Annotated in this window: 143 protein-coding genes, 8 tRNA genes and 1 riboswitch; of the genes, 114 read left to right on the top strand and 37 right to left on the bottom strand. The window is 43.1% G+C overall.

The window, feature by feature from the left end; genetic code table 11:
* Positions 1-65 precede the first annotated feature (65 nt).
* The 5 genes from DWW86_RS10875 to DWW86_RS10895 form a co-directional block, all read right to left on the bottom strand.
* Positions 66-137: transfer RNA gene (locus tag DWW86_RS10875), tRNA-Gln, on the bottom strand.
* An 8-nt stretch (positions 138-145) separates the two neighbouring features.
* A tRNA-His gene (locus DWW86_RS10880) sits at positions 146-219 on the bottom strand.
* A 5-nt stretch (positions 220-224) separates the two neighbouring features.
* Positions 225-298, bottom strand: a tRNA-Arg gene (locus tag DWW86_RS10885).
* 23 nt (positions 299-321) lie between these two features.
* Positions 322-392: transfer RNA gene (locus tag DWW86_RS10890), tRNA-Gly, on the bottom strand.
* A gap of 30 nt (positions 393-422) precedes the next feature.
* Positions 423-497 (bottom strand) — tRNA-Pro (locus tag DWW86_RS10895).
* 277 nt (positions 498-774) lie between these two features.
* On the opposite strand from DWW86_RS10895, the gene DWW86_RS10900 reads away from it, so the two are divergent.
* Both DWW86_RS10900 and DWW86_RS10905 read left to right on the top strand, forming a co-directional pair.
* Positions 775-1,509, top strand: a complete 735-nt coding sequence (locus DWW86_RS10900; protein WP_286187702.1) for a sigma-70 family RNA polymerase sigma factor — start codon at positions 775-777, stop codon at positions 1,507-1,509.
* A 105-nt stretch (positions 1,510-1,614) separates the two neighbouring features.
* Positions 1,615-1,989: a metal-dependent transcriptional regulator gene (locus DWW86_RS10905; protein WP_072522945.1), complete on the top strand. Its 375-nt coding sequence runs from the start codon at positions 1,615-1,617 to the stop codon at positions 1,987-1,989.
* Positions 1,990-2,255: 266 nt separating this feature from the next.
* Here the strand turns inward: DWW86_RS10905 and DWW86_RS10910 are convergent, their stop codons facing one another.
* The 4 genes from DWW86_RS10910 to DWW86_RS10925 all read right to left on the bottom strand — a co-directional run bounded on the left by DWW86_RS10910 (position 2,256) and on the right by DWW86_RS10925 (position 7,593).
* A complete protein-coding gene (locus DWW86_RS10910) occupies positions 2,256-3,176 on the bottom strand; it encodes a DMT family transporter (protein WP_353652696.1) in 921 nt (306 codons plus the stop codon).
* 148 nt (positions 3,177-3,324) lie between these two features.
* On the bottom strand, positions 3,325-4,701 hold the full coding sequence (locus tag DWW86_RS10915; protein ID WP_015543271.1) for an NCS2 family permease: 1,377 nt from the start codon (positions 4,699-4,701) through the stop codon (positions 3,325-3,327).
* A 34-nt stretch (positions 4,702-4,735) separates the two neighbouring features.
* Complete coding sequence (locus DWW86_RS10920; protein WP_117943104.1) at positions 4,736-6,022, bottom strand: amidohydrolase family protein; 1,287 nt, start codon at positions 6,020-6,022, stop codon at positions 4,736-4,738.
* 67 nt (positions 6,023-6,089) lie between these two features.
* A riboswitch (purine riboswitch) is annotated at positions 6,090-6,185 on the bottom strand.
* Between the two features lie 175 nt (positions 6,186-6,360).
* Positions 6,361-7,593, bottom strand: a complete 1,233-nt coding sequence (locus DWW86_RS10925) for an argininosuccinate synthase (protein WP_072522947.1) — start codon at positions 7,591-7,593, stop codon at positions 6,361-6,363.
* Between the two features lie 344 nt (positions 7,594-7,937).
* Here DWW86_RS10925 and argC point away from each other — a divergent pair, with 344 nt between their 5' ends.
* Genes argC through DWW86_RS10945 form a run of 4 tightly spaced genes read left to right on the top strand, consistent with a single transcriptional unit; the run spans position 7,938 to position 12,361 of the window.
* The gene (gene argC, locus DWW86_RS10930; RefSeq protein WP_072522948.1) at positions 7,938-8,978 is read left to right on the top strand and encodes an N-acetyl-gamma-glutamyl-phosphate reductase; all 1,041 of its coding nucleotides are present in this window, start codon (positions 7,938-7,940) and stop codon (positions 8,976-8,978) included.
* A 54-nt stretch (positions 8,979-9,032) separates the two neighbouring features.
* Positions 9,033-10,256 (top strand): bifunctional glutamate N-acetyltransferase/amino-acid acetyltransferase ArgJ, encoded by a 1,224-nt coding sequence (argJ, locus tag DWW86_RS10935; protein WP_117943106.1) that lies wholly within the window; start codon positions 9,033-9,035, stop codon positions 10,254-10,256.
* A gap of 25 nt (positions 10,257-10,281) precedes the next feature.
* Positions 10,282-11,178, top strand: a complete 897-nt coding sequence (gene argB, locus DWW86_RS10940) for an acetylglutamate kinase (RefSeq protein WP_072522950.1) — start codon at positions 10,282-10,284, stop codon at positions 11,176-11,178.
* A complete protein-coding gene (locus DWW86_RS10945) occupies positions 11,165-12,361 on the top strand; it encodes an aspartate aminotransferase family protein (RefSeq protein WP_117943108.1) in 1,197 nt (398 codons plus the stop codon). Before argB ends, DWW86_RS10945 begins: the two co-directional genes overlap by 14 nt.
* A 14-nt stretch (positions 12,362-12,375) precedes the next feature.
* Here DWW86_RS10945 and DWW86_RS10950 read toward each other — a convergent pair whose 3' ends face one another.
* The gene (locus tag DWW86_RS10950) at positions 12,376-12,750 is read right to left on the bottom strand and encodes a metal-dependent transcriptional regulator (RefSeq protein WP_117943110.1); all 375 of its coding nucleotides are present in this window, start codon (positions 12,748-12,750) and stop codon (positions 12,376-12,378) included.
* A gap of 484 nt (positions 12,751-13,234) precedes the next feature.
* Between DWW86_RS10950 and DWW86_RS10955 the strand changes: the two genes are divergently transcribed.
* The 17 genes from DWW86_RS10955 (at position 13,235) to nadA (ending at position 29,211) form a co-directional block, all read left to right on the top strand.
* Positions 13,235-13,447, top strand: coding sequence for a FeoA family protein (locus DWW86_RS10955; protein ID WP_330360656.1), 213 nt, complete (start codon positions 13,235-13,237; stop codon positions 13,445-13,447).
* A gap of 137 nt (positions 13,448-13,584) precedes the next feature.
* A complete protein-coding gene (locus DWW86_RS10960) occupies positions 13,585-13,803 on the top strand; it encodes a FeoA family protein (protein WP_015543280.1) in 219 nt (72 codons plus the stop codon).
* A gap of 95 nt (positions 13,804-13,898) precedes the next feature.
* The gene (gene feoB / locus DWW86_RS10965) at positions 13,899-16,079 is read left to right on the top strand and encodes a ferrous iron transport protein B (protein WP_117943112.1); all 2,181 of its coding nucleotides are present in this window, start codon (positions 13,899-13,901) and stop codon (positions 16,077-16,079) included.
* Between the two features lie 148 nt (positions 16,080-16,227).
* Positions 16,228-16,428: a FeoB-associated Cys-rich membrane protein gene (locus DWW86_RS10970; RefSeq protein WP_117943114.1), complete on the top strand. Its 201-nt coding sequence runs from the start codon at positions 16,228-16,230 to the stop codon at positions 16,426-16,428.
* An 11-nt stretch (positions 16,429-16,439) separates the two neighbouring features.
* Positions 16,440-16,589, top strand: a complete 150-nt coding sequence (locus tag DWW86_RS17145) for a hypothetical protein (RefSeq protein WP_181985344.1) — start codon at positions 16,440-16,442, stop codon at positions 16,587-16,589.
* Positions 16,589-16,954: a heavy-metal-associated domain-containing protein gene (locus DWW86_RS10975; protein WP_072522955.1), complete on the top strand. Its 366-nt coding sequence runs from the start codon at positions 16,589-16,591 to the stop codon at positions 16,952-16,954. The genes DWW86_RS17145 and DWW86_RS10975 overlap by 1 nt, the downstream gene beginning before the upstream one ends.
* Positions 16,955-17,152: 198 nt before the next feature.
* Positions 17,153-17,584, top strand: coding sequence for a DMT family transporter (locus tag DWW86_RS10980; protein ID WP_117943117.1), 432 nt, complete (start codon positions 17,153-17,155; stop codon positions 17,582-17,584).
* 96 nt (positions 17,585-17,680) lie between these two features.
* Positions 17,681-18,385, top strand: a complete 705-nt coding sequence (locus DWW86_RS10985) for a helix-hairpin-helix domain-containing protein (protein ID WP_072522957.1) — start codon at positions 17,681-17,683, stop codon at positions 18,383-18,385.
* A gap of 10 nt (positions 18,386-18,395) precedes the next feature.
* Positions 18,396-19,085: a response regulator transcription factor gene (locus DWW86_RS10990; RefSeq protein WP_072522958.1), complete on the top strand. Its 690-nt coding sequence runs from the start codon at positions 18,396-18,398 to the stop codon at positions 19,083-19,085.
* 3 nt (positions 19,086-19,088) lie between these two features.
* Complete coding sequence (locus DWW86_RS10995) at positions 19,089-20,516, top strand: sensor histidine kinase (protein ID WP_072522959.1); 1,428 nt, start codon at positions 19,089-19,091, stop codon at positions 20,514-20,516.
* A 10-nt stretch (positions 20,517-20,526) separates the two neighbouring features.
* Positions 20,527-21,474 (top strand): GerMN domain-containing protein, encoded by a 948-nt coding sequence (locus DWW86_RS11000; RefSeq protein ID WP_072522960.1) that lies wholly within the window; start codon positions 20,527-20,529, stop codon positions 21,472-21,474.
* 43 nt (positions 21,475-21,517) lie between these two features.
* A complete protein-coding gene (locus tag DWW86_RS11005) occupies positions 21,518-23,722 on the top strand; it encodes a DNA internalization-related competence protein ComEC/Rec2 (RefSeq protein ID WP_117943119.1) in 2,205 nt (734 codons plus the stop codon).
* A gap of 66 nt (positions 23,723-23,788) precedes the next feature.
* The gene (gene holA / locus DWW86_RS11010; protein WP_117943121.1) at positions 23,789-24,769 is read left to right on the top strand and encodes a DNA polymerase III subunit delta; all 981 of its coding nucleotides are present in this window, start codon (positions 23,789-23,791) and stop codon (positions 24,767-24,769) included.
* Positions 24,770-25,599: 830 nt separating this feature from the next.
* Complete coding sequence (locus tag DWW86_RS11015) at positions 25,600-26,889, top strand: L-aspartate oxidase (RefSeq protein ID WP_117943123.1); 1,290 nt, start codon at positions 25,600-25,602, stop codon at positions 26,887-26,889.
* Entirely contained in the window at positions 26,882-27,733 is an 852-nt protein-coding gene (gene nadC, locus DWW86_RS11020) for a carboxylating nicotinate-nucleotide diphosphorylase (protein WP_072522964.1), read from the top strand. The genes DWW86_RS11015 and nadC overlap by 8 nt, the downstream gene beginning before the upstream one ends.
* Positions 27,734-27,745: 12 nt before the next feature.
* Positions 27,746-28,297, top strand: a complete 552-nt coding sequence (locus DWW86_RS11025; RefSeq protein ID WP_117943125.1) for a transcription repressor NadR — start codon at positions 27,746-27,748, stop codon at positions 28,295-28,297.
* Entirely contained in the window at positions 28,294-29,211 is a 918-nt protein-coding gene (gene nadA, locus DWW86_RS11030; RefSeq protein ID WP_072522966.1) for a quinolinate synthase NadA, read from the top strand. The genes DWW86_RS11025 and nadA overlap by 4 nt, the downstream gene beginning before the upstream one ends.
* 143 nt (positions 29,212-29,354) lie before the next feature.
* Here nadA and rpsT read toward each other — a convergent pair whose 3' ends face one another.
* Positions 29,355-29,618 carry a 30S ribosomal protein S20 gene (gene rpsT, locus DWW86_RS17360; RefSeq protein WP_118039094.1) on the bottom strand — a complete coding sequence of 88 codons (264 nt, stop codon included), beginning with the start codon at positions 29,616-29,618 and terminating at the stop codon, positions 29,355-29,357.
* Positions 29,619-29,787: 169 nt separating this feature from the next.
* On the opposite strand from rpsT, the gene gpr reads away from it, so the two are divergent.
* From gpr to rfbD, 25 genes are all read left to right on the top strand, one after another.
* Positions 29,788-30,720, top strand: coding sequence for a GPR endopeptidase (gene gpr, locus DWW86_RS11040; protein WP_353652697.1), 933 nt, complete (start codon positions 29,788-29,790; stop codon positions 30,718-30,720).
* Between the two features lie 127 nt (positions 30,721-30,847).
* On the top strand, positions 30,848-31,960 hold the full coding sequence (locus DWW86_RS11045) for a stage II sporulation protein P (protein WP_286187703.1): 1,113 nt from the start codon (positions 30,848-30,850) through the stop codon (positions 31,958-31,960).
* A gap of 208 nt (positions 31,961-32,168) precedes the next feature.
* On the top strand, positions 32,169-33,977 hold the full coding sequence (gene lepA, locus DWW86_RS11050) for a translation elongation factor 4 (RefSeq protein WP_072522967.1): 1,809 nt from the start codon (positions 32,169-32,171) through the stop codon (positions 33,975-33,977).
* 65 nt (positions 33,978-34,042) lie between these two features.
* Positions 34,043-34,447 (top strand): hypothetical protein, encoded by a 405-nt coding sequence (locus tag DWW86_RS11055; protein WP_117943127.1) that lies wholly within the window; start codon positions 34,043-34,045, stop codon positions 34,445-34,447.
* Complete coding sequence (gene hemW, locus DWW86_RS11060; protein ID WP_353652698.1) at positions 34,434-35,576, top strand: radical SAM family heme chaperone HemW; 1,143 nt, start codon at positions 34,434-34,436, stop codon at positions 35,574-35,576. Before DWW86_RS11055 ends, hemW begins: the two co-directional genes overlap by 14 nt.
* Positions 35,577-35,590: 14 nt before the next feature.
* Positions 35,591-38,431: an excinuclease ABC subunit UvrA gene (gene uvrA, locus DWW86_RS11065; RefSeq protein WP_117943129.1), complete on the top strand. Its 2,841-nt coding sequence runs from the start codon at positions 35,591-35,593 to the stop codon at positions 38,429-38,431.
* Positions 38,432-38,537: 106 nt separating this feature from the next.
* A complete protein-coding gene (locus DWW86_RS11070) occupies positions 38,538-39,527 on the top strand; it encodes a rod shape-determining protein (protein ID WP_117943131.1) in 990 nt (329 codons plus the stop codon).
* Between the two features lie 116 nt (positions 39,528-39,643).
* Positions 39,644-41,872, top strand: coding sequence for an SF1B family DNA helicase RecD2 (gene recD2 / locus DWW86_RS11075; protein WP_117943133.1), 2,229 nt, complete (start codon positions 39,644-39,646; stop codon positions 41,870-41,872).
* 53 nt (positions 41,873-41,925) lie between these two features.
* On the top strand, positions 41,926-42,651 hold the full coding sequence (locus DWW86_RS11080) for a ComF family protein (RefSeq protein WP_286187704.1): 726 nt from the start codon (positions 41,926-41,928) through the stop codon (positions 42,649-42,651).
* A gap of 140 nt (positions 42,652-42,791) precedes the next feature.
* Positions 42,792-43,226 carry a hypothetical protein gene (locus DWW86_RS11085; RefSeq protein WP_117943135.1) on the top strand — a complete coding sequence of 145 codons (435 nt, stop codon included), beginning with the start codon at positions 42,792-42,794 and terminating at the stop codon, positions 43,224-43,226.
* Positions 43,223-44,338: a hypothetical protein gene (locus DWW86_RS11090; protein WP_117943137.1), complete on the top strand. Its 1,116-nt coding sequence runs from the start codon at positions 43,223-43,225 to the stop codon at positions 44,336-44,338. The genes DWW86_RS11085 and DWW86_RS11090 overlap by 4 nt, the downstream gene beginning before the upstream one ends.
* Positions 44,339-44,394: 56 nt before the next feature.
* Positions 44,395-45,282 carry a diadenylate cyclase CdaA gene (gene cdaA / locus DWW86_RS11095; protein ID WP_117943139.1) on the top strand — a complete coding sequence of 296 codons (888 nt, stop codon included), beginning with the start codon at positions 44,395-44,397 and terminating at the stop codon, positions 45,280-45,282.
* Positions 45,260-46,540, top strand: a complete 1,281-nt coding sequence (locus DWW86_RS11100; protein ID WP_117943142.1) for a CdaR family protein — start codon at positions 45,260-45,262, stop codon at positions 46,538-46,540. The genes cdaA and DWW86_RS11100 overlap by 23 nt, the downstream gene beginning before the upstream one ends.
* Positions 46,541-46,553: 13 nt before the next feature.
* Positions 46,554-46,817 (top strand): HPr family phosphocarrier protein, encoded by a 264-nt coding sequence (locus DWW86_RS11105; RefSeq protein WP_072522977.1) that lies wholly within the window; start codon positions 46,554-46,556, stop codon positions 46,815-46,817.
* Between the two features lie 33 nt (positions 46,818-46,850).
* Positions 46,851-49,436, top strand: coding sequence for a L,D-transpeptidase family protein (locus DWW86_RS11110; RefSeq protein WP_117943144.1), 2,586 nt, complete (start codon positions 46,851-46,853; stop codon positions 49,434-49,436).
* A 55-nt stretch (positions 49,437-49,491) separates the two neighbouring features.
* On the top strand, positions 49,492-50,574 hold the full coding sequence (rfbB, locus tag DWW86_RS11115; RefSeq protein ID WP_072522979.1) for a dTDP-glucose 4,6-dehydratase: 1,083 nt from the start codon (positions 49,492-49,494) through the stop codon (positions 50,572-50,574).
* A 199-nt stretch (positions 50,575-50,773) separates the two neighbouring features.
* Positions 50,774-52,093, top strand: coding sequence for a D-alanyl-D-alanine carboxypeptidase family protein (locus DWW86_RS11120; RefSeq protein ID WP_117943147.1), 1,320 nt, complete (start codon positions 50,774-50,776; stop codon positions 52,091-52,093).
* Between the two features lie 36 nt (positions 52,094-52,129).
* On the top strand, positions 52,130-53,008 hold the full coding sequence (rfbA, locus tag DWW86_RS11125) for a glucose-1-phosphate thymidylyltransferase RfbA (RefSeq protein WP_072522981.1): 879 nt from the start codon (positions 52,130-52,132) through the stop codon (positions 53,006-53,008).
* 1 nt (position 53,009) lies between these two features.
* On the top strand, positions 53,010-53,579 hold the full coding sequence (gene rfbC / locus DWW86_RS11130) for a dTDP-4-dehydrorhamnose 3,5-epimerase (RefSeq protein ID WP_015543311.1): 570 nt from the start codon (positions 53,010-53,012) through the stop codon (positions 53,577-53,579).
* Entirely contained in the window at positions 53,576-54,382 is an 807-nt protein-coding gene (locus tag DWW86_RS11135) for an ABC transporter permease (RefSeq protein ID WP_072522982.1), read from the top strand. The genes rfbC and DWW86_RS11135 overlap by 4 nt, the downstream gene beginning before the upstream one ends.
* Before the next feature lie 12 nt (positions 54,383-54,394).
* Positions 54,395-55,654 (top strand): ABC transporter ATP-binding protein, encoded by a 1,260-nt coding sequence (locus tag DWW86_RS11140; RefSeq protein WP_072522983.1) that lies wholly within the window; start codon positions 54,395-54,397, stop codon positions 55,652-55,654.
* Positions 55,654-57,837, top strand: coding sequence for a methyltransferase (locus tag DWW86_RS11145; protein ID WP_117943149.1), 2,184 nt, complete (start codon positions 55,654-55,656; stop codon positions 57,835-57,837). Before DWW86_RS11140 ends, DWW86_RS11145 begins: the two co-directional genes overlap by 1 nt.
* Positions 57,838-57,847: 10 nt before the next feature.
* Complete coding sequence (locus tag DWW86_RS11150; protein WP_072522985.1) at positions 57,848-60,286, top strand: glycosyltransferase family 2 protein; 2,439 nt, start codon at positions 57,848-57,850, stop codon at positions 60,284-60,286.
* A 22-nt stretch (positions 60,287-60,308) separates the two neighbouring features.
* Positions 60,309-62,753, top strand: a complete 2,445-nt coding sequence (locus DWW86_RS11155; RefSeq protein WP_072522986.1) for a glycosyltransferase family 2 protein — start codon at positions 60,309-60,311, stop codon at positions 62,751-62,753.
* Positions 62,754-62,764: 11 nt separating this feature from the next.
* The gene (rfbD, locus tag DWW86_RS11160) at positions 62,765-63,613 is read left to right on the top strand and encodes a dTDP-4-dehydrorhamnose reductase (RefSeq protein WP_072522987.1); all 849 of its coding nucleotides are present in this window, start codon (positions 62,765-62,767) and stop codon (positions 63,611-63,613) included.
* Positions 63,614-63,696: 83 nt separating this feature from the next.
* On the opposite strand, the gene DWW86_RS11165 is transcribed toward rfbD, so the two are convergent.
* Entirely contained in the window at positions 63,697-64,950 is a 1,254-nt protein-coding gene (locus DWW86_RS11165; RefSeq protein ID WP_072522988.1) for a D-alanyl-D-alanine carboxypeptidase family protein, read from the bottom strand.
* 130 nt (positions 64,951-65,080) lie between these two features.
* Entirely contained in the window at positions 65,081-66,127 is a 1,047-nt protein-coding gene (locus DWW86_RS11170) for an acyltransferase family protein (protein ID WP_072522989.1), read from the bottom strand.
* Between the two features lie 177 nt (positions 66,128-66,304).
* On the opposite strand from DWW86_RS11170, the gene DWW86_RS11175 reads away from it, so the two are divergent.
* The 8 genes from DWW86_RS11175 (at position 66,305) to DWW86_RS11210 (ending at position 77,167) form a co-directional block, all read left to right on the top strand.
* Positions 66,305-68,176, top strand: coding sequence for a glycosyltransferase family 2 protein (locus DWW86_RS11175; protein ID WP_072522990.1), 1,872 nt, complete (start codon positions 66,305-66,307; stop codon positions 68,174-68,176).
* A gap of 1 nt (position 68,177) precedes the next feature.
* Positions 68,178-69,131 carry a glycosyltransferase family 2 protein gene (locus DWW86_RS11180; RefSeq protein ID WP_072522991.1) on the top strand — a complete coding sequence of 318 codons (954 nt, stop codon included), beginning with the start codon at positions 68,178-68,180 and terminating at the stop codon, positions 69,129-69,131.
* Between the two features lie 154 nt (positions 69,132-69,285).
* Positions 69,286-70,689 (top strand): undecaprenyl-phosphate glucose phosphotransferase, encoded by a 1,404-nt coding sequence (locus tag DWW86_RS11185; RefSeq protein ID WP_072522992.1) that lies wholly within the window; start codon positions 69,286-69,288, stop codon positions 70,687-70,689.
* An 18-nt stretch (positions 70,690-70,707) separates the two neighbouring features.
* A complete protein-coding gene (locus DWW86_RS11190) occupies positions 70,708-72,273 on the top strand; it encodes an LCP family glycopolymer transferase (RefSeq protein ID WP_072522993.1) in 1,566 nt (521 codons plus the stop codon).
* 135 nt (positions 72,274-72,408) lie between these two features.
* Positions 72,409-73,329, top strand: coding sequence for a glycosyltransferase family 2 protein (locus DWW86_RS11195; protein WP_117943151.1), 921 nt, complete (start codon positions 72,409-72,411; stop codon positions 73,327-73,329).
* Positions 73,330-73,432: 103 nt separating this feature from the next.
* On the top strand, positions 73,433-74,935 hold the full coding sequence (locus DWW86_RS11200) for a S1C family serine protease (protein WP_117943153.1): 1,503 nt from the start codon (positions 73,433-73,435) through the stop codon (positions 74,933-74,935).
* Positions 74,936-75,079: 144 nt separating this feature from the next.
* Positions 75,080-76,507, top strand: a complete 1,428-nt coding sequence (clpX, locus tag DWW86_RS11205; protein WP_072522996.1) for an ATP-dependent Clp protease ATP-binding subunit ClpX — start codon at positions 75,080-75,082, stop codon at positions 76,505-76,507.
* Between the two features lie 48 nt (positions 76,508-76,555).
* On the top strand, positions 76,556-77,167 hold the full coding sequence (locus DWW86_RS11210; RefSeq protein ID WP_117943155.1) for a zinc ribbon domain-containing protein: 612 nt from the start codon (positions 76,556-76,558) through the stop codon (positions 77,165-77,167).
* A gap of 119 nt (positions 77,168-77,286) precedes the next feature.
* Here the strand turns inward: DWW86_RS11210 and DWW86_RS11215 are convergent, their stop codons facing one another.
* Together DWW86_RS11215 and DWW86_RS11220 are read right to left on the bottom strand one after the other, a co-directional pair.
* A complete protein-coding gene (locus DWW86_RS11215; protein ID WP_072522998.1) occupies positions 77,287-77,625 on the bottom strand; it encodes an EamA family transporter in 339 nt (112 codons plus the stop codon).
* Positions 77,618-77,968: a DMT family transporter gene (locus DWW86_RS11220; protein ID WP_072522999.1), complete on the bottom strand. Its 351-nt coding sequence runs from the start codon at positions 77,966-77,968 to the stop codon at positions 77,618-77,620. The genes DWW86_RS11215 and DWW86_RS11220 overlap by 8 nt, the downstream gene beginning before the upstream one ends.
* A gap of 157 nt (positions 77,969-78,125) precedes the next feature.
* On the opposite strand from DWW86_RS11220, the gene DWW86_RS11225 reads away from it, so the two are divergent.
* The 5 genes from DWW86_RS11225 to DWW86_RS11245 are packed head-to-tail and all read left to right on the top strand — an operon-like array spanning position 78,126 to position 83,867.
* On the top strand, positions 78,126-79,058 hold the full coding sequence (locus tag DWW86_RS11225) for a glycosyltransferase family 2 protein (protein ID WP_072523000.1): 933 nt from the start codon (positions 78,126-78,128) through the stop codon (positions 79,056-79,058).
* Entirely contained in the window at positions 79,058-80,026 is a 969-nt protein-coding gene (locus DWW86_RS11230; RefSeq protein ID WP_117943157.1) for a hypothetical protein, read from the top strand. Before DWW86_RS11225 ends, DWW86_RS11230 begins: the two co-directional genes overlap by 1 nt.
* Entirely contained in the window at positions 80,023-81,306 is a 1,284-nt protein-coding gene (locus DWW86_RS11235) for an ATP-grasp domain-containing protein (protein ID WP_117943159.1), read from the top strand. The genes DWW86_RS11230 and DWW86_RS11235 overlap by 4 nt, the downstream gene beginning before the upstream one ends.
* Before the next feature lie 9 nt (positions 81,307-81,315).
* A complete protein-coding gene (gene rffA, locus DWW86_RS11240) occupies positions 81,316-82,443 on the top strand; it encodes a dTDP-4-amino-4,6-dideoxygalactose transaminase (protein ID WP_117943161.1) in 1,128 nt (375 codons plus the stop codon).
* Positions 82,444-82,463: 20 nt separating this feature from the next.
* The gene (locus DWW86_RS11245; RefSeq protein WP_117943163.1) at positions 82,464-83,867 is read left to right on the top strand and encodes an ArnT family glycosyltransferase; all 1,404 of its coding nucleotides are present in this window, start codon (positions 82,464-82,466) and stop codon (positions 83,865-83,867) included.
* Between the two features lie 612 nt (positions 83,868-84,479).
* Here DWW86_RS11245 and DWW86_RS11250 read toward each other — a convergent pair.
* Positions 84,480-84,563: transfer RNA gene (locus tag DWW86_RS11250), tRNA-Leu, on the bottom strand.
* A gap of 257 nt (positions 84,564-84,820) precedes the next feature.
* On the opposite strand from DWW86_RS11250, the gene DWW86_RS11255 reads away from it, so the two are divergent.
* The 7 genes from DWW86_RS11255 to DWW86_RS11285 all read left to right on the top strand — a co-directional run bounded on the left by DWW86_RS11255 (position 84,821) and on the right by DWW86_RS11285 (position 94,076).
* Positions 84,821-85,909, top strand: coding sequence for a carbamoyl phosphate synthase small subunit (locus DWW86_RS11255; protein WP_015543347.1), 1,089 nt, complete (start codon positions 84,821-84,823; stop codon positions 85,907-85,909).
* Positions 85,896-89,111 carry a carbamoyl-phosphate synthase large subunit gene (gene carB / locus DWW86_RS11260; protein WP_072523005.1) on the top strand — a complete coding sequence of 1,072 codons (3,216 nt, stop codon included), beginning with the start codon at positions 85,896-85,898 and terminating at the stop codon, positions 89,109-89,111. The genes DWW86_RS11255 and carB overlap by 14 nt, the downstream gene beginning before the upstream one ends.
* 240 nt (positions 89,112-89,351) lie before the next feature.
* Positions 89,352-90,251, top strand: a complete 900-nt coding sequence (locus tag DWW86_RS11265) for an undecaprenyl-diphosphate phosphatase (RefSeq protein WP_072523006.1) — start codon at positions 89,352-89,354, stop codon at positions 90,249-90,251.
* A 165-nt stretch (positions 90,252-90,416) separates the two neighbouring features.
* Complete coding sequence (locus DWW86_RS11270) at positions 90,417-91,280, top strand: hypothetical protein (protein ID WP_117943165.1); 864 nt, start codon at positions 90,417-90,419, stop codon at positions 91,278-91,280.
* 146 nt (positions 91,281-91,426) lie between these two features.
* On the top strand, positions 91,427-92,260 hold the full coding sequence (gene modA, locus DWW86_RS11275) for a molybdate ABC transporter substrate-binding protein (protein WP_117943168.1): 834 nt from the start codon (positions 91,427-91,429) through the stop codon (positions 92,258-92,260).
* Between the two features lie 71 nt (positions 92,261-92,331).
* Positions 92,332-93,027 carry a molybdate ABC transporter permease subunit gene (gene modB, locus DWW86_RS11280; RefSeq protein WP_117943170.1) on the top strand — a complete coding sequence of 232 codons (696 nt, stop codon included), beginning with the start codon at positions 92,332-92,334 and terminating at the stop codon, positions 93,025-93,027.
* Positions 93,027-94,076 carry a sulfate/molybdate ABC transporter ATP-binding protein gene (locus DWW86_RS11285; protein WP_117943172.1) on the top strand — a complete coding sequence of 350 codons (1,050 nt, stop codon included), beginning with the start codon at positions 93,027-93,029 and terminating at the stop codon, positions 94,074-94,076. Before modB ends, DWW86_RS11285 begins: the two co-directional genes overlap by 1 nt.
* Here DWW86_RS11285 and DWW86_RS11290 read toward each other — a convergent pair.
* From DWW86_RS11290 to DWW86_RS11300, 3 genes are all read right to left on the bottom strand, one after another.
* Positions 94,065-95,147, bottom strand: a complete 1,083-nt coding sequence (locus tag DWW86_RS11290) for a PucR family transcriptional regulator (RefSeq protein WP_117943174.1) — start codon at positions 95,145-95,147, stop codon at positions 94,065-94,067. The genes DWW86_RS11285 and DWW86_RS11290 overlap by 12 nt on opposite strands.
* Positions 95,148-95,218: 71 nt before the next feature.
* Entirely contained in the window at positions 95,219-96,310 is a 1,092-nt protein-coding gene (locus DWW86_RS11295) for an ABC transporter ATP-binding protein (protein WP_072523012.1), read from the bottom strand.
* Between the two features lie 297 nt (positions 96,311-96,607).
* On the bottom strand, positions 96,608-97,963 hold the full coding sequence (locus DWW86_RS11300) for an MATE family efflux transporter (RefSeq protein ID WP_117943176.1): 1,356 nt from the start codon (positions 97,961-97,963) through the stop codon (positions 96,608-96,610).
* A gap of 251 nt (positions 97,964-98,214) precedes the next feature.
* On the opposite strand from DWW86_RS11300, the gene DWW86_RS11305 reads away from it, so the two are divergent.
* Both DWW86_RS11305 and DWW86_RS11310 read left to right on the top strand, forming a co-directional pair.
* Entirely contained in the window at positions 98,215-99,105 is an 891-nt protein-coding gene (locus tag DWW86_RS11305) for an AraC family transcriptional regulator (protein WP_117943178.1), read from the top strand.
* Positions 99,106-99,227: 122 nt separating this feature from the next.
* Positions 99,228-99,698, top strand: coding sequence for an ABC transporter substrate-binding protein (locus DWW86_RS11310; RefSeq protein ID WP_117943181.1), 471 nt, complete (start codon positions 99,228-99,230; stop codon positions 99,696-99,698).
* A 160-nt stretch (positions 99,699-99,858) separates the two neighbouring features.
* Here DWW86_RS11310 and DWW86_RS11315 read toward each other — a convergent pair whose 3' ends face one another.
* The 4 genes from DWW86_RS11315 to DWW86_RS11340 all read right to left on the bottom strand — a co-directional run bounded on the left by DWW86_RS11315 (position 99,859) and on the right by DWW86_RS11340 (position 106,425).
* Positions 99,859-100,719: a hypothetical protein gene (locus DWW86_RS11315; RefSeq protein WP_117943183.1), complete on the bottom strand. Its 861-nt coding sequence runs from the start codon at positions 100,717-100,719 to the stop codon at positions 99,859-99,861.
* Positions 100,720-101,235: 516 nt separating this feature from the next.
* Positions 101,236-102,174: an Abi family protein gene (locus DWW86_RS11330; protein ID WP_117943185.1), complete on the bottom strand. Its 939-nt coding sequence runs from the start codon at positions 102,172-102,174 to the stop codon at positions 101,236-101,238.
* Positions 102,175-102,389: 215 nt separating this feature from the next.
* Positions 102,390-105,260 (bottom strand): TrlF family AAA-like ATPase, encoded by a 2,871-nt coding sequence (locus DWW86_RS11335; protein WP_117943187.1) that lies wholly within the window; start codon positions 105,258-105,260, stop codon positions 102,390-102,392.
* A 325-nt stretch (positions 105,261-105,585) separates the two neighbouring features.
* Positions 105,586-106,425: a helix-turn-helix domain-containing protein gene (locus tag DWW86_RS11340; protein WP_117943189.1), complete on the bottom strand. Its 840-nt coding sequence runs from the start codon at positions 106,423-106,425 to the stop codon at positions 105,586-105,588.
* A gap of 325 nt (positions 106,426-106,750) precedes the next feature.
* Here DWW86_RS11340 and DWW86_RS11345 point away from each other — a divergent pair, with 325 nt between their 5' ends.
* The 4 genes from DWW86_RS11345 (at position 106,751) to DWW86_RS11360 (ending at position 110,069) form a co-directional block, all read left to right on the top strand.
* Positions 106,751-107,365, top strand: coding sequence for a CHC2 zinc finger domain-containing protein (locus DWW86_RS11345; RefSeq protein ID WP_117943191.1), 615 nt, complete (start codon positions 106,751-106,753; stop codon positions 107,363-107,365).
* Positions 107,346-108,713, top strand: a complete 1,368-nt coding sequence (locus tag DWW86_RS11350; RefSeq protein ID WP_117943193.1) for a DNA primase family protein — start codon at positions 107,346-107,348, stop codon at positions 108,711-108,713. Before DWW86_RS11345 ends, DWW86_RS11350 begins: the two co-directional genes overlap by 20 nt.
* Positions 108,714-108,826: 113 nt before the next feature.
* Complete coding sequence (gene mobV, locus DWW86_RS11355) at positions 108,827-109,801, top strand: MobV family relaxase (RefSeq protein WP_117943195.1); 975 nt, start codon at positions 108,827-108,829, stop codon at positions 109,799-109,801.
* 85 nt (positions 109,802-109,886) lie between these two features.
* On the top strand, positions 109,887-110,069 hold the full coding sequence (locus tag DWW86_RS11360) for a hypothetical protein (RefSeq protein ID WP_353652699.1): 183 nt from the start codon (positions 109,887-109,889) through the stop codon (positions 110,067-110,069).
* Between the two features lie 37 nt (positions 110,070-110,106).
* Here the strand turns inward: DWW86_RS11360 and DWW86_RS11365 are convergent, their stop codons facing one another.
* On the bottom strand, positions 110,107-110,739 hold the full coding sequence (locus DWW86_RS11365; protein WP_117943197.1) for a GyrI-like domain-containing protein: 633 nt from the start codon (positions 110,737-110,739) through the stop codon (positions 110,107-110,109).
* Positions 110,740-110,931: 192 nt separating this feature from the next.
* On the opposite strand from DWW86_RS11365, the gene DWW86_RS11370 reads away from it, so the two are divergent.
* Both DWW86_RS11370 and DWW86_RS17370 read left to right on the top strand, forming a co-directional pair.
* Positions 110,932-112,881 carry a recombinase family protein gene (locus DWW86_RS11370; RefSeq protein WP_286187705.1) on the top strand — a complete coding sequence of 650 codons (1,950 nt, stop codon included), beginning with the start codon at positions 110,932-110,934 and terminating at the stop codon, positions 112,879-112,881.
* Positions 112,838-113,431 carry an ABC transporter substrate-binding protein gene (locus tag DWW86_RS17370; protein ID WP_502696640.1) on the top strand — a complete coding sequence of 198 codons (594 nt, stop codon included), beginning with the start codon at positions 112,838-112,840 and terminating at the stop codon, positions 113,429-113,431. The genes DWW86_RS11370 and DWW86_RS17370 overlap by 44 nt, the downstream gene beginning before the upstream one ends.
* Positions 113,432-113,526: 95 nt before the next feature.
* On the opposite strand, the gene DWW86_RS11375 is transcribed toward DWW86_RS17370, so the two are convergent.
* Positions 113,527-113,730: a hypothetical protein gene (locus tag DWW86_RS11375; RefSeq protein ID WP_015543371.1), complete on the bottom strand. Its 204-nt coding sequence runs from the start codon at positions 113,728-113,730 to the stop codon at positions 113,527-113,529.
* 130 nt (positions 113,731-113,860) lie between these two features.
* Complete coding sequence (locus DWW86_RS11380) at positions 113,861-114,775, bottom strand: helix-turn-helix domain-containing protein (protein WP_181985345.1); 915 nt, start codon at positions 114,773-114,775, stop codon at positions 113,861-113,863.
* Between the two features lie 149 nt (positions 114,776-114,924).
* Between DWW86_RS11380 and DWW86_RS11385 the strand changes: the two genes are divergently transcribed.
* The 4 genes from DWW86_RS11385 to malQ all read left to right on the top strand — a co-directional run bounded on the left by DWW86_RS11385 (position 114,925) and on the right by malQ (position 119,622).
* Complete coding sequence (locus tag DWW86_RS11385; protein WP_117943202.1) at positions 114,925-116,424, top strand: L-fucose/L-arabinose isomerase family protein; 1,500 nt, start codon at positions 114,925-114,927, stop codon at positions 116,422-116,424.
* A gap of 59 nt (positions 116,425-116,483) precedes the next feature.
* The gene (locus tag DWW86_RS11390; RefSeq protein ID WP_117943204.1) at positions 116,484-117,506 is read left to right on the top strand and encodes a rhamnose ABC transporter substrate-binding protein; all 1,023 of its coding nucleotides are present in this window, start codon (positions 116,484-116,486) and stop codon (positions 117,504-117,506) included.
* A gap of 146 nt (positions 117,507-117,652) precedes the next feature.
* The gene (gene rhaM, locus DWW86_RS11395; protein WP_117943266.1) at positions 117,653-117,964 is read left to right on the top strand and encodes an L-rhamnose mutarotase; all 312 of its coding nucleotides are present in this window, start codon (positions 117,653-117,655) and stop codon (positions 117,962-117,964) included.
* A gap of 77 nt (positions 117,965-118,041) precedes the next feature.
* Entirely contained in the window at positions 118,042-119,622 is a 1,581-nt protein-coding gene (malQ, locus tag DWW86_RS11400; protein WP_286187710.1) for a 4-alpha-glucanotransferase, read from the top strand.
* 56 nt (positions 119,623-119,678) lie between these two features.
* On the opposite strand, the gene glgB is transcribed toward malQ, so the two are convergent.
* A complete protein-coding gene (gene glgB / locus DWW86_RS11405) occupies positions 119,679-121,463 on the bottom strand; it encodes a 1,4-alpha-glucan branching protein GlgB (protein ID WP_117943206.1) in 1,785 nt (594 codons plus the stop codon).
* A 144-nt stretch (positions 121,464-121,607) separates the two neighbouring features.
* On the opposite strand from glgB, the gene DWW86_RS11410 reads away from it, so the two are divergent.
* On the top strand, positions 121,608-122,150 hold the full coding sequence (locus tag DWW86_RS11410) for a TetR/AcrR family transcriptional regulator (RefSeq protein WP_072523024.1): 543 nt from the start codon (positions 121,608-121,610) through the stop codon (positions 122,148-122,150).
* A 509-nt stretch (positions 122,151-122,659) separates the two neighbouring features.
* Here the strand turns inward: DWW86_RS11410 and DWW86_RS11425 are convergent.
* The gene (locus tag DWW86_RS11425; RefSeq protein ID WP_286187706.1) at positions 122,660-123,574 is read right to left on the bottom strand and encodes a LysR family transcriptional regulator; all 915 of its coding nucleotides are present in this window, start codon (positions 123,572-123,574) and stop codon (positions 122,660-122,662) included.
* A 77-nt stretch (positions 123,575-123,651) separates the two neighbouring features.
* On the opposite strand from DWW86_RS11425, the gene DWW86_RS11430 reads away from it, so the two are divergent.
* The 8 genes from DWW86_RS11430 (at position 123,652) to DWW86_RS11470 (ending at position 133,383) form a co-directional block, all read left to right on the top strand.
* The gene (locus tag DWW86_RS11430) at positions 123,652-124,263 is read left to right on the top strand and encodes a chromate transporter (RefSeq protein WP_117943208.1); all 612 of its coding nucleotides are present in this window, start codon (positions 123,652-123,654) and stop codon (positions 124,261-124,263) included.
* On the top strand, positions 124,260-124,823 hold the full coding sequence (locus tag DWW86_RS11435) for a chromate transporter (protein WP_117943210.1): 564 nt from the start codon (positions 124,260-124,262) through the stop codon (positions 124,821-124,823). Before DWW86_RS11430 ends, DWW86_RS11435 begins: the two co-directional genes overlap by 4 nt.
* A 16-nt stretch (positions 124,824-124,839) precedes the next feature.
* Complete coding sequence (locus DWW86_RS17380) at positions 124,840-125,370, top strand: hypothetical protein (protein ID WP_286187707.1); 531 nt, start codon at positions 124,840-124,842, stop codon at positions 125,368-125,370.
* Between the two features lie 202 nt (positions 125,371-125,572).
* The gene (locus tag DWW86_RS11450) at positions 125,573-128,383 is read left to right on the top strand and encodes a translation factor GTPase family protein (protein WP_117943212.1); all 2,811 of its coding nucleotides are present in this window, start codon (positions 125,573-125,575) and stop codon (positions 128,381-128,383) included.
* The gene (locus DWW86_RS11455; RefSeq protein WP_117943214.1) at positions 128,380-129,351 is read left to right on the top strand and encodes a leucine-rich repeat protein; all 972 of its coding nucleotides are present in this window, start codon (positions 128,380-128,382) and stop codon (positions 129,349-129,351) included. Before DWW86_RS11450 ends, DWW86_RS11455 begins: the two co-directional genes overlap by 4 nt.
* The gene (locus DWW86_RS11460) at positions 129,348-130,709 is read left to right on the top strand and encodes a vWA domain-containing protein (RefSeq protein WP_117943216.1); all 1,362 of its coding nucleotides are present in this window, start codon (positions 129,348-129,350) and stop codon (positions 130,707-130,709) included. Before DWW86_RS11455 ends, DWW86_RS11460 begins: the two co-directional genes overlap by 4 nt.
* The gene (locus tag DWW86_RS11465; RefSeq protein ID WP_117943274.1) at positions 130,699-132,198 is read left to right on the top strand and encodes an ATP-binding protein; all 1,500 of its coding nucleotides are present in this window, start codon (positions 130,699-130,701) and stop codon (positions 132,196-132,198) included. The genes DWW86_RS11460 and DWW86_RS11465 overlap by 11 nt, the downstream gene beginning before the upstream one ends.
* A gap of 60 nt (positions 132,199-132,258) precedes the next feature.
* On the top strand, positions 132,259-133,383 hold the full coding sequence (locus DWW86_RS11470) for a ComEC/Rec2 family competence protein (protein ID WP_072523028.1): 1,125 nt from the start codon (positions 132,259-132,261) through the stop codon (positions 133,381-133,383).
* 1 nt (position 133,384) lies between these two features.
* On the opposite strand, the gene DWW86_RS11475 is transcribed toward DWW86_RS11470, so the two are convergent.
* Together DWW86_RS11475 and DWW86_RS11480 are read right to left on the bottom strand one after the other, a co-directional pair.
* On the bottom strand, positions 133,385-134,281 hold the full coding sequence (locus DWW86_RS11475; RefSeq protein ID WP_117943218.1) for a selenium metabolism-associated LysR family transcriptional regulator: 897 nt from the start codon (positions 134,279-134,281) through the stop codon (positions 133,385-133,387).
* 34 nt (positions 134,282-134,315) lie between these two features.
* A complete protein-coding gene (locus DWW86_RS11480) occupies positions 134,316-135,497 on the bottom strand; it encodes an aminotransferase class V-fold PLP-dependent enzyme (RefSeq protein WP_117943220.1) in 1,182 nt (393 codons plus the stop codon).
* A 106-nt stretch (positions 135,498-135,603) separates the two neighbouring features.
* On the opposite strand from DWW86_RS11480, the gene yedE reads away from it, so the two are divergent.
* The 7 genes from yedE to DWW86_RS11515 all read left to right on the top strand — a co-directional run bounded on the left by yedE (position 135,604) and on the right by DWW86_RS11515 (position 141,947).
* Entirely contained in the window at positions 135,604-136,758 is a 1,155-nt protein-coding gene (gene yedE / locus DWW86_RS11485) for a YedE family putative selenium transporter (RefSeq protein WP_117943222.1), read from the top strand.
* A 13-nt stretch (positions 136,759-136,771) separates the two neighbouring features.
* On the top strand, positions 136,772-136,978 hold the full coding sequence (locus DWW86_RS11490) for a sulfurtransferase TusA family protein (protein WP_072523031.1): 207 nt from the start codon (positions 136,772-136,774) through the stop codon (positions 136,976-136,978).
* Complete coding sequence (locus DWW86_RS11495; RefSeq protein ID WP_200793051.1) at positions 136,975-137,217, top strand: putative Se/S carrier protein; 243 nt, start codon at positions 136,975-136,977, stop codon at positions 137,215-137,217. The genes DWW86_RS11490 and DWW86_RS11495 overlap by 4 nt, the downstream gene beginning before the upstream one ends.
* A 290-nt stretch (positions 137,218-137,507) precedes the next feature.
* Positions 137,508-138,008 carry a GreA/GreB family elongation factor gene (locus DWW86_RS11500; protein WP_117943224.1) on the top strand — a complete coding sequence of 167 codons (501 nt, stop codon included), beginning with the start codon at positions 137,508-137,510 and terminating at the stop codon, positions 138,006-138,008.
* Between the two features lie 123 nt (positions 138,009-138,131).
* Complete coding sequence (locus DWW86_RS11505) at positions 138,132-139,898, top strand: Na/Pi cotransporter family protein (RefSeq protein ID WP_117943226.1); 1,767 nt, start codon at positions 138,132-138,134, stop codon at positions 139,896-139,898.
* 47 nt (positions 139,899-139,945) lie between these two features.
* Positions 139,946-140,614: a winged helix-turn-helix domain-containing protein gene (locus DWW86_RS11510; RefSeq protein WP_117943229.1), complete on the top strand. Its 669-nt coding sequence runs from the start codon at positions 139,946-139,948 to the stop codon at positions 140,612-140,614.
* A 1-nt stretch (position 140,615) separates the two neighbouring features.
* The gene (locus tag DWW86_RS11515) at positions 140,616-141,947 is read left to right on the top strand and encodes a sensor histidine kinase (RefSeq protein WP_072523035.1); all 1,332 of its coding nucleotides are present in this window, start codon (positions 140,616-140,618) and stop codon (positions 141,945-141,947) included.
* A gap of 32 nt (positions 141,948-141,979) precedes the next feature.
* Here the strand turns inward: DWW86_RS11515 and nagB are convergent, their stop codons facing one another.
* A complete protein-coding gene (nagB, locus tag DWW86_RS11520) occupies positions 141,980-142,711 on the bottom strand; it encodes a glucosamine-6-phosphate deaminase (RefSeq protein ID WP_072523036.1) in 732 nt (243 codons plus the stop codon).
* A gap of 58 nt (positions 142,712-142,769) precedes the next feature.
* Positions 142,770-143,675, bottom strand: coding sequence for a helix-turn-helix domain-containing protein (locus DWW86_RS11525; RefSeq protein ID WP_117943231.1), 906 nt, complete (start codon positions 143,673-143,675; stop codon positions 142,770-142,772).
* A 262-nt stretch (positions 143,676-143,937) separates the two neighbouring features.
* On the opposite strand from DWW86_RS11525, the gene DWW86_RS11530 reads away from it, so the two are divergent.
* Together DWW86_RS11530 and DWW86_RS11535 are read left to right on the top strand one after the other, a co-directional pair.
* Complete coding sequence (locus DWW86_RS11530) at positions 143,938-144,867, top strand: sugar phosphate nucleotidyltransferase (RefSeq protein ID WP_117943233.1); 930 nt, start codon at positions 143,938-143,940, stop codon at positions 144,865-144,867.
* Positions 144,868-145,971, top strand: a complete 1,104-nt coding sequence (locus DWW86_RS11535; protein ID WP_181985346.1) for a phosphotransferase enzyme family protein — start codon at positions 144,868-144,870, stop codon at positions 145,969-145,971.
* Between the two features lie 68 nt (positions 145,972-146,039).
* Here DWW86_RS11535 and DWW86_RS11540 read toward each other — a convergent pair whose 3' ends face one another.
* The 3 genes from DWW86_RS11540 to DWW86_RS11550 all read right to left on the bottom strand — a co-directional run bounded on the left by DWW86_RS11540 (position 146,040) and on the right by DWW86_RS11550 (position 149,109).
* Positions 146,040-146,888 (bottom strand): carbohydrate ABC transporter permease, encoded by an 849-nt coding sequence (locus tag DWW86_RS11540; protein WP_117943235.1) that lies wholly within the window; start codon positions 146,886-146,888, stop codon positions 146,040-146,042.
* Positions 146,888-147,772: a carbohydrate ABC transporter permease gene (locus DWW86_RS11545; RefSeq protein ID WP_117943237.1), complete on the bottom strand. Its 885-nt coding sequence runs from the start codon at positions 147,770-147,772 to the stop codon at positions 146,888-146,890. The genes DWW86_RS11540 and DWW86_RS11545 overlap by 1 nt, the downstream gene beginning before the upstream one ends.
* A 98-nt stretch (positions 147,773-147,870) precedes the next feature.
* The gene (locus DWW86_RS11550; protein WP_117943239.1) at positions 147,871-149,109 is read right to left on the bottom strand and encodes an ABC transporter substrate-binding protein; all 1,239 of its coding nucleotides are present in this window, start codon (positions 149,107-149,109) and stop codon (positions 147,871-147,873) included.
* A gap of 197 nt (positions 149,110-149,306) precedes the next feature.
* On the opposite strand from DWW86_RS11550, the gene DWW86_RS17150 reads away from it, so the two are divergent.
* Positions 149,307-149,468: a hypothetical protein gene (locus tag DWW86_RS17150; protein WP_181985347.1), complete on the top strand. Its 162-nt coding sequence runs from the start codon at positions 149,307-149,309 to the stop codon at positions 149,466-149,468.
* A 19-nt stretch (positions 149,469-149,487) separates the two neighbouring features.
* Positions 149,488-150,504, top strand: a complete 1,017-nt coding sequence (gene galE / locus DWW86_RS11555) for a UDP-glucose 4-epimerase GalE (RefSeq protein ID WP_072523042.1) — start codon at positions 149,488-149,490, stop codon at positions 150,502-150,504.
* Positions 150,505-150,637: 133 nt separating this feature from the next.
* On the opposite strand, the gene DWW86_RS11560 is transcribed toward galE, so the two are convergent.
* On the bottom strand, positions 150,638-152,116 hold the full coding sequence (locus tag DWW86_RS11560) for a DUF1846 domain-containing protein (protein WP_117943241.1): 1,479 nt from the start codon (positions 152,114-152,116) through the stop codon (positions 150,638-150,640).
* 178 nt (positions 152,117-152,294) lie between these two features.
* Here DWW86_RS11560 and ftsH point away from each other — a divergent pair, with 178 nt between their 5' ends.
* From ftsH to DWW86_RS11590, 6 genes are all read left to right on the top strand, one after another.
* Entirely contained in the window at positions 152,295-154,400 is a 2,106-nt protein-coding gene (gene ftsH, locus DWW86_RS11565) for an ATP-dependent zinc metalloprotease FtsH (RefSeq protein WP_117943243.1), read from the top strand.
* Position 154,401: 1 nt separating this feature from the next.
* Complete coding sequence (gene uvrC / locus DWW86_RS11570; RefSeq protein WP_117943245.1) at positions 154,402-156,252, top strand: excinuclease ABC subunit UvrC; 1,851 nt, start codon at positions 154,402-154,404, stop codon at positions 156,250-156,252.
* Between the two features lie 20 nt (positions 156,253-156,272).
* Positions 156,273-157,205, top strand: a complete 933-nt coding sequence (gene hprK / locus DWW86_RS11575) for an HPr(Ser) kinase/phosphatase (RefSeq protein ID WP_015543404.1) — start codon at positions 156,273-156,275, stop codon at positions 157,203-157,205.
* Positions 157,206-157,258: 53 nt separating this feature from the next.
* Entirely contained in the window at positions 157,259-158,194 is a 936-nt protein-coding gene (locus tag DWW86_RS11580) for an ROK family glucokinase (RefSeq protein WP_117943247.1), read from the top strand.
* Positions 158,195-158,403: 209 nt separating this feature from the next.
* Complete coding sequence (locus DWW86_RS11585; RefSeq protein ID WP_117943249.1) at positions 158,404-161,076, top strand: transglycosylase domain-containing protein; 2,673 nt, start codon at positions 158,404-158,406, stop codon at positions 161,074-161,076.
* Complete coding sequence (locus DWW86_RS11590) at positions 161,057-161,731, top strand: YigZ family protein (RefSeq protein ID WP_286187708.1); 675 nt, start codon at positions 161,057-161,059, stop codon at positions 161,729-161,731. Before DWW86_RS11585 ends, DWW86_RS11590 begins: the two co-directional genes overlap by 20 nt.
* 114 nt (positions 161,732-161,845) lie before the next feature.
* On the opposite strand, the gene DWW86_RS11595 is transcribed toward DWW86_RS11590, so the two are convergent.
* Positions 161,846-162,370, bottom strand: a complete 525-nt coding sequence (locus tag DWW86_RS11595) for a peptidylprolyl isomerase (protein ID WP_117943253.1) — start codon at positions 162,368-162,370, stop codon at positions 161,846-161,848.
* Positions 162,371-162,467: 97 nt separating this feature from the next.
* Between DWW86_RS11595 and tsaE the strand changes: the two genes are divergently transcribed.
* From tsaE to DWW86_RS11635, 8 genes are all read left to right on the top strand, one after another.
* Positions 162,468-162,893, top strand: a complete 426-nt coding sequence (gene tsaE / locus DWW86_RS11600) for a tRNA (adenosine(37)-N6)-threonylcarbamoyltransferase complex ATPase subunit type 1 TsaE (RefSeq protein WP_072523049.1) — start codon at positions 162,468-162,470, stop codon at positions 162,891-162,893.
* Positions 162,894-162,940: 47 nt separating this feature from the next.
* Positions 162,941-163,663: a tRNA (adenosine(37)-N6)-threonylcarbamoyltransferase complex dimerization subunit type 1 TsaB gene (tsaB, locus tag DWW86_RS11605; RefSeq protein WP_072523050.1), complete on the top strand. Its 723-nt coding sequence runs from the start codon at positions 162,941-162,943 to the stop codon at positions 163,661-163,663.
* 11 nt (positions 163,664-163,674) lie between these two features.
* Positions 163,675-164,094, top strand: a complete 420-nt coding sequence (gene rimI / locus DWW86_RS11610) for a ribosomal protein S18-alanine N-acetyltransferase (RefSeq protein ID WP_286187709.1) — start codon at positions 163,675-163,677, stop codon at positions 164,092-164,094.
* A gap of 17 nt (positions 164,095-164,111) precedes the next feature.
* Positions 164,112-165,023 carry a ribonuclease Z gene (locus tag DWW86_RS11615; protein ID WP_072523052.1) on the top strand — a complete coding sequence of 304 codons (912 nt, stop codon included), beginning with the start codon at positions 164,112-164,114 and terminating at the stop codon, positions 165,021-165,023.
* A gap of 12 nt (positions 165,024-165,035) precedes the next feature.
* On the top strand, positions 165,036-166,055 hold the full coding sequence (gene tsaD, locus DWW86_RS11620) for a tRNA (adenosine(37)-N6)-threonylcarbamoyltransferase complex transferase subunit TsaD (protein ID WP_117943255.1): 1,020 nt from the start codon (positions 165,036-165,038) through the stop codon (positions 166,053-166,055).
* Between the two features lie 24 nt (positions 166,056-166,079).
* Entirely contained in the window at positions 166,080-166,775 is a 696-nt protein-coding gene (gene ispD, locus DWW86_RS11625; protein ID WP_072523054.1) for a 2-C-methyl-D-erythritol 4-phosphate cytidylyltransferase, read from the top strand.
* Between the two features lie 95 nt (positions 166,776-166,870).
* Positions 166,871-166,956 (top strand) — tRNA-Ser (locus DWW86_RS11630).
* A 108-nt stretch (positions 166,957-167,064) separates the two neighbouring features.
* A tRNA-Ser gene (locus DWW86_RS11635) sits at positions 167,065-167,154 on the top strand.
* Positions 167,155-167,426: the final 272 nt, after the last annotated feature.

Genomic DNA, 167,426 nt, shown 5'->3' on the forward strand with positions numbered 1-167,426 from the left:
ACCCCGGACAACTTGATTAAAAGTCAAGTGCTCTACCAACTGAGCTAATATCCCATATTAGAAGACTGGGCTAGCTGGATTCGAACCAGCGAATGCAGCAGTCAAAGTGCTGTGCCTTACCGCTTGGCGATAGCCCAAAAGGCAGGGTGGATACAGGGATTCGAACCCTGGGCCTCCAGAGCCACAATCTGGCGCGCTAACCAACTGCGCTATACCCACCACAGCGTGCCTGAAGGGATTCGAACCCCCGACCCACGGCTTAGAAGGCCGTTGCTCTATCCAGCTGAGCTACAGACACATTTCTCTGCTATCTTACAGAGAAGCGGGTGATGGGAATCGAACCCACGTATCCAGCTTGGAAGGCTGGTGTTCTACCATTGAACTACACCCGCATGGTCGCTGAAACGGTATTGTTTACAGCATCGGGGTGACAGGATTCGAACCTGCGGCCTCCTGGTCCCAAACCAGGCGCTCTAGCCAAGCTGAGCCACACCCCGTTAACGGTATTTAGTTGTTTGCGTTTTTGCTTTGTCGCTTGACGCAAGACATATTATATTATAGCAATATTCAAATGTCAACAACTTTTTTTATATTTTTTTCGAAAAAATTTTAAATATCTCAAAAACCCTTATTTTTCAAGGCTTTCCGGATAAAAAAAGTTTTTAATTTTAATGAAACCGGGATAAAAAACATCGAAATGAGATACATTTAGTTGGAAAAAATACAGAAGAATGTTACAATAAAAACCAGCCAATAGAAATAAGGAGAATCAAAATGAACGTACAGGAGTTTCAGAATAAATTAAAAGAAATTCAGGAAATTGCGAAACAGAATAAAAATACATTAACAGCAACAGACATCCGAGAAGTTTTTGAAGGCTGTGATCTTGATAAGAGTCAGCTTACCGGAGTTTTGAAGTATCTGACTTCTCAGGGAATTGTGATCGAAGGTATGAAAAAGGCTGAGGAAACAGCGAAAGCGCCGGAATACAAAAAAGTTCCGCTGACACCGGAAGAGGAGGCATATCTCAATGAATATCTGGAAAACCTGCCGGTTATTGCAGATATTGACCTCGACGTGCTGTTTGAGCAGCTTTCGAAGGGAGAAAAGTCAGCAGTACAGACCCTTGCTTCTTATTACATGAAAGCAACGGCAGAGCTTGCAGCAGATATGAATGCAAAAGAGATTCTTCTTGCAGATTTGATCCAGGAGGCAAATCTGAGCCTGATCCAGGCGCTGGACAATGCCGGTGAAGAACTTCGTGATGAAGAATGGCTTCTTGCAGAGGTGAGAAAAGGCATTCTTCAGGTGATTGAAGAGCAGACACAGGTGAAGTTTGCTGATGACAGTCTGGTTGCCAGAGTAGAAAAGCTTGAAAGTGCAGTCCGTGAGTTGAATGATGATGAAGATGACAAGAATGCATTCAGTATTGATGAGCTTGCAATCATTCTGGATATGAAAGTTGATGAAATTAGAGATATTCTTCGCCTGACCGGAGATGACAAGTAAAAAATACAAAGTTAGCTAAGAAAAACAATTTGTTCGGATTTCGGGTATTTTGTTGAATCCTGAGTAAATGCGTGGTATTATAAAGGCATATGGGAGGTATTTTTTATGCAAATCAGAGAATCGGCAGAGGATTACCTTGAGGCGATCCTTGTATTGTCAAGAAAAGGCGGCGGGGTTCGTTCCGTTGATATAGCCACAATGCTCGGGGTATCCAAGCCAAGTGTTAGCCATGCGATGAAACTTCTCAGGGAAGATGGATATATTGCAATGGACCGTTATGGTACAGTGACACTGATGGAGAAAGGTGCAGAGATTGCCAACAGGATTTATGAGAGACATACCGTTCTGACAAAGATGCTGGAAGGACTGGGGGTATCAGCAGATACGGCAAGATGTGATGCGTGCAAGATGGAGCATGATGTCAGTGATGAAAGTTTTGAGAAGATCAAAGAGCATTTGAGAGCAAAAGGTGAAATTTAAGCAGAATAAAAAAGGTCATCATGATCAGGATTGAAAATGTAACAATTCTGAAAGTGATGACCTTTTTTGTGTAATAGGAAATTACTCCGTAATATTCCTATTACACAAAAACGCTCCGCGAGGATGCGACCAGATGCATGAGGAATATGTCTGCTTAAGCAGACTGCATCTGGCGCGCAAAGCGTAGCAAGTCCATCGAAGATTGAAGGATTCAGGGAGTTTGAAGCGGACTTGTCCGCTTTGTTTATTGGAAAAATGTCTGGTATTTATGAAACTGCAGATTCTTTCTGCGGCAGCTGTGCAAGAATGATTGCACCAAACATCAGAACACAGCCAAAGATTTCACGGCTGCTTAAGTGCTGTCCGAGGATTATCCATCCGGCAAGCACGGAAATACAGGATTCCAGGCTGAGAATCAGGGAAGCAACTGTCGGATTCATGTTTTTCTGGCCGACGATCTGCAGGGTATAAGCCACACCGCTTGACATAACACCGGCATAAAGAATCGGGATCCATGCAGCGAGGATTCCGGACAGATTCGGATGCTCAAAAAGCAATGCCGGGACACCGGACAGGATGCCGCAGATCAGAAACTGAATGCAGGACATTTTTACTCCATCAACGAGCGGAGAAAAATGATCAATAACCAAAATATGACCGGAAAAAAGAACTGCACCGATGATTAGAAGAAGTTCACCTTTGCCGACTGCAAGCCCCTCTCCGGGAGTCAGACACAGGAGATAAAGTCCGCACAGAGAAAGCAGGACTGCAATCCAGATAAAGGGGCTGCATTTCTTTTTAAGGAAAATACCGATGATCGGAACAATGATGATGTAACATGCAGTAATAAAACCGGCTTTTCCAACGGTTGTGTATTTAATACCAAACTGCTGAAAATTACTTGCAAGACAGAGCATGATACCACAGCAGATGCCTCCGATAAGCAGTGTTTTGCGTCCGGATGCGGAAGATTCCCTCTTTTTTTCTGCTTCGGAACGTGTTTTGTCAAGTACTTTAATGACCGGGAGCAGGGCAAGTGCACCGATAAGATTTCGAACGGCATTAAATGTAAATCCGCCGATGTAGTCCATGCTGACACTCTGGGCGACAAAGGCGACACCCCATATGGTAGCGGTCAAAAGAAGCAGAAGCGAATTTCTGACCGGGATTGAATTCTCTTTTTTCATAATAGTAGTTCTCCTCATAGTTTCTCTCAAGTCTGTATCCATGTATTATATAGCATAACTATACAATGTTAAAGAATGAAAATAAAAAATGCAGGCCCTGTATGAGCAGGACCCGCATGAATTATTATAAAATCATAAATAATAAAAATCAGATGAAGATGTATTTCAGTATAAATAATACGGCAAGAATGTACATCAGAAGACTGATCTTCTTTTCTTTTGCCTTTCCTGTGATCACGTTAATGACAACGTAGGAGATAACTCCCATGGAGATACCTTCGGAAATACTGTACATAAACGGCATGGCGATGATTGCGATGAAACATGGGATTGCTTCGGTCATGTCGTTGAAATCGATCTTTGTAACAGATGTCAGCATCAGATAACCAACTACGATCAGAGCCGGTGCAGTGGCGAAGGAAGGAATTGCCAGGAAAATCGGGGAAAGCAAAAGAGAAAGCGCAAACAGTACGCCGGCTACCAGAGAAGTAAGACCGGTACGTCCGCCTTCTGCAACCCCGGAAGCACTTTCTACAAAGGTGGTAACGGTAGAAGTACCGCATACAGCACCTACACTTGTTCCGACAGCGTCAGAAAGGAGCGCGCCTTTGATCTTCGGAAGCTTACCGTCTTTATCGAGCATGTCGGCTTTGGATGCAACACCGATCAGGGTTCCGAGTGTATCGAACATGTCAACAAACAGGAATGCAAACATGATGACAACGAAATCCAGAGAAAATACGATCGAGAAATCCATCTTCATAAAGGTTGGCATCATGCTCGGCACAGAGATTCCGTTTGAAAAATCCGGAAGCAGGCTGTAATAACCAAGATCTGCATTTGGCACATAAAGGTGTGTCAGCTGACAGATGATACCAAGGATCCATGTGATCAGGATTCCCCAGAGGATACCGCCTTTGACATTTTTGGCAAGGAGGATCGCAGTAACAAGGACACCGATCAGTGCAAGCAGTACTGTGATTCCCTGAGAAGAAAATGTTCCTTCTGCAACGGAAGATTTGAAGGAAAAGATGCTGACAAGTGTAGAATCATTTCCGACAACGATCTTTGCATTCTGCAGTCCGATAAATGCGATAAAGAGACCAATACCTACGGATACTGCATGTTTCAGGTTCATCGGGATGGAGTTGAAGATTGCTTCACGCACATTTGTAAGAGAAAGTAAAATAAAAATGATACCTTCTGCAAATACTGCAGCAAGCGCCTGCTGCCATGTATATCCCATACCGAGGACTACTGTGTAGGTGAAGTATGCGTTCAGGCCCATGCCGGGAGCAAGAACGAACGGATAGTTGGATAAAAGAGCCATCAGGCAGGTTGCGATAAATGCGGACAGTGCGGTTGCAGTAAAGACGGCACCGCGGTCCATGCCGGAAGCGGACAGGATGTTCGGATTGACAGCCAGAATGTAGGCCATTGTCATAAAGGTTGTGATTCCTGCCATCACTTCTGTTTTGACGTCGGTGTGGTTTTCCTTCAGGTGAAAGATTTTGTCAAGATTCATAAAAGTACCCCCTTCGTATTGTGCAGATCGTGCACTAAAAGATTTTGTTTCCGGAAACATACTTTCCGGTGATGCAGTGATCGTCTGAAAGATAGATCAGTCGCTCCAGCCGTTCTCGTGCAGAGAGCTGCTGAGGATGGCGGAGACTGCTGTCATCCAGAATCAGTGCATCAAACTCGTAGCCTTCCAGGAATGAGCCGACTTTTCCGAAAAATGCACCGCCGCCCATCGTGGCCATATAAAAGGCTTCTTCGAGAGAAAGCGGTTTGAGAGTGTCATCCACAAGTCTCCAGCGAAGTTTTGATACCTGAATGGCATCTGCGACTGCGCGGAGCATGGAGAGTGAATGACCGCCTGCGATATCAGTGCCGAGTCCGATGTGAAGTCCTTCATCGAGATAACGCCGTGCCGGTGCGATCCCGGAGGAAAGATTGGTGTTGGACTGTGGACAGTGGGCAATAAATATGCCGCGCTTTTTCATAAGGGAGATTTCTGCGTCAGAGCTGTAGACACAGTGTGCCATGATGGTTGGACAGTTTTCACCGCCAAAAAGACCAAATTGGTCGTAAGCTTCCCCGTAAAATGAAGTACCCGGACATAATTCTTTTACCCATGCGATCTCGCTTTGGTTTTCGGAAAGATGAGACTGTACCGGAAGACAGTAAGTTCTCTGGATCTCTGCCAGACCGGTCATGAGTTCATCTGTGCAGGAAGGAGTAAAACGTGGGGTGAGAATCGGTTTGACATTCTCGTATTTTCCTGCAGTATCAGTTAACCAGCGGACAGTATCCCGAACAGAAACAACAGCACTTTTTTCCTGAAGAGTGGCAGAACCGTTTCGATCCATATTTACTTTGCCGATGAAAGTCCTGAGACCGGTTTTCTCCATAAGGTCCATCAGAAGCTCAGATGCCTCTACATGTAAAGTGCCAAAGACAGAAGCGCGGGTAGTGGCACTTTTTTTTATGTCATCGGCAAAAATAGTATAGGCTTTTGCAGCGTAGTCCGGATCCGAATATCTGGATTCTTCCGGGAATGTGACGGTGTTCAGCCAGTCAAGCAGCTCCAGATCCATATACATGCCGTGGAATGCATACTGCGGGGCATGCAGATGAAGATCAGTCATTCCGGGGATGATCAGACATGGACTGACATTGCGTACCGGAATTCTGGAAAAATGCTCCGGAAGCTTCGGGAAAACACCGACGCTCCGGCCATCCTGACAGACCAGATAAGCGTCTTCAAGACAGGTCAGATGCCGGGAATCTGTGCTGAAACAGACGGCGCCTTTCAGTGCAAAAGTGGTTGGATTCTGTGTCATATAATCTACCTCCTTTTTGATAAACGGAGCTTTCCGGACAAAAAAAATACCGAATATTTATGCCCGACAAGTTCCGTAAAGAACTTATAGACAACTATTACGGTAGTTGGTAGAAACGTCCAACCAATTATGGACCTATATAAGTTTCGTGATGTTGTTTATAAAATTATTATAAAATAGAGGATGTTTTCTGTCAAATACAAATTCAAGAATATATAGGATAATATTGCACAAAAATTTTACACAAAATTTTATACAAAAATTTAAAAGCAGAATTTCGGAGCGGATATAAAAAACCGACAGACGATAGACCGCCTGCCGGTTTGTAAGATCAATGATTATTTGTTGTTTTTATTTTTCTCTACTTCGAGTAATTTCATGGCACGAACTTTCAGCGGAAGACCAAACAGTGTGATAAATCCGTCTGCATCGTGGTGGTCATACATATCACCTGTAGTGAAGGATGCAAGAGATTCATTGTACAGGCTGTATGGAGAAGTGGTTCCTGCCTTAATGATGTTTCCTTTGTAAAGTTTGAGCTTTACTTCACCGGTAACATATTCCTGAGTGGATTTTACGAATGCTTTGATTGCATCGCAAAGTGGTGTGAACCATTTTCCTTCGTATACGACCTGAGCAAACTGGCTGCCGAGTTTCTTCTTGGCTTCCATGGTATCACGGTCAAGGCACAGTTCTTCGAGCTGTTCGTGAGCAGCCATTAGGATCGTTCCGCCAGGAGTTTCGTATACACCACGGGATTTCATACCAACAACACGGTTTTCTACGATGTCGATGATACCGATACCGTTTTCACCGCCGAGACGGTTCAGCTCTGTGATGATCTCAGAAACTTTCATTGCCTTGCCATTCAGTGTTTTTGGCACACCTGCTTCGAAAGTCATTGTGATCTCAGTTTCTTTATCTGGTGCTTTTTCAGGAGTAACACTTAATACAAGCATGTCATCATAGTTTGGAGCCTGAGAAGGATCTTCGAGTTCCAGACCCTCATGGCTGATATGCCATAAGTTACGGTCACGGCTGTAGCTGTGGCTTGCGTCAAACGGAAGGTTGATTCCGTGAGCCTGGCAGAAGGCAATCTCATCTTCACGGGACTGCATGGTCCATACATCTGTCATTCTCCATGGAGCAATGATCTTGATGTCCGGAGCAAGTGCTTTGATTCCGAGTTCGAAACGGATCTGGTCATTACCTTTACCGGTAGCACCGTGGCAGATTGCAACGGCATTTTCTTTACGTGCGATCTCAACAAGTTTTTTTGCGATTGCAGGACGTGCCATAGAAGTTCCGAGAAGATATTTGTGCTCGTATACAGCGCCTGCCTGTACGCAAGGCATTACGTAGTTGTCGCAGAAATCATCAACAATGTCTTCGATATATAATTTGGAAGCTCCGGAAAGTTTTGCTCTTTCATCCAGACCATCCAGTTCGTTACCCTGTCCGCAGTTTACACAGCAGCAGATAACTTCATAATCAAAAGTTTCTTTCAGCCACGGGATCAGTGCTGTGGTATCAAGACCACCTGAATATGCAAGTACAACTTTTTCTTTCATAATATATTCCTCCTGAAAATAATTCTCTGCCTATTGGCAGATGCGCGAATGTTTGTTATTATAAAAGGTAAAGATTCATACGCTGATTTGATAAAGTGTTGAATCTTCATGTCCTGTCGTGTTTCGACAAGAGATAATATACAACAATTTTTATAAATATGCAATACCAATATGCAAAAAAATAAAAGGAATTTTTGCATAAAAATGCAGCATTAAATAGGAAACAACTTATAAAAACACACAAAATTAAGAAAAAAGAATGCAAAATCCATGAAAATTACGTATTGCATATTATGCATTTAGGATGTATAATTGGTACATCTTTATTCTAGGAGGAATGAGAAATGATCAAAGCAGGAATTATCGGAGCAACAGGATACGCCGGAAATGAGCTGGCAAGACTGCTCCTTGGACATAAAGAAGTAGAAGTGGCATGGTATGGATCAAGAAGTTACATTGATCAGAAATATGCAGATGTTTATCAGAACTTTTTTAAACTGATCGATGCAAAATGTATGGATGACAATATGGCAGCACTTGCTGATGAAGTAGATGTGATTTTTACCGCAACACCGCAGGGACTTTGTGCATCACTTGTTAATGAAGAGATCCTTTCCAAAGCAAAGGTCGTCGATCTGAGTGCAGATTTCCGTATTAAAGATGTAAAGAAATATGAAAAATGGTATGGCATCGAGCACAAAGCACCTCAGTTTATTGATGAGGCAGTTTATGGCCTGTGCGAGATCAACCGTGAGGACATCAAAAAAGCAAGACTTATTGCGAACCCGGGATGTTATCCGACATGTTCGACTTTATCAATTTATCCGCTCCTGAAGGAAGGACTGATCGATCCGAATACGATCATCATTGATGCAAAATCAGGAACTTCCGGAGCAGGCAGGGGCGCAAAAGTAGCAAACCTCTACTGTGAAGTAAACGAAAACATCAAAGCATACGGCGTAGCAACACATCGTCATACACCGGAAATCGAAGACCAGCTCGGTTATGCATGCGGACAGGAAGTGCTGATCAATTTTACACCACATCTGATCCCGATGAACAGAGGTATTCTGATTACAGCATATGCTTCTCTCAAAAAAGAAGTTTCCTATGAAGAAGTAAAGGCTGTTTATGACAAATATTATGAAAACGAGACATTCGTGCGTGTCCTGGACAAAGATGTATGCCCACAGACAAAATGTGTAGAGGGCAGCAACTATGTTGATGTAAACTTCAAGATCGACCCGAGAACAAAACGTGTCATCATGATGGGTGCAATGGATAACCTTGTCAAAGGTGCGGCAGGACAGGCTGTACAGAATATGAACCTGATGTTCGGGTTTGACGAGGCAGAAGGACTTCATCAGATTCCGATGCTGCCGTAAAGGAACAGCATTATATATGAAAATGTTTTATAACGCAGAGAGGAGCGTATTATTATGAAGATTATCACCGGCGGAGTTACCGCAGCGAAAGGCTTCCAGGCAGCATCTATAGCTGCCGGAATCAAATATCAGGGAAGAACAGACATGGCAATGGTTTACAGCGAGAAACCATGTGTGGCAGCAGGAACTTTTACTACTAATATCGTAAAAGCAGCACCGGTCAAATGGGATCAGGATATCGTGTATAATCATCCGAGCGCACAGGTGATCATCTGCAACAGCGGTATTGCCAATGCATGCACCGGTGAAGAAGGTTTTGGTTACTGCCGTGCGACTGCGAAAGCGGCAGCAGAAACTTTAAATGTAGATGAAAACAGCGTTCTGGTTGCATCTACCGGTGTCATCGGTATGCAGCTTCCAATCGAAAAGCTTTCTGCCGGTGTCAAAGCAATGACCCCGAAGCTTCAGGGAACACTGGAAGCAGGAAATGATGCGGCGAAGGCAATCATGACAACTGATACAAAAGAAAAAGAAGTGGCTGTAGAGATTGAGGTTGGTGGTAAGACCGTTACGATCGGTGGTATGTGTAAAGGTTCCGGAATGATTCATCCGAATATGTGCACCATGCTTGGCTTTGTCACCACAGATGCATGCATTTCCAAAAAACTTCTGCAGGAAGCACTGAGCGAAGATGTAAAAGATACCTATAATATGGTATCTGTTGACGGTGATACTTCCACAAATGATACCGTACTTCTGCTTGCAAACGGTATGGCAGAAAACCCGGAGATTAATGAGAAAAACGAAGATTATCAGAAGTTCTGTGAGGCATTGAATTATATCAATACTACACTTGCAAAGAAAATTGCCGGTGACGGTGAGGGTGCAACGGCGCTGTTTGAGGTCAAGATCATTGGTGCCGAGAGTAAAGAACAGGCAGTAACTTTAAGTAAATCCATTGTTACGTCTTCGCTGACTAAAGCAGCAATTTACGGACACGATGCAAACTGGGGAAGAATCCTTTGTGCAATGGGATATTCCGGTGCACAGTTTGATCCGGAAAAAGTAGATCTTTATTTTGAAAGCAAAGCAGGAAAGATTCAGATCATCGAAAATGGTGTGGCAGTTAACTACAGCGAAGAAGAGGCAACAAAGATCCTTTCTGAAGATGCAGTGACAGCAATCGCCGATGTAAAGATGGGTGACTGCACAGCAACTGCATGGGGCTGTGACCTGACCTATGATTATATAAAAATTAACGCAGACTACCGGTCTTAAGTAAAAAACGAGGAGATATGAAAAAATGGTAAAGCAGAAATATCTGGATAAAGCAGAAACTTTGATTGAAGCGCTTCCTTATATACAGCGTTTCAATCGTAAGATTGTAGTAGTAAAATACGGCGGAAGCGCAATGCTTGATGAAGAACTGAAAGCAAATGTTATCAAAGATGTAGTTCTTCTGAAACTTATCGGATTCAAACCGATCATCGTGCATGGCGGCGGTAAGGAAATCAGCCGCTGGGTCAATAAAGTCGGCATGGAACCACGTTTTGTCAATGGGCTGCGTGTGACAGATAAGGACACAATGGAGATTGCCGAGATGGTTCTTGCAAAAGTAAACAAAGAACTTGTCACACTGGTAGAATCGCTCGGCGTACAGGCAGTCGGCATCAGCGGAAAAGACGGCGGCCTTCTCAAGTGCCATAAGAAACTTTCCAAAGGCGAAGATATCGGCTACGTAGGCGATATCGAAAAAGTAAATCCGAAGGTACTTCAGGATCTTCTTGAGAGAGATTTCCTTCCGATTGTTTTTCCGGTTGGATTTGATACAAACTTTGATTCTTACAATATTAATGCGGACGATGCGGCATGCGCGATCGCAGAAGCTGTCCATGCAGAAAAGCTGGTTTTCCTTTCTGATATTGAAGGTGTATACAAGGACAAAGATAATCCGGATACACTGATCTCCGAGCTGCATGTACATGAAGCGGAAAAACTGATCAGTGAAGGCTACGTAGGCGGTGGCATGATTCCGAAACTGCAGAACTGTATAGATGCCATCGAAGAAGGTGTAAACAGAGTACATATCCTTGACGGACGTATCCCGCACAGCCTCCTTCTGGAGATATTCACAAACAAAGGTATCGGAACAGCTATTTTGAGAGAAGACGGGGAGAAATATTACAATGAGTATGAATGAACAGATGAATCATGCAGAAGAAAACATTCTGCATACATATAATCGTTTCCCGGTCATGTTTGACCATGGCGAGGGATGTTATCTTTATGATACAGAGGGCAAAAAATATCTCGACTTTGCTGCAGGAATTGCCGTAAACTCACTGGGATATCATTATCCTGGCTATGATGAGGCTCTGAAATCCCAGATCGACAAACTGACACATATTTCCAATCTTTATTATAATGAGCCGATGAGTGAAGCCGGAGAAAAACTGGTCAAAGCAAGCGGACTTTCCAAAGCTTTTTTTACAAACAGTGGTACCGAAGCAATTGAAGGTGCGCTGAAAGCGGCACGTAAATATGCTTATACAAAATACGGCAAAGAAGCAGGAAAATACGAGATCATCGCGATGAACCATTCTTTCCACGGAAGAAGCATGGGCGCACTTTCTGTTACAGGAACCGAACACTACAGAGAACCGTTTGAACCACTTGTCGGTGGTGTGAAATTCGCAGATTTTAATGATCTGGACAGCGTCAAAGCGCAGATTACAGACAAAACATGTGCGATCATTACAGAAGTTGTACAGGGCGAAGGTGGAATTTATCCGGCGAAGAAAGAATTTCTTGAAGGGCTCCGCGCACTGTGTGATGAAAAAGACATCATCCTGATTTTTGATGAAATTCAGTGTGGGATGGGACGTACCGGATGTTATTTTGCATGGCAGTCATACGGTGTGAAACCGGATGTGATGACCTGTGCAAAAGCTCTGGGCTGCGGTGTACCGGTCGGTGCATTTGTTCTCGGAGAAAAAGCGGCAGCAGCATCTCTTGTACCGGGAGATCACGGCACAACTTATGGTGGAAACCCGTTTGTATGCGCAGCTGTCAGCAAGGTGTTTGATATTTATGAAAAAGACGATATCCTTGCACATGTGCAGGAACTGACCCCGTATCTGGAAGAACAACTGGATAAACTTGTGGATAAGTATCCGGTTGTAGCAGCCCGTCGTGGAAAAGGTTTCATGCAGGGATTGGTCATCACCGGAACAACAGTCGGAAGTATTGTGACAAAAGCACTTGAGAACGGACTTCTGGTAATTTCCGCAGGAAGCGATGTACTACGTCTTGTACCACCGCTTGTGATCACAAAAGAAAATATCGACGAAATGGTCGAAAAATTAGAAAAGAGCCTGGCGTAATCGCCGGGCTCAAATTATTTTATACTGTTCAGATTAATATGTTTTTTAATCGCTGCGAAGCTCTCAGAACTGATTACATGCTCGATCTTGCAGGCATCGTTTGCTGCAACGACCGGATTGACACCAAGCTTTTCCAGCCATTCAGAAAGGAAAAGATGACGTTCGTAGATTTTTTCGGCAGTTGCGCGCCCTGTCTCTGTAAGATAAAGATATCCTTCAGGAGACACGGTGATCTGATCTGTTTCGCGAAGCTTTTTCATTGCAACACTGACACTGGATTTCTTGAAGCCAAGTTCAGAGGCAACATCTACGGAACGTACAACCGGATGTGATTTGCTTAAGATTAAAATAGTTTCAAGATAGTTTTCAGCAGATTCGTTTGTATGCATTCCTTACACCTCAATTTCTTTTGATCTAATTGAAAATGATTCCTCATTTAGTTGCATAAAAATTCAAGATTATTCCTCAAATTTGTATTACTTCTATGATAACATATTTTGGCTGTTGAGACAACCAAAATGTCACTGTTTACTACGGATACTACCTGTGAACGGTAACATAAAATTTCCTGTAATGTACAAAGACATCACACAAAATTTACTGTAACATCCGGGGATTTTTAGAAAAAAATATTGGTTATATGATACGAATAAAAGTTAAGCAGAACGAATAGAAGTTATGTATAGCAAATAATAGTTTCATACAACGAAAAAAAGTACTTGACAGCTCACAAACGTTAGCATATACTAACCAATGTAAGAAAAGTAAACAGAGATTAACTGTGAACTTTTTTAATAAAGAAAAAAATTCTCAACAAGATCCTGACAGCAGAATCTGAGAATCTGAATTCAAACAGAAAGTGAGCTGATACATATGATGCCTTTAACTATGGCAGGAATCGGTGAGAAATGTAAGATACAGAAAGTTGGCGGAAATGACGAGACAAGACGTTTTCTTGCAAACCTCGGGTTTGTAAATGATGCAGAAGTGAGTATAGTGTCTGCAATCGGCGGAAACGTGATTGTTAACATCAAAGATGCCCGTGTAGCAGTCAACTCCGATATGGCAAGACATATTATGATCTGAATTAATACCAGGGTTCAAAAGCTCATGCATTGAGCGTGCTTGCACGCAGAAATGCATCAGGTATTAATTATTATAGAAAGTTATAAAAGCTTTAAGCATTTAGGCAATATAACAAAGAGGAGAAAGGAGACAGAACAATGACTTTAGGTGATGCAAAAGTCGGAACTACCGTTGTTGTAACGAAAATTGAAGGAGACGGCGCGTACAAACGTCGTATCATGGACATGGGAATTACAAAAGGAAGTGAGCTGTACATCAGAAAAGTTGCTCCGCTTGGAGATCCTGTAGAGATCACTGTAAGAGGTTATGAGTTATCCGTAAGAAAGAACGATGCTCAGTGCGTACAGGTAAAATAAGTGCGCAGTAGTGTTCGGTAGGAACTATTATGAAAAAATGCAACTGTGTAAGAAGCATGCAGTTACAATAAGAGGGATTAAGGAGGTAAGAAAAAATGGCAATTAAGATTGCACTTGCCGGCAACCCGAACTGTGGTAAAACAACAATGTTCAACGCATTAACGGGCGCTAACCAGTACGTAGGAAACTGGCCGGGAGTTACTGTAGAGAAAAAAGAAGGTAAATTAAAGGGAAAGAAAGGTAAAGGCGAAGACATCATCGTAACTGACCTTCCTGGTATTTATTCCCTTTCACCATACACACTGGAAGAAGTAGTCAGCCGTGACTACGTTCTCAAAGAAAATCCAGACGTAATCATTGACCTTGTCGATGCAACAAACATCGAGCGTAACCTGTATCTGACCACACAGCTGATCGAGACAGGTGTTCCGGTTGTTATTGCACTGAACATGGCAGATCTCCTTGAAAAAAGAGGAATCAAGATCGACACAAAGCGTCTTTCCATGCTGCTTGACTGCCCGATCATCGAGACATCTGCACTGAAAGGTGAAGGTCTTGACAAGCTGATCGACGAGGCAGTAAAAACTGCAAAGAAGAGCAGCGTAGATCTTCCTAAAGAAATCTTTACAAAAGAGATGGAAGAAGCAATCAGTGAAGTAAAGAAAGTTCTTCCGTCCTCCATCACAGAAGATAAGAAGAGATGGTATGCAGTAAAATTCCTCGAGAACGACGAAAAAGTAAAAGAGGCTATGAAGCTTTCTGCTTCCGGACAGTCTCTGGTAGACAGCAAACGTCAGGATCTTGAGAAAAAACATGACGATGACATGGAGAGTATCGTAACAGACGAGAGATACAAATTCATCCAGAAGATCGTTAACACAACCGTTAAAAAAGCAAAAGACAAACTGACTGTATCTGATAAAATTGACCGTATCGTTACCAACCGTATCCTTGGTATCCCGATCTTCGTTGCAGTTATGTGGCTTGTATATTATGTATCTGTAACAACTGTTGGTACATTCGTAACAGACTGGACAAACGATGTATTTGTAGTGGCTATTCAGGACTTCTTTACAAATATCCTTACCAGCCTCGGTGCCGGTGATATGGTAATGGGACTTGTAGTTGATGGTATCATCGGTGGCCTCGGTGCAGTACTTGGATTCGTTCCTCAGATGGCAATCCTGTTCCTGTTTCTGTCCATCCTTGAAGATTGTGGTTACATGGTACGTATCGCATTTGTTATGGACCGTGTATTCCGTCACTTCGGACTTTCCGGTAAGAGTTTCATTCCGCTTCTGATTTCGTCAGGATGCGGTATCCCTGGTATCATGGCTTCCAAGACTATCGAGCAGGACAATGACAGACGTCTTACTATTATGACAGCAACCTTTATTCCTTGTGGTGCAAAACTTCCGGTTATCGCTCTTATGGGTGGTGTAATCGCTGGTGAGACTGCAGGGTATGCAGAGAGCTCATTCATCGCTCCGCTGATGTACTTTATCGGTATTGTAGCTGTACTTGTAGCTGCAATCATCCTTAAGAAAACAAAACCGTTCTCCGGTAAACCGGCTCCGTTCGTAATGGAGCTTCCACAGTATCATATTCCGCAGGTTAAGACAGTTCTTCTTCATGTATGGGAAAGACTGAAAGGCTTCATTATCAAAGCTGGTACAATCCTGTTCCTTGCCTGCGTAGTAATGTGGTTCCTTGGTGGATTCGGATTCACAGATGGTGGATTTGGTATGGTAGAAGACAGCGCAGACAGCCTTATGGCAGCAATCGGTGGTGTGATCGCTCCAATCTTTGCTCCACTTGGATTCGGTGAGTGGCAGCCGGTAGCAGCTTCTATCTCTGGATTCACAGCAAAAGAAGCTATCGTATCTACAATGGGTGTCCTGGCTAACGTAGCCGGTGATACAGAAGATGCAGTAAACGTTGCAGCAGGTGTTGCAAGCTGGTTCCCGACAGGTATCGCAGCTTTCTCTTTCCTGATGTTCAACCTTCTTGATTCTCCTTGCCTTGCAGCTATCGCAACAATGGCAAAAGAAATGAATGACAGAAAATGGTTCTGGTTCGCAATTCTCTTCCAGAATATATTCGCTTATATCGTATGCCTCTGCTTCTATCAGATCGGTTCCTTCGTAACCGGTGGAGCATTTGGTATCGGTACTGTAGTAGGATTTGCAGTACTTATCGTAATGCTGTTCCTGCTGTTCAGACCAGATCCGTACAAAGATCAGAAAGTTTACTCCAAACGTTCTGTACAGGCATAAGAAATTATGAAATAATAAAGGGGCTGGATACAAAGATGTGTCCGGCCTCTGCTTTCAGCTTAAAGAAAGTTATTCCGGATGAAACGGAGAAGCAAATTGTGTGGTTGGCAGTAGTAATTAAGCCTGCAAATAAGAGAGGATGAGTAAAATGCTTGCAAATATAATTATAATGGTTCTGATTCTCGGATATTGTGCATTCGTGATCTATAAGAGTGTAAAGAATTCCAAAGAAGGCAAACATATGGGATGCGCCGGATGCAGCGGAAATTGTGGCAGCTGTGGCGGATGCAGCGGGGCTGCTTTTAAGGGAACTGCACAGTCTTCTTACAAAGAGAATCATCTGAAATAGGAGAAAATAATATGGGAAATTCAACAGGATCCACGATGTACATGTTTGGTGCGGTAATCATCATTTACATTGTCGGAATGCTGATCTATCAGGGATTCCAGTGGCTCAGGAAAAAAAGAGAACAAAAAAGAGATGAAGAGTTCAGAAGAGGTGACGAATAATGGTTGACATAATAGTTGTACTGATCGTGGTTGTTTTACTTGGATTTGCTCTGAAAGGCTCCATCAAACACTTTAAAGGTGACAGTCCGTGCTGTGGCGGTGGCGGCGGAACAGTTGTCCTGGATATTCCGGATAAAAAACTGGATAAGCCGGTTCTTGGAAAGAAAGTTCTCAAGATTTCCGGTATGCACTGCGAACATTGTGTAAAAGCAGTCACCGAAGCAATCAACAAAATTGACGGTGCTTCTGCAAAAGTAAATCTTTCTGAAAACGAAGCAGTCGTTTCTTATGACCGCGAACTTGACGAGGAACAGATTAGAAGAATCGTCAAAGATGCCGGATACAGAGTTGTAAGCATCAAATAATATATGGTAAATGAAATATCATTTTTTCGGATCCCACGGCGTAAAGCTGCGGGATCCTTTTCGGTTTCGAAGGGTTGATATGATATTTTGTTAAAAGGGCTGTCTGTATAAAATACATATTTTGTGCATATGCTGATAGTAAAAGCTTCAGGTGGATACAGGAAAAAAGAGACCACCTGATCTGTATGGAGGTATTTTATGTGGGGATTTCTGGCGGCGCTGATATCCGGTGCATTGATGAGTATTCAGGGTGTTTTTAATACGGAAGTGACGAAACAGACAAGTCTCTGGGTATCGACCGGGTGGGTACAGCTTTCTGCGTTTGTGGTATGCGTGGCAGCGTGGCTTTTTACCGGACGGCAGAGTATAGGAGCACTCTGTCAGATTGAAAATAAATATACACTACTGGGTGGTGTGATCGGAGCCTTTATTACGATTACGGTGATTCAGAGCATGGGTGTACTGGGTCCGGCAAAAGCGGCAATGCTGATCGTAATCTCGCAGCTTATCGTAGCATACGTGATTGAACTTTTCGGAATGTTTGGTGTTGAGCAAGAACCTTTTGTATGGAGAAAAGTCCTTGGAATGCTGATTGCGATTGCCGGGATCGTAATTTTTAAATGGGAATAGGGGTTGTAAAACCCTGTAAAATTCGTTAAAATGAAATATGGTTAAGTATGAAAATCGGGGAAGTCTGCCGTAATGCTACGGAGGGAAGTGAACCGAATGATCATAAGAAAAAAATATAAACTGATCATCTGTATTTTGTGGTTGTTTTGCAGTGTTGCTTTGAATGGTTGCAGAGACCGTCAGAGTGAAATGCTGCTGGCAGGTCAGACTGAGACAGAAAATACAAGGACACCGGAAGTGACAGAGGCTGTAGATGTAGAAATAACAAAGACAGCCGAAGTGGAAAAACAGACAGAGCCGGTTGAATCTCAGCCAGAGACTGTTGAGACGCCGGCGAAGATATTTGTGGATGTCTGTGGAGCGGTCGCAAATCCCGGCGTATATGAGATGGAAGACGACAGCCGGATCTTTCAGGTAATCGAGGCGGCGGGAGGTTTTTTGCCGGAAGCAGCAACGAGACTTGTCAATCAGGCGCAGCCGGTCAGTGATGGTCAGCAGATTTATGTACCTACACAGGAAGAAGCGGAAGCGGGAAATTATCCGATGCCGGAGGAAAGTACATCTACTCTCGGAAGCCCTGGAGACGATACAGATGAGAATGCTTCCGATACGGTCAATATTAATACCGCGGATGCGGCCGCTCTGAAAACACTGACAGGAATCGGAGAGGCCAAGGCACGGGCAATCCTTTCCTATCGAGAGGAACACGGAGCTTTTTCTACAGTGGAGGAAATCATGCAGGTACCCGGGATCAAAGAAAGTACATTTTTAGCGATCAAGGATAAAATAGCAGTAAAATAAGGAGAAAAGAATGAGCAGGAAAGTTTTAGTGGTAGATGACGAGAAACTGATCGTAAAGGGAATCCGCTTCAATCTGGAGCAGGATGGCATGGAGGTTGACTGTGCTTACGACGGCGAAGAAGCAGTTGAAAAAGCAAAGGCCAATAAATATGACATTATCCTTCTGGATCTGATGCTTCCGAAGATGGACGGACTGGAGGTATGCCAGCAGATCAGGGAATTTTCCAATGTTCCGATCGTTATGCTGACTGCCAAAGGTGAAGATATGGACAAGATTCTGGGACTGGATTACGGTGCAGATGACTATATCACAAAGCCATTCAATATTCTGGAAGTCAAGGCGCGTATTAAGGCAATCATGCGTCGTGCACGTTCCGAACATGAAGAAAAAGAGAAGGCAAAGACGATTGAGTCCGGAGATCTGAAAATGGACTGCGAGAGTCGGCGTGTATTTATTGCAGGCAAGGAGATCAACCTCACGGCAAAAGAGTTTGATGTGCTGGAACTTCTGGTATTTAACCCGAATAAGGTTTATAGTCGTGAGAACCTTCTGAATATTGTCTGGGGATATGAATATCCGGGAGATGTCAGAACTGTGGATGTACATATCCGTCGTCTTCGTGAAAAAATCGAGACGAACCCGAGCGAGCCAAAATATGTACACACCAAATGGGGTGTAGGATATTATTTCCAGGCGTAAGATATGGTAACAAAAAAGAAAAACAGATTTTTTAAGAGCCTGCGTTTTCGCATCATGGTTATTCTGGTCATTCTCGGAATCGTGCCGGGAATCATTGTGACACAGCTTATGGTCGGCAATTACAAACAGCAGGCGTTGGAAGTGCGTACAGGTGAGATTCGGACGCAGTGTGCAATTCTCTGTAACCAGATTATCAGGGAAAACTATCTCAATGATCCGAGTTCAGAATCGATCAACAGCAAACTCGAGGTTCTGTCCAACACTTATGGTGGCAGGATCATGTTGGTGGACCGTGACTTCAAAGTGGTTAAAGATACCTATAATGTAGATGAAGGCAAGATACTGATTTCACCAAAAGTGGTCAAATGCTTTAAAAGCGGAGAGGCTACTGACTATAGTCAATATGGACAGACGCTGGAACTTGCTGTTCCGGTCAGAAGTGCAGATGTGCCGCAGATGCAGGGGGCAATGCTGATAAATATTTCTACAAGTGCGGTGATCGCAACAGTAAGTGAGCTGGAGCAGAGAGGTATGCTGATCGTTGGAATCATTATTGTACTGTCTGTATTTCTGGCGTATATTCTGGCGGCTGTACTTGTCAAACCGCTGGCGAGGGTTACAAAGTCCATCGAAGACCTTACGGATGGTTATCAGAAGGATGAAATTTCCGTACCGGATTATACGGAGACAGAACTGATCACAGATGCATTTAATAAGATGCTGACGAGAATGAAAGTACTGGACGAATCACGTTCGGAATTTGTATCTAATGTGTCGCATGAATTAAAGACACCGATGACTTCGATGAAGGTGCTGGCCGATTCACTGGTCGGTCAGGAAGGGGTACCGGAAGAACTTTATCAGGAATTTATGCGTGATATTACTGCTGAGATCGACAGAGAAAACCGCATTATCACGGATCTTCTGACATTGGTGAAGATGGATAAGAAATCTGCTGATCTTCAGATCAGTCATATGAACATCAATCAGCTCCTTGAGGACATTCTCAAGCGTCTTCGTCCAATCGCAGATAAGCGTAATATAGACCTGATCCTTGACAGTTTCCGGCCTGTGGAAGCGGACGTAGATGAGCTGAAATTTACTTCTGCGATAAGCAATCTGGTTGAAAATGCAATCAAATATAATGTGGATGATGGATGGGTACGTGTCTCAATTGATGCGGATCATAAAGATTTCTACGTTACAGTAGCGGATTCGGGAATGGGGATTCCGGAGGATTCTCTGGATCGTATTTTTGAGCGTTTTTACCGTGTAGATAAATCGCACTCAAGGGAGATCGGTGGAACAGGTTTAGGACTTGCAATCACCAGAAGCACGATCACAATGCATCATGGTGTGGTCAAAGTATTCAGCAAAGAAGGGGAAGGAACGACATTTTCCGTTCGTGTGCCCCTGTCATATATTCCGTAGGAGGTGCCGGATGAAGAAATCAGTTAGCATACTTCTTCTGGCAGTCCTGATATGCAGCCTTTTTGCAGGCTGCAGCATTGAGACGAAAACTCAGTCAGGCACGGAAGAAAGCAAATACAATTTTTATTATCTGAATGCGGCGGAGACGGTACTGAAAGAAGAACCGTATGAGCCAAAAGAAGAAACAACCGAATTTATGGTTAAGGATCTGCTGCAGAAACTTGGCAAGAAAGAAGTTCCGGATGGTGGAGTCAGTCTGCTTCCGGAAGATGTGTCTATCAACTCTTATGATGTACAGGATGATCTTCTGGTCATTGATTTCAGCAAAGAATACAACAATATGAGTAAAGTGCGTGAGATCATGACACGTGCGGGAATCGTGCAGACGCTCTTGCAGGCGCCAGACATCGCAAAGATTCGATTTACCGTAGCCGGACAGGCGCTCAAAGACTCGCGAAACGAAGACATAGGTGAAATGACCAGCAAAACATTTGCTGAGTATTCAGGAAAAGACACCGAAAGCTATCGGTATGATACTTTTACACTGTATTTTGTGGATAAAAGCGGCAAAAAGCTTGTGAAGGAAGTACGAAATGTCTATTACAGACGTTCTCTTCCGAAAGAGCGCATTGTACTTGAACAGCTTGCGAAAGGACCTATGGAAGAAGGCCACTATCCGACGATATCAGAACATTCTTCTGTATTGAGTGTGATTACGGCGGACAAGATCTGTTATATAAACATGAATAATGCGTTCCGCGAAGGAACAGAGGATGTGTCTGAGGATATTTCAGTTTATTCGGTTGTAAATTCTATTCTGGATTCCTGCGATGCAGAGAAAGTCCAGATTTCCGTTGACGGCAGTATGGACGGTAATTTCCAGGAAAGTCTGCCGTTATACAAATTTTATGAAAAAAATGAAGATCTGATTGCCCAGGATGACAAAAAGGAGTCCTGAGAAAAATCTATAAACAAGCAGAGTCATACAGAAAGGAAAGACAATGAAAAGACGCCCGGTGTGTCTGGTGTGTCTGCTTCTGATGCTTTGTCTCTATGTGACGGATCTGGCGGGGATTTCCATGATAAGTGGGAATCCGCTGCCGGCGTCTGTACAGAAGTATATTTCGGAACACTTGAAACTTACTGTAAACGGCGAGGTACAGAGCTGTCAGGCAACAGAGAATTCTCTTTCTGTCTATCTGAAACAAGTCTTTCTGACTGTCGGGTCAGAACAAATTCCCATTGAAAATATAAAAGTTTATTTAAATAAAGAAGAACAGCTCCGAATAGGGATGGTTTTGCGGGTCTGCGGAAAATTAGAAGAAATTCCGGGCCCTGGAAATCCAGGAGAGTTTGATTCAAAACAGTATTACGCCTGTCAGAAAATTTATTACCAGATGAAAAACGGGGAAATCTGTGGAAAAAGTGCTGCATATTCATACTTTGGACAGCTTTTGCAGGAAATTCGCCAGAAAGCGGAAAGCATACTGGACGAAGCTGGCGGGGCATATGCGGGAATCTTTCAGGCAATGATACTCGGCGAGAGAGGAAATCTCGATGCAGAAACAAAAATGCAGTACCAGATGGCAGGAATCATGCATATACTTGCGATTTCAGGACTGCATATCAGTTTTGTCGGAATGGGATTTTTTCGATTACTGAAAAAGGCAGGAGCCGGAAACGGTGTGGCAGGTGCAGCCTCAGCATTTCTGATCTATGCTTACGGGATGATGACCGGAGGAAGCGTGTCTGCGATGCGTGCAGTCGGAATGTTTCTGGTACTGGTGGGCGCCGGAATTGCCGGGAGAAGCTATGATCTTCTAAGCGCAATGGCGCTTTCGGCAATTGTACTTTTACTGGATGCTCCGGCATATCTGTACAGTGTGAGCTTTTTGATGTCGTTTGGAGCAGTGATCGGAATAGGAGCTGTGACACCGGAAATCTGTTCCATGCTTAATCTGGAAAAAAGAACAGAAAAAAGTCTTGCTGGTTCGGTAATCGTGTGGTTGATAACACTTCCGATTGTATTGCGCGCGTACGGAGAAGTGTCGCTTGCTGGTGTGGTTCTGAATCTGCTTGTTCTGCCGACATCGGGACTCGTGCTGGCAAGTGGTATTTTTGCATTGCCGGTGGGGATATTTGTTATTGAAATTGCGAAAAAGGTAGTATTTCCGGGAAAATGTGTGCTGTTTTTTTACGAAAAATTATGTGAAGTGGTGGGATGGATTCCGCACAGCACCTGGATTGCAGGAAGCCCGAAGTTGTGGCAGTGTGTGGCGTATTATGTGATGTTGGCTGTGATTTTTGCAGGACTAAAGTGGAGGAAGAAGACAGCAAGGGAAAAGGCTATGCGGAGCGCGGCGTCCGTTATTTTAGTGATACTTGCGGTCGTTTTTCTTGGATATCATCCCCGTGAGGGACTTATGATTGCCTGCCTGGACATTGGGCAGGGGGACTGTTGTGTCCTTAAAATGCCCGGAGGGGAGAACTTTCTGATTGATGGCGGCAGCAGCAATAAGAAAAATACAGCGGTCTATCAGATACTTCCGTATCTGAAAAATCAGGGGATTGCCACTCTGGACGGGATTTTTGTTTCGCATACAGATAAAGACCATATCAGTGGAATCGAGGAAATTCTGGAACTATGCGCACAGAATCTTACGACAGTACATGTGAAAAATCTGATCCTGCCGGACTGGAATACGACGGGAGAAAAATATGAGAGGCTGAAAATGCTGGCCAGGCAGAGCGGAATTCAGATACAAACCGGACGGGAGGGAAAACTGCTTAAAACAAAGGAGGTTCAAATAGAAATTCTGGCACCAGAGAACGGGGCGGATGGCAGTGATACCAACGAGGACGGCATGGTCATGGAAGTACATTTTGGAAAATTTCGAGGGCTTTTTACCGGAGATATCGGGGCAGAGACTGAGGAAAAACTGCTGAATTCGATGGAAGATGTGGATTTTCTGAAGGTGGCACACCATGGATCAAAATATTCGACCTGTCAGAAATTCCTGGATGTTGTAAGACCTGAAATCGCGGTGATTTCCTGTTCGGCAAAGAATACATATGGTCATCCGTCGGCAGACACAATAAAAAGGCTGGAAGATCGCGGTGCACAGGTGGAATATACGATGAAGAGCGGAGCGATTACTGTACGCACAGACGGGGAAAGAATCTGGCTGGAGAGATTTACAGATTGAGAAAAAAGAAAAAATCGTCTATACTAAAGAGACAGATAGGGTGATTTTCAGGAGGACTTGTCAGCATTGAAGAATTTACAGGAAGATATCAAGACAGGCAATTTTAAAAATGTATACCTTTTGTTTGGTGAAGAAGCGTATCTCAAGATACAATATAAAGAAAAACTGATACATGCGTTAAATCCTGACGATGATACCATGAATTTCAGTAAATATGAAGGAAAAGGAATCGAGGTAAGAGAGATGATCGACCTCTGTGAGACGATGCCTTTTTTTGCGGAACACCGAATAGTTCTGGTAGAAAACTCAGGATTTTTTAAAAATAAATGTGATGAGCTGGCGGATTATATGAAGGAACTTCCTGATTATCTGCGTATCATTTTTGTAGAGGAAGAAGTCGACAGGCGAAACCGGATGTACAAAGCAGTCAAAAGCTGTGGCAGGATCGTGGAGTTTGCGAAGCAGGATGAGAAAACGCTGATGCGCTGGGCAGCGGGGATTCTTGCGAAGGAAGGCAGGAAAATCCGTCCGGGGGATATGGAACTGTTCCTGACAAAGACAGGTACGGATATGGGGAATATCCGGATGGAACTGGAAAAGCTGATCACATACACGATGGGAAAAGATGTTGTCACGGCGGAAGACGTTGAAGAAATCTGTACGACACGGACAGAAAACAAAATTTTTGATATGGTACGTGCTGTTACGGAGAAAAATCAGCGTAAAGCGCTGGATCTGTACAATGATCTTCTGACACTCCGTGAACCGCCGATGAGGATTCTGTTTCTGCTTTCGAAGCAGTTCAGGCAGATGTGCCTTGCGAAGAAAATGTCTGTGGAGGGAGCTTCTCAGAACGAGATCGCCACAAGGCTGGGTGTGCCGTCGTTCGCGGTAAGGAATCTGCTGACGTGCGCGAGGGCATATAAGATTGAGGAGCTTGAAAAAGCGGAGGAGGATTTTATAGATGCAGAGGAGGCCGTGAAGACAGGAAGACTGCAGGATGTATTGAGTGTGGAATTGTTGATAGTAAAATATAGTATGAAATAAATAAACAGGTGAGAAAAGTCTGGTGGAAGGAACAAAACCTCTGACAGCTATCCCATCTGCGAGCAGTTTCGATATCTGGTTGTACTAGGTCATGATCTGTCTGCTAAACCCATTCAGGAATGCCAGCAAACTCGCTGACGCTCAGACAGAGCTGGCATTTCTGAATAACGCAGACATTTCAGAACTAAGTACAACTACAGATATCTGCAAAGGCTCGCGGAATGGGATAGCTGTCGAGGTTTTTGTGCTTTCAGGACAGAAATAGTCTCACCTGTTTCACTTTATTTATCTCGCGGGGCGGTGGTCGGAGCTTGCCAGGAACCGGACCGGGCGGCGGGAAAGCCGCGAACAGCAGGAAGAACGTTGGGCGCCGCCCTACGAGGGAAGGATTGTGTCATATATTGGAAAGGTGTAGCGAAAGTTCAAAAGAATAGGATGTGCAGAATTGGAAAAGTGTGGAACAGGGTTAATGGATCCGAATGGGCAACCTCTGCAGAGACTGTATAAACCCTTAGAAGTTCTGAGACTGCATTATGAGAAAAAATCACACTGTTTGAGCCGAAGGCGAGTTTGTGATTTTTTCGAATGAATTTAGCAGTCGAAGAAGTTCTTAGTGTTTCTCAGTCTCGAAGCCGTTTTCCATTCGGATCCATTTAGCCCTATCACAAATTTTCCTGTTTGCAGTCGTTTTATATAAATTTCTTTACACCTTTACAATAATATACACAGGTGTCTTGACACCTAACATGTCGGGGAGTATAATCACAAAACAGAAAACACAATCCAAACCTAAAAGAAAATCCGGCATCACCGGTACGAGGACACAAAAAATGAAAGAAAATTACGACGTCGTTATCGTAGGAACGGGAGCAGCAGGCCTTTACTGTGCCCTGAACCTCCCGGAGCGCACAAACATCCTGATGATCACCAAACAGGAGGCAGATCAGTCTGATTCCTTCCTTGCACAGGGCGGTATCTGCATGCTGCGCGGAGAAGACGACTATGATGATTACTTTGAAGATACCATGCGTGCAGGACATTACGAAAATGACAAAAAAGCAGTTGATCTTATGATCCGCAGCTCCAACAGCATCATCCGTGATCTCCTTCAGCGCAATGTTACATTTGCGAGAACTCCGGATGGAGAACTTGATTTTACAAGAGAAGGTGCACATTCCCAGCCGAGAATCCTTTTTTATGAAGATATTACAGGCAAACAGATCACACAGACACTGCTTGAACAGGCGCGCACCCGAGATAATATCGAAATCTGCGAATACATGACGATGGTTGATCTGATCGCTGACGACAACATCTGCGGCGGTGTGGTCATCATGGATGAGCAGAATGAGGTTTACCTGGTACATGCGTCCAACGTTGTGCTGGCATGCGGTGGACTTGGCGGTCTTTACAAGAATTCTACGAACTTCCCGCATATTGCCGGAGACGGTCTCGGAATTGCGATGAAACATCAGATTGTTCTCGAACATCTTGATTACGTACAGATTCATCCAACAACACTTTATTCTCACAAACCGGGCAGAAGATTTCTGATTTCTGAATCTGTCCGTGGAGAAGGAGCTCTTCTTTATGACAGGAACGGACAGCGTTTTACCAACGAACTGCAGCCGCGAGATCTTCTGAGTGAAAAGATCTTCAGTCAGATGGAAAAAGATGACACAGAATTTGTCTGGGAAGATATGCGTCCGATGGGCGAAGAAACGATTATGAAACATTTTCCGAATATTCTCCACAGATGCCTTGAAGAAGGATTTGACCCGCGCAAAGAGCCGATTCCGGTCGTTCCGGCACAGCACTATTTTATGGGCGGAATCAAAGTAGATCTGGGAAGCCGCACTTCCATGAAAGGCCTGTATGCCTGTGGCGAGACGAGCTGCAATGGCGTTCATGGCAAAAACAGACTGGCAAGTAATTCTCTGCTGGAATCTCTTGTCTTTGCAAGAAGAGCGGCAGATGATATAATTTTTGGAAAGAAGCATGAGCCGTGCAGAACTGTTTCTGTAGATGTGAAACCATATGAAGACAAAGAAGTGGTACTGGATGGTTATCACAAAATGGTATTAAAGGAAATCGAAAGGATGAAAATGAGTCATGAATGAAATTACAATGAAAATGCAGGCGGACCAGTTGATCCGTATGGCATTACAGGAAGATATCACAAGCGAGGATGTTTCTACAAATGCAGTAATGCCGACTGCCACACGGGGAACCGTTGACCTGATTGCAAAAGAAGACGGTGTGGTTGCCGGACTGGAAATCTACGCGAGAGTATTTAAGATCCTTGATGAAAAGACAGAAATTGAGCTTCATTGCAAGGATGGAGATGAAGTAAAAAAAGGTGAGCTGATGGCGACTGTAACAGGAGATATCCGTGTGCTTCTTTCAGGAGAGCGTGTTGCCCTGAACTATCTGCAGAGAATGAGCGGAATTGCAACCTACACCAGACAGGTGGCAAAGCTTCTTGAAGGAAGTAATGTGACACTTCTTGATACAAGAAAAACAACACCAAACTGCCGTGTATTTGAAAAATATGCAGTAAGAGTCGGGGGCGGACATAACCACAGATACAACCTATCTGATGGTGTCCTGCTGAAAGACAACCATATCGGAGCTGCGGGCAGTGTTGCAAAAGCAGTCAGGATGGCAAAAGCATATGCCCCATTTGTACGTAAGATTGAGATAGAAGTAGAGACGCTTGATCAGGTAAAAGAAGCAGTTGAAGCAGGTGCAGATATTATCATGCTGGATAATATGACACCGGAGGTTATGAAACAGGCAGTCGAACTGATTGACGGAAGAGCACAGACAGAATGCTCTGGTAACATCACAAAAGAAAATATCCAGAAGATCCGTGAGATCGGCGTTGATTTTGTTTCCAGCGGCGCACTGACGCATTCTGCCCCGATTCTTGACATTTCCATGAAAAACCTTCATGCGGTATAAGGAGAAAATTCTATGAATGCAGGAGAACGACGCGGAGAAATATTAAAGATCCTGAAACAGACGGAAGTTCCGATTGCGGCAAGAGAACTGGCAGGACGTTTTGGGGTCAGCCGCCAGGTGATCGTACAGGATCTGGCGGTGATCCGTGCATCCACACCGGGAATCCTTTCCACAACAAAAGGCTATGTCATGCAGCAGGACAGCAGCTGTACCCGTGAATTCAAAGTACGTCACAGTCAGGACAAAGCAGCACAGGAGCTAAATCTGATAGTGGATTGCGGTGGACATGTAAAAAATATCAGCATCAGTCACAGGGTTTACGGGCGTGTCAGTGCGGAGATGGATATCCGGTCAAGACAGGATGTCAGTGAATTTATTCAGGCACTGCAAAACAGCCGTTCTACGGTGCTTAGCAGTGCAACATCAGGATATCATTATCATCTGATTGAAGCATCAAGTGAGGAAAGGCTGGATCTGATCCGGGATCAGTTGGAGAAAGCAGGATTTCTTGCACCACTTCAGCCGTGGGAGCAGCATACAGAGAAAGGAAATATAAAATTATGACAATACAGGAAATTCAGCAGGAGATTCTGCGAATGAAAAAAGAGCAGGATGTCTGTATCCTGGCACATGCGTATCAGGGACAGGAAATTCTGGAAGTTGCAGATTATATGGGGGATTCTTACGGCCTGAGCGTACAGGGAGCAAAAAGTAAATGCAAGGGCATAATTATGTGCGGGGTGCGCTTCATGGCAGAGACATGTAAAGTATTGAGCCCGGAGAAAAAAGTATGGCTTGCAAATCCTTCAGCGGGATGCCCGATGGCAGAGCAGCTTGATCTTGAGGGACTCCGCAAACTGAAGGCAGAGCATCCGGATCATACGGTTGTGGCGTATATCAATACGACTTCCGAGCTGAAAACAGAATGTGATGTTTGTGTGACATCTTCTTCTGCAGTTCAAATATGCAGTAAGATTGAAAATGATAAGATTCTGTTTATTCCGGATCCGAATCTTGGAAGATTTGTAGCAGAAAAACTTCCGGAGAAAACCTTTGTCTTCTATAAAGGTGGATGTCCGAGACATATTGTTGTCAGCGCAAAAGATGTCGAAAAAGCTCGAAAAACACATCCGAAGGCACTCCTTCTTGTTCATCCGGAATGCCGTCAGGAAGTAGTTGAGCAGGCTGATTATATAGGTTCTACAACAGGCATTATAGATTATGCAAAAAAATCCGATGCAAAAGAATTTATCATCGGTACAGAAAACAGTATTGTTGAACATCTGCAGTTTGCATGTCCGGATAAGCAGTTTTATCCGCTTTCCGTTATGCTTACCTGTATGAATATGAAAATTACGACACTGATGGATATTTATAATTGTCTGAAGGGAACGGGCGGAGAAGTGATTGAACTTCCGCAGAATGTTGTTGATGGGGCAGGACGCTGCATTCATCGTATGGTGGAACTTGGCGGCTGATTTTACGAATACAAAAGAAAAAGGCGGGCAGATTCGTAAAGAGATCTGCCCGCCTGATTTATAGAAATAAAAAAGACAGTCACTGACGGTTGTGACTGTCCTTTTAATTATAAGCTTATAATTAAAAATAAGTGTTTCCTGAATTAGCCAATGCTGTTGACAGCTTTAGTAAGACGGGAAATTTTTCTTGCACAGTTGTTTTTGTGATAAACACCTTTGGAAGTTGCTTTGCTGATTGTAGAGATAGCCTCTGTAAGAGCAGCCTGTGCAGCAGCTTTATTGTTTTCCTGAACTGCAGCTTCTACTTTTTTGATAGAAGTTTTAACAGCAGAACGGATAGATTTGTTTCTAGCAGCTTTAGTTCTGTTTACTAAAATTCTCTTCTTAGCAGATTTGATGTTAGCCAATTGGTACACCTCCGTTTCAAATTCTGATATTGTGTCGTTGTTACAGAAACAGACACGGGCGCTTCTGTAAACATGCTTATATATATTAGTATATTTGGCAGGGATTGTCAATACATAATTCACGTAAAAATTACAAATAATTCTCATAAACGTTACAGAAAGCAAAAATATGAAAAAACAGGAGGATGCAGATATGCCGGGGAGCAGAAGAATCAGAACAGACCTTGCACTTGAGACAACAGAGCGATTTGCGGAGGAAAATGCGGAAATACGGGGTGTGGAAGTGCATGAAGAATACGATGAGGAAAAAGATGTGCGAACGACGGTCGTAAAAATTGTGACGGAAAATGGAGCAAAATCCATGGGACGGCCGCAGGGAACGTATATTACGATTGAGGCGCCAGAGCTTTCAACACCGGATGAGGATTATCACAGAGAAATATCCGAAGAGATATCGACTCACCTGCGAAAACTGATCGATCTGAAAAAAGAAAAGTCAGTACTTGTCGTTGGGCTGGGCAATGCGGCGATCACTGCTGATGCACTGGGACCTCAGGTAGTGGATAATCTTCTGATGACACGACATATTATAAAAGAATATGGGCTTCGCGGGATCAAACATGAGAAGATGCACCGGATCAGTGGAATTGCACCCGGAGTGATGGCTCAGACCGGAATGGAGACTGCGGAGATCGTGCAGGGAATTGTTTCTGAGACAAAACCAGATGTTGTGGTTGCAATCGATGCGCTTGCGGCACGAAGTGTGCGCAGGCTAAGCCGTACGATTCAGATTACGGACACGGGAATCCATCCGGGCTCGGGCGTTGGAAACCATCGAAATGGTCTGACTGAGGAAAATCTGCAGGTGAAAGTAATCGGTATTGGCGTGCCGACAGTGGTAGATGCAGCAACGATCGTTCATGACTCGATGGCACATCTTCTGGATGCACTGGAGGAAACAGAACAGAAAGAGTTTTTAGACGAAATGATTGCGCCTAATCTGTACAGCATGTTTGTTACACCGAAAGATGTGGATGAAACTATAAAATATCTGAGTTTTATGATATCTGAAGGTCTGAACATTGCGTTCAGTCAAGTATAATCCGTAAAAAAATATCATAGGATTATCTGAAAGGGGTGATCCTGTGTCAAAGGTCCGGCAGGTACTTTATCTTGTTTTGGAATGTTGTATATTTGCGATTCTGGCGCTTGTGCCAGGAGTCTTTGTATTGCAGAAAAATGTGTTCCGGCAGTTACCTCTGTACTGTTTTCTGGAAGGACAGGCAGTGGAAGATCAGCAGAGACGGGATCAGGAGACGTATGAAAAGCTGGTGGAGAGCAACACACGGTATCTTGGAAAAATGGTGCGTGAAGAAAATAAAGATGCGAGAGTGACACCGGAAATTACGGAGAAGCCTCAAATTACGGATTTTGCTAAACATGAAGAAAAATCGGAGGTGACAGAAACTCCGAAATCAGAGAAGGATAATGTTCAGACGGTCAGGACAGAAGCTCCTGCGGAAGAGGAGACTGCTACAGCAGCAGCGCAGGTCGTCCCGGTGCCGGAAATCGATCTGGCACCGGAAACGCTGGCGGATTACGATTATCTGATGAATCATTTTTTTATTGTGGATTCCGCTACAGAAACAACGGCAGAACAGATCAATGCAGCACAATTTCTGGCAGAAGATCTTACTTTGCCAAAAGAGGCGGGGCTACCACAGATACTTATTTATCACAGCCATTCGCAGGAGACTTTCTGCGATTCAAGGGAAGGGAAAGAGGAAGACACGATCGTCGGAGTGGGAGATTATCTTACAGAACTTCTTTCAGAAACATATGGCTATCAGGTGATGCATGTGACGGAGAAGTTTGATCTTGCAGGAGGGGAGCTGGATCGAAGCAAAGCATATGATTATGCAAGGGCATGGCTGGAGCCTGTCCTGAAAGAAAATCCATCCATACAGGTAGTTATTGATCTGCATCGGGACGGTGTACCGGATGATCGTCGTCTGGTGACGGAAATCAACGGAAAAGAGACGGCACAGTTGCTTTTTTATAATGGACTCAGCCATACGATAAACAGCGGAGATCTTTCATATCTTCCAAATCCTTATATTCAGGACAATCTGGCGTTTTCATTTCAGCTGGAATATCAGGCGGCGCTTTATTATCCGGAACTTTACAGGGGGATTTATCTTGCGGGACTTCGGTATAATCTGCATCTGCGTCCGAGGGCACTGCTTCTGGAAGCGGGGGCGCAGACAAATACTGTACAGGAGGTAAAAAATGCAATGGAACCGTTTGCGGATATTCTGGATCGGGTGCTGCAGGGAAAATAAAAATGAAATTTAAAAAAGAAAGGCTTGCAAACAAGAACGTATGTTTGTATAATGAAAGCATATAGAGACAGAAGTGGCGGAAGAACTGGACTAAAGGTAAAATTTTATGCTATAATGCCCCATGATACAAATCTTTATTATAGAAAGATTATATAAGAAAGAACTTATTTGAAATGACAGTCAGATACATAAGGAGGAACACCGCAGAATGATAGATCAGAGTAAAATCCGCAATTTCTGCATTATTGCACATATAGACCACGGCAAATCCACACTGGCAGACCGTATTATCGAGCAGACGGGTACATTGACCGAGCGTGAGATGCAGTCTCAGGTTCTTGATAATATGGAACTTGAGAGAGAACGTGGAATCACGATCAAGTCACAGGCCGTACGAATCGTATATAAGGCCAGTGACGGAGAAGAATACATTTTCAATCTGATAGATACTCCCGGACATGTCGATTTTAATTACGAGGTGTCGAGAAGTCTTGCTGCCTGCGACGGCGCAGTACTGGTTGTAGATGCGGCACAGGGTATCGAGGCGCAGACACTTGCGAATGTATATCTTGCGCTGGATCATGATCTGGATGTCCTTCCGGTCATCAATAAGATTGACCTGCCAAGCGCGGATCCTGATCGTGTTGTCAGTGAGATCGAAGATGTGATCGGACTTGAGGCAGAGGATGCTCCACGTATTTCTGCGAAGACCGGACTGAATATCGGTGAAGTGCTTGAGCAGATTGTGACGAAGATCCCGGCACCTCACGGGGATGTAGATGCACCGCTGAAGGCGCTGATCTTTGACTCAATTTATGATGCTTATAAGGGCGTTATTGTATTCTGCCGTATTATGGACGGACGCGTGAAGAAAGGCACACAGATCCGTATGATGGCAACCGGATTTACGACAGAGGTTGTTGAAGTAGGATATTTTGGCGCAGGACAGTTTATTCCGTGTGATGAGCTGACTGCCGGTATGGTTGGATATATTACAGCAAGCATTAAAAATCTTGGTGATACCCGTGTGGGTGATACCGTTACTGATAATGAGAGACCATGTGCTGAGGCACTTCCGGGCTATAAGAAAGTACAGCCGATGGTATACTGTGGTCTGTATCCGGCAGATGGTGCGAAGTATGGCGATCTCCGTGATGCGCTGGAGAAGCTTCAGCTCAATGATGCATCACTGTTTTTTGAGCCTGAGACATCTATTGCTCTTGGATTTGGTTTCCGCTGTGGTTTCCTTGGGCTGCTTCATCTTGAAATCATTCAGGAACGTCTTGAGAGAGAATACAATCTTGACCTTGTGACGACTGCGCCGGGCGTTGTTTATAAAGTCTACAAGACAAATGGTGAAGTGATCGAGCTGACGAACCCGTCGAATCTTCCGGATCCGTCTGAAATTGAATATATGGAAGAGCCGATGGTAAATGCCGAGATCATGGTGACGACAGAATTTATCGGTGCGATCATGGATCTCTGTCAGGAACGCCGTGGACAGTATGAAGGTATGGAATATATGGAAGAAACACGTGCGCTTCTGAAATATAAACTTCCGCTGAATGAGATTATTTACGACTTCTTTGATGCGCTGAAATCCAGATCCAGAGGATATGCTTCTCTTGATTATGAGCTGTGTGGCTATGAGCGCAGTGAGCTTGTGAAGCTAGACATCCTTGTCAATAAAGAAGAAGTCGATGCGCTTTCTTTCATCGTGCATGCAGATACTGCTTATGAGCGTGGACGCAAGATGTGTGAGAAGCTTAAGGAAGAGATTCCGAGACAGCTTTTTGAGATCCCAATCCAGGCTGCCATTGGAAGCAAGATCATTGCCAGAGAGACAGTACGTGCCATGCGTAAGGATGTACTTGCGAAGTGCTATGGTGGTGATATTTCCCGTAAAAAGAAACTTCTGGAGAAACAGAAGGAAGGTAAGAAACGAATGCGGCAGGTAGGTAATGTGGAGATTCCGCAGAAAGCCTTTATGAGCGTATTAAAACTGGATGATAAATAATCGTAACTGTGAGGACACTGAACAGTTACAAATAATCTTTGTTCCCGAAGAAAGGGGAGAGGACTATGAAAAGCAGATTCTTTAAATCGATTATGATGGTATGCATACTGGCTTGCTGTCTGGCTCTTGTCGGATGTGGCTGTGGAAAGAAGAAAAAGACAGATCCGGCATCGGAGCAGGTCCTTAAGATCAGCATTACACCGACACCGTCCCCGACACCTGAACCGGAGACAGTCGATTCCGCAGCAGTAACAACGAATGGTGATGTTACGATGGTGAATATCTATGCGGCAGAAAATCCGGGTGCGGTGACAGTAACGGACAGTACTGCAGGTTCCGGTAATGCAGATAATTCAAACAGTACGGATGATTCTGAGGATATGAGTGAATCTGACAGTTCAGATGAGTATGATAATTCCGAAGATTCATATGACTCCGAAAATCAGGAGGATGATGGTGAAGAATATTAGGCGCAGACCATTAGAGCTGTACGTTCATATTCCGTTCTGTGTCCGTAAATGTCAGTACTGTGATTTCCTTTCCGGACCATCGGATGAGGAGACGAAGGAGAGATATATAGAAGCTTTATTGCAGGAAATCCATGCAGTGGAGCATACAGAAGACTATGAGATCGTTTCTGTTTTTATCGGAGGAGGAACTCCTTCTGCACTGAAAGCAGAGGCGATTGCTTCTGTTATGAGGACTTTACAGGAGAAATTTTTCTTCTGTGAGGATGCGGAAGTAACGATTGAAGCCAATCCGGGGACAGTGGATTCAGAGAAACTGATGACTTACCGTAATGCCGGAATTAACCGTCTGAGTCTTGGGCTGCAGTCGACAGATGCAGAGGAATTAAAGATGCTGGGCAGGATTCACAGCTATGAGGAGTTTTTGCAGAGTTATCAGTGGGCGAGAGAAGCCGGATTTTCCAATATTAATATAGATCTGATGTTTGCCATTCCGGGACAGACCGGGGAGGCGTGGCGGCAGCATCTGCGCCAGGTGGCAGAGTTAAATCCCGAACACATTTCGGCATACAGTCTCATTATTGAAGAGGGAACTCCGTTTGCGCAGAGAGAGCTTGATCTTCCGGATGAAGACACAGAGTACCAGATGTATGAGGATACGGCAGAGATTCTTGGAACATACGGATATCAGCAATATGAGATTTCCAATTATGCGAAGCCGGGATATATGTGCCGGCATAATGCAGGATACTGGCAGCGCCGGGAATATCTGGGATTCGGTCTGGGTGCTTCATCTCTGTACAGGGAATTGCGATTTTCTAATACAGGGCGGATGCAGGAATACCTGACAGATAGTGGAAAACTGGAGCAGATCCGTAAAGAAGTGACGGTTTTGTCCCGCAACGAACAGATTGAGGAATTTATGTTTCTCGGACTGCGAATGACAGAAGGTATTTCTGAAAAACTGTTTAAAGAGACATTTGGCATCCGTATTATGGATATTTATGGAGATATCCTGCAAAAATATGAAGCAATAGGATTTATGGAGCATATAGAGACAAAATGGTGTCTCACACGTAAGGGAATACATGTGAGTAACCATATTCTGGCAGATTTTCTGCTGGATGAGTGACAGAGGAGAGAAAGATGGCAGAACGAACACCGGGGAAAAAATTTATTAAGATCAGAGGGGCAAATGTCAACAATCTTAAGAACTTAAGTGTAGATATTCCGAGAGATGAATTTGTGGTACTGACAGGTGTCAGTGGTTCTGGTAAGTCTTCGTTGGCTTTTGATACAATTTATGCGGAAGGCCAGAGACGTTACATGGAATCTCTGTCTTCATATGCGAGACAGTTCCTGGGACAGATGGAAAAACCGGATGTGGAATCAATTGAGGGACTTCCTCCGGCAATTTCTATTGACCAGAAATCGACCAACAGAAACCCACGTTCCACCGTGGGAACTGTTACAGAAATCTATGATTATTTCCGACTGCTGTATGCACGTATCGGTATTCCGCACTGCCCGAAATGCGGCAAAGAGATCAAGAAGCAGACTGTCGATCAGATGGTAGACCATATTATGGCACTGCCGGAGCGGACGAAATTGCAGCTTCTGGCCCCGGTTGTCCGCGGACGTAAAGGTACGCATGCAAAACTTCTGGAGCAGGCGAAGAGAAGTGGCTATGTAAGGGTGCAGATTGACGGAAATCTCTATGAACTTTCCGAGGAAATCAAGCTGGACAAAAATATCAAGCATAATATCGAGATTATTGTAGACCGTCTTGTAGTCAAACCGGGAATTGAGAAACGTCTGTCTGATTCTATTGAGACAGTCCTGGATCTGTCAGATGGGCTTCTGATGATCGATACGATGGATGGCAATATCCGTACATTCAGTCAGAGCTTTGCATGTCCGGACTGCCAGATCAGTATTGATGAGATCGAACCGAGAAGTTTTTCCTTCAATAATCCGTTCGGTGCGTGTCCGGACTGCTTCGGTCTCGGATACAAAATGGAATTTGACATTGATCTGATGATACCGGATAAATCCTTAAGCATCTCGCAGGGCGCAATCGCTGTAATGGGCTGGCAGTCCTGTACGGATAAGGGAAGCTTTACGAGAGCAATTCTGGATGCGCTGGCAAAAGAGTACAGATTCAGTCTGGATACGCCGTTTGAAGATTATCCGGACAAGATAAAAGATATCCTGATCCATGGCACAAACGGTCATGCAGTCAAGGTTTATTATAAAGGTCAGAGAGGAGAGGGAATCTATGATGTTGCTTTCCCGGGCCTGATTAAAAATGTTGAGCAGAGATACCGCGAGACAGGATCAGATGCGATGAAACAGGAATACGAAACCTTTATGCGCATTACGCCATGTAAGACCTGTAAAGGTCAGCGTCTGAAAAAGGAATCTCTGGCAGTAACTGTGGGTGACTGCAATATCTATGAGCTGACTGCACTTTCTATAGAGAAACTTAAAGCTTTTATGGAAGAACTGAAACTGACGGAGCAGCAGGAGTTGATCGGAAAACAGATTCTGAAAGAAATCCGTGCAAGAGTAGGTTTCCTTGCAGAAGTCGGACTGGATTACCTGTCTCTGAGTCGTGCGACAGCGACGCTTTCCGGTGGCGAGGCGCAACGTATCCGTCTTGCGACACAGATTGGTTCCGGACTGGTCGGAGTTGCATATATTCTGGATGAGCCGAGTATCGGTCTTCACCAGAGAGATAATGATAAACTCCTTCGCGCGCTAATGCGCCTTCGTGATCTTGGAAACAGCCTGATCGTAGTTGAGCATGATGAAGATACGATGCGTGCGGCAGACTGCGTGGTGGATATCGGACCGGGAGCCGGCGAACATGGTGGAGAACTTGTAGAAATCGGCACAGCTGAGGCACTTATGAAGAATCCGCGTTCTGTGACAGGGGCATACTTAAGTGGCAGGTGCAAGATTCCGGTACCTTCTGAACGTAAAGCGCCGACCGGATGGCTGAAGATCCGGGGAGCAGCAGAAAACAATCTGAAACAGGTAAATGTTGATATTCCGCTTGGCATTATGACGTGTGTGACAGGTGTGAGCGGCTCCGGCAAGAGTTCTCTGATCAATGAGGTTCTGTACAAGACACTGGCACGCGATCTGAACCGTGCAAGAGTGATTCCGGGTAAACACAAAGTGATTCAGGGGCTGGATCAGCTTGATAAGGTGATCAGCATCGATCAGTCACCGATCGGAAGGACACCGAGATCTAATCCGGCTACTTATACAGGTGTGTTTGATCAGATCCGTGATTTGTTTGCATCGACAGCAGATGCAAAGGCAAGAGGTTACAAGAAAGGCCGTTTCAGCTTTAATGTCAAGGGTGGACGATGCGAAGCCTGCAGTGGAGACGGCATCATCAAAATCGAGATGCATTTCCTTGCCGATGTCTATGTACCGTGCGAGGTCTGCAAGGGCAGACGCTACAACAGAGAGACACTGGAAGTCAAATATAAAGACAAGAGCATTTACGATGTGCTGAATATGACGGTAGAAGAAGCGCTGACTTTCTTTGAGAATATTCCGTCTATCCGCAGAAAGATCCAGACACTCTATGATGTGGGGCTTTCCTATATTCGTCTGGGACAGCCGTCCACGGAGCTTTCCGGCGGTGAGGCACAGCGAATCAAGCTTGCGACAGAACTGAGTAAGAGAAGCACCGGACGTACAATCTATATTCTGGATGAGCCGACGACCGGACTCCATTTTGCAGATGTACACAAATTGGTAGAAATCCTGCAGCGACTGACCGAAAATGGAAATACGGTCGTTGTCATTGAACATAATCTGGATGTTATCAAGACCGCAGATTACATTGTTGACATGGGACCGGAAGGTGGTGACCGGGGCGGCACTGTTATCGCAACCGGTACACCGGAAGAGATTGCCGTATGCCCGGATTCTTATACCGGACAGTATGTGGCTAAATATCTTAAGTAAATACAGGTTACTGTTCACAGGTAGAACAAGGGCTTTTCATTTTGATGAAAGTTGTTTATAATAATTTCTGATATAAGAATTGGAATTGTTACGGAAGGGGATTTTTATGCCTGCAAACGATATAGGAATAGATCTTGGAACGACGAACTGTCTTGTATATTCTACAGGCAAAGGTCTTGTACTGCAGGAACCGTCTGTCGTTGTATATGATAAAGATACTGAGAAGATCCGTGCGATCGGAGAAGAAGCAAAGCAGATAAGCAATCATGTGAACTCCAACATGGAAGTGATCCGACCAATCCGCCAGGGAGTGATCGTGGACTTTGTGGTGCTGGAAAAAATGCTGAAATATTTTATCACAAAGGCAATGGGACGCCGGGCGTTTCGTAAGCCGCGAATCAGTGTCTGCGTACCGAGTGGAATCACGGAGATCGAGCGCAAAGCCGTAGAAGAAGCAACATATCAGGCGGGAGCGCGTGAAGTTTATCTCGTAGAAGAACCGATCGCGGCAGCAATCGGAGCCGGAGTGGATATTACAAAACCGTTTGGAAATCTGATCGTAGACATTGGCGGAGGCACGACAGATATTGCCGTGATCTCAGTCGGTGGAGTTGTAGTTTCTTCGACAATCAAGGTGGCAGGGGATTCTTTTGATCAGGCAATCATCAGCTATATCCGTAAGACGCATGGGCTGTTTATCAGTGAAGATGCCGCGGAGACGATCAAAGTCAGAATCGGAACTGCAATCGAGGAAGTAAACCCTCAGGTCATGGAAGTAAAAGGAAGAAACGTACTTACTGGTCTTCCGAAAAAAATAAAACTTACATCAGAAGAAATCCGTGAGGCTCTTAAGGATGCTACAGGACAGATCGTAGAAGCTGTCCATGGCATTCTTGAAAAAACACCGCCGGAACTGGTCGCAGATATTGTCGATCGGGGAATCGTTCTGGCAGGTGGTGGCGCACTTCTTAAAGGCATGGACACACTGATCGAACAGAGGACAGGAGTCAATACACTGACTGTTCAGGATTCGATGCATGTTGTGGCTGTGGGTACAGGGATGTATGCGGAAATAATGAACAGAATGGATGCCTGACCGGCATTAGATAAAAGCCATGAGTATTTGTGAAGTGTATCATAAATATTCTGGCTTTTTGCTGTATTATGGTTTGAAGAGAAATTCCGAAAGAAAACAGGAAGAAAGAGGCAGGTATGAGTGAATGTGTGACCGGATATATTGATCATATCATTTTCCGGAACGAAGACAATGGATATACAGTGATGGTACTGAAAGGCGTAAAAGATGAGGATGAACTGACCTGTGTCGGTACATTTCCCGTCATTACGCAGGGAGCATCGATCGAGGCAGAGGGAAGCTTTATACAGCATCCCGTATACGGCAAACAGTTTCAGGCAGTGCGGCTGACAGAGAAGATGCCGGAAGATGCCATGGCTATGGAACGCTATCTGGGTTCCGGCGCTATTAAGGGTATAGGTGCAGCACTGGCAGGCAGGATCGTGCGGCATTTTGGATCAGATACACTTCGGATTGTTGAAGAAGAGCCGGAGCGTCTTGCAGAAATCAAGGGAATCAGTGAGAAAAAAGCACACGAGATTGCAATACAGATTGCAGAGAAATCCGAAATGCGAAAGGTCATGATGTTTTTACAGAAATATGGAATCTCTCTGAATCTCGGGGCCAGGATCTATCAGAAATACGGGGATTCCGTGTATAGTGTTTTGCAGGAAAATCCATATCGCCTGGCAGATGATATCAGTGGTGTCGGATTTAAGATCGCTGATGAGATCGCATATCGGATCGGAATTCATACAGATTCAGATTACAGGATAAAGAGTGGGTTGTCGTATACTCTTTTGCAGGCAGGTGGGGAAGGACATGTATATCTGCCCAAGGAAGAACTTTTTAAGAGAGCGGAGCAGCTTCTCGGAGTAGATGCTTCTTACATGGAGAAACATCTGGTAGACCTTTCGATGGAACGAAAGATCATTCAGAAAGAAGAAAAAGGACAGGTACTTGTTTATCCGGCACAGTATTATTATCTGGAATTAAATACAGCCAGGATGCTACGGGAACTGGATATTGACTGTCCGGAGGATGAAGAGCGTGTTGAGCGCAGGATCAGCCAGATCCAGAAAGAGACAGGTACGGTGCTGGATGAGATGCAGGAAAAAGCAGTCAAAGAAGCTGCCGGACATGGACTTCTGGTACTGACAGGAGGTCCCGGTACAGGTAAGACGACAACGATCAATGCAATCATACGCTTCTTTGAAAGTGAAGGTGCGGAGCTTCGGCTGGCAGCACCGACCGGCAGAGCTGCGAAGCGTATGACGGAGGCAACAGGATATGAGGCACAGACTATTCACCGTATGCTGGAGTTGACCGGAATGCCGGAAGATGACCGGGAAGGACAGCCGGTTCATTTTGAACGAAATGCGGAGAATCCGCTGGAAGCAGATGTGATCATCATAGATGAGATGTCTATGGTGGATATTCATCTGATGCATTCTCTTCTGATGGCAGTGACTGCAGGAACGAGACTGATTCTGGTCGGTGACGAGAACCAGCTTCCGAGTGTCGGTCCGGGAAATGTTCTGCGAGATATTATCCGAAGCGGACAGTTTCCGGTTGTAGAACTGAAGAAAATCTTCCGTCAGGCATCTGAGAGTGATATTGTCGTGAATGCACATAAGATCAATCGTGGAGAACAGGTTGAGATCAACAATAAAAGTCGGGACTTTTTCTTTTTGAAAAGATATGATGCAGATATTATCATCAGAGTAGTAATCGCACTTATCCAGGAAAAACTTCCGAAATATGTCGAAGCAAAGCCGTTTGAGATACAGGTACTCACACCGATGCGTAAAGGCCTTCTGGGTGTGGAACGGTTGAATCAGATATTACAGAGATATCTGAATCCACCGGATCCGTCTAAAAAAGAAAAAGAAATCGGACAGGGACTTTTTCGTGAAGGTGACAAAGTCATGCAGATTCGTAATAACTATCAGCTTGAGTGGGAAGTGCGTGGCAGATATGGGATTCCGGTAGACAAGGGAGTCGGTGTTTTTAACGGTGATACAGGAATTATCCGTATGATCAATGAATTTGCCGAGCTTGCAGAGGTGGAATTTGAAGATGGACGTTATGCGCAGTATACGTTTAAACAGCTTGACGAACTGGAACTTGCCTATGCGGTTACGATACATAAGTCACAGGGTTCAGAATATCCGGCTGTGATCATTCCGATTTTGTCAGGTCCGCGGATGCTGATGAACCGAAATCTTCTTTATACTGCAGTAACGAGAGCAAGAAAATGTGTTACAGTGGTCGGAAGTGAAGAGACTTTCCGCGAAATGATCAATAACGAAAAACAGCAGAGAAGATACAGTTCCCTTGACAGGAGAATTCAGGAAGCTGAATAAAGAGAGCGTGCCATCGGGGAGAAAGGCATATTCTGAATAAAAAAATAATAATTATGGGGATTTCAGAATGCCTCCAGAAAGGTAAAGAATTATTTCTGGAAGCACTGTATCCGTCGCGGTGTCCGGCATGTAACAAAATACTGCCGGGAAAAAAGGTTCATATCTGTCCGGAATGCAGAGGAAGCTTTCATCTGATAGAGGAACATTACTGTCTGAAATGCGGCAAACCTGTATCAGAGACAGAAGAATACTGCGCGGACTGTAAAAGCAGGAAGCGGGGATTTTGTCAGGGACGGGGCGTTTTTCTATACAATATGCAGATGAAACAGTCGCTTTTGCGATATAAATATTACGGCAGCCGGGAATATGGACAGTATTATGCAGAAGAAATCAGCAGATATGTCGGAACTCAGATAAAGCGCTGGAATCCGGACATTCTGGTACCTGTACCGATGACGTGTCGCAAGAAACGTATCAGAGGATTTAATCAGGCAGAAGATCTTGCGGAAAAAATCGGAGAACTTTTACAGATTCCGGTAGCTGCAGGGCTTGCTGTAAAGAAAAGAGAGACAAAATCTCAGAAAAAACTGAATGCGGCCGAGCGCATGGGAAATCTGAAGGATGCTTTTCGGATTACGGAATCAGTGAGGGGTCTTAGGATTCTGATAGTCGACGATGTCTATACGACCGGGAGCACGATTGAAACACTTGCAGAATGTCTGAAAGAAAGTGGCGCCGGGGAAATTTATTTCGTTACTTTATGCATCGGACAGCTGTAGACCGGAGAAAAAACACTTTTCATGGTTGTGGATATATGTTACAATTAATCCAAATATGATTATTTCGTAACTGTTCAGTACTTTTTTTACTGAATAGTTATATTATTTAATTCAGAAATAGAGTTTATGAGGAGCAGAATATGATCAATGAAGAAAAGGTCAAGATAATGACAAAGCTTGCCATGTATGAGCAGGGCAAGGGCAGAAAATATCTTCCTGTCAGTCGATATTACAGAAGCGATTATATTGGTCTGGCACTGATTAAGAACTTTTTCCTTGTGACGATTGGATATGTGCTGATCGTGGCAGCTGTAGCTGTTTATTTTGGGGAATATCTTCTTGAAAACATTCATAAGATGAATCTGGTGGCACTTGGTGCTTATATTATTATCGGCTATCTGGTCGTTCTGATAGTTTATTCTGTTTTGACCTATATACAATATTCGGTCAAATATCACCGCGCAAAGAAGAGTGTCCGGGAGTACTATGGTCAGTTAACTTCACTGAGTAAAATTTACGTCAGGGAAGAAAGAAAAGCATCCGGCAAAGGAGCCGCAGGAGGGTATCGCAAATGACAGCATTACTGGAATTTAAACAAAAATTAAAAGGATTATATGCACAGTATGAAATATATCTGCTGCCTCTGCTGAAATTTATTCTTGCAGCGGTTTATTTTACATGGATCAATACCAATATGGGATATATGAAAGCACTGGACAGTATGTTTGTAGTTCTGATCCTCGCACTGATTTGTTGTATCCTTCCATCCGGTATGATGATCTTTACAGGTTTTGCACTGATGGTCGGACACAGTTATGCTCTTGGAATCGAAGTTGCAGCCTTTATGCTTGTGCTGATTCTGTTTATGCTGATTCTGTTTCTCCGTTTTAGCAGCGGCAGGAACCTGGTCCTTATTTTTGCACCGCTTGCTTTTGGATTTGATCTTCCGGCACTTCTTCCGGTTGGATGCGGCCTTTTGAGCAGTGCGGTTTCTGCGCTTCCGGCAGCTGGCGGCGTAATTATTTATTATTTCGTACGTTTTATCAGAGTACAGTCTCAGGTTCTGATGGGATCTGATCTTGATATGATGGGCAAGATTACACTTCTGGCTGATGGACTTATGAAAAACGGTGAGATGTGGCTGAATGTAATTGCATTTGTTGTAGTCGTTCTTGTAGTTAATCTGATCCGTACCCGCATGATGGATTATGCATGGCGGATCGCCATAGTAGCAGGTGGTGTGCTTTATATCGTGATCATGCTTGCAGGAAGTATGAGTTTTGGTGTCGAAGTTTCCATGGTATCTCTGATCATTTATACAGTAGTTGCAGTTTTGATCGGAATCATACTGGAATTCTTTGTTTTCGGTGGAGATTATACCAGAACAGAGCGGCTCGAATACGAAGACGATGAGTATTATTACTATGTAAAAGCTGTTCCGAAAGCACTGGTTGCTACTTCTGAGAGAAGCATCAAGAAGATTAACGGTGAGACAGACAGAGAAGAACGAAGAGTATCAGAGAAAACAGCGGACTATACAGCACCGCTTTTCCAGAAGGAAACAAAATCCGAGAATCGTTCTGCAAAGAGAAAACCTGTTCAGGAAGAAGCTTCCGTTGTCGAAAAAGCTGACATTGATGATATTGATTTTGAGAAGAAGCTTGAGGAATCACTGAAGGATCTTTAAGCTCAGCCTGATTACGGCATTACATAAAAATCTGCAGCAAAAGGAGAAGAGAGTTTATGCGAAATATTACAGATATATTGGCAAGGTACTTATCAGATATCAATCTGCCGTCTGTCAGTATTATCGATGTAATTGAAATTATTCTGATCTCATTTTTTGTGTATCAGTTTATGGTATGGATCAAATTTACCCGTGCATATACTCTGCTTAAAGGTCTCCTTGTAATCGGTGCATTTCTGATCATAGCATATATTTTTAAGATGAATACGATCCTTTGGATCGTATCCCGTCTTGCCGGTGCATTGATTACGGCAATTGTTGTTATTTTTCAGCCAGAACTACGTAAGGTGGTTGAACAGCTTGGTCAGAAAAAAATCATGGCATCGATCCTTCCGTTTGATGCAGGAAAGGAAGTAAAGGAACGTTTTACAGACAAGACAGTCAATGAGCTGATCAAGGCATGTTATGATATGGCAGAGGTCAAGACCGGTGCACTGATCGTCATTGAGCAGGAGATCCGCCTGGACGAGTATATCAGAACCGGTATTAATGTCGATGCGATTCTGACAAGCCAGCTTCTGATCAACATTTTTGAGCACAACACGCCGCTTCATGATGGAGCGGTCATTGTAAGAGAAAACCGCATTGTGGCAGCTACCTGCTATCTGCCGCTTTCTGATAATATGGAACTCAGCAAACAGCTTGGAACAAGACACCGTGCCGGTGTGGGTATCAGTGAGGTAACAGATTCCGTTACGATCATTGTGTCAGAAGAAACCGGACAGGTATCTGTGGCGCAGGGAGGCAGACTGATCCGAAATATCAGCAGTACACAATTGCGGGAAGTTCTGGAAAAAGCGCAGAACAAAAAAGTTGTAGATAATAACCGATTCAGACAGTTATTGAAGGGCAGAGTGAAGCATGAAGAAAAAACTGGGAAATAATTTGGGTCTGAAAATTCTTTCTTTTGTGATTGCAATCCTGGTGTGGCTGCTTGTAGTAAACATAAACAATCCGATCGGAACGAAATCTTTTGTTATATCGGACGTGCAGCTTTTGAATGAAGCGTATATAGATGCCGATGGTAAGATGTGTATGCAGGATGAAGAGCAGGTTCCGATTCGTGTAACGATCAAGGCACAGAGGAAAATTCTTGACAAAATATCGGTGAATAACATTCGGGCAGTGGCAGATCTTCAGCAGGCGGTCAGTCTGAACACAGATCCGGTAATGGTTCCGATCACAGTATTATGTGACCATATTATGCAGGATAATATAGAAGTCAGTCCTCAGAATCTGAGCCTTCATCTGGAGGATAAGGATACACAGGAATTTGTAGTTAATGTTACAACAGATAATACAAAGCCTGACAGAGGGTATGAGATAGGAACGCTAACTTCCAATCCGGAGAAAATCAAGATTACAGGTCCGACGTCTTTGATTAATAAAATAGATAAAGTAAATGCGTCTATTGATGTAGATGGAGCAACAGAAGATATCACTACAGAAAAAGATGTCAAGATTATAGATAAAAATGGTGAAGAATTTACGGATTCAGATATGGGCTACCTGAATGTTTCAAGGGTATATGTAACTGCAAAACTCTGGAAAGTACAGGCAAACGTCAAAATCAAAGCAGGTTACAGCGGTTCTCCGAAATCCGGTTATCAGGTGGAAAGTGTAAGTACCACACCGAATGTGATAAGTGTTGCCGGAAGCGAAGAGGCACTTGCTACTTTGAAAGATCAGAATAATACGATCACAATTCCTGACTATGTAGCGGACATTTCTGACAGGGACAGTGATCTCGAAGAGAAGATCAATATTTCAGATTATCTTCCGGATGGTCTGAAACTGACCAGTGATTCCAGCGAAGATGTATTTGTAAGAGTAAATGTACTGCCGATGGGAAGCAGTGTATGCGAAGTACCTACGAAAAATATCGTGGTGAATCATGCACCGGATGGTATGCAGGTATCTTTTGATACAGCTAATATAGAAGTTCGTGTCCAGAAGACGGACAGTTCACTTGATGATCTTACAGAAGATCAGATAAAAGCATCCATAGATTTGAGTGATGTAGGAGAAGGCAGTCATGAGGTGCCGGTAAGCATTGAAATCCCGGATGGATATGAACTTGTAGATGATGTGACAACGGGCGTGGAGGTCTCTGTGATTTCCACAGCCGAAGAAAACAACTGACAGGAGACAACAGATGGTCAATCAGAAAATTATGATCAATAATCCGTCGGGTTTGCATTTACGACCAGCCGGAAATTTGTGTAATGAAGCAATGAAATATCAATCTGCAATCACATTTGAATATGATGGTGGAACTGCCAATGCAAAAAGCGTTCTGAGTGTTCTGGGTGCCTGTATAAAATGTGGTGATGAGATTGAACTGATCTGCGATGGAGCAGATGAGCAGGAAGCAATGAAAGCTTTGACTGATGCAATCAGCGGAGGTCTTGGTGAATAGATTTTTAACAAAAGGGAAATAGGAGGAGTAGTTGTGAAGAAACGAATTGTGGCAATAATGTTGAGCTTGACAATGTGTTTGTCTATGGCAGCGGAGGCGAGTGCGGCCAGCGAGGCTGAGTTTGCTGCTGAGGCAGATGCTTCCGACGTGGCAGTGATTGATGACGCAGAAGCTGAAAGTCCCTCGGACAATACAGCTGATGTTGATTCTGAAGAAGCTGCGTCCGATGATGTGCAGATCGACATGGGGGCAGATGAGGATGCGAATGCGGATGCCGTTGATATAACAGATGAGACGGAGCCGGATTTTGATGCATTCAGTGCAGAAGGTGAAGAAACTGAAATTTCGTTTGAAGAGCAGGATGTGACTGCTTGCACAGAAGATACTGCAGTTCAGACGTTAAATGAAGTGGTAAAAGGTAATGAAGCTTCCCTTTTATATACTCGGTGGAAATCTGAAAACGGTAAATGGAAACTGGAAAAACCTGTTTCTGTAAATCCTGCCGTACAGACAGCAGAGACTTCCGAAGCAGATGCGGTAACAGATGAAAATGCAGTAGAAGATGAGGCTTTTTTAGTTGATGAAGATACGCAGGACATTCAGAACGAAGAGACAGCAGATGCTTCAGAAGAAGATATAACAGAAGATACTATTGATGTACAGGATATGCCGGAAACAGCAGAACAGAAAGAAACTGCCGAAGATGTGCAGGATGGAGAGACAGCAGAACAGACAGCTTCCGACTATTTTACCGATAAAGATGGCATCGTTAAAGTTACTGCACTGAAAGACAATGGTGATGAGATTTGTACAGGGTATTATGCATTTGATGAAAATGGTTATATGCTCACCGGAAGAAGTAAAGTGTCAAATGATTACTACTACTTCAAAACGGTTAATGAGGTAAAAGTTACCGGTGATCTTGATACAGATCAGAAAACACCTTACAACTCTAAACTGGGTCAGAGAATTATCAAGACATGGACATGGAATACCGCAGATAAGGCATTTAATTATTATGGAGATGCCGGTAAACAGACAGAAATCGCCGCAAATAAAATCTATACAATTAATAAACAATCCTATTTTCTGCTTGACGGTGGTAAACCTTATGTAGGTATGCGCACAGTCAATAAAGCGGTCTATTACTTCCGCAAAGCATCTAATGCAGAGGTTGTTCCTGGCAAAATGGTGCGTAATGCGTGGGCAAGTGCAACTGATAAAAAGGGCACGATGTGGCGTTATTTCGGTTCTGACGGACGTTATCAGAAAAAGGGAACCGGAGCATACAAAGTTTTGTCAAACAGCAGTAATTCATACCTTCTTGACGCGAATGGATATCTTATTAAGGGTAAGATGGTAAAGGCTGCTAATAATTACTATTACTTATCAAATAAATATGGTGTCGTATACAAAAATAGACTTGTTAAATACGGAAACCGCAGATATTACTTTGTAAGTGACGGAAGACGTGGAACATGGAGAAACCGTTGGATAAAATGTCCAGGTGCCGGAAACAGATACTATTATTTCGGAAGAACAGCCGGCTGTGTTGATGAGAAACATGGTATTCAGAAGGTTACAGTAAATGGTAAATTTATGGGCTGGTACTATTTCTCAAGCAACGGTAACATACTTTTTGACAGATGGGTCAGTGACAGATACTACAAAGCAGATGGTTCCATGGCAAGTGGTGTCACAAAGATTGGAAACAAATATTACTTCTTCCAGAGATCCAGCGAAACGGCATACAGAGGTAAGGTTTATAAGAGTCAGTGGATTAAATTTAATAACAAGTATTACTGCGCATCCAGCAGCGGTGCACTTTATGTGAATGGCTGGAGAAGAATCAGCTGTGGTGGACAGAAATATTATTTCTATTTCAAAAATTGTGTAGCACTGACCAACCGGAGAATCAAACGTGGTGATACGTATGGTACACTGGATGAAAGAGGACGTTTCATCGAAGCAGGATGGGTTGTGGTAAACAGCTCCAGAAATCTTGTTCGTTATATGGATCCAAAGACAGGAAAATATGTATTTAATACTGTAAAAGTAATCAATGGTATCCAGTATCGTTTTGATAAAAGAGGCTACAGAGTTAACGACAGAACAGGCGAGATCAGACGCAGCAAATATTATCTGAGCTGTGATCGTGTCAATGGTGTTATGACTGTATATGCAAACAGGGATCGCACGATTCCGATCAAGACTATCCGTGTTTCTGTAGGTAACCCGGGCACCCCGACACCAAAAGGAACCTATTCGATTAAGAGAGCAGGCAGATGGCAGCCGCTGATGGGACCGTCATGGGGACAGTACGGATCATGGGTTGTCGGTGGCATTTACGTTCACTCTGTTGCATGCAGTGAGATGAATGACCATAATCTTCCGGTTGGAGAATATCTGAAACTTGGAAATCCGGCATCTCATGGATGTATCCGCTGCTGCGTAGCAGATGCAAAATGGGTATATGATAACTGCAATGGTTCTGAAATCACAATTTTTGATGGTGTATATCAGTCCAATGAAGCAAGAAAGGGACCTCTCGGAAGAAAAGCACTTACCCCACTTCGTGGTTCTAAGAACTTCGATCCGACTGATCCGGCATATAATTAATAAAATAAAATGCGCTCTCCCCGAAGGAGAGCGCTTTTCAGGAGGAAAAGAAAATATGAGAACATACCTTGTAACCGGTGGAGCAGGATTTATCGGATCCAACTATATTCATTACATGTTCCAGAAATATGACAACGAGATCCGCATCATTAATGTAGATAAGCTGACATACGCAGGAAATCTTGAGAATCTCAAGGATATCGAAAATCGCGACAACTACACTTTCGTAAAAGCAGATATCTGTGACAGTGAAGCAATCATGAAGATTTTTGATGAAAATGATATCGACCGTGTTGTTCACTTTGCGGCAGAGAGTCATGTAGACAGAAGTATTCGCAATCCTGAGGTATTTGTAAAGACAAATGTACTTGGTACACTGGTTATGCTGAATGCTGCAAAATCTGCATGGGAACTTCCTGACGGAACTTTCAAGCCGGACAAAAAATTCCTGCATGTTTCTACAGATGAAGTATATGGTTCCCTTGAGGAAGACGGTGGCTTCTTCTATGAGACTACTCCATATGATCCACACAGCCCGTACTCTGCAAGCAAGGCATCTTCCGATATGCTGGTAAAATCCTATATGGATACTTACAAATTCCCGGCAAACATTACAAACTGCAGCAATAACTATGGACCGTACCAGTTTCCGGAAAAACTGATTCCGCTGATCATCAACAATGCACTTCAGGGAAAGAAACTTCCGGTATATGGTGATGGTAAGAATGTACGTGACTGGTTGTATGTAATGGATCATGCAAAAGGAATCGACATGGTGCAGGAAAAAGGCCGTCTGTTTGAGACCTACAACATTGGCGGACACAATGAAAAGCAGAACATTCAGATCATCCATATTATTCTGGATACATTACAGGAAATGCTTCCGGATGATGATCCGCGTAAAGCTCTTGTAAGTGAGAAGCTGATCACATATGTAGAGGATCGTAAAGGGCATGACCGTCGTTATGCAATTGCGCCGGATAAGATTAAAGAAGAAGTTGGCTGGTATCCGGAGACATGTTTTGAAGATGGTATTCGCCTGACAATTCAGTGGTTCTTCGAGCATGAAGACTGGATGAAGAATGTCACCAGCGGCGACTATCAGAAATATTATGAGGAAATGTACAAAACCAAATAGTCATCTTTTATAGAGATTAAGATGCTGTAATTCCCGGGTTTAACAGGGAATTACAGCATTTTTTCTTTCAGAAGATAAGGAGGAAGACTATTTTGGCGAAAATAGGCATTGAATTTACTCTATGATTGTGCGAAAATAATATGAGATATGTCTTGCGTTAGAAGAGACTTGAATTTAGTTTAATAGTGGAGGTACACAGATGAATAAAGGAATATACCGGATTGCGGCAGGAGTAGGTGCTGTGGTGATTCTGGTGTCTTCTTGTACGGTACAGGCTTCTATGGTAACGACCAATGGCACACCGGCAGCGGTTGCTACAGATAGTATAGTGAACTGGCCGGCAGCTCCGGCTGTAACTTCCGAGACAGCTGTTCTGATGGATGCAGATACAGGAGCAATTTTGTATGATAAAGGAATGGATGAATATCGTTATCCTGCAAGTACAACAAAACTCATGACGCTTCTTGTTGCAATCGAAAACAGCTCACCGAAGGATATTGTGACGTTTACGGAAACAGGAGTTCGCGATGTGACCTGGGACAGCAGCAACATCAATGCACAGCTTGGTGAGTCCATGACTATGAAGGACTGCTGGTTCGCCGCATATATTAAGTCTGCAAATGAGGTTTGTGCGCAGATTGCAGAATACGTCGGTGGTACAGAAGCAAACTTTGTGGATATGATGAACCAGAAAGCCAGGCAGCTTGGATGTACGCATACTCATTTTGTCAATGCCAGTGGTCTTCCAGACGAAAATCATTATTCCTGTGCCGAGGATCTTGCGAAGATCATGCGAGCCGGTCTTAAGAATGCCAGATTCCGCAAAGTTCTGGAAACAGTGAACTATACAATTCCGGCAACAAACTTAAGTGCTGCGAGACCAATGCATACTCACGTACCACTTCTGGCAAAAGAGTCCAGCCTGTATTATGAAGGCTGTATTGGTGGAAAGACAGGATTTTCCACAGAAGCACAGAACTGTCTTGCTACGGTTGCAGAGCGAAATGGAAGAACTTATATCGTAGTAACTATGCGTGATGCAGATCTTGGTATCAACTGTGCGGACAGTACAGTATTGTTTGATTATGCATTTAACAGTTTTGACAGCATTGAAGTTGATGGAAAGGCAATGACAGTACCGAAAGGTGTGACGGTCGCTGATCTTACGATGAAAAGCAAAGAAAAGGGAACGAGAACACTAAATCAGTACTATTATCAGGGGCAGTTTGTAGGTTATGTGACTGTAGAAGATACACCGACTCCGGAACCGGTGCAGGAAGCGAAGGAGACGACGGTGCCGGAAAGTTCAGAAACAGAAAGCACATCAACAACAGTACAGACAGACGAAACCGATACAAATGACACTGCAGTATCTGAGCAAAAATCTGTTCAGGATCAGATCAGTGAAATGCACACAGAAGGACTTTCTTCAACTGTAAAGATGCTTCTGATCATTGGTGGTGCAATGATCGTTGTCCTGATCGGACTTCTGATCGCACTCCATTTTAAAAACAGTTAACAGACAAAAATAAATAAAGAAAAAAGGAGAAACCTTATGAAGGGAATTATCTTAGCAGGTGGTTCAGGAACCAGATTATATCCGTTAACAAAAGCTATTTCAAAACAGATCATGCCGGTCTATGACAAGCCGATGATCTATTATCCGTTATCAACTCTGATGCTTTCAGGAATCCGCGAGATCCTGATTATTTCCACACCAAGAGATCTTCCGGTCTTCCGTGACCTTCTCGGAGACGGAAGTCAGCTTGGCATGCGCTTTGAATATGCAGTTCAGGAGCAGCCGAGAGGACTTGCAGATGCATTTATCATTGGTGAAGAATTTATCGGAAACGATGCTGTTGCACTTGTACTTGGCGACAATATCTTCTATGGTCAGAGCTTTTCAAGAGTATTGCAGAATGCTTACAAACGTACCGAAGAAGAAAAAGGTGCAACTATTTTTGGCTATTATGTAAGAGATCCTCGTGAATATGGTGTAGTAGAATTCGACGAAAATGGCAGGGCTCTTTCTATCGAAGAAAAACCGGAGCATCCGAAGTCAAACTATGCAGTTCCGGGTCTGTATTTCTATGACAATGATGTTGTTGAAATTGCTAAAAATGTTAAACCATCTGCACGTGGCGAGATTGAGATTACAAGCATTAACAACGAATACCTCAACAGAGGTACACTGAAGGTTGAGACACTTGGCCGTGGATTTGCATGGCTGGATACCGGAAACCATGATTCTCTTCTTGATGCGGCAGATTTTGTAGCCGCATTCCAGAAACGTCAGGGACTCTATATTTCCTGTATTGAAGAGATTGCATACAAACGTGGATTTATTACAAAAGAACAGCTTGTAGAACTGGCACAGCCACTTCTCAAGACAGCTTACGGTAAATATCTGATAGAAGTAGCGGAGGGATTATAAAATGGGTAAGATCACAGTAGAAACCTGTCATATCGAAGGACTGAAAGTAATTACACCAACTGTATTCGGGGATGAGCGTGGTTACTTTATGGAAACATATAACTATAACGATTACAAAGCAGCAGGAATCGACATGGAGTTTGTACAGGATAATCAGTCAAGCTCCCGCAAGGGTGTACTGCGTGGACTTCATTTCCAGATCAACTATCCGCAGGATAAACTGGTGCGTGTAGTGAGCGGCGAAGTTTTTGATGTTGCCGTTGACCTGCGCGAAGGTTCTGCAACTTATGGACAGTGGTATGGTGTGCTTCTGTCAGCAGAAAACAAAAAGCAGTTTTTTATTCCGAAAAACTTTGCACATGGATTCGTAGTGCTTTCTGATACAGCGGAATTTGCATACAAGTGTACAGATTTCTATCATCCGAACGATGAAGGCGGTCTGGCATACAATGACCCGGATATTGGTGTAGAATGGCCGATCCCGGAAGGTATGGAACTGATTCTTTCTGACAAAGACCAGAAATGGGGAAGCTTCAAAGAGTACACTGCCAACAGGAGTAAAAAAGATTGAAAAACGAGACATGGCTGCCGGGAGAGATCTACAAAAACAGAAAGTTAGTCTTTTCTCTGGCAAAAAATGACTTTAAAACAAAATATGCCGGTTCTTATTTCGGAACAATCTGGGCGTTTATCCAGCCAATCGTAACGATCTGCGTATACTGGTTTGTATTCGGACTTGCACTTCGCAATGGCTCAGACAAGGGAGTCCCTTTTGTTTTGTGGCTGATCGCGGGACTGATTCCATGGTTTTTCTTTCAGGAAGGACTGATTGGAGGAACGAATGCACTTCTCGAATACAATTATCTGGTCAAAAAAGTTGTATTCAACATCCGGATCCTTCCGGTTGTGAAAGTATTTTCAGCGGTTTTTGTACATGCATTTTTTATCATTATCGTACTGCTGATCTATACTTTTATGGGATATCCACCGAGTCTGTATGCGATACAGCTTCTGTATTATAGCTTTTGCATTTTTATGCTGATCCTTGCAGTGACTTATCTGACGAGTGCAGCGGTTGTATTTTTCCGTGATCTGAGTCAGATTATCAACATCGGACTTCAGGTAGGGGTGTGGGTGACACCGATCATGTGGGATTTCAATGACCTAGGACTGGGCGGCATCCTTGCAAAAATACTGAAACTGAATCCGGTCTTTTATATTGTACAGGGATATCGTGATTCTCTGATTAACAAGGTGGCAATCTGGCAGCATCCGGTACTTACCCTTTATTTCTGGGTATTTACGATTGCCGTATTTTTCCTTGGAACCAGATTGTTTAAAAAACTTCAGGTACATTTTGCAGATGTACTGTAAACGGAGAGTAGAATGAGTGAATTTGCAATTGAAGTAAAGCATCTGGACAAGATGTATAAACTATACAACAAGCCTTCAGACCGACTGCGTGAAGCGCTTGGATTTAAAGTTCCCGTGAGAGAGCATTATGCTCTCCGGGATGTAAATTTCGAAGTAAAAAGAGGAGAGACGGTGGGAATTATCGGAACGAACGGTTCCGGTAAATCCACGATCCTCAAGATCATCACAGGTGTGTTGAATCCCACCGCAGGTGAAGTGAAAGTTGATGGAAGAATTTCCGCACTGCTTGAACTTGGCGCCGGATTTAATATGGAATATACGGGAATTGAGAACGTATATCTCAACGGTACGATGATGGGATTTTCAAAAGAAGAAATTGATGCCAGACTACAGGATATTCTGGATTTTGCAGACATCGGCGATTTTGTACATCAGCCGGTCAAGGCATATTCCAGTGGTATGTTCGTTCGTCTGGCTTTTGCTGTTGCAATCAACATTGACCCGGAGATACTGATAGTCGATGAAGCGCTTTCTGTCGGTGACGTGTTCTTCCAGGCAAAATGTTATCGTAAATTCGAAGAATTTAAAGATATGGGAAGAACCATTCTCTTTGTAAGCCACGATCTCAGCAGTATTTCCAGATACTGTGACCGTGTAGTCCTTCTCAATAAAGGTGTAAAGCTGGCGGAAGGTTCTCCGAAGAAGATGGTTGATATGTACAAACAGCTTCTGGTTGGACAGGATCCGGCGAAAGAAGCAGCCGAAAACGAAAAGAAAAAGCGTGAAAGCTGGAATGAGAAATTCCAGGTCAATCCGAATATGCTTGAATATGGCAGCAAGCTGGCAGAGATCACGGATTTTGTCGTGATGGATGAAAAGGGCAACTATACCAACACTATCGACAAAGGATCTACTTTTACGATCAAGATGCGTGTGAAATTCCATGAGAACATTCAGGAGCCGATCATGGCATATACTTTCAAGGATATCCGTGGAACAGAGATTACCGGAACGAATACCATGTTTGAGAAAATGCACGTAGAGCATTCTGACGCCGGGGATGTGTGTACTGTAACCTTCACACAGGACATGTTTCTGCAGGGTGGAGAATATCTGCTTTCTTTCGGATGTACCGGCTACAAAGACGGTGATTTTACGGTATTTCACAGACTGTATGATGCATGTAATATCACGGTTATCTCAACGCAGAATACCGTTGGTTTTTATGATATGAATTCAAAAGTAGAAATCTACTGTGGAGATGAGGATTAATGGAAAAAATCGGACAGGTTCTTCTGGATGACACACTTTATCCGGGCAAAGATTTATATACAGATGGTGCAATTGAAGACGAGATGCTGGAGATCGCGCGAAATTACCGTGAAGAAGAATGGAATCAGGTGATCGCGGAGCGTGCAAGCTGGCCGATTCTCTATCATTTTTCTCATATCAGAGAAAACATTCTGGGTTGGCTTCCGTTTACCGGGGAGGAAAATGTTCTCGAGATTGGTTCCGGATGCGGTGCGGTTACCGGTGCCCTCTGTAAGAAGGCAAAGCAGGTGACATGTATCGAGCTTTCGAGGAAACGCAGTCAGATCAACGCGTGGAGACACCGTGACTGTGACAATTTGAAAATTCTGATGGGAAATTTTCAGGATGTTGAAAAAACACTTACAGAAAAATATGATTACATTACCCTGATCGGGGTTTTTGAATATGGAGAAGCTTATATCCAGAGCGATACACCGTATGTGGATTTCTTAAAAATTATTTCAAAGCATCTGAAACCGGACGGAAAGATCGTCCTTGCAATCGAAAACCGTCTTGGGCTTAAATACTGGGCAGGATGCACGGAAGACCATTTTGGTACACTTTTTGAAGGGCTGGAAGGTTATCCGACGACCAAAGGTGTTAAAACTTTTTCCAGAAAAGAGTTTATGCAGATCCTTTCCGATGCCGGTGATCTGCAGGCAGAATGGTATTATCCATTCCCGGATTACAAGCTTCCGATGACGGTTTATTCTGACCGCCGTCTTCCGCTGAAGGGTGAGCTGAACCGTCTGGAGACGAACTACGACAGACTTCGTCTGCAGCTCTTTCAGGAGTCTTCGGTATATGATACATTGCTTGCAAATGAGATGTATCCGGATTTTGCCAATTCTTTTCTGCTTCTGATCAGTAAGGAAAAAATAGAGACCAGTACGGTCTATGCGAAGTTTTCCAATGAGCGGGCGCCTGAATTTTCAATCATCACAGAAATCTGCGAAAATAATAAGAAAGAAAGAATTGTGCGCAAGGTTCCGACAGATACCAGAGCCAAAGCGCATATAAAAACCCTTCCGAAGATTGAGGAAGAACTTTCCGGTTTCTATCGCAGGGAAGGGTTGAAACTGAATTCCTGCAGGACAGAAGCTGATGGAGTTGTACTGGAATACTTAAGTGGTGAGACGTTGGAAGCACGTCTGGACAGCCTGCTTGAGCGGGGCAAGAATGAAGAACTGGAAAAACTTCTTTTTACTTATATTGATAAAGTACGCCGTATCCATTCAGGTGAGATATTCTTTAAGACACCGGAATTTATCGAGGTATTTGGAGATGCTCCACTGGAGGAAAATTATCATTGCAGTGGTATATCCAATATCGATCTGGTTCCGGCAAATATTCTGCTTCAGGATTCTGAAGTATCGGTGATCGATTATGAATGGACATTCCGTTTCCCGGTTCCGTGCAACTTCATTCTCTATCGAATGATTCATTATTATCTGGAAAGCGATGGCAAGCGTGCAGTATTGCGCGAGTTTGATTTTTATAAAAAAGCCGGAATTTCAGAGGAAGAACTGGAAATTTATGCGGAGATGGAGCGTAATTTCCAGAAGTATATGGAAGGAAAACATGTACCGCTTCGTTCCATGTACGATGAGGTTTCACCGGGCAAGGTGGATGTGCCGGCATATTATGAGAGAATCCGTGCAGCGTTTGCACTGAGAAGGCTGCAGGTATTTTATGACAGAGGCAGTGATTTTTCGGAAGCGGATTCTGATGTTTATCCGATGGCAGGATCCGGGCTGGATCTTTGTATTGCTGTTCCGGGCGATGTACGCAGACTGCGTCTTGATCCGGGTGAGGCAGCCGGCGGACTGATTCTTAAGAAACTGACATTTGAAAACGGAAAAGAAGCTGTTTTTACTTCGAATGGGTTCCCGATGGGAGCGGACAGATATTATTTTGGAGGTGGAGATCCGCAGTTTGTTCTTGAAAATCTGCCGGAAAATGCAGGAAAACTTCACATAGAGATTGAAGTGATGAAAGAAACAGAAGCACAGGATGCATTCTGGAAGAGCTTTTCGAGGATTGCTTCTGAAAAAGATCAGGAGATACAGAGACTGCACCGCCAGATTCATGAAATGGAAAATACAAAGGCATGGAAACTGTACCGGAGTATTAAAAAGAAATAGGGGATTATTTATGGACAAACTTTGTTTCAGCATTGATGAAGAACGATATGATGACAGACATGGACATGTGCTGAGCCTTGTAGGCTGGTATATGCATACTGATAAAAAGAAATGCAGTTTTCAGCTGATTGGTGACGGGTATGAAGTGCTCGATATACCGGAAGTGGAGCGGTATGACCGACCGGATGTGGCGCAGGCTCTGGAAGTGGAGACAGAAGGCTTTCTTCCGGGATTTACAGTTACGATTCCGGAGGTCCTGAAACTTCGCCAGAAGTATGACATACTGGAACTTCTTTTGCTGGACGGAGAAGAAAAAACTGTGATCTGGGAGCATACAGGTGATGAACTGGATGAACTGGTCAAAGACAAACTGGTCGAGTTCCATATTGACCGTGTCGAAGTCCTCTATGGGCTGATGCTTGAGATTCAGGGATGGACAACAGACCAGAGAGGTGAAGTTGAAGTAACTGTTCATAAAGAAAATGCAGAACTTCTCGACTGTAAGATCACGAGAGGCCGCAGGCCGGACGTTGTAGAGCGACGCCATCTGGACGACGATTACAAGAATCAGGAGATCGGTTTCAGCATTTCCGCAGCGTTTCTTGAAATCCCGGGAAACAGGATAGTGCTTCATTTCTGCGGTGATTCTACAACCAAAACATATGAGATTGATATAAAAGCTCTTCGCAGGGAACAGAAGGAAAAAGAGAAAGCAAAAGGCTTCTGGGGACGTCTTTTCCACAAAGACAAAAACGGGGAGCACAAAGAAGATTATGAAGAATGGTTTGAGCGTCATAAAGCGGACAGAAAGACTCTTCGCAGACAGCGTCATGAACATTTTGAGCAGAATCCTCTGATCAGCATTGTGATTCCTCTGTACTGTACACCGACTCCGTATCTGAAGGAACTGATCGATTCTGTGCGTTCGCAGACTTACACAAACTGGCAGCTCTGCCTGGCGGATGGAAGCCCTGATCAGAAAGTCGAAGAATACGTTCAGAAGCGTTATGGTAAAGATAAGAGAATCCTTTATAAGCATCTAGAGGGTAATGGTGGGATTTCCGTCAATACAAACAAAGCAATCGAGATGGCGACCGGTGAATATCTGATGCTGAGTGATCATGATGATACACTGGAACCGGATGCTCTGTATGAAATTGTCAGGGCAATAAATGATCATCAGGGACCGGAGATCATTTATACAGATGAAGATAAACTGAGTATGGATGGGGAATTCTATTTTGAACCTCATTTCAAATCAGACTATAATCTGTTCCGTTTAAGGGACAATAATTATATCTGTCATATTTTTGTTGTAAAAAAAGCACTGGTCAACCAGGTGGGAGGCCTCAGACCGGAGTTTGACGGTTCGCAGGATTACGATTTTATACTGCGCTGCTGTGAGCAGGCAAAACAGGTGATTCATATTCCGAAGGTGCTGTATCACTGGAGGTGTCATATGAATTCTGTTGCGGCAAATCCGGAGAGCAAGACGTACGCATATGAAGCAGGATGCCGTGCGATTCAGGAACATTACCGCAGAGTTGGTATCGAGGCAGAGGTAGAAATGACGAAACATCCGGGCTGGTATCGAAGTCATGTAAAGATTCAGGGCGAGCCGCTTGTGTCGATCATTATTCCGAATAAAGACCATATTGATGATCTTGAGAAATGTCTTTCTTCCATTTATGAGAAATCTACATGGAAGAATTATGAAATTCTGGTAGTCGAAAACAACAGCGAAGAGCAGGAGACTTTTGATTACTACAAAAACCTTTCCTGGCGCTACCCGAAAGCACGGGTACTTACGTGGGAAGATGGATTTAATTATTCTGCAATCAACAATTTCGCTGTAAAAGAAGCAAAAGGAAGCTACCTGCTGTTTCTGAATAATGATGTGGAAGTGATCAGTCCGGGCTGGATCGAGGAGATGCTGATGATCTGTCAGCAGCCGGATGTTTCAATCGTCGGAGCGAAACTTTACTATCCGGATAACCTGATCCAGCATGCAGGAGTTGTACTTGGCATGGGCGGAATTGCAGGCCATATTATGTGCATGGCATCCTGCGAAGATAAAGGATATTTCGGAAGGGCAGTAAATGTACAGGAAATCAGCGCCGTAACTGCGGCCTGCATGCTTATGAAAGCAGAAGATTTCCAGGCAGTAGGTGGATTTGATGAAGAGTTTGTTGTTGCCTTTAATGACATTGATCTTTGCATGAAGGCGCGTGCAGCAGGCAAAAAAGTCGTATTTACACCATATGCGGAGCTTTATCACTACGAATCCAAGTCAAGGGGAATGGAAGATACTCCGGAGAAGCAGTTCCGTTTCGAAAAAGAAACGAAGCGCTTCGAGGAAAAATGGGGTGATGAGATGGCGAAGGGAGACCCTTATTACAATCCGAATCTGTCACTGAAAGAAGCAGACTGTTCCCTGAGAGAAGACTGAGAAACGAGGTTGGATATAGATTATGTCGAGAGAGATATTTGAGGTAACAAAGGATCGGTTCCATTTACAGGATCCATGCTGTTATATCCTGCAGGGAACATGGCCGAAAGAAGCAAAGATGCGTGCCATGCTGGATGGTTCCGAAATAAAATCCGAGATTCAGCGTCTGGAAGTAGTCAGTGCACTGGAACGTTTTAAAGATCCGGATTTGATGAGGGGCGAGCGTATTACGGCAGCGGTGCAGCTTCCGGAGTCACTGGAAGGATATCAGAAGCTGAGCGTTTATGCAGATATGCCGGACAAAACATTCTGCTGGTTTTCCATTACAGTAAAAAATCTGGAAAAACGCAGAGGCAAACCGCAGTTTTATATCGAAGAAGAAAAAATTCAGCAGGGATTTTTGCGTATCCGTGGGTGGGCCGTGGCAGATCAGCCGGTGCGAATTCAGATTTTCGACGAAAACAAAGAAAAGATTCAGGCAGAGATTCTTCGTACAGAACGTGTTGATGTGGAACAGATGTATGAAGAAATGAAGCACGAGGACAAGACCGGATTTTTTGCAGAGATCACCAATCTTACCGGAAAGGTTGTCTACGTAGTATTTTATGCAGGGGAGACGAAGTCTGTACATGTGGTACATTTACAGCCGGCAGTCATCCTTCGCAAAAAAATAGAAAAATATGCGCAGAAGGGTATGCGTTACTGGAAATCCCAGGGAAGTGCAGCACTGGCAGGCAAAGTTGTATCCAAAATCAGGACGGCTTCAACAAGAGAGATACCATATCAGAAATGGATTGTACGCCACCTTCCGAGTGCAAAAGAACTGGAACACCAGAGAAGAGAAAAATTCGAATACCAGCCAAAGATCAGCATTGTGATTCCGCTGTACAAAACACCGGAGAAATATCTTCGTCAGCTGGTAGAGACCGTGAAGGCACAGACTTATCCGAACTGGGAACTCTGTCTTTCTGATGGAAGCGGGGAGAACTCACCGATTGCAGAACTTTTGAAGTCTCTTGCTGCATCGGATGAGAGAATTCGTGTGATTTCCCATAAGGAACCTCTTCAGATTTCCGAAAATACCAATGCAGGAATAGAGATTGCGACAGGTGATTTCATTGCATTCGCAGATCATGACGATGAATTGACTCCACATGCGCTCTTTGAGTGTGTGAAGGCTTTAAATAATAACAGAGCAATCCGTCTTCTTTATTCTGATGAGGATAAAATGTCGATGGACGGACATAAGTTTTTCCAGCCGCATTTCAAGCCGGACTATAATCCGGATCTGCTCTGTACGGTAAACTATATCTGTCACCTGTTTGTGGTGGACAGAAAAATCATTGATCAGGTAGGTATGCTCTGCAAAGAATATGATGGGGCACAGGATTATGACTTCATTTTCCGCTGCATCGAAGCGGTGAAACCGGAGGAAATCTATCATGTACCGAAAATTCTCTATCATTGGAGATGTCATGAGGATTCCACCGCTGAAAATCCGGAAAGCAAGACGTATGCATTTGAAGCCGGAAAACGTGCGATCGAGGCGCATTATCAGAGAACAGGAATTGATGCAGAAGTTCATCAGGGTGAATTCCTTGGACTGTACCGTACGAAATTCCACAGAGATCATGATCCGCTTGTTTCAATCATCATTCCGAATAAGGATCATATCGACGATCTGAAACGCTGCATGAATTCTATTGAACAGAAATCTACGTACCGGAATTATGAATTTATCATTGTCGAAAACAACAGTACCGAAGATTCTACATTCCAGTATTATAAGGAGATCGAAGCACAGAATCCGAAGGTTCATGTCGTTTACTGGGATAAAGAATTTAATTATTCCGCAATCAACAATTATGGTGCAACATTTGCGAAGGGGGAATACATCCTTCTTCTGAATAATGATACGGAGATCATCAACGAAGACTGTCTCGAAGAATTACTGGGTTACTGTATGCGAAGTGATGTCGGAGCAGTTGGAGCGCGTATGTACTATGAAGATGATACGATCCAGCATGCCGGTGTTGTGATCGGTTTTGGTGGAATTGCAGGACACTGTTTTGTACTGCAGCCGCGAGGAACGACCGGATACTGTCACAGAATCATCTGCGCACAGGATTACAGTGCGGTGACGGCAGCCTGCATGATGGTAAAACGTTCTGCTTTTGAGGAAGTCGGCGGACTTACCGAGGAACTGGCAGTTGCATTTAATGATATTGATTTCTGTATGAAGCTGCGGACTGCCGGGTATCTGATTGTATACAATCCATATGCAGAGCTGTATCATTACGAGTCCAAATCCAGAGGTCTGGAAGACACTCCGGAAAAGGTGGCACGGTTTAATAAAGAAATTCAGGTGTTTGAAAGACGATGGCCGGATATCATGCGTGACGGAGATCCGTATTATAATCCGAACCTGACATTAAAGAGTCAGGACTTTTCGTTAAAACGCATATAGGAGGAATGAAAATGAAAGTACTGGTTACAGGTGTAAAAGGCCAGCTTGGCTATGACGTTATGAACGAACTTGCAAAAAGAGGCTACGAAGGTGTCGGTGTGGATGTTGAGGAGATGGATATCACAGACAGTGTAGCCGTTGAACAGGTGATGACAGAGGTACATCCGGATAAGGTTGTACACTGTGCGGCATGGACAGCAGTAGATGCAGCTGAGGATAATCAGGAGGTTTGCCACAAGGTAAATGTGGATGGAACAGCCAATATCGCAAAAATGTGTGGAAAACTTGATATTCCGATGGTTTATATCAGCACCGATTATGTATTTGACGGACAGGGAACCCGCCCGTGGGAGCCGGATGATCCGGTTGTAGAGCCATTGAATGTCTATGGACATTCGAAATATGAAGGCGAAGTTGCAGTTGAAAAATATGCACCGCATTATTATATTGTCCGTATCGCATGGGTATTTGGTCTGAACGGAAAGAATTTCATCAAGACCATGCTGAACCTCGGAAAGACTCATGACACACTGACCGTTGTCGATGATCAGATCGGAACACCGACCTACACATATGACCTTGCAAGACTTCTGGTTGATATGCTGGAAAAAGAAGAATATGGAAAATATCATGCAACAAATGAAGGTGGATATATTTCCTGGTGTGATTTTGCAAAAGAAATCTTCCGTCAGGCAGGAATGGATGTAAATGTCATTCCGGTAAGTTCTGCAGAGTATCCTGCAAAAGCAAAACGTCCTTCCAACAGCCGCATGGAAAAGAAAAAACTGGAAGAACATGGATTTACCCGTCTTCCGGACTGGAAAGATGCATTGGGACGTTATCTTAAAGAGATTATGTAAAAGAAAAGCAGCTGCCATAACAGACAGCTGCTTTTCTTATATATTGTAGAGTGTGTTTATAGATCTGACTGATAATATTCAAATCAGGACTTTGCAACTTTAATGATGCGAAGGAGAATCAAGAGAAGAAGCAGGATTCCAACACCGCCAATGATAAAGTATGGAAGATTGTTACGACCTTCAGTATAATTCTTGGCTGCATCAATATTCTGTACACTTGCATCGACAAGAGAAGTATCTTCTTCCTGGGTGGCTACCATGACAGATGTTCCGACAGCTGTTCCGCCAAAGAGATACTGGCGGCTGTACTGTCCGTCCTGAACTTCGCCGTCCTGGGTAGTCAGAGCATCGGCAGTGGTGCCGACTGGTACATATACATCCCCACCGGATAACATATTGAAATCATTATCCCCGAGGGAAAGCATATTGAAATTATCAAATCCGTAATTTAAAAGGCTGGCTGCCTCGGTGGCGGTGGTTCCGGATGTTCCCTGAAGGACAACTGCAATCAGGGTGATACCGTTTTTCTGTGCACTGCAGACAAGTGTACTTCCGGAGGCTTCGGTGTATCCTTCTCGTCCGCCGGTACAATACTGATAATAAGCAGCATTTGTGTTGGTCAGCATGGAAAAGTTGTTGGTCAGGACTCGTTCTCCGCCGGAAACATTGGTTGCCGGAATTGTATAAGAGGTAGTACCTGCAATTGTCTGGAATGACTCATTGTCAGCAGCAGCTTTCATGATCAGCGCCATATCGTGTGCTGTCGTATGCTGGTTCTCATCCGGAAGACCGGTTGGATTCGTAAATACAGTGTTGGTACAGCCAAGCTCTGCTGCACGGGCATTCATCATTTGAACGAAACCATCGACAGAACCACCGATATGCTCGGCGAGCTGAAGGGCAACATCGTTTGCAGATGCGAGCATGATCGCATACAGACACTGCTCTACGGTAAACACTTCATCAATCTGCGCGGAGATATTGGCACCTCCGTCTGTGACACCGGATACACCGGTTGCAGTCATGGTGACCTGATCGGAAAGCTGTGTGTTTTCCAGTGCAAGTAGTGTGGTCATAACCTTGACAGTGGCTCCCGGGTAAAGAATCTGATCCATGTTTTTTGCATAGAGTGTTGTGTTGGTGCTGTCTTCCATGATGACGGCAGCAGTGGATGTGATATCCGGTCCCTGTGGCCATCCGGCTATATCGTTTGTCGAAATCGCGGAAACGGATGCTGCATCTGCTGTTTCTTCGGCGGCCAGAACAGGTGTCTGAAGGAACAGGGAACAGCAAAGTCCGAGCGCGATCAGACCTGAATGTATCTTTTTAAATTTCATAAATCTGTACTCCCATTTCATATGTGTTTAAACTGATCTTATTGAATTTTGGTAAGTGATTCTCGAAATCTATCATATCCCATTTCGGGTGGTAATTCAAGCAGAACAGCCGAGCTTTTTGTGGCTGGGGTTATTTTACGTTACTGTTCACAGATCTGCGTGACAGAAAAGCAATGCATCTGCCCGAAAGCCATTTCAGAATGAAAGCAAAAAATGCGATAAACACAAGTTCAGCAGCAAAAAGAATGCTGACAGACCAGGAACCACGCAGATATGGTATGGAAGCCGGTGTAAGTACATATATGACAATGTGGTGTACGAGAAAAATCTCATAGGAATAATTGCTTAATAAATCCAGTAATTTCAGATTCTTTTTCTGAAGGAGCGGTTCAAGGTATGAGAAGGAAATACAAAAAGCAACAGCAAGGATTTCCACCTTTAATTCGTAATGTATCCCCAGCCTGAACGGGGAAACAAAGAAAAATATAACCAGAGGAACGGAAAGAAACGCCCACTGAGGTCTGAATGTATGCTTTGTATAGCCAAGCAGCATACCTAAGATAAAATCATATCCCTTGATCAGCAGATTCACATGCACCGGAGTACTGAATGGATAATAAAACAGCAAAAGCAGATAAATACAAGTGGAACCGACAAAAAAGAGACGGGAGTTCTTTTTCATCAGGAAACGGAGTAGGGGGAAAAGTAAATATAACAGCAGCAGAGCACCGAGGAACCACTCGCCGATGCCAAGGGAAAACGTATGAATTCCGTGCTGACTGATCCATTCATCCATGCCGAAGAATGTAAAAATGATTTTCCATGCGGATGTTTCCGGCGGGAAAAAGGATGTAAAAGAACCGGTCGTTATCACTTTATATATAAAATAGGAAATATAGGTTATATAAAATGGAATCAGGACTCTTATAAATCTTTTTTTATAGAAACGTCGAATATCAAAATTCTCTGCCGTACTGTATGCGAGGCCGGCACCGGATAAAATAAAAAATACGGCAACACCCAGCATGGCGATGTTCATATTATCATTTTCATAAAAGGGCAGGATTTTATCTAATGGAAATAATTTGGAAAAGTAAAGCTGTGATATCATATGATAAAAAATAATGAAGCAAAATGAAATACATCTTAACAGATCAAAGTATCGAATTCTTTTCATAAAGAGCCTCCTCTCAGAGAAATGATAATAGAAAAGTGATGGCAGCGCAAGCGAAATTGACTCCACCCTTGCAAAAAACAGGTCGGAATGATAAAATAAATCCTATTATAAGAGAAATAAGCTGTTTTACTCTGGAATAAGCAGGGTGAAAGCAGCGTCAGAGGATACAGACAGATTATGAGCAAAAACAAAGAAGTGACAGGACATATCCAGTGGGCACGAATGCTGAAAAAGCTTAATCCGTACACGATCCGTAAGGGATTGCGTTATTTCAAACATTATGGTCCGAAGGAATTCTGGGTACGTCTTCATGAACGCTTTGAACCGGAAGAAGTACCGTATGGTCCGTGGTATGAGGCCTATATTCCGGATGATACAGAACTGGAAAAACAGAGAAAACACAAGTTTTCCTACAGCCCGCTGATCAGCGTGGCTGTTCCGGCATTTCGTACACCGGAAGTTTTTTTGCGCCAGATGATTGATTCGCTGCTGGCACAGACATACAGTAACTGGGAACTCTGCATTGCGAACGGAAGTCCGGAAGATAAGAAAATGCAGGCTGTTTTGGACGAATATGCGAATAAGGACAGCAGAATCCGTGTAAAAATACTGGATCAGAATCTGGGAATTGCAGGAAATACAAATGCAGCACTTGAGATGATACAGGGAGAGTATGCAGGAATTCTTGATCACGATGACCTGCTTGCCCCAAATACTCTTTATGAGATTGCACGTTATCTGGAAAATAATCCGGATGCAGATGGAGTCTATACAGATGAAGACAAGGTAACTACCGAACTGGATGAGCATTTTCAACCCCATCTGAAACCGGATTTTAACCTTGACCTTCTGCGTTCCAATAACTATATCTGCCACTTTTTTGTTGTAAGACAGTCGATAATACGTAAAGTTGGAGGATTCCGGCAGGAGTTTGACGGAGCACAGGATCATGATTTTATTTTCCGCTGCGTAGAAGAAGCTGGAAAGATCGGACATGTGCCAGAGATTTTGTATCACTGGAGAACGCACAAAGCATCGACAGCAGATAACCCTGCCAGCAAAATGTATGCGTTCGAAGCAGGACGACGCGCTATCGAGGCACATCTTGAGAGAACGGGGCAGAAGGGAATTGTCACACATACACCGGACCTCGGATTTTTCCGTGTGCAGTATCCGGTGCAGGGCAACCCGATGGTGACCATTATCATCCCAAACAAAGATGAGAAGGAATCGCTGGAAGCATGTCTTCGTTCCATCAGAGAAAAGACAGCATATGAGAATTACGAGATACTTATTATAGAGAATAACAGTGTATCAGAGGAAATTTTTGCGTATTATAAAGAAATAGAGAAAGATCCGAAGATCCGTGTGCTTCGCTGGGAGAAAGAATTTAACTATGCAGCGATCAACAATTTCGGAGTGAAGCATGCAAAAGGTGATTATCTGCTGTTTCTGAACAACGATGTTACGGTGATCACACCGGACTGGATAGAAGAGATGCTCGGTATGTGCCAGAGAGAAGAAGTGGGAGCAGTCGGTGTGAAGCTTCTTTATCCGGATAATACGATCCAGCATGCAGGATGTGTGATCGGAATCGGTGGAATTGCTGGACATATGTTTGTTGATATGCCGGCGAACCGTACCGGTTACCTTCATAAGGCATCGATCATTCAGGACATGAGTGCGGTAACAGCGGCATGTATGATGATGAAACGTACTGCTTTTGAGGAAGCAGGCGGTTTTACAGAGAAGCTTGCAGTAGCTTTTAATGATGTTGATCTCTGTCTGAAGGTGAGAAAATCCGGCAGACTGATCGTGTATGATCCATACGTACAGCTTTATCATATGGAATCAAAGACAAGAGGTGCGGAAGACAGTGAGGCGAAGGTGCGACGTTTTCAGGAAGAAATCGAGTATATGAGAGAACACTGGATTGACATTCTGAAAAACGGTGATCCGTATTACAATAAGAATCTTTCGCTGACAAAGTGGAATTATTCACTTCGTCCTCTGAAGGGAATGGACAGTAAGGGTAAGGATAGGAGATAATATGGAAGTATCGGTGGTCATACCGAATTTTAATGGAATTGCGTTTCTGGACAGCGTGCTTGCAAGTCTGGAAGGGCAGACACTGAACAATTTTGAAGTTATACTGGTAGATAATGGATCTACAGACGGAAGCTGTTCTTTCGTGACAGCCAACTATCCGTGGGTACATCTGATCGAACTGTCGGAGAATTTCGGCTTCTGTGGAGCAGTCAATGCAGGGATACGTGCGGCAAAAGCACCGTATGTGCTGCTTTTAAATAATGATACAGAAGTAAAAGAGGATTTTGTAGAGGAAATGCTTGCTGCAATCAGACGGCATAAGAATGCATTCTCATGTGGTGCACGGATGGTGCAGTACCATGATCGCGACAAACTGGATGATGTCGGCAATTATTACTGTGCACTGGGATGGTCTTTTGCCCGCGGCAGAGGGAAAGATATCCATGCATATGAGACAGAAGACAGGATTTTTTCCGCATGTGCCGGTGCAGCAATCTACCGCAAAAAAATTCTTGAGAAGATAGGTTACTTTGATGAGGAGCATTTTGCATATCTGGAGGATACGGATATCGGCTATCGTGCAAGAATTTACGGTTACGAAAACTGGTATGCGCCGAAAGCAATTGTTTATCATGTCGGCAGTGGAACAAGTGGTTCACGCTATAATCAGTTTAAGACAAGATATTCATCCAGAAACAATATTTATCTGATCTATAAGAACATGCCACTTTTACAGATCATCTTAAATCTTCCGTTTCTTGTGGCCGGGTTTCTTGTGAAATTCCTGTTTTTCGCGGTAAAAGGAATGGGAAAAGAATATGCGGCAGGCATCAAAAACGGATTTTCAATCAGCATGAAAAATAAAAAAGTTCCGTTTCGCATGAAACATCTGCCAAATTACTGCAAGATTCAGCTGGAACTGTGGATTAATATCGTACGCAGATTTCGGGCATAATGCTGATATTACAGGACTTTATGGAATTTTAATACAATATACAGAAGATATTGTTGATTTTAGAGAGTAACTAGTATAAGATAAACGTGGCTGTCCGGGAAAATTTTTCGGACAGAAATGTGAAAAACAAAGAATTGGATTGAGGTGGGAGAGTGTGATTCAGGACAATCAGAAGAACTTCACCCGGCTGCAGATGTTGATTGATGCAATCGTCATTGCGGTATGTTATGTACTTGCGTGGATGATTCGTTTCATCGGTCCTTTTGCTTATTCCGCAGTCCGTGCACTTGCTTTTGAACAGTATATGTTTGCCCTGGTATTTATCATTCCGGGCTATTTATTGCTGTATCAGGCTTTCACTCTGTATGAGCCATTGCATATGCAGGGACGTAGGCTTGTTCTTGCAAATATCATCAAGGCAAATGTACTTGGACTTCTGTTAGTCGTATTTAGTCTTTATATGATGGGTGAGTCGGACTTCTCCAGACTGACCGTTTATATTTTCTGCGTGATCAATATTTTCGCAGAATGGATTGTACGTCTGTTCATTTTTTCGATACTGCGCAATATGCGACGTAAAGGACTGAACCAGAAACAGATGATACTGGTGGGGTACAGCCGCGCGGCTGAAGAATATATCGACAGGATACAGCAGAATCCGCAATGGGGATATGTTGTAAGAGGTATTCTGGATGACAATGTTCCGGCAGGAACAATCTATAATGGAATCAAAGTCATCGGCCGTATTGCGAATCTGTCAGTGATCTTACCGGCGAATCGTCTGGATGAGATTGCAATCACGCTTGGACTGAGTGAATATTATCGTCTGGAAGAAATCGTTGCAATGTGTGAGAAATCAGGCGTTCATACGAAGTTTATTCCGGATTACAATAAAATTATTCCGACAAAACCATATACTGAAGATATTCTGGGGCTTCCGGTAATCAATATCCGTTATGTTCCGCTGAGTAATACCTTTAATTCTATGGTGAAACGTGCAATGGATATCGTAGGCTCGATCATGGCAATCATCGTTTCGTCACCGGTTATGCTTGTGATGTGCATTCTGATCAAACTGACTTCTCCGGGACCTCTGATATACAGGCAGGAGCGGGTAGGACTTCATAATAAAACTTTCTGGATGTATAAGTTCCGCTCCATGGAAGTACAGCCGGAAGCCGAAGAAAAGAAGGCGTGGACAGTCAAAAACGATCCGCGTGTAACAGGAATAGGTAAATTTATGCGCCGGACAAGTATAGATGAGCTTCCTCAGCTTTTTAACATTCTGCGGGGCGATATGAGTCTGGTGGGACCACGTCCCGAGAGGCCTTTCTTTGTCGAAAAATTCCGGGAAGAGATTCCAAGATACATGGTCAAACATCAGGTCCGCCCGGGACTGACCGGATGGGCGCAGGTGAATGGCTACCGTGGTGATACATCAATCAAAAAACGAATCGACTGTGACCTTTACTATATAGAGAACTGGTCGATCGGTTTTGATATAAAGATACTGTTTCTTACAATCTTTAAAGGATTTGTAAACAAAAACGCATACTAAAAAGTAAGGGGAGAAAAGATGGCAAGACCAAAAAAGAGATCCAAAACCAAAAAGATACTTTTTGCAGTAGAAATCATAGTGCTTCTTGTGTTTATCGGAGGTCTGTATGTATATGGACAGCTTATGTCCCGAATGGACAAGACAAATACACAGAAACTTGATACTGAGAAGATTCAGGTCAATGAAGAAGTACAGGACGCAATTAATTCCGAAGATTCACATCTGACCGGTTATACGACCTATGCTTTGTTCGGAATTGATTCCCGAAGTGCAAATATGAAGTTTTCCGGTAACCAGAACAGCGATACCATGATTATTGCGAGTGTCAACAATGATACAAAAGAGGTAAGGCTTGTATCTATTTACCGTGATACACTTCTGAACCTTGGTGATGATACCTATTCCAAAGCAAATGCAGCATATGCATATGGTGGTCCGGAACAGGCAATCACCATGCTGAATACCAACCTCGACCTGAATATTACAGATTATGCAACTGTTAAATTCGATGCACTTGCAACGATCATTGATGATCTGGGCGGTTTGGATATGGATATGTCCTATGCAGAGATCGTGCATATGAACAACTACTGTGTAGAGACAGCCGAAGATACAGGACTCAGCTACACACCAATCGAACTTCCGGAAAAGCCGGAAGATCAGGAAAAGATTCAGTACCACTATCATCTGAACGGTGTACAGGCAACATCTTATTGCCGTATCCGTTACACAGCAAGTCTTGATATGGGACGTACAGAACGTCAGCGTAAAGTTATTCAGATGATCGTTTATAAAGCAAAACATGCCGGATTGAGTAAAATCTTTAATATTATGGACGATGTCTTCCCGATGGTAACAACATCTCTGGGCAAAGAGGATATCCTTCAGCTTCTTCCGACACTGATCGGTTACAGTATAGATGAGACGGCCGGTTTCCCGTCATCCTATAAGTTCTCAAATGTAAAGGGAAGTATTATCGTACCGACAGACCTTGTATCAAACGTACAGGAACTGCACAAATTCCTCTATGGAGATGCAAACTATACACCATCTGCAACAGTAACTGCCAACAGTGAAAAGATTCTTGAGATCGTCGGTGGTGCAGGTAATCTGGATGATGTACAGAAAAACATCGGTGAAGAGAACACAGAAAATGATAGCGTTATATTCGAAAACGACGGTTCCGGATGGACAGACACAAGCGGCAGTGGCGAGCAGTACGATCCTGACAACAGTGGAGATAATACCGGTGGGGATAATAATTATGTGCCGGATGATACTACCGGCGGCGATACGACTGGTGGAGATACTACTGGCGGTGATTATGTGCCGGATGACACAACCGGAGGAGATACGTCCGGAGGAGATACGTCCGGAGGAGATACGTCCGGAGGAGATATGTCTGGAGGAGATACGTCCGGAGGAGATACGTCTGGAGGAGATATGTCCGGAGGAGATACGTCCGGTGGTGATATCGGCGGCGGAGAAGATGTCGGCGGTGGTGACATTGATGCCGGTGGAGATGCAAGTGATGCTGTAGAAGCTTATGATCAGAGTGCATCTGCCGGAGCGGATGCTGCATAAGTGCAGTAACATATAACAATATAAGATAAAGATCAGAAGGGAATTTCTTGTTGAAGAAGTTCCCTTCTTCTGTTACCATACATCCATAAGGATATAATAAATATCAGGTATGTGAAATGCCGATAAGGAGATACTATGGAAAACAAAACAGTGGATGTGATCATTCCGGCCTATCATCCGGGAAAGGAATTTGCCACACTTATCAAAAGACTGGAAAAACAGTCTGTTCCGATCCACAGGATCATTGTAATGAATACAGAGGAATCCATGTGGAATAAAGAATGGGAAAAATTATCTGATGTAATGGAAATTCATCATCTTGCAAAATCGGAGTTTGACCATGGTGGTACGAGAGCGCAGGCAGCGGAACTTTCAGATGCGGATGTGATGATATTTATGACACAGGATGCCATGCCGGCGGACCGGGAGCTGCTTGCAGAGCTTCTGAAAGCACTTGAGCAGGACGAAAATATTGCAGCAGCTTATGCAAGACAGCTTCCGAATGCGGAGTGCAGCTTTGTGGAGCGGTATACAAGAGCATTTAATTATTCGGACAGATCCGTAGTTAAGACAAAAAAAGATATGGACCAATACGGAATTAAAACTTTTTTCTGTTCCAACGTCTGTGCCGCATACAAAAAAGATATTTATCAGAAACAGGGGGGCTTTGTACGCCGTACTATTTTTAATGAGGATATGATCTATGCGGGAGGACTGATCCAGGCTGGATATGGAATTGCCTATGCAGCAGAAGCAAAAGTAATACATTCTCATAATTATAATTGTATGCAGCAGTTCCACAGGAATTTTGATCTCGGTGTGTCACAGGCGGAGCATCCTGAAATATTCGAAGGAGTACCGTCCGAAGGGGAAGGCATGCGCCTTGTTAAAAAAACACTTTCCCATCTCGTTCGGTCAGGAAAAATATGGTTGATACCGGGCTTTGTTATGCAGTGCGCAGGTAAGTATGCAGGATATCTGGCAGGAAAAAACTTCCGTAGACTGCCGAAAAAATTTGTTTTGTGGTGTACGATGAGTCCGAATTACTGGAAATGAGCGGAAACACGCTTTTTTAAAGGAGTTGTCACACTTTCAACACAATTGACTGATACACTGTTTTCATGATAAGAAATAAGAAGAAAACAGAAAGGAGCACAGCATGAACGACGAAGAAAAATGGAATTCGGGAAATGCTCCGCAGAATGATAGAGATACTGAACGGTTCGGGGAACCGCCGAGATATGAACATTACAATATGCATCAGATATATGTGAATGAAACAGGGCATGAACCGGAGAGAAAGAAACGTAAAAAGAAAAGCAGAGGTAAGAAACTGGCTTCAACAATTTCCCTTGCGGTAGTTTTTGGACTGGTTGCAGGAGTTGTGTTTCAGGGCGTGAGTTTTTTAGCAGACCGCTATGTGTTTACAACGACAGATGAGACAGAACCACAGATAGAGACAGCAGGGCTTGCCGTGAGTGCATCATCAGATGATGCAGCTCCAGATAGTGCAGATGCTTCCAAAGACAGCACTGCTGATGCGGAACAGAGTACTCAGGCTCAGACAGGAAGCGTTTCCGATGTGGCGAAAGCAGCAATGCCGACCGTTGTTGCAATTACATCTGTCAGTATACAGGAGATTCCGAATTATTTCCGTGCATTTGGATTTGGATATGGAAGTACACAGCAGTATTCCAGCGAAGGCAGTGGTTCTGGTATCATTGTAGGCGAAAATGATGATGAACTTCTGATTGCAACAAATAATCACGTTGTAGACGGTGCGACGACACTCAGTGTATGTTTTGCCGGAAGTGATGTAGTCAATGCAGAGGCAGAGACTGTGGACATGTCCTCAGAGAGTGATGGCGATGTCAATGTGGAGGATGCTGTCAGTGCGAAGATAAAAGGTACAGATGAAAAAAATGATCTGGCGGTAGTTGCCGTACAGAAATCAGACATTCCGGAGGATACATTATCACAGATCAAGATTGCGCAGCTTGGGGATTCTGATTCAGTGGAAGTCGGAGAACAGGTTGTTGCGATCGGTAACGCACTTGGATATGGACAGTCTGTAACATCCGGATGGATCAGTGCTTTAAACAGAAGTATTTCGACAAGTGACGGTACGACAAGTGATGGACTGATCCAGACAGATACAGCGATCAACCCGGGCAACAGTGGAGGTGCACTTCTTAATATGCAGGGAGAAGTGATTGGTATCAATTCTGCGAAGTATGCCGACAGTGCGGTGGAAGGTATGGGTTATGCGATTCCAATCTCTAAAGCACAGCCGATACTGGAAGACCTTATGAACCGTCAGACAAGGGATAAAGTAGAGGATGATTCAAAGGCAGCATATCTTGGAATTACTTCTGCAGATCTTTCAATGGAAGCAATCCAGATGTATGATATGCCTGAAGGTGCCTTTGTGATCCGTGTCGATAAAGATTCTGCAGCAGACGAGGCTGGTATTCAGAAGGGCGATATTATTGTAAGCTTTGACGGACAGACAGTAAGTGGCAGAGAAGATCTGGAAAATAAACTGGCTTATTATGAAGCCGGTGAATCAGTGGATGTTATTGTTTCCAGAGCGGATAACGGAGAATATGTACAGAAAACAATTTACGTGACACTTGGAAACCGTTCAGATTACACAGGCTGATCGAATTTATAAAAACTTTAGTTTACAGTGTGATAGGTTATGTTATAATGAACGCATAGGCAAATGGGCCGGGACAGGAGCCATTAGCCTGTGCGTTTTGCATATGAGAGCAGTTGCGAAGCGCCGTAAATGAAAGGAGTTTATATGACAGATAAATACAATGATGAAATCATAGAGGAAGAAAATCAGGATACAGACGATCAGACCGATGATTATGAACCGGAGAAGTTCTGTACCCTCTGTCACCGTTCCGAGCGTCAGGCAGGAAAGATGATCGATCTTCCGAATAATATACATATATGTCCGGACTGTATGCAGAGAAGTTTCGACAGCATGAATACACAGATGCAGAGTGGTAATTTTAATTATGGTGATCTGTTTAACATGCCGAATATCAGTATGATCGATCTGAGCAGCTTCCAGAACCAGATGGGACAGCAGCCAAAACCAAAGAAGAAAAAAAGTGAAAAGAAAGCTCCGGTCCTCGATCTGAAAAAAATTCCTGCACCACACAAGATCAAGGCAACACTTGATGAATATGTGATAGGACAGGAGCATGCGAAAAAGGTTATGTCTGTTGCCGTTTATAATCATTATAAACGTGTTGCGACCGATACAATGGATGAGATCGCAATCGAGAAATCCAATATGCTGATGATCGGACCGACCGGATGTGGCAAGACTTATCTGGTTAAGACGCTGGCGAAACTGCTGGATGTACCGCTTGCGATTGCAGATGCGACATCCCTTACAGAGGCAGGCTATATCGGTGATGATATTGAGAGCGTTGTTTCGAAGCTCCTTGCGGCTGCAGATAATGACGTCGAGAAGGCCGAGCATGGAATTATTTTTATTGATGAAATCGATAAGATCGCGAAGAAGAAAAATACGAATCAGAGAGATGTCAGCGGTGAGGCGGTCCAGCAGGGGATGCTGAAACTCCTTGAAGGCAGTGATGTCGAGGTGCCGATTGGGGCCAACAGCAAAAATGCAATGGTTCCGCTGACTACAGTGAATACAAGAAATATTTTGTTTATCTGTGGAGGTGCTTTTCCGGATCTTGAGAATATCATCAAAGAGCGTCTGAACAAACAGGCATCAATAGGATTTTACGCAGATCTGAAAGATAAATACGATGATGATCCGAATCTTCTTGAGAAGGTTACTGTGGACGATCTTCGAAATTTTGGTATGATTCCGGAATTTATCGGACGACTTCCGATTATATTTACAATGAATGGTCTTACGGAAGATATGATGGTGCAGATTCTGCGCGAGCCGCGAAATGCGATCCTTAAACAGTATCAGAAGCTTCTGGCACTGGACGAAGTCAAGCTGGAATTTGAGGAGGATGCACTTCGCGCAATCGCTGCAAAAGCAATGGAGAAACACACCGGAGCCAGAGCGCTTCGCGCAATTCTTGAGGAATATATGCTGGATATCATGTATGAGATTCCGAAGGATGACAATATAGGTGAGGTAGTAATTACCAGAGGTTATATTGAGGGAAACGGCGGACCGAAGATTCTGCTTCGCGGACAGGAAGTACCGCTTCTCGAAAGTGGAAAGTAATTTTGCAACATAGATTTCACATGGATCAAGAAAGAGAGGAAATGTATTATGGCAAAGGATTTTTTGGGTAATCTTGGACAGGCACTTTCAAAAACTGCAAAAGAATTAAGCGGACGTGCAGAGGATGCTTATGAGACACAGCGTCTTAAAAATAAGATTTCCGCAGAAGAACGTCAGATTGATAAGATCATGGCAGATCTGGGCAAAATCGTGTACCGGCATTACAAAGAAGAAGTACCTGTGGACGATGCACAGAAAGCACTCTGTGAGCAGATTGATCAGCGTATGGAACAGATTGAACAGTTACGTACAGATATCAACGATCTGAAAATCAGGAGCAGACGAATCTGTCCATCCTGTGGTAAAGAAGTTGAGAAGAATGCTGCATTCTGCAAATTCTGTGGTGCGGCATGTCCGACACAGGAAGATGAAGAGGATGCCGGTGATGTGATCGAGGGCACTGCTGAGGAGGTAGAGGAAGAAAAAAAGTCGGAAGAAGCCGCAGAAGAAGTAGCAGAGACAGAGGAAGACACAGAAGCAGCAGATACTGCAGAGGTTACCGAAGAACCGACAGCAGACGAAGCTGGAGAGGAAATTACAGAAGCTGAAGCGGAAGAAAAAGCGAAAGAAGCTACAGAAGAAGCAACGACAGAAGAATAAACAGAGCAGACAGCAGGGCAGCATAAACTGCACAGATAGAAACGGACAGATGGGAAAGGTTCTCATCTGTCCGTTTCTATCCATAAGATATTTTGTTTTCAGGTAATTGCTAGAATCAATTACAGTGTATAAACAATGATTCCGGCAATGATGATCAGATTGCCGATAAATTTACCCCGGGTGATTTTTTCTTTCAGGATTACCTTTGAGAGCAGCAGGACAAATACATAGGCGGCGGTATCAATGACCGGACCGTAGCGCATATCGACTTTTGTGTAACACCAGGTATTCAGAAGGAGAATACCGAAAAAAAGAAAATACGCTAAAATGACACGCCAGTTCAGGTATTCCCGAAGGGGATTACTGTATTGGATGTTTGCACTCTGCTTTAAAAGAATCTGGGAGATCGCAGAGAAAAAAGTTCCTCCCAGCATGATAAAAAGAAATGTTCTATTCATAACGCTGCACCGTCCATACTCCAAATAATACGATCAGGATTCCGAGAATATTCTGTGGAGAAAGCTGCTCGTGAAAGATGATCACTGCCCAGATCTGCGACCACAGAAGGTAAACGCTTTTGTTGGCATAGGCAGTCGACAGGGAAAATTTCTTGATGACCTGCTGCCAGGCAATTGCATAAATGCCGCAGTTGGCGATCATAAGAAAAAGAAATACATAGAGAAGCGGTGCATGCAGCCCGTTTCGGTTATACTGGATGGATGCAAGCTTCGAAAAAACGCTTGTCAGTGAAAACAGCAGGATGTTTAAATGAAGCTGTAGATAATTACGGAAATTTTTCATGGTTCCTCCGAAAAATATAAATGGTTTTCTGACATTGTACAACAAATACCATGGATTTAAAATAGGAATCGACAGGAATTTTTTGATTGCTTTACAAGACATATCGAAAATGATATGATAAAAAAGAATGCTAAATTAGAAAGAACGAGGGAAACATATGAGTTTGTATTCCGTTGTGGTTCCTGTGTACAATTCAGAACATACACTTGAGGAACTTTACCGCCGGCTGGAAAAGGTTTTCCGGGAGGTCATAAAAGAAGATTTTGAGCTGATTCTTGTTGATGACGGATCGAAAGACCGTTCTTTCGAAGTAATGAGAGAGCTTCGAAACAAAGATCAGAGAGTCAGAATTATACAGATGGCAAGAAACTTCGGCCAGCATCCTGCACTCCTGTGCGGCTTTGCGCATGTCCGTGGAGATTTTGTTGTAACAATGGACGATGATCTGCAGCATCAGCCAGAGGAACTGCCGAAGATGGTTAATGTGATGAGAGAACGTGATGATGTGGACGCGATCATTGCAAGTTATGAAGGCAGAAAGCATGGATTTATTCGCAGACTCGGCACGAAGTTTTCTGTGTGGGCGACATCCAAAATGCTTGGTAAGGATCCGAATCTTCAGATCACCAGTTATCGCCTGATTCGTCGTTTCCTTGTAGATGCGATGGTAAAGACGAATACATACCTGCCACAGATCGGTAACCTTCTGGTTCTGACATCGAACCGTATCATCAACGTGCCGGTACAGCATGCCGCCAGAGCTTACGGAAAGAGCGGCTACTCCTTCAAGAGACTTCTGAAGGATCTGATCTATGATATTACCGCACACACTGCATTTCCGCTTCTTATGGTTCGAAATATCGGAATCGTAAGTTTTCTGGTGAGTATGGTGATGGCAGTTTACTTCCTGATCCGATATTTTGCTTTTGGAATTTCGGTAGAAGGCTGGACCTCCTTAATGCTGGTAATGCTCGCTTTTTTTGGACTGATTTTGTTGTCGATCGGAATTATGGGAATTTATCTGATGAATATTTTAAATGAGGCGAAAAAGATGCCTCACTACGTGATTCGTCGGGAGGACACAGACTGATGAAAAAAGAAATCGGCGGTTATTTTGAGCTGGAGGAAATGGCGGGAGAAGAGTATTATCCGGATCTGTATAAAGTAAATCTCGGAAGAACTGCATTGTTGTGGCTTCTTGAGTCGCATCAGTATAAGAAGATATATCTTCCGGTATTTCTTTGCCAGTCAGTCATTGATATCTGCAGAGATCATGATATTGAAGTGGAATTCTACCATCTTGATGCGGATTTAAACATTCTTCTGGAAGAAAGGGAACTTCCGGCAGAGGAATGCCTCTATCTGGTCAGTTATTATGGTCAGCTTACAGACGAAAAAATCCTGTACTGTCAGAAAGTTTATGGCAATGTGATCGTGGATCATACACATGCATTTTTTCAGAAACCGCTTAAGGGAGTGGATACCCTGTATTCCTGCCGGAAATTCTGGGGCGTCAGTGATGGGGCATATGTATCAACGGATATTGCTTTATCCGGGGAGAAGCCGGAGGACAGATCCGGTGGACGTATGAGTCACATTCTGGGGCGTTACGAAGAAAATGCAGGAAAATATTATCAGGCAATGCTTGACAATGCAGCTGGTTATGAGGGCATGGAGATCCGAAAGATGTCAAGGTTGACGAGTAACCTTCTGAAAGCCATTGATTATGAGAAAGGCAAAAAGCAGAGAGAAGCGAATTATGCGCTGCTGGCAGAACTGCTTCCGTCAGATTCTGTATTTAACCGTGTGATTCCGGAAGGTCCATTTGCATATCCGTATTATCATAAGAATGGGATGGCGCTTCGCAGATGGCTGGCGGGACACAAAATTTTTGTGCCGACATACTGGAAAAACATATTTGAGCAGTGCAGTGAAGATTCACTGGAATACCAGTGGACAGCAGAGATACTTCCTCTGCCGTGCGATCAGCGCTACGGTGAAGAGGAAATGAGATATATAGCAGCAAGGATCAGAGAATGGGAGGCATCCGCAGAATGAACCACAGATTATTGATTCTGGGAACGCTTGGAGAATTTGTACAGCTTGTACAGAAAGCAAAACAAAGAGGATATTATACGATTGTCTGTGATGGCTATCCGGATGGAGAAGCGAGGGCATATGCTGATGCATCGTATGTTTTGCCAGTAACAGATACAGATGCGATTGCGGAGCTCTGTAAGAAAGAAAGGGTCGATGGAATCATTACTTCATTTTCTGACCTTTTGATGGAATGCATGGTCAAAATCGCGGCGAAGGCAGATCTTCCGTGTTATCTGAAACCAGAGCAGATTCCGTGGTACCGCGACAAATCCGTGTGCCGTCAGACACTCTCGAAGCTTGGGCTTCCGACACCGGGCTATGTGAAAATACAGGTAAGTCTGTCCTGCGAACCGGATAAAATAAAACAGCTGGTTCACTCCCTTTCTTATCCGCTGATCAGTAAGCCGATGGACAAATATGGATCAAGAGGAATCTATATTATCCACGATGAAAGTGAACTGGCAGAGCAGGTTATACGTACCGCAGAATTTACAGATCTGGACGAGGTATTGGTAGAAGAATACAACGATGGATTTGAGTTTAATATGATGACCTGGGTTTCTGATGGCAAAGTGAATGTGATCAGTATTGCGGACAGAGAGAAGACGCAGCCGGAGGCAGACATGCTTCCGATCAGTACGCGAAATGTCTATCCATCCCGCCTTCTTTCTCATGTGTATGAGCCGGCAAAGGACTTGTTACAGTCTTACATTGCACATACCGGACAGATGGACGGACCTCTTTCTATGCAGTTTTTCTGGAAGCCGGGTAAAGGTATTCAGGTCTGCGAGATCGCAGCAAGATTTTTTGGATATGAACATGAACTGACCGATATGGTCTATGGCTTTAATATAGAAGAACTCCTGCTGGCTGGTGTATATCAGAAGGAAAAAATATCAGAGATGTTTGCCGGACATGATGTTTTTCATCCGCTGCATCATGGGGCGGTTGTATATTTTCATGGAAAACTTCGCAAGATTGCTGATCAGACAAAGGCATATGAGCTTGCCGGAAACGAAGCTGTGGTCAAACCGTGGATCTTTTATAAGACAGGTGAGACTGTGGTAGAATATGGACCAAATCCGTATCTGGCACTGTATTATATGGAAACAGAGAGCAGAGAAAAGCTGGATGAGGTTACCGAATATTTCTTTGACAAGATGAGCATGACTGATCCGGACGGGCAGGAGATCGCATATCGAAACCAGATACCGGATTATTTTATAACAGAAGAGTAGAGGAGACAGATGATCGATTTTAACAGACCGGCACTTGTCGGAAAAGAATTAAATTATATTCAGGATGCTGTTGCACAGGGAATGCTCTGCGGTGATGGCAAATACACAAAGCTGTGTTCTGAATGGATGAAGAAACGTTTTGATGTCAATCAGGTATTTCTGACAACATCGTGCACGCATGCGTTGGAAATGGCGGCATTTTTAAGTGATATCCAGCCGGGAGACGAAGTGATCATGCCGTCTTATACCTTTGTTTCGACGGCGGATGCTTTTGTGCTCCGTGGTGCAAAAATCGTATTTGTGGATATCAGACCGGATACGATGAATATTGATGAGAATCTTATTGAACAGGCAATTACCGACAAAACCAGGGCAATTGTTCCGGTTCACTATGCCGGTGTTGCATGTGAGATGAATAAGATTATGGAAATTGCACAGAAATACAATCTGAAAGTTGTAGAAGATGCTGCGCAGGGTGTAGATGCCTATTATCATGGAAAAGCTCTGGGAACGATCGGTGATTTTGGATGTTACAGTTTCCACGAAACCAAAAACTTCACGATGGGTGAGGGCGGTGCACTTGTTTTCCAGAAAAATGAATATCAGGAAAAGGCAGAAGTCCTCAGGGAAAAGGGTACGGACAGAAGCAAGTTTTTTCGTGGTCAGGTAGACAAGTACCGTTGGATCGATTATGGTTCGTCCTATCTTCCAAGTGAGATGAATGCAGCATACCTGTATGCCCAGCTGGAAGAATGTGACAAGATCAACCGGAAACGTCATCAGGTTTATGACGGCTATCATGAGAGACTGGCAGATCTGGAGGCACAGGGCAAACTTGATCGTCCATTTGTACCGGATGGCTGTGCGCATAATGCCCATATGTATTATATTAAGGTAAAGGATTTGGCTACCCGTACCAGACTGATCGCATATCTTCGTGAAAACGGCATTGCACCGGCATTTCATTATGTTCCGCTCCACAGTTCTCCGGCAGGAGAAAAGTTCGGAAGATTCTGCGGGGAAGATGTATACACGACAAAAGAGAGTGAACGTCTTCTGAGACTTCCGATGTTTTATGATCTTTCTATGGAAAATGTGGATTATATTGCAGAAAAGATCCATCAGTTTGAATTTTGAGTGCAGTGGAGGAAAGGGTATTGAAACATAAAAAAATCAGTACAGAAACGGTAGTAGAAATTTTGTTTTTCCTGTTTCTTCTGGTATTTTATCTGATGTGGGCGAGGGTTCAGCCAAATGGCGCCGGACCGGATGAACCGATGCGTTATCAGATTGCATATTATATTTATGAGCATGGAAGTCTTCCGGTAGGGGATGATCCTGCAGTCCGAAATATCGTATGGGGAATTTCATATGCATTTTCTCCGATTCTGGACTATATGATCGCGGCAGTGTTTATGAAACTGGTAAGCTTCATAACAACAGTACCGTTTGCGCTTCTTATGGCGGCACGTTTTGTCAATATCCTTCTGGGACTTGGTACGGTATGGCTGGCCCTGGATATGGGAAAGCGCCTGTTTGACCGCAGAAAAGCATGGATTTTTGCAGCATTTGTCGGTCTGCTTCCAGGTTCGTTGTTTGTATTTACTTATGTCAACTGCGATGCACTGGCGGTATTTTCCACAGCAGTGATCGTTTATGCGTGGGTGCGTTATCTCACGGAAGGCTGGACATATAAGAACTGTATCATTCTGGCAATTGGTGTGGCAGTGTGTACGCTGTCTTATTATAATGCATATGGATTTATTTTATGCAGTATTTTTTTCTTTGGCATAACACTGTTTATGGAAGCAAAACAGAAAGGGAATTACGGAGATTTTGCAAAAAAAGGACTTCTGGTCTGCGTAATTGTTATGATTCTGGCGGCATGGTGGTTTGTCCGAAATGCTATCCTCTATGACGGGGATTTCCTTGGCATGAATGCTTCTTCTATTTGTGCCGAGAAGTATGCAAAACCGGCTTATAAACCATCTGAGAAACAGACACCACAGATGGCAGGTTATACCTTATGGGATATGCTGAATCAGGGATTCCCGAAATCCGAAGGATTTTCGTGGGTGGAACTTGTCAGTCAAAGTTTTGTGGGAAGATTCGGAAATATGAATGTGTTCATGCCGAAGTGGCTGATCAACAATTATATGGACTTTATTAAAGCAGGATTTCTGCTGATCTTCCTGCATCCGGTTAAGACATTTACACTTCGCGTAAAGAAGCAGTGGAGCGTGAAGGGGATGTTCAACTGGTTCATGTTGATCGCAATGATCATCCCGAATATTTTGAATGCGTACTATTCTTACGCATCTGACTACCAGCCGCAGGGACGTTACAGTTTGCCGATGCTGATCCCGATGACCTACTTTATGGTAATTGGATATGGAAACCTTTTTGACGTGACGGTTAAGAATGAAAAAGTACGAAAAGGTGTATATGCGGCCATCTGCGTGGCACTGATGGTGCTGGCGCTGTTTGTGTTCTTTGCTGTGATCTGGCCTGAGTACAGAGATGTGCCGTTCAGCATACGGGCATTTATAGCAGGAATGTGAGAGGAAGAGAGTGATAAAGGATTCCCGGTGTGGGGATATAATAAGAAAATCAGAAGGAAATTTCCGGCAGGTATCATCTGATACTGGCCCAAATCGGAACTTCTAAGATATCATGGTGTACAGAACTTTGCTAAAAGCGATACAGAAAATGCAGAACTCGCTGGCGCTCAGACAGCAGCATTTTCTGCATCAACGCAAAACCTGTACAACCAGATACCTTCACGAAGTTCCTCAAGCGAGCCGATACCAGATGATACCTGCCGGGAATTTTTCTGAGGTTTCCAGATATCCCACACCGGACTTTATACGGGATAGCGCGGAGCGTGAGCGGTGCCCACATGTAAAACTAAAGAAAAGCTCTGAATATAAAGATACCCGGTCCGGTAACCTCTGGAGGAATTTATGGTAACACTTAGGTTATTCGCAGGCTGTGTTATGGAACAAAAGCACATTGTCTGAGCGATAGCGAGTTATGTGCTTTTGGTTCATGGTTTTAACAGACTGAGAATAGCCATAGTGTTTCCAAATTCCGAAGCTGTTACCGGACCGGGTATCTGTTATATCAGAGCATATCCTTTATTTTACGCTTTTTGTTTTAAGATAAAAAAATAATGCAGGAGATGGGACTTGAACCCACACGATCTTGCGACCACAGGCACCTGAAGCCTGCGCGTCTGCCAATTCCGCCACTCCTGCATTTCATTATGAATCAGTCGCTCTCGTCGACTGCCTGTTTATAATAACGCAACAAAACCCAAATGTCAATAGAAAAAATAAAAAAAAATTAATTTTTTTAATAATACTTGCAAAAGCAACAATTTACCCAGCCAATCACCAGAACAAAGTTTTTTTGAACAACTTAATTATTTTTAGTACTTTAACCTGTTGAAAAACAAAAGCTCTTGTGATACAATCTTGAAGATTTAGGATAAAACAAGAGAAAGGGAGATTATATGAAAGCATTTCTGATATTAGAAGACGGCCATGTTTTTAAAGGAACAAGCATCGGTTCGACAAGAGAAGTCATCAGCGAAATCGTGTTTAACACATCCATGACCGGATATCTTGAAGTAATGACCGACCCGTCGTATGCAGGACAAGCTGTCTGCATGACCTACCCTCTGATTGGTAACTATGGTATTTGTTATGAGGACCAGGAATCCAGAAAACCATGGATTGATGGTTTTATCGTTCGTGAATTATCACGTGTCCCAAGCAATTTCAGAAGCGTGGACACAATTCAGCATTTTCTTGAAAAACATGATATTCCGGGTATTGCCGGTATTGATACCCGTGCTCTTACCAAAATTCTTCGTGAAAAAGGTACCATGAATGGTATGATCACTGTCAATGAAAATTATGATTTAGACGAAATAATCCCCCGCTTAAAAGCATATACAACAGGAAAAGTAGTTGAAAAAGTTACCTGCAAAGAAAAAGAAGTACTCAAAGGTAACGGACCAAAAGTGGCACTCATGGACTTTGGAGCAAAACGTAACATCGCCCGTTCTTTGAATGAAAGAGGATGCCAGGTGACAATCTATCCGGCACTGACACCGGCAGAAGAGATCCTGAAAGATGCTCCGGACGGAATCATGCTGAGCAATGGTCCTGGAGATCCGAAAGAATGTACCACTATTATAGAAGAAATCCGTAAACTCTACGAATCCGATGTACCGATTTTTGCAATCTGCCTCGGACATCAGCTCATGGCACTTGCAACAGGCGGTGACACACACAAGATGAAATACGGACACCGCGGCGGCAACCATCCGGTAAAAGACCTTGAGACAGGACGTGTTTACATTTCTTCACAGAACCACGGCTATGTGGTAGATGCAGAAGCACTTGAGAAAAAAGGCATTGCCAAACCTGCATTTATCAACGTAAATGATGGTACAAACGAAGGAATGGCTTACGAAGGGAAGAACATCTTTACCGTTCAGTTCCATCCGGAAGCATGCCCCGGACCGCAGGATTCCAGCTACCTGTTTGACAGATTTATGAAAATGATGGGAGGAACAGATCATGCCGAGAAATAAAGATATACATAAAGTTCTTGTAATTGGATCCGGTCCGATTATCATCGGTCAGGCAGCAGAGTTTGACTACGCAGGTACACAGGCATGCCGTTCTCTGAAAGAAGAAGGCATGGAGGTAGTTCTCCTGAACTCCAACCCTGCGACGATCATGACAGATAAGGATATTGCAGATAAAGTTTACATCGAGCCACTGACAGTAGAAGTTGTAGAGCAGCTCATCCTGAAAGAACAGCCGGACAGCGTACTTCCGACACTTGGTGGACAGGCAGGCCTGAACCTTGCTATGGAACTGGAAGAAAAAGGCTTCCTCAAAGAACACAACGTACGCCTGATCGGTACTACTGCAGAAACAATCAAGAAAGCAGAAGACCGTCAGGAATTTAAAGATACCATGGAAAAGATCGGTGAGCCGGTTGCGGCATCCAAAGTCGTAACAACCGTAGAAGACGGCGTGGCATTCACCAGAACCATAGGATATCCGGTCGTTCTTCGTCCTGCTTACACACTTGGCGGAAGTGGCGGCGGTATCGCCAACAATGAATTCGAACTCAGAGAAATCCTTGAAAACGGTCTCCGTCTTTCACGAGTAGGAGAAGTTCTGGTAGAACGCTGCATCGCAGGATGGAAAGAAATCGAATACGAAGTTATGCGTGACAGCGCAGGCAACTGTATCACAGTCTGCAACATGGAAAATATTGACCCGGTTGGTGTACATACCGGTGACTCCATCGTAGTTGCTCCGTCCCAGACACTGGGAGACAAAGAATACCAGATGCTTCGTACTTCCGCGCTGAATATTATCACAGAGCTTGGAATCACAGGCGGATGTAACGTACAGTACGCTCTTCATCCGGAGAGTTTTGAATACTGTGTTATCGAGGTAAACCCGCGTGTAAGTCGTTCTTCCGCACTGGCAAGTAAAGCTACAGGTTATCCGATTGCCAAAGTTGCTGCAAAGATTGCTCTGGGCTATACACTGGATGAGATTCCGAACGCTATTACAGGAAAAACATATGCAAGTTTCGAGCCGATGCTTGACTACTGTGTAGTTAAGATCCCGAGACTTCCGTTTGATAAATTTATTACTGCAAAGAGAACTCTGACAACTCAGATGAAAGCAACCGGTGAAGTTATGAGTATCTGCCACAACTTCGAAGGTGCTCTCATGAAAGCCATCCGTTCTCTGGAACAGCATGTAGACAGTCTTATGTCCTATGACTTTACAGGTCTTGATGAGGATGAGTTGATCGAAGAACTGGCAGTTGTAGATGACCGTCGTATCTGGAAGATAGCAGAAGCAATCCGAAGAGATATCTCCAAAGAATACATCCACAGAATTACAAAGATCGACCGCTGGTTTATCGACAAGATTGCAATCCTTGTAGAGATGGAACAGGCGCTTAAGACTCAGCCGCTTACAGAAGAACTTCTTCTGGAAGCAAAACGTATGGAATTTCCGGATTACGTGATCGCAAACCTCTGCGGAAGAACAGAAGCCGATATCAAGGCACTCCGTCAGGTATACAAGATCACAGCCGCTTACAAGATGGTAGATACCTGTGCAGCAGAGTTTGCTGCCGCAACACCATATTATTATTCTGTATATGGTGGACCGGATACAGAAAATGAAGCAGTAGCTGCTCATGATAAAAAGAAAGTCCTGGTTCTTGGTTCCGGTCCGATCCGTATCGGACAGGGTATCGAATTTGACTTCTGCTCTGTACATTGTACATGGGCATTCAAAAAAGAGGGCTACGAAACAATTATCGTAAACAACAACCCGGAAACTGTCAGCACCGATTTTGATATTGCAGATAAACTGTATTTCGAACCACTGACACCGGAAGATGTAGAAAACATTGTAAATATTGAGAAACCAGACGGAGCAGTCGTACAGTTTGGTGGACAGACCGCAATCAAACTTACCGAAGCACTTATGAAAATGGGTGTAAAAATCCTCGGAACATCTGCAGAAGACGTAGATGCAGCCGAAGACCGTGAACTGTTCGATGAGATTCTGGAACAGTGCCAGATCCCGAGACCGAAGGGACATACTGTCTTTACTGCCGAAGAAGCAAAAAAAGCAGCCAATGAGCTTGGCTATCCGGTACTTGTACGTCCTTCCTACGTTCTTGGCGGACAGGGCATGCGTATTGCAGTCAGTGATGAAGATGTAGAAGAATACATCGGAATCATCAATCAGATTGCGCAGGAACACCCGATCCTTGTAGATAAATATCTGATGGGTAAAGAAATCGAGGTCGATGCCGTATGTGATGGCGATGACATCTTGATTCCTGGTATCATGGAGCATATCGAACGTGCAGGTATCCATTCCGGAGACAGTATCTCCGTATATCCGGCACAGACGATCAGCCAGAAAGCAAAAGACACGATTGCAGAGTACACACGCCGTCTGGCAAAAGCACTCCACGTAATCGGTATGATCAATATTCAGTTCATCGTATGCGGTGAAGAAGTATATGTTATCGAAGTAAACCCACGTTCCAGCCGTACCGTACCGTACATCAGTAAGGTAACTGGAATTCCGATCGTGCCGCTGGCAACAAAGGTCATTCTCGGATACAAACTGAAAGACATGGGATATGAGCCGGGACTTCAGCCGGAAGCAAAACATATCGCGATCAAAATGCCAGTATTTTCCTTCGAGAAGATCCGTGGTGCAGACATCAGCCTCGGACCTGAAATGAAGTCTACAGGTGAGTGCCTTGGTATCGCAGAGAACTTTAATGAAGCTCTGTACAAAGCCTTCATCGGTGCCGGAATCAAACTTCCGAAGTACAAAAATATGATCATCACTGTCAAAGATGAGGATCAGCAGGAAGTTGTTCCGATCGCAAGACGTTTTGAAGCGCTCGGATATCGTATCTACGCAACAAGAGGAACGGCAAGAGTTCTCAAAGAAAATGGAATCAAGGCGATTCGTACCAATAAACTGGAACAGCCGGCACCAAACCTTATGGATCTCATCCTCGGACATAAGATCGACGTTGTTATTGATACACCGCCGCAGGGTGTGGAACATCAGAAAGATGGTTTCGTGATCCGCCGAAATGCAATTGAGACAGGTGTCAATGTTCTTACCAGTCTGGATACAGCAGAAGCACTTGTAACCAGCCTTGAGAACACAGACCTTCACAACCTGACACTGATCGATATTGCAACGATCGCAGACAGATAAAAAATAAAAAGAATTTTATGACCGGAGAGACGAACATGTTTCTCCGGTTTTTACTTTAGAAGAAATTACAGATATTACAGCAAATAGCTAAACAAAAGTTAAACTTTATATGAAAACCTGCGGAGAGGTTTACGAAGCATGTAAACTGTAATATACTGATAATGTATGAATTGTAGAAGTGCAGTGCACGGACAGTTCGAAGATATCATAAAGAAAATAAGAAAGAGAAAGGAAAGAAAAATGAGTGTTCTGGAATTTATAAAAGTTGTGATACTCGGAATCGTCGAGGGTATTACGGAATGGCTTCCAATCAGCAGTACCGGACATATGATTCTTGTTGATGAATTTATCAAGATGGAAATGACACCGCAGTTTAAGGAATTTTTCCTTGTTGTGATTCAGCTTGGTGCGATTCTTGCAGTTGTTGTTTTATACTGGAGTAAATTGTGGCCATTTTATATAAGAGAGATTTCCACGAAAAAACGTAAAGAACTTAATCGCATGAATCCGGTATCTCGTGTGGCGATGACGTTTGTCGAAAAATTCTGTGACAAAACCAAATGGATCCTGTGGTTCAAGATTCTTGTGGCATGCATTCCGACAATCGTGATCGCACTTCCGTTTAATGATATTATCGAAGAAAAATTCAACAATTATATAGTGGTTGCAATTGCCCTGATCGTATATGGTGTAATCTTCATTCTGGTAGAGAACTACAATAAAAGAAGAAAACCGGTATGTACTTCCCTTGAAGATTTAAGTTTTGGTACCGCATTCAAGATCGGTATCTTTCAGGTACTTTCTGTTATTCCGGGAACTTCACGTTCAGGCTCCACGATCATCGGAGGAATCCTTGTGGGAACTTCAAGAACTGTAGCAGCAGAGTTTACCTTTTTCCTGGCGATTCCGGTAATGTTTGGTGCGAGCCTTCTGAAACTTGTAAAATTTGGTTTCGCTTTCACACCGGCAGAGATTTTGACACTGGTGACAGGCGTTGTTGTTGCATTTTTTGTATCCATTATCGCAATCAAATTCCTGATGGGTTACATTAAGAAACATGACTTTAAAGCATTTGGCTGGTATCGAATTGTCCTTGGTATCCTTGTGCTGGGTTATTTTGCGGTTGCTGTTCACAGGTAATATTCCGCGAGGTGTCTTGTCATGAATATGACAAAATCCCGAGACATACTTCCTCTGATAAAACCGGAAATTTGACTTTTTGCGGATTACGTGGGATAATGTCTGTGATTTTATAAACAAGAAAATGTATCAACGGTCTAGCATAGACCGGAAAGGATGGAAATAATGAAAGCAAAACATATCATCGCCGTTCTTGGAATGACAATGATCCTTGCTCTTGCAGGATGCGGCTCAAAGGGATCTGTCGTTGAGGTAACTCCGACACCGGCAGCAACTCCGACACCTACAGAAGTTCCGGTAACAGTCACACCGGTACCGACCTCTACACCGGCACCGAAGGTAATTGGTGTAAAAACATCTCAGGCAAAATATATCTACCTGACCAACAGTCTTCAGAACGATATCAGAGAAATCTATCTGATGACATCCGGCGGAGAAGACTGGGGCAAAAACCTGATTCCGTCAGAATCTTCTGTAAAGGCGGCAGAACAGGTGCAGATGTATTACACAGCAGATTCTTCTTCCGCATCAGACAGCAGTGAAGAAAGCACAGATTCAACAACAGATACTTCCGGTGCATCTGCTATGTATGATATGAAGATTGTGACTGCATCCGGTGATGCATACCAGATCTACAGTGTAAACCTTGGCGATATGGAAAAAGCTTCTCTTGCTTACGACGAAGAGAGTTCCGTTGCATATCTTCGTTATATGAGTCTTTCTGAAAAGAAAGAAAAAGATACAAAGGAAAATTCACAGCAGACATCTTCCTCTGACGATAGTTCTGAGGATACAAGTTATGATGACAGCAGCTATGATGACAGTTATGACGACAGCAGCTATGACAGTTCTGATGACAGTTCTGATGACGGAAGCTACGATGACGGCAGCTATGACGACAGTAATTACGATGATGGCAGTTATGACGATTCCTCCTATGATGATGGAAGCTCTGACGGTTCTTCCTACGATGATTATGTAGACGAAGGTTATGACACCGATGAAGAGGGCGGCGACTGGAATTATTAATCTATAAAAATTTCTTTAAGATTTATTGGTAAGTTCTATTGCAAAATAAGTCGGATAAATTGACGGAAATTTTCTGTACCGTTAAAATATTATCAACGCAGTAATGAAATTATTGGAAAGAGTACAGAAAAGAAGGGAGATTTATCATGAAGAAAAAAAATTTAACGATCATGCTGGCAGGTGCTATGGCGGCAGGTATGAGTGCAGGCAGCGTACAGGCAGCAGCCGCAGAGGATGCAAGTGGTGATCTTTATGTATTTATCGCAGCAAGCTTAAGCAATGCAATGGAAGATATCCAGAAGGATTTCAATAAGGAATATCCGGATGTAAATATTCTCTTCAATGCAGACAGTTCAGGAACACTTCAGACACAGATTGAAGAAGGCTCAAGATGTGACGTCTTCTTTTCCGCAGCTACCAAGCAGATGGATGCGCTTGTAGACGAAGAACTTGCAGACAAAGATTCAGTTGTAGATCTTCTTGAAAACAAAGTCGTTCTGATCAAACCAAAGGATGGCGAGACAAAGGTTACCGGATTCGAAAACATCACAGATGCAGAGAATATCGCTCTTGCAGGAGAGGATGTTCCGGTTGGGCAGTACTCCCGTGAAATCTTTAAGAATCTTGGTATTGAAGATGATATCAACAAGATGGAGATCAATGAAGGAAAGAACGTTACGGAAGTACTTGCATCTGTAAGTGAGGGAAGCAACGAGATCGGTGTTGTTTATGCAACAGATGCAGCTTCCGTTGCCGACAAAGTAGATATTATCGCAGAAGCGCCGGCTGGTTCTCTGGAAACACCGGTTCTCTATCCGGCAGGGCTTATCGTTGATTCTGAAGCATCTGATTCCGAATCTGCAGCAGCAAAAGCTTTCTTAGAATATCTTCAGACAGATGGTGCAATGAAAGTATTCGAAGAATATGGATTTGCACAGTACAAAGCAGAGGAAATTGATACAACAGAAGAAGTAAAATAAGAAAAAATTAAATACAAAAGGGGCGGCAGATATGTCAGCCCCTTTTGGTGCATACAGGGGAATTAGAAAGAATGATGGAATTTATACAGGAAATTAACTGGAGTCCACTGTGGATCTCCTTAAAAACCGGTTTTGTGGCGACGGTTATTGCCTTTTTTCTGGGGATTTTCTGTGCAAGAAAAATCATGAAACTGAAACCGGTATCAAGAGCAATTCTGGATGGTATTTTTACGATGCCACTTGTCCTTCCACCAACAGTGGCAGGATTTTTTCTTCTGCTGATCTTCAGTCTGCGCAGACCGTTCGGTAAGTTGCTACTGGAAAGCTTTGATTTCAAGGTCATTCAGACATGGAAAGGCTGCGTGATCGCAGCAGCAGTCATTGCTTTTCCACTGATGTACCGCAACGCACGTGCCGCATTTGAGCAGGTGGATGTAAACCTCATTTATGCAGGTCAGACTCTTGGTATGAGTGACCGCAGAATTTTCTGGAAGGTTATCGTTCCGGCAGCAGCACCTGGCATTGCATCCGGTACCGTTCTTGCCTTTGCGAGAGCAATCGGTGAATATGGTGCAACTTCTATGCTGGCGGGGAATATCCTCGGTAAGACACGTACCGTATCCGTTGCGATTGCGGCGGAAACAGCAGCAGGAAATTATGATGTGGCAGGTTTCTGGGTTGTGGTGATTGTTCTGATATCGTTTGTGATCGTGGCACTGATAAATATTGTCTCAGGCAGAGGCATGAAGAGTAGAAGGTGGATCTGATGGCAATACAGGTAAATATAGAAAAAAATTTCAAAGGATTTTCTCTTAAGACTGCGTTTGAGAGCACTACTTCGTCAACCGGAATCCTCGGAGCTTCCGGAAGCGGAAAAAGTATGACGCTCCGCTGTATCGCCGGGATCGAAACTCCGGATAAGGGAAAAATTGTAATCAATGGAAGAACGGTGTTTGACTCTGAGAAGAAAATAAATCTGAAACCACAGGAGCGGCGGATCGGTTATCTATTTCAGAATTATGCATTGTTTCCGACAATGACGGTCAAAGACAATATTCTCTGCGGCTATCGTGGAGAAAAATCACAAAAAGAAGAAAAGGTACGTGACTATCTGAAGAGATATCAGCTTGATGGGCTGGATAACCGTTATCCGGCACAGCTTTCCGGAGGGCAGCAGCAGCGAGTAGCACTTGCCCGAATGATGATCGGAGAACCGGAAATGATCCTTTTGGATGAGCCATTTTCGGCTTTGGATGGATATCTGAAGGATGTTTTACAGAAAGATATGCAGGAATTTCTGCAACAGTATCAGGGAGATATGCTGATGGTGACGCACAGCAGAGATGAGGCATTTCGTTTTTGTAGTGAATTGATGCTTTTAAGAGAAGGAAAGACATTGATTTTCGGAAATACAAGAGATTTATTTGAACAGCCACAGCTTCTGGAAGCCTCCAGACTGACCGGCTGCAAAAACAGTTCAAGGATTGAGAGAATGGGAGATCATGAAGTGTTTGCACTTGACTGGGGTGTATCACTCCATACTGCACAGAAGGTGGAAGCAGATATGACGCATGTTGCCATCCGCGGACACTGGATCCAACCGGTGCAGGAAGCAGGTAAAAACTGCATTGCCTTTGAGGCAGCGGAATATGTGGAAACAACATTTGAACATCAGTACCTGGTCAGAAATCCGGGAATGGAAGAAGGAGCAGCCCTCTGGTGGATGCGCCCGAAAGAAAACTTCCGGGATCCACATGAAAAAAATCTGCCGCCATATCTGTATCTGCCGCCGGAGCATCTGATGTTACTGAAGTGATTTTGATTTCAGATAACCGGCAACAAGCATAGCCAGTTTGAAGGTCATGGCATCTTCGAAAGTACGGAGGTCGAGACCGAATTTTTTCTGAATCTTTTCGAAGCGGTAGACAAGCGTGTTGCGATGTACGTAGAGCTGTCTGGATGTTTCGGAGAGATTCAGGTTATTTTCAAAGAAAGTGCGGATGATCGCCAGCGTCTCACCGTCGATGGAATCAAGTGACTCATCACCGAAGATTTCTTCGATGAACATCTCACAGATGGAGACAGGGAGCTGGTAGATCAGACGCCCGATACCAAGGGTACGATATCCGAATACAGCACGTTCAGCATAAAAAATCTTACCGATTTCGAGTGCTGTGCGTGCTTCTTTATATGCACTGGAAAGTTCACGGAGATCGTCGGCGGTATTGCTGTAGGCAACCCATGCCTGTGTCATGGCCTCTGCGCCGAGCATATCAACCAGCATATGAGCGGTATCTTCGAGATTTTCATAAGTTTCCGTAGAAGAAAGTTCACGAACAATGATGATGCCACTGTCATCGATCGCAGTGATAAAATCGTGCGTGCGTGCAGAAAAGATATTTTTGATTGTTGCAAGGGCATGTTCATCCTGCGACTGTCTGGTTGTAACGAGGAAGACTGCCCTGCGTGCAGTGGTGGAAATGTGCAGTTTGCGCGCACGGTTAAAAGCCTCTACTTCTGTATAGTTTCCCAGAAGCAGTTTCTGCATAAAAGAGTTTTTGTCATTTTTTTCGGAAAAACCTTCCAGGATGCTTTGAATCTGGCAGACAGCCAGTTCACCAATCGTTGAGACAGAAGCAGCGCTTCCCCATACGACGAGAAGATAGGGAACATCGCTCTTTTCGGTAATTTTGTACAGGCAGCAGGTTGTATTGGCCAGACAGAGTGCGGTGCTCTGGCGGAAGTCATCAAGTTTTGCTGCGGATGGGAGTCTTTTTTCGCAGGTCGTAACGAAAACGGAATTGTCCTCCAGAAGCAGGCAGAAGTCGAGATGGCTGATGCGTTTCCAGTTATCCATATATTTTTGAAGTGTACGTTGTACAGACATGAAATCAAATCATCCTTTCTGAAAAAAAGACCCGGGGTAAACTGCCCCGGGTCTGATATTCTGATTGAATCTTAGTTAGTGATAACCAGTTCTGTATCTTTATCAAAGAAATGTGTTTTTTCCATGTTGAAATCGAATTTAACCGGATCACCTGTTTTTGCTTTTGTACCTGGATCAACACGAGCTGTGATCTGTGTACCGTTCACATCGAAGTACAGGAATACTTCTGCACCAAGAAGCTCGTAAACTTTAACGGTAGAAGACATGGAGCCGTTCGGTGTATCTGCAACGTCTTCCGGACGGATACCCATAACAACGGTCTTTCCTACATAACCGCCATCTTTGAGTGCTTTAGCTTTAGCTGCCGGGATAACGAGTTCATCACTTCCGATAACTGCAACAATGTCGGAACCTTTTTCTTTGATCTGGGCATCAAGGAAGTTCATCTGCGGAGATCCCATGAATCCTGCAACAAAGAGGTTGCCCGGTTTCTGATAGAGGTTCTGAGGTGTATCAACCTGCTGAACAACACCGTCTTTCATAACAACGATTCTAGTACCAAGAGTCATAGCCTCTGTCTGGTCATGTGTTACGTAGATGATAGTAGCACCCAGTCTCTGATGGATTTTGGAAATCTCGATACGCATCTGTACACGAAGTTTTGCATCCAGGTTGGAGAGCGGTTCATCCATAAGGAATACCTTAGGATTACGAACGATTGCACGTCCCATAGCAACACGCTGTCTCTGTCCACCGGAAAGAGCCTTCGGTTTACGATCAAGAAGTTTCTCAAGGTCAAGGATTCTTGCAGCTTCACGAACTGCTTTGTCGATCTCAGCTTTCGGAACTTTACGAAGTTTCAGTCCGAATGCCATGTTATCATATACGGTCATATGAGGATACAGAGCGTAGTTCTGGAATACCATTGCGATGTCACGGTCTTTCGGCTCTACATCGTTCATAACTTTGTCACCGATCTTTAAGGTACCGCTGGTGATTTCTTCCAGTCCGGCTACCATACGAAGTGTAGTAGATTTACCACATCCGGAAGGTCCTACGAAAATGATGAATTCTTTGTCTTCGATTTCAAGGTTGAAGTCTTTAACGGCTTCGAAACCGTTTGGATATGTTTTATTAATGTGCTGTAAAGATAAACTTGCCATTATTTTTCCCTCCAAAATATTAAGTAAGTTTTGCTCATGTTTTGAACTGTTATTAGTATACTGGAATTTCCCGGAGGAATCCAGAGTTGAACCTTACAAAGATTTCGGAGGTTTCTTGACAGATTGACGAAAAGCCCGGGTAGGTTTGTCACTCTGCCGAAACCAGATGGGAGTTATCATAAAGATATTATAGAAGATAAGGCTTTGGCTGGCAAGTGATGATATGGAATGGATTTTAACCAAGTTTGCTGTGAACGGAGCGAACAATAACAATTATTACGAAATAAAATATATTGTCTAACTTGCAGATGCTAATGGCCTTTTCATCATCCGATAGTATACGGGAATCAGAAGTGCGCAGGCACCGAACCACGCAAGTGGGCTGGCAATGCATACGGAGGTATAGCCGATGATACCGGAAAGTCCGACGGTCGCTGCAATACGCATGACGAGTTCGATCATACATGCCGCGAAAGGAGCGCGTCCATTCTGCATACTCTGGATCGAGGTTCGGTAAACTGCCAGCAGCCCCAGGATAAAATAGAAAGGAGCCACGATCGTCAGATACGCATCGGAGTAATGATAGATTTCGACTGTCGGATCAGAGAGGAACATCCGCACGATCGGGTGGCGAAGAAGCAGGATGCCGATACACATAAGAAGGTTGAAGCCTTCGGTCTGGATCAGAGATGCGCGAACGCCCTGACGGATACGGTCCTTTTTGCCTGCACCGAAGTTCTGGGCAACATAGTTGGAGATGGCTGTCATCATTGCGTTATTTACAAGTACGGAAAGCTGATCTGCTTTAGAGGCAGCAGTATATCCGGCTACGGCAGCAGTTCCGAGGGAGTTTACGACAGTCTGCATTGCGAGCTGTCCGATACACATGACAGACATCTGGAAGCCCATAGGAAATCCGGTTTTCAGATGAAGACTGATCGTGTCGTTCAGATCATGGAAATCTTCACGGCGCAGATGCAGTATCGGGAAATTTTTCAGTCCGACGATGAGACTGAGTACTGCTGAGAGAAACTGGGACAAAATTGTAGCCCATGCAGCACCTGCTACTCCCATGTGTAAAGGTACAATAAACAGAACATCAAGAAAAATGTTCAATACAGAGGAGAATACCAGGAAGTAGAGCGGTGTTTTGCTGTCGCCCAGTGCACGTAGCATGTTGGAAATCATATTGTAAAAAACAGTTGCACCTGTTCCGAGAAGTACCACAAACATATAGTCATAGGCTTCACCGGAAATATCAGAAGGAATCTGCATCCACCGAAGAATCTGATGAGCCAGGAGGCAGCAGATCAGCGTCAGCACAATTGTAAAAATGATGCTGAGCAGCGTGGAAGCGGCAACGCTTTTTCGCATTCCTTTTTCATCTTTTGCGCCACAGCGCTGGCCGAGACAGATGCCGAAACCACCTGTAAAACCATTGATAAAACAAAAGACAAAATAAATGATAATGCTGGTGGAGCCGACTGCCGCAAGGGAATTTGCCCCCAGTGTTTTACCGACGATCACAGAGTCAGCAAGTGTATAAAAGAGCTGAAATAGATTACCCAGAATTACGGGAATTGCGAATTTTAGTAAAGACCAGAATGGACTTCCAACGGTAAGATCCATTTCTTTAGACTTTGTTCCGGACATAATATTAAGAACCTCCTTAGTAGTACATGCTTTTTTACTGCACGCCTCATTATAAAGAAAATGAAATCAAAATACGATTCCGGTATTGTTGTATATGATACAGATATTGATTTTGTGTGGAGGATAAAAAGAAGAGATTTGGGGATGCAGAGGAATGAAAATCTTTACAAAATTTGGAAAGTTGAGTATGATAATTAAAAAATATTGCAGATAAAATTATACATAAATTGCAAAATTCGGAGAAATATAAAATGGCAAAAAGAAAAATCCTGATGGATGATACCAGAAGAGAACTCTCAAAACATGGAACAGAAACTTTTCCCATGACGGTAAGCCATGATGATCTGTGGGCGTTTGAGGGAAAGACTGTACCGATCCACTGGCATGATGATCTGGAAATAAATCTTCTGAGAGAGGGTATGGCTGTTTTTCAGGTTTATCAGAAAAGCTACAGCGTCAGGCCGGGTGACGGCTTCCTTCTGAACAGAAACGTACCTCATAGCTGCAATTCACCAGTAAATGAACATGTTAGATATAATACGATTCTTGTGAGGCCGGATTTTCTGTATGGGGACTTTGGAAGTGATATTGAGAGAAACTGTTTCAGGCCTTTTTTGCAGAACTCTGCAGTGCCCTGTATTCACCTGACTGCTTCGGACGAAAATGGAAAAGAAATCCTTGAGAAACTGAATCAGGTAGAAGAAGTGTTTGACCGGAAACCATTTTGCTATGAACTGAAGATCAGAGGACTTCTGTGTGAAGCATTCAGTATGATTCTGTCTGATCATCAGAGGGAGCTGACAAAATTTGTTCCGCCGAATCAGCAGGAGCTGGAACGGCTGGAAAAAATGCTGAGTTATCTTAATACACATTTTGAATCTGTGATCTCCCTGCAGGAACTGGCAGATCAGATACATCTGTCCAGAGAAGTATGCTGTCGTCTGTTCAAAAAAATGACAGGAAAAACAATTACCGGATATCTGGAAGAATACCGGGCGGACAAAAGCTTACCACTGGTACAGAGCGGCCAGTACTCCATGACACAGATCGCAGAGATGGTGGGTTTCAGTAATCCCAGCCGATTCGCCAGCGCCTTCCGGAAAAGATTCGGGTGTAATCCGAAAACATACAATCAGAGATAGAAGACTCAATCATCATCCTTTCAAAATAAATCATTCAGGTCTGTGTAATGAAATATTGTATCGAGAACGTTTCTCTGTTTTCTGCATATGCTAACAGAAGAAGTCTGTAAAGGAGTCTCCACATGAAAAATAAGAAATGGATCTCACTGGCGGCAGCGATTGTTCTTGCCGTAACAGCACTGCCGATAACGGCTTTTGCGGCAAAGAAGGACGGAGCTGAAGAGAAACTTACAAAAGTTACTTTAAATGAGGTGGCGCATTCGATTTTTTACGCACCTCAATATGTAGCAATCGAAGAAGGATATTTTGCAGAGGAAGGCCTGGATCTGACACTCGTGACAGGATTTGGAGCAGATAAAGTTCTGACGGCGCTGATTTCCGGTGAAGCAGATATCGGATTCATGGGAGCGGAAGCGTCGATTTATGCATATCAGGAAGGGGCAAACGACCCGGCGGTGAACTTCGCACAGCTTACTCAGCGTGCAGGAAATTTCCTTGTGGCAAGAGAGAAAATGCAGGACTTTAAGTGGGAAGATTTGAAGGGAAGGAAAGTTCTCGGCGGACGTAAGGGTGGCGTACATATATCAATGTAAATTATAAGACGATTGTGATTTTATGTAATTGGGTGGATGGATTGAACAGTGCGAGGAAGTCACAGAAAATAGAATAGCTTCAAGTATGCAATTACTTTAAATCGGGGCTATACGCCCCGATTATTCATTATACTTGTTAAAATCCTGTGAGAAAAATGCATTATAAAGGAGGAAGAACCGGAAACATTAAAGTAATTTCACAGTCATAGAATTGATACTTATGCCATGGTTTGTGTGACTTTACAATACATCTTATTGTGTGATTTTGAGATACATCTACTTCTTTAAACGTAATAACAAAATTTTTACAATTATTAAACTCGTTAATTTGAATATTTTGATTTTCCCATATAATATCATACTCATCTGTTGAAAATGAAGAATCAATATCTATATTCACTGAGTATGTGTCCCCATAGCGAATCTCTTGTAAAGGTTGAAAAATAGATCCACCAACATTTTTATCTGTTGGGTTATCATAAACATTCCCCAAAGAGTCTTTAATTTTTAGAATTCTTGGTATAGTCCACACTTGCTCCAGCCCCTTTTCTTTATAGTATTCTTTAATACCTTCAATAAAGTCATGCGAATAACAAATAGCTTGCTCCGCTTGTCGAACAGAAATTGGATTCGAATGAGAAAGAGCATTTCGAATTGGAATTAATCTTTCTAAAAACTCTCGTGCTTCTTCGAGACCTTGCGGATAAGCATATTTTAATACGGCTTTAAACAAATCACGGTAAAAAGCAGGATTACAGAGAAAATAAATGATATGTTCAAAAAATAGTGTATCCACAGCTCTCGAAAAACGTCCTGATTCTTTTTTTAGCATACATTGAATATGTTCACGAACTTCTTTTTTAATCAAATAATTCTCGTTAGAAATTTTATAATTAAAGAAATCTGTTCCATATTTTTGAGTAAACTGGTCATGTATAATCCGGCGAGCCCACATTTCTAATGATTCAATATTTTGGCGACATAAAGAACGAAGTTCTTCATCTGTATACATATAATACATTTTTACCTCCAACATTTTGGGTTAATATGTACAAAGTATTCGTTAATCTTTCAAAACTTTATATATCAAATTATTGATGATTTATTTGTAATTCAAAATTCAAACGGATTTCATTAATGGAGAATTTCTTATCTATGATGCCTGTTTGTAATCAGTCGCAGCAATTTCTAGCATCAGTTTCTTTTCCATATTTATAATCACTTCAAATTGTTCCATGACTTCATCAGTATAATATTTTTCTCGACACTGCTCACATTCAAACCATAGAACATTTTTTTACAATAATGTAATTATTATAATTTACGACGTGCATTGTACTATTTTTGCAATACATGCACATATCCATCACCGTTTTCTTCAATTCTTTAAATCATCTTTAAATTTCTTTGTATCTGGATAATAGGCGGTTATGATATACATTTATATTATCACAACCTGCAGCAATATGCAAAATCATTCTATTTACATTATATCTTCAAATTAAACAATTTGAATTGGGAATGCTAATATCTCCACTTATATTTTACGAAATTTTGTTAGCTCTTTCCAGTTACTCGGAAATCCCATATATGCAAAAAGATCATTCAACTTCAAATTTGAATTCTGTTTTTCATATCGGTCAAAAATATGCAATAATTGCTTTTTAAACAGTAAAAAATCGGTCTTTGGAAGTAGATAACGAAAAGTAATGACTACACTAAACAAATCATTTTTTCCATATGTGTATTTTGAACCATTTTTAGAAATGCTCAATTTTTTATGTAACAATGTATCTGGAATATCAATATATGTGTGATAGGAAAACAATCTTTCGTTATGAGCACATACATTTCGGTACAGTGTTAATACCTTTAAATATTTTATCATCTCATTTTTCTTGACATCTCCAAAATCTTGGCAAATTGTTCCTTGCATATTTTGAGGTAAAAATTCAAACATTTTAGATATTTGACCAAATGTAAGTGCATTCATAATCACCCATAACGGAATATTGTGATATTTATTACGCTGGTAAACAAGATATTCATGATCCTTGTTTTTATTCGCCATCATATCTAGCATTTTGATTAATTTGGTAATTCCATTTTTATTTTTAGGAATATTGCCGTAATTATTGGAGTTGAGATATTCTTCCTGACGTTCGCCATGTTTTTTACAGAAATGATAAGAAATAGACGAACGCATTTTTCTTTCTACGCGGCATAAATATTTAAAGAATATTCCACGTAACTCTTCATCAAATTCATAAAGAGCAACTATGTCTTCAAAACATGCTTCATTAATGTATTTGCGGGTATGAATATCAATAAAGGGATGTTTATATCCACCAATTAATGCATAGTAACTGATATTCTGCAGGGATTCTACCGCAAAATCATCATCTGTAATAACTAGATTTTTTTCATTTTTCAGTTTTTCAACTTGTGCGGTATATGTAATAAATGGTTTGCTCATATGTACCTCACTGCAAAATGTTCCAGATAAAGAAAAAAGGAGAGGGGCCTCGGCACCCTCCCCCGATCGCAGGCTTCTCAAGTTTCTGCAATCTGATCACTAAAGATAATATAACTGATATAACTAAGAAAGTCAATCAGAAATTACCTCTATCGTAGTATATGATATGATTTATATTTTATGTTTAAAGTAGATTATTTTGTATAGTTTGTTAATTAATCATGTTGAATACCTGCATATTTGTTTTGACGAAGCTTGAAAGCAGGATGTCCCCCCTCTAAAATATCGCAAATCTGAGTTTGAATACCATTTTGATTTAGAATACCTTTTAATGGAACTCCAGTATCATCGGTTAATATCTCATCATTTTCTATCGCTCCACTACGATATTCAAATCTCTTTTCTGCATTTTCAGTTCCAATCCCATCTTGATTTGCAATAATAATTTCTTCTGCGTCAGCGCCTAAAACAACATTAGCATTATGAGTAACAATAATTATTTGACGTTCTTTCTTTTTTCGTCTAATGTATTGAACGAGGTCGTTATAAATAGATCGATTATCTAAGTCATCCTCTGGCTGATCAATTAATATTGGACATTTGCTATCCTCAAGACTGATTAACATTTCAAGAAGAACCAACGCCTTTTTACCAGGAGACATACTTTCAATAGAATCATTTCCGCTTTTTACTATGTAATGAATGTTATACCAATTTTTGAAAATATAAGATAAAACATCGGTTAGTGTGTTTCCTGCTTTAAATGATAATCCACCATATTTTTCTGGCTCTTCCCATGCATTCCAAAGAGTTGAAAGGAACTGCTTCCCATAGTCCTCTGGTTTTAAATCTGTAAGATCATAGTTATGTTTAGTTCTAAAAGGTGTAAAGTTCTTGTTGTTAAAAATTCGAGCTAAACATTCCATAAATTCTGTTTGTTTCCAAACAATCTCGGCATCAAATATCAAAGAAGTATTTCTTGAAGTTCCTGTGGATCTTATGATTTTACCAAAAGTAGTATATATATCCAAATAATCTGATTGAGATGCAATAATTTTTTCTTTTATTTGATTAATACTTTTGAGAAGATCTTCTTTTTGTGTCTCTCGTTCGATTGCAGATTGTAATAATTTACGTTCAGCATTAATGCGAGTTGTTAATTTTCCGAGCTGTTCACTTTGAGCAACTTTTTCCTTTAAAGATTCATATTCTTCTTTTAATAAGTTCAAATTATGATTATTTTGACTAATGGATGATTGCAAATTCTTACAATTTAAATTGATAATAGTTTCCCATTTAGGCAAAATTTCTTGATTTAAAGCTGTCAATGCAGAATTTAAAGTATTTTCAGTAACTGGAAAATCCTTAGAAAAATCATGTTCTATCGATAATCCATCTAGGCAAGAAAAATATCCAGGAACTACAACAGATACCTTAAAAATCTTTTTTTGATTTTCTAATTCATAGTGTAGTTTTTCATTTTTTAAAACAATAGACTCAATATTTTTTTCAACTTCGTTAAAACGATTAATTTCTTCCGGAGTAACATTTACTTTTTGTGCCAGTACCTCTCTCTCTGATTCTAACTGCTGAATAGTTGAATTGTAGGTCGATGAAGAACCGTCTTTCTTTATCAATTCATTTAAATCCGTCAATTTCGTTTTATCAGCAATTAATTCATCAATTAATAATTGAACTTTCTTTTGAATTTTGTCAGTATCTGCTTTTAAATTTTCATAAGCTTTTTTAATATCTGGTTCTTGTAACAATACATCAAAAATAATTTTATTGATAGCAGTCATCTCTTCTGGATTATCAATAGTACTGTTCAAAAAAGTTTGAGGGATATAGACTATTTTTCTTCCATTACTTGTACCATCTTTCCATGTGACGGTGGTCTTAACACTGGGAAATGTGTTATGCGGTAAACGTCCTTCTTGTTGTAGAGCATAATCATTATCAATGGCTCTTGCCATTTGACGTAGTAACATTGATTTTCCAGTAGATTTTCCACCGATTATGCATGTTAATGAACTATTAAAATATATAGGAGCTTCTTGAAAAGCTTCATTTTCAAATCTTACCGAATCAATTATTTGGTGAATATCTCCAATATCAGGTTGTTCATTTTGAATACAAACTCGTTCGGATGGTTCATAAACAACTTGCAGTAGTCCTTCAAAAGTCAGTTCAGATTTCACCCAACAATGTCGGTCTTCAGCAGGCTTAAACATTTTCTGATACTCATGTGCATCTGAGCCCCATATACAAGGTTTAATTGAGCCAAATTCTTTAATTTGGGTATCTTCTCTGCCGGCTGCCAATGCCCATTTTATTGTTTTTTCATTAGATGTAAGCAAACAATGACATTGTTTATATATATTTCTTCTAGTAGAATAATCACGTCCATTCCAACTAATCTGGGACAGATCTTCATCAACAGGCACAGTAATAAGATATTTATTCCTAAATGTAGGATTATTCTCAAGTACTTTTTGTATATCAGCATAATTTACAGTTACATGATTTAGGCCTACTAATAAGTCGGAACCAGAATCATTATTATTGTTCTTTATTTGACTTCCTAATTCTTTTATATTTGAAAGGGTTAATGATCGCGTATTTCCACTATCATAGTTAAAAGTCAATTGATGTAAAAAATTTTCTTCGATATCTTGTATTGTTATATCATTAGAAAAAATAACATGATAATTCACCGAATTTGCATTTCGACCAACAAAATTTTCTAAACGTAACTCAATATTAGGAAAAATAAAAATTTTTTCTATTTTACGGCGTAGCTCATCATCTGGAAAACATTGGAGCATTTTAGAAGGAGAAGAAAGATATTTTTCTTTTATGCGTTTGTATCCTTCTAACATAAAATAATCTGTAATTCCGATTGCAGCAACATTATTTTCAACAGCTAATGTGAAAAGTTTTTTTACATATTCATCAAATTCCGTTTCTAAATCACTTTCAGTCAATTCAAATGGATTAAATCCATAATTATTATTTAAAATGGAATATGGGGTGTGAACGTGAAAATCCCATTTACGCCATATAGAACCATAAGAGCATTGCATACAAAATACCTCCTTTGTAATTGCTATCTTTTTTATAAATTATCTCATTAAGTATTACTCTGGGTCATCCAATAGGGGCGAGTAGCATCCCTGTTGGCACACGATTTTCCAACAGGAAAGTCTAGTGTGTTATACCTTTATGAAATTGTGGCTGCCGGAAAGAAATTCTATATCCTTGCGATTATCTCCAATTTCCGGCATTCTGTGCTGAAAGGTACTCCGTAAAGGAGTTACCTGAAAGTACAGAACTGAGTCTGAATATTAGCATGACGATGCTGTTATTCAGACGATGCCACATTTGAAGAAAGGTATATCCATGCTTACGTCAGCTATTCTCTGAATTCTTTTCTTGCACGCTATTATCACAAATATATTTTGCCAAATTCTGTACCATTGCAAGTCCTTCGTCATTCAGATCTGTTGTCTGTCCCATATAAAAAGCTACTGCATTTGCTACGTCAGTACTTGTAATATCAGAAACCGGTTTATCAGGCAATGCGTCCCGAATTATCTGTATCGCTTCGGCTGTAGCAACCGCTTTTATTGGTTCTTTTCTCTGTATACCAGATTTAACATCACGTAATATTGCCATAAACTGAATCTTGATTTTTTCGATGTCCGCTTCATTCGCACCTAATTTTTGTGAGCTTAAAAACTGCTTATCTTTTATAATCTCTTTTCTTTTTGAGGGTTCTACAGTCATCAAATCAGTCAGTTGATCAACAGCCAAATCAATGACCTTATTTCGTGCCATGATACCATCAGCAATGGTATCATCAAAATAATTCCGAATCATAATACATAATTTGGGAAAATGTTCATGTTCCAATAATCGGTTTAAAATATCTACATCTATTCTTGTGGTAATCAGTCTCGTTACTGCTTCTTCCGACAGTCCAAGTTCCGATATATCATAACTTTTGGGTGAAGTAATCTGAGTGATTCCAAGCAGATAATCAGTAGAAACATGAAAAAACCTGGCGGCATCTATTACAATGCTTATATTAGGATTTTTTGTTTCACCGCTCTCAATACGACTGATTTGTGAATGAGTCACATGAAGCTGATCAGCCAACTGTTTTTGGCTTAAATCATGGTCTTTCCGCAAATTACTCAATCGGTATGCAAGACTTGTTTCATCTTCTATTAAATCAGATTTTCCCATTGTTTCGTCACCTCCTAAACTACTTCCATTATATCTGTGCCTGTGCAAATTTGCAATTTTTTATCAAATCGTATTCGTGATTTTCATTGTACGTGAATAAATCAAGGGTGCGATTTTTTCATGCTAAACTGTCAACATGATCGATCAGACAGAACCTTGAAAACTAAATGACCGTTCCGGAGCTTTATAAACCGCCACGATTTTCTGATCAGAAAAGAGCGCTCACAAAAAGACGACACAGCGCCGAGAAGGGTTGCCTGTCAGGAAAGGATCTGGATAAAACGGCACAGCTTTAAATTCAAACTTAAATTAGGAGGAAAATAGAATGAGATTATTTGAAACAATAAAAGAAACTGTAACAGTCGAACAGGCTGCAGAATATTATGGCATGAAAATTGGAAGAAACAACATGATCTGTTGTCCATTTCATAATGACCATCATCCAAGTATGAAACTGAATACCACTTATTACTACTGCTTTGGTTGTGGTGCTACCGGAGATGTGATTCAATTTGTTGCAAATCTATTCGGACTGAGTAACTATGAAGCCGCCAAGAAAATTGCTGTAGATTTTGGTATTACACCAGATAATCCGCCAGTAATAGCAGCTCTGAAAAAGCCAGAGTACATGGAAACAAAGAACAGACAGAAAGAATTATGTAAATGTCAGAAAATGGTTTGCGAATATCTTCATCGTTTGGAAAAATGGAAAGCACTGTATGCACCAGAACGACCAGATTTACCTATGGACGAACGATTTGAAGAAGCATGTGAAAATCTGAGTTATATCGAATATCTGGCAGACTATCTGACCTTTGCAGATGAGGAGGAAGGTTTTGAAGTTGTAAAATCCATGAAAGAAACCGGCTATCTGGAAGATTTGAAATATCTTTTAGGGACTCGTGATGAGGAGGATGCATATGCAGAAGAAGCAGCTTAGTAACTATCCAGTTTGGTTTGACGGAACCAATATCAATGAAGCAGCCTTTTGTGAGGAATTTCTCCATACGCACAAAATACTCTTTGCCAACAATGCATTTTTTACTCCAGAAGGGCGGATCACAGATGATCTGCCCCTTCGTGGAGAAATATTTGAAAGTCTGAAACATTATGCCATCAACAACGTTCCACGCAAAGTAACAAATATTCTGGAAGTTATGAAACTGGCAGCTTATGTAGAGGATTTTCCACCAGAAGCCAATAAAGTCCATCTTGCAAATGGAACGCTATATATAGGTGGCACATTTATACCTGAAAAACCGGATATTGTGCGAATGCGTCTTCCGGTCAACTATAATCCAGATGCACCAGAAGCTGCCACATGGCTGGCATTTTTAGAACAACTACTCTACCCGGAAGATATTCCAACTTTGCAAGAGTTTATTGGGTATTGTCTGATTCCAAGCAATAAGGGACAACGCATGATGATTATAAAAGGCAATGGTGGCGAGGGAAAATCACAAATTGGTGCTGTTTTGAACAGCTTGTTAGGCACGAATACGAAAGACGGAAGTATCGGTAAAATTTCTGAAAACCGCTTTGCCAGAGCTGACCTTGAGCACATTTTATTGTGTGTAGATGATGATATGCGAATGGAAGCCTTGAAACAGACCAGTTATGTGAAATCTATCGTTACTGCTCAGGGGAAAATGGACTTGGAACGTAAAGGAAAGCAAAGTTACCAGGGATGGCTTTTTTCCAGATTACTTGCATTCAGCAATGGAGATCTACAGGCATTGTATGACCGTAGCGATGGATTTTACCGAAGACAATTAGTACTGACAACCAAAGAGAAACCTGTTGATCGTGTAGATGATCCCTATCTGGCAGAAAAAATGAAAAATGAAGCCGAAAGTATTTTTCTCTGGGCATTTGAAGGGTTACAAAGGTTAGTCCGTCAGAATTTTAAATTTACAGAAAGTCCCCGTATCAAGGCGAATCGTGAAAATGTGAAACGAGATAATAACAATGTACTGGAGTTTTTAGAATCAGAAGGATATATTCGCTTTCAGGCAGAGGCAAGTGCAAGTTCCAAAGAATTGTATGAAAGCTATCGTCTCTGGTGTGAAGAAAATTCCATGACCGCATTAAAAAATCGAAGTTTCTCAGATGCTATGATTGCTGTTCAAGCAAAATATAATCTGGAACATTGCAATACAATAAAAAATTCTGCAGGGAGACGAGTATGGGGATTTACGGGAGTAAAGGTTATTACAAAGCCGTCCTATACAGATGGTTTTATGGACGCTTCCCAGTGTACGTACGTACCGAAAGAATGGACAAATTAATCTGGTACGTATGTACGTAGTGATTCAATGTAAGTTACACATTATATATTTTTCAGGTTGGCTGTCAAAATAATATGACAGTTAGCCTGTTTTTGGGAAAGGAGGAAGTACAAATGCAAAAAGCACAATACGGTATTTTAAGATTTGCAAAATACAAAGGACCTGAAATCAGCAATATTGAAGCTCACAATGAACGGAAAAAAGAAAAATATGCCAGTAATCCGGATATAGACAACAATCGAAGAAATTTGAATTATCATTTCATTGAACCAGTCGGGAAGTACCGGGCAGAGTCGAATCGACTGATTGAAGAATACGGATGCCGGACACGCAAAGACAGTGTACGTGTTGTTGAAGTTCTAATTACCGCTACACCAGAATTTTTCAAAGGTAAGAAAAAGAGTGAAATCAGAGCGTATTTCCAAACAGCTTTGGAATTTATAGAGAAATATCAGGATTCAGAGACAATCCTTTCGGCTGTGGTGCATATGGACGAGAAAACTCCACATATGCACCTTTCTTTTGTCCCGATAACTCAGGATGGAAGACTTTGTGCAAAAGAGATTCTTGGAAATAAGAAAAAGCTGACCTGGTGGCAGGATGAGTTCTGGAAATATATGGTAGAAAAATATCCAGATTTGGAACGAGGAGAAGCTGCCAGCATGACCGGACGTGAACATATTCCACCACGACTTTTTAAAGAAGCAGCGCATCTTACCCGGCAGGCTAAGCAAATCACTGATCTGTTGGAAAGTACAAATATTTTTAATGCTGGTAAAAATACAGATAAAGCTGTGGAACTATTGCAGAAATTTTTTCCTGCAATAGAGAACTTTCAGACGCAGGTTCGGAAATATGATAAGACGATTAGTTCCTTAAAGTCAGATAATGTATCATTAAAAAGGCAGACACAGGATTTAAGCAGACAGGTAAAAGAAGCAACGTCCAGCAGTATACGAAAGAAAATGGATGATGCCAGACTCAGAGCCGATTATGAAAATCTCCAGAAGCTGATGGGACGTATTCCACCAGAAATACGGGACCTGGCAAAACGAGGACAATTAAACCATTCAGATCGTGAACGGTAAAATTATTTTAAAGTGGACAGACACGAAAACTGTCCACTTTTTATATGATAGTTATAGAAAAATTAACAGAAAGGATGTGATAGCCTTGCGTAAGCCAACGTATTATCTCTGGCGTGATGATTTTTCTTCACAGGAAGAATTTGAAGCTGAACGCAAGAAATATGCGAATATCGGCTTTCGAGTTGTCACATTTCTGGATGGGAATTCAAACATCAATATTCATGATGGAATCAAAGCACTGATTAAAAATCACTGGGATAGTGTATAATTTAACCTGTGTTTTAATTATACGAACTGGAAGTTATCTAAATCTTTCTTATAGGATGTCTAATAACAGTTTTCCATTTTTCCGGAGCAACCTTTCTTGCATCAGACAGATATATTTCATGATGTAATCTTTCCATATTCATATCATTAACATATCCATTCTGCTCCAAATACGTATCCATAAGTGCAACAGTTGCAGGTTCATCATCAAATGCTCCCAAATGCATTATTTGAACACACAATCCCTCATCAATAGTCAAAAACTCTGCCGATGAACAATCGATTTTTTTCTTTTTAGTCGCTGTTTCAACTGCCCATTCAAAATTTTTTTGATTTATAAAATCAGGCAGTCGAATAACTGAAATCCAATTAAATGAATCTTTATCAGCATAGTTTATACCATGTATATTTTCCTGCCACCAAAATCCTTCGAGTGGTGGAACTACATATTCAAAAAAACCTTCAATTTTATAATCTGTTTTGTAACTCATTCTCAAAGTATATGCAACTGCATATAATACACTAATTGCCTGCTGGTATGCCCCACCTTCTTCGTTTGGATTACCCGTTCCTCTGACTGCAATATAATTTGCTTTAGGAACAGTTACAATCGCTGGTTTATTTTTAGGCATATAAAACTCTTTATATTCTTTCTTAAAATCAAAAGCCATAACTATCTCCTTAAATTGCTATTTTTAAAATTATATCAAATTCTACATGTTTCCGCAATCAAACAAACGCATCTAACACTATCTGTTTCTAAGAATCTTAAAATTTTGTTATATACATTTTTTAATTTTAGATATATAATATAATTACATAATGCTTAATAAATATATTTACATTCAAAGAAAGGAACGTCTATGAATGCAGGATACGTCCGTCTCTCCAGAGACGATGATAAAAGGAATTATGTTTCCATAGAAAATCAAAAGCTGATTATCAACCAGTATGCAACAGATCATGGTGTGGTTATTGACCGCTGGTATGAAGATGATGGCATTTCCGGCTATATCTTTGACAGACCGGGATTTCAGCAGATGATGGCTGATCTGGATAAAGATATTGATACCGTATATGTTAAAGACTTTTCACGTCTTGGCAGACACAATGCAAAGGTTCTTTTGCTTCTGGACGAATTTCAGGAACGTGGAAAGCATCTAGTGGTGATTGACGATAATTATGATTCTATGGATTCCAGTGACGATACGATTGGCATTAAAACATGGTTTAATGAGCGATATGTAAAAGACACCAGTAAGAAAATCAAACGTGCCATTGGAGCCAGACAAAAAGAAGGAACACTGATTACCAGACCACCGTTTGGGTATTGCCGTAATGAAAAAGATAAAACTGTTCTGGAAATTGTACCGAAAGAAGCGGAATATATTAAAAAGATTTACGACTTATATTTATCTGGTTCGGGATATCGTAAAATTGCCACATATTTGACTGAGCAGGGGGCACCGACTCCATCTATGATACAGCGTGAACGTGAAATAGAAGAAGGTAGATTGTCCAAAAGACAGGTAGCTTCTAAATGGTCTGATGCTATGATAAAAGAAATACTGGATAATGATTTTTACATTGGTACTTTTCGTTTGAAAAAACGTGCAAGAAATACGGTTCATGGAAAAGATAAACGTGTGCCAAAGGAAGAACAATGTATTTTTGAGAATCATCACCCAGCAATTATTGATAAGGCTACCTTTGCGTTGGTACAGGAATTAAAGGGAAAACGTAACCGTACCAATTATCGGGGAAGCCGGGGGCAGTGGCTTGGCTCAGAGATTCCGAATCCTTTTGGCAGTTGCCTGTTCTGTAAAGACTGTGGCAGCCGCCTTACACCAATTAAACGCAAAACTTCCAGCAAGGAACGGAAATATTACATCTGTACCACTTATAACACCAAAGGCAGACGTTATTGCTCCAAGGCACATTTAATTGAAGAAGATGATCTGATGGAAGATGTTCTGACTTATATCAAGATGTGTCGAAATGCTCTCTGTGAAGTTATTTCCACTTATGATTTAAAGGATTTTGAAGCAGAGAAAAAAACAATAGCGGAAAAACGGCAGGAACTGCACACAACTATCAATGAGCGAAAAAGTCAACTGAAAGTTCTGCTTACCCAAAAAGTAAAAGATCTGGCTGTCGCTGCAGGAAATGAAGATTTAATCAACGAAACGTATGATTCCATGCAGAAAGACTTATTTGCTCAGATTCATGGTCTGGAAATGCAGATAAAAGAACTGAATGAAACTGCCATAGAAACGCCTGATGTAAAGGATAAACTAAAAAATGCTCTTGAGGTGGTAGATAAAATCATTGCAGGAGGCAGCCTTGACCGAAGAGACATTGAACTTCTGATTGAAAAAATCGTAGTGGACGAAGACGGGATGCCGGAAATTACACTGAAATACGGCTTGTCTAATCTGATTAGTTACAGTCCTGCTGATGAAATGAACCGAAGAGAAAATACCATGATTGCGATTGTGATGAAACTGATTGCTGAGGATGAACGTGGATTTTCTTCTGCAAAATATCTGTCAGAGCATATTACTGATCTGGGATTCAAGAAAACAAAACAGAGTATCCTTCCATATATTGAGCTGATGAAGGAACTTGGAATTCTTGAAGCCACAGATAATCCATTGAAGCCATACAATATTGTAAAGTCAAAAGAAGAAATCACGCAGCTTACCAAAGACTATCTGCCGGATGTATCAGCAGAAACCACTGCGAAACAGCTAGCAGATGATTATTTACATGGTATTAGTGACGACAGGTGGCATGCCGGAAATGGTATTTGAATACATTCTCCGCAAAAACGGTCTTGATCCGCAGAAAGATTTGACGATTGATCAGAGCATTGATTTCGGATCTACAGCGGCAGCCTTTACAGGAGATAAATCTGCTGATTTCACAGTAGAATTTGAGCCATCAGCGACGGCTCTGGAGAAAGAGGGGGCAGGATATGTCGTTGCCTCGCTGGGAGTGGATTCCGGCTATGTGCCATACACTTCCTACAGTGCAAAGACCAGCTACATGGAAAAAAATCCGGAGATTATCCAGAAGTTCACCAATGCGCTCCAAAAAGGCATGGAATATGTGCAGAGTCATACACCAGAAGAAATCGCAGAGGTGATTGCAGCGCAGTTTGCAGAAACAGATCTCGACACAGTCACGACGATCGTGAAACGTTATTATGAGCAGGATACCTGGAAAGCTGACCTGATTTTTGAAAAAGAAAGCTTCGAACTTCTGGAGGATATTCTTGAAGATTCTGGAGAACTGAACGAGCGTGTATTATACGAAGATCTTGTGACAACTGAATACGCTGCAAAAGCAGCAGAAAAATAAGTTTATTCTTTTGTGGTCGAGATAAGATGATTCCAATACGGAGAGGATACTTTTTTAATAAAGTAGATTTTTTTCAGGACAGAGAAAATCAGAAATCATTCGGATTTCTTTATGCCGACTTTGGGTGGCTGGTAATGATATACAGCTTCATAAGATTTCAGTTCTTCTTCATCCACTGGTCCTGCCGGGATCAGTCCGGTACAGTCCTGAGAGGATGCGGCATTTGACATAAAATCATAAGAGTCAATGACCTCCTGATTTGCAGAGCTGTCAGATTTTGAATGAGCATTTTTTTTCATAACAAACCTCCGTGTATATATTGATTTTAAGATTTACGGAAAACCTTAAAGTTAATGTATACAGGAGGTTTGTTTATTATACATCTGGATGTAAAATGCATTTGATATTTCTTTATTGCCGGAGGATTCCTTACTGTGCATCGGGAGGCTTGACAGCCTCGTTGCTGTGCCATTCTCTGCGGAATTTTAAGGGAGTACATCCTTCATGCTTTTTGAAGAGATTGATGTAATGACTTACCTGATGGAAGCCACAGGAATATGCAATTTCTTCGATTGTAAGGTCTTCATATTTTAAAAGGGTTTTAGAATGATTCAGACGGGTGACAATCAGATATTCATTAGGTGGCATACCGAGGTATTTTTTGAATTCGCGGGCAAGGTGATATTTGCTGACACCTGCTGTGATGGCGAGGAACTCAAGAGATAAGGGTTCCTGAAAATGCTGATCAATTTCCTTTAAAACTGTTTTCAGGTATGCAGGCATAAAACCCAGACTGAGATTTTCAGTGTCATTTTCAATCAGAATACGCGTCAGTATATCGGTAATCAGACATGACGAGAGTATTTCTGAATGAATATCTTTTCGCTGCGTAATAGAAAGGATTCTGCGCATGGTACTTTCCATAAAAAAAGGATCAAGAGAATCCAGAATATGAAAATTATTCCGCATAAATTCTTCATAGTAGCCGAGTGCGGAGGGACCATTAAAATGAAGCCACAAAAATTCCCAGTTCTGGTTTTGCAGACATTCATAGTGATGATGTTCCATGCAGTTTATGTATGCGGTAGTTCCCGGATGCAGAGAATACTTACTGCCGTGATATTTCAGTAATCCCTTACCATTAAGCGTGTAGATGATGAGGAAACTGTTCAGGTTTTCTCTTTCCGTGAAATAGGGGGAGGAAGTACAGAAATCCCCCACTTCCTGCACATAGAAAAAAGTCTGGCGCGCTCTGGGTGTAGCCGTATTAATAAAACGAATCGAGTCATCGCTCCAGGTCAGATTCAGCTTTTCCATATATTTATGAGTCGATATATTTTGCATAAAAACTCCTTCAAACATATAGCAAGATATTGATATTTTGTGCCAATATAAACTAATGTAGTTTAGATTATATCAGCTTATAATAAGCATGTAAACAAAAAGAAACAAGATAAATTGAGAACAAGATATTTATATAAGGAGTATGCAAAATGAGCGGATTGGCAAAAATCAAACCACCGAAAAAAGCACGCATCGGACTATACAGTGCGGGATTAAATACTTATTGGGGACAGTTTGAAGGATTGTATGACTGCCTCATGGGGTATAACAGATTTATTGAGAAAAGACTCAGCGAATGGGGCGAAGTGTTCAATTTCGGAATGGTAGATACAGAGGAAAAAGGCCGCGAAGCAGGTGAATTTTTCAATAAGAATAATGTTGATATTGTATTCTCACATGCGGCAACCTATTACGCAAGTGCAACAGTACTTCCGGTTCATCAGATCAACAATGCGCCTGTTATTATATTAAATCTGCAGCCAACTGCGGAAATGGCATATGATACTACCGGCACAGACCGATGGTTGGCACAGTGTGTCGGATGTTCCATTCCGGAAATTTCCAATGCCTTTAACCGTTCGGGCATTCCATTCCGTGCAGTAAACGGACTTCTTGGTCTTACAGAAACACCTGATTTTGCAAAGGCAGATGAAGTAACCAGTGAAAGACCGGAAGCAGTCAGAGCATGGAAACAAATTGAGGAATGGTGCAGGGCGGCCGCTGTAAAACGAAATCTCAGATGGGCGAGATTTGGCTTTCTGGGAGGATATTACAGTGGAATGCTGGATATGTACAGCGATTTCACGATGCTGCAGGCACAGACGGGAATGGATATAGAAGTTCTGGAAATGAGCGATCTTGACGCATATCTCAAAACGGTTACAGATGCAGAAGTGCAGAACAAACTGAAAGAGATACAGGATTTCTTTGAAATTTCAGGAGATTCGCCATCAGATCCGATTGCAAAAAAACCTACAAAAGAGCAGCTTACATGGTCAGCAAAGGTTGCAATCGCACAGGAAAAAATGGTGCGAGACAGAGATCTGGACAGTGTTTCTTATTATTATCATGGAAGAGATGATTATCTGGAAGAAGTTCAGAGTGGATTTATTGTAGGATTTTCACTGTTGAATGCGCAGGGAATTGCCTGTGCAGGTGAAGGAGATATCAAAACAGCACTGGCAATGAAGATTGCAGACATCTGTGGAACAGGGGGAAGCTTCTGCGAAATAGTTGCGGCAGATTTTAACCGGGATACTATGATCCTCGGACACGATGGACCGTTCCACTTTGCAATTTCCAACGGAAAACCAATCCTGCGTGGAATGGGTGTATACCATGGAAAAAGAGGAAGTGGAGTATCTGTTGAAGCAAAAGTAAGACCGGGAGCAGTTACGACTCTTGGGGTGACACAGACCGGAGATGGCAGGTTGAAATTTAATATCAGCGAAGGTGAGGCAATCGATGCTCCGATTTTGTTAAATGGAAATACATCGACACATATTCGATTCAGTCAGAAACCGGCAGAATATATGGACCGGTGGTTTGTGGAAGCACCAACACATCATCTGGCCCTATCGATTGGACACAATGCAGGACTTTTTAAGAAAATAGCGGAACTTATGGATATTCCGTATGCAGTCTATTAAAGAAATACTTACACGAGCGTGTTTAAGTATATAATTTCACTTTAAAGGAGGAAGAAGAAATGAATAAAAAAGTGATCAGTGCGCTTCTCTGCGGAGCAATGGTTCTCGGAACCGTATCACCTGTAATGGCAGCGGGGGCTGCAGAAGGAAAGACATTTGCAATTGTTACAAAAGCAGCCGGTAATCCGTACAATGAAAAAGAGGCACAGGGATTTAAGGAAATTATCGAGGCAGAAGGTGGCACAGCAATCATAAAACACCCGGAAACGGCAACTGCTGATGCACAGATTTCTGTAATCCAGTCACTGATTTCACAGCAGGTTGATGGAATCTGTATTGCAGGAAATGATGAGAATGCACTTCAGGCTGCACTGGAAGATGCTATGAATGAAGGCATCAAAGTTTCCTGTCTTGATGCTAAAGTCAACCCGGACAGCCGTATGACATTTGTAAATCAGGCTGGTGTAAAAGAAATCGGTGAAGCACTTATGGATGCAGTTCTGGATATTTCCGGTGGAGAAGGCCAGTGGGCAATCGTGTCTGCGACATCTCAGGCAACAAATCAGAATGCATGGATCGATGCAATGAAAGAAGTTATGAAAGATGACAAATACAGTAAACTGGAGCTTGTAGAAGTGGCATATGGAGATGATGAACCTCAGAAATCTACAGATGTTACACAGGCATTACTGCAGACATATCCGGATCTGAAAGTTATCTGCGCGCCGACAACTGTAGGTATTGCAGCAGCTGCAAAAGTCCTTCAGGATAATAGTTCTTCCTGCAAACTGACAGGGCTCGGACTTCCTTCTGAAATGTCAGAGTACATTGGTGATGATGATGCACATTCCTGCCCGTATATGTTCCTGTGGAATCCGGAAGATGTAGGACGTCTGGGTGCATACACATCCATAGCTCTTGTAAATGAAGAGATTACAGGTGCAGCAGGTGATAAATTTACAGCAGGAGATCTCGGTGAGTATGAAGTTACAGAGGCATCTGACGGCGGTACAGAAGTTATTCTCGGTTCTCCGTTCAAATTTGAGCCATCCAATATCGATGAATGGAAAGATGTTTATTAATCAGGCGCTAATTACAATTTAAATAACCCTTGGAAACAGGACTGCTGTACTGCTACTACGGCAGTCCTGAACTTTATGCCAAAGTATGCGAGAGAAGCTGCCAGTGGCAGGTTCTCTGTATGGTGGAAAATGCAGGAGGTACGGATATGATCAAAGCATTTACAATGAAATTGTATGAAGGACAGGAACAGGAATACGAGAGACGTCATAATCTGCTCTGGCCGGAAATGAAAGATATGATACATGAATATGGCGGAAAAAATTATTCCATTTTTCTGGATAAAGAAACACTCACATTGTTTGGATATATAGAAATAGAAGATGAAAAAAAATGGAGTGAGAGTGCAGATACAGAGATAAACCGCAAATGGTGGGATTTCATGGCAGATATTATGGAAACTAATCCGGATAACAGTCCGGTATGCAAGGATCTTCATCCTGTTTTTCATCTGGATTAAGAGGAAATCTTCAAAATTTAACATAAACCCTCGATTATGAATATTGACGATTTACCTTCCTATATGACAAAATAACTATAACGGATAATGAAGGATTACCGGGCGTGAAACATCGCCTGGTTTTCCTCGTTTACAAAAAACATATGGGAGGAATGAGAATGGCAAAGAAAAGAAAATGCGGTGTGCTGCTTCCGGTCAGCAGTCTGCCGTCAAAATATGGAATCGGCTGCTTTGACAAAAAAGCATATGAGTTTGTGGATGCGCTGAAAGAAGCAGGACAGAGTTACTGGCAGATCCTGCCGCTTGGTCCGACAAGCTACGGCGATTCTCCGTATCAGTCATTTTCCACATTTGCAGGAAATCCCTATTTTATCAGTCTGGAAGAACTGATAAAAGAAGGCGTCCTGACAAAAAAAGAATGTGAGAGCATGGATTTCGGAACAGACGAGACAAGTGTAGATTATGCAAAATTATATGAAGGACGTATGATTTTGCTCCGTAAAGCATATGAACGCAGTAACGTATACATGGATTCGGAATTTCGCAGATTTCAGGAAGAAGAGGCATGGTGGCTGAAAGATTATGCACTTTTTATGGCAGTGAAGAAACGCTTCGGCGGTATTCCGTGGAGTGAATGGGCTGAGGACATCCGTCTCCGCTGGCAGAATGCGCTCGATTATTACAGAGAAGAAATGTATTTTGAAATCGAATTTCAGGAGTATATGCAGTTCAAATTCCGCCAGCAGTGGATGAAACTCAAATCTTATGCAAATGAAAAAGGCATCCAGATCATCGGTGACATTCCGATCTATGTGGCAATGGACAGTGCTGACACATGGGCAAATCCATGGCTCTTTAAACTCGATGAAAAAAACTGTCCGACACAGGTCGCAGGCTGCCCGCCGGACGGATTTTCTGCAACAGGACAGCTCTGGGGAAATCCACTGTACAACTGGGAAGTGCATCGCAATTCCGGATATGAATGGTGGGTAAAACGAATTGCAAACTGTTTCCGTCTGTATGATGTAGTGCGTATTGATCATTTCCGCGGATTTGATGAATATTATGCAATCCCGTACGGTGATAAGACAGCGGAGAACGGCTGGTGGGAAAAAGGCCCGGGAATCGAGTTGTTCCGCACGATTTCAGAAAAACTTGGACATCGTGAGATCATTGCAGAAGATCTTGGTTATATGACCGACACGGTTAAGCGGCTGGTCGAAGAAAGCGGCTACCCGAATATGAAGGTTATCGAGTTTGCATTTGACGAGCGCGATACGGGTAATGCAAGTGATTATCTGCCGCATAATTATCCGAGAAACTGCGTGGTTTATACAGGAACTCATGACAATGAGACGCTGATCTCCTGGCTTGAGGATATTACACCACAGGAGCGCAGACAGGTTCGTAAATATCTGAATAATTTCCATGATTCCGGTAAAGAACTGTGCGATGATCTCATCTGCCTTGTAATGCAGAGTGTAGCTGATCTTTGTATCATACCGATGCAGGACTATCTGGGACTTGATAATTCCGCACGAATGAATCAGCCGTCCACACTTGGAAAGAACTGGAAATGGCGTTTGAAAGAAGGACAATTTTCTAAAGAACTGCGGGGAGAAATGCTGGAACTTGCAGGACGCTACGGAAGATTATAAGAAAAATATAATAAATTATATAAAACAGCCCCCGGTATTGTGCCGGGGGCTCAAATTTATTCCGCAAGATAATATACAGAGGAATATGGTGCCAGGGTCAGAAGGATTCTGCCGTCTTTGATTGTTTTGGCGGTGCTTTTGCGTTTCTGTGTGCCGCCATAAACAGCAAGGTTACTGTTAAGGAGTTCTTTTAATTTCTGCGCATCAGGAAGTTTCAGCTCGTAGACCTGCTCCTGATCGGAGAAATTAAACAGAGAAAGGATGCGCTCTTTTTTGCTGTTTCGCTCGAAGACATAAATGCAGCGTCCCTCCTGATGACAGTCGATCCATCTGAAACCGTCGGCCTCATAATCTTTTTCCCAGAGAGCAGAATGTTCCAGATACAGTTTATTCAGATCTTTCATAAAGTGTGCGAATGCATCATGCGCCGGATAATCAAGAAGCATCCAGTCCTGTTCTCTTTTTTCGTCCCATTCGCGGAACTGTCCGATTTCGTTTCCCATGAAATTCAGCTTTTTACCCGGATGTGCATACATGTACATATATAAAGAACGTGCCTGCGGAAATTTGTTTTCATAATCACCGCTCATTTTCTGCATGATCGTTGCCTTACCGTGGACGACTTCATCGTGAGAGAGAGGAAGCAGGAAACGGGCATCATAATAATACATCATGGAAAATGTGAGTTTGTGGTAATTTTCCGGACGGTATTCGGGTGCAGTACGGAAATAATTGAGTGTATCATTCATCCATCCCATATCCCATTTATAATCGAAACCAAGACCGCCCTGATCGACCGGATCGGTTACTTTCGGGAAAGAAGTGGAATCTTCGGCGGCGAGAATGACTGATGGATGCATTCCCTTCAGGCCCTGGTTCATATACTGGAGAAACTCTACGGCATTCAGATTGACACCACGAGCCGGGTCACCCTGCCAGTAGATCGCACGGCTGATTGCATCCATGCGGATACCGTCCATATGAAATTCGCTGATCCAGTAATTGGCGCAGGACTGCAGAAAACTTCTTGTCTCGCCGCGGGAGTGCATGAAGTTACAGCTTCCCCATTCGCTGACACCGACAGCGGAATTCGGATATTCAAAAAGAGAAGTTCCGTCATAATTGGCAAGTCCGTAGGAATCTACGGCAAAATGTACCGGAACAAAATCCATCAGAACACCGATGCCGTGTTTGTGGCAGGCATCAACAAAAGCTTTAAGCTGATCCGCAGTTCCGTAGCGGGAAGTCGGGCTGAAAAATCCGGTTGCCTGATAGCCCCATGATTCGTCACATGGATATTCATTCAGCGGCATGATCTCAAGATAGTTGTAGCCATTTTTGGTGAGATATGGGATCAGAATATCGATCATTTCTTCATAGTTGTACCAGGCGTCTGTTTTGTCAGAAGGCTTGCGGAAAGAACCGAAATGGATTTCATAAATGTTGAGAGGTTTTTTGCGGCAGTCACTGCGGTTCTGCATCCACTGGCTGTCTTTAAATTTGTATTCGTTCATATCACGGATGATGGAGGCGCTGTTCGGACGGAGTTCCATACCGAAACCATATGGATCGCAGTGATCCACAGCATTTCCACTTCGGTCATAAATGCGGTATTTGTACATCTGTCCGGCTTTTGCCTGTGGAACATAACATTCCCAGAAATTTCCGTCAGATACTTTGTTCATATCCCATTCCTGCCATTCATTAAATTCCCCGATCAGGGTAATGCGTGAAGCAGAAGGTGCAAACGTACGAAAAGTTACCCCCTGTTTTTCTGTGTGGGCACCGAGATATTTGTAGGCATCAAAAATTTTTCCTGTATAAAATCCGTAAAAATCCATAGTACTCTCCTTGCAGATAATAGACATTGGTTGTGTAGTTTAGTATACTATAAAAAGAAAACTCCCGCCTGTCCACCGACGATTTCGGACAAATGGCGGATAACCGACGATTTAAAAAAAATGTCGGAAAAGGAGAATAGTCATATGGATATCAGAATAGAAAAAACAGAAAAAGCAATTCGAAATGCATTTCTGGAACTACGCGCGGCGAAACCGCTGGAAAAAATCACCGTAAGGGAGCTGTGCAGTCTGGCATGCATTAACAAGTCAACATTTTACAGTCATTATGAGGATATTTATGCATTGTCACAGACACTTGAATCCGAGACGATCACGGCTGTTCTGACCAATATTTCCAGACAGCAGGAGGCACCATTTAAAGATCCGGATGTGTTTACGAGAAATCTGTATATCGCGCTGGTATCCAATCATTCGCTGATCAATATTCTGTTTTCCGGTACAGAAAAAAGCCATCTGGGAGACTGTCTGGAGGCGGAATTGAAGCGTCTGATCAAAGAAAATTTTCCAGAATACCAAAATGATCCGGAAAAAGATATTATGCTGTCGTTCTGCATTCAGGGATGCTTCCATGCATATCTGAACAATCAGGATAAGGAGCTGGATATGCTGATCCGCGTCAGCGAAGTGATCGTGCAGAAACTGGCACCTTTGTACATCAAAGAATAAACAAATTGAAAGAAGAATCATAAATGAAAAAACTGGTTATTGGAATGCTGGCACATGTATGAGCCGACAGACGGTAACAACCTATCAAAATCTTATAAAATAGGACCTTTTTCCATGTCGGTAATTCATCAGATGATGGGCTGTCGTAAGCCTCCATCAAAGCTGTCCGTTTCATCTTTTTATCTGCCCATGCGTAGATTTCAGTTGTTGAAATGCCAGAATGACCCAGTAAATCTCTGATATAAACAAGAAATACGAAAAAGAAACAATCGTCCTGTTCAACGAGGGCGAGGACACAGCACACATCCAGACCTACAATGTCGGATTGAGAACCAGACTGGCGGTATTCTCCAAGAAGTATCCTAATCTCTGCCGACTGGACAAGACCTATGAGCAGGGTGGCATGTCCTATGTTCTGGACAAGTCCTGATTGTCTATCCGTCTGCAAACGCTATGCAGCGAAAAACGCAGACGAAAAGCAAGTACATATGGTTGAAAATTCCTATTTATTAATATAAACCATTGTAAAATGGTAACGGATAATCGTTTTCGTAATCTTTGCATAATGCGATAAATTTCTTTGCCGAAGCTGTTAAAAACTTATCTTTATGATAAATTATATGGAAATTTCGGCTGAAACTCAACCCCTCTGCTTTGACAGTACAAATCAAGCCTTGTTGCAGAGCCGGAAGAATCATTCGATGCGATAATACAGCAATTCCTAATCCATTGATTGTAGCATTGACAAGTGCCGTTGTGCTCATTGCTTCCCATACTGGGGTAATGTGGATGCCAGCCTGTTCAACCACACGGTTAAACACCTCTCGTGTGCCACTGCCTTTTTCTCGCAAGAGAAATCGTTGTCTTTGAAAATCTTCTATGGATATAACTTGCCCCTGTGTCCAGCCCTTATCCGTACCGCATATAACACTCAGATGATCTTCCATGTAGGCTTCCGAAACGATATTTGGATTATGTGCAATGCCTTCGATCAACGCACAATCCAATTCATTTGCCAAAATTTTTTGTTCCAGACGTTCTGATTGCTCAACGGTAACTCTGACATCAAGTCCTGGGCAAAGTTCAGAGAATGCCTTTACATAGTTAGGTAAAAACTGCGAGCCGATGGTGATGCTTGCACCAATACGGAGGACTCCTTTAGAATCCCAATCACGCAACCCTGTTTCCATATCTGAAAACAAGTCGGATATATGTATCGCATATTGAAGAAAATGCTGCCCTGCATCGGTGATTTGCAGTCGTCTGCCGATTCTGTCAAACAGGTGTACTCCGTAATATTGCTCCAATTCCTTAATGGCAAGGCTGACTGCTGGCTGTGTCATGTGTAAAACTTTCGCTGCTTTGGTGGAATTATATCCGTTTTCGCATACGGTACGAAATATTATCATGTGTCGTATCGTCATAACAATCTCCTTATATAAAAATACTTATACTTTCTGTAAAATTATATTATTTCCGCTATCAGAAATCAAGCGGTATAATGTTAGTAAATATAGAAAGGACGGCATTTTTAGAAGTGAATAGTTTGCAAAAATACAAAAAATTGTTTTTCTCTACTTTTAAACTGAGTGCTTGCACTTTTGGCGGTGGATTTGTAATCATTCCGTTGATGCGAAAGAAATTTGTGGAGGAACTTGGTTGGATTGAAGAAGATGAGATGATGGATCTGACCGCAATCGCACAGTCTTCTCCGGGCGCAATAGCAGTTAATGCTTCCATTTTGGTAGGTTATCATGTGGCGGGGTTCTCCGGTGCAATGCTCACGGTATTGGGAACTATATTGCCGCCATTGATAATTATTTCTATTATTTCCATGTCTTATCAGGCATTTCGAGATAATGCCATTGTAAATATGGCAATGGCAGGAATGCTCTGCGGAGTGGCGGCAGTAATCTGTGATGTTGTGATCAATATGGCAAAAACCATTTTTCAGAAAAAACGACTACTGCCTGTTATTGTTATGTTTGGTTCTTTTGTAGCCGTTCGCTTTTTCTCTGTGAATATCATAGCCATTATTCTTGTCTGTGGCGTGATCGGGGCAGCGGATACGTGGCATCAAGGAAAAATGCGGAAAGTAGGTGATAAACGGTGATATACCTTGAATTGTTCTGGAGCTTCTTTCAGATTGGATTATTCAGCATTGGTGGTGGATATGCTGCCATGCCTTTGATTCAGAATCAAGTGGTGGATATTTACCCGTGGCTGACAATGACACAATTTGCGGATATTATGACCATCGCTGAAATGACACCCGGCCCCATAGCCATCAACTCAGCAACATTTGTTGGTATCCAAGTCGCAGGTTTTCCTGGTGCTGTCATCGCAACGGTTGGCTGTGTGTTTCCATCCTGTGTTATTGTAATGACCCTTGCCTATATCTATTATCGTTTCCGTGGATTGAATATGGTGCAGGGCATTCTTGCCGGACTTCGCCCTGCTGTCATCGCAATGATCGCATCAGCGGGTATCTCACTGTTGATTATGGCACTCTACGGACAGAGAACGCTTCCGAATGATTTGGCATCGTTGGATTTGATTGCTGCGATTATTTTTGTTATTGGCATTTTTGTTTTAAAAAAGTGGAAACCAAATCCGCTTTGGGTTATGGCAGGTTCGGGATTTGCAGGAATCATCCTGTATTCACTCGTATAAGAGAGGAGGCGCAGTTATGAAATACACGATAAAGGCAGGAGCCCTTTATAAAAATGAATCTCAGCTTGCCTTAGCAAGAATAGAAAGTGCGTTGCTCGGTCCGCAAAGAAAGATTCTCAGCATCGCAGGTGAGCTGCTTTTGACGGCGGACACCCGTTATCTCGATGAATCAAAAGCAAGTTCCGGTGATGTAAGAAATCGGGAATATTTAGTGACCGACAACGAAAATCAGGTAGTCGGTTCTGCTCGCCCCGGATATGCAGATGGTAATGATCCCGATGTGGCAGGATGGCCAATTTGCAGAATGCCAAGAGTTGACCATGCCAATATTGTTGTGAACGGCGAGGAATATCTTTTGACTATGCACAATTGCCAGAATTATTCTCTGTTAAACACCCACAATTCAGAGGTTCTTCGTATTATGCACAAGGGCATTGCAGGAGGATGGATTGTGGAAGATATTTGCGGTTTCGTTCCGGAAATTATTTGCGGTATATTTATCTTTTGCAGATATATAGAACAAGAAAATGAATTTCTGATTGTGTAGCAAAGGTAAGTATTTGATTGAAAATTTATTTGGCACAGAGGGATGGAGCATTGCTTGGTATGGTGTAATTATTGTCGTTGGTATGGTTTTAGGTGTAACACCTACAATTTACCTATATTGAACCGAGTGCAACAGAATCTCGACCAACGCCTCCTTTTGTGGTATAATTCGATATTATGCCATCGCGAAGGGAGGCGTTTTTATGGGCGAACAGAAGCCTGAAAAAACGAAAAAACATATATGTGCTGGTTTGTTGGCCCATGTCGATTCCGGAAAGACAACTTTATCGGAAGGGCTTCTGTATCTGTGCGGCGAGATCCGAAAAATCGGGCGAGTGGATCACGGAGATGCTTTTCTGGATACGTATGAACTGGAAAAAGAAAGAGGAATCACGATTTTTTCCAAGCAGGCACTGCTGAAAACAGACGATATGGAAGTGTCACTTCTTGATACTCCGGGACATGTTGATTTCTCGGCGGAGATGGAGCGTACGCTGCAGGTGCTTGATTATGCGATCCTTGTGATCAATGGAATGGATGGAGTACAGAGCCATACGATGACATTGTGGCGGCTTCTGGAAAGATACCAGATTCCGACATTTTTATTTGTAAATAAAATGGATCAGCAGGGGACGGATCACGATGCACTCCTCGCAGATCTGAAAAATCATCTGCATGAAAACTGTGTGGATTTCGGAAAGACAGAAGGCGCAGAGGAGGGATTTTCATCGGAGCAGATGGAAAACATCGCAGTCTGTGATGAGAAGCTTCTGGAAAAATATCTGGAAACCGGCGAAGTGACTGTAGCGGAGAGTGCGGCACTCATCGCACAGAGAACAGTTTTTCCGTGTTTTTTTGGTTCCGCACTGAAAATGGAAGGCGTGGAAGAATTTCTGAACGGATTTCGCACGTATACGAAAGAACCGAAGCGCCGGGAAACTTTTGGTGCAAAAGTTTTCAAGATTGCCCGGGATGAGCAGGGAAACCGTCTTACGTATATGAAGATCACCGGCGGAAGCCTGAAGGTAAAGACATTGCTCTCATCGGAAGGTGTGGGGCAAAGTCTGCCGGGTAGAAAAGTGGAAGAATCTTCGTGGGAAGAAAAAGTGGATCAGATCCGTCTGTATTCCGGGGCAAAATATGAGACAACGCAGGAAGCAGAGGCTGGTCTTGTCTGTGCGGTGACAGGTCTCACAAAAACTTATCCGGGTGAGGGACTTGGAGTAGAAAGTGAATCAGAACTCCCTGTACTGGAACCGGTTCTCAACTATCAGATCATCCTTCCGGATGAATGTGATCCACATCAGATGCTGCAGAAGCTGAGAATGCTCGAGGAGGAAGAACCGCAGCTTCATCTCCTGTGGGACAGTCAGCTTGGAGAAATCCATGCACAACTGATGGGAGAAGTACAGATAGAGATTCTGAAAAAAATGATCTGGGACCGTTTTCATGTGGCAGTGGAATTCGGAGCCGGAAGTATTGTTTATAAAGAGACGATTGCAGAACCGGTTGTGGGCGTGGGACATTTTGAACCGCTTCGTCATTATGCAGAAGTGCATCTTTTGATAGAACCGGGAGAGCCGGGCAGTGGATGTCAGTTTTTTACAGCATGCAGTGAAGATATACTGGCGCGTAACTGGCAGAGACTGATTCTTACACACCTTGAAGAAAAAGAACATATCGGTGTTCTGACCGGCTCACCGATTACGGACGTGCAGATCACGCTTCTGACAGGAAGGGCACATGCCAAACATACAGAGGGCGGCGATTTCCGTCAGGCGACATACCGTGCAGTACGCCAGGGACTGCGGAAGGCAAAAAGTATTTTGCTGGAGCCGTATTATGAATTCCGACTGGAAGTACCGGCGGAAATGATCGGCCGTGCAATGACCGATGTACAGAAGATGCAGGGAACATTCGAATCACCGGAGACGGATGGTGAAGTGGCAATTCTGAAAGGCACAGCAGCCGTTTCACAGATGCGGGATTATCAGAAAGAAGTGATCGCATACACACATGGAACAGGCAAACTTTTCTGTAATCTAAAAGGTTATGCGCCGTGCAGAAATCAGGATGAGATTGTACTGAATACGGGCTATGACCCGGAGGCCGATCTGGAGAATCCGACCGGTTCTGTTTTCTGTGCACACGGGGCTGGATTTGTTGTGCCATGGGATCAGGTGGAAGACTATATGCATCTGCAGAGTAGTGTGGATATGGATGCACTGGACAGTGAGAACTGGTATGAAGATGTGGAAAATGAGGATGCAGGATTTTCGCAGGTGGATAACCCGGCGCAGACCAGAAGAAATGGTGGAAAATCCGGCAAAAAATCCGAGAGTTTTTCCTATAGCGGCAGCTATGCAGAGGAGGAAGAACTGCAGGCGATTTTTGAACGTACTTTCGGACCGGTGAAACGTGACCGTGGTGCTTTTCAGAAAAAGACCGTTCATGCATCTGTATCGACGACACACTATAAAGCCGGCAAGCCGCGTAAAGAAGAATACCTGCTGGTTGATGGTTACAATATCATCTTTTCATGGGAAGAATTAAATGAGCTTGCAAAAGAAAATATTCATGCGGCATGTGATAAGCTGATGGATATTCTGAGCAATTATCAGGGATATCGAAAATGTACACTGATTCTTGTACTGGATGCTTACAAGGTGGAAGGACACAGGGAAGAAGTCATCCCATATCATAATATTTATGTGGTTTATACGAAGGAAGCCGAGACAGCCGATCAGTATATCGAAAAAACTGTCCATAAAATCGGACGACAGTATCAGGTGACGGTGGCAACTTCGGATGGCCTGGAGCAAGTCATAATCATGGGCCAGGGTGCACACAGAATCTCAGCGCAGGGACTGAAAAAAGAAATCGAAGATACGGAAAAGGCTGCACGTGCAGAATGGCATCAGCGCCGACAGAGCAGCAAAACCTATCTTTTTGATCATATGTCAGAGGAGATGCAGAAGCAGATGGAGAAAATCCGTCTGGGAGAAAAAGAATGATTTATTTATATGAAAGAAATAAGACAGGAATTTGCGTCAATCGTGTATTCGGATATGACGGGATTGTTGAGATTCCGGATACACTGAACGGATTTCCGGTGACAGAACTTGGCGCCTATATTTTTTCAGATCATATAGATGTGTCAGAATTAAATAAAAAGAAAGAAACAGGTACTTACTGCACGGAAAACGGGACAGAAGAAACACCGGCAGATGATATGCCACAGGCAGCAGGCAATCAGGTGGAGGAAATCTGCCTTCCGCGCTTCCTGCGTAAAATTGGCAGATATGCGTTTTATAATTGTTTTAAGCTTCGCCGTCTGAAATTCTGCGGCGAAATGAAAGATCTTGGTGCCGGTGCGCTGACAGGATGCCATAAGATGGAACAGATTATAGTGGAAACAGATGAAAACGGGCAGTCTGCACTACGTGATTTCCTTACGGAATTGCCGGAGACACTGCGCGTAGATATGAAAACAGATGGGGAACTGGGGCGTTTCTGGTTCCCGGAATTTTTTGAGGAAGGTGTTGAAAATACACCGGCAAGAATCCTCGAAAATCATGTTCATGGAAGTGGCATCCGTTATCGGAACAGTTTTGTGAACAAAAAGCTTCACACACTGGAATATGATAAACTGTTTCCGTATGCCGTTGCATGGGAACAGGAACGTATCGTGCTGAATCTTGCACTTGACCGGATCTTATATCCAATGAGTATGACCGGGGAGGCACGCGAAAAATATCTTATCTATATCAAAGAACACAGTCAGCAGGCGGTCGCGCTTCTGGGAGAAAAGAAAGAATACGAAGCCATGCAGAATATATTAAAAGAAATTGCTCCTGACAGGGAGACGACAGAAAAGATGCTGGAGACGGCACAGAGTTCCGGTGATTCCAGATGGGTAAGTATTCTGATGAATGAACTCGGCAAGCATGGCAGGAAACAGAGAAAGGCATTTGAACTGTGAAAAAAGAGTACAGGGACAAGTTTGGAAATTTTGTTCATGAGGAAAGAAAAAAAGAAGAAGAGACACTGGCAATCTGCGAAGATATCCTGAAAAATTCCAGAAACGAAATGGCGGTTGCGATGCGGTTTCTGCAAAGTGCATTTGGTGCGCTGAAACCGATCATTTCCGGTGAGACAGGTGCGATGGGAACTGACGGAAAACTTCTGTATGCAGCCCCGGGATGGCTGATAGAGATTTTTATGAAAGACCGGGTGCGCCTTAATCATATGTATCTTCATGAGGTGTTGCATTGTCTGTTCTGCCATCTTTGGAGCAGGAAAGAACGTGATCAGAGGATATGGGATCTTGCAGCGGATATTGCAGTAGAAAACATCATGGATGACCTCTATGAAAAGGCTGTTTACATTCGCCCGAACAGTCTGCGAAGAGAAAAGTACCGGCAGTGGAAAGAACAACAGAATGTTCTGACAGCAGAGGCACTTTATTATCTTCTGACATCATGTGAGGAAGATGAAATCGTCCATCTGGAGCAGGAATTTCGGATGGATGACCATCATTTCTGGTATACACCGCAGAATAAGAGCGGGATGGCAAGCCGCCAGAAAGAATGGGAAGATATGCGTCGTAAGATGCAGACAGAAATCGAGCTTTTTTCGAAAGAGGCGGCAGGGGATTCACCGGGACTGGTCGAACATCTGCAGGCCGAAAACCGGAAACGCTATGATTATAAAGAATTTCTGAGGAAGTTTTCGGTGCTGAAAGAGGAGATGCAGGTAGATATGGATTCCTTTGATCCGATTTATTACCATCTCGGTACAGAGCTTTACGGAAATATGCCGTTGATCGAACCGCTGGAAACGAAGGAAATGAAAAAAATCGAAGACTTTGTGATCGTGCTGGATACTTCGATGTCCTGTAATGGCAGTCTGATCCACAGGTTTCTCGAGGAGACTTACAGTGTTTTGTCAGAGTCGGAGAGTTTTTTCCGGAAGATACAGGTACACATCATCCAGTGTGACGAAAAGATACAGGATGATCAGGTAATCCATAATGAGAAAGAGATGGAGGCATATCTGTCTGATTTTACGATCCGTGGATTCGGCGGGACAGATTTTCGACCGGCATTTTCTTATGTAGATAAACTTCTGAATATGGGAGCTTTTCAGAGATTGCGCGGGCTTTTGTATTTTACGGATGGTTACGGAACATTTCCGGCAAAGATGCCACCGTATGATACCGCGTTTATTTTTATGAAAGATGATTACCGGGATGTGGATGTGCCGCCATGGGCGATTAAACTGATTCTGGATACACAGGCACTGGAAAGAGAGAGGACAGCTGAGCATGATGAATATTAAACAGGCAAAACAGGAAATTGTAGATACGGTGCAGGCGTATCTTTTGAAAAACGAATACGGGGAATACGTGATACCGAGGGTTCATCAGAGACCGGTACTTCTTCTGGGTGCACCGGGAATCGGAAAGACGCAGATCATGGAACAGGCGGCAAGAGAGTGTAAAGTCGCGCTTGTGGCTTATACGATTACGCACCATACGAGACAGAGCGCGATCGGACTTCCTTTTATTTCAAAGAAGGAATATGGTGGAAAAGAGTATTCTGCGACAGAGTATACGATGAGTGAGATCGTAGCGAGTATTTACGACCGTATGCGCGAGACAGGACTTACCGAGGGAATCCTGTTTATCGATGAGATCAACTGCGTTTCGGAGACCCTGGCACCGGCAATGCTTCAGTTTCTGCAGTGCAAAACTTTCGGAAACCATGAGATTCCGGAAGGCTGGGTGATCGTGGCGGCAGGAAACCCGCCGGAATATAACAAATCAGTGCGTGATTTTGATGTCGTGACGCTCGACCGTGTAAAGAAGATCATGGTGGAGCCGGATTACCGGATCTGGAAAGAATATGCTTACAAAGAAAATATCCATCCGGCGATTCTGGCTTATCTGGAACTTCGCAGTAACTGCTTTTATCAGATGGAAACGACGATTGACGGCAAACAGTTTGCAACACCACGTGGCTGGGAAGATCTGTCGCGCATGATGGAAGTTTATGAACGGCTGAATAAAAATATCACGAAAGAAGTGGTGGGGCAGTATATCCAGCATGATCGGATTTCTGTAGAATTTGCTGAATATTACGAATTATATCAAAAATACCAACAGGATTACCTGATTGCAGAGATCCTGAAAGGAAAACCATCCGAGGCAATGGTGAAGAAAGTTTCGCATGCACCGTTTGATGAGCGAGTCAGTGTTGTCAATCTGCTGTTCTCCGGGGTACGTCAGGCTGTTCGTGAAGTGGTTTTGCAGGAAGAAGTTCTGGAAAAAGTATTTGAGATACTGAAATTGTTGAAAGAGCCACAGGAAGGTGGAAAGCTTTTGGAACGTTTGGGAGACTATGTGGATAATCTTCGAATGGAGCGGGAGCAGAAACAGAAAGAAGGTCTTCTTGAGAGAAGGGAAGACCGTACGATCCGAAAGGCACTTGATCTTTTGGAAAATTACAGACTACTTCTGAAAAAAGAGAGTGGAGAGAGCTGGGAAGAGGCTTTCGATATTTTGAGATCCGCTTTTGGAGAAATACGCGGAGAATGGGAAGAAGCGTGGGATCAGGCAGCGGCATCTCTGGAATACGCATTTGATTTTATGGAGGCGGCTTTTTATAACACTCAGGAAATGGTTATTTTTGTATCCGGGATCAATACAGACTATTCCTGTGTACGTTTCCTTGAAACATACGAGTGTGAGCGCTACATCCGTTACAACAAAGATCTGTTGTTTGAGGATGCAGGAGCGCAGATACGAAAACGGATCGAAGAACTGTAAAATAATCTGAGACAGAAATCACAGGTTTTGTGCAGTTAGATTATGAGAGGGATAAAATACATGAAAAAACAAAACAAATTTATGACGTTTATACTGTCCATGATACTGGCATTGACCCTTGTTTTACCGGGAAATGCTGTTACTGCGAAGGCAGACGGGCAGGGCGATATGGCTGTTCATTTTATTGATGTGGGCCAGGGACTGGCGATCCTTGTACAGTCGGGAGGAGAAAATCTTCTTTATGATGGTGGAAACAGATCTCATGCAGATGAAGTGGTACAGTATCTGAAAAATCAGCAGGTGGAAACCATCAATTACATGATCTCATCTCATTACGATGAAGATCATCTGGGCGGTCTTGTGAAATGTCTGGATACTTTTGAAGTGGAGCATGTACTGGGATCTGATTATGTGCATACGTCAGATTTATTCAATACGTTTATGAATACGGCGACAGCACATGCGATCATTGTAGAATATCCGTCGGTTGGTGACACTTATGAGTTTGGAACCGGAAGTTTTACAGTGATGGCACCGGATGGAATTTCTCAGAACAGTAACGATAACTCCGTGGTTATCCGGCTGGTAAACGGAAACAACAGCTTTATGTTTATGGGAGATGCGGAAGAGACGAGTGAACAGGATATGATCAGTACGGGAATGAATCTGGACTGTGACGTATTAAGCCTCGGACACCACGGTTCGGCATCCTCAACATCGTGGGATCTTCTGGAAGCAACTTCACCGTCATGGGCAGTGATAAGCTGCGGACTGAACAATACCTACGGTCATCCGGCAGCGGAGACCATGGGAAAACTTTCTGATATGGATATTCCAGTCTTTCGTACAGACGATCAGGGAACGGTCATCGCTCTTTCAGACGGAAATACGATAAGCTGGACTCAGGAACCGTGTAACGATTATACATCGGGAAGCGAAAAACAGAGTACAGACAGTTCTGCGGATCAGAGTGAGCAGTATACAAATGATGCAGCCGCAACGGAATCCTATGCGGCAGAAACCGATACTTCTGACACGCAGGGACGCATGGTCTGGATCTCCGCAACCGGAAGCAAATATCACAGCATCCCGGATTGTGGAAATATGAATCCGAACAAAGCTACGCAGGAGACAGAATCACAGGCACTTTCACAGGGGTATGAAGCATGCAAAAAATGCTGGTGATTCAGAAAGTCCTGTAAAAATTCTGGATGAACTGGATAAACTGCCTTACGTGCGGTTTCAGGATACGGTTTTTGCTGTAAACAATATAAAATGTTCTTTTATGAGCAGATTCTTCTAATGGAAAGAGAAGGATCTGCTTTGTTTTTTGCAGATCGATCGCAGAGCGGGCAGAAAGAATGGAAATACCCAGACCGTTGACGATGGATTTTTTGATACCTTCGAGATCGTTCATGCGGGCAATGACATTGAGGTCACTGGGAGTAATACCGATCCGTTCGAGAAAAAGATCCATTTCTTTCTTAGTGCCGGAGCCTTTTTCACGGATAATGATCGGATCTTTGATAAAATCTTCGAAAGACACAGTTTTGTTCTGTAAGCTGAGATAATGATTGGTGATCGGTGTGGCAATGACCAGTTTATCCTGACAGAATGGAAGAAAGACACAGGTCTCATCGCGAGTATTTTGTCCGACCAGAGCGAGATCTACCGTTCCGTCAAGGACACGGTTGATGGATTCGGCGCTGTCTGCCTGAATCGAATGAAAATAGATATCCGGATGCGTTTTGCCGAAGGCTGCCAGAATTTCAGGCAGCAGATAAGAAGACGGGATAGTTGAAGCTGAGAGATCAATCATGTGTTTCTGCACACCGGTGAAATTTTCCAGAAGATTGTTACGGATTTCCAGCATACGGACAGCACTGTCATAAAGCTGATATCCTCTGGTCGTGATAGTTGTTTTTTTCGTAGTGCGCAGGATCAGCCTGGTATGCAGTTCTTCCTCAAGGGAACGCACATGTGCACTGATCGTAGGCTGTGTGAGATAAAGCTTGCGGGCTGCTTCCGAAAAGCTTCCATAATCAACAACAGCAACAAAAGCTTCCAATTGTTTAAATTCCATGATGTAATCTCCTGAATAAAATATGATGCAAATATTATAAAGTATGAGGTGTTCCAGTGATTTCTGCAAGTGCATGCAGTGCCTGATCTACGTCATGCCGCGTATTTTCCGGGCCAAAGGAAAAACGAATCGTTCCTTCCGGGTAGGTGCCAAGTGTTTTGTGGGCACTCGGGGCGCAGTGGAGTCCGACGCGTGTCATTATCCCATAAGTACTGTCCAGCTCATATGCTGCCCGTGCCATATCAAGCTGCAGCGTCTGAATGGAGACAACGGCGCACCGGTCGCTGGTATCTTTTTTTCCGATCACGCGAAGCTGCATTTCAGATGGGTCCATCGCAAAGATCCCATCGATAAAATATCTGGTCAGATCCAGTTCGTGCTGAAACATTTCTTCTATAGATATATGCTCCAGATCGGAAAGTGCAGCGTGCAGACCCAGAATTCCCGGGATATTCGGTGTGCCGGGTTCGAATCGGTCAGGAAGAAAAGCAGGAACTTCTTCTGTGTGGGAAATACTTCCGGTGCCGCCGCTGATCAGAGGTTCGATCTGCGCCGCCAGTTCATTTGTGATCAGGAAACCACCGATTCCCTGTGGGCCGCGTAAACCTTTATGGCCGGTAAATGCAAGTGCATCCAGATGTAGAGCGTCCATATCAATGGGAATGGTTCCGGCTGTCTGGGCAGTATCGAGAATAAACAGTAAATGATGTTTTTGACAAAAGTCACTCAGTTTCTGAATCGGCATCATCGTTCCGCAGACATTGGAGGCATGCAGACATACCAGGAGCCGTGTTTGGGGACGAAGAAGTGATTCAGCCTTGTCTATAAGAAGTGATCCGTCTTTCCGGCAGGGGATGCGGTCAAAAGTCACTCCGTTCCCGGCAAGCTGCACGAGGGGGCGCATAATGGCATTGTGCTCCATGGAGGAGACGAGTACGTGATCACCGGGTTTTAGTAATCCTTTGAGGAGGATGTTCAGGCTCGTGGTGATATTCGGAGTAAAGATCACGTTTTTGCCTTTTCCAGAAGTGAAATGAAAAAGTCGGAGAAGCTGTTCTCTTGTCTCAAAAATCTGCTCTTCCACAGAATAAGCGGCCTGATAACCACCGCGGTTTACGTTCACGGCAGAACCGCTCAGATAATTGTATACTGCCCGGGCAACAGAGGGCGCTTTGGGATAAGAAGTACTTGCCTGATCCAGATATATTTTTTTCATAAAAATCCACCTCACAATGTCAGAGTTAAATTGATTTATAAAAATTATCTATAAATAACCATAAAATAAGACTATATTGAATTAGTGATTTTGTCAATAAGATGTTATGATTTATACAAAGAAAGTGTGCAAATTACAAAAAAATTCAGCACAAGAGGGAAAGGGAGGTAACAAACAAATGAAAAAAGAGAAAACAACAATTGTTGCGGCCGGAATCCTGATCGGTGTGATCTCGGCAATGCTGGTATTCTTCGGAAATCCGGCAAACATGGGATTCTGTATTGCATGTTTCCTGCGAGATACGACAGGAGCACTTGGTCTTCATTCCGCAGCAGCCGTACAGTATATCCGTCCGGAGATCATCGGTCTGGTGTTGGGGGCATGTATTGTGTCACTAATCACAAAAGAATTTCGTCCACGCGGTGGTTCTGCACCGATCACGAGATTTACACTGGGTGCATTTGCTATGATCGGATGTCTGATGTTCCTTGGATGCCCGTTCCGTATGATCCTGCGTCTGGCAGGTGGTGACGGAAATGCTATCTTCGGTCTGGTTGGTTTTGTATGTGGTATTCTGACAGGAACATTTTTCCTGAAAAAAGGCTACACTCTGAAACGTTCTTATAAGATGCCGAAACTGGAAGGTGCTGTTTATCCGGCTTTCCAGATCGTAATGCTGATTCTTCTGGTGGCTGCTCCGGCATTTATCCACTTTACAGAGCCGGAAGGCGGTCCGGGAGCAAAACATGCGGCAATCCTGATTTCTCTGGCAGCAGGTGTGATCGTTGGTATTGTTGCACAGAGAACCCGTCTCTGTATGGTTGGCGGTATCCGCGATGCAGTTCTGTTTGGTGAGTACAAACTGCTCTTCGGATTTGTGGCAATTCTTATAAGTGCACTTGTCATGAACCTGATTCTTGGTGCTGTGACAGGTACCGCATTCTTTAATCCGGGATTTGCAGGTCAGCCGATCGCACACACCGACGGACTGTGGAATGCACTTGGTATGTATCTTGCCGGTTTTGCCTGCATTCTTCTCGGTGGTTGCCCGATGCGCCAGCTCATTCTTTCCGGAGAGGGAAATACTGACTCTGTTGTAGCTGTTCTCGGACTGATGGCAGGTGCAGCTTTTTCACATAACTTTGGTCTGGCATCTTCAGCCGATGGTCCGACAGCAAACGGTAAGATCGCAGTTGTGATCGGCATTGTGGTTGTGGCAGTGATCGCGGTTGTGAATTCCACGAGAAAAGCAGAAGCCTGAAAGGAGAAAAAATATGAAAAGAGTAGATGCAAGAGGGCTTTCCTGTCCGGAACCGGTAATTCAGACAAAAAATGCGATGGCATCAAAAGAGGCCGAATATGAAGTACTTGTCGACAATGTCGTTGCAAAAGAAAACGTTTCCCGTTTTGTGCTGCATCAGGGCTATCAGGTACAGGTAGAAGAGCAGGGCGATGATTTCCTGCTTAAGATCATGAAATGATGACTTATATTGCAACTTTTTATTCGCATTATGGTGCCATCCAGTTCCGCAAAAACTGTGAAAAAATGAACCTGAAAGCAGTGGTCATGCCGGTTCCACGGAACTTAAGTTCCTCCTGCGGAACCTGTGTGCAGTTTGAGGCGAACGGGATATTTCCGGACAGTACCGAGGAAACAGAGCAGATCGTCCGTGTGGAAGAAAGAGGATATGTAAGTATCTATCAGGCGGATGAGGAATAAAAAGAATATATAATAAGAAAAAGGAGAGTTCAACGTGGCGCATTCTGATCTTTATGGATGGGAAATGTCATGAAGGGCTCTCTGTTTGTTTTTATAAAGAAGTTTTGTGAGAAATTCTATAAGAAACGCCGGATGCTGACGGGTGTACAATTTCGATAAATTCGTGTATACTGATAGGCAATACAGAGAACCTGCCGCTGGCAGCTTCTCTCGCATACTTTGGCATAAAAAGGCTGTCAGAGGAAACACGGTGACAGCCGAATCATTGAATTCAGCAGGAGTGAATAAAAATGGGAGAAAAACTCACAAAAAGAGACGTAGAAAAAATTGAGGAAGAGATCGAGCACCGCAAGCTTGTCATAAGAAAAGAAGCAATCGAGGCGGTCAAAGAGGCCCGTGCGCAGGGCGACCTCAGTGAAAACTTTGAATATTATGCAGCAAAGAAACACAAAAACCAGAATGAAAGCCGCATCCGTTATCTGGAGAGAATGTTAAAAACAGCGACAGTAGTGGATGATTCTTCGAAATCTGACGAGGTCGGAATGGATGATATCGTTGAGGTGGAATTTGAAGAAGACGGTGAAGTAGAAAAATACAAACTGGTCACATCCATTCGTGGAAATTCCATGGAGAACCGTGTCAGCATCGAATCACCGATCGGCAAAGCCCTCAAGGGACACAGGGTCGGAGACCGAGTACTGGTAAAAGTCAACGAGAATGTCAGTTATTATCTGATCATCCGTTCCATTGACAAAACAGGCGATGAGGATGAAAATATCCGCAGTTTTTAGAATGTAAAATCCGACAAATTTATGTAAAATTCGATTTTACAAAGATTTAACATAAAACTGGTGAGAACTTTACAAGCCGCAAATATGATGAAGCCATATGAAATCTATGTAAAGGAGAATAATATGGACTTTTTCAGCATATTAACATTACTTGGAGGTCTCGCCATGTTCCTGTACGGAATGCAGGTTATGGGAGACGGGCTTGCCAAAGTATCAGGAGGAAAACTCGAGCAGATTCTTGAAAACCTGACTTCCAGCAAATGGAAGGCGGTACTGCTCGGTATGTGTGTGACTGCTGTGATCCAGTCGTCTTCTGCGACGACAGTTATGGTTGTCGGCTTTGTAAACTCCGGCATCATGAAACTTACACAGGCAGTTGGTATCATTATGGGTGCCAATATCGGTACGACGATCACATCATGGATCTTAAGCCTTACCGGTATCGAGAGCAGCAATTTTTTTATCAGCCTCCTCAAGCCGAGCTCATTTTCACCGATTCTTGCACTGGTCGGAATTGTACTTCTGACTTTTACAAAAAGCTCCCGTAAAAAGGATGTCGGAACGATTCTTCTTGGTTTTGCGGTACTGATGTTTGGTATGGAAAGCATGAGCGGCGCAGTGAAACCTCTGGCAGATGTTCCGGAATTTACAGGACTTCTTCTGAAGTTTTCCAATCCGGTAGCAGGTATTCTTGCCGGTACGATCCTGACTGCGATCATTCAGTCATCTTCGGCATCGGTAGGTATTTTGCAGGCTCTTTGTATGACAGGAGCAGTTCCGTATAGTTCTGCATTCCCGATCATTATGGGACAGAATATCGGTACATGTGTAACAGCACTTCTTTCTGCAATCGGTGCAAACAAAAATGCAAAGCGTGCGGCAATGATCCATCTGTATTTCAACCTGATCGGAACCGTTGTATTTATGGTACTTTTCTATATGATCAATGCAGCTGTGCGTTTTCCGTTTATGGCACAGATGGCAACACCGGCAACGATCGCAATCACACACAGTGTATTCAATATCACAGCAACACTTGTATGGCTTCCGTTCTCTAACCTTCTTGTAAAACTTGCCTGTCTGACGATTCGTGATGACGAAGAGAATGAAGTCAGCAGAGAAGATCAGGAATTTATGATTCTTGAATCTCGTTTTCTGGAAAAACCGGCTTTCGCAGTAGAGCAGGGAAGAAATGCGGCAAAACATATGGAGCAGGATTCCAGAAAGATACTGGATATTGCACTTGGACTGATCCATTCATACAGTGATGAACAGGCAGAGAGGGTCCAGAAGCTGGAGAGCAAAATCGACCGTTATGAGGATGAACTTGGTACTTATCTGGTCAAGTTGAACAACAAAGATCTGTCAGAGAGAGACAGCCACAGTGTATCGATCATGCTGCATTGTATCGGTGATTTTGAACGTATTTCCGATCATGCGGTAAATATTATGGAATCTGCGCAGGAACTCCATGAAAAGAACATCAGTTTTTCGCCGCAGGCAAAGATCGAACTTCAGGTGCTGATTGCAGTGGTAAGCAGGATTGTGGATACGGCATATCAGGTTTTTGACAGGCAGGATCTGAATCTTACCCGCGATGTGGAACCACTTGAAGAAATTGTTGATGAGCTGAGCAAAGAACTGAAGCGCCGTCATGTCAATCGTCTGCGTTTAGGAGAATGTACGATTGAGATGGGATTTATCCTTACAGACCTTATTACGAGTCTTGAGCGTATTGCAGACCACTGTTCAAATATCAGTGTATGTGTTACACAGGTAAGAGAAAATCTTTATGACACACACAGTCATCTGGAAAGCCTCAAAAATGAACCGGATGATTCCTATTATAACCGTCTGGGGGAATTGCATAAAGAATATGTACTTCCATAAAAAATCTGTTTTTACAGACAATTACAGTGAGAAAGGACGGATACAGAATGATCTATTGCGTAGAAGATGAAAAGAATATCAGGGAACTTCTGATCTATACTCTGGAAACAACCGGATTTTCCGCGAAAGGAATGGCAAATGCCAAAGAACTCCGAACTGCATTAAAAGAAGAACTTCCGGATCTGATCCTTCTGGATATCATGCTTCCGGGTGAAGATGGCTACAGTATACTTGAAAGTCTGAAATCATCAAGAGACACCAGAGGAATCCCTGTGATCATGGTCACAGCGAAAGAAGCCGAGTACGACAAGGTAAAAGGTCTGGAGGCTGGTGCAGATGACTACATCACGAAGCCTTTCGGGATGATGGAGTTTGTGGCAAGAGTAAAAGCAGTTCTTCGCCGCTGTTCCAAACAGGAAGATGACAAAGAACTGAGATGTGGCGATCTGAGCCTGTCCGTAGGCAAGCATAAGGTTCGCTGGAATGATACGAGTGTTGAACTGACACGCAAAGAATTTGAACTGCTTCAGTACCTGATGGAAAATAAGGGACTGGTCATGAGCAGAAATCAGATCCTCTGTCATGTATGGGGATATGACTTTGATGGTGAGACAAGAACAGTTGATGTCCATGTCCGTACACTTCGCCAGAAGCTTGGCGAAGCAGGAAATCTGATAGAAACTGTGCGAGGAGTCGGTTACCGGATCGGAGTATAATATGCGAAAAAAAATCTTGAATCATACCTGCTTTCTGATTGTTCTTTCTGTACTTCTTACGTTTCTTGCTGCAGGTCTTGTTATGTATGAAAAGTACAATGAAGATTTGAAAGAGAGCGTTCGGGACAGTACAAAATACATTCAGGATGGAGTCGAAAAGATGGGAAATTCCTATCTGGATGAAGCACTCGGTCAGGCAACTTCAGCTCGTATTACACTTCTGGATCCGAAAGGAAATGTATTGTTTGATTCGCTGGAAGATTCCGCAGAACTTGAGAACCACAGCAATCGTCCGGAGTTTATTCAGGCAGAAAAAAGTGGCTATGCGGAAACACTGCGATATTCAGAAACCCTGTCCAAACAGAATTTTTACTGTGCGGTAAAGCTGGCAGACGGGGATATCCTTCGTGTCGGAAGAACAACGGACAGTGTCTTTTCCACGATGCTGTCGAGCTCTCTGCTTCTTGGAGGGCTGCTGATCGTGATCCTTGCGGTTGCATTTGTGCTGGTCCGCAGGCAGACACGTGATCTGATCGAACCGATCAATACACTGGATCTGGAGGAACCTCTGAAAGAAGTAAAGTATGAGGAGCTCCGGCCGCTTCTGAAAAGAGTCGATCAGCAGAATCGGCAGATTGCCAGGCAGATAGAAGAACTGAAAGAAGCAGAGGCCGTACGAAAAGAATTTTCGGCAAATGTTTCCCATGAATTGAAGACACCGCTTATGTCAATCTCCGGTTATGCAGAGCTTATGATGAATGGGATGGTTCCACCAGAAAAAGTACCGGAATTTTCAGGCAGAATTTATCATGAGGCATATCGCTTAAGTGCTCTGGTGGCAGATATCATACAGCTTTCGAGACTGGATGAAAAGAACAGTGATCTGCCGTTTGAGGAAGTAGATCTTTATGAGATGGCAGAGGATGTTGTGCAGCATCTCGAAAGTGCTGCCAAAAAGAAAAATATTACTGTGTCACTGGATGGCAGTCCGGTAATGGTAAACGGTGTCCGTAATGTCATTTATGAGATGCTTTTCAATATTGCAGACAATGCAATTCGATATACCGATCTGAAAGGTACGGTGAAGATTTCGCTCGGAATGCGCGGAGAGCATCCGTATTACTGTGTAGAAGACAATGGAATCGGAATTGCAGAGGATGAACAGAAGAGGATCTTTGAACGCTTTTACCGGGTGGATAAGAGCCATTCACGGGCAACCGGAGGGACAGGCCTTGGGCTTTCTATCGTAAAACACGGTGCAATTCTTCATAACGCACAGATTAATCTGGAAAGTGAACCCGGAAAGGGTACAAAAATGGAGCTGGTGTTTTAGCACACCGGCTCCTTTTTGGCTGGTTCGTATAATCAAATGTCCATTTCGGACAGAGCAGCTTCATCGGCGATAATCGTACAGTCCGGATGGAACTGGAGAATCGATCCCGGTACCTGTGGAGTTACAGGTCCCTGAACGACTTTTTTAAGAATCTGTGCTTTGTCACTTCCACTGACAACGACCAGAATCTTTTTGCAGCGCATAATCGTACCGATTCCCATAGTATAAGCCTGACGCGGAACGTCTGCTTCGCTTTCGAAGAAGCGCTTGTTCGCCTGAATCGTAGTTTCTGTCAGATCTACACAATGCGTTTCGTCTTCAAAGTGATCAGATGGTTCATTGAAACCGATGTGACCGTCATGACCAAGGCCGAGGATCTGAATGTCTGCAGGACCGATTTTGTGAAGCAGCTCATTGTAAGCAGAGCATGCTTCTCTGGCATCCGGCTCGGTTCCGTTCGGAACGTAAGTATTTGCATGATTAATATTGATCTTATGGAAAAGATGGGTGTTCATAAAATAGCGGTAACTCTGTTCATTTGAACCGGACAGGCCTTTATATTCATCGAGGTTTACAGTTGTTACCTGTGAAAAGTCAAGGTCTCCGTTTTCATACATCTCTACCAGATGGTTATAAGTTCCGACAGGAGAGGAGCCGGTAGCCAGTCCGAGAACACTGTCGGGTTTTAAGATTACCTGTGCGGCGATGAGATTAGCTGCCTTGCGGCTGAGTTCCTGATAATTTTTTACTTTGCAGATATGCATGTTTTCCTCCTTGTCCGACTGACGGATTTTATATTCTACAGTTTTATATCCTCTGTACTCAGGAATGAGGCTGCGGAAGCTCGGAGATTGCCTTGATAGATGTGGCATATTCCGTAGGTGTCATTCCGGACAGCTTTTTGAACTGCCTTGAAAAATAATGAATTGACGAATATCCCAGAAAATCAGAAATCTGGGTAAAATTCATATCGTTTTCACGGATAAGCTGTTTGGCAAAGTCGATTTTCATGCGTGAAAAAAATTCAATCACACCACACTGATACTGATCACGAAAAAGCTTCTGAAGCTGTGAACGACCGATTATATTGCTTTTTGAGATTCCATCGATCGTCATGGACTCCCGGATATGCTGCTCAAGATAATGAATGATATTGCGGCAGGCTTCAGAAGTGGACTGGCAGGAATCATAGATACCGGCGGAGGCAGAATAATGAGCCATCGTATAGCGCCGGATAACATGAATCAGCAGTTCTTCGAGATATAAAGTCAAAAGCTTCTGTGCGCCAAAAGGAATATCGTCTTTCTTTTCCATTTTTTCCAGATAAGGGGTATCCAGCGGAGACGCAAAACAATTTCGTGCCTCTGCAATGATACGGCCGAGGATGCTTCGCTCAGTGTCTGAAAATTCAAGAACTTTATTTTCAAAAAAATTCATACAGGGTGAATCACAGGAAAAAGAAATTACGATGATATTTGGTGCGGTTCTGCCGGCGGCTTTCAGTGTATGAAATTCATTTGGCCGGTGAAAGATAACCTGACTGCGGTTCAGTATATGACTTCCATTATCGGTCACAATTTCTGCAGAACCTTTATCCACACACTGAAACTCCCAGAAGTTATGACGTTCACCGGAAAAGTAAAAATCATTCTGGTATTCATAGTAGTGGATTGTGTATATTTTTTCTATGGAAAGCTCTGAATTAAGCTTCACACTCTGATAAGCCACGAAAAACCTTCCTTTCTGATCAGAATTTGTGATTTTTGGATATTATTTCTAATTATAATAGTAATAAAATTGTATTAAATAGTCAAACGATAAAGTTGAATGTATACAAAAAGAGTATAATTGTGCAAATACTATTCACACCCAAAACGTCATCATAATGAAAGATCATTTAGATAAGGATTGTATAAGAAAAAAATCTATTGTATTATAATATTTTGTGTTGTACCATAAATCCAGTTAAAAAGAAACAGGAGGAGAAATGATGAAGAAACCGGTTTTAGTAGTTATGGCCGCAGGAATGGGAAGCCGTTACGGTGGATTAAAGCAGATTGATCCGATTGACAAAGAAGGCCATATTATCATGGATTTTTCTATCTATGATGCAGTGAGAGCAGGATTTGAAAAAGTTGTATTTATTATAAAGAAAGAAAATGAAGAAGCATTTCGTGAAGCAATCGGAGAACGTTTGAGTAAGCAGATCGAGGTTGCATATGTATTCCAGGAGCTTACAAATATTCCGGAGGGCTATTCTGTGCCGGAAGGCAGAGTAAAACCATGGGGTACAGGACATGCGGTATTAAGCTGTATTGATGAGATCGATGGACCATTTGCCGTAATCAATGCAGATGATTATTACGGTGTACATGCATTTAAGATGGCATATGATTTCCTGACTTCCGAAGAGAAGGATGAAGATGTTTATCATTATATGATGGTAGGCTACAGACTGGAAAACACACTGACAGAGAATGGGCATGTGGCAAGAGGTGTCTGCGTGACAGATGAAGAAGGTCATCTGATCAAGATCAATGAGCGGACGCATATCGAAAAGCATGATAGCGGTACTGCATATACAGAAGATGATGGAAAGACCTGGACGATGCTTCCGCAGGGCAGCATTGTTTCTATGAATATGTGGGGATTTTCAAACAGTATTTTACAGGAGTTGAAAGCACGTTTTCGTCCGTTTCTGGATGATGCGATTGCAAATAATCCGATGAAAGGCGAATATTTCCTTCCGTTTGTTGTGGATGAACTTCTGCAGGAAAAGAAAGCAACTGTCAAGGTGCTGAAATCCGAAGACAAATGGTATGGGGTAACTTATAAAGAAGACAAACCAATGGTGATGGATGCAATCCAGAATCTGAAAGATCAGGGATTGTATCCGCAGAAACTGTGGGAGGAAGCATAAGTGGAAATAAAGGAAAAAGTACAGGAAGCGATTGATGGATTTAAACTTCCGGGAGAACTGAAGGAATGTGTTGTTTATGGAAACGGACACATTAACGATACTTATCGCCTGACATATGAGACCCCAAACGGAACAAAGAGATACATTCTGCAGCGGATGAGCCGCAGTATTTTTAAAGATCCTGTCGGACTGATGGAAAATGTTGGAGGCGTCACTTCATGGCTTCGCAAAAAGATCATCGCAAATGGCGGTGACCCGGAGAGAGAAACACTTACGATCGTAAAGAGTCAGGAGAACCTTCCATATTTCAGAGACTCCAAAGGGGAGTACTGGAGAGTTTACCTTTTTATTGAGGGTGCGACTTCTTATGATGCTGTAAAAAATGATAATGATTTCTACCAGAGTGCTGTTTCTTTCGGACACTTCCAGAGACTTCTGGCTGATTATCCGGCAGAGACGTTGCATGAGACGATCAAAGATTTTCACAACACACCGGATCGAATTGAGAAATTCAAAAAAGCAGTCAGAGAAGATGTCTGCGGAAGAGCTGCTTCTGTACAGAAAGAAATCAACTTCATTCTTGAGAGAGAAGAGCTGACACATGCTTTATATGATTTGCAGCAGGAAGGTAAACTGCCGCTTCGTGTTACACACAATGATACAAAGCTTAACAATATCATGATCGATGATGAGACCGGAAAAGGTATCTGCGTAATCGATCTGGATACAGTTATGCCGGGACTTGCAGCACATGATTTTGGCGATTCTGTCCGTTTTGGTGCAAGTACTGCGGCAGAAGATGAAAAAGATCTGTCAAAAGTATCCTGCGATCTTCATTTATTTGAAGTTTATGCAAAAGGATTTATTGAGGGCTGCGGCGGAGCACTGACAGACCTGGAGATCGAGACACTTCCGCTGGGGGCAATCCTTATGACTTTCGAAAACGGAATACGTTTCCTTACCGATTATCTGGAGGGGGATCATTACTTTAAGATCCATCGTGAAGGACATAATCTGGATCGTTGCAGAACACAGCTGACACTGGTCAAAGATATGCAGGAAAAACTTCCGCAGATGAACAAAATCATAAAGAAATACAAATAATACATTACAGAGCAATAAAAAAGCTTCGAAACTTTCCTGGTTTCGAAGCTTTTTTGATGTCATGAGATTTAGCCTTTGACACCACCGGATGTAAGTCCGCCGACAAGATGTTTCTCGATCAGGACAAACAGGATGATGACCGGTACTGTTGCAAACAGAGAAGATGCAAACAGGTACTGCCATTCTACCATGTTGTAACCGTTGAAAATCGTAATGCCGACAGTCAGCGGTTTGAGAACATCTGTTGAGATCAGTGTCAGGGCAACGGTATATTCGTTCCATGCATTGATGAATACGAAGATCAGTGCAGTTACGATGCCAGGTGCAGCTACAGGCAGAAGGATGCGGATAAGTGCAGACACTTTGCCACAGCCGTCAACAGTTGCTGCCTGTTCCATTTCTGGAGAAATAGAGATGAAAGTACCTCGCAGAAGCCAGATCGCAAAGGCCTGGTTAAATGCTGCGTTGATAAATACAAGACCTACAAGGCTGTCTGTCATTCCGAAGGTAGACATGATCTTATAAATGCCGACCAGAAGGACAACCGGTGCAAACATCTGGGAGATGATAACGATTCCCAGAAAGATTTTTTTACCCTTGAATTTCATTCGTGCAAGCGCATAAGCTGCCGGGATACCGCATATGATTGCAATCAGGGTAGAACCGCCGGCAACGATCAGAGAATTGATGAAATATCTGGAAAGCGGTGCCAGTGTCCAGATATCTTTAAAGTTCTGCCAGAGCCAGTGGAGCGGAAGTAAGGTTCCGTCGGTAGAATAGATTTCTGCACGGCTTTTTGCTGCAGTCGTAAACATAACAAAATATGGATACAGGGTTACAAGTACGACCAGAATTACAAAAAGGTAAAGAAGAACACGAAGGACGATATGTTTGGTATCGCGTGTATGATTGTTCATTATTCTTCCTCCTTTCTGAGTGAAATGACCATATAAATGGAAGCACACAGACACAGTATCAGGAAACCGATCACGGATACTGCAGCCGCTTCACCGGATTTTCCTTTATAAAAGGCAAGCTTATAAAGGTATGTCACAAGGGTATCGGTACGGCTTGCCGGATCCCCCTTGGTAATTGTCCAGATAATAGGGAATGAGTTGAATACGTAAATGATATTCAGCACAGTACTTACGGTCAGGGAGGATTTTACCAGCGGAAGAGTGATCTTGAAAAGTTTCTGCCAGTAGTTTGCTCCGTCGACAGTGGCTGCTTCGTAGTAGGAATTATCAATGCTCTGCAGTCCGGAAAGTACGCAGAAAGTTACAAACGGTACGGTAACAAAGATACCTACAAAAATTTCCCATGCAAAATATGCCTGAGGAGTCGGAGTCCAGTTAACAGGACTGGAGATCAGACCGATCTTCATCAAAAGGGTGTTTAAGGCACCATAGTCTTTATCAATGATGAATTTCCAGACACCTGCCTGAATGATCAGGGAAGTTGCCCATGGAAATACAACGATTGCACGGACCGCTTTACGGAAACGGAATTTGTTGTTAAGTACAAGTGCGAGGATAAAGCCGAATACAGTGGAGATCACAACAACGGCAACAGTCCATACAATTGTATTCTTAAGTACAAGTTTAAAGGTAGATCCTCTGAGGACTTTGGTAAAGTTGTCAAGTCCGCAGAAGCCTTTGATAAGGCCGGCCTTACTTACTTCACTCATAGAAGTACGGAAAACTTCAAAGATCGGAAAGAGGATAAAGACCGTCATAAGCAGGATGCTGGGGAGCAGCCAGAGATAAGGCTCTACTGCAGCAAAAGGTTTCTTTTTTTTCATGTTTTACACCACCAGACTAATTTAGTTCAGACACAAGCGGGAGCCGGTCACTAAAGTTCCGGCTCCCGGTTAAGTTGCATTCAGTTGAAAATATGTGATCAGCCTGCAATATCAGCCTGGAGATCATCGAGGAGTGTCTGCACATCATCGCCGAGAAGTGCGTTCTGCTCTACTTCGATAACACCCTGTTTTACATCTGCCCATTCTGTCTTTGTTGCCGGATAGAAGTTGCAGCTCTGAAGGATATCGATCCAGGATGCAAATGTGTCATCGTCTTTTGCAAGAAGGTCAGCAGCTGTCTGTGTGGTCGGAAGGAATCCTTCATAGACCATGTAATCTGCATAACGCTCATCATCATAGAAGAAGTCGAAGAATTTGGTGATAGCATCTGTACGGGTATCCTGATCCTCAGCAGAATCGTCTTTGAATACTTCGAGACGGTCACAAACACCCATTGCTACGGATTCGCAGCCTTCGTTAGCCGGGATAGTAGTTACATCGTAGTTGATGTCATATCCGCCGTCGGAAAGGTAAGTAGGAATATTGTTTGGTCCGATCATCATTGCAACTTTACCTGCACCGAACATATCCTGAAGGTCATAACGTGTTTCGTTAGCAGGATCAGAGTTGGTGTAGCCATCGTTTACAAGACCGACTGCAAAATTCAGAGCTTCTACGTTCTTTTCACTGTTCAGAGCCCAGTCACCGTTTTCATCAACGAATCCGCCGCCATTGTTCCATGTGTAGTAGGAGAATGCAGCCTGACCTTCGTCAGTAGTCATGTCGATACCCCATGGATAAACGTCATCGCCGAATTTATCTTTGATCTTCTGTGCAGTTTCCTGAACTTCTGCCCATGTAGTCGGAACAGATGCACCAGCTTCGTCAAGGATATCCTTATTATAGAAGAGAGCACGGCAGGATGCAAGGATCGGTAATGCATATACAGTATCATCAATTGTACTTGCGTCCCAGAATGCCGGGAAGAATTTGGACTGGAGATCTTCGGATGCATATTCGGTAGCCGGCATCAGAAGGTCGTCAGCAACATAGTCTGCAAGAACGTCGATGTTCAGGATGTCAGGTGCATTGTTATTTGCAACAAGTGTATTTACTTTTGTATAAAGATCATTCCATGAAACGATTTCAATGTTCAGATCAATATCAGGATTTTCTGTTTCAAAATCTTTTTCAAACTGAGACCACCATGCCTGTGTCTGGGTACCATACTGGCTGATGATGACATCAAGAGTGGTTTTACTGTCTGCTGCGAGAACAGGCTGAGCCATAGATGCTGTCATTGCCAGTACCATTGCTAATGCGAGTTTACGTTTCATAGATAAGTCCTCCCTTTTGTGTGTGATAACTGACGGAGCTGTCAGTTGTCTGTCATATCCGCGATGGCGCGGATGTAATATATCAATTATATCGTTTGCATATGACAGTGTCAATAAAAAATGAATAAAAAAAGGTAGGAATAATAAAAAAAATAATATATTTTGCATAAAAATATGATATGACAGGTTGCCGAAACATGAAAAATCAGAATTATAATCTGCAAAATAAAAGAAGATTACCGGAATGTTTAATAGTAAAATCTGATGGAGTTTTAGTAAAATATGAGGGAGAAACCAGGAAAATATTGTGGAAAAAAAAGATTAGTGCTACAATGACAGCGAAAACAGAAACAGAGTAAACGTCAGGAGGAGAAAATCATGGCAATTTTAGTAACAGGCGGAGCAGGTTTCATCGGAAGTCATACAGTAGTGGAGCTGCAGAGCGCAGGATATGAAGTCGTAGTGCTGGATAATCTCAGTAACTCCAGCGAAAAGAGTCTTGAGAGAGTGCAGCAGATCACAGGGAAACCGGTGAAATTTTATAAAACAGATATTCTTGACAGAGAAGGACTGAATGAGGTCTTCGAAAAAGAGCAGATTGATTCCTGTATTCATTTTGCAGGATTGAAAGCAGTCGGTGAATCTGTAGTAAAACCATGGGAATATTATGAAAACAATATTGCAGGTACACTTACACTTGTAGATGTGATGAGAAAACATGATGTCAAAAATATTATTTTCTCCTCTTCAGCAACTGTATATGGAGATCCGGCAATTATTCCGATCACAGAAGAGTGCCCGAAAGGACAGTGCACCAACCCTTATGGATGGACAAAATCCATGCTGGAGCAGATTCTTACCGATATCCAGAAAGCAGATCCGGAATGGAATGTGGTACTTCTGCGTTACTTCAACCCGATCGGTGCTCATAAGAGTGGCCTGATCGGTGAAAATCCGAACGGTATCCCGAACAACCTGATGCCATACATTACACAGGTAGCAGTTGGCAAACTGAAAGAACTTGGCGTATTCGGAAATGACTATGACACACCGGACGGAACAGGTGTCAGAGATTATATCCATGTCGTAGACCTTGCAAAAGGCCATGTAAAAGCGGTTAAGAAACTGGAAGACAATTCAGGCTTAAGTATTTACAATCTCGGTACAGGTAAAGGGTACAGCGTATTGGATATCGTTAAGAACTTTGAAGCAGCTACAGGCATAAAGATTCCTTATTCTATCAAACCACGCCGTGCAGGCGATGTAGCTACCTGCTACTCTGATGCGACAAAAGCAAAAAAAGAACTTGGCTGGGAAGCTGAATATGACATCAAAGACATGTGTGCGGATTCCTGGAACTTCCAGCAGAAGAACCCGAACGGTTACGAAGACTAACGTAATGGCAGTTGTATCACCAATAATTATATAAGAATATATGCAAAATCCCGATGGATATAAGTCCATCGGGATTTTGCATATATGAACACGGCAGCGCGTGGTTCGGATTACTGAAAATAAGATTTGATGTTTAGTGGTATTTCTTTTCTTTTTCAAATTTGGGCTCGCAGGTCAGCTCGATGCCGAGCTTGCGGAACTCCCAGATGTCTACAGAAGAGAGCATAACAGAAGTATGTGCCTGGCAGCCTTTCAGTGCATGAAGCTGCTTGAGCGCCTGTTTTGCTTCCGGATTGCTGGCTGCGCTGACAGAAAGTGCGATCAGGGTTTCATCGGTATGCAGACGCGGGTTTTTACTTCCGAGGTATTCGGTCTTTAACTCCTGAATCGGGCGGATTGCTTCAGGGGAGATCACATGATGTTCGTGATCGATTCCTGCAAGCTCTTTCAGTGCGTTCAGAAGAAGTGCGGAAGATGCACCGAGCAGATCTGATGTTTTACCATAAATGATACGTCCGTCCGGAAGTTCAAGAGCAGCAGCAGGAGCTTCTGTTTCCTGTTCTTTCTGAAGGCTTGCCGGTACGACTTTGCGGTCTTCAAGAGAAGCGTGTGCCTGTTTCAGAAGAAGCTCGATCTTGCGGACTTCATCTTCTTTGCCTGTGCCGGTAAGAAGAGCAGCGCAGCTCTTGTAATAACGGCGGATGATCTCCTGGCGGGATGCCTCACAGCATGCTTCGTCATCAACAATGCAGTTTCCTGCCATATTGACACCCATATCTGTAGGAGATTTGTACGGGCATTCGCCCATGATCTTTTCGAACATTGCCTGAAGAACAGGGAAGATTTCTACATCACGGTTGTAGTTTACTGTTGTTTCACCATAAGCTTCCAGATGGAACGGGTCGATCATATTGACGTCATTTAAGTCTGCGGTAGCGGCTTCATATGCCAGATTGACCGGATGCTTCAGCGGGATATTCCAGATAGGGAAAGTTTCGAATTTGGCATAGCCGGCAGCAACACCACGTTTGTATTCATGATAGAGCTGTGAGAGGCAGGTCGCCATTTTTCCGCTTCCCGGTCCCGGAGCGGTGATGATAACGAGTGGTCTTGTTGTTTCGATGTATTCGTTTTTACCGTATCCTTCATCACTTACGATAAGCGGGATATTGCTTGGATATCCGGGAATACTGTAGTGGAAGTATACTTTTTTACCGAGTTTTTCGAGACGCTTTTTGAAAAGGTCAGCACTTTCCTGACCTGCGTATCTTGTGATGCACACGCTTCCTACATAAAGACCGCGTCCGGTAAACTCATCAATAAGACGGAGAACATCTTCGTCATAAGTGATGCCCAGGTCACCGCGCATTTTGTTTTTGTCGATGTCTGCAGCACTGATAACAATGACGATTTCAGCCTGATCACTGAGCTGCATAAGCATACGGAGCTTGCTGTCCGGTTCAAATCCCGGAAGAACACGGGAAGCGTGGTAATCGTCAAAAAGCTTTCCGCCGAATTCAAGATACAATTTGTTGTCAAATTTGCTGATGCGGTCGCGAATATGCTCAGACTGCATCTTCAGATACTTTTGGTTGTCAAATCCTGTTTTCATTTTTCGTTTTCCTTTCCCATCACATTTAGCCGGAATATAATTTTCCGGCCATCACGTTGATAGTATACTACAGTTGCGGTTTACAGGCAAGTAACATGCTACAAACATTCACAGTTTTCCAGTTGATTTATACAGGAAATCTCTTTATAATATAGAGGATAATAAGAGGAGGACAAGAATGAACAATCACATGGATAACCGGCCGGATGGAAACCGTCCGAATCGAAACAATCCCGGAAATCAGGGACCGAATAAAAACCGCCAGTCAATCCTGGCTTTTTTGATTTGTCTGTTGATTTCGCTGGTATGCTTAAGTTTTGTGACAGATATGATGAGCGATTCGTCCAGTGAAATCACGTATGATAAATTTATTGAGATGGTAGATAAGGATCAGGTAAAGGAGGTTACGCTTCAGTCAGGAGTACTGACCGTCGTACCGAAGATCCAGAAATCATATTATCAGAATGCAAGCTATAAAGTAAATCAGATGGAGGATGTCGATGCTCTGACGAAACGTCTGGAAGGGACAGGAATCGTTTTTCATTATGAACAGCCAGACGCGATGGGTGAGTTTGTTTCGACAATGATCAGTGTACTGCTTCCGACAGTAGTCTTGTTCTTTATGCTGATGTTCCTCATGCGGCGCATGAACAAAGGCGGCAGCGGAATCATGGGTGTCGGCAAGAGCCGTGCAAAAGCATACATTCAGAAAGAGACCGGAGTGACATTTAAGAATGTTGCCGGGCAGGAAGAAGCAAAGGAATCGCTGCAGGAAGTTGTGGATTTCCTGCATAATCCGGGTAAATATACGGCAATCGGTGCGAAGCTTCCGAAGGGTGCCCTTCTTGTAGGTCCACCTGGAACAGGTAAGACTCTTCTTGCAAAAGCAGTGGCAGGTGAGGCGAACGTACCGTTCTTTTCCCTGTCAGGTTCTGAATTTGTAGAAATGTTTGTCGGTGTTGGTGCTTCACGAGTGAGAGATCTCTTTGAGGAAGCAAAGAAAAATGCACCGTGTATCGTGTTTATTGATGAGATCGATGCCATCGGTAAGAGCCGTGATTCCAGATATGGCGGCGGCAATGATGAGCGTGAACAGACACTGAACCAGCTTCTTGCAGAGATGGATGGATTTGACACGTCCAAGGGTCTTTTAATCCTTGCGGCAACCAACCGTCCGGAAGTCCTGGACCCGGCACTTCTGCGTCCGGGAAGATTTGACAGACGTATCATCGTAGATCGTCCGGATCTCAAAGGGCGTGTCGAGATCCTCAAAGTACATGCCAAAGATGTCATGCTGGATGAAACGGTTGATCTGGAAGCAATTGCGCTTGCAACTTCCGGAGCAGTCGGTTCCGATCTTGCCAATATGATCAATGAAGCCGCAATTCTTGCAGTTAAAAACGGCAGAAGAGCCGTTTCGCAGAAAGATCTTCAGGAATCTGTTGAGGTTGTTCTTGTCGGTAAAGAAAAGAAAGACCGTATCTTAAGTCCGCAGGAGAGAAGAATTGTTTCCTATCATGAAGTCGGACATGCACTTGTCAATGCGCTGCAGAAAGATGCCGAGCCGGTACAGAAGATCACTATCGTTCCGAGAACGATGGGAGCTCTCGGCTATGTTATGCAGGTACCGGAAGAAGAAAAATACCTTAACACTCAGAAAGAGCTTGAAGCAATGCTTGTCGGTTATCTGGGCGGTCGTGCAGCAGAGGAAATTGTATTCGATACGGTAACTACCGGTGCGGCAAATGATATCGAGCAGGCTACAAAGGTAGCACGTGCAATGATCACACAGTATGGTATGTCTCAGAAATTTGGTCTGATGGGACTGGCAACTCAGGAAAATCAGTATCTGTCAGGAAGAGCAGTGCTCAACTGTGGTGATGATACAGCAACTGAGATTGACCATGAAGTTATGCAGCTCCTTCATTATTCTTATGAGGAAGCAAAGAGACTTCTCAACGAACACAGAGAGGCACTGGACAAGATTGCCGGTTATCTGATCAGCAGAGAGACAATCACAGGTAAAGAATTTATGAAGATCTTCCGCGCAGTCGAGAAGGGAATTGAGATTCCGGAGAATCTGGATGAACTTCCGGATGAAGAAGTAAAGACAGAAGAGAAGTCTGAAGAAAAAACTGAGATGAAGACAGAGAATATAGAAGCTGTCCGGGATCCGGAAGTTACAGGAGTGCAGGAGGAAACATTGAATACCGGTGATGCAACTATATCGGATGATGTAGTTACTGACGAAACAGACAATCACGTATCTGACTCTGAGGAGTAGTATGTTCCAGATTGAAGAAGAGTTAAAGAAGCTTCCCGCGAACCCGGGTGTTTATCTGATGCACGATGAGCGGGATGAGATCATCTATGTGGGCAAGGCAATCAGCCTGAAAAACCGTGTGCGGCAGTATTTTCAGAGCAGCCGCAACAAAGGTGCGAAGATTGAGCAGATGGTTACTCACATAGCCAGATTTGAATACATCATTACTGATTCCGAACTGGAAGCACTTGTTCTGGAAAGCAACCTGATCAAGGAACACCGTCCGAAGTACAATACCATGCTGAAGGATGACAAAAGTTATCCTTTTATCAAGGTGACGGTACAGGAGGCTTACCCGAGAGTGTTGTTTGCCAGACGGATGAAGAAGGATAAGAATCGATATTTTGGTCCTTATACCAGTGGCGGGGCTGTCAAAGATGTCATAGAGCTGGTTCGAAAGCTTTATCAGGTACGCTCCTGCAACCGCAATCTTCCGAGAGACTGTGGCAAAGACCGGCCGTGCCTGTATTATCATATGAAACAGTGCATGGGACCATGTACCGGGCATGCAGACCAGCGTGTTTACAAAGAAAATATCCAGAAAGTGCTGGCTTTTTTGAATGGTGATTTTCAGGAAACAATCGCGCAGCTTACTGAGAAGATGCAGAAAGCATCGGATGAGATGCGGTTTGAAGATGCGGCTGAAGCACGTGATCTGATACGCAGCATTCAGAAGATCGGTGAACGGCAGAAGATCACTTCCTATGGGGAAGAAGACAGAGATATCATTGCCTGTGATATGGATGAAAGTCTGGATCTCCGTGAACAGGATGCTGTCGTTCAGGTGTTTTTTATGCGCGACGGCAAGCTGATTGGAAGAGATCATTTTTATCTGCGTGTTGCCAGAGGAGACACTCGCTCACAGGTATTGTCCAGTTTTGTAAAACAGTTTTATGCAGGTACTCCGTTTATCCCGGGAGAAATCACACTGCAGACAGAAATCGAAGATACAGAAGTAATCGAAGAATGGCTGACTTCCAGAAGAAAGCAGAAGGTTCACATCGTAGTACCGAAAAAAGGCACAAAAGAAAAGCTTGTAGAGCTTGCATGGGAAAATGCCCGCATGGTACTTGAGAAAGACCGTGAACGAATACGGAGAGAAGAAGGCCGTACGATCGGCGCCGTGCATGAAGTAGAAGACTGGCTCGGTATGAAAAATCTTGATCGTATGGAGGCATTTGATATCTCCAACATCAGCGGTTTTGAGTCGGTAGGATCGATGGTTGTTTATGAGAAAGGCAAGCCGAAAAAAAGTGACTATCGTAAATTCCGTATTAAATCTGTGCAGGGTCCGAATGATTATGCCAGTATGGAGGAAGTACTGATCAGGCGCTTTACGCATGAGAGCAACGGAGAATTTGACAGCTTTGCGAAGATGCCGGATCTGCTATTAATGGATGGCGGCCGGGGGCAGGTAAATATTGCCCTTGGTGTCCTTGATAAACTGGGGATACAGATTCCTGTCTGTGGTATGGTAAAAGATGACTACCACCGCACAAGAGGATTATACTTTAATAATATAGAGATACCTGTTGATACAAACAGCGAAGGATTTCGGCTGATAACCAGGATTCAGGATGAAGCCCATCGTTTCGCGATAGAATATCACCGGTCGCTGCGAAGCAAAGAACAGGTGCATTCGATACTGGATGACATTCCGGGAATCGGCGAGCGCAGAAGGAAAGCTCTAATGCGCCGTTACCGTTCCATCGAGGGAATACGTGAGGCATCTGTTGAAGAACTTGCAGAAACTGAATCCATGAATATGGGAAGCGCAAAACAGGTGTATGAATTTTTTCACCCGAATAAATAAACATTAAAGGAGAAGACATTATGAAAGGTGTATTAATGACAAAGATGGTACAGGAACTGAATCTTACGAACCTGACTCCTGAGATTGATCTGTCTGATATGAGAATCATGACGGCAGAGATTAACCGACCGGCATTGCAGCTTACCGGATATCTGGAACATTTTGCAAACGAGCGTGTTCAGATCATTGGATATGTGGAATATACGTATCTGATGCAGCTCAGTGATGAGAAACGTATGATGAAATATGAGCGTTTTATTTCAAGTAAGATTCCATGTGTTATTTTCAGCACCATGACAAAGCCATCGCAGGATATGATCGATATGGCAATCAAATACAATGTACCGACATTTGTAACAGAGAGGACAACTTCCAGTCTTATGGCAGAGATCATTCGCTGGCTTGGTGTACAGCTTGCACCGTGCATTTCCATCCATGGTGTACTTGTTGATGTTTATGGTGAGGGAATCCTGATCACCGGCGAGAGCGGAATCGGTAAGAGTGAGGCCGCTCTGGAACTGATCAAGCGTGGCCATCGTCTTGTCAGTGATGATGTCGTAGAACTTCGTAAAGTCAGTGACGTCACTCTGGTCGGATCAGCGCCGGATATCACACGTCATTTTATTGAACTTCGTGGTATCGGTATCATTGATGTCAAGACATTGTTTGGTGTAGAGAGTGTTAAGGATACACAGTCTGTTGACCTTGTTATCAAGCTGGAAGAGTGGGATCGTGACAAAGAATATGACCGCCTTGGTCTGCATGAAGAATATACAGAATATCTTGGAAACAAAATCGTCTGCCATTCCCTTCCGATCAGACCGGGACGTAACCTTGCTGTTATCGTAGAGTCTGCTGCTGTCAATCACAGACAGAAGAAGATGGGATACAATGCGGCAGAAGAGCTGTACAAGCGTGTACAGGCAAATATTGCAAAAAAACGTGAAAGCTGATAAAGCAGAAATCTGCTTTGAAATAACAAACAACAGGGAAAGGTGGAAGAAAAATGGGTTCATATTGCTTCGGAATTGATGTGGGAGGTACAACTGTAAAATGTGGTCTTTTCCAGACAGACGGTACTCTGGTAGACAAATGGGAAATTCCTACAAGAACAGAGAATAAAGGAGAGAACATTCTTCCGGATGTTGCAAATGCAATCAATCTCAAACTCGAAGAAAAGAAAATCGATAAAGCAGATGTAGAAGGTGTGGGAATCGGCATCCCGGGACCGATCAATTCAAAAGGCGAGGCTGCATGTGCAGTGAATCTTTACTGGGGATTTACTCCGGTTGCGCAGATCCTTCATGACCTTACAGGACTGAAAGCAAAGGCAGGAAACGATGCAAACGTAGCCGCACTTGGTGAGGCATGGAAAGGTGCAGCGGCCGGAGCGCAGAATGTGATTCTTGTAACACTTGGAACAGGTGTCGGCGGCGGCATCATCATAGACGGAAAAATCGTAGCCGGAGCGCATGGTGCAGGCGGAGAAATCGGTCATGTTACAGTGGTACAGGATGAAAAAGAAGCATGTAACTGTGGAAATAAAGGCTGCCTGGAGCAGTATGCATCTGCAACAGGAATCGTCCGTGTGGCAGGAAGAATGCTGGCGGCATCTGAGGAAGACAGTACTCTGAGAGGTCTTCAGAATATTACGGCAAAAGATGTTCTCGATGCGTTTAAGGCAGGAGATACACTTGCAGGCCGTATTATGGAATGTGTAGGAGGTTTGCTCGGAAGCGCTATCGCGGGATTTGCGGCAGTTGTTGATCCGGAAGCAATCGTAATCGGCGGAGGAGTGTCAAAAGCCGGACAGCCGCTGATCGACTGTATTCAGAAACACTACATAAGACATGCATTTCCATCCTGCAAGGAGACCCCTGTTAAGCTTGCGACACTTGGAAATGATGCCGGAATTTATGGCGCGGCAAAGATGGTTCTCTGAAAAATACATATTTAAAGATCAGAAGATTTTTACAGAAAGAGGGATTCCAGAATTTGGAATCCCTCTTTTAAGCTGGATTACAGACTTTTGGATGTAAAAGAGTATAATAGTTTCAGAAATATATTTTTGCAATTGTGAAGTTTTTAATTGGGGCTTTATTTACGATTTTTTATTTGCTATAATAGAACGGACTATAAAGGAGGAAAACCATGAATTACGGAAAAAAATCAGTCTCAAAAAAGCGAAATTCGCTGATTTCCCGTACTGCCATGATGGGCAAAAGAGCTCATGTGTCGCTGATCAGAGTTCTTTTTGTGATATTGATCACAATCTGTGTGGTGATTGGCTGTACCGGAATTGGAGCTTTTCGGGGAATTATAGATAATGCTCCTGATGTAAATGATATTGATATTTCACCACTGGGTTATGCGACATTTTTATATGATGGAGATGGCAATCAGCTTCGCAAGCTGACGGCACCGAGTTCGAATCGACTTCCTGTATCTATTGATCAGATTCCGGTGGATCTTCAGCATGCGGTTGTCGCAATCGAGGATGAACGTTTTTATGAGCATAATGGTATCGACGTAAGAGGTATTCTCCGTGCTTTTGTAAAGAACCTTTCCTCTGGAAATCTTTCAGAAGGTGCAAGTACGATTACACAGCAGCTTTTGAAGAATAATGTATTTACAAACTGGACGCAGGAGTCTACATGGCTTGAGCGTTTTACACGTAAGATTCAGGAACAGTATCTGGCTGTTGAAATCGAGAAAAAGATTAACAACAAAAATGTCATTCTTGAAAATTATCTTAATACGATCAACCTCGGAGCCGGAACATATGGTGTGCAGGCAGCCGCCCGCAAATACTTTAATAAGGATGTATGGAATCTTAATCTGTCAGAATGCACGACACTGGCGGGTATCACACAGAACCCGACGCAGTACAATCCGATTGAGCATCCGGAAGCAAATGCAAAGAGACGTAAAGAAGTCCTGGATCATATGATCGATCAGGGATATATTACACAGGAACAATATGATCAGGTAATCAATGATGATGTCTATTCAGAAATTCAGGCAGCGCAGGTACTGAATGAAGAGACGGATAATACCGTATATTCCTATTTTGAAGATGAACTGATTGATCAGGTGATTAATGATCTGATGAATATTAAAGGCTATACCCGTACGCAGGCACAGAACCTTGTTTACAGTGGCGGTCTGAGTATTTATACGACACAGGATGCTTCTATTCAGAAGATTCTGGATGAAGAGTATGCAGATCCGTCAAATTATCCGGATTACGTGCAGTACGCGCTGGATTATGCGCTCACTGTCCAGAATCCTGACGGAGAAGAGATAAACTACAGCAAAGAAATGCTTCGTCTGTATTTCCAGAACGAAGATCCGGAATTTGACCTTCTGTTTGATTCTCAGGAAGAAGGACAGAGCTATGTTGACCGATACAAAGAAGCTGTTCTTGCTGATGGGGGAACGGTTGTCGCGGAACGTGTAAGTTTTGCACCACAGCCACAGTCCTCTATGAGTGTCATTGATCAGCATACAGGTTATGTAAAAGCTATCATCGGCGGACGTGGAGAGAAGACAGCGAGTCTGACACTGAACCGTGCGACAGATACGACAAGACAGCCGGGTTCAACATTTAAGGTTCTGTCTACGTATGCACCGGCTCTCAACGAGAAAGGAATGACGCTGGCAACGACATTCGAAGATGAACCATACAATTATCCGGATGGATCACCGGTAAATAATGCTTCCAAAAGTTATGGCGGAACGACAACAATACGCCAGGCCATCCAGAATTCCATCAACGTTGTCGCAGTTAAGTGTCTGGAAGAAGTTACTCCGGAACTCGGACTGCAGTACCTTGACAATTTTGGATTTACAACACTGGCACATGGTACTGAAGCAGATAGAGATGCTGACGGAACTGTCTGGACAGATGCCAACCTTCCGATGGCACTGGGAGGTCTTACTCATGGTGTTACGAATGTAGAACTTTGTGCAGCATATGCGGCAATTGCAAATAATGGCAATTATATTGAGCCGATTTACTATACCAAGATTCTGGATCATAACGGAAATGTCCTGATTGAAAAAAATTCAGCAGGAAGATCTGTTGTTAAGGAAAGCACGGCATGGCTTCTGACCAGTGCGATGGAAGATGTTGTAAATAAAGGTACAGGTACTGCCTGCCAGCTGGATAATATGACAGTTGCCGGTAAGACAGGTACAACAGATGCATACAATGACCTCTGGTTTGTGGGATATACACCATATTATACTTGTGCGGTATGGTCCGGATTTGATAATAATGAGAAACTTCCGGAAGACGCGAGAAATTTCCACAAGAACCTCTGGAAAAAGGTAATGACCCGTATTCATGAGGGCCTTCCGGATAAAGACTTTGATATGCCGGTAAGTGTAGAGAAAATCAGTATTTGTGAAGAAACGGGACTACTTCCAAGAGCTGGCTGCCCGGTAATCACAGAATACTTTGATATTGGTGATGTGCCGACAGATTATTGCGATCAGCATTTCTACGAATCGGACGATACGGGGGAAGAGTATACGACTGATGAAGAGACCAATGTATCACCGACTCCGGATCCAGATAATAACAGCAATAACAATGGAGACAACACCGGAGGAGACAACACTGGAGGAGACAACACCGGAGGAGACAACACCGGAGGAGATAACACCGGAGGAGATAACACCGGAGGAGATAATACCGGAGGAGATAATACCGGAGGAGATAATACCGGAGGAGATGACGGCGGCGGAGACAATACCGGAGGTGACGACGGCGGCGGAGATACCGGCGGAGGAGATGACGGTGGAAGCGCAGAAGAATAAACTTACAGAATACAAAACTATATATGAGGGCGGTATCGGAGAAATAACCGAAAAGAAATCTCGATTTATCGCAACGGTTCGCCCTGTTGAAACAGAAGAAGAAGCGCTGGTATTTCTGGAAGAAATGAAAAAGAAATACTGGGATGCCAGACATAACTGCTACGTATATTCCGTCGGAGCGAACAGGGAATTCACAAGATGCAGTGATGACGGGGAGCCGTCCGGAACTGCCGGACGTCCGATGTTGGATGTGATTCTGGGAGAAGATATCTACAATGTAGCTGTTGTAGTAACCAGATATTTTGGCGGGGTGCTTCTTGGTACGGGCGGTCTTGTGCGTGCCTATTCAAAGGCTGTACAGGAAGGTCTGGCTGCAAGTACTGTCATATTAAAGCAAAAGGGAATTATACTGCAGGTTACGACGGATTATACCGGGATCGGCAAGATTCAGTATATCGCAGGAGAATGGTCCTTGCCTGTGCTGGACAGTGAATACACTGACCGGGTTGTTTTGAAACTGCTGGTTCCTGTACAGGAAAGCGGGGGTGTCGAGAAAGCAATCACAGAAGGAACGAATGGACGCGCACGGCTTGAGCAGGATGGGGAATGCTACTATTCGGTGATTGACGGAGAAGTTCAGACGTTTGATCATTGATTAAAACATAAGAAGCGCCGCAGAAATCATGAAACGAATCATGGTTTCTGCGGCGTTTTTTTTGTTTGTGTGAAAAAACATGATGTAATCTTTCGGTTATGCACCGAAATTAAATCAGCATTTCTCCGGTTCCGGATAATCTACGCCGAATGTATCAACAGTCATGGATTTGATCTGCTGATCATCAAGCGGTCTGTCACGGAAATCAGTTTCTGTCTCTGCGATTTTGTTTACAACATCCATTCCTTCGATTACTTTACCGAATGCAGCATAGCTTCCGTCAAGGTGTGGAGCTGCTTTGTGCATGATAAAGAACTGGCTTCCACCTGAATTTGGATGCATGGCTCTTGCCATGGAAAGAACACCAGGAGTGTGTGCGAGATCATTTGCAACACCGTTCTGTGCAAATTCGCCTTTGATGCTGTAGCCAGGACCGCCCATTCCGGTTCCGTCCGGACATCCGCCCTGGATCATAAAGCCGTTGATGACACGATGGAAGATCAGACCATCATAAAATCCTTTTTTTACAAGACTGATAAAATTGTTTACGGTATTCGGTGCGATTTCCGGATAAAGCTCTGCTTTCATCACATCACCATTTTCCATGGTAATGGTTACGATCGGGTTTGTATTTGCCATAATCATAGTCTCCTTTTGCAAAAAGTATTGTTTTTCTCTGTGGGCTCTATTATAATATGCAAAGAACAATTCTGCAAGGAAAAAGGTGATTGGTAAAATGGTGACAGAGACAAGAAGCCCTGAAGAAACATATGAATTAGGTCGAAAAATCGGTCTGCAGGCAAGACCTGGTCAGGTATATACACTGACCGGAGACCTGGGAGTAGGAAAGACAGTATTTACGCAGGGAGTTGCTGCAGGACTTGGGATTACGGAGCCGGTAAGCAGCCCGACATTTACGATTGTACAGGTTTATGAAGAAGGACGCCTGCCATTTTATCATTTTGACGTTTACCGGATCGGGGATATCGAGGAAATGGAAGAAATCGGATATGATGATTATTTCTTTGGCAAGGGTATCTGCCTGATCGAATGGGCAGAACTGATTGAGGAGATTTTGCCGGATGACAGAATTTCCATTACAATAGAAAAGAATCTTGAGCAGGGATTTGATTATCGCCGGATCACTGTGGAAGGTTTGTAAGAAATTTTATCTGTTTTATCTGGATGGATGAAAAGAGGAGATAGGATATGAAGATTTTAGGACTTGACAGTTCCGGAATCGTGGCATCTGTTGCTATAGTAGAGGACGATGCGCTGATTGCGGAATATACAGTCAATTATAAAAAAACACATTCACAGACATTACTGCCGATGTTGGATGAGATTGCAAAAATGACAGAACTTGATCTGAACAGCATTGATGCAATCGCAGTAGCAGCAGGACCTGGTTCCTTTACAGGGCTGAGGATTGGGTCAGCAACAGCAAAAGGACTTGGACTTGCCTTAAAGAAACCATTGATTGCCATTCCTACTGTAGAGGGACTGGCATACAATCTGTATGATACACCGGGGCTGATCTGTCCGATCATGGATGCGCGACGCAGGCAGGTTTATACAGGCATTTACTGTTTTACTGATCATCAGCTGGAAGTGGTGGAAGACCAGATGGCAGTGCCGATGGAAACTATGATCGACAAGTTGAATCAGCGTGGAGAAGCGGTGACTTTTCTTGGTGATGGAGTACCGGTTTTTCGTGAGCTTATTGAAGAAAAAATGACAGTGCCGTATTCTTTTGCGCCTGCACACGTAAACAAACAGAGGGCAGCAGCAGTCGCAGCGCTTGGCGAGATTTATTATAGTCAGGGAAAAACAGAAACGGCAATGGAACATGTTCCGGATTATCTGCGTGTTTCGCAGGCTGAAAGAGAGCGTGCTGAGCGGGAGGCGGCAAAGGCCGACGGTAATTCATGACGTTTCGCGAAATGTCAGTAGAGGATCTGGAGCAGGTCGTAGAGATAGAAAAAGCCCTTTTTTCTGATCCATGGACGAAGGAAGGCTTTTTTACATTTCTGACAAAAGAGAATACCATGTTTTTTGTAGTCGAGGAAAAAGGAAAAATACTCGCATATTGCAGCATGCAGACAGTTCTGGATGAAGGCGATATTCTGAATGTTGCTGTTCGTTCAGACAGACAAAAAGAAGGTATCGGCTATTTCCTTGTGGACAGCATGCTTAAGATGGCAGAAATGATCGGAATTCATATTGTGCATCTTGAAGTGCGGGAAGGCAACGGAACGGCAAGAAGACTGTACGAAAGACTTGGATTTAAAGAAGATGGACTTCGCAGGGATTATTATACTGATCCTACCGAAAATGCAGTTTTAATGACGAAGATGCAGTAAATGCAGGAGTGAAAAATATGTTGGATTTATGTTTACTGGGCTGTGGTGGTATGATGCCACTCCCTAGGCGGTGGCTGACTGCGCTTATGACGCGTTATAACGGGAGCAGTCTGCTGATTGACTGCGGAGAGGGAACACAGGTTGCAATTAAAGAAAAAGGATGGAGTTTCAAACCAATCGATGTGATTTGTTTTACACATTATCACGGAGATCATATCAGTGGTCTTCCGGGACTTCTTCTTACAATGGGGAATGCAGATCGGACGGAACCGCTTACGCTTGTCGGTCCTAAAGGACTGGAGCGTGTGGTGAATGCACTTCGCGTAATTGCACCGGAACTCCCTTTTGAGATTAAATTTATAGAAGTAACAAAACCATTTGAAGTACTGGAACTTAACGGGTACCGTATTAGCGCATTTCGTGTGAATCACAATGTGATCTGTTATGGCTATACGATTGAGATTCTGCGTCAGGGAAAATTTTCACCGGAACGTGCCAGAGAACAGGAGATTCCGCTGAAATACTGGAATCCTCTTCAGAAAGGCCAGACGATAGAGGCGGATGGCGTGGTGTATACGCCGGATATGGTTCTCGGACCGGATCGAAAAGGTATTAAGGTGACATACACGACGGATACGCGTCCGACGGAATCTATTTTGCATAATGCCGTAAATTCGGATCTCTTTATCTGTGAGGGAATGTATGGAGAAGAAGACAAAATTGAAAAAGCAAAAGGCTATAAACACATGACATTTCGTGAGGCGGCAACACTTGCAAAAGATGCAGAAGTCAAAGAACTATGGCTGACGCATTACAGTCCGTCCCTGATTCGTCCGGATGAGTATATGGATATGGTACGTGGCATTTTCCCGAATTCATGGCCGGGCAAAGACGGAAAAAGTGTTGAGTTAAATTTCGAAGAAGAATAGAGGGGCCATAAAATGAAAGATACATTGATTCTGGCAATAGAAAGTTCATGTGATGAGACAGCGGCTTCTGTAGTAAAGAACGGAAGAACAATTCTGTCAAATGTTATATCGTCGCAGATCGAACTTCATAAGTTATATGGAGGTGTTGTACCTGAAATTGCCTCCCGTAAACATATCGAAAAAGTAAATCAGGTAGTTGAAGAAGCATTAAAGGATGCAGATGTCACACTGGATGATCTGGATGCCATTGGTGTTACTTATGGTCCGGGTCTGGTTGGTGCGCTTCTGGTAGGAGTGGCAGAGGCAAAAGCAATTGCATACGCTAAGAAGCTCCCGCTGGTAGGCGTGCATCATATTGAAGGGCACGTTTCTGCAAATTATATTGAACATCCGGATCTGGAACCGCCGTTTCTCTGCCTGATTGTGTCAGGAGGACATACACACCTTGTAATCGTCAAAGATTACGGTGAGTTTGAAATCCTCGGACGTACACGTGATGATGCAGCGGGAGAGGCATTTGATAAAGTTGCCCGTGCAATTGGACTGGGGTATCCGGGCGGTCCGAAGATTGACAAGCTTTCAAAAGAGGGAAATCCGGAGGCTATTGTGTTTCCGCGCGCAAAAATCGGAACCTGTCCTTATGATTTCAGCTTTAGCGGTGTGAAATCAGCTGTCCTGAATTATATCAATCAGGCGCAGATGAAAGGCGAAGAAGTGAATCGTGCGGATCTTGCAGCTTCCTTCCAGAAAGCAGTAGTAGATGTTCTTGTGGAGCATACGATGCTCGCAGCAAAAGATTACAAGATGGATAAAATCGCGATTGCGGGTGGAGTTGCGTCCAATGGAACACTTCGCGCGGCAATGGAAAAAGCATGTGTGGAAAACGGTTATAAGTTTTATCGTCCGTCACCGATTTTCTGCACAGACAACGCGGCAATGATCGGTGTGGCAGCGTACTATGAATATATGAAGGGAACCCGTCATGGATGGGATCTCAATGCTGTACCGAATTTAAAACTCGGTGAACGTTAAATAACAGTATCAGGAGGTTCTGAAATGAAAGAAAAAATTACGGCAATTGTTCTGGCAGCAGGACAGGGAAAACGTATGCACAGTAAAATCCAGAAACAGTTTCTGGAGATTCAGGATCATCCTGTATTATATTATTCTTTAAAATGCTTTCAGGACAGTCCGGTGATCGATGATATTATTCTTGTGACACAAAGCGATATGATATGCTATTGTAAGGATGAAATCGTTGACCACTACTCTTTTACGAAAGTATCAGATGTTATTGCCGGCGGTAAAGAACGCTATGATTCTGTCTATCAGGGACTCCTTGCCTGCACAGACACTGATTATGTGTTTATACATGATGGAGCACGTCCATTTATTACAGAAGAAATTCTTAAGCGAGGTCTTGCCGGCGTAAGAGAGACAGGCGCATGTGTAGTGGGAATGCCATCAAAAGATACGGTCAAGCTGTCTGATGAGGACGGCTTTGTCAGTACGACTCCGGAACGCAAACAGGTCTGGACTATACAAACGCCGCAGATATTTTCTTATGCTCTCATACGAAAAGCACATGAGAGTATAAGAAAGAAAGATATGAGTATGATTACAGACGATGCCATGGTGGTAGAGCAGGAAAGTGGGGTTAAAGTCCGTCTTGTGGAAGGTTCTTATCAGAATATAAAGATCACAACACCGGAGGATCTGGACGTTGCAGAGGTGTTTTTGAAAAAAGATTGAAAAAATGTAAAATTTTGTATTGACAGTAAAAAGATTTGATGATAGAATACATCTTGCGTCTGGCAAAGAGACGTCGAACACTGAAAAGTGCATATGGAGAGATATCGAAGTGGTCATAACGAGGCGGTCTTGAAAACCGTTTGTCCGCAAGGGCGCGTGGGTTCGAATCCCACTCTCTCCGCTGTTGAGAATGAAAATAATTCAAAAAAGTTCTTGACAAACGAAAAACAACGCGATATAATATAAAACGCTTCTGAAAAAAATGAGAAGCGATTGCGTAGGGCAATTTGGAGAAGTACCCAAGCTGGCCGAAGGGGCTCCCCTGGAAAGGGAGTAGGTCGTTAATAGCGGCGCGAGGGTTCAAATCCCTCCTTCTCCGCTCAAGTTTGAAAAACTTGAAAAAAGCACTTGACACATTGTAAAAAATGTGGTAAAGTAAATGAGCTGTCCGAGAGACGGCGAGTTAAGAACCTTGATAACTAAACAGTGAAACACATACGATTCTCGAAAATTTCTTTTTAAATTCAAGAACAAAACCTTAAAACAGTAAAACGAGAGATAGCTAGTTGTTATCTTGAGTGAATCAAACATTTTTATCAGAGAGTTTGATCCTGGCTCAGGATGAACGCTGGCGGCGTGCTTAACACATGC

This window comes from Ruminococcus sp. AF17-22AC (assembly GCF_003460065.1).
Taxonomy (GTDB): domain Bacteria; phylum Bacillota; class Clostridia; order Lachnospirales; family Lachnospiraceae; genus Blautia_A.

What these genes read in the sequence shown, in the direction of transcription:
- DWW86_RS10900 (WP_286187702.1), top strand. Translation starts at nt 775, where the DNA reads ATGAACGTACAGGAGTTTCAGAATAAATTAAAAGAAATTCAGGAAATT.
- DWW86_RS10905 (WP_072522945.1), top strand. Translation starts at nt 1,615, where the DNA reads ATGCAAATCAGAGAATCGGCAGAGGATTACCTTGAGGCGATCCTTGTA.
- DWW86_RS10910 (WP_353652696.1), bottom strand. Translation starts at nt 3,176, where the DNA reads ATGAAAAAAGAGAATTCAATCCCGGTCAGAAATTCGCTTCTGCTTCTT.
- DWW86_RS10915 (WP_015543271.1), bottom strand. Translation starts at nt 4,701, where the DNA reads ATGAATCTTGACAAAATCTTTCACCTGAAGGAAAACCACACCGACGTC.
- DWW86_RS10920 (WP_117943104.1), bottom strand. Translation starts at nt 6,022, where the DNA reads ATGACACAGAATCCAACCACTTTTGCACTGAAAGGCGCCGTCTGTTTC.
- DWW86_RS10925 (WP_072522947.1), bottom strand. Translation starts at nt 7,593, where the DNA reads ATGAAAGAAAAAGTTGTACTTGCATATTCAGGTGGTCTTGATACCACA.
- argC (WP_072522948.1), top strand. Translation starts at nt 7,938, where the DNA reads ATGATCAAAGCAGGAATTATCGGAGCAACAGGATACGCCGGAAATGAG.
- argJ (WP_117943106.1), top strand. Translation starts at nt 9,033, where the DNA reads ATGAAGATTATCACCGGCGGAGTTACCGCAGCGAAAGGCTTCCAGGCA.
- argB (WP_072522950.1), top strand. Translation starts at nt 10,282, where the DNA reads ATGGTAAAGCAGAAATATCTGGATAAAGCAGAAACTTTGATTGAAGCG.
- DWW86_RS10945 (WP_117943108.1), top strand. Translation starts at nt 11,165, where the DNA reads ATGAGTATGAATGAACAGATGAATCATGCAGAAGAAAACATTCTGCAT.
- DWW86_RS10950 (WP_117943110.1), bottom strand. Translation starts at nt 12,750, where the DNA reads ATGCATACAAACGAATCTGCTGAAAACTATCTTGAAACTATTTTAATC.
- DWW86_RS10955 (WP_330360656.1), top strand. Translation starts at nt 13,235, where the DNA reads ATGATGCCTTTAACTATGGCAGGAATCGGTGAGAAATGTAAGATACAG.
- DWW86_RS10960 (WP_015543280.1), top strand. Translation starts at nt 13,585, where the DNA reads ATGACTTTAGGTGATGCAAAAGTCGGAACTACCGTTGTTGTAACGAAA.
- feoB (WP_117943112.1), top strand. Translation starts at nt 13,899, where the DNA reads ATGGCAATTAAGATTGCACTTGCCGGCAACCCGAACTGTGGTAAAACA.
- DWW86_RS10970 (WP_117943114.1), top strand. Translation starts at nt 16,228, where the DNA reads ATGCTTGCAAATATAATTATAATGGTTCTGATTCTCGGATATTGTGCA.
- DWW86_RS17145 (WP_181985344.1), top strand. Translation starts at nt 16,440, where the DNA reads ATGGGAAATTCAACAGGATCCACGATGTACATGTTTGGTGCGGTAATC.
- DWW86_RS10975 (WP_072522955.1), top strand. Translation starts at nt 16,589, where the DNA reads ATGGTTGACATAATAGTTGTACTGATCGTGGTTGTTTTACTTGGATTT.
- DWW86_RS10980 (WP_117943117.1), top strand. Translation starts at nt 17,153, where the DNA reads ATGTGGGGATTTCTGGCGGCGCTGATATCCGGTGCATTGATGAGTATT.
- DWW86_RS10985 (WP_072522957.1), top strand. Translation starts at nt 17,681, where the DNA reads ATGATCATAAGAAAAAAATATAAACTGATCATCTGTATTTTGTGGTTG.
- DWW86_RS10990 (WP_072522958.1), top strand. Translation starts at nt 18,396, where the DNA reads ATGAGCAGGAAAGTTTTAGTGGTAGATGACGAGAAACTGATCGTAAAG.
- DWW86_RS10995 (WP_072522959.1), top strand. Translation starts at nt 19,089, where the DNA reads ATGGTAACAAAAAAGAAAAACAGATTTTTTAAGAGCCTGCGTTTTCGC.
- DWW86_RS11000 (WP_072522960.1), top strand. Translation starts at nt 20,527, where the DNA reads ATGAAGAAATCAGTTAGCATACTTCTTCTGGCAGTCCTGATATGCAGC.
- DWW86_RS11005 (WP_117943119.1), top strand. Translation starts at nt 21,518, where the DNA reads ATGAAAAGACGCCCGGTGTGTCTGGTGTGTCTGCTTCTGATGCTTTGT.
- DWW86_RS11015 (WP_117943123.1), top strand. Translation starts at nt 25,600, where the DNA reads ATGAAAGAAAATTACGACGTCGTTATCGTAGGAACGGGAGCAGCAGGC.
- nadC (WP_072522964.1), top strand. Translation starts at nt 26,882, where the DNA reads ATGAATGAAATTACAATGAAAATGCAGGCGGACCAGTTGATCCGTATG.
- DWW86_RS11025 (WP_117943125.1), top strand. Translation starts at nt 27,746, where the DNA reads ATGAATGCAGGAGAACGACGCGGAGAAATATTAAAGATCCTGAAACAG.
- nadA (WP_072522966.1), top strand. Translation starts at nt 28,294, where the DNA reads ATGACAATACAGGAAATTCAGCAGGAGATTCTGCGAATGAAAAAAGAG.
- gpr (WP_353652697.1), top strand. Translation starts at nt 29,788, where the DNA reads ATGAAAAAACAGGAGGATGCAGATATGCCGGGGAGCAGAAGAATCAGA.
- lepA (WP_072522967.1), top strand. Translation starts at nt 32,169, where the DNA reads ATGATAGATCAGAGTAAAATCCGCAATTTCTGCATTATTGCACATATA.
- DWW86_RS11055 (WP_117943127.1), top strand. Translation starts at nt 34,043, where the DNA reads ATGAAAAGCAGATTCTTTAAATCGATTATGATGGTATGCATACTGGCT.
- uvrA (WP_117943129.1), top strand. Translation starts at nt 35,591, where the DNA reads ATGGCAGAACGAACACCGGGGAAAAAATTTATTAAGATCAGAGGGGCA.
- DWW86_RS11070 (WP_117943131.1), top strand. Translation starts at nt 38,538, where the DNA reads ATGCCTGCAAACGATATAGGAATAGATCTTGGAACGACGAACTGTCTT.
- recD2 (WP_117943133.1), top strand. Translation starts at nt 39,644, where the DNA reads ATGAGTGAATGTGTGACCGGATATATTGATCATATCATTTTCCGGAAC.
- DWW86_RS11080 (WP_286187704.1), top strand. Translation starts at nt 41,926, where the DNA reads ATGGGGATTTCAGAATGCCTCCAGAAAGGTAAAGAATTATTTCTGGAA.
- DWW86_RS11085 (WP_117943135.1), top strand. Translation starts at nt 42,792, where the DNA reads ATGATCAATGAAGAAAAGGTCAAGATAATGACAAAGCTTGCCATGTAT.
- DWW86_RS11090 (WP_117943137.1), top strand. Translation starts at nt 43,223, where the DNA reads ATGACAGCATTACTGGAATTTAAACAAAAATTAAAAGGATTATATGCA.
- cdaA (WP_117943139.1), top strand. Translation starts at nt 44,395, where the DNA reads ATGCGAAATATTACAGATATATTGGCAAGGTACTTATCAGATATCAAT.
- DWW86_RS11100 (WP_117943142.1), top strand. Translation starts at nt 45,260, where the DNA reads ATGAAGAAAAAACTGGGAAATAATTTGGGTCTGAAAATTCTTTCTTTT.
- DWW86_RS11105 (WP_072522977.1), top strand. Translation starts at nt 46,554, where the DNA reads ATGGTCAATCAGAAAATTATGATCAATAATCCGTCGGGTTTGCATTTA.
- rfbB (WP_072522979.1), top strand. Translation starts at nt 49,492, where the DNA reads ATGAGAACATACCTTGTAACCGGTGGAGCAGGATTTATCGGATCCAAC.
- DWW86_RS11120 (WP_117943147.1), top strand. Translation starts at nt 50,774, where the DNA reads ATGAATAAAGGAATATACCGGATTGCGGCAGGAGTAGGTGCTGTGGTG.
- rfbA (WP_072522981.1), top strand. Translation starts at nt 52,130, where the DNA reads ATGAAGGGAATTATCTTAGCAGGTGGTTCAGGAACCAGATTATATCCG.
- rfbC (WP_015543311.1), top strand. Translation starts at nt 53,010, where the DNA reads ATGGGTAAGATCACAGTAGAAACCTGTCATATCGAAGGACTGAAAGTA.
- DWW86_RS11140 (WP_072522983.1), top strand. Translation starts at nt 54,395, where the DNA reads ATGAGTGAATTTGCAATTGAAGTAAAGCATCTGGACAAGATGTATAAA.
- DWW86_RS11145 (WP_117943149.1), top strand. Translation starts at nt 55,654, where the DNA reads ATGGAAAAAATCGGACAGGTTCTTCTGGATGACACACTTTATCCGGGC.
- DWW86_RS11150 (WP_072522985.1), top strand. Translation starts at nt 57,848, where the DNA reads ATGGACAAACTTTGTTTCAGCATTGATGAAGAACGATATGATGACAGA.
- DWW86_RS11155 (WP_072522986.1), top strand. Translation starts at nt 60,309, where the DNA reads ATGTCGAGAGAGATATTTGAGGTAACAAAGGATCGGTTCCATTTACAG.
- rfbD (WP_072522987.1), top strand. Translation starts at nt 62,765, where the DNA reads ATGAAAGTACTGGTTACAGGTGTAAAAGGCCAGCTTGGCTATGACGTT.
- DWW86_RS11165 (WP_072522988.1), bottom strand. Translation starts at nt 64,950, where the DNA reads ATGAAATTTAAAAAGATACATTCAGGTCTGATCGCGCTCGGACTTTGC.
- DWW86_RS11170 (WP_072522989.1), bottom strand. Translation starts at nt 66,127, where the DNA reads ATGAAAAGAATTCGATACTTTGATCTGTTAAGATGTATTTCATTTTGC.
- DWW86_RS11175 (WP_072522990.1), top strand. Translation starts at nt 66,305, where the DNA reads ATGAGCAAAAACAAAGAAGTGACAGGACATATCCAGTGGGCACGAATG.
- DWW86_RS11180 (WP_072522991.1), top strand. Translation starts at nt 68,178, where the DNA reads ATGGAAGTATCGGTGGTCATACCGAATTTTAATGGAATTGCGTTTCTG.
- DWW86_RS11190 (WP_072522993.1), top strand. Translation starts at nt 70,708, where the DNA reads ATGGCAAGACCAAAAAAGAGATCCAAAACCAAAAAGATACTTTTTGCA.
- DWW86_RS11195 (WP_117943151.1), top strand. Translation starts at nt 72,409, where the DNA reads ATGGAAAACAAAACAGTGGATGTGATCATTCCGGCCTATCATCCGGGA.
- DWW86_RS11200 (WP_117943153.1), top strand. Translation starts at nt 73,433, where the DNA reads ATGAACGACGAAGAAAAATGGAATTCGGGAAATGCTCCGCAGAATGAT.
- clpX (WP_072522996.1), top strand. Translation starts at nt 75,080, where the DNA reads ATGACAGATAAATACAATGATGAAATCATAGAGGAAGAAAATCAGGAT.
- DWW86_RS11210 (WP_117943155.1), top strand. Translation starts at nt 76,556, where the DNA reads ATGGCAAAGGATTTTTTGGGTAATCTTGGACAGGCACTTTCAAAAACT.
- DWW86_RS11215 (WP_072522998.1), bottom strand. Translation starts at nt 77,625, where the DNA reads ATGAATAGAACATTTCTTTTTATCATGCTGGGAGGAACTTTTTTCTCT.
- DWW86_RS11220 (WP_072522999.1), bottom strand. Translation starts at nt 77,968, where the DNA reads ATGAAAAATTTCCGTAATTATCTACAGCTTCATTTAAACATCCTGCTG.
- DWW86_RS11225 (WP_072523000.1), top strand. Translation starts at nt 78,126, where the DNA reads ATGAGTTTGTATTCCGTTGTGGTTCCTGTGTACAATTCAGAACATACA.
- DWW86_RS11230 (WP_117943157.1), top strand. Translation starts at nt 79,058, where the DNA reads ATGAAAAAAGAAATCGGCGGTTATTTTGAGCTGGAGGAAATGGCGGGA.
- DWW86_RS11235 (WP_117943159.1), top strand. Translation starts at nt 80,023, where the DNA reads ATGAACCACAGATTATTGATTCTGGGAACGCTTGGAGAATTTGTACAG.
- rffA (WP_117943161.1), top strand. Translation starts at nt 81,316, where the DNA reads ATGATCGATTTTAACAGACCGGCACTTGTCGGAAAAGAATTAAATTAT.
- DWW86_RS11255 (WP_015543347.1), top strand. Translation starts at nt 84,821, where the DNA reads ATGAAAGCATTTCTGATATTAGAAGACGGCCATGTTTTTAAAGGAACA.
- carB (WP_072523005.1), top strand. Translation starts at nt 85,896, where the DNA reads ATGCCGAGAAATAAAGATATACATAAAGTTCTTGTAATTGGATCCGGT.
- DWW86_RS11265 (WP_072523006.1), top strand. Translation starts at nt 89,352, where the DNA reads ATGAGTGTTCTGGAATTTATAAAAGTTGTGATACTCGGAATCGTCGAG.
- DWW86_RS11270 (WP_117943165.1), top strand. Translation starts at nt 90,417, where the DNA reads ATGAAAGCAAAACATATCATCGCCGTTCTTGGAATGACAATGATCCTT.
- modA (WP_117943168.1), top strand. Translation starts at nt 91,427, where the DNA reads ATGAAGAAAAAAAATTTAACGATCATGCTGGCAGGTGCTATGGCGGCA.
- modB (WP_117943170.1), top strand. Translation starts at nt 92,332, where the DNA reads ATGATGGAATTTATACAGGAAATTAACTGGAGTCCACTGTGGATCTCC.
- DWW86_RS11285 (WP_117943172.1), top strand. Translation starts at nt 93,027, where the DNA reads ATGGCAATACAGGTAAATATAGAAAAAAATTTCAAAGGATTTTCTCTT.
- DWW86_RS11290 (WP_117943174.1), bottom strand. Translation starts at nt 95,147, where the DNA reads ATGTCTGTACAACGTACACTTCAAAAATATATGGATAACTGGAAACGC.
- DWW86_RS11295 (WP_072523012.1), bottom strand. Translation starts at nt 96,310, where the DNA reads ATGGCAAGTTTATCTTTACAGCACATTAATAAAACATATCCAAACGGT.
- DWW86_RS11300 (WP_117943176.1), bottom strand. Translation starts at nt 97,963, where the DNA reads ATGTCCGGAACAAAGTCTAAAGAAATGGATCTTACCGTTGGAAGTCCA.
- DWW86_RS11305 (WP_117943178.1), top strand. Translation starts at nt 98,215, where the DNA reads ATGGCAAAAAGAAAAATCCTGATGGATGATACCAGAAGAGAACTCTCA.
- DWW86_RS11310 (WP_117943181.1), top strand. Translation starts at nt 99,228, where the DNA reads ATGAAAAATAAGAAATGGATCTCACTGGCGGCAGCGATTGTTCTTGCC.
- DWW86_RS11315 (WP_117943183.1), bottom strand. Translation starts at nt 100,719, where the DNA reads ATGTATTATATGTATACAGATGAAGAACTTCGTTCTTTATGTCGCCAA.
- DWW86_RS11330 (WP_117943185.1), bottom strand. Translation starts at nt 102,174, where the DNA reads ATGAGCAAACCATTTATTACATATACCGCACAAGTTGAAAAACTGAAA.
- DWW86_RS11335 (WP_117943187.1), bottom strand. Translation starts at nt 105,260, where the DNA reads ATGCAATGCTCTTATGGTTCTATATGGCGTAAATGGGATTTTCACGTT.
- DWW86_RS11340 (WP_117943189.1), bottom strand. Translation starts at nt 106,425, where the DNA reads ATGGGAAAATCTGATTTAATAGAAGATGAAACAAGTCTTGCATACCGA.
- DWW86_RS11345 (WP_117943191.1), top strand. Translation starts at nt 106,751, where the DNA reads ATGAGATTATTTGAAACAATAAAAGAAACTGTAACAGTCGAACAGGCT.
- DWW86_RS11350 (WP_117943193.1), top strand. Translation starts at nt 107,346, where the DNA reads ATGCAGAAGAAGCAGCTTAGTAACTATCCAGTTTGGTTTGACGGAACC.
- mobV (WP_117943195.1), top strand. Translation starts at nt 108,827, where the DNA reads ATGCAAAAAGCACAATACGGTATTTTAAGATTTGCAAAATACAAAGGA.
- DWW86_RS11365 (WP_117943197.1), bottom strand. Translation starts at nt 110,739, where the DNA reads ATGGCTTTTGATTTTAAGAAAGAATATAAAGAGTTTTATATGCCTAAA.
- DWW86_RS11370 (WP_286187705.1), top strand. Translation starts at nt 110,932, where the DNA reads ATGAATGCAGGATACGTCCGTCTCTCCAGAGACGATGATAAAAGGAAT.
- DWW86_RS17370 (WP_502696640.1), top strand. Translation starts at nt 112,838, where the DNA reads ATGGTATTAGTGACGACAGGTGGCATGCCGGAAATGGTATTTGAATAC.
- DWW86_RS11375 (WP_015543371.1), bottom strand. Translation starts at nt 113,730, where the DNA reads ATGAAAAAAAATGCTCATTCAAAATCTGACAGCTCTGCAAATCAGGAG.
- DWW86_RS11380 (WP_181985345.1), bottom strand. Translation starts at nt 114,775, where the DNA reads ATGCAAAATATATCGACTCATAAATATATGGAAAAGCTGAATCTGACC.
- DWW86_RS11385 (WP_117943202.1), top strand. Translation starts at nt 114,925, where the DNA reads ATGAGCGGATTGGCAAAAATCAAACCACCGAAAAAAGCACGCATCGGA.
- DWW86_RS11390 (WP_117943204.1), top strand. Translation starts at nt 116,484, where the DNA reads ATGAATAAAAAAGTGATCAGTGCGCTTCTCTGCGGAGCAATGGTTCTC.
- rhaM (WP_117943266.1), top strand. Translation starts at nt 117,653, where the DNA reads ATGATCAAAGCATTTACAATGAAATTGTATGAAGGACAGGAACAGGAA.
- glgB (WP_117943206.1), bottom strand. Translation starts at nt 121,463, where the DNA reads ATGGATTTTTACGGATTTTATACAGGAAAAATTTTTGATGCCTACAAA.
- DWW86_RS11410 (WP_072523024.1), top strand. Translation starts at nt 121,608, where the DNA reads ATGGATATCAGAATAGAAAAAACAGAAAAAGCAATTCGAAATGCATTT.
- DWW86_RS11425 (WP_286187706.1), bottom strand. Translation starts at nt 123,574, where the DNA reads ATGACGATACGACACATGATAATATTTCGTACCGTATGCGAAAACGGA.
- DWW86_RS11430 (WP_117943208.1), top strand. Translation starts at nt 123,652, where the DNA reads ATGTTAGTAAATATAGAAAGGACGGCATTTTTAGAAGTGAATAGTTTG.
- DWW86_RS17380 (WP_286187707.1), top strand. Translation starts at nt 124,840, where the DNA reads ATGAAATACACGATAAAGGCAGGAGCCCTTTATAAAAATGAATCTCAG.
- DWW86_RS11450 (WP_117943212.1), top strand. Translation starts at nt 125,573, where the DNA reads ATGGGCGAACAGAAGCCTGAAAAAACGAAAAAACATATATGTGCTGGT.
- DWW86_RS11455 (WP_117943214.1), top strand. Translation starts at nt 128,380, where the DNA reads ATGATTTATTTATATGAAAGAAATAAGACAGGAATTTGCGTCAATCGT.
- DWW86_RS11465 (WP_117943274.1), top strand. Translation starts at nt 130,699, where the DNA reads ATGAATATTAAACAGGCAAAACAGGAAATTGTAGATACGGTGCAGGCG.
- DWW86_RS11470 (WP_072523028.1), top strand. Translation starts at nt 132,259, where the DNA reads ATGAAAAAACAAAACAAATTTATGACGTTTATACTGTCCATGATACTG.
- DWW86_RS11475 (WP_117943218.1), bottom strand. Translation starts at nt 134,281, where the DNA reads ATGGAATTTAAACAATTGGAAGCTTTTGTTGCTGTTGTTGATTATGGA.
- DWW86_RS11480 (WP_117943220.1), bottom strand. Translation starts at nt 135,497, where the DNA reads ATGAAAAAAATATATCTGGATCAGGCAAGTACTTCTTATCCCAAAGCG.
- yedE (WP_117943222.1), top strand. Translation starts at nt 135,604, where the DNA reads ATGATTTATACAAAGAAAGTGTGCAAATTACAAAAAAATTCAGCACAA.
- DWW86_RS11490 (WP_072523031.1), top strand. Translation starts at nt 136,772, where the DNA reads ATGAAAAGAGTAGATGCAAGAGGGCTTTCCTGTCCGGAACCGGTAATT.
- DWW86_RS11495 (WP_200793051.1), top strand. Translation starts at nt 136,975, where the DNA reads ATGATGACTTATATTGCAACTTTTTATTCGCATTATGGTGCCATCCAG.
- DWW86_RS11500 (WP_117943224.1), top strand. Translation starts at nt 137,508, where the DNA reads ATGGGAGAAAAACTCACAAAAAGAGACGTAGAAAAAATTGAGGAAGAG.
- DWW86_RS11505 (WP_117943226.1), top strand. Translation starts at nt 138,132, where the DNA reads ATGGACTTTTTCAGCATATTAACATTACTTGGAGGTCTCGCCATGTTC.
- DWW86_RS11510 (WP_117943229.1), top strand. Translation starts at nt 139,946, where the DNA reads ATGATCTATTGCGTAGAAGATGAAAAGAATATCAGGGAACTTCTGATC.
- DWW86_RS11515 (WP_072523035.1), top strand. Translation starts at nt 140,616, where the DNA reads ATGCGAAAAAAAATCTTGAATCATACCTGCTTTCTGATTGTTCTTTCT.
- nagB (WP_072523036.1), bottom strand. Translation starts at nt 142,711, where the DNA reads ATGCATATCTGCAAAGTAAAAAATTATCAGGAACTCAGCCGCAAGGCA.
- DWW86_RS11530 (WP_117943233.1), top strand. Translation starts at nt 143,938, where the DNA reads ATGAAGAAACCGGTTTTAGTAGTTATGGCCGCAGGAATGGGAAGCCGT.
- DWW86_RS11540 (WP_117943235.1), bottom strand. Translation starts at nt 146,888, where the DNA reads ATGAACAATCATACACGCGATACCAAACATATCGTCCTTCGTGTTCTT.
- DWW86_RS11545 (WP_117943237.1), bottom strand. Translation starts at nt 147,772, where the DNA reads ATGAAAAAAAAGAAACCTTTTGCTGCAGTAGAGCCTTATCTCTGGCTG.
- DWW86_RS11550 (WP_117943239.1), bottom strand. Translation starts at nt 149,109, where the DNA reads ATGAAACGTAAACTCGCATTAGCAATGGTACTGGCAATGACAGCATCT.
- DWW86_RS17150 (WP_181985347.1), top strand. Translation starts at nt 149,307, where the DNA reads ATGAAAAATCAGAATTATAATCTGCAAAATAAAAGAAGATTACCGGAA.
- galE (WP_072523042.1), top strand. Translation starts at nt 149,488, where the DNA reads ATGGCAATTTTAGTAACAGGCGGAGCAGGTTTCATCGGAAGTCATACA.
- DWW86_RS11560 (WP_117943241.1), bottom strand. Translation starts at nt 152,116, where the DNA reads ATGAAAACAGGATTTGACAACCAAAAGTATCTGAAGATGCAGTCTGAG.
- ftsH (WP_117943243.1), top strand. Translation starts at nt 152,295, where the DNA reads ATGAACAATCACATGGATAACCGGCCGGATGGAAACCGTCCGAATCGA.
- uvrC (WP_117943245.1), top strand. Translation starts at nt 154,402, where the DNA reads ATGTTCCAGATTGAAGAAGAGTTAAAGAAGCTTCCCGCGAACCCGGGT.
- hprK (WP_015543404.1), top strand. Translation starts at nt 156,273, where the DNA reads ATGAAAGGTGTATTAATGACAAAGATGGTACAGGAACTGAATCTTACG.
- DWW86_RS11580 (WP_117943247.1), top strand. Translation starts at nt 157,259, where the DNA reads ATGGGTTCATATTGCTTCGGAATTGATGTGGGAGGTACAACTGTAAAA.
- DWW86_RS11585 (WP_117943249.1), top strand. Translation starts at nt 158,404, where the DNA reads ATGAATTACGGAAAAAAATCAGTCTCAAAAAAGCGAAATTCGCTGATT.
- DWW86_RS11595 (WP_117943253.1), bottom strand. Translation starts at nt 162,370, where the DNA reads ATGGCAAATACAAACCCGATCGTAACCATTACCATGGAAAATGGTGAT.
- tsaE (WP_072523049.1), top strand. Translation starts at nt 162,468, where the DNA reads ATGGTGACAGAGACAAGAAGCCCTGAAGAAACATATGAATTAGGTCGA.
- tsaB (WP_072523050.1), top strand. Translation starts at nt 162,941, where the DNA reads ATGAAGATTTTAGGACTTGACAGTTCCGGAATCGTGGCATCTGTTGCT.
- rimI (WP_286187709.1), top strand. Translation starts at nt 163,675, where the DNA reads ATGTCAGTAGAGGATCTGGAGCAGGTCGTAGAGATAGAAAAAGCCCTT.
- DWW86_RS11615 (WP_072523052.1), top strand. Translation starts at nt 164,112, where the DNA reads ATGTTGGATTTATGTTTACTGGGCTGTGGTGGTATGATGCCACTCCCT.
- tsaD (WP_117943255.1), top strand. Translation starts at nt 165,036, where the DNA reads ATGAAAGATACATTGATTCTGGCAATAGAAAGTTCATGTGATGAGACA.
- ispD (WP_072523054.1), top strand. Translation starts at nt 166,080, where the DNA reads ATGAAAGAAAAAATTACGGCAATTGTTCTGGCAGCAGGACAGGGAAAA.